The following is a 177,283-nucleotide window of genomic DNA, read 5'->3' as shown; positions in this document are numbered from 1 at the left end:
GTGTCCGGCGGGCGGATCTGGCTGCGCGTCAACGCCGACATCCGGCCCGGCAGCGGCCGCCAGGCCAAGTTCTCCTACAGCACCGACGGGGTGAACTTCACCTCCTTCGGCCCCGCCTTCACGATGGGCAACGCCTGGCAGTTCTTCATGGGCTACCGCTTCGGCATCTTCAACTACGCCACCCAGTCCCTGGGCGGCTCGGTCACCGTCAACAGGTTCGACCTCACCACCCCCTGACGAACACGATGCTGAGGAGCAGTCAGATGGGCAGGATTCTCCGCTGGGCGACGGCGGCGGCACTCGCCGCCGGATCCCTGGTCGCGGTCGGCAGTGCGACAACCCCGGCCGCGGCCCTGGACAACGGGCTCGCCCGTACGCCCCAGATGGGCTGGAACGACTGGAACAGCTTCGGCTGCAACGTCAACGACAGCCTGATCCGGCAGACCGCGGACATCATGGTGTCGAGCGGCATGGCGGCGGCGGGCTACCAGTACGTGAACATCGACGACTGCTGGTCCACCAAGAGCCGCAACTCCAGCGGCGACCTGGTGCCGGACCCGCAGAAGTTCCCCAACGGCATCAAGGCCGTGGCCGACTACGTCCACTCCAAGGGCCTGAAGCTCGGTATCTACTCGTCGGCGGGTCTCACGACCTGTGCGGGCTACCCGGCGAGCCTCGGCAACGAGCGGCGCGACGCGGCCCTGTGGGCGTCCTGGGGCGTCGACTACCTCAAGTACGACAACTGCGGCGACCACCAGGGCAAGAACGGGCAGCAGCGGTACCAGGCGATGCGCGACGCGCTGGCCGCGACCGGACGCCCGATTCTGTTCAGCCTGTGCAACTGGGGCCAGGAGAGCGTCTGGACCTGGGGCATGCAGACCGGCAACTCCTGGCGCAACACCGGCGACATCCAGGCGAACTGGAACTCGGTCATGGGCATCCTGGACCAGCAGGTCGGGCTTGAGGCGTACTCGGGGCCGGGCGGCTGGAACGACCCCGACATGCTGGAGGTCGGCAACGGCTCGATCACCGGCACCGAGGGCCGGGCGCACTTCAGCCTGTGGGCGCTGCTGAACGCCCCGCTCATCGCGGGCAACGACCTCCGCACGATGAGCGCCGACACCCGGACGATCCTCACCAACACCGAGGTCATCGCCGTGAACCAGGACTGGGGCGGCCGGCAGGGCAGCAAGATCAGCGACAACGGGAACCTGGAGGTCTGGCGCAAGCCGATGTCGAACGGATCCGTCGCGGTCGTGCTGCTCAACCGGGGCACCTCGACGGCGACGGTGTCCACCACCACCTCCGCCCTGGGTCTCGGCGCCGCGTCCTCCTACTCGGTCCGTGACCTGTGGGCGCACAGCACCGGCTCCTCGACGGGCACGATCAGCGCGTCCGTGCCCGCGCACGGGGCGGCCATGTACGTCGTGACCGGAGGGGGCCTCGTCACGCCCTCGGCCACGCCGAGCTCCCCGGGCACGAACGGTGCGATCAAGGGGGTGGGTTCCGGCAGGTGCCTGGACGTCGCCTCGCAGACCAACGGCACGCAGGCGCAGATCTGGGACTGCAACGGCCAGACGAACCAGCGGTGGTCCCAGACCAGCTCCGGCGAGCTGCGCGTGTACGGCAACAAGTGCCTGGATGTGAACAACCGGGGCACGGCGGATGGCACTAATGTGATCATCTGGGATTGCAACGGCCAGAACAACCAGCAGTGGCGCTTCAACGCGGACGGCACCATCACCGCCGTCGGCGCGAACAAGTGCCTTGACGTGCCCAACAACGCCACCGCGAACGGCACCAAGCTGGCAATCTGGTCGTGCAACGGCGGCGCGAACCAACGGTGGACCCGCGCCTAACCTCTACACGGTGACCTTTCTCGCCGGGGGGACCACCCCCGGCGAGGGACGGCAAGGAGCACGTATGTCCCACTCGACGGCCCACGAGTCCGCTGCCTCGCGGATAAACACGAGCATCCCCCATCCGGCGCGGGTGTACGACTATCTGCTGGGCGGCAAGGACAACTTCGCGGCCGACCGTGAGGCCGCCGAGCAGCTCCTGAAGACGTCGCCGGGCACGCGGGAGGGCGTCCAGGCCCACCGGGCCTTTCTGCGCCGGGCGGTGGGCTACCTCGCGGCGGAGGCGGGGATCACGCAGTTCCTCGACATCGGGACCGGCATCCCCACCCAGGGCAACACCCACGAGGTCGCGCAGGAGGCCAACCCTCAGGCCAAGGTGGCCTACGTCGACAACGACCCGATCGTCCTGGTCCATGGCCGCGCACTCCTGCGGGGCAACTCGGCCGGGGCGACGACGGTGATCGAGGCCGACATGCGGGAGCCGGAGACGATCCTGTCCCACCCGGAGGTCCGGGAGGTGATCGACTTCACCCGCCCGGTCGGCGTCATCCTGGCCGGGGTCCTGCACTTCATCCGCGACGACGAGGGGCCGTACGCGCTGGTCGAGCGGTTCAAGGAGGCGGTCCCCTCAGGCAGCCACCTGCTGCTGTCGCACATCACGCTCGACTTCGCCCCCAAGGTGGACCGGGAGGAGTTCACCAAGCCGTACGACAAAGGCACCGCCCCCATGGTGCCCCGTACGCTCGCCGAGGTGCTGCCGTTCTTCGACGGCTGGCGGGTGATCGACCCGGGCCTGGTCGAAGTGGTGCGGTGGCGGCCGGACGACGGCTACGAGTACATCCCAGGCGGGCACGCCTGGGCCTACGGCGGCGTCGCGGTGAAGCCCTGACGGCGCCCTGACGGCAGGCATCCTCCCACCGGCGCAGGCCGGACCGGCCCGTGTGGTCCCGTGAGGCGGGACCGCACGGGCCTCAGCGTGCCGGGATGAGCGTGGGCCCCGCCTCGACGACCTTCAGCGGTGCGGATCCGTACCGCCGCCGCAGCGCGGCGGAGGCCCGGGCCACGCCGGTGACGCCGACCTCCACCGCGGTGCCGTCGGAACGGACGGCCACGGAGGTGACGGACACCCCGCGTCGGCGCCAGTAGCCGATGTCGCCGCGCACCCGGGCGGCCAGCGCGTCCAGTTCGCGGGCCGCGTGCGGGGCGTCGCGCATCTGAACCGGCGCCCCCGGAAACCGTCTGCGCAGCGCCGCGTCCAGGGTGGCCGACGGGCGCCGGTAGACGATCAGGCGGTGCCCCGAGAGGACGACCCCGGCGTAGTGCCGGGGGAAGTCTCGCCGGAGGATCGCGTCGATCCGGTCCGCGGTCCGGGCGAGCTTCACCTGGTCGACCGGTGCGCCGCCCGACGTGTCGCCCACCGCGCGGCCCGTCGTGTCCGACGCGCCGCTCGCCCCGCCCGGGGCCGCGGGGCCGCCTCCGCCGGAGGCCGGCGACGCGCAGGCCGCCGTGGTGAGCAGGCATCCCGCGGCCAGCGCCCCGAGCAGCGCCGCTCCGGCCCTGCCGGCGATCTTCGCCCGGCGTCGCGGGGGCGCGGTGGCGCCCCGGCCCGTCCCGGCCCCTCCGGTGACCGGATCGTCTTGCTTGTGCCGGTTCATGGGCCGCCCTTCCTGTCAGTGTGAGCCACCATGGCCCGCACCCTCCTCGCTGAGGGTACGGGCCGTGGTGGTGGCGGGGGCGGAACCGCGGTCGCGCCGCGGTCCCGCCCGATGCCGGGCCGGTCGGCCGGCTCAGCCGAGTGTGATCGCGATGCCGGGGAACGCGGAGGTCGCGTTGCTCCACGGCGAGTAGTACATCCGCCAGGCGCAGGTCCGGCCGCTGGTCACGTAGCCGGTGCAGGTGACGGCAGTGCTGGTGTCGATGGCGGTGTTGACGCCCGCCGCGTACACCTGGCTGGTGTTGGCGGAGTTGACGACCTCCACCGAGCCGCCGCTGTCACCCTGGCCGACGGCGTTGGTGTGGGCCGACTGCTCGGCGCGGACGGTGCCCGTGATCAGGTAGCCGACGTTGATGGTCACGCCCGTCTGCTGGACCTGGATGCTGCAGTTGGTGCCGGAGTAGGCGCCGGAGGTGCACAGCCACATGCCGACGTAGCTGCTGGTGGTGCCGATCACCGGGTTGTTGTACTCGGTGGACACGTTGCCGACGGGGTTGTTGAAGACGCGGCCCGCGGCGCTGGTGTTGATCAGCAGGACGTCCAGGCCGTTGTTGTCCTGGGTGACGCTGCCGATCACCTCACCGGTGGGGTCGGTGGCCGTGTTGCCCGCCGCGGCGCAGTGACCCGCCGACAGGATCTTGCTCGACCCGCCGTAGGTCACCGCGAAGCCGGTGCTGCAGCCCCCGCCGGGGGACTGCCACGCGCCGCCGCCGTACCAGGGCGGGGAGTCGTTCCAGCGGGTGGCCAGCTGCGGGCGGACGCCCGCCTCCACGGTGATCGGCACGGTCTCGCCCGACGCCGCCGAGCGGGCCCTGCCGGCGTCGACGCCGGTGACGGTGAGGCCGGAGCCGTCCACGCGGGGTGCGATGGACGTGATCGCGCTGCCGGCCCTCTTGGTGATCCGGGCCATCGCGGCGGTGAGCTCCGCCGCGGAGTGCCGGGCGGGCAGGACGCTCACCGCGACGTCGCCGCGCAGCTGGCCGACGAGCCCGTCGATCGCCTGGGAGGTGCGGCCCTTCCAGTACAGGCGCAGCTCGTGGTTCTCGGGGGCGGCCACGATGCCGGCGTAGCCGCCGCCGTTCCGCTCCTGCGCGACGGCGGCGGTGATGCGGTCCGCGGCGCGGACCAGCCGCTCCTGGGTCGCGAGGAGGTCCTTCCAGGACGCGAAGCCGCCGGGCACCGCGCCGGCGGGCTCGATGGCCTGTGTCGTGGTGTCCTTGCCCGGGTCCTGTGCGGCGGCCGGGTGAGCACCGGCGACGGCCACGAGGACGAGGCCGGCGCCGAGCGCGGTCGCGAGGCGGGCGAAGCGTCCTGTGGTCCTGGTGGTGGGGGAGAGTTTCACGAAGGATTTCCTCCTTGCCGATTCGATCGGGGCGAATCCGGTATTTCACGAATCGAGGGTCCGATCAATGGCTTGACGTAGAGGTCTACCGGCGGTATTGCGCGAAGTCAGACAGCCGTATACGGGGATTGCGGTCGAGAATTATGCGAGTCCCGCCAGTGCCCTGTGCTGCGGCGATGACGCTGCCTGCGGGGACTTCCGCGCTACCCGAATATCTCGTATCGGAATGTCTTCGGCGGAGCGGAATTGGTGAACCGAAAGCGGGGATGAAGGGAGCCCTGAACAACAATCCGGGCCGTCCGCGTGGGGAAAAGGGCGCGCGAGAATACGGCGCGGGCCGGGGGCGCGGGCCACCGCCGCGGCGGTGCGACGGCCCTCCGGGCGCACGCCGAGATCGCGATCCGGCCGGGCGGCCCGGCCGGATCGCGATTCGTCTCGCCGTCAGCCGTCGATGCGGTGCGTGGTCCAGAACGACGACAGGTCGGCCGAAGTCGCGGCCTGGGCCGCGGCCTTGAAGTCCGCCGTGGTCGAGATCCCGTACCAGTGGGCGGCGGCGTAGTTTCTCAGGAGGTTCTCCATGGCCGTCGTGCCGATCGCGCGCCGCAGGTCGTGCAGCGCGCACTTGCCGTAGCCGTAGACGACCGTCGAGTACCGGCTCGGGTGGGCGTCCCAGTAGGCCATCGAGTTGGTGATCTTCTCCGCGGACGACTGCCAGGAGACGCTGTTCCAGCAGTTGGTGCCGGAGAGGCCGTTGTAGAGGTCGGTGGCGTAGTCGGCGAACGACTCGTCCAGCCACGGGCTGGTGTACTCGTCGTCGCCGACGATGCCGTACCACCACTGGTGGGCCAGTTCGTGGGCGAGAGCCGTGGAGCTGATCACGTCGAGCACGAAGCCGGGATACTCCATGCCGCCGAACCAGAAGTTGTTGTCCAGCACCACGTCCACCTCGGCGTACGGAAACGCGCCGAACCGCCCGGCATGGGCGACCAGGGCGTTCTTCGCCGTGGTCATCATCGAGCTCGCGCTGCTCGAACTGATCGAGCTCACCCGGTAGACGTTCACCGTGACGCCGGTGGTCGTGGTGCCCGTGGTCTTCGTGAACGGCCCGGCACCCCAGGCGAACTCACGGACGTTCTTCGCCGTGGCCCTGGTGACTGTGCGGCCGGAGGCGCCCGGCGTGTCGACGGAGGTGCCGGTCGCGGGCACGAGCAGCGACGTCGGGTGGTCGAGCGTGACGTCGTAGTCGCTGATGAGCGCGTAGAAGGACTCTCCGTTGTTCGTGTAGGGGTCGAGGTGCCATCCGCTCGCGTCCCGGACCGCCAGGACCGGCAGCGCGTTCCCGACGAAGTTGTACGACCCGTCGCGGCCGAAGCGGTCGGCGCCGCTGGGCACCACGATGCTGAGATCGAACCCGACCGAGGCGCTCTGGTTCTGGGCGAGGGCGGAGGGCAGCGTGATCTTCATCGCGGTGCAGCCGGCCGAGAGGGCGGACGGCGTGCCCCCGGTCACGTTGGTCACCGTGATCGGGGTGGACGGGCACGCCCCGTGGGCGTTGTCCCACAACCGGAGGTAGACCTCCGTCAGGGGGTCGGCGGACGCGTTCGTGAAGGTGACGCTTTCGTGCCCCGTCCAGGTCGTGCCCGTGGTGTTGCTGCTCAGGGTGACGGTGTACGAGGGCTTCGACGGCGTCCGGATGCCGTCCGCGGCGTGGGCCGCCGGCGGGACACCCAGGACGAGGAGCGACGCCGCGGCCGCGGCGGAGATCAGGACTCGTCGCAGCATGAGGACGGTCTCCCTTCAGGTACCCGGCCCCCGAATCTGCCGACGTAATCTAACTTTTTGTCAACAACCGGTCAATGGACCTCCATGCCGGTCGCCCACCCCCGCCGCGTCCGGGCACGACGCAGGCGGCACCGCCGAGTCGTATTCTGGGCGGTTCGTACGGCCGTTTTCGGTCGTCCTTTCCGCCCACGTGAAACGGCGTCGTCTTGTCGATGTCATATCGGGAACGCCCCGCGCCGTCATTGCCGGTGACCGGACCTGAAATGGCCAAAATTTCAACGAACAAAAACTCTGGTTACACGGCTTTCACGCAATGTTCGGCCGTTCGAAACTCGGATCCGGTGCCGGGCGGTTAGGGACGCGGGGCGGGTGGGCGGTCCGTACACCAGGGCCGGTGGAGAAGACAACGTCGCCGGGCGTGATCGAAACCACAGACGCGCGGCTCCCTGCCGATCTCGTCGTACGGCCGGGCCCGCCACCACTGAAACCGATTTCACCGACGCGCGACACGCCGACTTTTTGATCACTGAGTCAGCTCAAAAACACGAATTTCGCACAATTCCCAATAACCCCGGAAAAGCCTAGCCTGATGCCGCATTGATCAACTCGCAGCAACCGGGAGACAACCCTTGCGAAGTTCATCCATGGCCGTCGCCCTCACGACGGCCGCCCTCCTCGGCCTGCCCGCCGTGTCCGCCGCGGCGCAGACCGTCCCGCCGGCCCTCTCCGGTGCGGTCCCCTCCGGCTCTTCCGCGGCGACGGGAGCCGCCGCGGCGTCCCCGGACGGCGACCACACCGTCACCCTCGTCACCGGCGACACCGTGCGGGCCCGCCTGGAAGGCCACGACCTGCGCGTCCTGTCGGCCGAGCCGGGGGAGGGGCGTACGGGGATCACGTTCGACGTCACCGACCGCGGTGACCAGGTGTCGGTGGTCCCGTCGGACGCGGCCGCCCTCATCAAGGCCGGCCGCCTCGACCCCGAGCTCTTCGAGGTCGGCACCCTGATCGCGGACGGCTACGACGACGAGCGCAGCCAGTCCATCCCGGTCATGACCACCTACGGCAAGAGCACGACCACCGAGAACGCCGACCGGGCCCGTGCCGCGTTCGGCGGGGCGGCCAAGAGCCGGCGCGTCTTCCCCCGGCTGGGCATCAGCGCGCTCGCCATCGGGAAGAAGACCGCGCCCGACGCCTGGCGCGGCCTCACCGGCGGCTCCGCCAAGCCCACCGGCCTGCAGGGCGGCGTCACCAAGCTGTGGCTGGACGGCAGGGTGACGGCCGGGCTCGACCAGAGCGTCCCGCACATCGGCGCGCCGACCGCGTGGGCGAGCGGGTACGACGGCACCGGCGTCAAGGTCGCGGTGCTGGACAGCGGGTACGACACCGACCATCCCGACCTGGTCAACCAGGTCGTCGCCTCCGCCGACTTCACCGGCAACGCGAACGGGGTCGAGGACGGCCAGTCGCACGGCACACACACCGCCTCGACCGTAGCCGGGACCGGCGCCGCCTCCGGGGGCCTGTACAAGGGGGTCGCCCCCGGCGCCGACCTGGTCATCGGCAAGGTCCTCAACGACGAGAACTGGGGCTACGACTCCTGGATCATCGACGGGATGAACTGGGCGGTCGGCCAGCAGGGCGTCAAGATCGTCAGCATGAGCATCCAGAGCGGCCCGGGCTACCCCGACCACCCGATCGCGACGGCGATCAACAGCCTGACCTCTGAGTACAACGCGCTGTTCGTGGTCTGCTCGGGCAACTACGGCTCCGGCACGTCCACCATCAGCTCCATCGGCGTCGCCGACAAGGCGCTGACCGTGGGCGCGGTCGACCTGACCGACACCGTGGCGGGCTTCTCCAGCCGCGGTCCGGTGGGCGACCAGGGCCTGAAGCCGGACATGACCGGCCCCGGCGTGGACATCACCGCGGCCGTGCCCGGCGGCGGCTACGGCACGATGAGCGGGTGCTCGATGGCGACGCCGCACGTCGCCGGCACGGCCGCGCTCGTCAAGCAGCGTCACCCCGCCTGGGGCGCGCAGCGGCTGAAGGACGCCCTGATGGGCACCGCCGTGGCCGCCGCCGGCTCCACCCCGTACACGTACGGCACCGGCCGGGTCAACGCGGCCCGGGCGGTCAGCCAGTCGCTCACCGCCAACCCACCGAGCGCCGCGCTGTCGGTCACCTCGGCCCAGCCCACCGCCACGCAGACCGTGACCTACACCAACGACACGACCTCCGCGGTGACGCTGAACCTGGCCGTGTCCGCGACCGACGCGGCCGGGACGACGGCCGCCCCGTCGGGCCTGTTCACCCTGAGCGCGAGCACCGTGACGGTGCCCGCGAACGGCACCGCGCAGGTCACCGTCACCCTGCACCAGGTGAGCTCGGCGATCAGCCTCTTCGGGGGCGTCCTGACCGCCACGTCCTCGGGCGGCGCGTCGGTGCGCACCGCGCTGGGCGGCCGCGTCCAGGCGACCTCCACCTACAACACCACGGTCCGCGTCCACTACAACCCCGGCGCGGGCAACACCATCACCCTCCGCGGTGACTCGCCGCTGAGCTGGACCAGCGGGCAGAACTGCGTGAACACCGCGGCCGGCCTGTGGGAGTGCGGGTTCAACCTCGCCACCGGACAGGCGTTCCTGTACAAGCCGCTGATCAACGACACCGTCTGGGCCACCGGCTCCAACTACTACGGTGTCGGCGGCGGGACCTACGACATCTACCCCAGCTTCTAGTCACCTGCTGACGGGACCCCCGGCCGGACGCCTTCCGGCCGGGGGTTCTCCGTTTCCGGGCGTACGAAGCCGCGGTCGTGGCCCCCGGGCCGGGTCAGGTGAGGGACTCGCCGCCGTCGACGGTGACGACCTGGCCGGTGACGTAGTTGTTGGCCATGAGGAAGAGGGCCGCGGCGGCGGCCTCCTCGGCCGTGCCGATGCGACCCAGGGGAGCGGTCGACCCGGCGGCGGCGATCGCGGCGTCGGAGTCCAGCCCCGGTCGCGAGCGCATCAGCGGGGTGTCGATGCGGCCGAAGCGGACGGTGTTCACGCGGATCCGTGCGGGGGCGAGCTCCACGGCGAGGACTTTGGTGAGGGTCTCCACGGCGCCGGCGACCGACAGCGGGGCGGTCAGCCCGGGGGCGGGGCGGAGCACGAGGATCCCGGAGCTGAACGTGAGCGAGCCACCCGGCGGAAGCCGGTCCGCCGCCGCGCGGGCGACGGCGAAGGCCGGCCAGAGGCGGGATTCGAGAGTCGTACGGATGTCGTCGGCCGACAGGCCGGTCAGCGGGCCGGCGCCGCTGAGACCGCCCGCGGTGACGAGCGCGTGGTCGGCGTGCCCCGCCTTGTCGAAGGCCTCGGCGAGGGTCCGCTCGTCCCCGGCGTCGCCGGGGACGGCCAGCACGGCGTCGTCGGGATCCTCGGCCGGGCCCGCGCTCCGTACCCGGGAGACGGCGGCCTTCAGGCGGTCGGGGTCGCGGCCGACCAGCACGACGCGGGCGCCGACCGAACGCAGCAGGACGCCCGCCGCCAGGCCGATGCCCGAGCTGCCCCCGATGAGGACGGCGGTCCTGCCGGAGAGGGCGCCCGGCAGCGGCGGACGAACGGGGATGGGAGTCGCGGTGGTCACTGGAGAGCCTCCGATAAAATAAACCATCTGGTTGTTTTAGTTCCGAGCCCGATCCTGCCGTCTGTGCGGAGGGGAGTCAACCGGATGGTTTAATCCGTCCATGGCCTACGACGCGGAGCACACCAGGCGACGGATCTTCGAAGCCGCCGCCGCCGAGTTCGCCGAGCACGGACTGGCGGGGGCCAGAGTCGACCGGATCGCGACGACCGCCAAGGCCAACAAGCAGGCCATCTACCTGTACTACGGCGGCAAGGAGAAGCTGTTCGCGGCCGTCCTGCGGGCGAAGCTGGAGGAGGTCCGCGTCTCCGTCTCCATAGATCCCGACGCGGTGGCCGAGTCGGTGGGGCAGATCTTCGACTGGTACCGGGAGCACCCGGAGCTGATCAGGCTGCTGCTCTGGGAGGCGCTGGAGATGTGCGGCGAAGTCGCCGAGAGCGAGCGGGAGCGCCGTGACGGCTTCCGCGAGAAGGTGCGCCACCTCGCGGGCGAGGGCGTCGCCCCCCATCTTCCCGAGCGTGCGCGCGTCCGCGCCGCCCAGGACCTGCTGTTCACTCTCATGGGACTGATCGCCTGGAACTTCGCGGTGCCTCGGATGTGCCGCCTCGTCCTGGACGAGGAGACCGACCAGGCGGCCCTGGCCCGGCGCCGTGCGACGGTGATCGAAGTCGCTCGTGCGCTCGCCGCCGCCCCGGACGTCTTCGGAGCGATCTGACCCCGCGGCCGATTCCGTGGAGCGGGCCCGGCCGCGGGACTGCCGGCTTTCCGCGGCCGGCGGCATCGGTCAGGCCGTGGTCCGGACCGGGCCGGTCCACTTCAGTTCCGGCAGGTTGACCACGATGGCCTCCTGGGTGCTCCGGGCGATGACGACGACGGCCTCCAGGCCGGGGTCCGGGTTCTCCTCCCGGTGGGGCACGAACGGAGGCACGAAGATGTAGTCTCCCGGCCTGGTGTCGATCCGCACCTCCCGCGGCTCCTCCGCGTCGACGTCGAGGAACACGAACGACGGGGTGCCGCTGACCACGTAGATGGCGGTCTCGGAGTCGCCGTGGTGGTGGTTCGCCGAGACGGTTCCCGGGGCCACATGCGTCTGGCCCATCCACAGGCGGTTCGAACCGACGGTGGCGCCGCTGATGGCGGCGCGCCGGGTCATCCCGCCCGTCTGCGCGGTCTCGGATGTCAGACCGGCCGGCGCCACGTGGTGCAGCCTGCGGTGGAACGGGTCCTCGGGAAGGACGATGCTGCTGCTCACGTGGCGCTCCTCCGGTGACGACGGGGCTTCACCTATCAAACCAGTAGGACGTGCCGGAATCTTCCGGATGAGCGGTAAACAGTCCGGCGACGCCGGCGCGCCACTGCGGGGATCACGCGTCCCAGGTCACGGGCAGGCTCTTGACCCCGAAGATGTCGGCGGTCTCGGGGCGCAGGCCGACCTCCTCGGCCGGTACGGCCAGGCGGAGCGTGGGGAAGCGGTCGAGCAGCGCGGGGAATGCGACCCGCATCTCGACGCGGGCAAGCTGCTGACCCAGGCACTGGTGGATGCCGTGGCCGAAGGCCAGGTGCCCTCCGTTCTCCCTGCGGAGGTCGAGCACGTGGGGGTCGGCGAAGCGCTCGGGGTCGCGGTTGGCGGTGTTGTAGGACAGGATGACCGTCGTGCCGGCCTCGATGGTCCGGCCGCCCAGCTCGACGTCCTCCAGCGCCGTCCTCATGAACGTCTTGGCGACGCTCAGATACCGCAGCAGCTCCTCCACGGCCCGGTCGGTGAGCGCGGGATCGGCGCGCCAGGCGGCCGGCTGCGCCGGGTGGCTCAGCAGCGCGAAGGCGCCCAGCGCCAGCATGTTCGCGGTGGTGTCGAATCCGGCCGACAGCAGGATCAGGGCCATCCCCCTCAGCTCCTCGTCGGTCAGGTCGCTGTCGGTGAGGTCGCTGAGCACGTCGTCGGTGGGGTTCGCGCGCTTGGCGGCCACCAGCTCCGCGAGATACCGCTGGGTCGCGGTGTAGGCCGCGATCAGCTCCTCGTCGCCGGCCTCTCCGCCGAGGAACTTGTCGATCTGGTCCTGGAAGCGGCCCCGGTCCTCGTACGGCACGCCCAGCAGCTCACAGATCACGATGGAGGGGATGGGCCTGGCGAACGCGGTCACCAGGTCGGCCGGCGGCCCGGCCTTCTCCATGGCGTCCAGGTGGTCGGCGGTGATCCGCTCGACGCGCTCGGTGAGCTGTCGCATCCGCCGGACGGTGAACCTGCCCACCAGCGGTCTGCGATAGCGCCCGTGCTGCGGCTCGTCCATCAGCAGGAACTCACCGGGCGGCGCCGGCGGCACCTCGATGTCCCCATAGTCGACCAGCGGGTGGTGACGCATGAGCTCCCTGCGCGAGCTGAACCGCGGGTCGGCGAGAACCGACCGGACCAGGTCGTATCCGGTGATCAGCCAGCCCTGGTGTCCGTCGGGGAAGGGGAATCGGCTGATGGGGCCGTGCTCGCGGGCCTGGATGAGCTCCTTCGGCGGGTCGAAGGGGCAGCCGGGCTGACGGGCCGTCGGCAGCGTCGTGACGGTGTGGAGGGAATCACCCATCGCCGTTCCTCTTCTCGCGATAGTACGTGTTTGATACATAGCGAAAGCTACGTTGCGTTCAGATGAGATGTCAATGTCATAGATGGCCTTTGCCCAGCTAGACGGCGATAAATTGATGCAATGGCATTGGAGGTGAATGCAACGGCGCGTTGCAATGAATGGAGGCGAAGGCAATACTGGCGGCATGCCAGGAGGACGACTGACCCAGCGGGAGCGTCAGCGCATCGCGGCCGGGCTCGCCGACGGGCTCTCCTACGCGGAGATCGCCAGGCGGCTCGGCCGGCCGACCTCGACGATCAGCCGGGAGGTCGGGCGCAACGGCGGCCCCGGCGGCTACCGGCCCCAGCAGGCGCACCAGGCGACGGCCCGGCGGGCGCGGCGCGGCGCCCCGGCGCCCTCGCACACGGCGGGACCACCGGGCGGCGCGATGGAAGAGGAGATCATCGAGATGGCGGTGCGGACGGGCCTCCCGAGGATGATCGCGCGCGTGCACCTCGACCTGTTGCTGTCCGAGGACGGCAGGCGTACCGCGGCCGAGCTGACCCGCAGGCTGAAGGTCAGCCCGGCCTCCGTCTCCATGTCCGTGAACTACCTGGTCCAGCACGGGTACGCCCGGCGTGAGCGCGATCCGCGGCGGCGTCGCGACGTCTACGTGGTCGACAACGAGGCGTGGTACCACTCGATCGTGACCGGCACGCGGCAGACGCTCGAGGCGGCCCGGGTCGCGGTCGCCGCGGCGGAGACCGTCGGGCTCGACGGGCCCGTGGGGCAGCGGCTGGCCAGGGGAGGGGCGTTCCTGGAGCGGGTCAGCCTGGACATGATCGAGTCGGCCGACCGCTGGCGCGCCCTCCTGACCTGCGACGGGCGGAAGAGCTCACCGGACTCCCCGCCCGGAAAGCCGTTGACGGAGGAGAACGGCCACGAGCATTATGAACATAAGTTCATGAACGACTGTTCATAATCTTGGAGGCATGGTGATCGTCAACAGCGAGCAGGCGGCGGCGTGGAACGGCTACGAGGGCGAGCACTGGGCCTCCCACCGCGACCGCTACGACGCGGTGAACAGCGGCTTCAACGACGCGCTCCTCGGCGCGGCGGTGATCGGCGAGCACGACCACGTGCTCGATCTTGGCTGCGGCAACGGTCAGGTGACCCGGCTCGCCGCGCGGCGGGCGGGTTCGGGAGGGGCCACCGGCGTCGACCTCTCCGAGCCGATGCTGCGCACCGCCCGGCTGGCCGCGCTGCGCGAGGGCGTCGGCAACGTGACCTTCGAGCGCGGCGACGTGCAGGTCCACCCCTTCCCGGACGCGGCGTTCGACGTGGCGGTGAGCCGCTTCGGGGTGATGTTCTTCGCCGATCCCGTCGCCGCCTTCGCCAACGTCCGCCGTGCCCTCCGTCCCGGGGGACGGCTGGCGTTCCTGTCCCTGCGGCAGGCCGGGAGCGGCGACCTGGAGGAGGTCTTCGCCGCCGTGGCCGAGCACGTTCCGGCGCTCCGGCCGGCGGAGACGGGCAGCGGCCCCGCCTCGCTGGGCGACCCGGACCGGGTCCGGGACGTCCTCGCCGCCGCGGGTTTCCGGGACGCCGGGTGCGCGCCCGTGACGGCTCCGCAGATCTGGGGCAGGGACGCGGCCGACGCGGCGGAGTTTCTCGGCGGCTGGGGGCCCGTGCGGCACCACCTCCGCGCGGTGGACGACGCCTCGGCGGCCCGCGCGCTCGACGCGCTGGAGACGGCGCTGCGGCGCTTCGAGGAGCCCGGCGGGCCGCTGCGGCTCACCGGCTCCGCGTGGCTCGTGACGGCCGTCCGGTGAGACGTACGACCTGGGCGGGCCCGAGGGCGCCGCACTAACATGCGGGGTGATGTCACCGAGGAAAGCGGCCGCGCTGCGAGACGGCGGGCGGAGCCTGCGTGAGCACCTGATCGCCACCGCCGAGCGGCTGATGGCCGAGCGCGGGGCGGCGGGGCTGACCGTGCGCGCCATCGCCCGGGAGGCCGGAGTCGCCGACGGTGTGCTCTACAACCACTTCGCCGACAAGGAGGAACTGCTGGCGTGCGCGCTGCGCGCCCGCGTGCGGGCCGTCGAGAGCGGCCTGGGCGACCTTCCCGAACCGGGCGCCGGCACCGTCGAGGCCGGCCTGCGCGCCTTCGTCGCGTACGGCATGGCCCTGCACGCGGGCATCCTGCCGGTGTTCGCCGGGCTGGCCGGGCAGCCGGCCGTACTGGCCAGGTTCGCAGGCGGGCCCGTCCCCGGCCTGGACTGGCGCGACCGCCTGCTTGCCTACCTGAAGGCCGAACGGGACCTCGGCCGCCTGGCCCCGGACGCGCGGGTCGAGGCGGCGGCGCGGATGATCGTCGGGGTCTGCCACGAGCCGGTGATGTCCGCCCTGGCCTCCGTGCCGCCGCCGGATCCGCCCGCCCCGGCACCCGCCCCAGCACCGGGCGCCGCCGGACCGGACGACGCGGGCTTGGACGATCTGGTCGCGGCCGTGCTGCACGGCCTCGGGAGGCGGTGAGCCGCGCCCGTCCCGGCCGTCCGGCCCGCGGCGTTCTCCTCGGGCGCCGCCCTGCTCCGCCTACCGGCTTAGGTCGCGTACGCGGATGTCGCGGAACGCGATGACCGACTCACCGTCGTGGTTCTGCAGCCCGATGTGGCCCCGGGCGAACTGGCGGCCGCTCGTCCCAGGGTCCGCCGGGCGCCCGGGGAACGGGAGGCCGGGGGCGTTGTCGAACTCGTTCACGACCTCGCCGTTGCGGATCACCGTGTAGTGCTGCCCGACGACGCGGATCTCCAGGTCGTTCCAGACGTTCTTGGCGGTCGGCCGGGCCCGGGCGAGGCCGAGGTCGGCGAACCCGTAGACGGACCCGGTCTTGCTGGGGTCGCCGGCGCCGCCCTCGGGGGTGTCGTTGATCTGGATCTCGTGGCCGCAGTTGACCGCGACCCAGGCGGGGTCGCCGGTCCCGCACTCGGGGTCGGCGGCGGGGTCCACACCGGGGAACCGTACGAAAACACCGCCGTTCGACCTCGCGTTCGCGTCCCCGGCCCGCTCGTCCCGGAACCGGAGGCGCAGCGAGAAGTCGCCGAACCGCTCCGGCCTGTACCAGAGCAGGCCGAGCCCGCCGCCGGTGGGCGTGCCCAGGGTCACCACGGTCCCGTCGTCGCGCAGCGCGAAGCCCCGGTCGCCGACATAGCCCCAGTCGCCGAACGACGCCCGCGTGCCGTCGAAGATCCACCGGTACGGCCTGGGCCCGTCCGGCCGGCCGATGCCGGACCGGGCGGCGGCCCGCGTGAGCGCCGTGCTCTCCCGCCCGCCGATCACCCCTGAGCGGCCGAGCCGCCGGGCGACCTCGCCCACGTGGGAGACGAACGCGCCGTGGTCCGGCCACGCGCGCTCGTCGTCGACGAGGTCGTTCACGGTGCAGCCGCCCCCGGCGGGCCGGTTCGCCACGCCGGTGTCGGCGTCCAGGAACCTGACCGTGGGCCGGGAGTCGGGCACCGCGCACGACACCGCCCGGGCGGCGGTCGCCGGAGGCGTGATCCCGCTGCTCGCGGCGGCCGCGACGGCGAGCAGGGCTCCGGCGAGCGTCGATCTTCCCGTACGAGAGACGCCCGCGCCGGCCGTGGCCCTCGTCGCCGTCGGCTCGGTGGATCGCCAGGGCAGCCGCACGCGTGGTCCCTTTCACAAGGACGCGGCGCCGAACGCGTCATGGCCGAAACACCGCCCCGGCCCTGTCGGCGTGCCGGCACCCGTCGAGCCCGGAGCACACACATTGTCACGGGCGCGCGACAGCGCGGTCAACAGCGGGCGTGGCCGAGCCTCCCGGCGCCCTCCCGCATGCGCGTGACGCGCAGTTGGAACTTTTCGGTAGTCAGATGAAAGTTTCCAATGTCCGACGCCTCCTAAGTGGCCTGGCCGACTCATGAGCTTTGGCTCTTTCGATTGGCCTCCCTGCGAACCGGTCGCCGGTTGTGGCACCAGAAACTTTTAGGCAGTCTTCTGAAAAATTAAAGGAAGGAAACCTCACGTGAGACGACGCATCGTGGCCGTGCTGACGGCCGTGCTGATGCCTGTGGTCGCGATGGCCGCGTTACTGGTCGCCCAGCCGGCCGCCGCGGCCTCGCTGACCCGGGTGACCGGCTTCGGGAACAATCCGAGCAACCTCAACATGTACATCTACGTGCCGGACCGGGTGGCCTCCCGGCCGGCGCTGCTGGTCGCCGTCCACTACTGCACGGGAACCGCGTCCGCGCTGTACAGCGGCTACTTCCGGGACTACGTCACCGCGGCCGACCAGTACGGATACATCATCGTGTTCCCCGAGGCCACCCGGAGCGGGCAGTGCTTCGACGTGTACTCGCCCCAGGCGCTCAGGCGGGGCGGCGGCAGCGACCCGGTGGGCATCATGTCGATGGTCGACTACGCCCGGTCGCGCTACAACGTGGACCCCGGCCGGATCTACGTCAGCGGCGTCTCCTCCGGCGCGATGATGACGAACGTGCTCGCCGCCGAGTATCCGGACGTGTTCAGGGCGGGCTCGGCGTTCATGGGCGTCCCGGCGGGCTGCTTCGCGACGACCGACGGCTCCACCTGGAACAGCCAGTGCGCCAACGGGCAGGTCAGCAAGACCGCCCAGCAGTGGGGGGACCTGGCCCGCTCGATGTACTCCGGCTACAGCGGCTCCTATCCCCGGATGCAGCTGTGGCACGGCACCACCGACAGCACGCTGAACTACAACAACTTCGGCGAAGAGATCAAGCAGTGGACCAACCTCAACGGCGTCAGCCAGACGCCGGCCGCCACCGACACCCCGTCGTCGGGCTGGACCCGCACCCGGTACGGCGGCAACGGCACGCAGCCGCCCGTCGAGGGCGTCAGCGTCTCCGGCCAGGGCCACTCGCTGCCCCTCAGCGGCCAGATCGCCTACGCCATCAACTTCCTCGGCCTCAACAGCACGACGCCGAGCTCGCCGTCTCCCACCCCGTCGCCCACGCCCCCGAACAGCCCGTCGCCGACCCCGCCGGACAGCCCCTCGCCGAGCCCCTCGCCCAGCCCGTCGGCGGGTCCGCCCGCCTCCACGCTCGGCGCGGCGGCGGCCCGCAGCGGCCGTTACTTCGGCACCGCGATCGCCTCGGGCAAGCTCGGCGACTCGCAGTACACGACCATCGCGAACCGTGAGTTCAACATGGTCACGGCCGAGAACGAGATGAAGATCGACGCGACAGAGCCCAACCGCGGTCAGTTCAACTTCACCAACGCCGACCGGATCTACAACTGGGCCGTGCAGAACGGCAAGCAGGTACGCGGCCACACCCTGGCCTGGCACCAGCAGCAGCCGGGCTGGATGCAGTCGCTGTCGGGCAGCAGCCTGCGCCAGGCGATGATCGACCACATCAACGGGGTCATGTCCCACTACAAGGGCAAGATCTACGCCTGGGACGTCGTCAACGAGGCCTACGACGACAGCAGCGGCGGCCGCCGCGACTCCAACCTGCAGCGGACCGGAAACGACTGGATCGAGGTGGCCTTCCGCACCGCGCGCGCCGCCGACCCGGCCGCCAAGCTCTGCTACAACGACTACAACACCGACAACTGGACCTGGGCCAAGACGCAGGGCGTCTACAACATGGTCAAGGACTTCAAGCAGCGCGGCGTGCCGATCGACTGCGTCGGCTTCCAGTCGCACTTCAACAGCGGCAGCCCCTATCCGGGCAACTACCGGACCACCCTGCAGAACTTCGCCGCGCTCGGGGTGGACGTGCAGATCACCGAGCTGGACATCCAGGGCGCCTCCGCGCAGACCTACGCCAGCGTGGTCAACGACTGCCTGGCGGTGCCGCGCTGCAACGGCATCACCACGTGGGGCGTGCGTGACAGCGACTCGTGGCGCTCGGGTGACACCCCGCTGCTGTTCGACGGCAACGGCAACAAGAAGGCCGCCTACACGTCGGTCCTCAACGCCCTCAACGCCGCCGTTCCTAGCGAATCGCCCAGCCCCACGCCGCCGGTGAGCCCCAGCGCGACGCCTTCCGACAGCCCGAGCCCGTCTCCTTCGGACAGCCCCAGTCCGACGCCGCCGGTCAGCCCGTCGCAGTCGCCCACGGCGGAGCCCGGCGGATGCAGCGCGACGATCCGGACGGTGAACTCCTGGCCCGGCGGATTCCAGTCCGAGGTCACGGTGCGTGCGGGCGGTTCGGCGATCAGGGGCTGGACGGTGAGCTGGAACTGGTCCGGCTCCCCGTCCATCACCCAGCTGTGGAACGGCGTCCGGTCCGGCTCCGGCTCGGCCGTCACCGTCCGCAACGAGTCCTACAACGGCACGGTCGCCTCGGGCGGCACCACCACCTTCGGTTTCACCGGCAGCGGCAGCGCCGAGACGCCCAGCCTGACGTGCGACGCGTCCTGACCGGCGAAACCCGATGACGCGCTCCTGACCAGGAGCGCACGACCGGGGGCGCCCCGTACGTGCGGGACGCACGGGGCGCCCCCGGGACCAGGCCCAGATCAGGGGTGGCCGGGCGGCGGCGGGAGGGACGCGAGGCCGAGGTAACGACCCGCCGCCGCCAGAGCCCGGTGCAGATCGGTGGCGACCTCCCGCTCGACGTCCTCGTCGGGGAGCGGAAGCGGGTGCCCGAAGTCGATCCACGCCTCCGCGGTAAGGCGACCCCGGGAGACCTGTTCCGCGTACGGGCCCGTCGCGAGCGTGCCGAAGACGAGCAACTCGTGCAGGCCGGACGGACGCCACCACTCGGTCCAGGCCGGCGTCTCGTTGAGCGCGGAGACGAGCCGCCCGGCCGCCACGGCGTACGGCGAGCGGGCCGGGAGACTCCCGTTCCGGTGACTCCAGGTAGCCCACAACCAGCCCTTGGAGAGGTCCGGAACCGGCGGGGCGGGCGCCTCCTGCGGCTCCCCGGCCAGCGCCTTCCGGTACGGCTCGACGTGGGCCAGGAAGTCCTCCCAGTCGGAGCGCAGGTCGGCGAGCGGCCCGTCGGGGCGGGTCGCGAGGGCGAAGGCGGTGGCGGCCAGACGGCGCAGGTCCTCGGTGACGTCGAAGGGGTTGCGGTCCAGCCAATGGTGGGCCTGCTCGTCGGGGGCGATCTCCGACATCCGGGCGGCGACCAGACAGGCGACCGCCAGGGCGGCGCGGGATCGCGCCGCCCTCCGCGTCCTCAACTCACGCGCCGCACGCGGCTCCGTTCAGGGTGAACTGCTTGGGCGCGGTGTTGGAGCCGTTCCAGCCGCCGAGGAAGCCGAAGCTCACGCTGCCGCCGTTGGCCGGGATCGTGGCGTTGTAGCTCGCGTTGGTCACCGTCACCTTCGAACCGGTCTGGGTGTACGAGCCGTCCCACAGCTGGTTGACGGTCTGCCCGTTGCCGTACGTCCAGCCGAGCTGCCAGCCCTTCACGGCGGTGGCGCCGCGGTTGACGATCCGCACCTCGGCCTGGAACCCGCCGGGCCACTGGTTCGTGAGGGTGTACGTCACCGAGCAGGAGCCGGGCGGAACCGGGGTCCCGCTGGGCGACGGCGACGGGCTGGGGGAGGGGCTGGGGCTGCGCGAGGGCGACACGCTGGGCGAGGGAGAGGCGCTGGGGGAGGGAGAGGCGCTGGGAGACGGGCTGGGGGACGTCACGGTCCCCGCCGGGACGACGATCGTGCTGATCGAGTTCGCCGGGAACGTGCCGGTGAAGCCGCTCGCGTCCACCTGCACGTCGGCGTCCCTCTTGATGGCCGAGGTGTCGGCCGCGCCGTACCGGTAGACCTGCGCGGTCGCGCCGCCGGTGCGGCCCTTGATCGCGATGTCGCTGGTCAGGGCGTCGCCGGTCTTGTTGACCACCACGAGGGTGAGGGCCTTGTCGGAGGCGCGCTCGGCCGCGTACACCGCCAGCTTGCCCTGGTCGGCGCTGACCGAGCTGACCGCGGTCTCACCGAAGCGGCCGCCCTTGCCGTCGTAGTTCAGGTACATCCGGAAGGCGTACGCGCCGGGCTGGGAGGCGGTCGGCGGGCTCCAGAGGTTGGCCAGGTCGAGTCCCTCGCGGCCGAAGATGCCGAGGATGTCGGCCTGCGCCAGGGCGCCGTTGATGTGGTCGAGGGCACCCCAGTTGTACTCGGTGATCGCGGTCCTGGTGCCCGGATACTCGGCGGCGACCAGCTCCTTCATCCGGGGGATCAGCCGGACCTGGGTGTTGATCCAGCTCTCGTCGGTGTACGACGGGTCCCACAGGGCCCGGGTGGAGCGCAGCCGCAGCGCGTCGGTCGTGGGGTCGCCGCCGCTCCCGAACGCGACACCCGAGGCCTGGGGGTAGAAGTGCTCGTCGAAGTAGTCGAGGACGCGCAGGCCGTGTGTGTCCTCGTACTTCTTCATCTGCCGCAGGTACCAGGTCGTGAAGGGCAGGCCGTCGCGGGCCGCCTTGTCAGGCGGGTTCGACCAGCAGTTGGTCCGGCCGCAGACCTCCTGGTCGAGGCCCGAGTAGTCCCACGAGGACCAGCCCCAGCCGACCGGCCCGAGCGTCTTCGCGCCGGGGTCGGCCGCCTTGATCGCGGCGCCGATGAGGTACGCCTTGTCACGCAGTTCGACCGAGCTCGCGCCCTCGGGGTGGACGTCGCGGTGTGTGCCGTGCCAGATGTCGGGCTCGTTGTCCAGGCTGTAGAGCTTCACCCCGCCGGCGGCCGCCGTGCCGTACTTGCCGGTGAGGTGGGCGATCCAGTCCTTCACGTACGCCGCCCCGGCCTCCACGCTCGTGTCGTGGGGGTCGTTGCCGGTGATCTTCGTGCCGTCCGGCTTCACGCCGTTGCCGCAGTCGGGCCGCCACTGGTCGGTCTGCTGCTGCGGGCCGTACTTGGCGACGGAGAAGCCGCAGGAGGCGTCGCGGCCCTTCGGCACCCAGCCGATCAGCGGCATGGTGAGGATCGTGTCGGTGCCGGTGCGCCGGTCCTGCTCCACGAACCGGTCGACGCTGGAGCCGTCGGGGAGCGCGGAGGGGTTGGTGTTGTCCTCCGCGATGTTCTCGAAGAACCAGTCGGAGGCCCGGTTGCTGGTGTCGTACAGGTAGTTGTAGCGGGTGGTCGCGTTGCCGCCCCAGCGCCGTACGGGCAGGCGCAGTTCCTTGGCCAGCGTCTCGTCGGCGTGGTTCATACCGTAGACGTACGGGCTGATGACGTGCCTTCCGGCGGTCACGTCCACCGTGACCGCCGGGCCGGTGGCGGCGGCGAGGGCGGCCGGAGCCGCTCCGGCCGCGCCGGCGGCCAGGGCCATCGCCACCGTGAGAGCGGCGGGAAGCGTTGTTCTGAGCACGGGTTTCCTTCCGAATCCCTGGAATCTGGCGGCCTGACGGCGTGGGATTACCGGGAGTCGCCATCGCGGCCAGGGCATCACGCTGGCCAAGGGCCGGGCGGGAGACAAGGAGGAAGACCGCCGGGGTGCCGGAAGCGGGCGGTGAGCAGGTACGCCCCTTCGCGCGGGACGGAAAGTTTCAGAGCCGGCCGGGGCCGCGCCGGTCCGGCCTACCCGAGGGCGTCGGAGACGCTGGGCGGCCAGATGCCGACGTGCAGGAGCCGGTGCGCGTAGAAGTAGGCCACGAGCTGGCTGCGGTTGCTGCAGGCGAACTGGACGAGCAGCTTGCTGATCCGCTCGGCCACGGTGTACCGGCTGAGGTGCATCTCGCGGGCGATCTTCGTCGTCGTGTAGCCCCTGGCCAGCATGACGATCAGCCATCGGTCGCGATCATTGATCAGGCCGTCGGAAACAAGGTCCATGCGCTGTCCCGCTTCGGATCGCCGTTCCACTGAGTGACCTGGTGAGGTCCCTCTGCGGCGACCCTAGAAAGGGGCGCTTAACGATCGGTATGGCCTGACCATGGCCGTGGTTATGGCCCTCCGGGCCACGCCGGTAGCCCACGTTTGTGGGGTTGTGTCACCTGCTCGTCCCCGGCTCATACTCGACCAGCGACGCGTTCCGAGCAGGCCGGGGGACGATCGGAGGGCGACTCACATCGCTGAGCAGCGGGAGGGCGAAGTGAAGGGCAGGCTGTGTTGAGAGACGTCGTGACGGCCGTGGGGCTGACCAAACGCTATCGGGGCAGCGAGAGACCGGCCGTGGACGACGTCTCCTTCGAGATCGCCCAGGGGGAGACCATCGGGCTCCTGGGCCCCAACGGCGCCGGCAAGACCACTCTGATCAAGATGATCTGCGGCGTCACCACTCCGACCTCCGGTGAGATCCGGGTCTTCGAGGCCGATCCGGTGCGCCAGCCCGTCCTCGCCAAGAGCGGCATCGGCGCGATGCACCAGACCGGTCCGTTCGACATGATGCTCCCGGCGCTGGACAACCTGCGGATCGCCGCACGGTTCCGCGGGCTGCGGTGGCGCGAGGTACGGCCGTGGGCGTTCGAGGTGGCCGACTTCCTCGGTCTCAGCGGTGCGATGCAGCGTCTGGTGTTCCAGATGTCGGGTGGTCAGCGGCAGCGGCTGCAACTGGTGCGGGCCCTGCTCACGATCCCGCGGCTGCTCATCCTCGACGAACCCTCCGCGGGCCTGGACGTCGCGGGGCGGCGCCAGGTCGAGCGGTTCGTGACCTGGCTGCGCGAGGAGCACGGCGTGACCGTGCTGTGGACCAGCCACCACATCGACGAACTGGAGCGCAACAGCCAGCGCGTCCTGGTGGTCGACCGCGGGCGGGTGGTGCGCTTCGCCAAGCCGCGCGAACTCGTCGAGGAGTTCGGCAGCACCCACCTGCTGGTGACCGTCGAGGACCCGGAGTCGGGCGGCCTGGTGGCCGCCTGGGCGGAGTCGGCCGGGCTCAGGGCCAAGGCCGAGGACAACGAGGTGCGCATCGACGACGCGAAGGCACGCGACCTGCTGCCGGAGCTGTCCCGGTACTGCCAGGAGCACGCCATAGCGATCAACGGGGTGTCGACCGCCGTGGACTCGCTTGAGGAGGTCTTCCTCCGGATGACCGGGAACGAGGGGTGACGATGGCCGCCGGGCTGCACTTCCACACCGCGCCCCCCGCCCCCATGGCGAGGGCGACGGACCTGCTCGCCGTGCTCTACCGGGAGTACGCGCTGCTCGCCCGCAACCGGGTCTACCTGATCCTCGGCCTGACGCCGATGCTGGTCTACCTGCTGCTGGTGAACACCTCGCTGAGCAACCTCGTCAGGGTCGTCGACTACAAGGGCGTCAGCGTCGGGTTCGCGGTCTTCCTGCTCCCCATGACGCTGGCGATGTCGGTCGTGAGCGCGGCGGCCACGTCCGCCATGGCCGTGTTCCAGGAGGAGATGAGCGGGGTGGCGACCCAGTTGTGGTCGTACCCAATGCGCAGGTCGCGCTTCCTGCTCGGCAAGATGATCGCCGGCGTGTCGCTGGTGCTCGGGCAGACCCTGCTGGGCCTCGCCGTGGCGGCGCTCATCTTCGACCTGCCGTTCGGCCCGGAGAACTGGGTGGGGCTGCTGTCGGCGCTCACGCTGTCCGCCCTGGCACTCAACGGGCTGTACCTGGCGGCGGCGATCACGATCACGGACTACCAGGCCTTCATGGTGCTGTCGAACGTGTCGATGCCCGTTCTCGTCTTCAGCGCCCCGTCGATGTACACCACCGAGAGCATGCCCACGGTGCTGCAGTGGATCTCCGTGGTCAACCCGCTGACGTACGCGATCAACGGCATGCGGGACGCCGCGGTCTTCGGTCTCGGCGAGGCCTGGGTGGACCTGCTCGTCCTGGCGGTCATGGCGGTCGTCGGCTACACCGTGGGCGGCCGGGCCCTGATCAACCGCGCGCGCAACATCTGACATTCGGCACCTGACACTCGACATCTGACACGGCCGGCCTGACAGGGCGCCTCACCTCGACACGGGCAAGGGGACGATGCGGACAGAAACCTCCTCCCACTCCTGGCTCCTCTCCGGTTCCGACCAGTCGAAGGTCCGGCTGCCGGGGACGGACCGGGCCCGGGACCCCGCCGCCACACTGGAGATGGCCGGCCGCGCCGCGCGCCGGGCCGGGGTCACCCGGGTCGCGGACATCACCCGGCTCGACACCCTCGGCATCCCGACGTACCAGGCGATCAGGCCCACCGCGCGGACCCTCGCCGTCTCGCAGGGCAAGGGCGTCACGGCGGACCTGGCGAAGCTGTCCGCCATGATGGAGGCCGTCGAACTCTGGCACGCCGAGCAGCCCATGCGGCCGGTCACGACCGCGTCCCCCCGTGACCTCGCCGGGGAACTGGGCTACGACGTCGGCGCCCTCCCGCGGTGCGCGCCGAGCCTGCTGCACGACGGGCTGCCGGTGGACTGGGTCGCTGCCAGATCGCTGGCCGACGGCTCCCCGACGCTCGTCCCGATGGAGCTGGCGCAGTTCACCCTCGTCCGCAGGACGGGCTGGCACCCGCCGGTGTTCTTCTCCTCGACAAACGGCCTGGCCAGCGGGAACACGCTGACGGAGGGCGTGCTGCACGCGTTGTACGAGGTGATTGAGCGGGACGCCGTGACGGCCTTCATGACCGGCGGCGACCGGGGAACCCGGGTCGACCCGCGCTCGCTCGGCTCGCCGGTCGTCGACGACCTGTGCGTGACGATGGAGCGGGCCCGGGTCCGCATGGAGGTCAGGTCGCTGGCCTCGCCGACCGGGCTGCCGTGCTTCCTCGCCCGGATCACCTGCGACGACTATCCCCCGCCGTTCCTCGGCTTCGGCTGCCACCTCAGCTCGGAGATCGCGCTCAGCCGCGCCGTCACCGAGGCCGCGCAGGCCCGGCTGGGCTACATCGCGGGCTCACGCGACGACCTGCACGCGAACGTCCACGACGACCGGGGCGCGCCGCGACAGCCCGAGCCGGCGCCGGAGCCCGGCGCGCCGATCACGCCGCTGCATGCGCACGAGAGCCTGGTCGACGACCTGGACGACGTGGTGAAGCGCGCCACGGTCGCCTTCTCCCACGCGCCTCTCGTCGTCGACCTGACGAGGGAGGACCTCGGCGTGCCGGTCGTCAGGGTGCTGGCGCCCGGGAGCCGTGTGTGCCCGGAGGTCTTCTAGTGAGCGAGGGTGTTTCGATGAGCTCGCCGAACGTGGTCGTCTACGCGGGTCCGACGATCTCCGCCGGCGAGGTCCGCGGCGTCGTGCCGCACGCGCGGGTGCGGCCGCCCGTCGCCCGGGGCGACCTCCTCAGCGAGACCTGGAGCCCGGACGACACCGCCGTCATCATCGACGGCTACTACCGCGAGAAGCTGGCGGTGGGCCACAAGGAGATCCTGTGGCTGATCGACGAGGGCGTGCACGTCGTCGGCGCGGCCAGCATGGGCGCGTTGCGCGCGGCCGAGCTGAGCCCGTACGGCATGAGCGGCGCCGGGACCGTGTTCGACATGTACGCGACGGGCGAGGTCGACGGCGACGACGAGGTCGCGGTGCTGCACGGGCCCGCCGACCTGGGCTACCCGGCCGGGACGGTCGCGCTGGTCAACCTCCGGTACGGCTGCCGGGAGGGGGCGAGGACGGGCCGGATCCCGGCGGAGGCCGGGGAGCGCATCGTCCGCACGGCCAAGGCGATGCCGTTCGCGCACCGCACCTGGCAGGAAATCGACGCGGCGGTGGACTCCGGCGACCGCGCCTGCCTGGAGACGCTGCGGCAGATGATCGGCACGGGGGAGTGGGACGTCAAACGGCTGGACGCGCTGGCCGCGCTGCGGGCAACCGGCGAGCGCCGCGCCGGAAGGCCCGGCGAGCAGCCCGGTGAGAGGCCCGGCGAGGAGTCCGTGGCCTGGACGGCCGACACGGCGCTGACGGGGATCACCCACTACGAGGCGCTGAAGTGGCGGTCGAGGCGCGAGTACGCGCCGGGCCGGTGGATGACCGACCTCGACGTCGTCACCGCGGGGCGGTTGTTCGGCGACGCCTATCCCCGCATGCACGAGGAGACTCTGACGGGCCTGCTGACCGGCTTCGCAGCCGCCCAGGGCCTCGACCTGGAGGCGTACGCGCGGGCCACGCTCGGGGTCGCCGCGGCCGAGCCCCTGCCGCCCGTCCTCGCGTCGTGGCTCACCGAGACGGAACGCGCGGCGCTCCCTGCCGGAGAGCAGCTGCGGCTGGTCATGGTGCGGGTCTGGCCGGTCTGGCAGTCGGAGGACTGGCGGCCGGTCGTGCTGGAACGGGTCCGGGAGTCGGCCCACTGGCAGGAGTGGTCGGAGATCGTGGCCCGCGCCGACGAGGCGGCGGAGCGGACCCGCGGGCGGCTCGCCGTCCCGCCGCCGGAGATCTGCGCCAGGATCTTCCTGCGCCACTGGCACGGGAAGGGGACGTCGGCCGAGGTGGAGATGGCCCGGCGCGGATTCACCGGCCCGCAGGAGCTGGGAAACGCCGTCAGGAGGTTCTTCGCCCTCGACGTCCAGAACGCGCGTGCCTCCGGGAACCGCTGACGCCGGCCCGGCGCGGGGGCAGGTGCGGCCCGCGTCCCGGAACGTCCGTGCATCCGCGTGAGGAGAGGGTCATGACCGTGACCACACCCGGGCAGCCGTCCGGCCCGGCCGCGCAGCCGTTCGATCCGGCGGCCGCGCGGCACCGTCCGGACCCCCATCCGCTGTTCCACCGCATGCGCGAGCACGCGCCGGTCTACCGGTACGTGAGCCCGGCGAGCGGCCGGGTGCTGTGGTACCTGACCCGGTACGCCGACGTGCAGCGCGCGCTGCTCGACCCGGACGTCGGGCGGCAGCTCGACCGGCTGCCTCCCGGCCTCGCCGCGCCGCACCGCAGGGCCGAGCTGCGCGACCCGCTGGCCATGCTGCGGCGCAACGTCTTCCACCTCGATCCGCCCGACCACACCCGCATCCGCAGGCTGATGGCGCCGGCCTTCGGCGCCCGCACGGTAGCCGTGCTGGAGGAGCGCGTCCACCGGGTCGCCGGCGAACTGGTGGACGGCATGGCCGCCGCGGGCGGCGAGGCCGACCTGATCCGGGAACTGGCGCTGCCGCTGCCGGTCCTGGTCGTCGCCGAACTGCTCGGCCTGCCCCCCGGGGACCGCGCCCGGCTGCGCGGGTGGAGCGACGAGATCGTGGGCAGCGGGGACGCGGGCCGGGTGCGCCGGGCCGGCCTGGAGTTCGTCGCGTACGCCAACGAGAGGATCGACGAGCGGCGGGCGCGCCCGGGGGACGACCTGCTGAGCCGGCTCGCCGAGGCCGAGCAGGCGGGCGGGATCAGCCGCGCCGAACTGGTCTCCAGCGTGTTCCAGCTGCTGCTCGCCGGGGACGAGACGACGGTCAACCTGATCGGGAACGGGATGCTGGAGCTGCTGCGGCACCCACGCCAGCTGGATCGGCTGCGGGCGCGCCCGGAGCTGATCGGCTCGATGGTCGAGGAGGCGCTGCGGTACAACGGCCCGGTCGGGCACTCCCGCCCGCTGTACGTCCTCGCCGACGTGGAGATCGGCGGGACCGTGATCCCCCGAGGAGACGTGGTCGTGCCGGTGCTGCTGGCGGCCAACCGCGACCCGGCGGTCTTCCCCCGGCCGGACGTCTTCGACATCGGCCGCAGCCCGAACCGGCATCTGGGCTTCGGTCACGGCGCCCACTTCTGCCTCGGCGCGGCGCTGGCGCGGCTGCAGGCCGCGGCCGCCATCGGGGCGCTGGTGCGCCGCTTCCCCGGGATCGCCCTCGCGGTCGACCCCGCCGACCTGGAGTGGACGCCGGACCTGTTCCTGCACGGCGTACGCCGCCTGCCGCTGCGGTTGCGGCTGGAGGCGGGCGTCGCGTGACACCTGCCCCGCACCTGTCAGAGACCCCGAAGGAGCAGGACCATGAGTGACCGACCGCGAGGCCTCGCGGGGCAGGCGAACCTGTCCCGGATGGCCTTCGGCTACGCCACCTCGCAGATCCTCTACGCGGCCGTCCGGCTCGGCGTGCCGGACCTGCTCGCGGAGGAGGCCGTACCGGTCGCGCGGCTCGCGGAGCGCACCGGGTCGGACCCCGGCGCGCTGCACCGGCTGCTCCGCGCGCTGGTGGTGCTGGGCGTGGCGGAGGAGGGGGAGCCGGGAAGCTTCACGCTGACGCCGCAGGGGCGGCCCCTGTGCGCCGATCACCCGTGGTCGATGCGCTCCAGCCTCCTGCTGCTCGGCGACCCGGCCACGTGGCAGGCGTGGGGGGCGCTGACCCACAGCGTGCGGACCGGTGAGACGGCGTGGGACCACGCGCACGGCGGCCCGCTGTTCGACCACCTCGCCCGCCACCCGGACCTGTCGGCGGTGTTCAACAGGGCGATGCGCGAGGGCACCGAACGGATCGCGCCCGCGCTCCCCAAGGCGTACGACTTCAGCGGCGCGCAGACCGTGGTCGACGTCGGCGGCGGCAACGGCACGCTGCTGGCGGCGGTGCTGGCGGCCGTCCCGGGCCTCAAGGGGATCCTGTTCGACACCGCCGAGGGGGTCGCGGGCGCCGACGAGGAGTTCCGGCGGTCGGGCCTGTCGGACCGGTGCGTCATCGAGACCGGCGACTTCTTCGAGGCCGTGCCCGGGGGCGACGTCATGCTGGTCAAGGGCGTGCTGCACGACTGGGACGACCGGCGCTGCGTCGCCCTGCTGCGTAGCTGCCGCCGGTCGATCGCGGCGGACGGACGCCTGCTCGTGCTGGAGCCGGTGATGCCCTCCGCCCTCGGCACGCCGGGGGCGGCCGGGGCCGTCATGAGCGACATCGCGATGCTCGTCTACACCGGCGGCCGGGAACGCGGCAGGACCGAGTTCCGGGACCTGCTCGCCGCGGCCGGGTTCGACCTGACCGAGGTCACACCGTCGCTCGGCGGCTCGGAGATCCGGATCCTCGTCGCCCGGCCCGCCTGACCTCCTTGGTCCAGGGCCGCGCCGTCAGCCCGGTCGAGGCCGGTGGCAGTGTGATGCCGGTCGCCGTTCACTCCAGATCCTCCCACCCCCACCGGTCGGCGGCGCTCCCGTCAGGTTCCCGCCCGAACCGGAACCGCTCCTTGTGACCATCGATCTGCATGAACGCTTCGAACAAGCCCGCGGCGAGCAACCGTTCGGCCAGTGCGGTGATCTGGTCGTGTGCCCGGACCAGGCTCAGACCGAACATCAGCAAACGCGGTTCGTCTGGGACACCCGGGTTGAGCGTGGTGTTGGCGGCGGGATCGCGTGCCAGCAGCGCGGCGATCTGGTCACGCGCCTTGGAGAAGTACAGGCCGACCAGCAGCGCGCCCACGCCGCAAGGGTCGTCGAGAAGAACGCGGCCGGCGGGATCGCGGGCCAGCAGCGTGGCGACGTGGCTACGGGCTTCGGCGACGTCCAGCGTCATCAGCAGCAATCCCACAGCGTTCGGGTCGTCGAGCGGGGCGTGTGCGGCGGCTCGCTGGGCCAGCGCGGTGAACTGCTCGTGTGCCCCGGCCTTGCGCAGGCTGTCCAGCAGCGCACGCAGATCAGCCGTGTCGTCGAGGGGGACGCGGCCGGCGGGGTCGTGGGCCAGCAGCGCGGCGATCTGCGTGTGCGCCCCAACCTCGTGAAGACTGTTCAGCAGCCGCGCCACGGTCAGCGCGCTGTGGCGGTTGTCCAGCGGGAGGTGGGAAGCGGGGTGGCGAGCCAGCACCGCGGCGATCTGCGCGTGCGCCTCAGCCGCATGCAGGCTGTCCATCAGCAGTCGGCCCACGCTCAGCGGGGCGTCGTCCAACGCGGTATGGGCGGCGGCTCGCTGGGCCAGCGCGGTGAACTGGTCGTGCGCCCCGGCCCTGCGCAGGCTGGGCAACAGCCGCAGCAGGCTCAGCGCGCTGTAGTGGGTGCCCAGCGGGATGTGGGCGGCGGGATCGCGGGCCAGTAGCGCGGCGATCTGGTCGTGCGCCCCGGCCTTGCGCAGGCTGTCCAGCAGCACACCGACGCCGAGCGGGTCGAGCGGGGCGTGTGCGGCGGCTCGCTCGGCCAGCGCGGTGAACTGCTCGTGCGCCCCGACCTTGTGCAGGCCGTCCAGTAGCGCACCCAGATCAGCGGGCCTGTCGAGAGAAACGCCGCTGACGGGGTAACGGGCCAGCAGCATGGCGATCTGGTCGTGCGCCCCGGCCCTGTGCAGGCTGTCCAGCAGATTCCCCACGTGGAACGGGTCGTCGAGACAGGCGTGGGCGACAGCCCAGCGGGCAGGGCGTCGATCGGTGGGATCCAGTTCGTGGAGGCGACGGACGAGGGCGCCGGCGGCTGGGACGTTCCCACGGCTGACGGCCTGCTTGTGGAGCTGGGCGCCTTCCCGGTACAGGCCGCGGGCCCAGGCGGCGTCCCCCAGGACGCCCAGGTCGGTGGGGTGGGCGTGGGCGGCCGCGGCGGTCCAGAGACCGACGGGTGGGATCTGGTCGGCACGGGTGACGCGGCCATGCTGGTCGAGGTAGTCGGCCAGCCGGTACACCGGCTCACCGTCGGGGTCCACCACTGTGGCCGCAGGACCTCGGCCACGGCCGGGGCGGACGCGGGTGAGCGGCCCGCGGGCGCCCTTACACGGCTCGGCGGTGTAGGCCAGTGCCTGTTCGAGCCAGTCCTCCCCGGCCGCGTCCCACTCCGTGTCGGTCAGGTAGGCCGGTGCGGCCGTCTTGAGCAAGGCCAGCGGGATGGTGGTGCCGTGCCCGAGACGGCGGAGGTCCATCGCCGCCCAGATGACCGCTTTGGCCGCGGGCTCCGCGGTTTCGAGCCGCTTCAGCAGCTCCGGGCCACCGGCCAGATACTGGTTGATCTTCCCGTCTACGGCGTGCTCGACCGCCTCGGCCAGCCTGGCATCGGCCTGGGCGGCCCGCCGCATCGCCTCCAGGGCGGCCCCGGTGAACTCCTCCGGCACCTCGATCACCACATCGTCGAGCAGTTGCGCCACCTGTGACCCCGAACTTCGGGTCAGGTCGGCGTGGTGCTTCCGCCACAACGTGCCCAGCACCAGCACCGGCGCCCGCGCCCGGTCGGTGAGCAGGGCACGCAGCTTGGCCGCGACCCGCTCCCCGCCCTCACCCACGTACTCCTGGGTCTCGTTCAACCAGAGCACCGTGCGTGGGCCCACCCGGTCCAGCTCCTGCAGCGCCGCTTCGCGCCGGGTCGGGTCGAAGGGGTGCCACAACCGCCACCCGCCCGCCGCACGCAGCGGCCCAAGGGCTTCCCAGCACGCCCGGGTCTTGCCGGCCGAGGAGCCGGCCACCAGCACCGCCATCGCACTCGTGCCGCCGAGAACCCGATCGACCACCTGGCCCAGCCGCTCGTCGTGCACCCGCCGGACGTACGACGGCAGCACGCCCACCGTCGCGCCGTCCACAGTGATCGGCCGGTGCACCTCCAGCACGAACGGGTCGGTCACCTGGTCCAGAGGCGTGCCCGGCCGTCCCGACTCCAGCACCGTCCGGGCGTCGGCCGCCCGAACGGCCCGGCTGGTCTCTCCGGCGCGCCGGCGGGCCTCGGCGATGTGGGCATCGCGCCAGCACCGCTTGTCCCACAGCCCGGCGGGCTCACCGGCCCAGGCGTGCGTCGTCCGGCGGGCGTGCTCTCGCACCGCGTCCACAATCCTGATCAGCGGGTCGATCTGCTGGGGGAAGCGGGCGCCGCGCAGCCACGCTCCCACCGTGGTCGGGCTCACCCCGGCAGCTTTCGCCAGCGTCCGGTCCGACGGCTGCCCATCCAGCGTGATCCGACGGCGGAACCGAGCCAGTGCGGTGAGCAGCACGGCCAGGTCCGGTTCCTGGTCCGCTGCCTCCACTGCTCCCCCTGTCCGCCCATCGCCCGCCATGGGGTGTCCATTCACCCCGTGGACATCCCACGCACTCGCCCTGACCTCGTTGCGCACAGTAGGCCGTTCACCGGCCGCTACGCGGCAGTGTGTCCAATCTGCGACCAACCGGCTCCAGGACACCCGTCTGGTCGGCAAGCCTCGGCTCATCAACCCCTGGCCTCGTCCGCCAGGGACACCCCACCGCCCAAGGGAGCACCCGATGAGCCAGGTACAGATCCTGTCCCTGCTGCTGGCCCTGTCCTCTGCCCTCAACATCGCGATCACCGCCGCACTGATCGCCCGCCGCAGCAGCGCCGGCACCGCCAACGCGCTCCTCACCGGCGCGGGCGCGGCAGCCACCTTCCTCGGCCTGTACTTCGCCGCCGTCGCCGCCTACCAGTGAGCAGGCCGTTCACCCGATTCCCGGCATCCGCGTACATGACGCATCGACGCGGGGGGATCACGCGGCGTGGAGCCTTCGGAAAGGGCTTCGGCGGGCGCGCGGTCTCAGGGGGCCGCGGCGGCGAGGCGCGAGCGCAGCCACGCGGCCAGGCCGGGGTACTGCCCGATCGCCTCCTCGCTGGTGAGGAGGGGCTCCGGCCGCCCGGACAGGGCCCGGGCGATCTCCGGCCTGTCCGTCGCGGTGTCGTCGGAGAGCAAGGTCTGGGCGGCGAAGAGCCCGGCGGCGATCCGTGGGTTGCTCAGCTTCGCCTGCGCCAGGCGGGTGCGGATCTCGCGTTCGAAGGCGTTCGGCTCGCGTCGCGGCGCGCCGTCCCGGCCGGTTCCCGCACCGGCCCGTTCAGCCGCGCCTGCGCCGGTACCTTCAGCCCGCTCTCCTGTGCCTGCGCCGGCCTGTTCGCCGTCGGCCTCGACCGCCATGCGCCAGGACTGCTCCGCCTCCGCCGCCAGTGCGGACTGCAGCCCGGGAAACAGGGCCGGTCCGATCCCGCCGTGCCGGGTCAGCTCCTCGTCGAGCCGGAGCGCGCAGCGCGCGGCGACCGACATCCCGTGCGAATGGACGGGGTTGACCGCCACGGCCGCGTCGCCGATCACCGCGAACCCGGCGGGCAGCCGTGCCCGCTCGAAGAACCGCCTCCTGTTGACGGTGTCCCGGTACGGCCGGATGAGTCCGAGAGGGGTGGCCTCCGCCATGAGGTCCGCCACGAGGGGGTCGCGCAGCGCGCGGGCGAAGGCCGCGAAGCCCTGCTCGTCGGTGGGCGGCTCACCACCCCGGGTGCCGGTCAGCGTGACGACCCAGCGGCCGTCCTCGACGGGGAACAACGTCGCCCCCCGGGCCGGCCGTCCCGGGCCGGGCCCGGGATGCAGCATGATCGCAGGAATCGCCGCGGCGAGGCCGGCGGGCGCCCGGTAGAGCCGGGTGGCGTAGGCCAGGCCGGTGGCGACGGTCGTCTCCTCGACGTTCCGGACGCCGATCTCGGCGAGCCATCGGGGAGACGCCGACCTGCGTCCCGTGGCGTCGACGACGAGGTCCGCGCGTACGGTTTCGTGCAGGGCGCCCCGCCTGCTGACCGCCACCCCGCCGACCCGGGCCGCGTCCCCGAGGAGTCCGAGCGCGCGCGTGTCCTCCCACACCGTGACGGCCCCGCTCGCGAGCGCCCGGCGCCGCACCATCTCGTCCAGCAGCCCGCGGGTGCAGGAGATCAGGTGGGCGTCGGTGCGCATGCGGCGGAACCAGCCGTCGGCGGTGAGGATCAGGGCGTCGCCGGGGAGGCCGCGCAGCTGCGCGCCGTGCGCGAGGAGGGCGCCGACCGTGCCGGGCAGCAGCGCCTCCAGCGCTCTCGCGCCGCCGGCCACGAGCACGTGGCTGTGGTGCGACTGGGGCAGCCCCCGGCGCGGGCGGGGACCGGACGGGTAGCGGTCGCCCTCCACCACCACGACCTCGTCCGCGTGGCGCGCGAGCACGGCGGCGGCGAGCACCCCCGCGAAGCCCCCGCCGAGGACGACCGCCCTGCTCATCGGCCCGAAGCCGGAGGACGCGGCACGACGGTGACCGTCCGGACGCGCACTCCTCCAGCCGGCTCCCGGCCGATCGGGACCGAGCCGGGCGCGACCGAGCCGGGCGCGTCCGGGCTGGTCGCGTCCGGGCTGGTCGCGTACGGGGCGGGCGCGGCCGGGCCGGTCACGTGGCGGCCTTCTCGGCCTTCTCGGACGGGACCTCCTCGATCAGGCCCTGCTCGATCATCGTGCCGATGAAGTCCCGCACGTCCGCCACGATCTGCCTGCTCATCGCGGAGCTGCTGCCGGCGAACTCGCGGGACAGCTTGAACATGACCGGCTCACGTTCGCCGTCGCTCGCAACCAGCTTCCATATCCGGGAGCCGGTGTCGTTCAGGCTGTGGAAGTCGCCCGTCTCCGTGTGGTAGAGCGAGACGCCCTCCCCGGTCTCCTGCCAGATCACGGCCTCGCTGATCCGGAGTGACACACTGACCTCCTCTATACCGGCGTGATGGGAAGCAACTCGCCGACCCTGACCGAGCCGGGCGAGGGGGGAACATAGGTCTTCCAGTCGTCGAAGACGGGATGGACGTCGCCGTTGACGACCAGGCGGGGCGTCGTCATCTCGCGGTCCTTGGTGGCGAGCTCCGACCGGTCGACCCCGGCTTCGAGCCACAACTGCGTGGCGACGCCGTGCCGCAGGATCCGGCACTGGTGACGGCTGTTGCGCCGCAGGTCCTTGGACTCGGACATGTGGGAGGCCCGGCATCCGCCGCCGCAGGACGCCTTGATGTAGCACTTCGCGCAGTCGGCGTGGTAGTCGCCGCCGAGCACGGTGCTGGTGCGCATCCCGCGCAGGAGCGGTCCGCCGAAGATCTCCGCCAGCGACTGCCGCCGTACGTTGCCCGCGTGGTGCGACCGCCCGGTGACCAGCTTGCACGGATACACGTCGCCCAGCGAGTTGATGTAGATCTCGTTGCCGCCCATCCCGCAGTTGGCCTTCACCGAGCACGGCGTGATCGGCCGGGGACCGTCCGGCAGCAGCTTGCCGGCGGCCGGTGACGTCCAGGTGAGCCGCTGGATCCGCATGTGGTCGTCCCAGCCGAAGTCGTACTCGTCGCTCTCTCCCCGGCCCAGGTCGTTGTGGTACATCAGCCGGATGCTGTGCACCTCGAGCCCTTCGGCGAACTTCGCGAAGTCCTCCAGCTCGTCGACGTTGTCCGAGGTGACGATGTGGTTGATCCGCGGCACCACGCCGGCCTCGTTGAGCAGCTGGAGGGCGCGGTAGGTCCGGGCGAAGGAGCCGGCGCCGCGGGTGCGGTCGTGGGTCTCGGCCGTGCCGCCGTCGACGCTCACCGTGACCATGCCGAACAGCTCGGCGAACCGTCTGGCCTGGGCGAGCGTCCTGATCATCGTGGCGTTGGTGATGATGTTCGACGTCAGCCCGCTGTCGTTGGCGTGCTCCACGATCTGGAACAGGTCCTTGCGGAGCATCGGCTCGCCGCCGGTGAAGATCATGTTTCTGGCGCCGAAGGCGGCGACCTGGGAGACCAGATCGAGTGATTCGGCGGTGGTGAGCTCACCGGGGAGGCACTTCTCGGACGAGGCGTAGCAGTACGGGCAGCGGAGGTTGCAGCCGTCGGTGATCGCGTAATACACCTGGTGGAGCGACGGCTCCCTGAAGGTGAGCTCCGGGCGGTTCCCGTCGTAGTAGACGAGGTAGTTCAGGATCAGCTTGGCGAGCGTCCGATCGGTCTCGTCGGACCCGCCGGCCTCCGTCTCGTCGAGGCGGGCCTGCTCCCCGCCCGCCCCGGGACGGGCCAGGGCCGCCAGGACGGCGAACTCGCGCGCGTTGAGCACGCACCGGCCACCCACCTGCGGGTTGACGACCAGGTACTCATCGTCGTGCACGAAGTAGGTCAGGTCCGCCGGTACTTCCATCAACGAGCGGTTCCGGGCGAGTTTCCCAGACATCATTCCCCTTACGCTCCCAGCCGCAGGTGCGGCCCCAGACCTCTGTGGGCGACGCGCGGCCGGAGCCGCACCCGCGACCTGTCCGGACTAGTCCGCCGCGCCGGATCCGGAGCCCGACCAGGCCCCGCACAGGCACTTGGACTCGACGGGCACGGTGTGGGCCTCCACCTCGGGCCGGGACCACTCGCCGCCCGCGCCGGCGTGCGCCAGCACACCGGGCAGCGCGGTGGGGAGCTTGTCCTTGAGCGAGATGAGCAGGTTCACTTCCTCCTGGGTCAAGGTGGCGAACGCCGCCTCGACTTCGGCTGCCAGGGGGCTGTTGAGGACGCCGGCTTCACGCAGAGCTTCCCTCGGATCGAAGGCCATGCCTTCACCTCTCTGTCTGACGGGGGAATGCGGTGTGAATCGAGTATGCGCAGGTGAAAAGGGGGTGAGAAACCCCACAAACGTGGGGATAGCCGCTGCCCGCCGGTCGGGTGACGGCCGGGAGGCGCGGCTCGACCTACATGCGCGATCCACCGGCAGCCGGCCTGTGGACAACGTCCTCGGCGCGGCCGGGACGCTGTCAGAATCGTGAACTCCGTGAGCCCCCGGCGGGGGAGGGCGAAGCAGGAGGACACATGGGCAGGGCGGACCGGGAGCGGAGCAGGGCCGGGGAGAAGACGCGCGGAAGCAGGTGGCGGGCGCCGGCCGGTGGGGCGCGGGCCTTCCCCCGGGAGCGGGGAGAGTCGTCGCCGGAGGAGATGGTGGCCGGACTGCTGTCGGCCGCGGTGGACGCGCGACTGAATGCGGGCAGGCCGGAGTTCCCGCGGCTCGTGGAGACGCTGGCCGGCGACCCCGGACTGCGGCCCGTCGTCGACCGCGCGTTGCTGGGCATGCTCGGCGGCAACCTGGCGCGGGCCTGGCGGAACGGGTGGATGCCGGCCGACGTGGTCCGGCTCGTAGGGCGGCGGTTCGGGCCGCGGCACGCGTGCCTGGCCGTCGACGCCGTCGCGGCCGAGATGCGGGCCTACGCCCCGGCGACCGTGGACGAGCGCTGGCAGGACCAGCTGACCGCCCTGGACGCCACCGTCTGGTGGGGGAGAGACGAGGAGTACCTGCGCGAGGACGGCGACCGGACCGCGATGGTCGCCCGGGCGCTGGAGGTGATCATCCTTTTGGCCACGCTGCAGCCGCTGGAACGGCTGTGCCCGCCGCCCGGTTCCGCGCGCCGTACTGCCCGGACGGCCGGCCGGGTGGACGAGCGGATGCTGGCGCGGGTGCGGGCGCTGCTGGCCAAGGCCGAGTCGACGGAGTTCGAGGCGGAGGCCGAGACGTTCACCGCCGCCGCCCAGTCGCTGATGGCCCGTTACAGCATCGACGCGGCGCTGCTGGCCACCGGAGCGGCGAACCGCCCGGACGACGAACCGCAGGGGCGACGCCTGGGGATCGACGCGCCCTACGAGGAGCCCAAGGCGGTGCTGCTCGACGTCATCGCCTCGGCCAACCACTGCCGGTCGATCTGGAGCCGCCACCTCGGGTTCGCCACCGTGCTGGGGTTCCCCGCCGGCCTGGCGGCGGTGGAGGTGCTGTTCACCTCCCTGCTGGTGCAGGCCACCACTGCGATGCGGCAGGCCGGAGCCCGCCGGGACGGCGCCGGCCGGTCCCGCACGCGGTCGTTCCGGCAGTCGTTCCTCGCCGCCTACGCCTGTCGGATCGGCGAACGGCTGCACGAGGCGGCGGGGGAGGCGGTCCGGCAGGCGGCGGCGGAGACCAGTAGAGACCTGCTGCCGGTGCTGGCGGCCAGGGACCAGGCCGTCGACGCGGCGATGGAGAAGATGTTCCCCGAGCTCAGCATGGTCAGGACGGGCTCGGTCAGCAACCGCGAGGGCTGGATCTCCGGCCGCGCCGCCGCGGACCAGGCCCTGCTGGACGTGCACCCGAAGATTCCCTCCGGAAGTTCGTGAGCGGGAGCGCGGCACGGAGAACGGTTGACTCGACGAGCTGCCTCGCATCACTGCTTTTTGTTAGTGTTTCGCCGGGATCGTCGCTGGGTCGGGCTTGGGAGGATCGTCGTGTCAGGTCCGTTCGGCGCGCCTCCGCAGCCCGATGGGCTCACCACGACCGCCGAGTTCGTCGCCGCACTGGGCAGTGTGCGCCAGTGGTCCGGCCGGACGTTCCGGCAGCTCACCGCCGCCGCGAGGGCGAACGGCGACACGCTCCCCGCCAGCACCATCGCCGGCGCGCTGGGGCGGGCGACCCTCCCGAGGGAGGAGTTCGTGGCCGCGTTCGTACGGGCGTGCGGGCTCGACGAGACGGAGTCGGCTCGCTGGGTGGCCGCGAGGAAACGCCTGGCCGCCGAGATGCCGCTCTCGTCCGGCACGCCCGGCGGTCCCGCCGGCCGGGTCCCTGGGAGCCCGGCGCGGCCGGAGTCCCTCGCTCCGGCCGGACCCGGAGACCAGAACACACCGGACGGCGACGGCCCGGACCGAGACGCACCGGACCGTAACGCCCTTATCCAAAACGCATCAGACCAGAGCGCACCGGACAGGCGACCCCTGCGCCCGGCGTCACGAGGGGCGCAGTGGCCGGCCCTGGTGGGCGTGGGAGCGGGTGTCCTTCTCCTGCTCCTCGCGGTGGTCTCGGTCCTCCCGTCGCTCTACGGTCCCCAGCCCGGTGGCGCGACCCCGGGGCCCTCGCCTTCACGCGTCGGCGCGACCGCGGCGAGCGACCGCTTGCCGTCCGACGGGTGGTATCACATGGTTCCCGCGCACGTCGCGGGGGGCGGCCTGTGCATCGGGGAGGGGCGCGAGCGCAGCGGAAGGACGGATCGTCCGCTGGCCGTGCAGCGTCCCTGCGCGGGCCTGGTCCCGGACACCTTTCTGCGTGCGGTCGGTGACGGCGCATGGCAGATCGAGTGGCATCATCCTGTGGAGGGCCCCGGCTGCCTCACCGTGGACGAGGCGCTGAAGGCCTCCGGTGCGCTGATCGCGCCCGCGGAGTGCATGGGAGCGCCTCACCAGCAGTTCCTGCTGAAGCCCGCCGGATCGGGATTCGTCGTCCAACCCCTGCACAGCGGCCTGTGCGTCGGCGCGCTGTACGGCGAGTCCGACATGCGGGCGGGGGCGGAGATCGCTCAGAAGACCTGCACGGGACGGCGCGACCAGGTCTTCCTCTTCCGCCCGGCGCCCGCGCCGACCTGGACGCCACGCTGACCCGGCGGAACGGGTCAGTGCCGGGCGGGGGCGCGGAACACCTGCCGGGTGTGCCAGTCGATGTGGCCACCGTCGACGGGGTCGAGCCCGCGCTGGGGTTCCCGCAAGGGCCCACCAGCGGACGTGCGCGGCGTCCAGGCCGACCGCCGTGCCGTCCAGCCACCCTTCGTACTCGCAGAAGGCGCAGCGGTACTCGTACGCCACGAGCACGCTCTCGCGGAACGCCGGGTCCCGGCGGGCGACGGATGGTGCGGCCTGCCCGGCGCCGGAGACCTGGTCACTGAGTTCGAGGCCCACGAGGCGGCAGATGTCCGGATGCAGGGACGGCTCGAAGTTGGCGTCCAGCAGGTGCCGCGCGAGCCGTACGACGAGGCCGGAGTCGTCGGTCAGGGCGCGCAGCAGGTCGGGGTGGAGCCGTCGGCCTGGCCCTCGCGCAGCCGCCCGAGGGCGTAGAGCAGCAGGAGCGGTTTGTGCGGCGCCCGCTCGCCGTGCCGCTTCCAGGGCTTGATGCCGGCGACTCGCTCGACCCAGTCCATGACCGGCACCCTACGGTGATCTTCGCCCGTGCCGGGCGCCTTGTGCCCGAGTCGATACCCGCGCACGCTCCGAGGAACGCCTCGTCGAGATGCCGCCGGCGGCCGACGCCTTCCGGAACATGGCCCGTCACCGTCGACGTGGCCCGGTATTGGGGTGGCGATGCGCCTGTAGTGGCCATATATCGTGCCTGCGTGGAAGATCTCGTCATTTCCCGGCGCCTGCGCGTTCCCGTCGACGTGGAGGGGGACGGCACGCCCGGTTGGGGTGAGGTGGCGGCCCGGCAGCTTGACGCGGCGCTGCTCAGCGTCGGCTTCACGTGTTCGCCGGCGCTGCTCGACCGCCTGGCCCGGCTGCCCGGCGAGCAGGTGATCGACCTCGGCGTGCGGGTCCTGGCCGCGGTCCGCCGCCTCGTGGGCGACCACGTCGTACACAACGCCTACTTCGTCGACTTCCCGAGGAACGTCCCGGACACCCTGGAGTTCTGGGCGGGGCTGCTGCGCGAGGCCATGCTCGACCCGGTCGCCGCCGCCCGGCTCCAGCCGGGCACCCTCAACCTGCTCGATCTGCCGCGGTACGGCCGCTACCAGCACACCTACGCCGATCTGCTGGCGGCGCACGACGAGCTGATCCCCCTGGCCAAGGACCGGGTGACCGTGCTGGAGCTGGGCGGGAGCCTCCGGGACGAGGCGCGGGAGCTCTACTTCTCGCTCGCCGGCTCCGAGGTCCCGCTCGCCGCCGAGGACCTCACGGCTCTGCGCGCCCTCGCCGCCTTCTGCGCCGGCGACCGGCCCGAGCACGTCCCCGTACGCGAGAACCGGGCCGTCGTCAACGAAGTGCGGCTGGCCGCCGGGCAGCCGCTGCTCGTCGACACCGTGACGGACGTGCTCAGGGTGGCCGCGCTCTGCTCCGAGGGTGACGTCACCCTGTCCACCCCCACCCGCCTGCGCTCCTTCCGCCGGGCCGAGCGCCGGATCCTGCTGGCCGCTCTCGACGCCGTCCCGGCCGCCAAGCACGGGGACGTGCTCCGGCACCGGGAGCAGTGGAAGCGGCTGGGCGAGCGCCTGCACCCGCACGAGTACCCTCAGTTCCCCAGCGCGGCCGAGGTCTTCGACGTGGCCAGGGGTGTGCGCGAGGCGGTCAGTTTCGGCGGCCGGGTCGAGGCCGCGCTGGCCGGGGGCCGTACCGGCGATGCCGTCGCACTGCTGGAGCACACGCCCGGCGCGCTGCTGCGCCGCCTCGACCATCTGCTGCGTACGGGCGGCGGCTCGGCCGTGCTGGAGGCGGCGGAGCGAGCCGCCGCGCACGCCTCCGGCCGCGTGCTGCTCTCCCTGCGCGAGCACCTGCAGAACCGGCTCGCCCCCGTGGACCGGGTCTTCACGAACCGGCACGGTAAGGCGTGGGCGATCCCCGACACCCGCTCTCCGCTGGACGAGGAGGCACTCACCCGGACCCTCGCCATCCTCGACGAGGAGATCACCCGCCGCCTGCCCGACCCCGGCGAGCTCATCGTCGACCCCGCCGTGCTCGACGTGGCGCTGCCCCTGTCGGGCAAGAGCGCCGCGCCCGGGCTCGGGGTGCTGCCCCGCGGCTCCCTGTCACCCGTGGACGGTGAGCTGCTCCGGTTCTTCGTGTACTGGCGCCAGGCCGCGCGGAGCACCGACTACGACCTGTCCGCGCTCATGCTCGATGCCACGTATGACAACCCGACGCACATCTCCTGGACGTCCTACGGCAACGACTTCGCGACCTACTCGGGTGACCTCACCGACGCCGCCGAGGGCGCCTCGGAGTTCATCGACATACGACTTCCGCACGCGACTCAGCCGATCGTCATTCCCCAGGTCCACGTCTACGCCGGGGAGCGGTTCGACGAGGCCGCCGAGGCGTTCTTCGGCTACATGACCAGAGACGCCGTGCAGGAGGGCAGGCCGTTCGAGCCGCGTACCGTCCGGATGAAGTCCGACCTGCGCGGGTCCGGCCGCATCGCGCTTCCGCTGGTCTTCCTGCGCGGGGACGACGGCGCCTGGCGGGTGAAGTGGCTGCATCTCTACCTGTCCGGCCATCCGGCGTTCAACCAGGTGGAGGGCAACCGGGTCACCACGTCGCTGCTCGTACGCTCGATCGTGGAGCGGGACCACCTCCGGGTCGGCTACCTGGCCGACCTGCTGCGAAGCAAGGCCTCGGCGGGCGGTCACGTCACGTACATCGGGCTTGAGACACCCCCCGGCCTCCCGGAGGGAGCGCGCGTCTACACGCCCGCGACCCTGCACGAGCTGATCCCCGCCTGATATCGTGAAGATCGCGAGGCCATGGGAGGGCTTCCTTCTACCTCTTTGGGAACCGGTTTGCCCGCAAGGGCGCCTGTCTAGTCCGCCCGCTTTCCTCGCGCTCCGGCCCGGGTGAGGCCATTCGGGGGCTTCCTTCTCTCCTGGTTCGATTCCAGGTGGGCCCGTGACGGGCCTGCTGGCACATCCAGCCTCCGAGCCCTCCTCACCCGGCCGACCAGTCCCCGCGGCGTTCAGCGGGCTCATCGAGGACACCGGGAGACGCCGATGGACCAACGCAGGCTGGTGCGGGTCTCGAAGTACCTGGCCAAGCATCTGCGCCACGAACCCGAGCGCATCGGCATCGAACTGGACGCGCACGGCTGGGTCGCCGTCGACACGCTGCTGACGGCGGCGGCCGCGCACGGGTTCCCGATCTCGCGTGCCGAACTGGAGCAGGTGGTCGCCGACAACGACAAGCGGCGATACGTGATCGACGGCGATCGGATCCGCGCCAGTCAGGGGCACTCGGTGTCCGTCGATCTCGACCTGCCGGTGGCCGAGCCGCCCGCGATCCTCTATCACGGCACGGTCGCCCGGAACGTGGAGGCGATCCGCGAGGAGGGTCTGCGGCCGATGGAACGTCACCACGTCCACCTGTCGCGGGACCGGGAGACCGCCACCCGCGTCGGCGCCCGCCGGGGCAAGCCGGTCGTCCTCGTGGTGGACGCTGCCGCCATGCACGCGGCCGGGCATCGGTTCCGGCTGAGCGCCAACGGCGTCTGGCTTGTCGACCACGTCCCACCCGACTACATCCGATAGCCGGCGTCGGGGTCGGCGTTTCATCGCCTCGACAACCGAACTCCGGGACCGGCTTCCGTAATCCAGGAGTCACGGTCCGGGGTGAAGGGCTACGCTGATCACTGTTCGTGACTGACGGCTACGCTTGGTCAGGGCGCGGTCGCCGCTGCCACGCTGACGGCGTCGTCGTGACCTTCGATCTGCGCGGGGAGGTGCGAGGATGGCCATCATGAGCGTGAGCCGGCGAGATGCGGCTTTGGAGGGACTGGCCGAAGCGATCCGGAACGTCACCGTTCCGGACGCTCCCGCCGTCATAGACGCCCTTGTCGAACCCTACGTGGACTCTGATGGTGAGTCCGCGCTCAAGGCCACGATTGTGCTGGACGCGCCCGACGAGGGCGGCTGGTCGGCTGACTTCACCCACGCGTTGCGTCGCCGGGTGAACAGGCTGGCCGTCGAGCACGGGCTCGATGAGCACGTGTACGTCTCCCTCTTCACGGAAGAGGAGTTCGAGTCCCGCGAAGACATCGACGAGTACCTGGACGACGACGCTACTCCCGCCATCGACCGGGAATTGCTCCAGGATCAGCGGGACTGGTCGTGAGACGAGCCTTCAAGGCCGACGACTACCTTCATCTCGCTGAAACGCTCGCAGGTTTCAAGGCGGAGCCGCGTCACCCTCGGGCCGCATACCTCCGTCGTGCGACTTCTACCGCCTACTATGCCCTTTTCCACGAACTCGTCCAGCACGGCGCGAAGCGCGCCGGAAGGAAAGGACCGAGTGAGCACAAGCAGGCGATCGGCCGCTGGTACGCGCACGGCAATTTCAAGAAAACCGCTCGTTGGGTGCAGGACATCGGTGCCGGTCGCACGACTCCCAACCCCGTTCGGCTTCTTATGGTCGATCCCGGCAACCAAGCGGTCCCTACTGATCTCGAAGTGTTGTCCGACGCCTTCGGCGAGCTTCAGGAGGCGCGGCATGGCGCAGACTACGACCCGGCCTTCGCCGCCACTCGCCTGAGCACGCTTGCACACATCAATACGGCGCGTTCAGGCATTGACGCCATCAAGCGAATGGACAAGGCCAACCTGCACCAGTTCGACATGTTTCTTCTGCTTGCCCTCGGCGGCGATCGCATGATCAAGAACAGCTGAAGTGTCATGACCTCGACCGGCTGGACGTGCGGATCCGGGTCGCGAGGTCCGCGAGGCCAGGTCAACCAATCGCTCGGCGGGGGACGATCGGCAGGGTGATGTAGGAGTCCGGGTAGACCTTCTGGTGCTGGACGACCAGGTCCGCCTCGCCGGAGTCGGTGCGGCCGGTGCCGGGGTTGCGGTCGAAGCGGGGGAAGTTGGAGCTGGATATCTCCACCCGGATGCGGTGGCCCGCCTTGAAGACCTGGCTGGTGGCGACCAGATCGACGACGAACGTCCCGGACGGCACGAGAACCCGGACGATGCCGTCGATCACGCTTATCGCCCGGCCGTCGGGGTGGACGTCGACGAGCTTGGCCGTCCAGTCGGTCGAGGCGGCCGAGGTCTCCGCGTGGAGGGTCACCGACACCGGGCCGGTCACCTCGACCTCGGAGGTGAGCACCTCCGAGGAGTAACAGAGCACGTCGGGCCGTCGTTCCACGTCCCGCTGGTCCTGGGGACCGACGTTGGTGGGATCGGCCAGCAGGGTCGGGCCGCCCACGGTCGGGACGGGGTCGCGTGGGTCGAACACGAAGACGGCCGGCTCCGCCGCCGAGGGCGGCTCGGGGGAGAGCAGGCCGTCCGCGTGGAGGTAGTAGGGGATGCCGACGGCCCGCTCCAGCGGCCAGGCCTCCTCGTCCCGCCAGACGTCGTCGCCCATCACGAAGATCCGTACCGCGGGGCCGGTGTCCTCACCCGCGAGAAAGGCCATCTGCCGCTCTTCCAGGCCGATCGCCTGCGCCGAGGCGGCCGCACCGAAGAACAGCCGCCCGGTGCCGGTGGCACCCGGCGCGAGGTGGGACCACGGCCCGATGACCAGCGGGCCGCCGAGGCGGCGATGGTTCTCCAGCGTCCCCGCGAGGAACAGGTCGAACCAGCCCGCCACGTGCATCACCGGCACCTCGACGCGGTCGTGCCGCAGCGTCTCGGCCAGGCCTTCCCAGTACGCGTCGCGCGCCACGTGCGAGGTCCAGTCGCCCCACCACGGAATGCCCGGGACGCCTCCGACCGGCAGGGTGCGTACGGCGGTCTCCTGGTCGTCCAGGACCCGCAGCACCTCGCCGAGAGCCGGGCCGACTTCCTCCCCGGCCTCCGCAGCGTGCAGCAGACCGAGCATCGCCTGGAACGCACCCCAGTTCAGGGCCGACCCCAGCGCGAAGGCCCCGCCGTGATACTTCAGGCCGTCGTGGAAGTCGTGCGGCGTCATCGCCGCGACCACCGCCTTGAGCCCCGGCGGACGGGTGGCCGCCGCCTGCAACGCGCACCCGGCGAGATAGGACATGCCGCTCATGACGACCTCGCCGTTCGACCAGGGCCGCGAGGTGATCCAGCCGATCGTGTCGTGGCCGTCGGCGCCCTCGTCCAGCCACGGCCGGAACTCGCCGTCGCTGGTGCCGCGCCCCCGGCAGTGCTGCAGCACGACCGCGAACCCGGCCCGCAGCGCGGGCAGCACCGGCGCCGTACGGAACGAGTCCTCGCCGTACGGCGTGCGCACGAGCAGCGTCGGGAACGGGCCGCCGTCCGCCGGGCGGTGGACGGAGCCGCGCAGGACGGTGCCGTCGCGCATCGGCATGGGGGTGTCGTGCTCGGCGATGACCGGCAGCGGCGGGCGGTTGAGCTTCGGCATGCGGAATCCTCGGGTCAGGGCGTGCTCCGTCCACCGGACAGTACGACGAACCGCCGCACACCGTGACGCTCCGGCACGGCCATACTGGGGCGGTACGGGCGCCTGCCGGAGGCGGCCCGGCGCGGAGCGGGAGAGAGGGACGGCGTGGTGGGCGACGAGAACGCGGTGGCGCGGGTCCGGGAGATCTGCCTGTCCCTGCCCGAGGCGGTGGAGAAGCCGTTCGGCGGCCACACCGCGCCCTCGTTCCGCATCGGCGACAAGCTCTTCGCCATGACCAGCGAGGACGGGCGGTCCCTCACGTTCAAGGCCGGTCCGGGGGTGCAGCAGGCCCTCGTGGCGTCGGACCCGGAGCGCTTCTTCGTCCCTCCGTACGTCGGCGCGAAGGGCTGGGTGGGCGCGCGCCTCGACGCGGCCCAGGACTGGGCGGAGATCGCCGAACTCCTTGAGGACAGCTACCGGATGATCGCGCCGAAACGGCTGTCCGGGCTGCTGGACCGGCGGCGGGCCGGCGACGCCGGGAACTGACTTACGCGAGGGTCAGCGCGTGACCTGGTCGAGCAGTTCGAGCAGGTGGTGATAGGTCTTCCCGGTGGCGCGGGTCAGCCCGATCTCGCACGTGCGGTTGACCGACGCGTGGGCGTCGAAGCCGCCTTCGGCCACCGAGGCGGCCTCGTCCCGGGTGGCGGAGGCGGTCAGTTCCGGGTGCAGCAGGCCGCGGTCGCCGGCGAAGGCGCAGCACTGCCATCCCTCGGGCACGACGACCCGCTCCGCGACGGCCGCGGCGATCTTCGCCACGGCGGCGTCCAGGCCGAGGCGGGTGGAGGAACAGGTCGGATGCAGGGCCAGCGACGCCCGCTTGCGGCCCTCCGGCGGCTCCGGCAGCCGGGGCAGCACGTGCTCGGCCACGAAGGTCACGGCGTCGACCACCCGGACGGCGGGAGCCGCCGCGGCGGCCCGCCCGTCGCCGGCCGCGGCGACCAGGCGTTCGAACCCCTCGGTGCAGGAGGCGGCGTCGCTGATCACCGGGAGACGGCCGCCCTCGGCGGCGGTCAGCAGGGACTCCCGCACCCGCTCGCGCATCACCTCGTAGCCCTCCGTGAACCCCTTCGACGACCACGGCGTGCCGCAGCACAGGCTCTGGACGCCCTCGGGCACGCGCAGCCGCAGACCGGCCCGTGCGGCGAGCCGTAAGACCGCGGCCATGACCCCCGGCCCCCCGTCGGCGGGGGCGAACATCGTGTTCAGGCACGACGGCACGTACACCGCGTCGGCCCGATCCGCTGGTGCGGCCCGCCGGGGGACGCCGCCGCGCGGCAGGTCGCGGCTCCACTGGGGGACCGAGTCGGGGTCGCCGGCCGCGCGGGCCGCCCGGCTCGCCCGCTCGGCGAGCCCGGCCGGGGCCGCCGCGGCGGCGTCCATGGCGAGGTCCATGGCCCGGGTCACCGCTCCCCAGTGCCGGGCGGCGGACGTCCAGCCCGCCCGCGCCGCGCGTCCGTGGCGCTCGGCGCGCAGCCGCTTGGTGAGATCGCCCGTGTTGATCAGTACGGGGCAGGCGGTGGCGCACATGCCGTCCACGGCACAGGTGTCGACGGCGTCGTAGTCGTACTCCCGCTCCAGTCGCCTTGCGAGCGCCTCGTCGCCCGCCGCCCGGGCCGCGGCGATCTCGCGGCGCAGCACGATCCGCTGACGCGGGGTCGTGGTGAGGTCGCGGCTGGGACACACCGGCTCGCAGTAGCCGCACTCCACGCAGCGGTCCACCTCGGGCTCGACGGTGACGACGGGCTTGAGGTCGCGCAGGTGCGCCCGCGGGTCGTCGGTGAGCACGACGCCGGGGTTGAGCGTGCCGCCGGGGTCGCACAACCGCTTGACCTCCCGCATGATCTCGTACAGCTCGTCGCCGTACTGGCGGCGGACGAAGGGGGCCATGACCCGCCCGGTGCCGTGCTCCGCCTTGAGCGTGCCGCCGCGGCCGAGCACGGCGTCGACCATCTCCTCGGTGAAGCCGGCGTACCGCTCCGGATCGTCGCCGAAGCGCTCGTTCAGCATGAAGTGGAGGTTGCCGTCCTTGGCGTGGCCGAAGATCACGCTGCGCTCGTAGCGGTGCCGGGCGAACAGCCCGGCGAGGTCGTCGCAGAGGTCGGCGAGGGCGGGCACCGGGACGGCCACGTCCTCCAGCAGCGCCGTCGTGCCGCTGGGCCGGGCCCCGGCGACCGCGGCGTACAGGCCCTTGCGGATGCGCCACAGGGCCGCCCGGACGGCGGCGTCCCCGCTCAGCCGGGCCGGGGCGGCGAGGTTGAGGCGGGCGAAGACCTCAGCGGCGTCCCGCTCGCGGGCGGCGAGCACCTCGGGCGCGGACTCCTGCCACTCGACCAGCAGCGCCGCGTGGTCGCGCACCTCCAGCGCGCGCAGGACGCCGTCGGCGCCCGGGTCGGTCCGCGCGACCCGCAGCGACTCGGCGTCGAGCAGTTCGACGGCGGCGGGACCCGCGGCGACGATCTCCGGTACCGCCGCCATCGCCGCCCGCAGGGTCGGGAAGACGACCAGGCCGGTCGTGGCGAGCCGGTGCGCCGGCACCGTACGCAGGACGGCCCGGGCGACGAACGCGAGCGTGCCCTCGCTGCCCACGACGAGGCGGGCGAGGATCTGGGCCGGGGAGTCGTGGTCGAGGAAGCTGTTGAGGCCGTAGCCCATGGTGTTCTTGAGGGCGAACTGCGCCTTGAGCCGCCGCACCGACTCGGGGTTGCCGCGGACGCGGTCGCGCAGCCGTTCCAGGCCCTCGGCCAGCGCGGGCTCCAGGGCGCGCAGCCGCGCGTCGGCGTCGGGGGCGCCGGTGTCGACGACGGTCCCGCCCGGCAGCACGAGGACCATCGACTCCAGCGTCCGGTAGGTGTTGGCGTGGGTGCCGCAGGTCATCCCGCTGGAGTTGTTGGCGACGACCCCGCCGATCGTGCACGCCGCCTCGCTGGCCGGGTCGGGCCCGAGCCGGCGGCCGTACGCCGCGAGCCTGGCGTTGACCTGCCGCAGCACGGCGCCGGGCTGCACCCGGACACGGGCGCCGTCGTCCAGCACCTCGATGTCCCGGAAGTGCCTGCGGGTGTCGACGAGCAGGTGCTCGCTCACGCCCTGCCCGCTCAGGCTGGTGCCGCCGGACCGGAAGGTCAGCGGCAGGCCGGTCCGCAGCAGCGCCGCGACCTGCTCGGCGTTCTCGGGCACCAGCACCGCCTGCGGGGTCAGGAGGTAGTGCGAGGCGTCGTGCGCCATGCCGAGCCGGTCGCTCGCCCGCGCACGGGTGATCCCCGGGACGGCCGCCTCCACCGCCGCGAGGGCGGCGGGGTCCGGCTGGGTCAGCCGGCGCGCTCCGGCATCGGTAAGGCTCATGATCTCATCGCTTTCCCTCAGAGGCGGGCGAGCGCCTCCGCTATCGCCGCGGATCGATGTGGATCTTGGGGCCCGGCCCGGCGCCCGCCGGGCGTCGTCCCGCCAGCACCTCGGCGGCGTCGCCGAGACCGACGGTGGCCGCCACGAGTGGATGGGCGTCGACCGATCCGTCCGCGTACGCCTCGATGGTTCCGGCCAGGCCGCCCGAGCCACTGAGCACGCCGACGGCGGTGACGTCCTTGAACACGAGGTCGCGGGTGTCGACGCGGCTGGGGGAGGCCGCGATTCCGATATACACTACCCGGCCCGCGGGCCTGACCAGGTCGAGCGCGAGCGCCGGGAGGTCCGCCGCGTTGGACGCGTCGACCACCGCGTCCCACGGGTGCGACGGGAGTGACGGGCGGGTCCACACGTCGTCGAAACCGAGGTCGCGGGGCAGCCGCAGCGCGGGCTCGTCGCGGCCCAGCAGGTGCACCTCGGCCCCCCGCGCCCGCGCGAGCAGCGCGACGAGCAGCCCGATGGTGCCGGTGCCCAGCACCAGCAGCCGGTCGCCGGGCCCCGCGGCGGCCGCCCGTACGGCGCGCAGGGAGTTGGCGCCCGGCTCGACGAGCGCGCCGAGCGTCGCGTCGATCGTCTCCGGCAGCGCGTGCAGGGCCGACGCCGGTACGGCGAGCCGCTCGGCCAGCGCTCCGGGGAAGCCCATGCGGATCCCGATCTCGGCCCGGTCCGGGCAGACATGGCGCAGGCCGGCCAGGCAGAAGCGGCAGCGGCCGCAGCCGAGCATCGTGTCGCCGGTGACGCGGCGGCCCAGCCAGCCGGGGTCGACGCCCTCCCCGAGCGCCGTGACGACCCCGCACCACTCGTGCCCCGGGCGCAGCGGATACCACGCCTGGCCGGAGTGGAGATAGCTCATCGCGCCGCTGAACAGTTCCAGGTCGGTGCCGCAGACACCGGCCCGCTCGACGTCGACGACCACCTGCCCGGGCGCGGCGACCGGCGGTTCGACGTCGATGACCTCGGCCGCGCCGGGTCCCGTGATGACCAGTGCCCGCATGCGCCCGCCCCCTACCGGTGCGGCCGGACGGTACGGCCGGGCGGGAGGACGGATGCGGCTGCGCCGGCGGGGGAGTGGTGGTGCAAGTGGTTCTCCGTGCTGTGGTTCTCCGTGCCGCGGATCGGTGTCCGCCGCCCGCTCACGATCTGCTCACGGGTGGAGCCTCACGATACGGAAGGGGTGACCGGCGGCGCCCAGTAGGGTGCCGGAAGGCCGCGTACGCCGACCCTGGAGGTGAACAGGTGCCCCGAACCGGGGTGCTCGGCCAGCTCCCGGGGGGACATGTTCTCGGTCGCCGTGGTGATCACGAGGACGTCGAGATCCGGACCGGCGAAGGCCGGGCAGGTGGGCTTCGGGGCGCCGACCTCGACCACGGCGAGCAGGCGGCCCGCCGGATCGCGGCACTCGACCCGCCCGCCGCCGAAGACGGCGATCCAGAGGTTGCCCTCGGCGTCGGCGCACATCCCGTCGGGCAGGGTGCCGGGCGGCCCGTCGTCCAGCGTGAACAGCTCCCGCCGCGGGCCGGTCCGGCCGGTGGCCGGGTCGTAGTCGCGCGCCCACACCACCCCGGGCACGCTGTCGACGTTGTAGAGGCGGTCGCCGGAGGGGCTCCAGGCGAGCCCGTTCGACAGGGTCAGGTCCTCGTCGAGGTGGACGAGGGCCGTGCCGTCGAGCCGGGCCAGCACCTCCCGGCCCTTCCGGTCGTCGAGGGCCATGCTGCCGATCAGGAAGCGCCCGGCCGGGTCGACGGCGCCGTCGTTCAGCCTGCTCCGTACGCCCGGGGGGATCACCCGGGCGAGTTCGGCGCGCCGTCCGGTGACGCCGACCCTGGTGAGGACCGCCTGTTCGGCGACGACGAGGTCGCCCTCGGCGGAGACGGCGACCGCGCCCACGGTGCCGCCGAAGGTGTGCAGCGTGGCGGCCTCGATCGCGCCGCTCGCCGGGTCGAGCCGTCCCTCGTGTACGGCGCCCGCGTCGATGTCCACCCACAGCAGGCGCTCCCGGGCGGGATCCCACACGGGACCCTCGCCGAGTGCGTACACGTCCCGGCCGGCCTGGGTCGCGGTGAACCGCCTGGTCATATTTCCGGATATTAGGTCGTTTGGCGCCACGATTGCGACTGGGAGAAAAGTGGATCACTTGACTCTTTCGGGACAAGTGAGGCGTGGGTTAGCCTCGCAGAGTCGTTGACCTCTGTCTCTGACATCTGTCTTTGACCTCCCGAGGAACCTGGGTGCCGCATGGGGACGCGAAGCGCCGAGTGGTACGGCGGAGCCGGCCGCAACTCCTACATCCATCGCGCGTGGATGCGGCGCGGGCTGCCGGCCCATGCCTTCGACGGGCGCCCGCACATCGCGATCGCCAACACGGCGTCGGACCTCACCCCCTGCAACGCGCACCTCGACGAGGTCGCCGAGCACGTCAAGCGCGGCGTGTGGGAGGCGGGCGGCGTCCCGCTGAACCTGCCGGTGGTGTCGCTGGGGGAGACGCAGGTACGCCCCACGGCCATGCTGTGGCGCAACATGGCCGCGATGGCCGCGGAGGAGCTGCTGCGGGCCAACCCGGTCGACGGGGTCGTGCTGCTCGGCGGGTGCGACAAGACGATCCCCGCGCTGCTGATGGCCGCGGCGTCGGTGGACCTGCCCGCGATCGTCGTGCCGGGCGGGCCCATGCTCACCGGCCACTTCCGCGGCGTCCCGCTCGGCTGCGGCACGGACGTGTGGAAGCTCAGCGAGGAGGTCCGGGCCGGGACGCTGACCGAGGCCGAGTTCATGCGGTCGGAGTCGTCGATGATCCGCAGCAGGGGTCACTGCAACACGATGGGCACGGCCTCCACGATGGGGCTGCTCGCCGAGGTGCTCGGCATGACCCTCCCTGGCGTCGCCGGCACGCCGGCCGCCGACAGCAGGCTCCTGGAGGCCGCCCACGCCAGCGGCTCGCTCGCCGTCGAGATGGTCGCCGAGGACCGCCGCCCCAGCACGGTGCTGACCCGCGGGTCCTTCCTCAACGCCGTCGTCGCGCTCGCCGCGCTCGGCGGGTCCACGAACGCCGTCGTCCACCTGCTCGCCATCGCCGGGCGCCTCGGGGTGGAGCTCACCCAGGACGACTTCGACCGTACGGGGTCGGGTGTGCCGCTGCTGGTGGACCTGCTGCCCGCCGGGCGGTTCCTGATGGACGACCTGCACCGCGCCGGAGGCCTGCACGCCGTCCTGCGCGAGGTCCGCGACCTGCTCGACCCGGAGGCGATCACCGTCACCGGCCGCCCGCTGGTCGACTGGCTCGGCGCCGCGCGCATCCACGACCCCGAGGTCATCCGGCCCCGCGAGACGCCCCTGCTGGAGAACGCCGGAATCGCCGTGCTGTACGGCGACCTCGCCCCCGGCGGCGCGGTGATCAAGCCGGCCGCGGCCTCGCCGCACCTGCTGCGGCATCGCGGGCCGGCCGTCGTGTTCGACTCCGTCGAGGACTTCCACGCGAGGATCGACGATCCGGACCTCGACGTCACGCCCGACTCGGTGCTCGTCCTGCGGGGGTGCGGGCCCCGGGGCTACCCCGGCATGCCGGAGGTCGCCAACATGCCGCTGCCCGCCAAGCTGCTCGCCCAGGGCGTACGCGACATGGTCCGCGTGTGCGACGGGCGGATGAGCGGCACCGCCTACGGCACGGTCGTGCTGCACGTCGCGCCCGAGGCGGCCGCGGGCGGCCCGCTCGGCCTCGTCCGCGACGGCGACATGATCGTCCTCGACGTCGACGCCCGCAGGCTCGACGTCGAGGTCCCGGCGGAGGAGTGGGCCACCCGCGAGCCGTCCCCGGCGATGACGCGGGCCTTCGCCGCCCCGAGCCGCGGCTGGGAGCGCCTGTACGTCGAGACGGTCGGCCAGGCGAACACCGGCGCCGATCTGGGCTTTCTCACCGGCTCCAGCGGTCACCCGGTGCCGCGCGACTCGCACTGACCCGCGAACGGCGGCCCGGGAACGCGACCCGCGACCGCCGGCGCCGTCGTCAGCCGGGCTTGCCGGGGTGCAGGACCACCTTGGTCCAGCCCCGGTCCCGCGCGTCGAAGCGCGCGTACGCCTCGGGCGCGTCGTCGATGTCCAGGTCGTGGGAGACGATCCAGGACGGCCGGGCGCCGACCTCGTGGATGAGGGCGCACAACTGGCGGTTGTAGTTCTTCACGTTGCACTGGCCGGTGCTCATCGTCTGCCCCTTCGACCAGAAGGTCCCGTAGTCGATCGCCACCGCTCCCCGCCGGTAGAGGGAGTCGCCGCCGCAGGGGTCGGTCGGGACGAACAGGCCCACGACCGCGATGCAGCCGGTAAACTTTACCGATTTGACCAGGTTGTTGAGGGTCATGCTGGGATGCTCGTCGCCCTCCGGGTCGTGGGCCTGGAAGCCCACGCACTCGCAGCCCCGGTCGGCGCCCGCCCCTTCGGTGAGCTCCAGGACCTGCTCCACCGGGGAGGACACGGAGTCGTCGATCGCGATCGCGCCGATCTCCTCGGCCTTGGCCAGCCGGTCCGGATGGTGGTCGATCACCATCACGCCGCTCGCGTTCCTGAGGAGGGCCGAGTAGGCGGCCATCAGGCCGACCGGTCCCGCGCCGTAGATCACGACGGTGTCGCCCGGCTGCACTCTGGCGAGCACGGTCGCATGCCAGCCGGTGGGCCAGACGTCGGCGAGCATCACGTAGTCGTCCTGCCTCTCCCGCGCGTCCTCGGGCAGCACCAGGCAGTTGAAGTCGCCGTACGGCACGCGCAGCAGTTCGGCCTGGCCGCCCTCGTAGGGGCCCATGTCGGCGTAGCCGTAGGCGGCGCCGGCCCGGCCCGGCTCGGGGTTGGTGGTCAGGCAGAAGGCCGTCAGGCCGTTCTCGCAGTTGGCGCAGAAGCCGCACGAGACGTTGAACGGCATGCAGACCATGTCGCCGACCCTGACCCGGTCGACGGCCGCACCGACCTCGACCACCTCGCCGAGGTTCTCGTGACCGAGGATCCGGCCCGGCTCGAAGTCGGTGCGGCCCTCGTACATGTGCAGGTCGGAGCCGCAGATGTTGGCCGCGGTCACGCGGACGAGCACGTCGGTGTGCCGCTCCAGCCGGGCGTCCGGCACGGTGGCGACACGGACCTTGCGGGGACCTTCGTAGACCACGGCTTTCATGGCTGCCCTCGAACGCGATCGTTGCGCCGGACGGCGTGCGGGCGGTGCGCCGCCTCCGTACGCCGCACGCCGGGCGGGCACTGTCGGCCCGCGCGCCGGCGATACGCCGGCAAGGAAGGCGTACCCCCGCCGGACGTGCGAAAAACGGCGGTACGCCCGGCCTTCGCCGGCCGTGGTCGCCTCACTTGAGGGGGATCCGAGCGGCGATCGTGAAGCCGCCCTCGGGGGTCGGCCCGGCGGAGAACCGGCCGTGGGCGAGGCACACGCGCTCACGGATGCCGGCCAGCCCGAACCCCCCGCCGAGGGAGGGCGCGGCGCGGACGTCGGTCCGGCCGGGCCGCGCCCTGCCGGGGGTGTCGGTCACGGAGACGGCGACCTGGTCGCCGACGGTCTCGCAGATGACCAGCACCCGGGCGCCGGGCGCGTGCTTGCGGATGTTGCTGAGCCCCTCCTGCACCAGCCGGTAACACGCGTGCGAGACCTGCCTCGGCAGCCCCTCCGCGGGGACGTCGAGGCGGAGGTCGACCTGGAGGCCGCTCGCCTTCGCCTCGCCGACCAGCCGGGCGATGGCGTCGACGCCCCCGGCGAGGTCGCCCTCCTCGTGGCGGAGCACGGTGAGCAGCTCACGCAGCTCGCTGAGCGCCTGCACCCCCTTGTCCTCGATGACGGCCGTCAGCTCGCGCACCTCGCCGGGCTCGGTGGCGTCGCGCGCCATCCCGGCGTTGAGCACCATCGCGGTGACCGCGTGCGTGACGGTGTCGTGCATCTCCCTGGCGATCTTCCGGCGTTCCTCCGCCGCGGCGATCTCCTCGCGTTCGCGCACGCCGTGCCGCAGGTCCTGGACCAGCCGCCGGTAGGCGTACACCCAGGTGCCGACCAGGGCGGGCAGGTAGATGAGGGTCAGCGCGCGCACGACGTTGAGGTAGACGGAACGGTCGGTGTGCGGGTTCACGTAGTCGACGGCGCCGTAGACCACCACGAGGGCCAGGGCGACGTACTGCCACCGGCGCGGACGGTGCTCGGCTGTCATCGAGAAGACGGCGAGGATCATCGGCACGGTCTGCCCGGTGACGCAGGCGCAGACGGCGGAGGCGGCGACGGCGGGCCACGGCGTGCGGCGCCGCACGAGCATCGTCGCCGCCGTCACCGCCCCCGCCAGGACCTCGATCCAGAACGGCGCCGTGCCCCACAGGGCGAAGGTGTAACCGCTGACCGACGTCGGGATGGTGAACGCCAGCACGGCGCAGGCGAGCAGCGCGTCGACGACCGGCTCGTGATTCGCTGGAACCATGCCCGCTTTATCCCGCATGGTGCTAGTTTGCTCTGTTTGGTGATTGCCGTCACCCCTCCCAGTAACGTCGGCCGTTCGGTGCCTCCCGGTCTTGACGGATTCAAATGAACGGTCTTTTAATTCCGTTATGGGGCGGATCGCGGGAGTCACCGCGGCCGAGACGCGCGAGCGCCTGCTGCGCGCGGCCGCCGAGGTGTTCGCCCGGCGCGGGTACGACGGCACACGCGTCGCCGACATCGCCGCCGTGGCCGGGGTGAGCAACGGCGCGCTGTACGCGCACTTCGGCTCGAAGGCCGAGCTGATCGCCGCCGCGCTGCACGCCCACGGGCCGGGCCTGCTCGCCGAGCTGCTCGCCGCCGATCCGGCGCGGCCGGTCGCGGACCTGCTCGTCGCCGTGGGCCGCAGGCTCCCGCACCGGCAGGACGCGCGTAGTTCGCTGATCGCCGAGGCGCTGGTCGCGGCCCGCCGCGACGAGGACGTCGCCCGGCCCATGCGTGAGTACGTCGGGGAGCGGGCCGGATGGCTCACCGGCCTGGTGCGGGCCGCCCAGGACGACGGCGCGATCGACCCCGCGCTGTCGGCCGGCGCGCTCGCCCATCTCTGCCTCCTGCTCGCGATGGGCAGCGTGATCGTCACGCCGGACCTGCACGGGGTCGGCGACGAGGAGTGGAGCGCCCTGCTCACCCGTCTCGTCGCCGCTATCGCCCCGGCCGGACCCAATCAACGACCAGAATCGGAAAGCACGGGAGCGACACCATGAAGGTGCAGATCGACCCTGGCCGGTGCCAGGGGCACGGCCGCTGCTACGACCTCGCCCCCGGCCTGTTCGAGGAGGACGACGAGGGGTACGGCCGGGTGCCCGGCGACGGCGCCATACCGCCCGGGCAGGAGCAGGCGGCGCGGCTGGCCGCGGCGAACTGCCCGGAAAGAGCGGTCGTCCTCACCGAGGAGGCGTGACATGACCGTCGACGACCGCTTCACCGGTGGTTTCCGGAAGCAGGGGCCGCCCGCGGGCACGCGCAACGAGATCGTCACCGGGCCGGTGTCGGACTGGGCCACCGACTTCTCCCACCTGGAGCCCGAGTGGGCCGCCGACCCGTACCCGATCCAGGACGACCTGCGGGCTCGCTGCCCGATCGCGCACACCGGGAGGTTCGGCGGCGGGTGGCTGCCGACCCGGTACGAGGACGTGGCCGCGATCGCCTACGACACCGAGCGCTTCTCCTCGCGGTCGATCATCATGAGCAACTACCGGCCGCCCGCGGAGACCGCGCCCGTGGGGGCCACTCCGCCGATCTCCTCCGACCCGCCGTTCCACCACGACGCGCGGAAACTGCTGCTCCCGGCGTTCACGAAGAAGGCGGTGGCGAGGCGGGAGGAGGCGACGCGGGCGTTCTGCCACTCGCTCGTCGACGCGCTGGAGGGCGCCGACGTCGTGGACGCCGCCCGCGACTACGCGCAGCACATCCCGATCCGGGTGATCGCCGACATGCTCGGCTTCCCGCCCGAGGACGGGCCGCGCTTCAGCAGGTTCGTCGAAAGCGCCCTGGAGGGCGTCAACCTGCCGCCGGAGGAGCGGATGGCGCGCATGGACGAGCTGTTCGACTACCTGTACGACCAAATCCGCGACCACGTGGACAACCCGCGCGACGACCTCACCACCTACCTGGTCGAAGCCGAGCTGTACGGTCACAAGCTGCAGCCCAACCACGTCGCCGGCACGATCGCCCTGCTGCTCATCGCGGGCATCGACACGACGTGGAGCGCCATCGGCGCGTCCCTGTGGCACCTGGCGAAGACCCCGGCCGACCGCGAGCGGCTGGTCGCCGAGCCAGACCTGCTGCCCACGGCCATGGAGGAGCTCCTCCGGGCGTACGCCCCGGTCACGATGGCCCGGCTGGTGAAGGAGGACATGAGCTGGCGCGGCGCCGACATGCGGGCCGACGACTGGGTCCTGCTGTCGTTCCCGGCCGCCAACCGCGACCCCGAGCAGTTCGAGCGGGCCGGCGAGGTCGTCATCGACCGAGAGGTCAACCGGCACGTCGCCTTCGGCCTCGGCATCCACCGGTGCGTGGGGTCGCACCTCGCCCGGATGGAGCTGCGGGTCGCCCTGGAGGTCTGGTTGGAGCGTATCCCGGTGTTCGGCCTCGCCGACCCCGCGGCGGTGACGTGGGCCGCCGGTCAGGTGCGGGGCCCCCGCACACTGCCGCTGCGCCTGGGCGGTGCCTGACGGTCATGTCCTGCCGCGCGGGGCGCGGGCGGCGCCCCGCCGTGGCCGCGGACCCGGGCGTCCTCACGGAGGCGGTACCCGGGACCGTCATCAGGGCCGTTCCCCGGTCCCGGCCGCGGCGGCGTACACCGCCAGGGTCCGCTCGACGGTGCGTGCCCAGCCGTAACGCTCGCGCACGTACGCCGCGCCCCGCAGCGCGAGCCGTTCCGCCTCATCGGGGTCGTCCAGGCAGCGCAGCAGTGCGGCGGCCAGCTCGCCGGGGTCGTCGTCCGCGCAGCGGAGCGCGCCGTCGCCGACGACCTCGGGCGAGTAGCCGGGCCCGACGACCACCGGGCGGGCGAGCGCCATCGCCTCGACGGCGACCAGGCCGAACGGCTCGTACACGGACGGGAAGAGCACACGTCGGCGGCGAGGAAGTGCGCGAACACCTCGGGGGACGGGAGGAACCGGTTGCCGGCGACGACGTGCCCGCCGGTCCCCGTCCGCTCGATCAGCCGGGCGACCTCGGCGGCGTCGGCGGTCTGCGGTAGCCCCGCGCCGACGAGCACGAACCGCGTGTCACCGTGCTCGGAGACGACCCTCGGCACCGCCCGGATCAGCGTCCCGACCCCCTTGTGCGGCGACGGGCGCCCGGCGAAAACGACGAGCCGCCCCCGTCCGCCGGGCAGGTAGCGGCGGCGTATCTCCGCGCGGGTCCGTTCGCGCTCGTCGTCCGGCAGCGCGGCGAGCCGCAGCAGGTCGGGGTCCTCGTAGCCGTGCGGCACGACGACCAGCCGGTTGCCGGGCCACCCCTGGGCGGCGAGGTCGTCGCGCATGCGGGCGCTCGGCACCACGATCACCCGCGCCGTCCGTGCCTGCGCCGTCTCCAGCAGGTCGAGCAGGACGGCGTACGCCGAGCGGCGCGCTCCGGGCGCGTTCAGCTCGCGGGTGTGCACGTGGAACACGACCGGCAGCCGTCCGAGCGCGCCGCACAGGATCCCGGCCACGCAGCCCATCCAGTCGTGCACGGCGACCACCGCACATCCCTCCCCGGACCGCCTTTCTCCGCGTGGTCCCGGCCGTCGGCGGGCCGCCTCGGCGCGCAGGATGCGGGCGGCGGCGCGGACGTTGAACACCAGCAGCCCGGCGACCCTGGCCGGCCGCCGCAGCGCGGCCGGGACGCGGGAGCCGGCGTCGATGCCGTAACCGGGGGTGGGAAGCCGCCGGAGCGTCACGTCTCCACGACGTTCGGCCGGGGGAGCCGCGCCGCGGCGGGCGGCCCCGAAGACCTCGATCGGCACGCCGAGGTCCCGGAGGGCGGCCATGATCCGCTCGGCGTACCGGCCCAGCCCGCCGACGACGCCGGGCGGCACCTCCGAGCACACGACGTAGACCCGGGCCGGACCGTCCATCAGCCCGCTCCGGCGGCGGTCGGGAGATCATCGGTGAGCGCGGACACGAGGCGACGCTAGCGGGGCCGGGCCCTCCCCGCCAAGATCCGCTGTCCCTGTCCCGCCTACTGTCCCGCGCCCGCCCCGAACCCCGTGCAGTGCCCGCCTCCGAGCGCTGTGCCGCCCCCGTGCCGTATTGCTGCGCCGTCACTCTGCCGGCGCGGTGGCCCCTGCGCCGGGCCTGCACCGGGCCTTCGCCGTGCTCGCGAGCGCGTCCGCGCCCACTTGTAGTCTCGCCTCGTGCGGAACGACTCACGGGGCGGCACGAACTCACGGGGCGGCGGGGACATGCCGGGCGGCGGGGTGGACCCGCGCCGGCATCTGCCGGCCGGTGGGACCCTGCCCGGCCACCGCCTGAGGTTCGGGTCCGGCGCGGCCGGCATCGAGCGTCTGGAGGCCTCGCTGACCGGGGAGGGGTTCGCTCCGCACCGCCACGACACCTACGCGATCGGCATGACGTTCCACGGGGTGCAGACGTTCCGTTACCGGGGCGAGGCGCGGCACTGCCTGCCGGGGGAACTGCACGTGCTGCACCCCGACGAGGTGCACGACGGTACGGCCGGCACCGACGAGGGGTTCGGTTATCGGATCATCTACCTCGACCCGTTCCTCGTGCAGGAGGCGCTGGGCGGGGGCCCGCTGCCCTTCGTCGCCGACCCCGTGATCGGGCGGCGCGACGTCGACCCCGCGCTCGCCGCGTGCCTGCGGGACATCGACGAGCCCCTGGACGGCTTCGGCCGCCTCACGACGACGCTGCTCGCCGCCCGGACACTGGTCAGGCACGCGGCCGTGCGCCGCCCGGGCAGGCCGGCTCCGCTGGCGCTTGAGGCGCTGGCCCGCGTACGGGACCTCATCACGGAGGATCCGGCGGTGCGGCACTCCCTCGCCGAGTTCGAGGCGGTCTCGGGCCTGGACCGATGGACGATCGCGCGGCAGTTCCGCACGGCCTTCGGCACCAGCCCGACCCGCTTCCGCACCATGCGGCAACTGGACCGGGCGCGGCGCCTGCTGCGCGACGGCGTGCCGCTGTCCGAGACGGCCCAACTCGCCGGTTTCGCCGACCAGGCCCATCTGACGCGCATGTTCAAGCGCACCTACGGCCTCACGCCCGCCCGGTGGACCGCCGCGCTCGCCTGACCATGCTCGCCTGATCGGCGTTCGCCTGGTCCGTACTCACCTGATCGGCGTTCGCCTGGTTCGGGCACGCGGGCATCGGGATCGTCGCGGCGCTCCGGTCCTCGCTCCGGTCCTCGCCACTGGCCGGGAGCGGGTCAGAGCCCTCCGGCGACCTCCAGGACGGCGCCGTTGACGTAGGACGCGCGGTCCGACAGCAGCCAGCGGACCGCCTCGGCGATCTCCTCCGCCTTTCCGGGGCGGCCCAGTGGCACCCGCGCCGCGACCCGTGCCGCCCGGCCCGGCTCTCCGGCCCGGGCGTGGATCGTCGTGTCGATCGTCCCCGGCGAGACGGCGTTGACCCGGATGCCCGCCGGGCCGAGCTCCCTGGCCAGGCCCACGGTCAGCGTCTCGGCCGCCGCCTTGGTCGCGGCGTAGGCGACGTACTCGCCCGGGGAGCCGGTGCGGGCCGCGACCGAGGTGACGTTGACGATCACCCGGCCGATCGTCCCACCAGTGGCCGGGCCGGTCGCTGCGCCGGTCGTCGCGGCGGTCGCGGGCGTACGGCCGGACCAGCGGCGCGCGGCCTCCCGGCACAGCCGCACCGGCGCCACGAGGTTCACCTCGACGACCCGCCGCAGGTCGGCGTCGGTCAGTTCGGCGAAGGGGCCGAGCCTGCCGGTGACCCCGGCGTTGTTCACCAGGCCCGTGACCTCGCCGGCCGACTCGGCCAGGTCGAACAGCCGGGCCGGCGCGTCCTCCTCGGTCACGTCCAGGCGTACGCCCCGGACCAGGGCGCCGCGGCCGCCGAGGTCGTCCTCCAGCGCCTTGGCGTCGGCGTCGGAGCCGGAGTGCGTGAACACGACCCCGTACCCGTCCGCGCACAGGAGTTCGACGATGCCGCGGCCGATGCCGCGGGTGCCGCCGGTGACGACGACGACCGGGCGAGAGGTCATGCGCATGCTCCTTCTCCGAGTGTTCCGCCTGTCTCCTGCGCCCCCTGCGCCTCCCGCGTCCTCGCCTCGATCGCGTGGACGACGGCCGCCATGTCGAGCGCGCCGTGGCCCAGCCCGAGGGTCTCGCCGAACAGGGTGTGGCAGACGTCCAGCAGCGGCGAGGCGATGCCGGCCTGCCGCGCCGCCTCGGCGATGAGGCGGTTGTTCTTCAGCACGTCGGCGATGGCGGCCTGGGCGGCGAAGTCACGCCCGGCCAGCTTCGTCGCCTTGACGCGGGAGACGTCACTCGCCATCTGGCCCGAGTTCAGCACGTCCACGAGCAGCCCGAGGTCCAGGCCCTGGCGCTCGCCGAAGTGCAGCGACTCCGCCAGGCCGGTGACCGTGGTGATGAGGAAGATGTTCACCGCGAGCTTCGTCAGCAGCGCCCTCGGCGCCGGGCCGCACACCACCGTCTTGCCGCACATCGGCGCCAGCAGCGGGCGGACCTCCGTCACCGTCTCCGGCCGCCCGGCCAGCATCGCCACCAGCCGCCCCTCCTCGGCGGGCACCCGGGAACCCGAGATCGGCGCCTCGGCGTAGCGGCCCCCGGCCGCGAGCACGTCGGCCTCCAGCCCGGCCGAGTAGGCGGGGGAGGTGGTGCCCATGTGGACCACCGTACGGCCCGCGACGAGCCGGGCGAAGCGCGGCGTGCCGCGCTCCAGGACGGCGTCGACGGCGGCCTCGTCGGCCAGCATGAGGAGCACCGTGGACGCCCGCCGGAACACGCCGGCCACGTCGTCCGCGACCACCGCGCCCGCGGCCCGAAGCGGCTCGCTCCTGGCGGGCGTGCGGTTCCACACCACCAGCGGCGTCCCCGCCCGGGCCAGGTTGAGCGCCATGGGCTGTCCCATGATCCCGAGCCCGACGAAACCCACGTCCATCGTCCGCCTCCGCGCGCAGATGCCCGCGCCGACCGCCATGACCGGCGCCGGAGACCGTTGTAGCGCATGCCGAGGCAGTGGTCTTGAACGATTGTGCCGCCCGCCGGTGACCGTGCCGCCCCCGTGGTGGCGGCCAGTGGTGGCGGCCCGTGGTGGCGGCCTGTGGTGGCGGCTCGCGGCCGGTCGCCCCCGGCGGGTGGCAGGTGGGGTGCCGGTGGTCAGCGGGTGGCCGCGCGGTGGCCGCACCACCAGCCGAGCGCGTAGCCGGCGACGAGCCCCGCCGCGGCGGCGAGCGCCTTCGGCGACGACATCGCGGACTTCAACTGCTTCAGGCCGCCCTTCGGGTCGGCGACGGCGCCCGCGACGCTCCCGGCCGCCGACACCACCGTGTCGCCCAGGTTCTTGATGGCGGTGTTCAGGGATTCCATGGTCGGCTCCAGTCGGCGGTGCCCTTCGCGGTGTTCCCGGGGGTGCCCGTGCCCGTGTGCCGGGATGCCCTTCCCGCCGTTCGCCCACGTAAACGGCAGGTTCGCCCGTGCGCCCCGCCCCTCCTGGGCGGAACACGGGAGTTCTCGGTCCGGCCGGTCAGCCGGGATGGCGGCGCAGCAGCAGCATCGCGGCGTCGTCGGGGACCGGGCCGCCGACATGGCGCAGCAGATCGGCCCGCAGGTCGTCCAGCGCCGCCTGGGGGTCGGCGCCCTGGGCCAGGTGCGCCCGCTCGGCGAGAGGATAGAAGCGTCCCGCCCGGTCTCGCGCCTCGATCACGCCGTCGGTGTAGAAGAGGATCTGGTCGCCCTCCCCGAAGGGCAGCCGGTGCGGTTTGGGCCGCGGCGAGCCCAGCGCGCCGAGCCCGAGCGGGAGCGCCTCCTCGTGGGGTTCGGCGAAGTAGGCCGTGCCGTCGGCCCGCAGCACGAGCGGGGCCGGGTGGCCGCAGTTGAGCAGCGAGATCTCTCCCTCGTGGACCTCGGCGAGGATCGCGGTGACGAACTTCTCCCCGCTCAGATGGCGGCCCAGGCTGGCCTCCACGCGCTCGGCAACCCCGGAAAGCTCGGACTGGTCGTAGGCGGCCTCCCGGAAGGCGCCGAGCACCCACGCCGCGGTCTCGACCGCCTCCAGGCCCTTGCCCTGCACGTCGCCGATGAGGATCCGGACGCCCTCGGGCGTGGTGACCACCTCGTACAGGTCGCCACCGATCTGGGCCTCCGCCGCGGCCGAGGTGTAGGAGAGCGCCACCCGCAGGTCGCCGGCCCGGCGGGGGACCGGGCGCAGCAGCACCCTCTGGGCGGCCTCGGCGACCAGGCGGACGTTGGCGAGCTCCCGCTCCCGCCGGTTCCGCAGCCTGCTGGCCAGCATGCTCGCGGCGGTGACGCCGACGATCGCCGCGATCGTGAGGTTGTTCTGCGTCCGGCCGAACAGGCCGTCGTAGACGGCGAGGGGGAGGCAGATGGCCAGGGCGAGCGCGCCCACCAGGGCCGTACGGCGGACGCCGCCCGCCACCGAGGCGAAGGTCGGTCCCAGGGTGAGGAGCGGCAGGAAGCCCACACCGGGCCCGCTGATCAGGTCGACGACGACGACCAGGGAGATCGCGATGAACGGCAACGCGCGCAGGAGGCTCTGAGAACTCATCGCGACTCCAATGCCGGCCCCCGCGCCACTACGAGACACCTTCAGTGATGGCTTTACTCCTTCCCGGCTCCGAAGCGGACACTCCCGATCTTCCGCGGCGTATGACGGCTTTTTGGGATCATCCCACCCAGGTGGTCACGCGTGACGTTCGATCACTACGAGTGATGACGTTACTCGAATTCGTGATGTGGCAGGTGGTAAAGACGGACATTCGCGCCATCGGCCGGGCCATGGACTCAGGGCAGCTCGGCGAACCGTTCGACCCGGTCCGTACGGCCGGACACGATGATCACGTCGCCGTAGCCGAGCTCCGTCTCGGCGGTGGCGTAGGTGAACTCCTCGTCCGGCCGCTTCACCGCCACGACCGTCACACCGTACTTGCGGCGCAGGCTGGACTCGCCGAGGGGAACGCCGACGTACTCCTTGGGCGGGAGGGTCTTGGCCAGCGCGAAGTTCTCGTCGACCTCCATGTAGTCCAGCATCCGCCCGCTCACCATGTGGGCCACGCGCTCGCCCATGTCGTGCTCGGGGAAGACGACGTGCTGGACGCCGATCCGGCTGAGGATGCGGCCGTGCTGGCTGCTGACCGCCTTGGCCCAGATGTCGTCGATCTCCATCTCCACCAGCAGCGACGAGGTGAGGATGCTCGCCTCCAGGTCGCTGCCGATGGCGCAGACCGCGCGGTAGAAGTCCGGCAGCCCGAGCTGACGCAGCGCCTCGGGGTCGGTGGCGTCCGCCCTGGCGATGTGGGTGATCTGGCCCGCGAGGCTCTGCACCACCTTGGGCCGGTGGTCGATGGCCAGCACCTCGGTGCCGCGCCGCACCAGTTCGAGGGCGAGCGAGGTGCCGAAACGGCCGAGACCGATCACCGCCACGGGGTCGTTTCTCTTGTCAGCCAACGATGACGTCCTCCTCCGGTAATTCATAGCGGCGGGTGCGTTCCTTGAGCGCCAGCGCGGAGCCCAGCGTGAGCGGGCCGATCCGGCCGACGAACATCAGCAGGGTGAGCAGCGTCTGCGCGGCGGGGGAGACGGCGGAGACGACGCCGACCGACAGCCCGGCCGTGCCGAAGGCGGAGACCACCTCGAAGAGCACCTTGCTTGGGGCGTGCGGCGTCAGCACCAGCAGGATGTAGGTGAAGAGCGCGACCAGGCCCACGCTCAGCACGGTGAGCGAGACCGCCTGCCGCTGCGCCGCCTCGGTGAGGCGGCGGTGGCCGATGTTCACCTGGCTCTCGCCGCGCAGCTCCGCCCACACGATGAACGTGAGCAGGCCCAGCGTGGTGACCTTGATGCCGCCGGCGGTGCCCGCGCTGCCGCCGCCGACGAACATCAGCAGCTCGGTGACCAGCCAGCTGGACGGGTGCATCTGCGCGATGTCGACGCTGTTGAAGCCGGCGCTGCGCGGCATGACGGCGGTGAAGAAGGCCGTCAGCAGCTTGGCCTCCCCGTCCAGCGGGCCGAGGGTGCGGGGGTTGGCCCACTCGGTGACGAGGAAGACCAGCGTGCCGCCGGCCAGCAGGACGGCGGTGACCGCGAGCGTGATGCGGGTCAGCAGCGACCAGCGCTTCGGGCGGCGCCAGGACCGGCGCAGCTCGAACACCACGGGATAACCGAGCCCGCCCACGATCACCGCCACCGCGACGGTCAGGCAGATCCACGGATCCGCGGCGAACCGGACGAGGCTGTCGGGCCACAGCGCGAAACCGGCGTTGTTGAACGCCGAGACCGCGTGGAACACGCCCAGGTAGAGGCCGCGGCCGGGGGACTCGCCGTACCCGACGACGAACCTGAGCGTGAGGACGGTCGCGATCACGGCCTCGCAGGACAGGTTGAACACCACGACCTTGCCCACCACCCGCCGCAGGTCGCCTCCGTTGAGCACCCGGGTCTCCGCCTGGGCGGACAACCGGGCGCGCAGGCCCAGCCTGCGGGAGACGAGCAGGGTGAAGACGGTGGCGAGGGTCATGATGCCGAGGCCGCCCACCTGGATCAGGGCGGCGATGACCACCTCGCCGAACGGCGACCAGTGCGCGGACGTGTCGACGATGGTCAGCCCGTTCACGCACACCGCGGAGGTGGCGGTGAACAGGGCGGTGATCCAGTCGGAGGGCCTGCCCGAGGTCGTCGCGAGCGGACTGGACAGCAGGGCGGTCCCCAGGAGCACGGCCGCGCCGAACACGGTCGTGATCACCTGCGCCGGCTGGGTGAAGCGCCCCAGCACCGCCCAGAACAGCCTCATGCCGGCAGCGGCGCGCTCATCGGCGGCCCGCCGTGCTCGCTACCACCCGGAAACCTCCCCTGTCCGGAAACGGCGGGACGTCGCCGACCAGACTTCCCGGCACACCGCGGCTAACCGTAACAGCATTTATGTCGTGTAACGCACCAGGAGCGATGTCAGGCCGGGGCGGTCCGGCACCCGACGCCCCGCTGTAAATTTCACCCCCCGCTTCGCGCCGACGGTCCGGGTCCCGTCCTCGAACCGGCAGATGGGGCGCGTTCCCGGCGTCTCGGCCGGAGGGGGAGGCGGCGCACGGACCTTGACGGGGTGTCACCGCCTCGTGTTTGCTCCGCTGCACCACCACCGTCACGACCCGACAGAAGAACGGCCTGTCCTCCTCGAAGACTTGTTAGCGCTAACACTTCAGGCCCCCCTGTGTTAGCGCTAACAACCCTTCTCTTCGCAGCCCGTCCGGGAGCGCTCATGAAGATTCCTCGTCTGCGGCTCTGGATCGCCGCCGGGGTCGCCGCCGTCATCGGCGCGGCCGGTGCGCTGACCACGACCACCGCCCACGCCGCCACCGGATGCCGGGTGGACTACTCGGTCAGCAGCCAGTGGCCCGGCGGCTTCGGGGCGAACGTGACCGTCAACAACCTCGGCGACCCGGTCAACGGGTGGCGGCTGACGTGGTCGTTCCCCGGCGGGCAGACGATCAGCCAGCTCTGGAACGGCACCTACACCCAGTCCGGCTCCCAGGTGACGGTGACCAACGTCTCCTACAACGGCGGCATCCCGAGCGGCGGCAGCACGAGCTTCGGCTTCAACGGCAACGGAGACGGCGCCACCTCCACCCCGTCGGGCTTCGCCCTCAACGGCACGGCCTGCACCGGTTCGACGGGACCTTCCGGCACGCCTTCGAGCACTCCGTCGAGGAGCCCCTCGGCCAGCCCTTCCGCGAGTCCTTCGGCCAGCCCGTCGTCCACCCCGCAGGCGTCTTCCAAGCCCTGTGACATCTACGCGGCGGGCGGCACGCCGTGCGTGGCCGCGCACAGCACGACCCGCGCGCTCTACCGCGCCTACAACGGCAACCTGTACCAGGTCAGGCGGTCGTCCGACAACGCGACCAGGAACATCGGCGTGCTGAGCGCGGGCGGCGTCGCCAACGCCGCCGCCCAGGACTCGTTCTGCTCCGGCACCACCTGCGTCATCACCGTCGTGTACGACCAGTCCGGGCGGGGCAACGACGTCTGGTACCAGGGATCGGGCGGGGCCGGCGGCAGGGCCACCCCCGCGAAGGCGACGACCGAGTCGCTGACGGTCGGCGGCAGCAAGGCGTACTCGCTGTACATCAACCCCGGCAACAGCTACTGGCGCGACGGCCACACGACCGGCGTGCCGACCGGCAGCGCTCCCGAGGGCGTCGACATGGTGACCAGCGGCACGCACGTCAACAGCGGCTGCTGCTTCGACTACGGCAACAGCGAGACGACCCGGAGGGCCGACGGCGCCGGTGCCATGGACGCGATCTACTTCGGCACGAGCTGCTGGTTCGGCGGCTGCTCCGGAAGCGGTCCGTGGGTGCAGGCCGACCTCGAATACGGCCTCTACCCCGGCGGGAGCAGCTCCTGGAACCCGAACCAGCGGGCCTTCACCAGCAAGTTCGTCACCGCGACGCTCAAGAACAACGGCACGTCCCGGTTCGCGATCAAGGGCAGCAACGCCCAGTCCGGCAGCCTGTACACCCTCTACGACGGCTCGCTGCCCCCCGGCTACAGCCCGATGCGGAAGCAGGGCGCGATCATCCTCGGCAGCGGCGGCGACTGCTGCGCCACCAACACCAACCTCAGCGCCGGCACCTTCTACGAGGGCGCCATCGTCTCGGGCTACCCGTCCGACGCGACCGAGAACGCGGTCCAGGCCGACGTGGTCGCCGCCGGCTACCGCTGAACCGCCCGTCTCCTCACCTCCGCTCCGCGGGTCCGTCCCCCGAGATCGTGCTGAGCTCGCTCCTGAGATCGAGAAAGGAAGGCTCCTCGTGACCCTGTCCCGGAGAGACTTCACCAAGGCGGCCCTCGGTTCCGCCGCGCTCGTCACCGCGGGCGCGGCGGGCTTCCCGCGGGCGGCGCGGGCGGCGACGTACGCCGCCTACGTCTTCGCGTACTTCACCGAGTCGCCGTCGGGCCAGGGTGCGGACTACGGCCTGCACCTGGCGGTCAGCCGGGACGGTCTGAACTGGACGCCGCTGAACCAGAACAACCCGGTCGTCACCCCGACGGCCGGTCAGCTGGGCCTGCGCGACCCGCAGGTGTTCCGGAAGAACGACGGCACGTTCGTCGTGATCGCCACCGACCTCAAGGGCACCGACTGGAACTCGAACAGTCAGTATCTGCACGTCTGGGACTCGGTGAACCTGACGAACTTCACGGGATACCGCCGGGTGCGGATGCAGACCACCAACGACCACACCTGGGCGCCGACGGTCTTCTGGGACGCCTCGCGCGGGCAGTACGGCATCGTCTACTCCGCGGCCGAGATCCTCAGGGTGAACTACACGACGGACTTCGTCACCGTCGGCGCCGCCCAGACCTTCTTCAGCCCGGGCTTCGGCGTCCTCGACGGCGACATCGTCGTGGACGGTGGAACCACCTACCTCTACTACAAGAACCTCGGTGACGGCCGTCTCTACGGGGCGCGGTCGTCCACGGGCGCCCCCAACAGCTTCACCACCTACACCAGCGGCCTGATCCAGGGGAGCGGCATCGAGGCGCCGCTGCTGCACCGGACCAACGAGGGCGGGTGGCGGCTGTGGGGCGACTCGTACAGCCCGGTCAACAACGACTACTACGCCTGGGGGTCGGCCAACGTCGGCGCCAACTCCTGGAGCGTGCTGAACCAGCGTGACTACACCCCGCCGCTGAACTCCAAGCACGGCTCGATCGCCCAGATCACCGACGCCGAGTACAACGCCCTGGTCAGCCGGTGGGGGACGCCCAACTGGGTGCGGCTGAAGTCCTCCAACTACCCCGACCGGTTCGTACGGCACCAGAACAACGTCGCGCGCATCGACGCCTACCCCTTCGATCCGTACCGCGACCAGATGTGGCGGATGGTCCCCGGCCTCGCCGACTCGGCCGGCGTGTCGTTCGAGTCGGTGAACTACCCCGGCAGCTACCTGCGGCACTACAACTACGAGTTGCGGCTCGCCGCCGCCGAGAGCACCGCGACGTACCGCGCCGACGCCACCTTCTACCGCACCGCCGGCCTGGCCGACTCGGCGTGGACGTCGTTCCGCTCCTACAACTACCCCGACCGCTACATCAGGCACTACGACTACCTGCTCCGCATCGACCCGCTCAGCGCGTCGTCCAGCTCCGTCGACCGGCAGGACGCCACCTTCCGCATCACTTCCTGACGGCGCGTCCATGCCGTCCGGCCTTGAATATCATGTCTCTCGATATATGATGAGCACATGACACCACGGCCGATCACCGAACCCGCCTTTCTCGTCCTCACCGCACTGGTCGACGAGCCGCGGCACGGCTACGGCATCGCGCAGGAGGTGGAGCGGCTCTCCGGAGGGCGCGTCCAGCTCAAGATCGGCACCCTGTACGGCGTGCTCGACCGGCTCGCGGCCGACGCCCTGGTGGAGCCCGACCGGGAGGAGGTGCGGCAGGGACGGCTGCGCCGCTACTACCGCCTGACCGACGAGGGGGCGCGGGCGCTGGAGGAGGAGGCCGTCCGGCTGGCCGACAACGCCCACCGCGCCGTCGAGCGGCTGCGCCTCCGCCAGGTGGGAGGCCTGGCATGAGCGTGCTGGAGGAACGCTACCGGCGGGTTCTCCGGTTGCTGCCCGCGTCCTACCGGGCGCGGCGCGAGGAGGAGATGGTCTCCGCCTTCCTCGACGGTGCCCGGCGCGCGGAGACGGGACTCGACGACCAGCGGGTGCGGTGGGCGGAGATCGCCGGCGTGGCCGCGCTCGCGCTGCGGGTGCGGCTCGGCGGCCCCGGCTCGCCGCCGGGGGAGTACGCCACGGGAGAGGCGGTCCGGGGGGCCGCGATCCTCGGCCTGGTCTTCTGGACGATGACCGGCACGCTGTTCGCCGCGCAGACGGTGCTCACGTACGGCGTCGTCGCCGGCGTGCTCCCCGACGGGCTCATGGGCATCGGCGACCCCGAGTCGCCGGAGCGGCTGCGTCAGGTGCTGTCCGGCCTCGCGCCGCTGTTGTGGGCCGCGAGCCTCGGAGCGCTCGTCGCCGGCCGGGCGGGCACGGCCAAGGCGTCGGCGTGGGCGGCCCTGGTCCTGCCGTACGCGCTGGAACCCGCGACGGGCGGCGGTCCGGCCCGGGTCGCGGGGCTCCTGACGGCGCTGCCGGCCCTGGTGACGGTGCTGGCGCTGACGGCCGGGTTCCACCGTGACGCTCCGCCGCCGCGCCTGCGCGGTGCGGCGGCCGCGCGGGTCGTCGCCTTCCCGGCCGCGGCGGGCGTCCTGCTCGCCCTGGCCGTCGGGGTGCTCGGCGCGGCGGCGAGAGCCGGAGGTGAACCGACCCCGCTCATGCTGCAGCCGTGGCTGTGGCTCGACCCGCCGGGCCTCGCCTGCGTCTCGCTGCTCGCGGTGACGGCGTGGTGCGTGGCCCGGCGCCGGTCCGCACTCCGGGCTTCCGCCACCACCACCCCGGTCTCCGCGCCGCCGGTCGTGGCCTCCGGCTCCGTCGCGCCCGCGGCGGCGATCCTGGCCGTGCCCGCCGTGGTGGCCCGGGCCGCCACCCTGCACCCGGGCGCGGAGGGGTACCTCACCGGCCTGATCACCCTCGTCGGGTCCCTGCAACTGGTCCTGCTCCTGGCATGCGGGGTCACGCTCGTCGCCCTCGCCGTACGGACACGGGGGACGACGGCGCGGGCCGACCTTTCCGGCAGCCGTGAGCAGCCCGGCTGACGAAACCGGATGCCGGACCGGAAACGCACATATTCGACGACCTGAGAGACGGCTGTTCCGACTGGATCGATATTTGTTTTCCTGAATTATCAAGCACTGTAAAGAACATTGTCGGCATAGTAGCCTGCGCTCATGTTCAGCCCATTCGCCGCATGCCGGGCGGCCGCTCTGCGACCCGTCGTCGCCGGGGCGGTCGTCGCGGGGGTCATCGCCGCCGGGCCGCCGATCGCGCCCGGCTCGTCCTCCGCGTACGCGGGGGATCCGGGCTCGTCCGCCAACGCCGTCGTCGTCTGGGACCGTAACGCCCAGACCGCCATCTGGGACGTCGCCGGTCAGCAGCCGCAGGTCCAGGCACGCAGCTTCGCGATGGTGCACGGAGCGGTCTACGACGCGGTGAATGCGATCGCCGGCGTTCCCTACCGGCCGTACCTGGTCGCACCGGCCGCCGACGGCACGGAATCGACGGACGCGGCCGTCGCGACCGCGAGCTACCTGGTGCTGCGAGCGCTGTTCCCCGACCAGCAGGCGAGGTTGAGAACGCAGTACGACGAGTCGCTGGGCGCGATACGCGAAGGCACCGCGAAACAGCGGGGAATCACCGTGGGCACCCAGGCCGCAGATGCGATGATCGCGGCGCGGCGGGACGACGGGGCGTTCGGCCCCCAGACGTGGCCGGTGGGCACCCGGCCCGGTGAGTGGCGGCCGGCGCCGCCCGCGTTCGCCTCGGACGGGGCGTGGGTCGGTCACCTCAAGCCGTTCCTCATCCCCAGCGCGTCCATGTTCCGCACGTCCGGCCCGCCGGCGCTCACCAGCCGCCGGTACGCCCGGGACCTCAACGAGGTCAAGTCGGTCGGCTCGGCGACCAGCACGGTCAGGACGACCGACCAGACCCAGGCCGCGATCTGGTGGCACGACCGGCATCTGGCCGAATGGGAGATCAAACGTCAGCTCGCGACGCGGCAGCGCCTCAACGTCCTGCAGGCGGCGCGGATGTTCGCGATGGTCGACCTGGCCGAGACCGACGCCACGATCGCCTGCTACGACGAGAAGGCGGCGTGGAACTTCTGGCGCCCGGTCACCGCGATCCGGCTGGCCGACACGGACGGCAACCCGGAGACGGCCGCCGACCCCGCCTGGACGCCGTTGCTCGTCACGCCGCCGCATCCCGACTACACGTCCGGGCATGCCTGTTTCACCGCGGCGAGCATGTCGGCGTTGCGGCACTTCTTCGGCCGGGACGACATCCCCTTCAGCGGCTACAGCGCCGACTCGGGTACCACCAGGTATTTCCGCGGTTTCTCCCACGCGCTCGCCGAGGTCGTCGAGGCCCGCGTCTGGGGCGGCATCCACACCCGCACGGCGGACGAGCGCGGCGCGAAGATCGGCGCGCAGGTCACCGCCTACATGGCCGCGCACTACTTCACGCCGAGGCCGGGGAGCCGGTAGGGCCCGGCGGCTCCGCCTACCGGTGGTGGCGCTGGTGACGATGGGAGTGGCGGTGGCGGTGCCACGGGGACCGGACGGGGGCGGTGGCCGCCGACGTGGCGGCACCGCTCTCGTAGCCGGGGGCCGAGGCCGTCACCCGTACGGACAGCCGCGTGCCGCGGTCGCGGCCCGTGACGTGGTAGGCCCGCCCCGTCGCGCCCCTGATCTTCGCGCCGTCGCGCAGCCACTGGTAGCGGATCTTCTTCGGCGAGGGCGTCCACGCGCCGGGAGAGGCCGTCAGCCGCCGGCCGACCCACGGGACGCCGCGCACCACCGGGGGCGCCGTGCTGACCAGGGCGGACGGCCGCGCGTCGTGCAGGTCCACGTCGGCCGCCCGGACGAACACCTGCCGGTGGGCGTACCAGAGCTGGTAGTACCGGTCCTGGCCGGTGACGTCGGTGCGGTCGCCCGGAGCCGACCCGTCGAACGACGTCGCCCGGTAGTAGTCCGTCACCACGTCGTCGTCGCTCACCGCGTACGTCTGCCCGGCGGGGATCGTGTACTCCAGGGGCGAGACCGCCTGCACGGGGACATCGGTCCCGGTGTAGGCCGCCGATTCGGGATAGGCGCGGCCGTAGACGGCGGCGGGGCCGGTCGCGCCCGCCTTCACGGTGACCGTCTTCGCCGCCGCCTGGAGCACGACGGGCCGGTCGGCGGGGTTGTGCAGCCAGGCGAGTGAACCCGCCCACCACACGCCCAGCCAGTCGCCCCGCACCTCCGCGACGACGAGCTTGTGCCCGGAGACGACGCGCGCGCTGACGTCGCTCACGTACGTCGTGCCGGCCTCACCGGAGGGCTTCCAGCCGGGGTCGGCGGCGAGCGGGGCGTCCTCCGACGGCGCCTGTCGGAGCGGCAGGAAGTTCGTGCCCGCTCCCGGGACGCACTCCGGCGAGGGCGGCGACGCCGCGGCGCAGCCGGTGAGCGGCTGCCGATTGTCCTGGTATCCGGTGCGGACCTCCACGACGTCGCCGGCCGAGACCTGCGTCGTGGCCGCCCGGCCGCCGCCGATCGGCGCGCCGAGGAGCTCGAAGTAGTGGTCCCAGTCCCAGTACGGCCCCGGGTCCCAGTGCATGCTCTTGGTCGCGCCCGCGACGGTGCCCGGCACCTGGTCGTGGCCGATGACGTGCGCCCGGTCGAGGGGGATGCCGTACGTCGCGGCGAGGTGCTTCACCAGCGTCGCCGAGGTCTGGTACGCCGACTCGGTGTACCAGGTCGCGTCCCCGGCGAAGCCCTCATGCTCGACGCCGATGGAATGCATGTTGACGTACCAGTTGCCGGCGTGCCAGCCCACGTCCTTCGGGTCGAGGTGCTGGGCGACGTGGCCGTCGGAGGAGCGGATCGTGTAGTTCCACGCGAGGTACGCCGGGTCCTGCACGAGCCGCACCGAAGGGTCGTAGTAGCCCTCGGTGTCGTGGATGACGATGTAGTCCAGCTTCGGCCCGCCGGACCCGGTCCGATCGGCGATGTCGTGGTTGCCGTACTTGGTGGTGTTGTCCGGATCGGTGGGCGTGAGCTTGGCGTACGGCGCGGGGATCGCCTCACAGCCGAGATCCTCGGGGCAGCCGGTGTCAGGGGCGGCGGCGGTCTCGGCCGGGGGGAGCGGGACCGACTCGTCGGCGGGGAGCGTCACCGTCTGGCCGTCGGCCGTGACCCGGCTCTCGCCGCCGCGCAGGGTCTGGTAGACCTGCCGGACGAAGTCGTGCCCGGCGCCGAAACGCCCGACGGCGTCCCGCCAGGCGGCCAGGTCGCCGCCTCCGCTCCGGAGGCCGTCCCGCCGCGGGTTCTCGCGCTGGTAGGAGGCGAGCAGCGCCGCGCCGCCGCAGACACCCGCGTTCGGCACGCGCCTGAGGGCGTCGGCCGTCAGCCCGGTCAGCTCGGCCGCCCGCGTGATCTGGCTCTTCGCCTCGGCCACGCGGCCCTTGTCCGCGTCGGTGCCCGGGCCGGGCGTACGGTCGCTCAGGTCGAAGACGCCGTAACCGCCGTCCGCGCTGGGCCGGCCCGAGTGGTCGTCCCACCGGGAGAGCATGTAGGAGACGGCCTTGAGCAGCGGCTCCGGCACGCCGGTGTCCCGGGCCGCCGCGGCGAAGGCGGCCTCCCGGGTGGGCGCGGACAGCGTCGCCGCGCACGAGACCTGCGCCCCGGACTGTGCGCCGGTCGCGGAGGCGGGCGCCGCGGATACCGGGGACATCGGGGGCATGGCGGGCAGCAGCAGCGCCGCGACGGCCAGGGCCGCGCTGCGGGTCGCGCGTCTCACGTGGCGAGCCTCTTCCTGCCGGGTTCCTGCGGGGATTCATACTCGGATTCCTGCCGGGTCTCCGCCGGCGGCGGACCGGGTGAAGCACATCCCGGACGGGTAACGCCGTGTCACCGGGTTGGCGGAATCTCGCCAAGATCGTAACCGAGTATGGAACGCCGAGTCAGGAAATATCCCTTTTCAGGGACCACCGGTCCCGGAAGGGGTCAGACGACACGCCAGGGGGCGGCGGTCTCCTCCCTGAACGTGAGCCCGTTGCCAGGGCCGGCGCGGTCGACCGGCGCCTCGCCGCCCACCGGCGAGGCGGCCCCGTCGAACACCATGCTCTCGATCCGCACGTGGTCGTGGAACCACTCCAGATGCCGGAGGTTCGGCACCGCGGCCGCGACCGCCAGGTGCTGGTGCGGGGCGCAGTGCCCGGAGACCTCCAGCCCGTGGGCGGCGGCGACGGCCGCCGCGCGCAGGAACTCGCTGATCCCGCCGCACCGGGTGACGTCGACCTGCAGGCAGTCCACGTACGGCGCCATGCGGGCGAAGTAGACGAGGTCGTAGCCGTACTCCCCGGCGGTCACGTCGGCCCGCACGAGATCGCGGACGAGCCCGAGGCCCGGCAGGTCGTCGGAGGAGACCGGCTCCTCGAACCACCGCACGTCGAGATCGGCGGCCCGGTCCAGCAGCCGCACGGCCTGCTTGCGGGTGTAGGCGCCGTTGGCGTCGACGAACAACTCGGCGTCGTCGCCGATGGTCCGCCGCGCGGCGGCCATGCGTTCCAGGTCCCGCCCGGGGCGCCGCCCCCACGACTCCCCGATCTTGATCTTGACGCGGGGGATGCCCAGTTCGTGGGCCCAGTGGGCGAGCTGCCGGTGCTGCCGTTCCGCGTCGTAGGTGGTGAAGCCGCCGCTGCCGTACACCGGGACGGCGGCGCGAGCCCCGCCGAGGAGGCGGGCCAGCGGCAGCCCGTGCCGGCGCGCCTTGAGGTCCCACAGGGCGTTGTCGGCCGCCGACAGCGCCAGCCCGGCGATCCCGGGCCGTCCCGCGTTGCGGATCGCGCGGGCCATCGCCGTCCACGCGCCCGGCACGTCGTCCGAGTCGAGACCGGCGACGGCGGGGGCCAGCACGTCCGTCACCACCGACGCGGTGGCGGCGGGGCCGTAGGTCCAGCCGAGCCCGCGCACGCCGCCGGCGCCCGCGTGGACGACCACGATCGTCGTGCTCGTCCACGCGAGCGTCCCGTCGGCCTCGGGGAAGTCGGCCGGGATCGTGTACGCCCGCGCGCTGAGCCGTGCGGGCGTTTCGGGCCCGGTCGTCACCGGCTCACCTCCGCAGCAGCCGCCGCCCCGCGAGCAGCGCGCCACCCGCCACGGCCGCGGCGGTCGCGACGGCGGCGGCGGTCGCGGCGGCCCGGGCCGCCGCCGAGGGCGGCGCGGGCCGGAGGGCGTAGGTCTCCTCCGGGCACGGCGTGTCCCCCCGGTCGCCGCGCAGCCCGGCGCGCAGCAACTCGGCCAGGTGCATCGCGCGGCGGCCGTCCGCGTCGCCCTGCTCGATCTGCGTACGGCAGCTGAACCCGTCGGCGAGCAGCACCGTCGCGGGATCGGCCTGCCGTACGGCGGGCATCAGCACCCGTTCGGCGCAGGCCTCCGACACCTCGTAGTGCCCCTTCTCGAACCCGAAGTTCCCCGCCAGGCCGCAGCAGCCGGAGTCGAGCACCTCGGCGTCCACCCCGGCGGCGTCGAGCAGTGCCTCGTCGGCCCGGTGCCGCATGACCGCGTGCTGGTGACAGTGCACCTGCACCAGCGCCTCGCGCGGCACCCTCGGCGGCTTCCATCCCGGCGTGCGGTCGCGCAGCAGTTCGGCGAGCGTCACCGTGTGGCCGGCGAGCCGCCGCACGTCCTCGTCGTCGGGGAACAGTTCCGGCGCGTCGCCGCGGAACACGGCGGTGCAGCTCGGCTCCAGGCCGACCACGAGCGTGCCCGCCCGCAGATGCGGCCGCAGTTCGTCGAGCGTACGGCGCAGCACCTTCTTGGCCGTCGCGAGCTGGCCGGTGGAGATCCAGGTGAGGCCGCAGCACACGGAGCGGTCCGGCACGCGCACCCGCCACCCCGCCGACTCCATCACCTCGACCGCCGCCCGCGCGACCTCGGGGTGGAAGTGGTCGCTGAACGTGTCGGGCCACAGCACGACCTCCCCGAGCGACCCGTCACCGGCCGGTTCGCGGCCCGCGAACCACTCCCGGAAGGTCCGCGGCGCGAACAGCGGCAGCTCCCGCCGCCGGTCCACCCCCGCGGCGGCCTTCGCCAGCCGGGCCGTCCCCGGCGCGTGCGACAGCGCGTTGGCCACCCGCGGCGCGTACGCCGCGAGCCTCGCCCACACGGGCAGCCACCCCATCGCGTAGTGGGCGCGCGGGCGCGGCCGCCCCTCGTAGTGGTGGGACAGGAACTCCGCCTTGTACGTCGCCATGTCGACGTTGACCGGGCAGTCGGACTTGCAGCCCTTGCAGGCCAGGCACAGGTCGAGCGCCTCGTGGACGGCCCGCGACCGCCAGCCGTGCGCCACCGCGCCGCCCCGCGCCGTGCCGTCCAGCATCTCGAACAGCAGCCGGGCCCGGCCACGGGTGGAGTGCTCCTCGGCCCGGGTGACCATGTAGGACGGGCACATCACCCCGCCCTCGTGACGGCGGCAGTTGCCCACGCCGACGCACCGCAGCACCGCGCGGCCGAAGCTGCCTCCGTCGTGGGGATACCCGAAGTGCGTGGCCACGTCGCCGTGGTTGTAGTCGGCGCCCAGCCGCAGCAGGTCGTCGAGCGGGTACGGCGCGGCCACCTTGCCGGGGTTCATCCGGTCGCCAGGGTCGAAGATCGCCTTGAACCGGCCGAACGCCTCGACGAGTTCGTCGCCGAACATCTTCGGCAGCAGTTCCGCGCGGGCCTGCCCGTCGCCGTGCTCGCCCGAGAACGACCCGCCGTACGCGACGACCAGGTCGGCGGCCTCCTCCAGGAAGGAGCGGAACGCCGCCACCCCCTCGGCCGACGTGAGGTCGAACGGGATGCGGCAGTGCACGCAGCCCTGCCCGAAGTGCCCGTAGACCGAGGTCTGCCCGTAGCCGTACCTCTCGAACAGCTGATTGAGATCGCGCAGATAGTCGCCCAGCCGGTCGGGGGAGACCGCGGAGTCCTCCCAGCCCGGCCAGGTGTCGGGCAGTCCGGGCACGCGGGCCGTCGCGCCGAGTCCCGACTCCCGGATCTGCCACATCTGCTCTTCCAGCTTCGGGTCGTCGAAGACGGCCACGCCGGCGTCGCCGCGCCGCCTGCCGAGCGACCGCAGCACCTCCTCGGCCCTGCGGTCGGCGTCGTCCTTGTCCTCGCCGCCCATCTGGATCAGCAGCCACGCGCCGCCCTCCGGCAGCTTCTTCAGCGCCTCGGCATTGAGGTGGACCTCGCGCTGGTAACGGATCAGCTTGTCGTCGATGCCCTCCAGGGCGATCGGCCGGTGCGGCAGGACCGCCGGCACGGCGTCCCCGGCGGCGGCGATGTCGGGGAAGGCCACGTACGCCATGGTGCACGCCCTGACCACCGGGATCAGCTTCAGCCTGGCCCGCAGCACCGTGACGAGGGTGCCCTCGGAGCCGATCAGGGCCTGGGCCACGTTGAAGCGGTTCTCGGGCAGCAGGCTGTCGAGGTTGTAACCGGACACCCGCCGCGGGATGCGCGGGTAGCGGGTGCGGATCGGCTCCAGGTAGGCGTCGCGCAGCGCCCGCAGCCGGGCGTAGACCTCGGCCTTCCGGCCGCCCTGCCGCTGGATCGCCGCGTACTCCTCGTCGCCGGTCTCGCCCACCCACATCCGGGTGCCGTCGTAGAGGAGCACCTCCATCTCGGCGATGTTGTCCACGACCTTGCCGGCCCGCTGGGCGGTCGCCCCGCAGGAGTTGTTGCCGATCATCCCGCCGATCGTGCAGTGGTTGTGCGTGGAGGGCCTCGGGCCGAACTCCAGGCCGGTGCCGAGCAGCCGCTCGTTGAGGATGTCCAGCACGATGCCCGGCTCCACCAGGCAGGTGCGGTTCTCCGGGTCGACCTCCAGCAGCCGGTCGCAGTGCTTGGACCAGTCGATCACCACGGCGGTGTTCACGCACTCCCCGGCGAGGCTGGTGCCGCCGCCCCGGGACAGCAGGGGCGCGCCGTGCCGGCGGCAGACCGCCACCGCCGCCACCGCCGCATCCACCATACGGGGGACCACCACCCCGAGGGGCACCTGGCGGTAGTTGGACGCGTCGGTGGAGTAGGCGCCGCGCATCGTCGCGTCGAAGCGGACCTCGCCGTCCACCGCCTCCTTGAGGTCGCGTTCGAGCGCCGCGAGATCCACCTGGCCGCCGCCGGGCTGGGGAGGGACCGTCACGGGGTCGGGCAGGAGGCGCAGTGTCTCCGTCATGACAACAGCTCGTTGATCTTGTCGCGGGCGACGGCGGCCAGCGTGCTCGCCTTGTGCGGCTGACCGCGCAGGAACGCCTCGGCGAAGTGCTTGGCCTGGTCGTACTTGACCCTGCCGGGCATGGGCGGCTCGTTGGGGTCGACGTCGCAGTCGACCAGGGCGGGGCCGTCGTGGGCGAGCGCCTCGCGGATCGCGCCGGGCAGGTCGCCGGGGTCCTTGATCTTCGCTCCGTACGCCCCGCAGGCGCGGGCCCAGGCGGCGAAGTCGGCCTCGGGCCGCTGGTGGCGTACGGCGTACTCCGGGTAGCCGAGGATGATCTGCTCCCACAGGATCTGCCCGTAGGAGTTGTTGTTGTTGACGACGACCTTGATCGGCAGGCCGTGCCGGACGGCGGTGAGGAAGTCGGCCATGAGCATGGCGAAACCGCCGTCGCCGACGAAGGCGACCACCTGCCGGCCCGGATAGGCGTGCTGAATCCCGATCGCGTACGGCAGGCCGGGGGCCATCGTGGCGAGGTTGCCCGACAGGTAGAACTCCCGGCCGCCGCGGATCGTCCAGTGCCGGGCGGCCCAGGTGGCGATCGTGCCCGAGTCGCAGGTCAGGATCGCGTCGCCGGCCGCGGCCTCGTCCACGCACCCCATGAGGTACTGCGGGGCGATGGGGTCGCGGGAGGGGTCCTGCAGCGCCTTCATGTCCGAGCGCCAGTCGTCCATCTTCCGCTGGTACTTCTCCAGGAACGACCGGTCCTTGGCCTCGTCGAGCATCGGCAGCAGCGCCTGGAGGGCGAGTTTCGCGTCGGCGGCGACCGGCGCCTCGGTGGGCCTCCGGATGCCCAGCAGGGTGGGGTCGGCGTCGATCTGCACGACCCGGGCCTGCCCCTCCGCCGGCAGATACTTCCCGTACGGGAAGGAGGTGCCGATCATGAACAGCGTGTCGCACTCCTCCATGAGCTCCTCGCTGGGCGCGGTGCCGAGGAGGCCCAGCCCGCCGGTGGTCAGCGGGTGGTCGTCGGGCACCGTGAACTTGCCCGCCAGGGTCTTCACGATCGGGCTCGCGAGCTTCTCGGCGACGGCCAGGACCTCGTCGCGGGCGTGGCGGGCGCCGACCCCGACCAGCATGGCGATCTTGCCGCCCTGCCGCAGCACGTCGGCGGCGCGGGCCAGTTCGTCCTCGGCGGGCCGCAGCGGCGCCACGGAGCGGTTGGGCATGCTGGCCGGCGGGGTGCCGGGGCCGACGTGCCGGTAGGGGTCCTCGGCCGCGGCGGCGACCTGGATGTCGTTGGGGAAGGTCAGATGGGAGACCGTCCGTCTGGTCAGCGCGTTGCGTATCGCGAGGTCCACCACCCCCGGCATCTGCTGCGGGTTGGTGATCATCAGGTTGTACGCGGCCAGGTCCTGGTAGAGCCGGTCGAGATGCACTTCCTGCTGGTAGTGGGTGCCGAGGACGGAGGTCTCCTGCATTCCGGTCAGCGCCAGCACCGGGACGTGGTCCAGCTTGGCGTCGTACAGCCCGTTGAGCAGGTGGATCGCGCCGGGGCCGGAGGTCGCGGCGCACACCCCGAGCCTGCCGGTGGCCTTGGCGTAGCCGGTGGCCATGAACGCGGCGGCCTCCTCGTGGTGGACCAGGATGAAGCGGATCTTCTCCCGTTGCCGCCGGAAGCCCTCCATCAGGCCGTTGATGCCGTCACCGGGGAGCCCGAAGATCGTGTCGACTCCCCATTCCACCAGCCGTCTGGCCAGGCTCTCACCGACGATCTCAGTCATCTGCCTCTCCGTTCGGGTAGACCGTGGACGGATCGGGCCGGCGGCGGCCGCGACGGCCATGCCACCGCGCCCCGCCGCGTCGAGGTCTTTCGAGGTCCCGCGGCTTCGAGCGGCTCGCCGGTCGCCCTTCCCGATGCCGCTCCTCCCAAACGGCGCGACCCTCGCGGCACGGCCTTTTGCGGACGGCGAAAGGCGCGTTTACCAGGCATTTTGCCTGATGCAACTTTTTTCGCGCGGGTGTCGTGGGGGAAGCCGCCGGAACATGGGAGAGCCGCCCCCACACGGGTGCGGGGGCGGCTCCGCCGTACGGCCGGACGCCTGGTCAGGAAGGTACCCGGCCGAAGGTCATGCGCGGATCACGCGCGGATCGGGCAGGGGCTCAGTTGCGCAGGCTCCACTGCTGGTTGTTTCCGCCGTTGCAGGCCCAGAGGATGAGCTTCGTGCCGTTTGCGGTGCCGGCCGAGTTGGCGTCGAGGCACAGCCCCGACTGCACGCCGGTGATCGTGCCGTTGGAGTTGACGTTCCACTGCTGGTTGGTTCCGCCGTTGCAGTCCCAGATGGCCACCTGGGTGCCGTTGGTCGTGCCCTTCCCGTAGGCGTCGAGGCACTTGTTGCCGTACACCTGGAGCTCCTTGCTGGAGGTGGCGGTCCAGCGCTGGTTGGTCTGTCCGTTGCAGTCCCACAGCTGCACCTGGGTGCCGTTGGTGGTGCTGCTGTTCGGCACGTCCACGCACCGGTTCGACTGGCCGCCGACGATCTGCTGGCCGGTGCCCGGGTTGCCGCCCGACGTGGAGTAGCCGGCGGCGACGATGTTCGCCTGCACCGCGTCCTCGGTGGCCGCCGTCGGGTAGCCGGAGGTCATCACGCCCTCGTAGAAGGTGCCGCGGGCGCCGATGCTGTTGTCACCCCCGATGCCGAGGATGATGGCCCCCTCCTTCTTCATGGGGTTGTAACCCGCGACGTTGGGACGCACGCCGTCGTAGAAGGTGCCCAGGCCTCCCGACTGCGCGTTGCCGCCGCGGATGGCCCAGTGGTTCGGCTCACCCTTGATGATGGCCGTCAGGAAGCGGTGGCTGATGCTCGGGTCGCCCGCGTTGTACTTCTGGTTGACGCCGGAGAACAGGCCGTTCTCCAGGTCGGCCATGATCCACGGGCCGTTGCCGGCGCCGTAGCCCCAGACCTTGATGTTGCCGAAGTAGATGGCCTCCATCGTGCCGTTGCCGTTGTCACGGCTGTTGGTCTCGGCGTTGCCGTAGTCGAAGCAGCAGCCGCCGTTGTAGTGGGTGCCGTCGAAGACGGCGTACATGCCCTCCGGCTGGTCGCCCTTGGCGACGCCGTTGGTGGCGTTGTTGCGGTAGCCGGTGCCGGGCGCGACGTAGACGCCGTAGGCCTTCTGGCCGCCGACCGTGATCGGCGCGGCGGTCGCGTTGGCGAGGTTGTCGTACCCGCCCGCCGCCGGGCCGGAGAAGCCGCCGGGAGGCGCCTGGGTGAGCCGGTTGTTGCGGCCCGACTGGTCGTAGATGATCGTGATCAGGCAGGTCGTCCCGGCGCAGAACGAGTCCTGGGTCGCGGCGTTGGCGACTCCTCCGGCGCTCAGCACGCCGATGTCCCGGGTGGTGTTGTCCGAGGAGCGGCGCACCTGGTAGAGCGGGCCGTTGTAGCTCGCGTACAGGGCGCGGGTCGTGCTGTGCGCCGCGACACACGGGGTGCCGCCCGCGGCGTAGATGTCACACGGACCCTGCGTCGCGGCCTCCGTCGGTGCGGAGAGACCGGCCAGCAGACCGGCCGTGAGCGTGATCGCCGAGCCCGCGGCCAGCGATGCCGTCTTCAGGCGTCGTAATGCGGAGATCATGATGACCTTGGTGCCTTTCTGGTGGGGGGTGACTCTGGCTGACGTGCGTACCATCCTTGTTAGCGCTAACATTCACAACTGTGAACCGCCGCCTCACAGTCATGTGTGGGGATCGGTGCTCAGTTTTGACTTCTGACTCTCCCGCGTCAAGGCCCGATTTCCGGCCGGGGCGAAAGTTCCACGACCGCGGCCGTCGCGGCGATCGGTCGGTCAGTAGACGTAGGGCCAGCCCGCGCTGTCCCAGCCGAGCTTGTTGATGCCGAGGCGTGAGGATCCGTCGTCGGCGTACCAGTGGTAGAAGAGGATGTCTCCGTCGTTGTCGGCGAGGACGGCCTGGTGGCCGGGGCCGTGGATGCTCCCGTGCCCGGCCAGCACCTGCGTGCCGCCTCCCGAGGTCATCGCGGTCCCGTTGCGGTCGACGTACGGGCCGGTGACCGAGGCGGAGCGGCCCACCATGATCCGGTACGTGCTCGACGCGCCCTTGCAGCACAGGTCGAAGGAGACGAACTGGTAGTAGTAGCCGCCGTGCCGGTAGATGAACGGCGCCTCGGTCGCACCGCCGTTACGGCCCGAGATGCTGAGCACGGTGTTGTTCAGCCGCTTTCCGGTCGCCGGGTCGAGCTGGACCATCTTGATCCCCGACCAGAACGAGCCGAAGTCGAGCCACCAGCGGCCCTGGTCGTCGACGACGAGGTTGGGGTCGATGGCGTTCCAGTTGTCCGAGGTGTTCGACTCGATGACCAGGCCCTGGTTCGTCCACGACCCCGATGCCCCGGTCGTGCTCGTCGCCAGGAAGATCCCCGAGTGGTTGGAGCCGAAGGTCGAGGCCGCGTAGTACATGTAGTACCTGCCGTTGAGGTACGTGATGTCCGGCGCCCACAGCGTGTTGCTGCCGTTGGTGTAGGCATGGGTCCACGAGGCCCCGCCGGGGAACGCGACGCCCGCGTTGCGCCAGGCGGTCCGGTCGGTCGAGGTTTTCAGCGCGATGTTGTCGCCGGTGTACGCGAGCAGGTAGGAGCCGTCCGGCTTCTTGGTCACCTCGGGGTCGTGCGCGCCGACGTCACCGGTGACGTAGCCCGGGTCGGGGTAGGCGACGAGCTTGACGAGCTGCCACTGCTGGTTGGCGCCGTTGAGGTCGGTGTACTGGGAGATGCGGCCGGCGTCCGCGGTGGACCACTCCCAGACTTCGAGGGCCTTGCCGCTGTTGCGGTTGATGAGCTTGACGTAGCCGCTGTCGGTGTCGACGACCCGGAACTGCTGGTTCGTGGCGTTCTTGTCGGCGTACTGGATGACGTCGGCCCCGTCGGCGGTCGAGCGGCCAGAGATGTCGACGACCTTGCCGCTGTGGCGCGACTTGAGGCGGTAGTAGCCGCCGCCGGAGTCGACGAACTGCCACTGCTGCCAGGCCCCGTCGTTGCGGGAGTACTGCACCAGCGGCGCGCCGTCGTTGGTGGCCCAGTTGTAGACGTCCAGGACCTTGCCGCTGTTGCGGTTGACCAGCACGTACGACGCGTTCGTGTCGATCGTCGCCGCCCGGGCCGGGCCGGTCAGGACGAGCCCGAGGCCCAGGGCCAGGAGCAACGTGAGCGCCGACGCCAGGGCGCCGCGCCACGGTGAACGGGCGTTCATCGGAAACCTCCCACTGTTAGCGTTAACACTTTGATGCGTGAGTGCCGGAGTCTCATGTGCGGCGGCCGGACCGCCTGGTGGCCTCGTGAGCTCGTGCTCGTGACCGGTGGCCCGGTGAGGCGCGCTTGTAGGCTGCTGATCGTGAGCGGCGAGACCGACCTGCGTGAACTGCTGACCACGATGCGCCCGCGGCCGAATCCGGGGCGCTACGTGTTCACCACCGTCGACGGCGAGATCCCGCCCGGGCTCCGTCCCGTCGTCACGGTGGCCGAGGACGAGGGGCTCACGCTGGTCGTGCGGCAGCGGGACGCCGACGCGGCGGGACTGAAGTACGACTACGTCGCCGGGTGGATCACGCTGGGGGTCCACTCGGCGCTCGACGCGGTCGGGCTGACCGCCGCCGTCGCGCGGGAGCTCGCCGCGGCTGGCCTGAGCTGCAACGTCGTCGCCGGTTTCCACCATGATCACCTCTTCGTGCCGTACCGGCAGGCCGCCCGGGCGGTGCGCCTGCTGGAGGACCTGTCGCGACGGTCGGGCCGGCCCCGGCGGCGGGAAGGGGAGCCGCCGCCGGGACCGGACGTCATGGAGGGCGCGGACCGGGTCTACCGGTAGACGATGTCCGACGACGAGTAGAGGCAGTTGACGCCGTCGGCGCCGCTGCCGATCCTCGTCGGCTCCCCGCTGGTCACGCCCTTGTACTTGTCGCAGACGACGACCTTCCTGCTCCCGTCGTTCACGATCGTGATCTGCGAGAAGCGCGCCGTGTCGCCGTAGTTGGTGTTGATGCCGGCGAGGACCTTGCCCGGCGTCGTCGCGGTGACGTTCTGGATGACGACGTTGCGCTTGTACTGCTTGGAGCAGTTGCCGCACGACCGGTAGAGCTTGCCGAAGTTCTGCACCTGGAAGTTCTTGATGACCATGGTGCCCGGGCCGTTGTGCTGGAAGACCTTGTCGCTGGCCGCCCTCGCGCCGCCGCCGTCGACGGTCATCGTCTGCGACGACGAGGTGCCCTTGAAGGTCGCGGCGTCCTCGCCGACGTCCTCCCACCACACGTTCTGCAGCGTGCAGGTGCCCGTGCAGTGGATGCCGTCGGCGGCGGGGGAGCCGAGGACGACGTTCTTCAGCACGGCTCCGTCGGCCAGCTTGAAGATCGGTGACTGGCCCTCCTGCTGACCGCCGGAGCCGAGGGCGCCGGTGCCGTAGTAGCGCTTGAGCTTCCCGTCGTACGTCCCCGAGACGTTGATCGTGGCGCCGACGGCCTGCTGGCCGCTCGGGGACGGCCAGGAGGCCAGCCGCGCCGCGGCCGGGGCGGCGGCGGGCACCGCCGACGCTGAGGCGCCGCCGGCCGGAGCGGCCGTCAGCGCCATCCCCGCCGCCGAGGCGGCGACGAGCGCCGTACGGAGTCTTGCGAACGTCGTCAATGCACACTCCAGTGAGGGACACGGAGGCGAGGCCGCCGTGTGCGGTGGTGCCGGCCGAGGTTCCCCGGTCGGCTTGTTCGCGGGTGTGACCCGTACGCAGATGGAGGAACAGGCTGGGGAACGACGGATCCGTGGATCCGGTCACCTGTTCGCCTCCGGTGCTCGCGGCGCGGCGTTCCCGCCCGGTTCACACTGATCGAGCCGTGGACATGACGATCCAGGCACGTGAAACCCACGGCCCGCCGCGTCGCCGGACGCGGCACGCGTGCCACTTCCGGCGACCCCCGCCACCACCACCGACCAGGCAGGGGAGCCGTCTCGGGACAGTGTGAAAACGACCATGAAAGGTGTCAAGGCACGGAAAGCCTTCGTGCGCTCCGCCGCTCCCGGCGCGCCGACGGGCCGGGGCGACGGGCCCGGAAGCCGCACTGGTACGGCGCGCGCCGGGCCACCGGTGTGCGGTGGCGGGTCCGCCCCGCGTCGCGGGCCGGTCCTCTGGAAGTTTCAGGGATCTCCGCCCGGGCCGCCGTCCCAGGGTGGGCCCGCACGCGCTCTCTCCCGGCCTCCGGGGAGGATAGGTTGGCTCCCGATCATGTGCGCGAGGCTGGGAGGTGCGGGACGTGGTGCCGTCCGTGCTCGGCGGTCGTTACGAGCTGGAGGGGCTGATCGGCCGGGGCGGGATGGGCGAGGTCTGGCGGGGCCGGGACCTGCGGGCCCACCGCCCTGTCGCGGTCAAGATCCTCGCGCCGCAGGTCGCCGGGGTCGCGTCACGGGAGCGCTTCGCCCGCGAGGCCCGGGCCGCCGCCCGGATCGTCCACCCCAACGTGGTGACCGTGCTGGACGTCGGTGAGGAGGACGCCCGGCCGTACCTGGTGATGGAACTGCTCACCGGCCGCAGCCTGGCCGATGAACTGGCCGACCGGGGCCGATACTCCGTGGCGGAGGCGTGCGACCTGACGAGCCAGGCCGCCGCTGGACTGGACGCCGCGCATCGCGCCGGGGTCGTGCACCGGGACGTCAAGCCCGCCAACCTGCATCGGACGGCGAACGGCGCGCTCAAGGTGGTCGACTTCGGCGTCGCGCAGGTCGCGACGGAGGCGGCGCAGCTCACCGCGGTGGGCGCCGTCGTCGGCACCGCCGCCTACCTGGCTCCCGAACAGATCGAGGGCCGGGGCGCCGGGGCGGCCTGCGACCTCTACGCGTTGGGGTGCGTCTGCTACGAGTTGCTGTGCGGGCACCCGCCGTTCACCGGGTCGGCTCCGGAACTGGTGTACCGGCACATCCACCAGGCTCCGGTGCCGCCGAGCCGGCATCGGCCGGAGATCCCCGCCGAGCTGGAGCGGCTGATCATGGCGCTGCTGGCCAAGGACCCCGCCGCCCGCCCCGGAGCGGAGGTCGCGCGCCAGGTCCTTGCCGCCGTCGCCCTCACCGCCCCACACCCGGCCGCGAGGCCCCCCGCCGCCGGGGGCGGCGCCCGCGCGGGGGACACCGCGCTGCTGGACGTGCCCTCCTTCGGCGGGCCGCCGTACGGAGGGACGTCGCCGGGTGGGCCGGCCGGGCCGCCGGCGGCGGGCGGGTCGCCCGAGCGGCGGACGCTCATCCGGCTGGGGGCGGCGGTGGCGGGCCTGGCCGTGATCGTCATCGGGGTGGCGGCGCTGTCCGGACCTGGAGGGCAGAGCGGGCCCACGGCCGCCGCCCCCACGGCGACGACCACCCGCGCCGAGACCTCGCCCACCCCCACGCGGACCGCCTCGCCGCGCCCGACGCCCGCGACGCCGCGGGCGTCCGGCAGGCCCACGCCCGCGCCCACCCCGGTGCGCCGCGTCTACGGGGGATATCAGGAGTGGCTCGCCGCGTTCGACCACGCCGTCCAGGAGCAGGAGAGCCGGGGCGGCATCGAGCAGGGGCTGGCCCGCCGGGCGCACGACACGATCAGGAAGGCGGCCAGGGACCTCCTCCACGACCGGGGCAGAGGCAGAGGCCGGGGGGACAAGGGCGCGAGGCGCGTCTACGACCTGGTCCGCGAGCTTCAGAAGGCGCACCGCGACGGCCGCCTCGCCGACGGCCCGCTGACGAGCTTCCTCGACGCCGGCGGCGTCGGCGGCCGGCCGAACTGACCGTTCCCGGGCTCCGGAGGCGTCAGCGGGGAGGGCGGCGACCGGGCTCTCCGGCCGGGCCGGTGTCTGTGGCCGACCGGGTGTCTGTGGCCGACCCGGTGTCGCGGGTCCAGGAGCCGAGCACCAGCAGGGTCTTGGTGCCGGTCACGTCGCCGGCGCGGCGCAGCCGGTCGATCACCTGCTGAAGGTGGCTGAGGTCGCGGACGCGGACGTGGATGAGCGCGTCCGGATCGCCGGCGATCGTGAACACCTCCTGCACCTCGGGCACGTCCGTGGCGGTACGGATGATCTTCGCGACCGGGGTCGTGCCGGGATACCGCAGTTCGGTGAACGCCTCGATGCCCCACCCCAGCTTGGCGTAGTCGACCCGCACGGTGAAGCCCGTGATGACGCCGATCTCACGCAGCCGGTCGACGCGCCGCTTCACCGCGGCCACCGACAGGCCGATCTCGGCCGCCATCTCCGAGAAGGTCCTGCGCCCGTCCTCGCGCAGCAGGCGTAGCACCTGATGGTCGATCTCGTCTATCTCCGCGATGGGGCCACCTCCGTAACCGACGCAAAGAACAGTACTCATATGAGAGCGATTCTTCATAGTTTTGCGTCGTGGCCGCAGTCTGCCGCGTCGTGCTTGCGTACGGGGCGGGAGATTGCTGTGCTGTGGGTCACCCCCCAGTAGCCCAGGAGGTTCGCGTGAGTGTGAGCATGTCTCCGCGTCCCGTCTCGCTCGACGACAGGTACGCCGCCGAGAGCGGCACCGTGCTGATGTCGGGCGTCCAGGCGCTGGTCCGCCTGACACTTGAGCAGCGCCGCCTGGACGCCGGACGCGGCCTGGACACGCGGGTCTTCGTCTCCGGATATCCCGGCTCGCCGCTCGGCGGGGTCGACCTGGAGATGGCGCGGGCCGCGCGGTTCCTGGCGGAGGCGGGCGTGGTGGCCAAACCCGCGCTGAACGAGGAGCTCGCGGCGACGGCGGTCGCCGGCACGCAGTTGCTCGACCTGCTGCCGGGCCGCCGGCACGAGGGCGTGACCGGCTTCTGGTACGGCAAGAACCCCGGCCTCGACCGCGCCGCGGACGCGATCCGGCACGGCAACGTGGCCGGGACGGCGGCGCTCGGCGGCGCGGTGGCCTGGATCGGCGACGACCCCGGCAGCAAGTCGTCGACCGTCCCCAGCACGTGCGAGCCGATGTGCCAGAGCCTGTCGATGCCGCTGTTCGCCCCCGGATCCGTCGCGGAGATCATCGAGCTTGGGCTGCACGCCGTGGCGCTGTCGCGGGCCACCGGGCTGTGGGCCGGGATGAAGATCGTAACCGACGTCGCCGACTCCTCGGCGACCGTCGGCCTCGGGCCGCTCCGCGAGGGCGTCCCCGTGCCGGACCGCACCCCCCGGGGCGCACCGCCCACGCTGGTCGGCCCGGCCTCGCTCGACGCCGAGCACGACATGCTCACCCGCAGGCTCGACCTGGCCCGCGAGTACGCCCGCGCCCACGACCTCAACCGGGTGACGCACGAGGCGCCGCGGGCCACGACAGGCGTGCTCGCGTCCGGCACCTCCTACGCGGTGGTCCTGCGCGCCCTCGCCGACCTCGGCCTGGACGAGACCGCCATGGACGACCTCGGCCTGCGGCTCATCCGGCTCGCCATGCCGTTCCCCCTCGCGTACGACCACCTCGCGGCCATGGCCGCGGGCCTCGACCGGGTGCTGGTGGTCGAGGACAAGGTGCCGTTCCTGGAGGGCCATCTCAAGCAGGCGTTGTACGACACCGATCACCGGCCCGACGTCGTCGGCCGCGGGCTGCTGACGGCCCGTGGCTCCCTCTCCGCCGAGGACGTCGCCGAAGCGCTCGCCGTCTGCCTCGGCAAGGAGCGGCTGCCCCGCCGCGCGGTGGTCCTGTCCGCCCGGCCCGCGGTGCGTCCCCTGCTGCCGCTGGTGGCGGCCCGCACGCCGTACTTCTGCTCGGGCTGCCCGCACAACATCTCCACCCGCGCCTCCGGCGACACGCTGGTCGGCCCGGGCATCGGCTGCCACGCGATGGTCGCGCTCCACACCGAGGGACGCGGCAGGCAGGTCGGCATGACGCAGATGGGCGGCGAGGGCGCCCTGTGGTTCGGCCTGGCCCCCTTCACCTCCGACCGGCACTTCACGCAGAACCTCGGCGACGGCACCTTCCACCACTCGGGTTCGCTGGCGATCCGCGCCGCCGTGGCCGCCGGCGTCTCGATCACGTACAAGCTGCTCTACAACGACGCGGTGGCGATGACCGGCGGGCAGCGCGCCGAGGGCCGCCTCGACGTGCCCGCGCTCACGCGGTCGCTGGCCGCCGAGGGGGTGCGCCGGATCGTGGTCACCACCCCCGAGCCGGAGACCTACCGCGGCGTCCGGCTGGCGCCGATCGCGTCCGTACGGCACCGCGACGACCTCCAGGAGGTGGAACGGGAACTCGCGGAGGTCGACGGGGTGACCGTGCTGGTCCACGACGACCGCTGCGCGGCGGAGGAGCGGCGGCTGCGCAAACGCGGCAAACTGCCCACGCCGACGGCGAAGGTGGTGGTGAACGAGCGGGTGTGCGAGGGCTGCGGCGACTGCGGCGAGGCGTCCACCTGCCTGTCGGTCCAGCCGGTGGAGACCGAGTTCGGCCGCAAGACCCGCATCCACCAGGCGTCGTGCAACTCCGACCTGAGCTGTCTCAAGGGCGACTGCCCCTCGTTCCTGCTCGTCGAGCCCCGCCCGCGGGTCCGGGACGCGGTGCCCGCGCCGCCGGTCGCGCTGACCGAGCCGGCGCCGAGGTTCTCCGGGCGGCCGGTTCTGCTGCGGCTGCCCGGCATCGGCGGCACCGGCGTGGTCACCGTCTCACAGATCCTCCAGATGGCCGCGCACCTGGACGGCCTGCACGCCGCCGGGCTCGACCAGACCGGGCTGGCGCAGAAGGGCGGCCCGGTCGTCAGCGACGTGCGCATCTCCCCGCACCCGATCACGGGCTCGGTGCGCGCCACCCGGGGCGCGGCCGACGTCCTGCTCTGCTTCGACCTGCTCGGCGCCGCCGCGGACGGCACCCTCGCCGTCGCCTCGCCCGGACGCACGGTCGCCGTCGTGAACACCGCGATCGTGCCGACCGCCGCCATGCTGACCGGCCGCGCCGCGCTTCCCGGGCCTGAGGACGCGCTCGCCCGCCTGGAGTCGGCCACCGTGCCGGGCGGCAACGTCCACCTGGACGCGGGGGCGCTGTCCGACGCGCTGTTCGGCGACCACATGCCCGCCAACCTCCTGCTGGTGGGCGCGGCCTACCAGCACGGCTGCCTGCCGCTCTCGGCGGACGCCGTCGAGCGGGCGATCGGGCTCAACGGGGCCGCCGTCGAGACGAACCTCGCCGCCTTCCGGTGGGGCCGGGCCGCCGTACTGGACCGCGAGGCCGTGTTCGGGGCAGTGTTCCGGGCCGCGACCCCGGGGACCGCGGCCCTGCACGAGACACGGGAGGAGACGGCGGAGGAGACCCTGGAAGACACGCTGTCCTTGCGAATCGCCGACCTGACCGGATACCAGAACGCCGGGTACGCCGGGTCGTACGCCCGCGAGGTGCGCCGGGTGGCCGCCCTGGCCGCCGAGCGCGCGGGGGAGAAGGCGGGCGACCGGATCGCGATCGCGTACGCCCGGGGGCTGCACAAGCTGCTGGCGTACAAGGACGAGTACGAGGTCGCGCGGCTGCACCTCGACCCGGTGGAGCGCGCCAGGCGCGAGCGGGAGTTCGGCGCGGACGCCGACGTGTCGGTGCTGCTGCATCCGCCGCTGCTCAGGGCGATGGGCCTGAAACGGAAGATCAGGCTGCGCCGGTCCGCCGGCGTCGTGTTCCGCGGGCTGCGCGCCGCCCGTGCGCTGCGGGGCACCGCTGCCGACGTGTTCGGGTACGCCGCCGTCCGCAGGGTGGAGCGCACGCTACCCGGGGAGTACCGCGAGCTGGTGCGGCGGGCCCTCGACCGGCTCACTCCGGCGAACGCCGCCGCCGTCGCCGAGATCGCCGCGCTGCCGGACATGATCCGTGGCTACGAGGGCATCAAGCTCGCCAGGGTGGCCGAGTTCCGCGACCGGGCCGCGACCCTTCTCGCCCAGCTGGACGACCCGTCACCCGTGGAGGCACAGTGATTGGGGAGGCACGGTGACTGTCGAGCGGCTGCTGCCCGGGCAGGACGCCCGGGACCTGATCGAGCTGACCCGGGAGATCGCCGACAAGGAGCTCGCCCGCCGCGTCGACGAGCACGAGCGCGCCGAGACCTATCCCGAGGGGCTCTTCGCCACGCTCGGCTCCGCCGGGCTGCTCGGCCTGCCCTATCCGGAGGAGTACGGCGGGAGCGGCCAGCCGTACGAGGTGTATCTCCAGGTCATCGAGGAACTCGCGGCGCGGTGGGCGGCCGTCGCGGTCGCGGTCAGCGTCCACACGCTGGCCTGCTTCCCCCTGGCGGAGTACGGCACGGCGGAGCAGCGGGAGCGCCTGCTGCCGGACATGCTGGCCGGGCGGCTGATCGGGGGCTACAGCCTGTCGGAGCCGCAGGCCGGCTCCGACGCCGCCGCCCTGACCTGCAGGGCCGAGAAGACCGAGGGCGGCTACCGGATCACCGGCACCAAGGCGTGGATCACGCACGGCGGCCGGGCGGACTTCTACGCGCTGTTCGCCCGCACCGGCCCGGGCTCGCGCGGCGTCTCCTGCTTCCTCGCGCCCGGCGCGGCCGAGGGCCTGACGTTCGGCCGCCCCGAGGAGAAGATGGGCCTGCACGCCATCCCGACCACCACCGCGCACTGGGACGGCGCGGTGATCGAGGCGGACCGGCTCATCGGCGCGGAGGGACAGGGGCTCTCCATCGCCTTCGGGGCGCTCGACTCCGGCAGGCTGGGCATCGCCGCCTGCGCGACCGGGCTCGCCCAGGCCGCGCTCGACGAGGCCGTCGCGTACGCCAAGGAGCGCGAGACGTTCGGCAAGAAGATCATCGACCATCAGGGGCTCGGCTTCCTGCTCGCCGACATGGCCGCCGGGGTCGACGCCGCCCGCGCCACCTACGTCGACGCGGCCCGCCGCCGCGACGCCGGGCTGCCGTACAGCAGGCAGGCCAGCGTCGCCAAACTGGTCGCGACCGACACCGCGATGCGGGTCACCACCGACGCGGTCCAGGTCTTCGGCGGGTACGGCTACACGCGCGAGTTCCGGGTCGAGCGCTACATGCGCGAAGCCAAGATCATGCAGATCTTCGAGGGCACCAACCAGATCCAGCGCCTCGTCATCAGCCGCCACCTCGCCAGGTAGCTCGTCGACCTGGTCGAAGCGCCACCGTCACTGGAGGCTGGGCAGCCTGTAGACCCAGTACGCGCCCTGCCGGCCGGAGATGTCGTACGGCGTCCTCACCGCATCCGGATACCCGTACGTCGTGGGGATCTTGCTGCCCCGTGTCCTGTCCAGAGAGGCTTCGGGGGTGTCGTAGACGCTCTCGACGGTGAAGGGGACGTTGCTCCCGGCGTCCTTCGCCGCGGCGACGAGGTCGTCCTGGAAGATCCGGAGGCGGGCCTTGCAGCCCGTGCACGGCCCGATGTTGCTGATCAGGATGACCTGGATGCTCTGGGCGGCGACGCTGAATCCCCGGCCGGTCATCCAGTCGTAGGCCTCGAGCAGAGTGGTGACCTCGCTGTCCTGCTGCGAGAGCTTGGCCTCGTCCACGCTGATCTCCGCGGGACGTTCGGCACCGTCTGCCCTCGTGAGGGTGTAGTAGCCCTGGCCGGACTTGGGCGCCGCGACCGGGGTCAGGTAGCAGCTTTCATCGTCGCCCTGGGAAGGGATGTTCCCGTCGACGATCACCATGATCCGGGAGTACAGCCCGGGTTCCCCTACCTGATGGTCCTTCGCTGCGAGCTGGTGGACTACGGCCAGTTCCCGCACGATCGCCTGGGTTCGCGCGTCAGAGCCCTGGGCGTGAGTGTGTGACATCGTTGTCCTCTTCGATCCGGGGACTCCACCTTCTCACCGGGGGAGAGGTAATCAAGGGGTGCCGGTGTCCTGTTCCGGCCAGCACCGCAGGCAGTGGCCCTGTCGCCGCATATCCGTACCGATCCGAAGCCGGTTCCACGGCTCAGCTGATCCAGTTGACGAGAACGCCTATGGGCACGGACGCCACCAGGCCGAGCGCGAAGAACAGCAGCTGCTGGCGCCGTTCGGCGCGAATGGTGGCCTTTGTCTCACCGATCAGAATCTCCCGGATCTTCTCGGCCTGCTCCTTGTCGACTTCAAGAAGCTTCTGCTGCCGTTGGGCTTCGGTGAGGAGAGTTTCGCGGGCCGCCTGCTGCGCTTTGAGATCGCGCTGGAGCTCGTTCATCAGGGTCGCCGCTTCGGTGAACGCGTCGCTGACTGCTCTGATCCGGTCGTTCAGCCGCTTGCCGGGCTCGTCGGCGGCCGCGTCGAGTCGTCGCCGGTCCCGGCCACGTCGCAGCCGATCCAGAACTCCGAGGGCGACATACGGCATCGACAGGAGAGCACCAGTCAAGATCCAGACAGGGCTCAGCGGGTTGATCGCGGGAGCTGGAATCCGATCGATCAACGTATAGGTGGTGGCGACGGTCAATGCGATCGCAGAAAGAGTCGCGGCCTTGTACAAGCCTTGTAAGAGGCGCCTGCCGTACTTGGAGAGCGGGGAAGCCGGGTGGCCGGAGGAGGCGTCCGAGTCATTGCTCATGCCTCAATTGGACCCCGTCGCCGTGCCGCCGGAAGGATCATCGGCCAAATCATGCGGACGGCCACGAGCCGGGACGACGCATGCACCGGTCGATCGCCTCACGGGCTCGATGGTGCGAACTGGACTGTATGTGGGCGTAGGCACGTTGCCTGCCGCTCGGCTTCTCCCAGGTAAGCGTGTGAGGCCGCAGCTTGTGCCTCCGGATATTGCGGCCGGCTGTTCCTGCGCGGCCGCCGACGCATTATGTTTCGAATGCTCGTCTCGGTAGGTCTACGCAATCGTCATCATCCTCGTGGCCGGTTTCCGCCCGTACCCTCGTGGTGGAGCGATGCAATGAGGGCATGACGGTCAGACAGTCTCGAGTCCTGCGCACGGTGGTGGCGTCGGCTGCGCTCCTGGCATCCGCCGTCGCGGGTGCCGCCCTGGCCTCCGCACGCACCGCTGCGCGGCCCCCGCAGCGTCTCCCTGTCGCGGCGGAAGAGTCTCCGCCGGATCTCTCCTCGGCGGCTGCGTCCGCGTCGGCGCGCCGCGGCCGGCGGCTACTACGAGCGCTCCTCCTGGCACTGCTCCTGGCCGCCATCGCGGCCGCCGCGTGGGGCGCCCTGTCGCCGCTGTCGCTGGATTGGGCGCGCTGGACGCTGGCCGGCCTGGCTCTGGCCGCGACGGCGTCCCTGACGATCGCCTTCCTGGTCGGACCCGCCGCTCGGTACCTGTCCGGCGAACGTGTGCCACTCACCGAAATCGAGCGTACGCAGATGACCGCCAGTGAGCGGGTGGAAGCCCTCAACGCCGCCCGCCACACTCTGATCCAGGCTGCCACCGGCCTCGTCGTCATCGGTGGCGTCGCCTTCACCGCACTCGGCCTCTGGTACACCGCCCGTACCGTCGAAACTGCCCAGGAAAGCCAGATCACAGATCGCTACACCAAGGCCGTCGAACAACTCGGCTCCACCAAACAGGACGTACGCCTGGGCGGCATCTACGCACTCCAGCGCTTGGCCACTGACTCCCCCCGCGACAAAGACACCATCCGCAATGTGCTGGCAGCCTTCGTTCGCAATCACGACTTCTGCACCTTGGCAACGGGACAGGCGAAGCCTCCCAAGGACTGCACTGCTTCGGACCGAGATGCCATCGCCGAGATGCCGCGTACCAGGCCAGGGGCCGATGTACACGCAGCTCTCATCATCGCCCCCACACTCGCTGACCACACCACGTTCGACGCGTATGCCGACTTCTCGCGAGCGCGCTTCCCACGAGCCGATCTAAGCCGCGTGGCATTGAGCAACTCGTTCATGACGGACACGAATGGGAAGGCCGTCTACTTCCCCACCGTCGACCTGAGCGGGGCGCTGCTGATGGGCGCGGACCTGTACGACGCAATGCTGATCGGGGCGATCCTCGAGGACGCGGACCTGCGCGGGGCGTTTCTGAGAGACGCGAATCTGAAAGGCGCGGACTTGAGTTACTCGGATCTACGTTGGGCGGACCTGAGGGGTGCGGCCCTTGAACAGGGAAAACTGCACTGGGCGAATCTGGCCGGGGCAGACCTCAGGGGGGCACACCTGGACGGTGCGGACTTGACCGGCGCCAACCTGCACGGTGTACGGGGAATGACCGAAAAGCAGATACGAGCGGTAGCCACCGTGGATTCGGCGACGCAGTTCTGAAGGCGATCGGCAATGCCCGCCACTTGTGCGGCCAAGATCATGCGGACTTCCGAGGGCGACAATCGGATCCGGCGCCGCGTCGTCGGCCGCCGCTTTGCCCGCTGAAGACGGCCGCGTGCGGCACCGGGCCCACGCGTTAGTCTCGCTCCGGAGCCTCATACCTGGACGACGCGGACGGAGGTGCGTGCGGCGGATGACCGAGACGGACCCGCACATCCATGTCGAGCAGAAGGTCATGCAGGCCGGTGCCGTCTACCGCGGTCTGCTTGCGTCGTCGCTGGGGCGCGCGCCCGACGCGCCGAGCGTCGTCACCACCGGGTGCGGTCTCCAGGTGCCGTACGCGATGACCTCGCCTCGTCCGGAGAGCGTCACCTGCCTCACGTGCCGCGAGCACGCGCATCGGGAGCACCTGCGTTACGCCGAGCAGGTGGAGCGCCTGGGCGGGATGCCCGGCGCGCCCGTGACCGGGGCTCAGGCGGCCGAGGCCGCGCGATGGGCCCGCGACGTCGCGAAGCGGTTCTCGGGCCGGTAACCCGCAGAACACCGGGCCTCCCGGGATGGGAAGACCCGGTCGGCGCCCGTTCCGATCACGGCGTACCGTGGTGGGCGTTATATCCCTTAAATCGCTAAATGGGGGAATCGTGGGGAAGCCGGTTCTGCAGATCGTCGTCGCCAGCACGCGACCGGGGCGGACGGGGCTGCCGGTCGCGCGGTGGTTCCGGGAGCGCGCGGTCGCGCACGACGCGTTCGAGGTCGAGCTCGTCGACCTGGCGGAGGTGAACCTCCCGTTCCTGGACGAGCCCCACCACCCCCGGCTGCGGCAGTACGTCAACCAGCACACCAAGGAGTGGAGCGCGACCATCGAACGCGGCGACGCCTTCGTGTTCGTCACCCCGGAGTACAACTACGGCTTCAACGCGGTGCTGAAGAACGCCATCGACTACCTGCACCACGAGTGGCAGTACAAGCCGGTCGGGTTCGTCAGCTACGGCGGGGTCTCCGCCGGGACGCGCGCGGTGCAGATGCTCAAGCAGGTCGTCACCACGCTGAAGATGGTGCCGGTGTCCGAGGCGGTCTCGATCCCGTTCGTCACCCGGTTCGTCGACGCGGAGGGCGACCTGCGGTCCAACGACGTGATGGACAGCTCGGCGGACGCGATGCTGGCCGAGCTCGCCCGGCTCGCCGCCGCGCTGCGGCACCTGCGCCCCGCCGCCTGACGCCCGGGAACGCGGCCGGGAATCAAGCCGGGGGTGGTCACCCGGGCAGGGAGCCGGTCTCGGGGTCTCGTCCGGTGAGGCAGTAGACCCCGCCGGCCGGGTCGCGCATGACGATCCAGTGCCGCCCGCGCGCCACGAACGCCGCCCCGTGCCGCTCGTGCCGTACGCGGGCGGCCTCGGGATCGGCGCAGGCCAGGTCGACGTGGGCGGTGCGGCCCGGCCCGTCGCCGAGCCGCTGCAGCAGGAGGCGTACGGGCATGTCCGGGCTTCGCAGCACCGTGAACTCGGGCAGCGAGCCGTTGAGCGGGGGCCATCCGGTCAGCGCCGCCCAGAACGCCACCTCCTCGCCGTACGCGCCGGGGGCGATGTCGAGGCAGACCTGGTCGAGGCGGGTGGCGGCGAACACGGGCGGCCGCCGGGCCGCCCCCTTCCATGGCGTGAGGCAGAACGCCCTGCCCTCGGGGGAGCGGAGCACGGCCCAGTCGCCGTGGTCGGCCGCGACGGCGGCGCCGAGCGCGACGGCCCTGGCCACCTCCGCGCGGACGTCGTCCACCTCCAGATCGACGTGGGCGCCGCCGCCGTCGCATACGGCCTGGAGCTTCACGCAGGCGTCGCCGTCCTCCGGCAGCAGCGTGGCCCACTCTCCGTCGCCGCCCCGGCGGGCCGACAGCCCGGTGCCGGTGACGGCGGTCCAGAACGCCGCGCCCGCCGCGAACCGATCACGGGGCCGGTCGACATAGGCCACGATCCAGCGCACCATGAGCGGAGCCTAGTCCGCCAGCAGGGGGAGCAGCGCCGCCTCCAGGTCCGCCGGCACGCGGTAGTGGACACCGGTCATGCCGAGGGCGCTTGCCGCCGCGACGTTCTCGGCCCGGTCGTCCACGAACAGGCACCGCTCCGCGGGCGCGCCCGCGTGCTCGACGGCGATCTCGAAGATCCGCCGGTCGGGCTTGACCACGCCCACGTCGTAGCTGCTCACCACGTGATCGAAGGCGTCGTGCAGCTCCAGCTCACGCAGGTGGGCGGCCAGCTCGGAGGTCGCGTTGCTGACGAGCACGACGGGGACGCGGGCGCGGGCCCGCGTGAGCAGCGCCAGCACCTCCTCGTCGGCCCAGGTGCGGGCCGTGACCCACTCGTCGATCAGCGCGCCCGCCCGCGCCGCCGAGCCCACCAGCTCGGCGAGGACGGGCACGGCCGACGCCAGCCACTCCTCGCGGGTCACGAGCCCGGTCAGTGCGGGGACCACCAGCGCCGAAGCGCCGGTCACCCGGGCCACCGTCCCCGGCTCCACCCCGTACGCCTGCTCGATCTCCGCCTGCTGCTCCAGGTCCTGCAGTTTCAGGACGCCGTCGAAGTCGCACAGCACCGCGTCGAGTGGTCTGCCCGCCACGCTTCAGAGCCTACGCGGCCAGTGCCGTGTAGAAGGCGATGTGGCGTTCGGCGGCGGCGGACCAGGTGTGGCGGGCGGCGAGCTCCCGGCCCGCCGTACGCCTGCCGGGGTCGTCGCCGGCGAGGGCGTCGCGAAGCCCGGAGGCGAGGGCGGGCGGCCCGGCGGCGAAGCGCGCGGCCGGGCCGAAGACCTCCCGCAGCACCGGCAGGTCGCGGACCACCAGGGGGACGCCCGCCGCGAGCGCCTCCATCGCGGCGAGGCCGAAGCCCTCCTTCAGGGAGGGGAAGGCGAAGGCGTCCGCGCCCGCCACCAGCGACGGCAGATGGGCGTCGGGCACCGGGCCGAGGACCACCGGGCCGGCGCCCAGCTCCGCCGCGCGGGCCTCCCACCGCGCCCGGTAGTCGCGGTAGTCGAAGAGCGTCTCGCCGCCGGCGATGACCAGCCGGACGTCCGGGTGCGTCCCGCGCAGCAGCGCGTACGCCTCCAGCAGGTCGAGCGAGCCCTTGCGCGGCTCGATGCCGCCGACCGTCAGGACGTAGGTCCCCAGGCGGCGGCGCCACTCGCGGACGGCGGCCGGGTCGGCCGACGCGAACCGCTCGGCGGCGACCCCGTTGGGGATCACCGTGGCCCTGATGCCCCAGCCGGCCCCCAGCTCGGCCGCCACCGCCGCCGACACGCAGACATGCGCGTACGGGGTGACGATCGCGCGCTCGTGGCAGGCGGCCAGCTCGGGGGTGGTGAAGTGGTCGATGTGGTGGACCGTGCGCACGCAGTCGCCCGCCGCGTTGGCGCTGATGCAGTCCTGGGCGTGCACGACGTCGTAGGCGGCGGCGGCCGGGGCGAAGGCCGCGCGCAGCACGGCGATCGACCGCAGCACCCGCGCGCCGACGGCCTCGCCGGGGATGTCGGGGAACGGCACCACCCGCAGCCGTACGGCGGGCTCGACCGGGCGGAAGAACCCCGCGTCGCCGCCCCGGCCGAGCGTCCACACCGTCACCCGCTGCCCGGCCGCCGCCAGCGCCTCGGCCAGGGCGAGGGTGTGGACGACCCCGCCGCGTGGCTTGGTCGAGTAGCTGAGCAGCGCGATGTTCACGTGGCGGTCTCCCGGTAGACGTCCGGCCTGCGCTCCCGGATGTGGTGGAGGATGCGCCGGGCGCGGTCGATCTCGGCCGCGACGTCGATCTCGGCGACGGCGAGCCCGGCCTTGGACCAGGTGCGGGCGAGCACGTCGCCGCCCGGGCCGACGACCTTGGCCTGCCCGAGGAACCGCATGCCGCCCATCACCCCGGTCTGGTTGGAGGAGGCGAGCACGACCTGGTTCTCGGCGGCCCGCGCCTGGTCGTACAGGTCGAAGAGGCGTGACTGCCGGTCCTGTGCCATCCGCGGCGCGCGGTTGGTGACGCTGGTCGGCCAGGCCGACAGGCAGGCGAGGATCTGCGCGCCGCCGAGGGCGAGGCTGCGGGCCGACTCCGGGAAGGTCTTGTCGTAGTCGATCAGCATGCCGATCCGCCCGGCGGGGGTGTCGAACGGCTCGAACCGGTCGCCGGGCGCGTAGGCCGCCGTCTCGCCCGCGGGCAGGTGCACCTTGCGGTGCAGGCCGAGCACGCCGTCGCCGCTGACGCAGACGGCGGCGTTGTAGCGGGCGTCGCCGCCGTCCTCGCAGAACCCGACGCACACGACCATCTCGGCGGCCAGCGCCGCCACGCGGGCGATCACCGCGTCGTCCGGCTTCAGCGCGGGCGGCAGCGCGTCGGGGTCGGGGCGGCGCAGGTCGGCGAGGTAGCCGCCGAGCGCGGCGTCGGGCAGCACCAGCAGCCCCGCGCCCGCGCCGCGCGCGTCGGCGATCAGCTTGGCCACGCGGGCGAGGTCGAACTCCAGGTCGCGGCCGAAGTGGGCGGCCGCGGCGGCGATCCGCAGCACGCTCACGATCGGCCTTCGCCCGGCGGCCCGTACGTCTCCGGGCGGCGGTCGCGCAGGTGGCCCATCGACCGGCGGGCGGTCTCCAGCGCCGCCGGCACGTCGATCTCCGCGACCGCCATGCCCGCCCCGACGCCGGTCCCGGCGAGGATCTCGCCGCCGGGCTCCACGACCTTCGCGCTGCCGACGAAGCGCAGCGACCCGAACGTGCCGGCCTGGTTCGCCGACAGCCACACGATCTGGTTCTCCAGGGCCCGCGCCCGGTCGAACAGGTCGAACCGCCGCTTCCAGCGGTCCCGCTCCAGGTCCGGCGCCGCGTCCGTACGGGACCCGGGCCAGGCCGACACGCACACCCCGATCTGCGCGCCGTCCAGGGCCAGCGCGCGGGCGGCCTCCGGGAACGCCTTGTCGTAGCAGATCATCATGCCGATCCTGCCGACCGGCGTGTCGAAGGCGCGGAACCCGTCGCCGGAGGAGTAGCTGGCGTTCTCGCCGAGCGGCTGGTGGACCTTGCGGTGATTGCCGAGGACCCCGTCGCCGTTCACGCACACCACGCTGTTGTAGCGGGCGTCGCCGCCGTCCTCGCAGTAGCCCGCGACCACGACCATGTCGCCGGCGAGCGCGGCCAGCCGCCGGATCTCGGGGCCGTCCACCGCGAGCGGGGGAGGCCCCGCGTCCGCGGCGTCGCCGTCGAGGCTGAGAAGGTAACCGCCCAGGCACGCCTCGGGCAGCGCGAGCAGCCGTACGTCGCCGGTGCGGGCCTCCTTGATCAGGCGTTCGGCGACCGCGAAGTCGTCTTCGAGGTCGCGGCCGAACCCGGCGGACACCGCCGCCATGCGAAGGGCGCTCACGCGGTCCCCAATCCGGTCACCGGGCCGCCCACGGCCTCCGTGACCTGTCCGTCGGGCCAGCGCAGCGACACGCCCCGGCCGGTGGTCAACTCCCCGCAGACCCGCGAGACGGCCGGGCCCGCGGGCGGCGCCGGCGCGTCCGGCCGGTCCGCCGTCAGCATGCCGAAGCCGGGAAAACAGGTGAGCCAGTCGCCCATGGAGGCGGCGGCCGGGCGCGGCACCGCGGCCACGTCCAGCACGGCCCCGCAGCCGCCCGCCTCGGCCAGCATGCCGAGCGTGCCGGCGATCCCGGCCATCGACACGTCCTTGGCGGCGGCGGGCCCGGCCGCCGCGACCGCGCCGAGCATCTCGCGCAGCTCATCCGTACGGCGGCCGGTGGTGGAGTCCCACTGGCGGCCCCGGTACCCGGGCCGCCAGCCGCCGCCGAGGTCGGCGGTGAGCCGTACGGCGTAGCCCGGGCGCCCGCCGCCTCCCGGCACCGGCCGGGCGGTCCGTCCCAGCGCGGTGACCGACAGCGCCGCGGGAACCCCGAGCTGCGTGTGCCCGCCGAGCACCGGCACGCCGTACGCGCGGGCGGCCCGTGAGAGGCCGCCGATCACCCGGGCGGCGTGCGCGGCGTCGGGCGCGGCGAGCGCGTCGAGCAGCCCGGCCGGGGCGGCGCCCATCGCGGCGAGGTCGTTGAGGTTCACCAGGACCGAGCACCAGCCGGCCCACTCCGGGTCCCGCTCGACCATGGACGGCACGATCGCGTCGCAGGCGGCGACGAGATCGCTGCCGGGCACCGGCGCGCCGTCGTCGCCGACGAAGCCCGGCCCGCCCAGCCGCGCCGGACCGCTCGGCAGGGCGGCCAGCAGCGGGCCGAGCGCCGACTTGGCCGCGGCCGCCTGCGCCGCGATCCGGCCGATCGGGTGGCGCATCAGCACGTGCGGCGCGCCCGCGACCACCGCCGGCCGCACCCGCGCCCATCCGAGCCGCCGGAAGAACGCCTCCGCCCCGGCCCGTACGGTCGCCTCGAACCGCAGCGCGCCCTCCGCCTCGGCGCGGGCGCAGGCCGCCCGCACCAGCGCCGCGCCCACACCCCCGCCCACATGCCGCGTGCCGCGGGCGGCGGGGGCCACGACGAGCCGTCCGCCCGTCCACCAGCCGATGTCGGGGCCGTCGCCGGCCGGGCCGAGCCGTACCCCGCCGGCGACCGAGCCGGCCGGGTCCCTGGCCACCAGCACGACCGTGCGCGGGTCGTCGTCCCGGTCGTCGAGGTCGTGGCCCTCGAACAGGCCCTGCTCCCGGACGAACGCCTCCCGGCGGAGGCGGTGGTAGGCCGCCAGCGTCGCGGCGTCCCCGGCCTGCTCGATCCGGAGGCCGGTCCGGCGGGCCAGCGTGCTGTGGTCGCCGAGCAGCGCGAGGATGTCGGGCGGGGTCTCCCGCGCCGGAGCGCGCGTGCCGCCGTCGAGGTACACGGCCCTCACCCGCCCGCCGCGCTGAGCACGCCGCACGCTCCGCAGGCGGCGCAGCCCGCGCCCTGGTCCGCGCCGCGCATGCCGGCCGCGCGCAGCAGCGCCGCCACGCTCTCGGTGACGTGCCGCAGCAACCCGGCACCGGGCGCGCCGACCCCGTCGCGGGCGGCGAGCGTGCCCCGCATCGGGCGGAACGGGACCACGAAGGGGTAGACCCCCCGGTCGATCAGCCGGCCCGCGCCCGCGATCAGCTCGCCGGGGTCCTCGCCCAGCCCGACCAGCAGGTACGTCGAGACGCGGTTGCGCCCGAAGACCCGGACCGCCTCGTCCCAGGCGGCCTCGTACTCGCGCAGCGGCACCGACGACTTGCCCGGCATCCAGCGCCGCCGCACCTCCTCGTCCAGGGACTCCACGTGGATGCCGATCGCGGTGGCCCCGGCCTCGCGCAGCGCGCCGATCCAGGCGAGGTCGCCCGGCGGCTCGCACTGCACCTGGATCGGCAGCCCCGGGACGGCCTCCAGCACGGCGCGCACGCACCGCGCCAGGTTCCGCGCCCCACGGTCGGGCCCGGCGGTGGTGCCGGTGGTCATCACCATCTGCCGGACGCCGTCGAGCCGCACCGCCGCCTCCGCCACCTCGGCGAGCTGGGCGGGCGTCTTGGCGGCGGTCGTGGCGCCCGACCGCAGCGACTCCTCGATGGTGCAGAACCGGCAGCGGTCGGCCTCGCCGTACCGGACGCAGGTCTGCACGACGGTCGTGGCCAGCACGTCCGCGCCGTGCAGCCGGGCGATCCGCTCGTAGGGCACGCCATCGGCGGTGACCAGGTCGTAGAACCGGGGCCTGCGGACGGGGACCAGCGTGACTCCGGTGTCCTGCTCGCCGAGCCAGACCGTGCCGTCCCGCACCGTGAACGGGCTGTCGGGGTTGACCGGGAGCGCGGCGCCGGCGCCGTCCAAGAGGACGTGGCCGTCGCCGCTGGGCCCGGCGCCCTCCGGCCGCCGCACGGGGGTGTCCAGCGCCACGCCGCGCAGGGCCAGCTCGGCGCGGGTCATGATCCGTACGTCGGTCACGGCGCTAGAGCTGGTAGGTGGAGTTGATGACGGCGCCCTTGCGGGCGTAGTGGATCAGCGCGTCCTGCACGTCCAGCGGGTGGGTCGGGATGACGCCCTCGATCAGGTCCTCCTCGCGGGCGCCGTGCAGGGACAGGCCGAAGCGGCAGCAGTAGACCTTCCCGCCTTCGGCGATGAACGTCTTGAGCTGGTTGTTGATGTTGTGCTCGCCGGGGAAGGCCGAGTTGCCGGTGGTCGGGAAGCCGCGGGTGGCCAGGCAGTTCAGCGAGCCGGGGCCGTAGAAGTAGATGGCGGTCTCGAAGCCCTTGCGCAGGGCGCGGGTGGCCTGGAGCACGGCCACGAAGCTCACCGACGACTCGTGCGCGATGCCGTGGACGAGCGTGAAGTACGACTCGCCGTTCTCGGCCTTGTAGTCGGGGAAGACCTTCGTGGTGCCGTAGATGGTGGAGCCCTCGGGCAGCGACGGGTGGGGGATCTCCTCGATGCTCTTCTTCTCGAGGTCGGTCATGTCGACGGTCATGTGCGTCTCCTTCGAATAGGTGGGATCAGTCGTAGAGAGAGGCGAAGGTGTCGTGGAAGACGAGGCGGCCCAGTTCGCCGCCGCCGGTCGCGGCGCGCATCCGGGCGTGCTCGCCCGCGAAGTCGCCCCACGGCTGGTCGCTGGCGAACAGCACCCGGTCGTGGCCGAGGCCGCGCCGCTCGATCTCCCGGGCAAGCCAGTACGGCGCGAAGCCGATGGCCCAGGACAGGTCGGTGTAGACGCGCTTTCCGGCCGCGATCCAGTCGAAGAACCGGGAGCCGGCCAGCTTGATGTGGCCGCTCATCCCGCCGCCGAAGTGCACCAGGTGGACCGGCACGCGGTCGGCGTACCACTCGACCAGGTGGCCGACCTCGTCGATGTCTGAGGCGGCGCCGGGGGAGGTGTGGACATGGACGACCAGCCCGTGCCGCGCGGCCGCCGCGAAGATCCGGTCGAGTCCGGGCCGGCAGGCGGGGTCGGTGGGACGGCCGCCCAGCAGGAAGCTGAGCTTCAGGGCCCGCACGCCCGCCTCGCCCGCCAGGGCGAGGGCGCGGGCGGTGCGCTCCTCGTCGCGCGGCAGCGGCGAGACCCACAGCCCGGCGCGGACGCGGTCGTCGGCCTGCGCCGCCTCCAGCGCGAGTTCGTTCAGCGCGAAGGCGGCGTCCGGGTCGGGCACGCCGTAGTTGGGCAGCACGAGCGCCCGCTCGGTGCCCTCCGCGTCGAGGTCGGCTATGAGCCGCCTGACGGTGGCGCGGGCGGTGACGTCCGGGTTGACGGGAGGGCCGCCGTAGAAGGGGTGGGCGGGCAGTACGCCGATGTGGCGGTGCGCGTCGAAGACCATGGCGTCACCCGACCGGGAGAGCGGGGGAGAGTCCGGCGGGGGCCCCGGTGAGCGCCCCGCACACGTCGGCGAGTCTCCGGGACGCCTCGATGTGGGCGGCCAGGAACTCGGCGTCCCGGCCCACGGCCGCCAACCGGCCCGAGCCCCACGTGTGCTGCCAGGGCAGCCCGAGGAAGTGCAGCCCCGGGCAGCTCGTCACGCCGCGCCAGTGCATCGGGTAGCCGCGCCCGTCGAACGCGGGGATCTCGATCCATCGGTGGTCGCGGGTGAACCCGGTCGCCCAGACGACCGAGGTGACCCCGGCCCCCGCCAGGTCGAGGGAGCGCACCGGCTCGCCGGGTTCCCAGACCGGGACGTAGCGGGGCTCGGTGGGAGCGGCGACGCCGCGGGCCGCGATGTGGGCGTCGATGGCGTCCTTGATGCCCTCGGCCACCGCGTCGGCCCGGTCGAGGTTGTCCTTCAGGTCGCCGGCGAAGTCCAGCCTCGTGCCGTCCACGCCGGTCAGCCGGCCGTACAGGCGCATGCCGTCGCGGGCGAAGGCCCGCAGGTCGATGTCGCGCCCGCCGTCGCGGCCGGTGACGTAGTGGTTGGCGCGCATGCGCACCGCGTCGGCGTCGCCGAACTCGTCGATGCTCCTGGTGTAGTGACCCATGTCGTGCAGCCACGCCACGCAGTCCCGGCCGCGGTAGAAGCGGGCCACCCGGGGCGCGCCGCCGACCGCGAGATGCACCCGGCGGCCGGCGAGGTGGAGGTCCTCGGCGATCTGGCAGCCCGACTGCCCGGTGCCGACCACCAGGACCTCGCCCTCGGGCAACTGGGCCGGGCGGCGGTAGCGGGAGGAGTGGACCTGCTCGACGCCGGCCGGCAGCCGCTCGGCCAGGCGGGGCAGCGACGGCGCGTGGTAGGGGCCGGTCGCCACCACCACCTGGTCGGCGGTGAGGTCCCCGGCGGTCGTCGCGAGCTCGAAGACCCCGCTCACGGCCCGCCGCAGCCGGGTCACCCGTACGCCCTCGGCCAGCGGCGGCCCGAAGGACGCGGCGTAGTCCTCCAGGTAGCGGACGACTTCCTCGCGGACCATGAAGCCGTCGGGGTCGGCTCCCTGGTAGGGGAAGCCGGGCAGGTCGCACTGCCAGTTGGGGGTCACCAGGCAGAAGGAGTCCCAGCGGCGCTCGCGCCACTCGTGGCCCACCCGGTTCGCCTCGACGACGACGTGTTCGACGCCGCGCCGGCCCAGGCAGTGGCTGATCGACAGCCCGGCCTGTCCGCCGCCGACGACCGCCACCGGGTAGTGTGCCCCGGCGAGCCGCGGCGTGCTGTGTGCTGCCATCCGGACCTCCAGGCGGTGCCATCGCTCTCGTGACGGCTACTTCAGTCCGGGCGTGTTACCGATCGACGGCATCCGGAATAAAAAGCGGTTACCGATCGGACACCCTGCGTCACCGGGCGAGGTGATGGACACGTCGCACGTGACCCGGGCGGGACCGGGGACGGGCGCATAACCTGGGAGGACGCGACCGGCGCGCGAGGGGGTGGGGCGCGGGATCATGATCGTCACGGTGTTCCTCGGCCTCGCGGCGGCGGCCCTCCTCGGGCTGGGCTTCGTCGCGCAGCAGCACGTCGCGTACACCGAGCCACTGGGCGAGATGCTGCACGTGCGCCTGCTGCTCGACCTCGCGCGCAAGCCTGTGTGGCTGGCCGGGATCGCCCTGATGGTCGGCGGCCAGATCGCCGGCGCGCTGGCGCTGCGGCGCGCCGACGTGGCGTCGGTCGAGCCGCTTCTGGCGACCAACCTCATCTTCGCCCTGGGCGCGGCGGCCCTGCTGTACCAGGAGCGCCTGGGCGGGACGGAGTGGCTGGGGGCGGTGCTGGTCAGCGGGGGCGTCGCCGCGTTCCTGGTCGCCGGGCGCCCGCACGGGGGCGGGATGCCGGCGTCGGGCTCCCTGGCGTGGATCGCCGTGCTCGTCGTGGTCGCCGTCGCCGCCGGAATGGTCGTGGTGGCGCTGCGGGTGCCCCTGCAGACCAAGGCGATGCTGTTCGCCGCCGCGGCCGGGGCGTTGTACGGCCTGCAGGACGCGCTCACCCGCGGGGCCCTGCTCACGCTGGTGGGGGGACCGGGGGCGCTGTTCGCCTCCCCGCAGCTCTACGCGCTGCCGGTGATCGCGGTGACCGGCATCCTGCTCAACCAGAGCGCGTTCGACGCCGCGCCGCTGCGGATCTCGCTGCCCGCCACCACCGCGACCGAGCCGATCGTCGGCATCCTCCTCGGCGTCGCCCTCTTCGGCGAGCGCCTGCGCGTCGACCCGCCCGCTCTGGCGGGGGAGGTGGGCGGGCTGGTCGCGCTGGTGGCGGGCATCGTCGTCCTCGGCCGCTCGCCGTTCCTGCACAAGTCGGAGCAGGGCCCGAGCGGCCGCCCCGACCCGTCGTGATCAACCCCGTCGTGATCAACCCCGTCGTGATCAACCCCGTCGTGATCCGCGACGGCCGGCTCTGCCCCGCCGTGAACCGCCGCCCGGCCGGACAGCGCTTGGGCCGCGCTCGTGCCGCGCTCGTGCCGCGCTGAAAGGTACATGGGTGGCGGGTCCGGTTCCGCCCCCCGCACAGGTCGCGGTGTCCCGCTGTTAACGGCCAGGTCGGACGGGCCGTGCCGCGGGCCCGGTGTCCGGGCGGCGGTGCGGCGATGGATCTTACAGACATGAGTAAGGCTTGCCGACTCCGGCCTGTCGGCTACGATCGCAGCAACTCGGGAGCGCTCCCCATCTCGCCCGGAACCCCCCACCGGAAGGTGGAGACCCAACAGTGCACACGCAGTCACAGCCCCACGCACAGCTCCACGCACGCCCCCGCGCCCGCCGCTGGGCCCCGCGTCTCACGGCCCTGCTGACCGCGTCGGCGGCCTGCCTGGCCACCTGGACGGGCGCCGCCCTCGCCCACGGCTCCGTCATCGACCCCGCCTCCCGCGTCTACGGCTGCTGGCAGCGCTGGGGCAACGACTTCCAGAACCCGGCCATGGCCCAGCAGGACCCGATGTGCTGGCAGGCGTGGCAGGCCGAGCCCAATGCCATGTGGAACTGGAACGGCCTGTACCGCAACGGCCTCGGCGGCAACTTCCAGGCCGGTATCCCCAACGGGCAGCTGTGCAGCGGCGGCCACGCCGAGAGCGGCCGCTACAACGCGATGGACGCGGTCGGCGCGTGGAAGACCACCACCATCCGCAACAGCTTCACGGTCAAGCTCCAGGACCAGGCCAGCCACGGCGCCGACTACTTCCTCGTCTACGTGACCAAGCCGGGCTTCGATCCGACCAGGCAAGCCCTGACCTGGAACGACCTGCAGCTGCTGACCCGCACCGGCAGGTACGCGCCGAGCCAGAGCTACTCGATCAACGCCAGCACGTCCGGGCGTAGCGGCCGGGCCGTGGTCTTCACGATCTGGCAGGCCTCGCACATGGACCAGGCGTACTTCATCTGCAGCGACGTCGTCTTCAGCTGACGGCGGGGTGAGACGCGGCGGGCCCCGCCGGACGCGAGGTCCGGCGGGGCCCGGAGGACGAGCCCGCGTACGGCCGGGGATCAGCTCGCGGTCAGGACGTGCCCGTGGTCCGCGTGGGCGCCTGCGGAGGCCGCGGCGGTCCGGGCGGTGGGCCGGGTGTCCGGCCCGGGCAGGTCGCGGCTGAAGGCGTAGACGACGGCCGCCGTGGCGATCGCGCCGGTGTTCAGCGCGAGGGCCTTGTCGTTGATGTTCGCGATGGTGTCGCAGGCCTTGTGGTAGCAGGAGTCGTACGCCTGGCCGGCGGTGCCGCCGAACAGCGCCTGCTCCTCGGGGGTCTTGACGCCCTCCGCGCCCGTGAACAGCCCGCCCGCGGGAATCCCGGCGTCGATGAACGGCCCGTAGTCCGACCGCCCGTCGAAGTCGGTGCCCACGTGGCCCTGCCGGATGGTGTCGAAGTACTTGACGAAGAGCTTCTCGATCTCGTCGGAGCCGGCCGGTCCGGCGGGCGCGCCGGTGGCGTCGGAGTCGTCACCGTCGTAGATCTTGAGCGCGTAGTTGGGGGAGGCGACCATGTCGAAGTTCAGATACAGCTTGATCTTCGCCAGGTCGGCCGGCGACAGGCTCGCGACGTAGTGCTCCGAGCCGAGCAGGCCCAGCTCCTCGGCGCTCCAGAAGGAGAAGCGCAGCGCGTTCCGGGTCGGGACGGCGCCGAGCTTCGCGGCGACCTCCAGGATCGCGGCGCTGCCCGAACCGTTGTCGTTGATGCCCGGCCCCGGCACCACGCTGTCGAGGTGCGCCCCGATCTGAACCACCTTGTTCGGGTCGCCCCACCTGGAGTCGGCGATGACGTTGTGGGTGGTGCGGATCTCGCTGGTGGTGCTCGTCCTGACGTGGACGACGGTCCCGGCGGTGCCGGCCAGCTCCTGGCCGACCGCGAAGCTCACGCCCACGACGGGGATGTGCACGGTGGGCGCGCCCAGCGTGCCCTGCAGGGTCTCGGTGCGCCCCGGCTGGCCCTCGTTCATGATGATGACCGCGGCCGCCCCGGCGGCCTGCGCGTTCTCCGCCTTGACCTGGAAGGTGCAGGTGCCGCGCTGGACCAGCGCCACCGAGCCGGCCGGGAACGAGGCGAAGTCGGCGGCCTCGCAGCCGGAGGTGGAACTGCTGGGGGTCGGCCCGGGCGGCAGCATCAGGTCGACGTTCCGGACGGCGGCCGTGACGTCGCCGGAACCGGAGTAGGTCATCGTCGCGAACTCCCCGACGGTGCTGCCGTCCGGCGGAGTCGGCGCGTACGTCTTCGGGGTCGGCGCGGTGCGCTCCAGCGACGCGGTGGCGTTCTCCTTGAAGAACGGGAACTCGAACGCCTGCAGGGTCACCTTGTAACCGGCCTTCTTCAGCACCCCGGCGACGTAGTCGCGGGAGGCCACGTGGCCGGGAGTGCCGGCGGCCCGGGTGTGACCGTTGGCGTCGGCTATCTGCTGCAGCTTCGTCAGGTGCTTCTTGACCGCGGACGCGACGATCGTCTGCACGACCCCCGCGGGGTCGGGGTCGGCGTTCGCCGGTGCGGCGGGCAGGAGGGGAAGCACGAGGGCGGACGCCGCGACGGCGACTGCGCCCCGCATGCCGAGGGTGGCGCGCATTGGGCTCTCCTTCGGGTCCAATGACGATCCGAGACGGCCCAGCGGGCTGGAGACCGAGATCGGCCTCCGCTGGACACTGATCGGGAAACTAACCGCGTTCCGCCGATGTGGGAAGGCCCTCTTTTCCGGAGTGTTTTCCGGACGCCACCTTTTCTGGTTAAGAAACCGGCTTAAGAAATCAGCTTTCGGCCGCCCAGTCGAGCAGGGACCCGGCGGTGTCCCAGCGGCGGCTGGAGTCGTCCTCGCCGAGGATGACGCCGATCAGCCGGTGGTCGTGGCGGTCGGCGGCGAACGCCAGGCAGAACCCGGCGGCGTTGGTGAAGCCGGTCTTCACGCCGATCGCGCCGGGCAGGCCGAGCATGTGGTTGGTGTTGGACCAGTCGTACCTGCCGTCGCCGGTCGAGTGGTGCCGGGTCGAGGTGATCTCGGTGAAGACCGGATTCCGCAACGTGATCGCCGCGAGGCGGGCCTGGTCGCGGGCGGTGGAGTAGCCGTCGCCGGCGCGGGTGGGCAGCCCGTCGGCGTTGACGTAGAGCGTGTCGTTCAGTCCGAGGCTCTTGGCGGCGGCGTTCATCTTGGCGACGAAGCCGTCCACTCCCGGGCCGTACACGCGGGCCAGGGCGTGCGCGGCGTCCGCGCCCGAGGGGAGCAGCAGCGCGTAGAGCAGTTCCCCGACCGGAAGGCTGTCGCCGGGCTCGAGATCGGCCGTCGTGCCGTCGTTGTTCCAGGCGTACTCGACATCCTCACGCTTGATCTTGACGCGGTCGTCGAGGTTCGCCTCCCGCAGGACGACATAGGCGGTCATGATCTTGGTGAGGCTGGCGACCGGCATCCGCTTGCCGGCGTTCTTGTCCAGCAGTTCCTGTCCCGTGGTCGCGTCGAAAAGATAGACGGCCCGGCCGTACGCGTGCGGCGCCGTGTACGCGGGAAACGCCGTGGTGTGCTCGCGGACCAGAGCGGCGGCCGGGCCGGGAGCGGCCGTGACGGGCTGCGCGAGCGCGGGCGACGCAACCCCTGTGAACAGGGCAAAGGCCGCCATGGAGACACCAAGGAAAAGCTTACGGGTCGGCATGCGTTTCAGCGTGCCATGACGATTCCTGGCCTTCGGACGATTCATCGCAAAATATTGGCAAAACGCGTGACTAATGTGACTTCTGGGGGTTTAAGGCATAAGTGGTGGTGTGGCGAGAGGTGCGAGCGTGCGGGCGCCGCGGGGCCGGATACGTATTCCTGCCGATGCGCCGGGCCGCCCGGGTTCCCTACCGTCGAGGACGCCGACGAGACCCCGAGGTGAGCCATGCGCGTGCCGACCGCGTTCCTGTCCACCCTCCTGTCCGCCTTCCTGACGGTTGTCCTGACGGCATCCGTCCTCACCGTCCCCTCCCCGGCCACCGCCGCCGTGGCCGGGGCCAAACCCCCGCCGGGCGGCGTCGACGTCGTCTACCAGCGGGCGGTCTTCGGCCCCGGCACGCGGGAGGGCGTGAAGGCGGGGAGGACCCTCTCCTTCGCCGCCCCCGTGGGCACGATCTCGTACACCGACGCGCTCGGCACGAAGAGCTGGGAGTACGCCCGGTGGACCGGCCCCGAGCGGCCGATCGGGTTCGCCGCCACCGAACTGGTGGCCTCGTGGACCGCCGACGTCCCGGCCGGCAGCTGGCTGCAGGTCGAGATGCGCGGCCGCCACGCCGCCGGGCAGACGAAGTGGTACGTCCTCGGCCGCTGGGCGTACGGAGACGAGGACATCCGCCGCACGTCGCTGCCGGGGCAGCGCGACGCCGACGGCACGGTCTCGGTCGACACGTTCGTGGCCGCGGCGGGCCGGGCGATCACCGCGTACCAGCTGCGTGTGACGTTGTACCGCACGCCGGGCTCGGCCGCACGGCCGGTGGTCCGCACGCTCGGCGCGATGGCCTCCGCCGTGCCGGACCGGGAGACGGTCCCGGTCAGCCCGGGCGGCATCGCCTGGGGCGTCGAACTGCCCGTGCCGCGCCGCTCGCAGAACGTCCACGAGGGCCACTACCCGCAGTGGGACGGCGGGGGAGAGGCCTGGTGCAGCCCGACCTCGACCACCATGGTGCTCGGCTACTGGGGGAGATGGCCCAGCGCGCGGGACACCTCCTGGGTCGACCCCTCCGATCCCGACCCCGAGGTCGACTACGCCGCCCGCTACACCTACGACTACGCCTACGAGGGCGCGGGCAACTGGCCGTTCAACACCGCCTACGCCGGGCGGTACGGAATGGAGGGGTTCGTCACCCGGCTGCGCTCGCTGACCGAGCTGGAGCGGCTGATCAGAGCGGGCGTCCCCGTCGTCACCTCCCAGTCGTTCAAGGCGGAGGAGCTGCCCGGCGCGGGATACAGCACCAACGGCCACCTCATGGTGATCATCGGCTTCACCGCCACGGGCGACGTCATCGCCAACGACCCCGCCTCGCGGGACGACGACGCCGTACGCCACGTGTATCCGCGGGCCGCGTTCGAGAACGTCTGGCTGCGCAGCACCGGCAGCGGCGGGATCGTCTACGTCATCCACCCGCCGGGCCACCGGCTGCCCGCCACGACGCCGGGCCTGCCGGCCAACTGGTGACCCGATGCGACGGCGTCAGCGGAAGGCGGCCGCGTTGCGCCGCGCCCAGTCCGAGAACGGGCGTGGCGCGCGGCCGAGCACCCGCTCGACCTCCGGGCTGATCCGCCGTTCGCCGGGGGTCGGATCGCCGAGGATGGCCAGGGTGCCGTCGGCCACCTCCTCCGGCATGAACGCCGCCATCATCGCGCGTGCCTCGTCGCGGCTCTGCTCGGCGAACCGTACGGGCTCGCCGAGCGCGTCGCCGAGCGCGGCGGCGATCTGACGCGGAGAGACCCGCTCCGGCCCGGTCAGCTCGTAGACCCGGCCGTCGTGGCCGGGCTCCCGCAGGGCCGCCGCCGCGACCTCGGCGATGTCGCCGGGATCGATGACGGGCAGCGCGACGTCTCCGAACGGAGCGGTCACCGTGCGGCGCAGGCGGACGGACTCGGCCCAGGCGAAGGCGTTGGAGGCGAAGCCGCCCGGCCGCAGGATCGTCCACTCCAGCCCCGAGTTCCTGACCTCGCTCTCGTCCTCCAGCGCCCGCATGCCGTGACCAGGGGAGAGCGGGCGCGTCCCGGCGGACTGGGAGGACAGCAGGACGACCCGGCGCACCCCGGCTTCCGCGGCGGTGCGGAGGATCGGCCGCACGTTCCCGCCCAGGGCCAGGTAGTCGCCGGGCGTCACCAGGAACAGCGCGTCCGCCCCCTCCAGCGCGGGGCGCAGCCCGGCGGGATCGGCCAGGTCCGCGCTGACCGTACGGACGCCCTCGGGCACATCGGCGGACGAGACGCGGCGGGCGACGGCGGTGACGTCCTCGCCCGCCTCCGCCAGGAGCCGGACCAGGACCCGGCCGACGTTCCCGGTGGCTCCCGTTACGACGATCATGATGATCTCCCTAAAGTTAGTTAGTCGGCTGACTCAGAGAGAACCGTAGCACGGGACGCGCCTATAGTCAGTCAGGTGACTGACTCGACCGTTTCCCGCGCGGGGGCCGCGAGCGCCAAGCGGCGCCGGCTCACGGCCGCCGCCGCCGAGGTGGTGCACCGGCAGGGCGCCGAGCGCACCACCATCGCCGACATCGCCCGCGCCGCCGGCGTCCCGGTGGGCAACGTGTACTACTACTTCAAGACCAAGGACGAGCTGGTCGCCGCCGCGCTGGACGAACACGCCCGGCATCTCGCGGAGCTCACCGGACGGCTGGAGCGGCTGCCCGATCCGCGTGAGCGGCTCAAGGGGCTGGTGGAGACCTGGATCGGGCAGCGCGACGTCGCGGCGCGATGGGGCTGCCCGACCGGCACGCTCGCCGCCGAGCTGGACAAGCGCGGTGAGGGCGGGCTGGACGCGGAGGCGGGGAGGGTGATCCGGCTGCTGCTCGACTGGGCCGAGCGCCAGTTCCGCGAGCTGGGCCTGCCCGAGCCCGACGGCCTCGCGCTGACCCTGGTGAGCGCCTATCAGGGCATGTCGCTGCTGGCCAACGCGCTGCGCGATCCCGAGATCATGAAACGTGAGGGCGACCGGCTGCTCGGCTGGCTCGGCTCACTGCCCGGCTGAGCCGGCCTCGCTCCGGGACAGGAGCGTGGTCAGGGCCGTGGTCCGCGCGTCGTCCCAGCCGGCCGGCGGCGCGATCCGCGCCCAGGCGGCGGCCACCTCGCCGTCGTAGTCGTGCCCGTGGCCGGGCGGCGCGTCGAGGGAGAACACCAGATCCGCGGTGACCTGCCAGAACGTGACGAACGGATACCAGCGGATCCAGGGCAGCACGTCGTCGCCGCGCCGTTCCTCCAGCCAGTCCGGGCGGCCGAGGACCAGCCGCGGGGTCCACCACACGATCGGATCGGAGGGATGCTGGAGATAGACCACCCGCGACCCGTCCCAGGAGGCGGGCGCGGGCAGGTCCTCGGGCCCGTTGGCGAAGCGCACGGTCTCGCCGTCCCGGTAGACGGGCAGCACCTCCCGGCTGCCCGGGTCGCGGCCGTCCACGAACCGCCGCCACAGCGGGCTGCTGTCGGGCGGCCCGACGAAAAGCGCGCCGTCGGTGCGCTCGCGCAGGTCGCGGTCGTCGCGGAACGCCGACTCCGCGCCGAACGCCCCGAGGCTCTCCCCGAACACCAGCAGCCGGGGCCGGTGACCGGCGGGCAGCCGCGACCACCGGGCGTACACCTGGCCGAACAGCTCGCGCCCGGCCGCCGTGACGCGCTCGCGGTCCACCAGGAACGACAGCCAGCTCGGCAGGTAGGAGTACTGCATCGAGACCAGCGCGGTGTCCCCGCCGTACATGAACTCCAGGGCGGCGGCGGCTTGGGGGTCCACCCAGCCCGTGCCGGTCGTCGTGATCACGCACAGCACCGCCCGGCGGAACGCGCCGGTCCGGTCGAGCTCCCGTACGGCGAGGGCGGCCCGCTCGCGGGCGGTCGCGGCGGAGTCGAGTCCCGCGTAGACCCGGACCGGCGGGAGCGCGGGCCGCCCGGTGAAACCGCTGAGTTCCCCGACGGTGGGAGCGCCTGCGACGAACGCCCGGCCCTCCAAACCGAGCGACGCGAAGGAGACCAGGGAGGAGGGGCCGCCAGAGACGGCGGCGGACCGGGGCCGCGAGGTGCCGGGCGCGGTCTCGCTGTTGATCGCCGCGAAGCTGTTGTCGGCCCCTCTGAGCAGGGCCTCGGTGAGGATCCCGTCGGTCAGCAGGACGGCCAGCACGCCGACGCCGAGCGTCGCGGCCAGCCGCGCCGCCGTGGCGGGGATCCACCTGCCGAGCACGCCTCCGAGCGCCCGGGCGGCGACGCGCAGCGCCCTGGCGGCGGCCAGCAGGAGCAGGAACACCGCCGCCGCGACGAACGGCACGCCGAGATAGCCGAGCCGTTCCGGCGGGCGCAGCCCCATCAACGGGTAGATGGCCCTCTGGGCGCGTACGCCGAGGACCAGCGACGCGGCGCCCAGCCCGCAGCCGAACGTCGCGACCAGGCGGCGGACCCGCCGCCGTCCCGTACGGCGCCACCCCTCGCGCCATCCCGCGCACCGGGCCTCGGCATACCGCCGGACGACCGGGGCGGCGCTCCGGCGGGCCAGGGCGCCGGCGGTCACGCCGGCCAGGTATCCGGTCGCGGTCAGCACCCCCGCGATGATCCCCTGCAGCGGCCACGAGCGGGGCAGCAGCGACGGCGTGAGGGACAGGCAGAAGAAGATCGCGGCGAACAGGATCCCGGCCGTGTCCAGTGCTCCGCCGAGCCGTACCCGCCCCTCCCGCATCAGGCCCCCGATTCGCCGCCTGTCCGCCGATTTCGCGGAGCAGGCAGGCTATCAAGTCACCGGCAGGTCACGGCCCCGCCCCCCGCGCGGCCTCACCCCCAGTGGTCGCCCCAGCCCCACAGGTTGGGCCCGAGCGCCGTGGCGGGGTCGTCGTGGTACACGCCGAACCTGCCGCGGAAGAACAGCATCGGCCGCTGCTCCGGATGGACGGGTTCGAGTTCGCGGACGAGGCCGATCACCACGTCGTGGTCTCCGGCCACGTGCACCTCCCGGACCTCGCCGTGGACGCGCAGCAGCACGTCCCGCAGGACGGGCGTGCCCCAGCGGGACAGGTCCCAGGCGAGCCCGGCGAACTTGTCGCCGTTGCTCGATCCGAACCTGGCGCACACGTCGACCTGCTCCTCGCCGAGGACGTTGACGCAGAAGCGGCCGGACTTCCTGATCCGCGGCCAGGCGCGGCCCTTGTGGTCGGCGCAGAAGAGCACGAGCGGTGGTTCGAGGGACACCGACGCGAACGACTGGCAGGCGAACCCCACCGGATCGCCGTCGTCGAGCCCCGTGACCACGGTCACGCCGGTCGCGAACATCCCGAGCGCGCGCCGGAACTCCGCGGGCGACGGCGGCGGCGCGTCGCCGGAGCCGGGGTCGCCGAGGCCGGGGCCGGCGGAAGCTGCGGTCATGGGTTCACCTCTCGCGTGCGGTCCGGTGGCTCCGGTGTGCCTTCGGTGCGGCTCTGGTCCGGTGACTCAGCGCTCAGATCACGAACTTACAAACCCCCTCGGCGCCGCGCCGCACGGGATCCCGTCCAACGGGGCGGCCTGCATGACGAGTCTTCCCAGGTAAAAACAGGTTTTGTCAGGTTTACACCATTGTTGAGCTGTATGTACCTTTAGGTGCCACGGCATGGGTACCGGTGACATCCGCGTCGCCTCCGTTGCCGTGTCGTTGCCCGGACCGTGCGCTCTTCTGTGCGCGCGGCCGCCGAGTCCGCGTTCCGCGGAACCGGGGACCCACTTCTCGGGGTGAATCGGCGCGCAGACCCCCAGATGCGCCCGTAGGGCACTTCCTGCCCGAACCCGTCAGCTAACCCGGTAGGCGGCATGGAAGCAAGGAGCTCAACCCGCGTCATGCCCACCATCAGGTTCTCTCCCGCCGGGCGGCCCTCCGCCCGCCGCCTGCGCGCCGCCCTCGCCGCGGCGGCACTCGCGGTCACGGCCGGCACGGCCACCCTCACCGCCGCCACGCTCGCCGCCACCGCGGCCGCGCCCGCTCCCGCCTACGCGAACCCGCACACGTACGGCCAGGACGTCTCCGGCTACGAGGCCGACCACGACTGGATCAACAGCCGGGCGCAGTTCGGCTTCATCAAGGCGACCGAAGGCCTGGACTGGGTCGACTCGTCCTTCCCCCGGCACTGGCGGGAGCTGGACAAGAAGGGGATCGTCCGCGGCGTCTACCACTACGGCCACCCCTCCAACGACCCGATCGCCGAGGCCGACCACTTCCTCCGGGTGGTGAACGCGCAGCCGGGCAAGCCCGGCGACATCCTCGTGCTCGACCTGGAGACCGCCGACGGCCAGTCGGTGCAGCGCGTCAACGCCTGGGCCAGGAAATGGCTGGAGTACGTGACCGCCAAGACCGGCGTCCGGCCGATGTTCTACAGCGGCTGGAACTTCGCCGACAAGTACGGCCGGGGCCTGGGCGACTATCCGCTGTGGGTGGCCCACTACAGCCGGAACCCGGGCGACATCACCCCGCCGGCCGACTGGAAGAGCTGGGCGATCCACCAGTACACCGACTCGCCGATCGACCAGAACGTCTCCGCGCTGAGCCCTGTCGAGCTGCGCGCCCTCGGCCGCCGCTGAGGCTCCGTGGTTCCGGGGCGGGCGCCGCCCGCCCCGGGACCATCCTCAGCCCGATTTCACACCATTTCCGACCACATCAGACCACCGCGCCCGATCCGTCGCGGGCCACGGGCCGGCGACGCGGAGCGGCGGGCGCGGGCGGCGGCTGACCGGCGCGCCTCTCCAGCTCGATCGCCGCCGGCCCCGCCACGAACGACGACGACAGCGTGCCCGCCACGATGCCGATCAGCAGGGCGATCGCGAAGTCGCGCAGCGAGTCGCCGCCGAACACCGCCAGCGCCGCCAGGATGAACAGCGCGCCGAGACCCGTGTTCACCGTACGCGGCACGGTCTGCAGGATCGCCGTGTTCACCACCCGCCCGAAGGGCGTCCCCCGCGACACCGGCCACAGCTCGCGGACCCGGTCGAAGAGCACGACCTTGTCGTTGACCGAGTACCCGATGATCGTCAGCATCGCGGCGAGGAAGACGCCGTCGATCGGCTTGCCCAGCCAGGCGAACGCGCCCAAGACGACGGCCGCGTCCACGAAGAGCGCCGCCACGGCGGCGGCGCCGAACGTCCACCGGAACCGGAACGCCAGGTAGGCGAGCTGGGCCGCGAGCGCGACGCCGAGCGCGATGAGCGCGTTGCGGCGCAGCTCCGCGCCCAGGCTCGGCCCGACGAGCTCGTCGCGCTGCTTGGTGACCTCCCCGACGCGCCGGTCCAGGGCCTCCTCGACGCGGACGACGTCATCGGCGGTGATCTGCCCGGTCCGTACGGAGATCGCGTCGTCCGACCGCTGCACGACGGCCGTGGGGAACCCGGCGTCCGACACCGCCTGCCGGGCCGCGGCGACGTCGACCGGCCTGCTCGTGCCGAACTCCACGATCCGCCCGCCGGTGAACTCGACGCCGTAGTTCAGGCCGCGGGTGACCAGCCCCGCGCCCACCAGCACGAGCAGCCCGGCCGCGACGGCGAGCCAGTGCCGCCCCGCCCGCATCAGGTCGGGGTTCCGCCGGGTCAGCCAGGTCCTGACCCGGCCGATCGAGCCGAGGCCCGACACCCCTGGGCCGAACCTGCCGATCAGGGCGGCGGCGAGCACCCGGGTGATCAGCATGGCCGAGATCAGCGAGGCGAGCACGCCGATCGCCAGCGTCACGCCGAAGCCCTTGACCGGCCCCGACGCCAGCCAGAACAGCAGCCCGGCGGCGAGCAGGGTGGTGATGTTGGAGTCGGCGACCGCGCTCCAGGCTTTCTTGAACCCCCGGTCCAGGGCGGCCTTGAGGCCCCGGCGGGGCGCCGCGCCGTACTCCTCCCTGGCCCGTTCGAAGACCAGCACGTTGGCGTCCACGGCCATGCCGATCGCCAGGACGAACCCGGCGAGGCCGGGCAGCGTGAGCGTGGCGCCCATCGCCACCAGTCCCGCGTACGAGATCAGCCCGTAGCAGGCCAGCGCGACCGCGGCCAGCAGGCCCACCAGGCGGTAGACGAGGCCGATGAACACCGCGGTGAGGATCACCCCGGCGACGCCCGCCTTGGCGCTCGCCGCGATCGCGTCGGCGCCGAGGGTCGGGCCGACCGTACGCTGCTCGACCAGCTCCAAGGGCACCGGGAGCGAGCCGCCCTTGACGAGCACGGCGAGGTTCTGCGCCTCCTCGGCGGAGAACGACCCGGTGATCTGGGTGGTGCCGCCGGGGATGCCCGCCCCGCAGGTCACGGTCTCGTTCACCTGGGGCGAGGAGATGATCTCGTCGTCGAGCACGATGGCGACCCTGCGCCTGGGATCGCCGATCGGCTCGCAGGCCGCCTTGCCGGTCAGCTCCCGCCAGGGGCCCGCCTCCCGGAAGTCGATCGTCACGAACCAGCCGGGCCCGAGCTGGGGGTCGGTGCCGGCGGCGGCGTCGGTGACGCCGGCCCCGCTGAGTGCGACCGGGCCGAGCTTCAGTTTCTGGCCGCTCTCGTCGGCGATCGCGTCCTTGTCGCCGTCCCCGGCCGGACCGAGCACCGGGTGGAAGTTGAGCTGGGCGGTCTTGCCGATGACCTCGGCGGCCTCGCGCGGGTCGAGCACGCCGGGCAGTTCCACGATGATCCGCTTCTCGCCGGAGCGGACCAGGGTGGGATCGACGACTCCGAGGGCGTCCGCACGGCGCCGGAGCACGTCGAGGGCACGGTCGGTGGCGTCGGCGTCCGCCCTGACCGTGGGGGAGTCCTTCGTCTCGAAGACGAGCTGGGTGCCGCCGCGCAGGTCGAGCCCGAGGCGCGGGGCCATGGTGAGGGCGAGCAGCAGTGAGGTGGCGATGACGGCGAGCGCCGCCACCGCGCGCCACAAAGGCGCACGTGACATTGTGCCTCCACAGGCAGGTACGAGGAGAGAAAAGGGCCTCAGTACGCCGTGGAGGGAGGAGCCCGCGCGGCCGTCGTGCGGCACGGGCGCTGGGCGGGGCGATCGTCGTGATCCGGGCCGGCTCGGGTGACCCGGGTGCCCCCGCGCGGCGACGCGGAGGCGGGCGGCAGGACCGGCCCGGCGGTGGCGCCGGGGCCGCCCGGGCCGGCGTGGATCCGGGGCTGGTCACTGTGCGCGGGCCGCCCCGCGCTGGGCGGCCCCCAGTGCCGCGCCGTCGTGTTCCGTGCGCTCGCGTCCTCCGCCCTTGCAGGGCGGGCGGTCGTGGGTCGCGCTGCCGTGGGTGCGGCGCTCGTGCTGGGGGAGATCGAGAGGCGCGTGATCGAGAGGCGGGCGTCGCCGACCGCCGAGGACCAGGGACGCGCCGCGTGATGTGAGGTGCCCGTCGTGGCTGCCGCTTGCCCGGTGGTCTCTGCGGCGCCCCGCACGCCCGCGGTCTCCGCGGTGACGGGTGCGCCCGTGAGGCGGAGCCCGCCGGAGGACTGGGACATGCCCTGAGCGGCGGCGGGAGAGCCGCCGGCGGCCAGGAAGCCGGTGGTCAGGAAGATCGCGTGCAGCAGGAGCAGCAGCGCGGCGGTCAGCCTGCTTCGCACGATCCCTCCCTCCCGCGACGACCCGGTCTCAGGTCACCGTAGCCGCTCTGGCCCGGGCCCGGCGCGTGCCGTGATCGCGCAGGGCGAAAAGTGCCGAGATCATTCGAAAATGGGCGGAAATAAGGTGAGAAACGGGCGACGGAAAACGTAGATGACCGTTTCGCGAAGGTGGGCTATGGTCGGTCTCATGGCGACCTCACGACGTGGCATGTGCGGGTCCACCGCCTTCACGTGGGTGGTGGGCCTGCTGATGCTCGGCCTCGCCCTGGTCGCCTCGACGCCCGCTTGGTACGGAGGCGACCCCGCGCAGCACGCGCCCCAGGCCGCCGCCGAAGTGTGGACGCCGGGGGCGTGGTCGCCCCAGTCCGCCACCCTGCCCGCGGGCGCCGGCTCAGAGCACATGCCGCTGTCGTTGCGGCTGCGGAGCGCTGTGGCCGCTTTGGCGGCTCCGGCGTCCGCCCCGGCGCTGGTCCGGCACGACGAGGACGTCTTCCTCAGCCCGCAGCAGACCGGGCATCGCACGGTCGGATCCCGTAGCCCGCCGCTGGTCTAGAGCTCCGGAGCGCTCCGAGCCGCGGCGTCGGCCCGGTCTCGTCGTCGAGCAGCCGCAGCCGTCCCAGCCGTCCGGTAATCAGGCCGGTCCACGCGTCAAGTGATCCTCGGCAGGGGGTCCGCCACACCGTCTGTGCAGCGGCCTGCGACCTGGCCTGCGAAACGGCCGGGGCAGGGCCTCTGAACGGCCGGTCGCATGGTCCGTGCCCGGCTGCTTCCACGCATCCGCCGCACGACGTGACAGGCGTCCCGCCACGAACCGCAGACGCCCCCACCCGGCCCACAGCCGGGCAGGGGGCACAACTGCGGAACGAGGCAGAGCCGTCGGGGACTGAGCAGGGCTGCGTTACCGGTTACAGCCGGGCACGAGGAAGATCTGTCGGGCATCGAGCACGGCCGCGTACCGGGCGTTGCCGGGTGCGGGGCAGGGCCGGCACCGGGCGCAGGCGGGCATTCCGCTTCGCGCGCCGGGTGCACGGCCCGCTCGTTCCGCCGTTCCTCCGCTTTTCCGAGCGGTGTGGTGGGGCGAGCGCTCGTCCCGGGCCCGTCTCGCGTCCGTCCCGGGCCCGTCTCGCGACCTCGAGACCGCCGCGCTCCACCTCGCGTCCGTTCCCGTGTCCGTTCCCGCATTCGTGGGCCGCCGGGCTCCGGCCGCTCGCCGCGCTCCGATCCGACCGTCACCCGGGACCACCGCTCGCACCCGTCTCGTACCGGTGCGGGGGCGTGGCGTCCCACCCCACCTTTTCCCATACCTGGAGTGATGCCGATCATGGCTGAGATCAGGTCGCCGGGCTCTCTCATGGAGGAGTGCCGGCAGTACGATGCGCAGCTCTCCGAGCTGCGCATGCTGCTCGACGAGCGGCTGCACGCCGCGCGGGCCGAGCTGGCCCTGGCGGGCGAACCACACGAGGTGGCGCCGCCGGTCGCGCGGGTCCGCCCGTCCGCCGAAGCCGTACGGCGGGCGAGCCGCGACGTCGCCGCCATCGAGGCGGCGATCGAGCGGATGGACCTCGGCCTCTACGGCACCTGCACGAAGTGTGAGGCGTTCCTGCCGCTCGACCGGCTCCGCTCGGCGCCGCACATGCAACTGTGCGCGGCCTGCGCCGGCGAGACCCGGATGTCGGCATGACCGGCGCAACCGAGATCACGACCGGGCACGGCGTCACCCGTGCCGGTGGCGGGACGGGCGGGGGAGCGGGCGGAGCGACCGGCCTGGCCCTCGACCTCGGCACCGCGCGGACCCGCCTGCTGCTGTCCGGCAGCCCGGTGATCCGGGAGCGGCCCTCCGCGGTCGGCGCTCCGGCCGCACCGCGCCACTGGCCGGTGCGGCACGGGATGGTCTCCGACATGCCCGGCTGCGCGCGGCTGATCCGTGCCGCGCTGCGCGAGGCCGCCGGGCAGGAGCCTCTGGAACGCGTCCTGCTCGGCGTGCCGGTGGCGGCCTCACGGCTGGACCGGCGCGCGGCGCAGGCGGCGGTCGGCAGCGCCGCCCGCTGCCCGGTCACGATCGTCGAGGAGCCGCTCGCCGCCGCGGTGGGCTGCGGCGTCGACATCGGCGACCCGAGACCACGGCTGCTCCTCGACGCCGGCGCGGGGATCGCCGAGGCCGTCGTCATCCGCGGCGGCCGGATCGCCGACGCCGGGGCCGTACAGATGGGCACGCGGGACCGGTCCGAGGACTGGTCCGAGGACCGCGCCGACGACCCTGCCGGCGACCCGCCGGACGGTCCGCGGTTCCCGCCGTATGTGCGGGAACGCATCGTGGCCATGGTCGCCGACCTCGTCGCGCGCGTTCCCGCCCGCATGCGGGGCGTCGCGCGGGGGCGCGGCCTGCTGATCACCGGTGGCGGCGCCCGCGATCCGGAGCTGGCCCGCGCGCTCTGCGCCGGGCTGCGGATCACCGTCACCCCCGCCGTCGATCCAGCCCAGGCGACCGTCAGGGGCCTGGCCTGCCTGCTGCCCGCGGTCGCGCGCCGCGCCGCCCTCATCCCCGCCGACGAAGTGAAGGACCTCGACGATGACCACCAGTGACGAGTTCACCGCCATCAGCGAGCCGCAGATACGGCTCATCCGGACCGAGCTGGAGGAGCAGCTCCAGTGGCGTGAGGTGCAGCTGCGCGACCTGCGGGCCGAGGTCGACGGCGGCGAGCAGGACACGGCCCGCCTCGCCCTGCTCGCCGACGTCGCCGCCACCGAGCGGGCGGTCACCGAACTGCGCCGGACGCTGGAGCGGATGGAGGAGGGACACTACGGCCGGTGCGCCGACTGCGCGGCGGCCATCCCGTTCGGGCGGTTGAAGATCCGGCCCCTGGCCCGCTACTGCATCGCCTGTCAGCGGCGCCACGAGGCCCGCTGACGCCGCCCCGGCCGCCCGTCCCGGCGAGAATGCCGGGACGGACGGCCGGCGTGCGGGCGCGCGGGCCGGGCCGCCCGGAGAACGTCGCCGGGGCCCTCGCGTACGCCGCCTCGGCGGACGGTGTCTCCTCGCACTGATCGCTCACGCCCTGTCGTACCAGGTCACGGTCGTTCCGCTGCCGAAGGACCGGGACCGGACCGGGGTGAACACCGTGGGGCGGAAGGCCCCGGTGAACGCCGAGATCCCGTCGCCGGCCACGACCGGGTAGCTCTTGACGATGAGTTCGTCGATCTCCGGCAGCAGCGCGCCCGCGAGCGTGCCGCCTCCGCACAGCCAGATGTCCCCGCCCTCCTCCTGCTTGAGGCGCCGCACGAGGCCGATGGGGTCGCTCCGCACGAGCTCCACCTGGGGATCGCCGATCTCGGGGGTCGAGGCCGACACCACGTACTGCCTCAGGTGGGCGTAAGGGCTGGTGACGCCGAGGTCGAGGCCCGGCTGGTAGGTGCCGCGGCCCATCACGACCGTGTCGAAACGCCGGTTCGGCGCTTCCAGGCCCAGTTGCGCGCGCACGTGACTCGGCACCGTCTCCGGATACTCCTCGATGATCCAGCTCAGGGTGTCCTCCAGCGGATAGAAGTCGAACTCCCCGCCGGGGCCCGCGATGTAGCCGTCGATGCTGACGCCGATGTAGTAGACAAGCTTTCGCATACAAAACGCTCCGTTTGAAGTACTCTGTCTGTAGTGGTTCCGACCGTAGTACTACAACTGGAGTGGTGTCAATCGTGGTGCGACAGAATCCGGCCCGGCGGGCGGCTCTGCTCGACGCGGCCATCGAGGTGCTGGCGCGGGACGGCGCGCGGGGCCTGACCTTCCGCGCGGTGGACGCCCAGGCGCAGGTGCCGGGCGGCACGGCGTCCAACTACTTCGCCAGCCGGGACGAGATGCTCACCCAGGCGGGCGCGCGCGTCTACGAACGGCTGGAGCCGGAGGCCGGGTCCCTGACCGGGAGCCCGGAGGAACGCAAAGACCGGGCCAGGGTCGCCGAGCTGACCCACGAGGTGGTCGAGCGGGTCAGCACCTACCGCACGGGATTCCTGGCCCTGCTGGAGCTGCGCCTGGAGGCGACGCGACGGCCGGCCCTGCGGGCCGTGCTCACCGAGCGGATCAGGGCGGACGTGGACGCCAACATCCGTCTCCACCTCGGCGACGGCCGGCCCGGGGACGCCACGTCGGTGGAGCTGCTCCACCTGGCCATGAACTGGCTGATCCTGGAGCGGCTCACGCTGCCCGACGTGTTCCCCGAGGCCCGTCTGCGTGAGCTCGTGGAGCAGGCGGTGGAGCGCCTGGTCCCGGAGGCGCGGGACGAGGTTCCGGCGGAGGGCTGACGGGCCTGCCGTCCCGTGAAATGACGGCGTCGCGACGAGGGCGCGGGCGGGAGCGGACCGGGAGGGCCGGATCAGGCGCCGTACGGCCGGGCCGCCCGCGCGTCCCGCAGCGCCCTGCCGCACCAGACGAGCTCGTCGAGCATCGTCTTGGCCGCGCTCTCCGCGCCCGCGGGGTCCTTCGGCCAGTTGCCGTCGTCGTCGAACAGCGTCCAGGGGCTCCGGAACGCGACGGAGTCGCGGATGGTCACCGCGTGCAGTTCGGCGAAGACCAGCCGGAGCTGCTCGACCGCCCGCAGTCCGCTGGACATGCCGCCGTAGCTGACGAACCCGACGGGCTTGGCCGCCCACTCCCGCTGATAGCTGTCGATCATCAGCTTGAGGGCGGCGGGGAAGCTCCGGTTGTACTCGGGGGTCACGACGACGAAGGCGTCCGCCTCGTCCACGCGGGGCCGCAGCGCCGTGACCTCCTCGGGCCTGTCACCGCCGAAGTGCCCGCGCATCCCGTCGGGGAGCCGGGTCTCGGCAAGGTCGATCACGTCGAGGGCGAGGTCGTCGCGCCGTTCGGCCTGGGCGGCGAACCAGCTCGCGACGAGGGGCGCCACCCGCCCGTCCCGGACGCTGCCGATGATCATCGCGATTCCGAGCCGGTCGTCGCCGGGCATGGTTCCTCCAGGGGGTGAGTACGTTGTACGCAACGAGTACACCGTACGCGTAAGTGCGTACGGCGTACAAGCACAGGTACGATGTACACGCACAAGCGTGAGGAGCGTGGCGATGGCCAGGAAGAGCGCCGACGAGGTCGCGGGTGACGCCGTCGAATCCATCTGGCAGCGGATGGAACGCCCCGCCCGGCCGCCCCGCGCGGCGCTGACCCACGCCCAGATCGCCGCGGCGGCGGTGGAGATCGCGGACGCCGAGGGGCTCGACGCGGTCTCGATGCGCCACCTGGCCGAACGGCTCGGGGTGGCGACCATGGGGCTCTACCGGTACGTGCGCGGCAAGGACGACGTGATCGAGCTGATGCTCGACGCCGTCATCGCGGAGGAGGCGCTGGTGGAGCCCGCGGCCGACTGGCGTACGACGCTGCGCGAGGCGGCCCGCGGCCTGCGGCGCGCCGTGCTGCGTCACCCCTGGATGGTCCGGACGACGGCCAGGTCGGGCCAGCTCACGCCGCACCTCGTCGCGCGGGCCGACCGGCTGCTCGCCTCGCTGGAGGACCTCGGCCTGGACGCCGACGGCCGCATGGCCGTGGTCGGCACGGTGAGCGCGTACGTCAACGGGACGGTGGCGGTCGACGTCGGCCTGGCCGAGCTGATGCGCCGCGAGGGCGTCACGCGGGCGGACGAGCTGCGCGGCCTCTACTCCTCGCACCTGAGGTGGCTGCTGGAGTCGGGCCGCTACCCCGCCTTCGAGCGCTACATCCGTGAGGGCGTCCGCAAGGACGACGGCGAGTGGCAGTTCGAGCTGGGGCTCGAATGCGTGCTCGACGGCGTCGCGGCCCGGCTGGGCATCTGACCGAGACAGAAGGATTTCCCCCATGAGCAACGAGGTCCTGGACGAGGTTCGCGCGCTGCTGCCGGAGATCGCCGCACGGGCCCGCGCCGTCGACGAGGAACGGCGGGTCCCCGCGGAGTCGATCGGCGAGCTGTCCCGGGCCGGGGTCTTCCGGATGCTGCAGCCCAAGAGGTACGGCGGCGCGGAGAGCGACCCGGTGCGCTTCTACGAGGTGGTGCGGGAGATCTCGGCGGTGTGCGGGTCGACCGGCTGGCTCGTGTCCGTCCTCGGCGTGCACCCCTGGCAGCTCGCCCTGTTCGAGGAGGCCGCCCAGGACGAGGTCTGGGGGAGCGACCCCGGCGTGCTCGCCTGCTCGTCGTACGCGCCGGTCGGGCGGCTCGTCCCGGCCGAGGGGGGATACCGCCTGTCCGGCCGGTGGCGCTTCTCCTCGGGCTGCGGGCACGCGTCGTGGGCGCTGCTCGGCGGCCTCGTCCTGGGTGCCGCGGGCCGGCCGGCGGACGTCGTGACGGTGCTGGTGCCCCGCTCCGACTACGCGATCGAGGACGTCTGGGACGTCATCGGGCTGCGCGGCACGGCCAGCGACGACATCGTCGTGGACGACGCCTTCGTCCCCGCGCACCGGGTGGTGCGCAACCAGGACCTGACCCGGCTGCGCGGACCGGGCCAGCAGGTGAACACCGGCCCGCTGTACCGGCTCCCGTTCGGCGCCGTGTTCACCACCACGATCACCGCGCCGATCATCGGGATGGCCTCCGGCTGCTACCGGTCGTACGTGTCGGCCATGCGTGACCGCGTACGGCTGAGCCTGGGCGGCGGCGGCCGGTTCGCCGACGACCAGTTCGCGCAGGTCGCGGTCGCCCGGGCGGCGTCGGAGATCGACGCGGCGGTCCTGCAGACCGACCGCAACGTGCGGGAGGCCTACGAGCACGCGGTGCGGGGCGAGGTGATCCCGGCCGAGCTGCGGCTGCGGGTGCGCCGGGACCAGGTCCGCGCCACCGAGCGGGCGCTGGAGGCCATCGACGTCCTGTTCAAGACGGCGGGGGGCAACTCCCTCCGCCGCGGCAACCCCATCGAGCGGGCCTGGCGCGACGCCCACGCCGGCGGCGTCCACGTGGCCAACGACGTCGAGCGCGCCCTCGCGATGTACGGCAGGGGCGAGTTCGGCCTGCCCGTGGAGGACAACCTCATCTGACCGGCGGGCGGCCCGGAGGATCTTGACCCGCTCGGAGGCGCATCCTAGCCTTCATGGCAGCGTCCCCACGGACACCCGCGTCGAAGGAGAGCCATGCGGCTTCAGGTGGGCTTCGCCTCCAGCCGTTCCGGTACAGCGGAGCTCGCCTGGGGGCAGCGGGATATCTGGGGAGCCCTCCAACAGGTCGGGCCGGACAGCGCCCACTACTTCAACGTGCCCAAGGTCCTCGCCGTCCCGCGCGCGGGCGGCCCGCGCTCACCCGAGGTCGTGGCCGCCGCCCTGGCCGAGGTGACGGGCCGGCACGACGCCCTGCGGTCCCTGGTACGGCTCGGCGCGGACGGGCCGTACCAGGAGGTGGCGGCGGCGGGGACGCTGCCGGTCGAGGTGGCCGAGGCGGCCCGCGACGAGGCGGCGGGCGATGTCGCGGCGGCACTCGCCGACCGCCTGGCTGCGCGGTCCTTCGGCGACGGCGAGCAGCCGCTACGCGCCGGATTCGTGGTCCGCGACGGTGCCGTCACCCACGTGACCCTCGTGATGAGCCATGTCGTCGCCGACTGGCACGCGGCCGGTGTCGTGGTGAACGACCTGCGGACGCTGCTCCTCCGCGGCGCGATCACGCGGCCGCCGTCGTCGCAGCTGCTCGACCTGGTGCGGGAGGAGCGGGCGGCACCTGCGCGTTCGGACCGCTCGATCGCCCAGTGGGAGGCGCTGCTCCGGACCGTGCCGTCCGCCATGTTCCCGGAATCGGTCCGGCCGGCCTCGACGCCGAGGTACGCGCGGGCCGTGCTGACGTCGCCCCGGCTCAACCACGCCGCGTACGTGCTCGCCGCCCGGGCCGGGGTGAGCACCGCCACCGTCCTGCTGGTGGCGGTCGCCATGCTGCTGCGCGAGCTGACCGGGCACGAGGTCGCCGCGATCACCCCGATCGTGCACAACCGCTTCGACGACCGGACCCGGGATCTGGTCACCAGCCTAAATCAGCTCGGACTGTTCACCCTGGGCCCGAGCGGGGGCCTCGCCGAGACGGTCGCGACCGCGTACCCGGCGGTTCTCGCGTCCTACCGGCGCGCCCGATTCGACAAGCCGGCCATGCAGGCGATGATCGACCGGCTGAGCGCCGACCGCGGCGTCTCCGTGTTCCCGTCGTGCTGCTTCAACGACCTGCGCCCGGGCGAGGACCCGGGCGCCGCCGCCCGCGCGGACGAGGAGTCCGAGCTGGAGTGGCTCCCCGGCACCGATAAGCGCAGCTGCGACTTCTGCCTGGCCCTGATGCGCCGCAACGGAACGCTCGGCGTGGAGGTGAACGCCGACACCACCCGCCTGTCCGAAGGCGAGATGGAGGCCCTGCTGCACCGGCTGGAGTCCTTCGTCGTCTCCTCCGCCCACCGGGAACCCGTCACGTGACGCCATGGCGTGGAGGGTGCCCGCGGACGCGGTAACCTACGGTGTTCACCGCAGTTGGGAGCCCGGATGCCTCGATCGCACGATCACACCACGACGACCCGCGTCCGTACGCCGGGGACGCGGCGATGAGCGCCGTGACGGGTGAGGCGGCGCGGCGCCGGACGTTCGCGGTGATCAGCCACCCGGACGCCGGAAAGTCCACGATGACCGAGGCGCTCGCCCTGCACGCCTCGGCGATCACCCAGGCCGGGGCCGTGCACGGCAAGGCCGGACGGCGGGGCGTGACGTCGGACTGGATGGAGATGGAGCGCGCCCGCGGCATCTCGATCACCTCGGCGGCGCTCCGCTTCGAGTACCGCGGCCACGTGTTCAACCTGGTCGACACTCCCGGCCACGCCGACTTCTCCGAGGACACCTACCGTGTGCTGGCCGCGGTCGACTGCGCGGTGATGCTGCTCGACGCGGCCAAGGGCATGGAGCCGCAGACCATGAAGCTGTTCGAGGTCTGCCGCCACCGCCGCATCCCGGTCATCACGTTCGTCAACAAGTGGGACCGGCCGGGCCGCGAGCCGCTGGAACTGCTCGACGAGATCGAGGAGCGGACCGGCCTGCGGCCCACCCCAGTGACCTGGCCCATCGGCGCCGCCGGGAACTTCCACGGGGTGGTCGACCGGCTCGACGGCCGCGCCGTCCGCTACACCCGCACCCCGGGCGGCGCCACCAAGGCGCTGGAGACCACGCTGACGCCGGAGGAGGCGGAGGCCGATCTCGGGGCCGACTGGACCCGGGCGCGGGAGGAGAGCGACCTGCTCGCCGCCATCGGCGCCGAGCACGACCAGAAGGCGTTCGAGGCGCATGAAGCGACGCCGGTGCTGTTCGGCGCGGCGCTGTCCAACTTCGGCGTGGCCCGGCTGCTCGACGTGCTGGTCGACCTCGCGCCCGCGCCCGCGCCGCGTACGGACGTCGAGGGCGCGGCCCGGCCGCTGGACGCGCCGTTCGCCGGCCTGGTGTTCAAGGTGCAGGCCAACATGGACCCCGCCCACCGGGACCGCATCGCGTTCGTCCGGGTCTGCTCCGGCCGCTTCGAGCGCGGGATGGTGCTCACCCACGCCGCGACCGGACGGCCGTTCGCCACCAAGTACGCCCAGTCGGTGTTCGGCCAGGAGCGCGCCACCATCGACGAGGCCTACCCGGGGGACGTCGTCGGGCTGGTGAACGCGACCGCCCTGCGCCCCGGCGACACCCTGTACGAGGGCACGGCAGTGGAGTTCCCGCCGATCCCGAGCTTCGCCCCCGAGCACTTCGCCGTGGCCCGCTCCCGGAGCACCGCCAAGGCCAAGCAGTTCCGCCGCGGCATCGACCAGCTCGACGGCGAGGGCGTCATCCAGGTGCTGCGCTCCGACCTGCGGGGCGACCAGGCGCCCGTGCTGGCCGCGGTCGGGCCCATGCAGTTCGAGGTCGTGCAGCACCGCCTGGCCGCCGAGTTCGGCGCGGAGATCGTGCTGGACCGGCTGGAGTACACCCTGGCCCGCCGCACCGACGCCGAGTCGGCCGAGGTGCTGCGCCGCCAGCGCGGCGCGGAGGTGCTCATGCGCGGCCGGGACCAGGCCCTGCTCGCGGTGTTCACCGACCAGTGGCGCATGCGGTCGATCCAGCGCGAGCACGAAGGCCTGACCCTGGAGCCGCTCATCGCCGGCCAGGGCTGATCCCGCCGTCCGCGGGGCCGGCTCAGGCCGGCCGCCGCGGCGCTCATCTGGAGATTTGGGACCAGACATGCCGGACGAAGCCGGGCCACCGGCCCCTGCGGGCGTACGGCCCGAGCGCGAGCTCCAGGGTTCTGCGCAGCGGGTGCGGAGAATTCATGATCGCTTCGTTGCGTCTGACCAGTCTCGACAGTTCGTGCGACTCGGGTAGCCGATCGCTCTTGGCGAGGTTGCACGCGGCATGCGCGGGAGCCATGTTCCATACAGCGTCGAGATCGACCGTCAGGGAGAGCCGATCCATCAGAGAGAAGGGGAAAACGTGGTCCACCGCGATCGCGTCGGATCCTGGGACGACAGGGTCGTGGCAGATTAGGCAGCGCCCGTGCTGGAAGCCGATCATCGCCTCGGTCACCCCCGTGACCGGGCGGCGGCGCCGCTTGTCCGTGATCCGCATCGTCGTCAGGTCGACCGAGACGCCTTCCTCGACAAGGCTGCGGCCGATGCCCGCTGCGAAGGACGTCTCCACGATGCTCCAGCGGGCGTCCAGCTCTCCGCGCAGGCTCGCCGCCTGCTCGCTGACTGCGACCGTACGAAGGTCTGGGCTCAGGCGGACGATCCGCTCTTTCGGGATCCCGGTCACCTCGTAGAAGCGGTGCGGCACCTGTCCGGCGCCCCGTAGGTTGTGGAACTTCTGCATGACCATCTCGGGCATCGACTTCATGGTCGCCGCCAGCAGTTTCTCGGTCGGAAGCCCGAGCCGCAGCGACTCGGCCGCCTCTTGGCCGGCTACGGCAAGGTAGTCCGTATGGCCTGTCACGCTACCCGGCCTCGCCTGGGGGGCCTGTCCGATGTGGTGGACCAGACTCATCGCGTACGGCACCGCGAGTTCGCGGAGTGGTAGGTCGGCCCGGCCGTCGGCGGCGGCTGCGAGCAGCGCGCTGCCGAGGGCGAACTTGTAGGTGCGGTCGTTGGCCCCCATCAGGATCGCCAGCCGCCACGAGGTCCGAGCGGACGGCTCGTACTCGAAGAAATCCACTCTCGCACCGCTTCGCAATGATCGATCTTGAAATGTCCGATACAGACTAGTTCTCGATCACTGAGCGAGGAACGGTCGCGGCGCCACGTTGTGCTGTCGAACGGGCCCTTGAAGGGAGCGCTGGGGATGGGAAAGCTCGTACGCGACAAGATTCCGGACCTCATTCGCCGGGACGGCAGAGAGCCGGTCGTGACCATGCTGGACGACGTCGCCTACCGCGAGGCGTTGCTCGACAAACTTCTTGAGGAGTCGTTCGAACTCAGGGATGCGTCAGCGGAGCAGGTGCCCGCGGAAATCGTCGATGTGCTCGAAGTCCTCCGTGCCCTTGCCCAGGTTCATGGTCAGGACTGGCGGGACATCGAGGAGCTCGCGGACGTCAAACGTGCCGAGCGTGGCGGGTTTCACGATCGTGTTTACCTAGGGTGAGCAGCGGCCGGGACCAGGCCCTGCTCGCGGTGTTCACCGACCAGTGGCGCATGCGGTCGATCCAGCGCGAGCACGAGGGCCTGACCCTGGAGCCGCTCATCGCCGGCCAGGGCTGATCCCGCCGCCTGCGCCCTATCCCAGGCGTACGGGGAGGCGAGTGAGGCGCCAGGAGAACGGCAGGAACTGGCGGCCGAGGTCCTCCGGCGCGACCGCGAGCGCGAGGCGGGGGTGGCGGCGCAGGAGGGCGCCGAAGGCCACCTCGCCCTCCTGCCGGGCCAGCGCGGCGCCCAGGCAGTAGTGCAGGCCGTGGCCGAAGCCGACGTGGACCTCCTTGTGGCCGTCGGACTCCCGCGTGACGTCGAGCCGGTCGGGGTCGTCGAAGCGGCGGGGGTCGTAGTTGGCCGACACCAGGACGGCCATCACCGGCTCGCCCCGCCGCACGGTCAGGTCGCCGATCGGCACGTCCTCTGTGGCGTACCTGATCCGGGTGCCCTGCACGGGCCCGCACCAGCGCATGAGCTCGTGCACGGCGCGCGGCAGCAGTCCGGGGTCGGCCCGCAGAGCGGCGAGCTGGCCGGGGTGGGTGAGCAGGGCGGCGGTCCCGTTGCCGATCAGATGGGCGGTGGTCTCGTGCCCGGCGAGGACGAGCGTGAGGATCATCGTGACCAGTTCGGTGTCCGACAGCCGGTCGCCGTCCTCGTCGTGGGCCCGGATCAGGCCGGTGAGCAGGTCGCCGGTGGGCTCCGCGCGACGGCGGCCGACGAGGTCGTGGATGTAGTCGACCATGGCCCGCAGCGGCTCGCTCACCGCTCCCGGTTCGAGTGAGAAGAGGCCCTTGCCCCACTCCCGCCACTGCGGGCGGTCCTCCTCCGGGATGCCGACCAGCTCGCAGATGACGGTGATCGGCAGGGGATAGGCGAAGTGCTCGATCAGGTCGACGACGCCGTCCTCGGCGTGCCCGGGCAGCCGGTCGAGCAGGTCCTCGGTGATCGCCTCCACCCGGGGGCGCAGCTCCGCCACACGGCGCGCGGTGAAGGCGCGGGAGACCAGCCTGCGCAGTCTCAGGTGGTCGTCGCCGTCGGCGTCGAGGACGGAGTCGAGCAGGTACGGCGCGTACTCGCGGGGGATGCCGCGGGCCTCGATGAGGTTCTCGCGGATGTTCTGCACGTCCGAGCCCGGCACGCTGGCCGGGTTGTTGACGAACCGGCGGTCGCTCAGCACCGTCTTCACGTCCTCGTACCGCATGACGATCCAGATCGGGGAGCTCAGGCCGGGGAAGGAACCGCGCATCATCGGGGCCTGCTCCCGCAACCGCGAGTAACCCCCGAACGGGTCGCTCGCCAGCTGCGGGTCGAACAGGTCGACGACGGTTGTGCCGGACGTCGTGCCGGGAGTGCTCATGCCAACCTCCACGTGCCAGGTACGTCGCGTCAGGTGCGTCCAGGTGCGTCTTTCACGTGCGGCGGACGTCAACGCTACGCCGCGGCACACCCCCCGGCAACCGGCTTCCCGGCCGGATCGGACCGGTCAGAGCCAGCCGCTGTGGCGGGCGGCCCGGACGGCCTCCATGCGGTTGCGGGTGCCGGTCTTGGCGATGCACGACGACAGGTGGTTGCGTACGGTGCTCTCCGACAGATGGAGGCGGCGGGAGATGTCCGCGGCCGTCGAGCCATCGGCCGCCGCGACGAGCACCTCCCGCTCGCGCGGCGTCAGCGGGCTCGGCCCCGCGCTGAGGGCGGCGGCGGCGAGGGCGGGGTCGACCACGACCTCGCCCGCCAGCACCCGCCTGATCGCCTGGGCCAGCTCGCCGACGGGCCGGTCCTTCACCACGAACCCGCGGGCACCCGCGTCCAGCGCGCGGCGCAGGTAGCCGGGCCGGCCGAACGTGGTCACGATGACCACGGCGCACGAGGGCAGCGCCGCCCGCAGCCCGGCGGCCGCGTCCAGCCCGCCGCCGCCGGGCATCTCGATGTCGAGCAGGGCCACGCCGGGCTTCGTCCGCAGCGCCGCGGGCAGGATCTCGTCCCCGCTCGCGACCTGCGCGACCACCTCGAAGTCGTCCTCCAGGTCGAGTAGGACGGCGAGCGCGTCGCGCATCATCGCCTGGTCCTCCGCGATCAGCACGCGCGTCACGGGCGGGGTCATGGGCGGGGTCACAGGTTGCGTCACGGCCCCTCGTCCCCGCCGAGGCGCGGGATCTCGGCGGCGAGGACGAACCCCCGGGGCAGCCGGGTGGCCCGCAGCCGCCCGCCCGCGGCGGCCAGGCGCTCGCGCAGCCCGCGCAGGCCGCTGCCGTTCTCCTCCTCGACCTCCCCGCCTGTCTCGGCGGCGGCGCCGTCGTCGCTGACCTCGACCAGCACGGGGTCGAGGTCGCGGCGCAGCGTGATGACGCAGCGCCGCGCCCCGGAGTGGCGCACGACGTTCGTGACCCCCTCCCGGACGACCCAGCTCAGCAGCACGTCGGCCTCCCGGGGCAGCGCGGGCCCCGACTCCCGCACCTCGCAGTCGATGCCGGCCGCGGCGAGCGCCGCCCGGGCGGTGTCCAGCTCGTACGCGAGGCTCGCGTCCCGGTAGCCCGTGACCGCCTCGCGCACCTCCGTCAGCGCCTGCCGCCCGATCGCCTCGATGTCCTCGGCGTGCCGCACGGCGGCCGCGACGTCGCGCGGGGCCAGCCGGCGCACGGCCTCGGCCTTCACGACCACCATCGAGAGCGTGTGCCCGAGCAGGTCGTGCAGGTCGCGGGAGAAACGCAGCCGCTCGGCCGAGACGGCGGCGGCGGCCAGCTGCTCGCGGGTGCGGGCGAGCTCCTCGATGATCTGGCCCATCCTCCGGAAGCCGTACGCCGTGATCCCCGCGAGCGTGGTGGTCAGCGCGGCGCCCCATAGGGCGGCGTCGAAGGAGCCGCCCCGGACCAGCACCACGGTGGCGGACAGCACGGCCGTGGCGGTGACGAGCCAGGGCGCCGCGCGGAGGGGCGCGACGACTCCCACGGCCACCGCGAGCAGGGAGAACAGCGTCCGCCACTCCGTCGCCTCGTAGGCGGCGTTCCCCGTGACGGCCGCCGCGGCGAGCAGCCCGGTCAGCACCGCCGGCAGGAACCGTGCGGACGGCGGTGGGCGGCGGGAGGTGAGCACCGCGCCCGCGAACGACACCCCCGCGACGGTCAGGATGGCCCACTCGGAACCGCTGTGTGCCGCCGACGCCGGCGCGAGCAGCAGGAGGGCGGTGAACCCCAGTGCCCATATTCCCGCCATGGCGGCCATTATGGTCCCCGGCGGCCGGGATGCGCAGGGTGGAACGTCCGCTCTCCGGCAGTACGAATCACCCGGTCCGGATCACCCCGTGCCGGGAGGGTAGGTGTCGTCGACGGCGACGACGTCGCGCCCGGCGGCGGCCAGCAGGGAGGCGGCGACGGCCGCCCGGTAGCCGGTCGCGCAGTGCGTCCACACCTCGCCGGGCGGCACCTCGTCCAGCCGCGCGGGCAGCTCGTGCAGCGGGATGTTGACCGCGCCGGGCAGGTGCGACTCGCGCCACTCCGCGCGGCGGCGCACGTCCAGGACCACGACCGGCCGCTCGCGGCGTACGGCGGACAGGTCGGCGAACGTCGCGAGCGGCAGGGACGCGGGCTTCTCGCCGCCGTCACCGACCCAGTCGGCCGGGCCTCCGGTGGCGGCCGCGGCCGGGCGGTCGACGCCGATCCGCGCCAGTTCGCGCTGCGCCTCCGCCACCTCCTCCGGCGTCGCGCCGAGCAGCGTCACCGGGGTGCCCCAGGGGATGAGCCAGCCCAGGTGGACGGCGAAGCCGCCGTCGAGCCCGAAGTTGAGCGTCCCCGGCAGGTGGCCCGCCGCGAACGCCGTGCGGGACCGCAGGTCGACCACCCACTCGCCGTCCCGCAGGCGGCGGCGCAGCTCGGCGGCGCCGGCCCGATGCGGCGGGGACAGGTCGGGCGCGTCCGGCCCGGCCAGGTTGAGCGCCGCCATGTGCGCGTAGTACGCCGGGTAGGCGTCCAGCCCGGCGAGCAGCGCCTCCGCGTACTCCTCCTCGCCCCGCGTCAGGACCGGGTTGGTCTTGGACTCCCGGCCGATCGTCGACTCGGTGACCTCCTCCGACTGGGCGGACGAGCAGAAGCTCCCGAAACCGTGCGTGGGGTAGACCTCCGTCTCCGGGGGCAGTTCACGGGCCAGGCGGTGCGCCGACGCGTACTGGGCGCGCACCAGCGCGTCCGTGTGCTCCGGGCCGAGCAGGTCGGGCCGCCCGGTCGAGCCGTAGAGCAGCGAGCCTCCCGTGAAGACCGCGGGCGTCCGGCCCGGGACCTCCAGCGCGTACGACAGGTGGGTGAACGTGTGGCCGGGAGTCGCCAGCACGCGCAGCTGCAGTTCCCCGGCCTCGATCACGTCGCCGTCCTGGATCGGGCAGTGGTGGAACGCCACCGGGTCGGCCGCGTTGACGTGGTAGTCCGCGCCGGTGGCCGCGGCCAGGGCGGGCCCGCCGGTGACGTAGTCGTTGTGCACGTGGGTCTCGAAGACGCCGCGGATGTCCACGCCGCGCCGCTCGGCCAGGCGGAGCATCCGGTCGACGTCCCGCTGCGGGTCCACGACGAAGGCGACCTCCCCGTCGGTGACGAGGTAGCTGCGGTCGCCCAGGGAGGGGGTGCCGACGGCGATGATCTCGATCATGTATGTCCCTCCTCGGCTCGGGACAGACCCGTACCCAGGGAGAACGAATTCACCTCCGCCCGGGTGGGAGGGACCGCGCCGGCGCGGGTGCACACGATCGCGGCGGCGGCGCAGCCGCGCCGCAGCGCCTCGGCCACCCGCGCGGGGGTGAGGGCGCCGTCGGGCAGGGGCTTGCCGTGCAGGGCGTCGTCGTGCAGCGCGTCGAGGTAGGCGGCGGTGAAGGTGTCGCCGGCGCCGACCGTGTCCACGACCTCGACGGCCGGGGCCAGGCAGGTGATCACTCCGTCACCCGGAACCCCCTCACCCGAGAGCCCGTCATCTGAGAGCCCGTCACCCGAAAGCCCGGCACCTGAGAGACCGTCACGCAGCACCGCCGCCGCGCCGTCGCCGCCCCGTGTGACCACCACCAGCTCCGGGCCGAGCCCGGCCCAGCGCCGCGCCACGTCGAGCCCGGGCTCGCCGGGGTAGAGCCAGTCCAGGTCCTCGGCGCTCACCTTGACCAGTCGCGACAGCCGTACGCACTCCTCGACCAGGGCCACGGCGGCGGAACGGTCGCCGGCCAGCGAGGGCCGGATGTTCGGGTCGTAGGAGACGGTGACGCCCGCCGCCTTCGCGGCCCGCATCAGGGCCCTGACGTGGTCGCCGCCCGGGGCCACAAGGGTGGCCAGGGAGCCGGTGTGCAGGCAGGTCACCCCGTCGAGCGCGACCGGGGCGGAGAGCCGCCACTCGAAGCGGAAGTCGTACGACGCCGAGCCGTCCGCGCCCACCCGGGCGAAGGCCAGGCCGGTGGACGCCGCCGGGGCGAGGTCGCCGGCGCCGATCCCGTGGCGGGTCAGGTGGTCGCGGAGCAGGCCGCCGAAGAGGTCGTCGCCGGTCTCCCCGGCGAACCGCACCGGCCGGCCCAGCGCCGCCAGCGCCACCGCCACGTTGAGCGGGCTGCCTCCGGGCACGGCGGTGAAGGTCCACGATCCCGGCGCGCCGATCAGGTCGACGAGGCTCTCGCCCGTCACGAGGAACGTCATGCGGCGTCCTCTCCCGGGCCCTCCGCCAGCACGCGCTGGGCGACGGCGAAGGCGGCGTTGGCGGCGGGCACCCCGCAGTAGATCGCGGTCTGCAGCAGGACCTCCTTGATCTCGTCGGTGGTGAGCCCGTTGCGCCGCGCGGCCCGCACGTGCATGGCCAGTTCGTCGAGCTGTCCCCGGGCCACGAGGGCGGTGAGCGTGACGCAACTGCGGGTCCTGCGGTCCAGCCCCGGCCGGGTCCAGATCTCACCCCAGGCGTACCGGGTGATGAGGTCCTGGAAGTCGGCGGTGAACTCGGTGGTCGCCGCCTGCGCCCGGTCCACGTGCGCGTCGCCCAGCACCTCCCGCCGCACCCGCATGCCGTCGTCGTCGCTCATGCCGTCCTCCGGGAGGTGGTGGTCAGGTGCCGGACGATCGCCTCGGTGACGACGTCCGGCCGTTCGGCGGTGGCCAGGTGGGCCGCATCCGGCACCACCAGCAGCGTGGCGTCCGGGATGCCCCCGGCCAGGACCTCGGCGTGCGCGGGCGGGGTCACGGGGTCCTCGGCCCCGGCGACCACCAGCGTGGGCGCGCGGACCTCCCCGAGCCGGTCGCGGACGTCGAAGCCTGCCAGGGCGTCGCAGCAGCCGGCGTACCCTTCGGGATCGGTGCCGCGCAGCATGTCGAGGTAGCGCCCGGCGCCGGGGAAGCCCGCCGTGAACCACCGCGACCGGGTCGTCTCCACCAGGGGCCCGGTGCCCTCCGCCCGCACCAGGGCGGCGCGTTCGCGCCAGCTCTCCGGAGTGCCGAACCGGGCGGAGGTGCAGCACAGCACCAGGCTCGCGACCCGGTCCGGCGCGCGCAGCGCGAGGGTGGTCCCGACAGCCCCGCCCAGCGACACCCCGGCGTACGAGAAGCGGCCGGGAGCGTGGCGGTCGAGCAGTGCCAGCACCCCGGCCGCGAGGTCGTCGACGGTGAAGCCGGACGCGGCGGGGGAGCCGCCGTGGCCGGGCAGGTCGTAACGGAGGACCCGCCAGGTGCGGGTGAGCGCGGCGAGCTGGGGCTCCCACAGGTCGAGCGTCGTGCCCAGCGACGGGCCGAGCACGACGACCGGAGCGTCCGGCGGGCCGTCGAATCGGTGGTGCGGGATCATCCGTCTTCTCTCGCGTGGTGCTCCCGGGAACGGGACTCCCGGGTATGGAACTCCAGGGCGCGGTCCACCAGGGCGGGCGCCGGCCCGGCCCCGGTGTCCTCCCCGTGCTCGCGCAGCACGGCGAGCAGCTCATCGAGATTCTGCCGCATCCGGCCGGGGAACACCTCCAGGCCCCCGGTCAGCTCCGCGCCCGTCTCCGCCGCGCCGCCGGCCAGGCGCAGGCACTCGCGCAGCGGCTGCCATTCGGCGTGCCAGCCTCCGGCGGGCCGCTCGTGCTCGGCCACCCGTGACGCCAGCAGGATCTGCGTCAGGGCGGGCGCCTGCAGCGCCGCCGACCGGATCATCGTGGCGAGCACCGGGTTGCGCTTGTGCGCCATCGTCGACGAGCCGCCCCGGCCGGGCGCGGCGGGCTCGGCGACCTCGCCCACCTCGCTCTGCGCCAGCAGGATCACGTCGACGGCGAGCTTGCCGAGCGCGCCCGTGACGGCGGCGAGCGCGGCGGCGAGGTCCGTGACAGGAGTGCGGGAGGTGTGCCAGGGCAGCACCGGCTCGGCCAGCCCGGTCTCGGCGGCGAAGAGCGGCAGGAGCTCCAGGGCCCGCTCGCCGTACCCGGCCATCGTCCCGGCCGCGCCGCCGAGCTGGACCGGCAGCCGCACCGCCGCGAGGCGGTCGCGGGCGTCCCGGCAGCCGAGCAGCCATCCGGCCGCCTTCAGCCCGAACGTGGTGGGCACCGCCCGCTGCATGAGCGTGCGTCCGGCCATCGGGGTGCCGCGGTGCTCGGCGGCCAGCCGGGCGAGCGCGGCGAGCACCCGGTCCAGGTGCGGCAGGATCACCGCGCGGGCCCGCGCCGACACCAGCATCGCCGCCGTGTCGAGCACGTCCTGGCTGGTCGCGCCGTGATGCACCCACCTCCTCGCGTCCCCGGCGGCGGCGCGCAGGTCCTCGACCAGCGGCACGACAGGATTGCCGGCGTCCCTGGCCCGCCGGGCGAGGCCGGCCACGTCGAACCGCTCCGGGCGGGCCGCCTCGGCGATCGCGGCGGCGGCCCGCTCGGGGACGACGCCGAGGCGGGCCTGCGCCCGCGCGAGGCAGACCTCCGCCTCCAGCATCGCCCGCAGCCAGGCGCCGTCGCCCGTGACCGCCGCCACGTCCGTGCCCGCCCAGACGGGCGTCAGCAGGCCGTGGTCAGGGCCCGCGCCGGACTCTGCGCCGGACCCTGCATCGGACGCCGCATCGGGTCCTGAATCGGAACCTGCATCTGAGCGTGCGTCAGAAATCAAGGAAGACCGTCTCCCGCTCACCCTGCAGCCGTACGTCGAACAGGTAGGCGTCCTTCCCGTCCGCGCGGGCGAGCAACGTCGCGCGGCGGTCCGGGTCCAGCGAGCCGAGCAGGGGGTCGGGCACGTCGGCGAGGTAGACGCGGGTCCGCACCGGCTTCAGCAGCCCCCGGGCGAAGACCAGCAGGGGGAGGTACGGCCGGACGGGCGGCGCGGTCCGGAACCGGTAGGAGCCGTCGGGCTCGGTGGCGCACCGGCCGAACCCTCCGCCGCCGAACCCGCCTCTGCCGAATCCTGCGCTGCCTGCGCTGCCTGCGTTGCCGAACCCCATGCCGGCGGGCCCCCGCTGCCTGACCCCCTCGGGCTCGCCGGTCCACAGCTCCAGCAGCGCGTCGGGCACCGGCTCGCCCGCGCCGTCCAGCACCCGGCCGGTGATCGTGACCGCGCCCGGATGCCCCTCGGGCACGAGTTCCCAGCCGCCCTCGTACGGCAGGGCGAACCCGAAGAACGGCCCGACGGTCTGCGAGGGAGTGGTCATGCGTCCTCCTGTGCTGCCTCGATCGGGGTGCGGCCCAGCACGACGTCCCAGCGGTAGCCGAGCGCCCACTCCGGCTCGGTGACGTCGAGGTCGAAGGCGGAGACGAGCCGCTCGCGGGCGGCCGGGTCCGGGACGGACTGGAAGATCGGGTCGAACGCGAACAACGGGTCGCCCGGGAAGTACATCTGCGTCACCAGGCGCTGGGTGAACGCGGTGCCGAAGACCGAGAAGTGGATGTGGGCCGGCCGCCAGGCGTTCGGGTGGTTGCGCCAGGGATAGGCCCCCGGCTTGATCGTGACGAACCGGTAGCGGCCCTCGTCGTCGGTCAGGCACCGGCCCGCCCCGGTGAAGTTGGGGTCGAGCGGCGCCGGGTGCCGGTCGACCGGGTGGGCGTACCGGCCGGCCGCGTTCGCCTGCCAGATCTCCACCAGCGTCCGGGGCACCGGCCGGCCGGAGGAGTCGAGGATCCGGCCGGTGACGATGATCCGCTCGCCGAGCGGTTCGCCCGCGTGCCCGGCGGTCAGGTCGGCGTCGAGCGGCCCGACGTCCTCGTGGCCGAAGACCGGGCCGGTCAGCTCGGCCGCCTCCGGGTCCTCCTTCATCGGCAGCGGCGTCCGGGACGGCGCGCGCAGGACCGTGCTCGCGTAGCCGGAATACAGGTAGGGCGGCTGGGTCATCGGAGTCCTTCGAGGGTCAGGGCCAGTCCTTGGCCGACGCCGACGCACAGGGTCGCCACGCCGTACCCGCCGGTGCGGGAGAGACGGTGGGCGAGAGTGCCCGCGAGGCGCGCGCCGGAGCAGCCGAGCGGGTGCCCGATCGCGATCGCGCCGCCCTGCGGGTTGACCACCTCGGGGTCGAGCTCCTTCCACTCGCCGAGGCAGGCGAGCACCTGCGCGGCGAACGCCTCGTTGAGCTCGACGGACGCCAGGTCGGCGAGGCCGAGCCCGGCCCGGCCCAGTGCCCGGGCGACCGCGGGGACGGGCCCGATGCCGAAGTCGGCCGGGTCCACGCCCGCGACCCCGGTGGACACCACCCGGGCGAGCGGGCGCAGGCCGTGCGCGGCGAGGCCGTCGGCGTCGGTGACCAGCAGCGCGGCGGCGCCGTCGTTGAGCGGCGAGGAGTTGCCCGCCGTGATCGTGCCGTCGGCGGCGAAGGCGGGCTTCAGCCGGGCCAGCGCCTCGGCGGACGTGTCGTCCCTGATCGTCTCGTCGCGGGACAGCCCCTCCCGCGGGACGATCTCCGCGTCGAACAGGCCGTCCCGCCAGGCGGCGGCGGCCCGGCGGTGGCTGCGCTCGGCGAAGGCGTCCTGCTCCTCGCGGCTCACGCCGCGCCTGCGGGCGAGCGTCTCGGTCGCCTCGCCGAGGGAGACCGTCCACCGCTCCGGCATCTCCGGGTTGACCATCCGCCAGCCGAGGGTCGTCGAGTAGAGCTGCTCGTGGCCCCGGGGGAAGCCGCGCTCGGGCTTTGGCAGCACCCAGGGGGCGCGGCTCATCGACTCGACCCCACCGGCCACCACCACGGAGGCGTCGCCGCAGGCCACGGCCCTGGCGGCCTGGATCACCGCCTCCAGGCCGGAGGCGCACAGGCGGTTGACGGTCGAGCCGGGCACCGTGACCGGCAGCCCGGCCAGCAGCGCGGCCATCCGGCCCACGTTGCGGTTGTCCTCCCCGGCGCCGTTCGCGGCGCCGAGGACCACGTCGTCGATCCGCTCCGGGTCGAGGCCGGGGGCCCGGCCGAGCAACGCCCCGATCACCCCGGCCGCCAGGTCGTCGGGGCGGATCCCGGCGAGCGCGCCGCCGTACCTCCCGATCGGGGTCCGCACGGCGTCGGCGATGAACACGTCCTTCATGCGATCTCGGCTCCCGTCTTCGCCCGCACCTCGCCGGAGGTGACACCGGGCGCGGTCTCCACCAGCCGCAGGCCCTCCGGGGTCACGTCGACCACGGCGAGGTCGGTGATGATCCTGTGGACGCACGCCCGGCCGGTCAGCGGCAGCGTGCACTCCGGCACGATCTTCGGCGTGCCGTCCTTCGCGGTGTGCTCCATCAGCACGACCAGCCGTCTCGCGCCGTGTACCAGGTCCATCGCGCCCCCCATCCCCTTGATCATCTTGCCGGGGACGGCCCAGTTGGCGAGGTCGCCGCGGGCCGACACCTGCATCGCGCCGAGCACGGCGACGTCGATGTGCCCGCCGCGGATCATGCCGAACGACAGCGACGAGTCGAAGAACGCGGCCCCGGGCAGCACGGTGATCGTCTCCTTGCCCGCGTTGATCAGGTCGGGGTCGACCGCGTCCTCGGCGGGATAGGGGCCGACGCCGAGCACGCCGTTCTCCGAGTGGATCACCACGCGCCGGCCGTCCAGGTGACCGGGGATCAGCGTCGGCAGCCCGATCCCCAGGTTGACGTAGCCGCCGTCGGGCAGCTCACGGGCCGCCCGCGCGGCCATCTCGTCACGGGTCCAGGCCACCTAAGCCTCCTTCGACGCGGGTGTCACGGTGCGCTTCTCGACGCCCTTGTCGGCAGCCTGCTCAGGGGTGAGCGGCACCACCCGCCGGACGAACACCCCCGGCAGGTGCACCTCGTCGGGGTCGAGGTCGCACAGCTCCTCGACCTCCGCGATCGTCACCCGCCCGGCCATCGCCGCCAGCGGGTTGAAGTTGCGCGCCGCCTTCGCGAAGACGAGGTTGCCGTACGCGTCCCCCTTCGCCGCCCTGACGAGCGCGAAGTCGGTCACGATGCCGCGTTCCAGCACGTACGGCACGCCGTCGAACTCGCGCACCTCCTTCGGCGGCGACGCCACGGCCACGCTGCCGTCGGGGTGGTGACGCCAGGGCAGCCCGCCCTCGGCGACCATCGTCCCCACCCCCGCAGGCGTGTAGAAGGCCGGTATGCCGCAGCCGCCCGCCCGCAGCCGCTCGGCCAGCGTGCCCTGCGGGATCAGCTCCACCTCGACCTCGCCCGCGAGGTACTGCCGGGCGAACTCCTTGTTCTCCCCGACGTACGAGCCGGTGACCCGGGCGATCCGGCCGGCGGCCAACAGCTCGCCGAGGCCCCGGCCGTTGGTGCCGCAGTTGTTCGACACCACGTGCAGCCCGCCGACGCCGCGCTCCAGCAGCGCGCGGATCAGCACCGACGGCACACCGGACAGCCCGAAGCCGCCCACGGCCAGCGACGCGCCCTCGCCGACGTCGGCCACCGCCTCCGCGGCGCTCGCCACCACCTTGTCCATAGGGCTGTTCACAGGGCTTGTGGTCACAGGCTCTCCTCGTACGGCAGGCCCACGTAGTTCTCCGCGAGCGTCGTACCCGCCGCGTCCGAGGAGGTGACGTAGTCGAGATGGGAGCCCTGCAGTTGCCGGGCGTAGGCGTCGTCGGAGTCGAAGGTGTGCAGCAGCGTCGTCATCCACCACGAGAAGTGCTGCGCCCGCCACACCCGGGGCAGGCAGGCCCGCGAGTAGCCGTCCAGCGCCTCCGTGGAGCCGCCGGCGAAGAACCGGGCCAGCGCCTCGGTCAGCACCCGCACGTCGGCCACCGCCAGGTTAAGCCCCTTCGCGCCGGTCGGCGGCACGATGTGGGCCGCGTCCCCGGCCAGGAACAGCCTGCCGTACTGCATGGGCTCGGCCACGAAGCTCCGCATCGGAGTGACGCTCTTCTCGACGATCTCGCCGATCGCCAGGGCGAAGCCGGGCACGGTCTCCAGCCGGGTCCGCAGCTCGGCCCAGATCCGCTCGTCGGGCCACGCGGCGACGTCCTCGTCCGGGGCCACCTGGAGGTAGAAGCGGCTGATCTCCGGGGAGCGCATGCTGTGCAGGGCGAAGCCGCGCTCGGTCCGCGCGTAGATCAGCTCCTCCGACGACGGCTTCACCCGGGCGAGGATCCCGAGCCACGCGAAGGGGTAGTCCCGGCGATACTCGGTCAGCACGCCGTCCGGGATCGAGTCCCGGGACACGCCGTGGAAGCCGTCGCAGCCCGCGATCACGTCGCAGTCCAGCCGGTGTGCCGCGCCGCCGGAGCCGGTGAAGGTCAGGTACGGCCGGTCGGTCGCCGCGTCGTGCACCCGCACGTCGTCCACCTCGAAGCGGACGTCGCCCCCGGCCGCGAGCCGCGCCGCGACGAGGTCCTTGACGACCTCCTGCTGGCCGTACACCGTGATGCACCGGCCGGGCACCAGCCGCTCGAAGGCGATCCGGTGGCCCGCTCCGCCGTACCGCAGCTCGATGCCGTGGTGGGGGAGACCCTCCCGCTTCAGCCGCTCGCCCACCCCCGCCTCGACGAGCGTGTCCACCGTGCCCTGTTCGAGCACCCCGGCCCGCACCCGCCGTTCGACGTACTCCCTGCTCCGGCGTTCCAGCACGACCGATTCGATCCCGCGCAGGTGGAGCAGATGGGAGAGCAGCAGGCCGGCCGGCCCCGCCCCGATGATCCCGACCTGAGTTCGCATGGCCCAAGCATCGGCGGCGCCCGCCGTGTCACGTAGGCTTTGCTTCCGCCCAGTGGAAGTCCGTTCAGTGGAAGAGGGAGTCACATGGCCGGCGGCGCACGTGACCCCGGGCGTTCCGTGACGTCCCGGGCGCTGGCGATCCTCGGCGCCTTCGACGCCCGGCACGCGCGGCTCACGCTGACGGAGATCGCGGAACGCACCGGCCTGGCGCTCAGCACCGTCCACCGGCTGGCGGGGGAGCTGGAGGAGTGGCGGGCCCTGCGCCGCGGCGCCGACGGGCGTTTCCAGATCGGCCGCCGCCTGTGGGAGCTGGGGCAGCTCGCCCCCGACCCGCTGCAGGAGGTGGCCCATCCCTGGCTGCAGGAGCTGTTCGGCGGCACCGGCGAGAACGTCCATCTGGCCGTGCGGGACGGGCTGGAGGTCCTCTACGTCGACAAGGTGTACGGCAAGCGGGCCGTGCCGATCCTGTCGCGGACCGGTTCCCGCCTGCCGATGCACCCGACCGGCGTCGGCAAGGCCCTGCTGGCCTACGAGCCGGGATGGTTCGTCACGTCCTATCTGTCCCGGCCGCTGGAGCGGCCGACGCCGCACACGATCACCGAGCCGGGACGGCTGGCCCGCGAGCTCGCCCAGGTGCGCGCCCAGGGGTACGCCACGACCCACGAGGAGATGACGCTCGGCTCGTGCTCGGCCGCCGCGCCGGTGCTGGCCGGAGGCCCGCCCGCCGACGGGCAGGCCTACCGGCCCGTCGCGGCCGTCGGCATCGTGGTGTCCTCACGGCGGGTGCGTGAGCTGCCCCGCCTGGTCGAACCGCTGCTGACCGTCGCGGCCCGCATCGCCGCCGACTACCGGGCCGCCGTCGCGCGGGCCTGACGGCCGGGGTGCCGGACCCCGGGCGTCACAGCGGCGTGCAGGTGAGACCGGTCATCCCGAACGTGCCGCCGGTCGAGGAGCCGTTGGCGGTGACGGCGAAACTCCCCCCGGGCGCGATGGTGCCGTTCCAGGACACGTTCGTCGCGGTGACGCTCCGCCCGGTCTGGGTCCACCTCGTGGTCAGCAGGGAGAAGAGCTTCTCGTCGCCGGTGAAGGTCCAGGAGATCCGCCAGCCGTTCAGGGTGGTCGTCCCGGTGTTCACCACTCTGCCGTCCGCCACGAAACCCGAGGGAAAGCTGTGGACGGTCGGGAAGCTGACCGAGCAGGACGCCGAGGCCGCGTTCGCCGGGGCGGGGGCGGCGACCACCGCGGCCGCGGCCAGCGTCGCCGCGGCGATCCAGGCGCCCCGCCGGGTGAAACCGGTTTCACGATACCGCCGTGCCATTCCCTCTCCTTTCGCCGGCCAGGGGGTGTCCCCGCGGCCGATTCGATGAACGTTCCTCCGGATTGTGATCACGGCCGACGGGGAATGTCATGGCCTCGGGCTCCGTACGCGCGGTAGCGCCGGTACGCGGGTGAACGTTTCATCCGCCGGTACGGCAGGCGTACGGTGAGTGCGAGGGGCATCACAGGCAGCGGCGAGGGGGCCGCCATGGACGCCGTCGTGATCGATTCTCTGGAACCGCTGATCGCCGGGTTGCGGTCGCGGGGCTTCGCCGTCGTGGGCCCGGTCGTGCGCGACGGCGCGATCCGCTTCGAGGAGATCGCCTCGGCCGGCCGGCTGCCCCGGGGGGTCACCGACGACCAGGACCCCGGCCGCTACCGGCTGCGGGAGACCGGCGAGGAGATGATCTTCTCGTTCGCGGCGAGCCCCGACTCGGCCAAGCGGTACACCCAGCCGCCCCGCCAGGCGCTCTTCCGCATGCGCGGCGAGCGGATCGAGGAGGCGGAGGAGGAGGCGCCCCGGATCGCCCTGCTCGGCGTGCGGGCCTGCGACCTGGCGGCGATCGGCGTGCAGGACCGGGTCTTCCTCGCGCCGGGCGCATGGGCCGCCACGTGGACACCGAGGGCATCCAGGAGCGGCTGTCCGCGCACGACTCGCCGCGCTGGCAGCAGGTCGGCGCCCGCTGCCTCACCTGCGCCAACTGCACGATGGTCTGCCCCACCTGCTTCTGCACCACGGTCGAGGACTCCACGTCCCTCGCCGACGGCACGGCCGAACGCGTCGAGCGCTGGGACTCCTGCTTCACCCTGGAGTTCTCGGAGGTCAACGGGACGCCGGTGCGGGGCTCCAACTCCGGCCGCTACCGCCAGTGGCTGACCCACAAGTTCTCCACCTGGATCGACCAGTTCGGCATGTCCGGCTGCGTCGGCTGCGGCAGGTGCATCACGTGGTGCCCGGTGGGGATCGACGTGACCGAGGAACTGGCGGCATGAGCACCCCCGAACTGGTGCGGATCTACCGGACCTACCACGCCACCACCGAGCCCTTCCGGAGAGCGGCCGAGGAAGCCGGGGAGGAGGGACACGAGTGACCCACAAGACGGTGCGGATCGGCGGCCTGACCCGGGTTGAGGGCGAGGGCGGGCTGGTGGTGCACGCCCTCGACGGCCGGATCACCGGTCTGGAGCTGCGGATCTACGAGCCGCCCCGGTTCTTCGAAGCGCTGCTGCGCGGGCGCGGCCACACCGAGCCCCCCGACATCACCGCGAGGATCTGCGGCATCTGTCCCGTGGCGTACCAGATGAGCGCCTGCCAGGCGATCGAGGCCGCCTGCGGCGTGGAGATGACCGGCCCGCTGCGGGACCTGCGGCTGCTGCTGTACTACGGCGAGTGGATCGAGTCGCACGCGCTGCACGTCCACCTGCTGCACGCGCCCGACTTCCTCGGCTACGACAGCGGCATCGCGATGGCCGCCGACCGCCGCGACCTGGTCGAGCGCGGCCTCGCGCTGAAGAAGGCCGGAAACGAGCTGATCGCGGTCGTCGGCGGGCGGCCCATCCACCCCGTGAACGTCCGGGTCGGCGGCTTCTACCGGGTGCCCGCCCGGGCGGAGCTGGCCCCCGTCGCCGAGCGGCTGCGCCGCGCCCGCGACGACGCCGTCGCCACCGTCGCGTGGGTGGCCGCGTTCGACTTCCCCGATGTCGAGCACGACGACCTGCGTGACCTGCTCGCGCCCCGCCTCGCCCCGGGCCTCGACCCGCCCGAGGCGGAGCTGGCCGCCCTGTGCGAGGGGGCGATCCGCAACCACGACCCCTGCATCTCCTGCTCCGCCCACTTCCTCGACTTCCACCTGGATCGCGGGTGACCACGGGGGAGACGGTCGTCGTCGGCCTGGGCGGCGATCTGCGGGGCGACGACGCGGCGGGCCTGGCGGTGGCCCGGCTGCTCGGCGACCCGCCGCCGCCGGGCGTCGCCGTGGAGGCCTGCGGCGACGCCGCCGCGCTGGTCGAGGCGTGGTCGGGCGCCGCGCTCGCGATCGTGGTCGACGCCGTCCGCACCGGCGCGCCCCCCGGCACCGTGCACGATCGCCTGCCGTCCCTCCCGGAGGCGGGATGGCACGCGGGATGGCAAGGCGGCACCCACTCGCTCGGCCTCGTCGACGCCGTCGCCCTCGGCCGCCTGCCGGGCGAGCTGGTCGTCGTCGGCATCGAGGGCGGTGACTTCACGCCGGGGGCGCCGATGACCCCGCCCGTCCTGGCCGCGGTTCACCGTACGGCTCGTGAGCTGCGGGAACGGCTGACCCGGGAACGGCCTGGCGCACGTCGAAGGTGATCCGCGGCGGCACCCGCAGCGTGGTGCAGAGCGCGCAGTGCTCCAGGACGGACAGGAGAGAGGCGCGCAGGCCCTCAGGGAGGCCGGGGGCGTCCACCGACAGCTCGACCCGGTCGATCCGCCCGGGACAGACACCCAGGCCGTACCGCGCGGTGACGCCGACCCCGGCGGCGAGCTGCCGCTGGCGCAGGAAGCGTTCGGCGCAGTGCGCGACACCCGCGGCCAGCCCGCCCACGAACAGCTCGGCCGGCGTGGGGCCGGTGTCGCTCCCGCCGACGTCCCTGGGCTGGTCGGACCGTACGGCGTGCCGGCGGACGTGGACGTCGAAACGGCCGGCTCCGTGCCAGGCGACCTGGATGACCCCGTCACGCTGTTCAGCCGGCATGGTCCACCCCCCAGTTCGAGTATCTCCGGGTGGTCGGGCCCGCCGAGGGCTCGCACTGGTAAGAAGCCCGTCGTGACCTGGCAAAGAGCCGGTGTCCGGACTGTCCTTATTTGCGACACTTTCAGATGTGGCCCACATGCCGCGGCGAGGACGAGGGTGAGCGCGGTGATCCCGCGCACGCGCCTGGACGAGCTACTGACCGAGCTGCACGCGCGGCTGCAGGCGGTCCTGGTGACGCGTGACCGGGTGCAGGCACTGCTGGAGGCGGTCGTCTCGGTGGGCGGCGACCTCGATCTCGAAACCGTCCTGCGGCGCATCGTCGAGACCGCCACCACCCTGGTCGACGCCAGGTACGGCGCGTTCGGCCTGATCGGGGAGGACAACACCCTGGCCCGGTTCGTGCCCGTCGGGATGAGCGAGGAGGAGATCGCCCGCATCGGGCACTGGCCCCACGGGCTGGGCCTCCTCGGCCTGCTGATCAAGGAGCCCCGGACGCTGCGGCTGCCCGACATCTCCCGGCACCCCGAGTCGTACGGCCTCCCACCCGGCCATCCCCCCATGCGCGGCTTCCTCGGCGTCCCCGTACGGGTGCGGGGCGAGGTGTTCGGCAACCTCTACCTCACCGAGAAACGCGGGGGAGGGGAGTTCGACGAGGACGACGAGGCGATCGTCGTCGCCCTCGCGGGAGCCGCCGGAGTGGCCATCGAGAACGCCCGCCTCTACGAGGAGACCCGCCGCAGGGAGACCTGGCTGCAGGCGTCGGGCGAGATCACGACCAGCCTGCTGTCCGGCGCCGAGACGCCCCGCGTGCTCACGCTGATCGCCCGCCGCGCCCGGCGGATGGCCGGCGCCGACACCATGGCGATCCTGCTGCCGGACCCCGGCGGGCGCACCCTCCGGGTCGCGATCGCCGACGGCGCGCTCCCCGAGACCTGCGCGGGGGCGCGCCGGATCCCCGTTCACGGCACGCTCGCCGGGCAGGCCTTCACCCTGGCGGAACCCCGCATGGCCGCCGACGCCGCGGACGAGGACGAGGGGCCGGTGTGCGCCGTCCCGCTGGGGACCCCGGGGGCCGTACGCGGGGTGCTGTGGCTCGGCAGGCGGCCCGGCCGCATTCCGTTCAGCCGGTCGGAGGTGTGCATGCTCCACGCGTTCGCCGGGCACGCGGCCGTCGCGCTGGAACTGGCCGAGGCGCGCAAGGACGCCGAGCGGCTCGGCCTGCTCGAAGACCGCGACCGCATCGCCAGGGACCTGCACGACGTGGTCATCCAGCGGCTGTTCGCGATCGCGATGACCCTGACGGCCGCCGCTCGGCTGGTCGAGCGCCCGGAGGCGTCCGCCCGCCTGCGGTACGCGATCGACGAGCTCGACGGCACGATCCGGGAGATCCGCTCCACGATCTTCGCGCTGCAGACCCCCGCCGGCGCTCCCGGGCTGCGCGCCCGGCTCGTCGCGCTGGTCGAGAGCGCGCGGGCGCAGCTCGGCTTCCTGCCCGCCCTGCGGCTGGACGGCGGGCTCGACACCCGCGTCCCCGGCGGCATCGGCGACCATCTGCTGGCGGTGGTGCGCGAGGGCCTGTCGAACGTCGTACGGCACGCCCGCGCCACCCGCACCACGGTGAGCGTGTGCGTGGAGGGAAGCCGGCTGACGCTGGCCGTGGAGGACGACGGGATCGGCATCCCGGCACAAGGCCGCCGCAGCGGCCTGCTCAACCTGCGGGAGCGGGCCGAGGCCCTGGGAGGGAGCTGCACGGCCGGGCCACGCCCGGACGGGGGCACCTGCCTGCGCTGGAGCGTCCCGCTGCCGCCACCTGGAGAGGCTTGCGATGAGGACTAGTTTCGCCGACCGCCCGATCGTGGCGGGCACCGACGGCACGACCGTGGCCATCCAGGCCGTGGAATGGGCGGCCGACGAGGCCCACCGGAGGGGACTGCCCCTGCGGGTGGTCCACGCCGCCGACCGCCTGCCGTACGACGCCCCCCGCTATCCGATCCCCGACTGCTACGACCGGATGATCCCGTCCGGCCGGCAGCTTCTCGACCACGCCGAGAAGGTCGCCCGGGACCGGTGGCCCGGCCTGGAGGTGAGCACGGAACTGGCCGACGGGCGGCCCGGCCGCGTGCTGCGCGAGCAGGCCGGCCGCGCGGCCGAGCTGGTGCTGGGCGGCCACGGGCCGGTCGGCGCGCGGCTCGCCGGTCACGTGGACGTGCCGGTCGTCGTCGTACGCCCGGCGGCTCCCGGCGCCGGCGCGGAGATCGTGGCCGGATTCGACGGCACGCACGCGGCGAGGCCCGCGCTCGCGTACGCGTTCGACGAGGCCCGGCTGCGCGGGCACCGGCTCAGAGTCGTCTGTGCCTGGGAACCGCCGATCTCCTCCGGGCCCAGGATCGCCGTGGACACCGGCGAGATCGGGCGGATCCGGGAGGACCGGGCACGGCGCCTGCTGACCGTCTGGCGGGACAGGTACGCGGACGTCGAGACCGAACTCGACATGGTCCGCGCCCATCCCGTCTCCGCGCTCGTCGACGCCTCGGCCCGGGCCGCCCTGCTCGTCGTCGGCTCCCACGGCAGGAACGCCCTCACCGCGGCCATGCTCGGCTCGGTCAGCCGCGCCGTGCTCGAACACGCGCGCTGCCCGGTGGCCGTCGTCCGGCACGCTCTCTGACCGCTGGGCCGCCGGTGTCAGCGGCGGGCCGGCCGTACCCCGGGGACCGCCCGCTCCAGCAGGTCGGCCACGTGCTCCGGGCCCTGGCCCTCCGGGCCGCGCAGGTCGATCTCCCCGTTCCGCACGCTCACCTCCCAGGTCTCGGACGGGTAGCGCTCGCGGAGCGCGGCGAGGACCGCGTCGCGAAGCTCGGCGTCCGACCTGGCCAGCAGCGCCATGAGGTCCCGGCGGCTGACCATGCCGACGACCCGCTCGTCCCGCAGCACCGGGACGCTCTTGATCCTCCTCGCGATCATCAGGTCGGTCAGCACCGCCGTGTCGGTGGTCTCTTCGACCGTGCTGACCTGCCGCGACATGACGTCCGCCACCGTGGCCGGCCCGGACAGGCCGGGCGTGAAGGCGCCGCACAGCAGGTCGATCTCGCTGACCATCCCGACCAGCTCGCCGTGGTCTCCGAGCACGGGAGCGGCGGTGATGTCGTGGTCGTACAGCACCCGGATCGCGCGTCGCACCGTGTCGCCCCGGCCCAGCGTGATCACCGGGCTGCTCATGACCTCACCGGCGAGCATGGCCACCTCCCACCTGAGCGTCGACCGTTCCACCTTCGCTGTCTCCATCCTCACCCGGGCGGCCCGGTGCCCGCCGGGCCGCAGGTCCCCGCAGCTCGGGACGTTCGGCACCTGCGCCCGACCGCGTCCCGGTGTCCGATGGAGATGGCAGACGCGCGTGCCCCGGCAGAGAGCCGGGTGCGCCGCCCGCGGGAGGTGGACGACGATGACCATGGAAGCCATGACCGCCGCCGACGTGATGAGCCGCGTGCTGGTGACCGTGAAGCCGGACGAGTCGCCGCTCATGGCCTGGGAGCTCATGCGCCGCGGGTCGATGCACCATCTGCCCGTCGTGGACTCCGGGTCCCACATCATCGGCGTGCTCACCCGGGAGGACATCGCCGCCCACTGGTCCGGCGGCCCGGCGGAGCAGTCGAGCGCCCAGGTGCGGCAGCTACTTGGAGGGCGCAGGTGCCCGCACGTGTCCCCGGACGAGCCCCTGCCCGGGGTGGCGGCCGCGATGCTGGAGTCGGAGGTGGACGTGGTGCCCGTCATCGGGGCCTCCGGCATGCTGAAGGGCATCGTCACCGTGACCGACCTACTGGCGGCGGTGGCGGGCAGACGGGTGGCCGTGGCACAGGACGCGGACTCGTCGGCGGGACTGTTCCGGCTGGAGCCGGTGCTTCCGCCCAAGCCGTCGCGGGCGGACTGAGCCCCTGCCCGCCGAGCCCCTGCCCACAGAGCCTTGCCCGCCGAGCCCTGCCCACCAGGACTCCGCCCGCCGAGATCCTGCACAATGGGGGCCATGCGCAACTCGGTGGTGATCTTCTCGTGAGTGCCCGTATCGACCATGCCGTCACCTCGGGCACGTTCAGCCTGGACGGCCAGACGTTCGACGTCGACAACAACGTGTGGGTGCTCGGCGACGACGCCGAATGCGTGGTGTTCGACGCGCCGCACGACGTCAAGGCGATCACGGACGTGATCGCCGGTCGGCGGGTCCTGGCGATCCTGGCCACCCACGCGCACGACGACCATATCCGGGTCGCGCCCGAGCTGGCCGGCGCCACCGGGGCGCCCGTCCTGCTGCACCCGGCCGACCTGCCGCTGTGGCGGCTCACCCACCCTGACCGGGAGCCCGACGGCGCCCTGTCCGACGGGCAGATCATCGAGGTGGCCGGGACCCGCCTCGAAGTGCTGCACACGCCCGGCCACGCCCCCGGCGCCTGCTGCTTCCACGCACCGGACCTGGGTGTCCTCTTCACCGGCGACACGCTGTTCCAGGGCGGACCAGGAGCCACCGGCCGTTCGTTCTCCGACTTCGGGGTCATCATCGGCTCGATCCGCGACCGTCTGCTGACTCTGCCGCCCGAGACCGTCGTGCACACCGGCCACGGCGACAGCACGACCATCGGCGCCGAGCAGCCCCACCTCGACGACTGGATCCGCCGAGGTCACTGATCCCACCCGGGGCACCGGGAACCGCTTCGGAAAACGAGGGGAAAAGGCCCGTCCGTAAAGCACGCCCTTAACCTTGACGTGATTTCTGCCCGGTGCCATAGTCTGGGTTGCTGATCAGCGCCCGACTCCCATCCCTCGTCCGCCGTCCAGAACAGCTAGTGATGTTAGCGCAAACATTTGTTAGCGCTAACAATCGGCTTTTCAAGCCGAGCAGGATGTATGGAGGAACGATCCAACATGGCGAGACCCCCCATCCGTTCCGTACACCGGAGAATCCTGACCGCCGGTGCGGCGATCGTGACGGCGCTGGCCGGCGTTACGATCGCGACGGCGCCGACGGCGCAGGCGGCGCCCCCTCCGGCCAGGCCGCAGGGCCCGTGTGACATCTACGCCGCCGGCGGCACCCCCTGTGTGACCGCCCACAGCACCACCCGGGCGCTGTACGCCTCCTACGACGGCCCGCTCTACCAGGTCAGGCGGACATCGGACGACAGGGTCAGGGACATCGGCGTCGTCGCCCCCGTCGGAGGGGCATACCCCGACGCGGGCGGATACGCCGACGCCGACAGGCAGGACTCGTTCTGCGAGGACACGGTCTGCCTGATCACCACGATCTACGACCAGTCCGGCAAGGGCAACCACCTCTACCAGGCGCCCCCCGGCACCTTCCGGGGTCCCGCCGTCGGTGGATTCGACACCCTCTCGATCGCGGACATGGCGCCGATCACGCTCAGCGGCCACCGGGTGTACGGCACCTACATCATGCCGGGCATGGGGTATCGCAACAACAACGCCACCGGCCTCGCGAAGGGGGACGAGCCGGAGGGCATCTACTACGTCATCGACGGCAAGCACTACGACAGCGGCTGCTGCTTCGACTACGGCAACTCCTCGACGAACGGCCGCGCCGTGGGCACCGGCACCATGGAGACCACCTACTTCGGCACCGCCACCGCCTGGGGGAGCGGCAGCGGACCCGGTCCGTGGATCATGGCCGACATGGAGGCGGGCCTGTTCTCCGGATACAACGCGAAGCAGAACCCGGCCGACCCCACCATCGACTCCTGGCGGTTCGTCACCGCCGTCGTCGACGGCGGCGGCGGGAACCAGTGGGACCTGCGCGGCGGCAACGCGCAGGAGGGCCCCCTCACGACCTACTACAGCGGAATCCGCCCCGGTTCGCTGACCAACGCCAGCTACTACCCGATGCACAAGAAGGGCGCCGTCCTCCTGGGCACCGGCGGCGACAACGGCAACGGCTCGTCCGGCACCTTCTACGAAGGGGTCATGACGACGGGTTACCCGTCGGAGGCCACGACGGACGCGGTGCAGGCCAACATCGTCGCCGCCAGGTACGACGTGCAGCGGCTGGCCCTGTCGCGAGTCACGACCTTCACCCCGAACTCGTCGCAGGACGTCACCGAGACGTTCACGAACACCACGGGGGAGGCCGCGCTGAACGTCAACCTGAGCCTGGCCGCGCCCAAGAAGTGGACCGTCCGGGTCAAGGGCACCGATGACACATCCGCGACGTTCGGCCGGGTCGAGCCGGGTGAGAGCGTGCGGGCCACCTTCACCGTCACCTCGGCGGCGGAGACCGGCGCGGGCTTCCTGGTCGGCGAGGGCAAGTATGTCAACTCCGCCGGCCGGAACAGGCAGTCCACCGAGATCACCCAGGCGGTGCGGAGCGCCCTCCCGATCAGGATCAACGAGGTCCGCTTCCGTACCAGCACCAACGCGACCGACCAGTTCGTCGAGCTCTACAACGCCTCGGGCGCCGAGGTCGACCTCTCCGGCTGGACCCTGACCAACACCCCGAGCGGCTCGGCCGCCACCACCCTGGCGCGGATCCCGGCCGGGACGAAGCTCGCGAGCGGCGACTACTACCTCCTCGGCCTGTCCGGCTCGGGAGTGGCGGCCCCGGTGAGCAAGGGTGCGACCGTCGTCAACGTCAGGAGCACGACCGGCTTCGCGGCCGGCCAGCAGGTCGACATCGGCACCGGCTCCGGCCGGGAGACCCGTACGGTCCAGCAGGTCGGGACGGCGGCCACCGCGGCGACGACGCTGTTCATCCCCGTCTCCACCGGGCCGTGGATCACGATTCCCCGCGGCTCGTCCAACGTGCCGGTCACGAACGCGGCCGGCTTCGCGGTCGGCGACCGGATCGGCATCGACACGGGCGAGAACTACGAGCAGGCCACGGTCACCGCGGTCGGCAAGGCGGCCACGCAGACGACCCTGTCGGCGGCGGCGTCCGCGGGCGCGACCAACATCAAGGTCGCGGCCGACGCCAACATGACGGTCGGCGACACCCTGACGGTGGACACGGGCGAGAACAAGGAGGAGGTCACCGTCGCCGCCGTCGGCACCACCGGCGCGAACGGCACGGGCGTCGACCTCGCCGCCCCGCTGCGGCTCGCCCACGAGCAGGGCGTCGACGTGTCCGACCGCGGAACGGGCATCAGCTTCTCGCCGCGGACGAAGGAGCCGCACACGAGCGGGGTGTCCGTGCAGGCGCTCGGCAGCGGCATCACCCTCGACCGTCCGCTCGACAACGGTCACGAGATCGGCGCGGCCGTGGTGAATCCCCTGGTCACGACGACCGGCTACCAGGGGCAGCAGGCGCCCGACCAGTGGTTCGGAGGCGCCCTCTCCACCGGCGCCGGTTCGATCGCGCTGCGGGACGGCACCGGCGCGGTGGTCGTCGACGCCGTCGTCTACGGATCCCAGCAGAGCAGTTCGAGCGGCAACGGGACCATCACCAGCCCCGAGCTCGCCGTCCTGGAAGCCGACCAGGGCGGGGGCGGCTGCATCGCGGTGGTGGCGGGCGCGGCCGCCGGTGCCGGACGGAGCAACGCCCGCTGGCCCGACGGAAACGACACCGACAGTCTCTGCCGCGACTTCGTCACCACCAACGTGCCCACGCCCGGCGCGGCCAACGCGAGGTGACCTGACACATCCCCGGCCGCTTCCGGTGCCCGCCGCGAACGGTGGGCACCGGAACCGGCGGCCCGAACGCGGGCGACGTGAGCGGACGACCACAGGCAGAAAGCTCCTGTGGTCGTCCGTCTGCGTTCGCCGGTCTGCGTTCGCCCACCTCTGGCCGTCCGTCGCTGCCGAGGAGGCCGGGGAGCCTAACGTGGAGCGGTGCGCACCCCGGTCACGGCGAACCGTTCGACGTCGGCGATGTGACCGCCGGTGCTCGCGACGATGGTCACCGTCCGGCCCGGGGCGGCACGGAAGTCGAGGGTGGTGGACCAAGGGCGGTTCTCGCCGCCCGCCGAGACGCAGCAGCGCTCGCCGAGCGGGCCGGTGCCACCGGCGCCGCGCGCCTGCACCCGGACGCTCTCGTCCACACCGGTGATCTTGCCGCCGACCTTCACGGGGGAGGAGACGGAACTGCCGTACCGGGGGGTGGTGAGGGAGAAGGTGGTGTCGTCGGTGCCCACCACCTCCCAGGGAGCGTCGCCACCGGTGCCGAACCTCACCAGGTGGATGACGGAGGCGATGCCGGGACGACCGCCGCCCTCGCCGCGGATGCCGACGGAGACGCGGGCGTGCGCGCCGTCGACGGTGCTGTCGACCAGCTGGTCGATCCCCTTGAACCCCAGGTATCCCTGGGTGAAGGCGAGAGCGGTCTGCCCGGCGTCCAGATGCCAGGGCTGGTGCCCGCCCGCGCGGTAGCTCCGCTGCCAGTCGCGCACCTGCGTCTCGTCGGCGAACGGCCACAGCGGCTGGTAGCGGCCTGCCACCAGGGGGCCGCCTGAGGGGGTGGCGAGGGCGGGCGAGGGAGCCGGAGTGCCGGTCACGGCCGCCGAGGGCACCGCGAGAGACGAGCCGGACGACGGGCCTGTGGACGTCGCGGCTGACGTGGCCGCCGATTCGGCGGCGGGGGACGACCCCGGGCCCGTACCGCACGCCGCCGCCGCGAGGAACCCCAGCGTGGCCAGCACCGGGGCCAGCACGGCGGGCGGCCGGCGGCGGATCCGGCCGGGCGCGGACGGCGCGCCGGAACGGGGCGTGCCTGCCACGGGCGTCCGCCAAAGGATGCGGCCGGGTGCGGGCGGCGAGCCGGACAGGGGCGCGTCCAGGCGCGCTCCGCTCCGCGACCGGTGAGTTGCGTTGGTCCTGTCACCACACGGCATTCCGCCAGGCACGATGCTCGCTCCCGCCCGAGACGTCTCCTGACAGAGAGCATGCCCGCCGGAAGCCTCTCGATCCATGGAGTTCGCGATGTCTGGCGGGCCTGCCGCCCAGGAGGCACGGCAGGCGGCGGAAGTCCCGGGGTGACGGGACTTTCGACCGCTGTGCGACGGGCAGCGGACACGGTGCGATGGTCGCCGGGAGCGGTGTCCCCGCGCCCGCGAGCCGCCGAGCATCGCGAGCCGCTGAGCACAGGGAGGAAACGGACCATGACCGGACTGGTCGTCGCCGCCGTCGACGGATCGAAGCCCGCGACGGCGGCGCTGGAGTGGGCGGCGGACGACGCGCGGCGCAGGGGGGCCGCCCTGCGCATCGTCCACGTACGCGAGCCGTGGGCGCACCAGTACCCGTTCCACGCCGTGGAGGGGTTCGCCGACTCCTACGGCGAGTTCTGTGAAGGGGTGCTGGCCGCGGCCGCGGAGCGCGCACGTCAGGTCGCCCCGGACCTGGAGGTGACGACGGAACTCGCCGAGGGGACGGTCGTCGAGACGCTGCGCGCCGCGTCGGCCGGGGCCGACGCGCTCGTGGTCGGCAGCCGGGGGACCGGGGGCTTCTCCGGCCTGGTCCTCGGGTCGGTCGGCCTGGGCCTCACCGGGCACGCCCCGGTCCCCGTCGTGGTCGTACGCAGGCCGCACCGCGACGAGTATCACGAGGTCGTCGTCGGTTTCGACGGATCGCCTCACTCGGAGGCCGCGCTGGAGTTCGCCTTCGAGGAGGCGCGGGCGCGCCGGGCCCGGGTGCACGCCGTCTACGCGTGGGAGGCGCCGATCTTCTCCCCCTTCGCCACCGGCTACATAGCGACGATGCGCGAGGCCTTCGAGGAGGAGTCGCGCTCGGCCCGGCTGCGACTGGCGCCGTGGCGCGAGAAGCACCCGGACGTCCCGCTCGTCGAGTCGGCGGTCTTCGGGCACCCGGTTCCCGCGCTCGCCGAGGCGTCGCTCGTCGCCGACCTCGTCGTCGTCGGGTCGCGGGGGCTGGGCGGCGTGCGCGGCGCGCTGCTCGGCTCGGTCAGCCACGCCGTACTGCACCGCGCGCACTGCCCCGTCGCAGTCGTACGGCCCCCGGAGGGGACACGTTGATTGTGTGATCTACAACGTAAAGGCGATGGCCCTGTGCCGATCCCTCCCGCCGGGTCACCACGAGTACCGTCCCCCGCGGCGACATCGCCGGACGAGAGCGTGGGAATGCCGATGACATGGACGTCGAGGCGGGCACGTACGCGCTGGGGCCCAGGTCGGGGCGGTTGCTGGTCCTCACCGGCCGCGCCGGTCTGGGCGCGAAGGCCGGGCATGACCTGACGATCGAGGTCACCAGGTGGCGGGGCGAAGCGGTGGTGGCACCGGACGACCCGGCGGCCTCCCGGGTCTCGCTGGAGGTCGAGACGGCCTCGATGCGGGTCAGGGAGGGCACGGGCGGGGTCAAACCGCTCACCGACTCCGACCGGGTCGAGATCGAGAAGAACATGCGGGAGAAGGTCCTCAGGTCGGACCGGCATCCCACGATCACGTTCCGGTCGACGCGTGTCGGGGGCGACCCCGGGGCGTTCCGCGTCGAGGGCGACCTGACCATCGCGGGCGTGACCCGGCCGGTCGCCGTCGAGGGAGCGCTCACCGGCGGGCGGGCCCGCGGCCGGGCCACCGTCGTGCAGTCGGAGTGGGGCATCCGCCCCTACTCCGCGTTCTTCGGCGCGCTCAGGCTGCGCGACGAGGTCGAAGTGATCTTCGACGTGCGGCTTGTGCCGGGCTGAGGCGCCGATCGTGCACCATGGAGGGGTGAACCGGCTTCCAATGGCGCGAGCCATCAAGCAGACCGCCGAGCAGGCCAGCCAGCGGACCGCCGAGCAGACCGGCGAGCGGTGGAGCATGCTGGCCGATCTCGTGGCGGACGGCGACGTGGTGGTGCTCAGCGGGGCGGGCCTGTCCACCGAGTCCGGGATCCCGGATTACCGCGGAGAGACCGGACGCAGGCGCGGAGCCGACCCGATGACCTATCACACCTTCGTGAGCAGCGCCTCCGCCCGCCGGCGCTACTGGGCCCGCAGCCATCTGGGCTGGCGGCACATCGTGGAGGCCGCCCCCAACGCCGGTCACCGCGCGGTCGCCGAACTGCAGCGCCGCGGGCTCGTCGCCGGGGTCATCACGCAGAACGTGGACGGCCTGCACGAGGCCGCCGGCGCGCACGGGGTGATCGAGCTGCACGGCAGCCTGCACCGGGTGCGCTGCCTCGGCTGCGGTCACCGCGGCGCCCGCCACGAACTGGACCGGCGGCTGCGTGCGGAGAACCCCGGCTGGCACCCCCGCACCGCGCTGATCAACCCCGACGGCGACGCCGTGCTGACCACCGCCGAGATCGAGACCTTCCGTACGGTGGACTGCGAGGGCTGCGGCGGAGTGCTCAAACCCGACGTGGTGTTCTTCGGCGAGAACGTCCCGCCGTCGCGGGTGCAGGAGTGCTACGCGCTGACCGAGCGGGCCGGCCTGTTGCTGGTCCTGGGGTCCTCGCTGACCGTGATGTCCGGTTACCGATTCGTACGGCACGCCGCCGCCCGCTCGATCCCTGTTGCGATCATCAACCAGGGGCCGACCCGAGGCGACGGCGAGGCGCTGATGACCTTCGACGCCCCGCTCGGCCCGGCTCTGACCACCCTCCTGGGAGACCTGGCCTAGAGGACCACGACGGGCGCCGGGTCAGCTCCAGGGCAGGGCGGCGCGGCGGGCCCAGTAGGTCTCCGGGTCTTCTGCCGGCTCGGCCAGCGTCTTCTCGGCCTCGTCGTCCCAGATCACGCCGAGCGCCGCGAGATTCTCGCCGAGCTGGCCGATCGTGGCCGCGCCGCTCAGCACGCTACCCGCCCACGGGCGGGCGAGCACGGCGGCCAGCGCGAGGGCGTCCGGGGTGACGCCCCGCTCGCGGGCGGCGCGGACCAGCGCGGGCGGCGCGCCGCGAGCCGTCAACCGGCCGTTGGCCACGCCCTCCTTGACGATGACGCCGAGCCCGGCGGCGTGCGCCCGGGCCAGGGCGTCGCCCGCCGAACGCTCCAGCAGGTTCCACGTCGACTGCACCGTGTCGAACAGTCCCGTCGCGACCGCCTTGTCGATCGTGTCCGCCTGCGCGGGCCCGGTGGTGGACAGGCCGACGGCGACGCCCTGGTCGCGCAGCGCACGCAGCTCGCCGAGCACGTCCTCGTCGTCGAGCACGCCGCTGCCGATCGTGGCGGAGTGGATCTGGTAGAGCGACAGGTGGTCCCCGAGCAGTTCCCGCGTCTCGCCGAGCTGGCGGCGCAGCCGGGCGGCCGACAGGTCCTTCACCTCGTGGCGGTCGGCGTCCATCCGCCAGCCGCCCACGTACTCGTACCCCCACTTGGAGCCGACGACGACCTCCCGCGCGGGGACCCCCCGGTCGGCGAGCCAGCCCGCGAGGAACTCCTCGGCGCGTCCGTAGGAGCGCGCGGTGTCGAAGTAGCGCACGCCGGCCGCCCAGGCGGCGTCCAGCACCTCCCAGGTGCGCGCCCGCATCGCCGCGACGTCCCGGCCGGGCCCGAGGTCCTCGTCGCGCCCGAGCGTGATGTACGCGGGGCGCCCGAGCGCCGCGAGCCCGAGACCCATCGGGGTGACCTGGAGGCGGCTGCGGCCCAGCGGCCGGCGGAGCATCTCGTACACGACGCCCCACGTTAGTGGACCTCCGCGATCGGGTACGCCGACAGGCCCCGGCCTGCCCGACGATGCACCCGAGCCAGAGGCGGTGGGAGCGTGACGGAACCGGTGGTGGCGCGTCCGTGCGCCGCGGACGTGCTCACCCGTACGCGCGACCTGCTCGATCCCGCGCTGCGCCGCGCGGTGGGCACGCTGCCGCACTCGATGCGCCGCGTGGCTGGATATCACTTCGGCTGGTGGGACGCCCGGGAGCGGCCGGTCGGCGGCGCGGGCGGCGGCAAGGCGCTGCGGCCGGCGTTCACGCTGCTGGCGGCGGAGGGCGCCGGGGGAGAGGCGACGGCGGCGCTGCCCGCCGCCGTGGCGGTGGAACTGGTGCACAACTTCTCGCTGATCCACGACGACGTGATGGACGGCGACCGGGTCCGCCGGCACCGGCCCACCGCCTGGGCCGTGTTCGGACGCGCCCAGGCGATCCTGGCGGGCGACTCGCTGCTGGCGCTGGCGTTCGCCGTGCTCGCCACCGGAACGGACGGCGGGCCGGACAGCGCGGCAGACGGCAGGACGGACGGCGTGCCGGTGCTGGCCGGGCACGTGCAGTCGCTGCTGGACGGCCAGAGCGCCGATCTCGACTTCGAGGAGCGCGCCGAGGTGGGCCTGGAGGCGTGTGTGCGGATGGCGGAGGGCAAGACCGCGGCCCTCTTCCGGTGCGCCTGCGCCCTCGGCGCGCTGTACGGCGGCGCCACCCCCGATCAGTCCGTGCTGCTGAAGGCGTACGGCGAGCACGTGGGGCTGGCCTTCCAGATCGTGGACGACCTGCTCGGCATCTGGGGCGACCCGGCGGTCACCGGCAAGGCGGTGCATTCCGATCTGCGTAACCGGAAGAAGTCCCTGCCGGTCGTCGCCGCGCTGGCCTCGGGCACCCCGGCGGGCGCCGCGCTCGCCGCCCTTTACCGCCGTCCCGTCGCGGAGCCCGACCTGGCGCGGGCGGCGCGACTGGTGGAGGAGGCGGGCGGGCGCGCCTGGAGCCTCGCCAGGGTGGACGGTCTGCTGGCCGAGGCGCTGGAGTCGCTGCGGGCGGCGGGGCTGACGCCGGAGGCCGCCGCGGGGCTGGAGGCGCTGGCCCGGCTGGCCGCCGACCGGGACCGCTGAGGCGCCTGAGGTTCAGCCGAAGGTGAGCACGACCTTGACTTCGTTCTCCCGCCTCTCGTAGGCGCCCGCATAGCTGTGCAGGGGCACCCTCCGGGAGATCAGCCGGGCGAGCCAGTCGCGGTTCGACACGGCGAGCGAGCCGGCCGCGGCGGTGAAGTGGCGGAGGTTGGAGTCGATCGTCCCGATGACCACGGCGTTCTCCAGGACCATCTCACGGTTGAGCGTGCCCACGTCCACGGTGATCCGCCGGGAGCTGGGGGTGACCCCGGTCAGGCAGACGATCCCGTAGGGGCCGATCGCCGAGAGGGTGCCGGTGAAGACCTCGGCCGCGCCGCAGGCCTCGACGACCACGTCCGGCTTGAGGGCGGTCACCACGTCCTCGATCCAGCCCGTGTGATAGGTCGCGCCGAGATCGGCGACCAGCGCCGGTTTGGGCCCGCCCTTGACGAAGTCGAACACATGCACGTCGAGGCCGCGCTGGACGCCGAGCAGCGCGGCGAGCATGCCGAACGGTCCCGCGCCGGTGACCAGCACCCTGCGCGGCTCGTACCAGGACCGCGTCCCGATCTTCTCGATCTGCTCCCAGGCCTTGGCGACCACCGACGCCGGCTGCAGCAGCACGCCCGTCTCGCCGAGACCCGAGTCGAGACGTACGGCGCAGTCCGTCTCCACGGACCACATCTCGCTCGCGTAGCCGTCCAGTTCCTTCAACCCCCGCATGGTGTACCGCCCGTTGCGGCACATGTCGGGCTCGCCGTGGGCGCAGGCCACACACGGCACCGGATCCGGATAGCGCACCAGACCCACGACGAGGTCGCCGGGGGAGAAGCCGGACCCGGCGGGGGCCTGCCGTACGCGGCCGAGGGACTCGTGCCCGATGACCAGCCGCTCCCGGCCCGGCGGGGCGTATCCGTAGTCGCCGGAGACGACCTCCCTGTCGGTGCCGCACACGCCGACGGCGACGCTCTCGACGAGGAGGTCGCCGGGGCCGGGCACGGGGTCGGGCACCTCGGTCAGCGCCAGCGACCCGGCCCGGCGCGGCACGACGGTGAGCGCGCGCATAAGGCATTCCTTCCCCGGGACCGCCCGTCCCACCTGCGGCGCCGCCCCCGGCCGGACAAGGAGAACACCAAGGGGAGGGAAAACTTCCTCAGCTCTCCGGGACGTCGTCGAGCAACCCGGCGTCGTGGGCCAGCAGCGCGATCTGCACGCGGTTGTTGAGCCCGAGCTTGGCGAGGATGCTCGACACGTGCGTCTTCACGGTCGGGACGCTGAGGTGGAGCAGCGCGGCGATCTCGGCGTTGGGCCTGCCCTGCCCGACCGCCACGGCGATCTCCCGTTCCCGGTCGTTCAGCGGCGCCAGGCGTTCCTCCGCCCGCGCCCGCCGCAGGTCCCGGCCCGACTCGGCCACCCGGGCGATGAGCCGCCGGGTCACCGCCGGGGACAGTACCGGATGGCCGCGGGCCACCCGGCGGACGGCGTCGACGATCTCGTCCGGCGGGGTGTCCTTCAGCAGGAACCCGGCCGCCCCCGCGCGCAGGGCGCGCAGCACGTGCTCGTCGGCGTCGAAGGTGGTCAGCACGATCACCTCCGGCGCGCCCTCGCGGGCGCGCAGCGCCTCGGTCGCCGTCAGGCCGTCCATGACGGGCATCCGGATGTCCATCAGCACCACGTCGGGGTGGTGCCGGCGGGCCAGCGGCAGGACCTCCGCGCCGTCTCCCGCCTCGGCGACGACACGGAGGTCGGGTGCGCCGCCGAGCATCATCACGAGGCCGGCCCGGACGAGCGGGTCGTCGTCGGCGATGAGCACACCGATCGGCGCGGAGTCGGGCGAGATCATGCGGGCCACGGTAGCCAAACCCGCACCTGCCAGGCACCCGCGCCGGTGCCGCCGTCCCGGCGCAGGGGCCCGTGCTCCAGCCGTCCCCCGGCCAGGGTGACCCGCTCGGCCAGGCCGATGAGCCCGTGACCCCCTTCGGTCTCCGGTTGGCCGGCCCCGGGGATGTCGTTGACCACCTCGATCGTCAGGCCGTCGCCGGGCGCCCCCGCCAGCCGCAGGCGGACCTCCGCCCCCGGCGCGTGCCTGCGCGCGTTGGTGAGCGCCTCCTGCACGACCCGGTACGCGGTGCGGCCCGTCCGGTCGGGGACGGCTTCCCGGGATTGCCCGCCGAGTTCGTCGCGCAGCCTCACCCGCATGCCGGCCTCGCCCGACTCCGCGAGAAGCCGGTCCAGATCGGCCAGCCCCGGCAGGCCGGGCCGCGTAGGCGCGGACCGTTCGCCGGACGGGTCGCCCGACGGGTTGCCTGATGTGCCGCCTGGTGTGCCGCCGGAGGGGGCGCGCAGCACGCCGATGACCTCGCGCAGGTCCTGCAGCGCCTGGTGGGCGCTCTCCCTGATCACGCGCGCCGCGCGGGCGACGTCGGCGGGATCGGCGCCGGGGTTGAACTCCAGCGCTCCCGCGTGCACGCTCAGCAGGGACAGCCGGTGCCCGAGCACGTCGTGCATCTCTCGGGCAATGGCCTCGCGGACCAGGTGCTGCGCCTGCTCGGCCCGCAGCCTCGCCTCCGTCTCCATCCGGGCCGCGCGATCGCGCTGCGCCAGCACCAGCCGCCGCCGATGGTGGACGAACAGCCCCCAGCCGGCCGCCGCACCCTGCAGGGCCAGGCCCAGCATGAACATCGCGAGCGGCGGCGTGCCCGGCTCGGGGCGCAACCACGTGAACACGACCGCGGCCAGCACGCTGAGCGCGAACACCACACCGGAGGTCCGGGGACGCCGGTGGACCGCGACCGAGAAGAGCGCGGCCAGCATCGGGCCCGCGACCATCTCGAAGACGGCCGACAGCGCGACGAGCGTCACCGCGAGCCCGACCGGCCACCGGCGGCGCAGCCACAGCGCGGCGCAGCCGAGCGCGCCCACGACCTGGTCGAGGGGGAACAGCCATCCGGGCGGCAGCGGCGTGGTGCCGAGGCGCTCCGCCGACATGAGCAACGCGAACGCCGCGGCGAGCAGGAACATCGCCGTGTCCACGAGCCAGTCACGCCGGGTCCGCCGACGCCGGGGGGTGGCGGGAGCTTCCATACGGCCGCAGCGTACGGCTTCGAGGGAGGCGCGCCCACGCGGTGGCGCGAAGCCGATACCGAAGTCGGGGGACGTCCGACTTCGGTCGGAGAGCACGCCGCGCGCCGGCGACCTTCGCCGGACGGAGGGATGCCGACGCCCGATGCCCTGCGGTCCCGCCGGTCCCTAGCGTCGGCGGCATGCGCAAGGTCATCCAGCTGGCCGGGGCGTTCCTGGTCGCCGCGGGAGTCAGCGGCACCATCGACCGTCTGGCCGTGCAGCCGTTCAACGGAGCGATCCTCAACGTCTTCAACCGTCAGGTCATCCCGCGCCTCGCCTTCCTGACCGGCTACGAGGTGTACGCGAACCTGCTCGTCGCGGTCGCCGGCGCCGTCGTGTTCGCCGCCGCGAGGAGGCGCGATGAGAACGCCTGACGCGCGCCGGGCCCGCTGGTCGCTCGCGGCCGGGCTGATGGTGCTCTCGCCGATGTGCGCCGAGTACCTCGCGGGCTACGACGACAGCACGGGCGATCCGTTCGTGCTGGTCGCCAGCCTGATGATCTTCAGTCCGCTGTACGGCGCGCCCGCGTTGCTGATCCGTGAGACGGCCCGCAGGCTGGGGCTGGGCTGGCCGGAGATCCTCGCCCTCGCGGCCGCCTTCGGCGTGCTGCAGGCGGGCGTCATCGACCAGTCCCTGTTCAGCGAGGGCTACCGGGACATCCCGTACTGGGAGGAGATGATCCGCCCGACGTACGTCGAGCCTCTGGGGCTGGCGGCCCACACCGCGCTGGCCTTCGTCGGGGGCCACGCGATCTGGAGCTTCGGCGTGCCGATCGCCCTGACCGAGGCGCTCGCCCCCCGGTTCTCGCGTATGCCCTGGCTGCGCGCGCCCGGGCTGGCCGCCGCCGTGGCGCTGTACCTCGCGGCGGCGACGTTGGTGCTGACCGACCATCTGCGGACCGAGTCCGACCACGCCTCGGCGGCCCAGATCGGGGGCGCGCTGGCCGTCGCCGCGCTGCTGGCGCTGCTCGCGCTTCTCCGTACGGTCCGCGCCCGGCGCCGCCCTGGTTCCCCTGCTCCTGACGTGTCGCCCCGGCGCCCGCCCCGGCCGGTCGCCGTCGCGGCGGCCGGCCTGGTGGCGGGCCTCGCCTTCGACCTCCTGCCCGCGACCTGGGCCGGGGTCGCGGGCGGGCTCGCCCTGCTCGCCCTGACCGCCACCGCGGCCGGCCGGCTGGCCCGCTCACCGGCGTGGACCTGCCGCCACGTCGCCGCGCTCGCCGCCGGAGCCATGACCGCGCGCACGGTCGTCGGGTTCTTCGTGGTGCCGCTGGGTAATGTCGCGCCGGTCGCGAAGTACGCGCACAACGTCGCCTTCCTCACCGGCGCGGTGCTGCTCGGCGTGCTCGCGACGCGGCGGCGCGGCACCGTGGACCCCGGTGTGGACCCCGGTGTGGACCCGGGCCGGTGAGCCCGGCGTGCCGTCCCCTCCGCCCGGCCCTTTTTCATCCCTCGGCGCGGACGACCTCGCCGGGGTCCTTGTCGTCGCGCAGGCCCCGCCAGGAGGGGTGGCGCAGCCGTCCCTCGCCGGTCCACTCGGCGAACTGCACCTCGCCGACCAGCACCGGCTCCACCCAGCCACAACCTCTGGCCTCCTCGCGGGTGATGCCGGAGAACGGGGGCGTGTCCCGCCGCAGCGGCGCGAGGCGCTCGCCGAGCCGCCGCAGCGCCTCGTCGGTGAAGCCGGTGCCGACGCTGCCGGCGTACCGGAGCAGGCCGCCGTCGTTCACGCCCACCAGCAGCGAGCCGATCGTGTCTGCGCGGCGCCCCTCCCCAGGCCGCCAGCCGCCGACCACGACCTCCTGGGTGCGGACGTTCTTGACCTTCACCCAGTCGGGGGAGCGGCGGCCGGGCAGGTAGGCGGAGACGAGCCGTTTGGCGACGACGCCCTCCAGCCCCAGGCGGCGGGAGTCGGCCAGCGCGTGCTCCCCGCCGCCGGAGTAGTAGGGCGGGATGGCCCAGTGGCGCCCGGCGCGCACGAGGTCCTCCAGGACGCGCCGCCGTTCCGTGTAGGCCGCTCTGGTCATGGTGCCCGCGCCGACGTGCAGCACGTCGAACAGCAGGTACGTCACGGGCGTGGTGACCACCAGATGCCTGACCTTGAGCGGGTCGCGCTGGTGCATGCGCGGCTGTAGCGCCTCGAACGAGGGCCTGCCCCGTTCGTCGAAGGCGACGATCTCCCCGTCGAGCACGGTCGCCCGCCCGCCGGTCGCGCCGGCCAGCCCGGCGATCTCGGGGTAGGCGGGGGTGATGTCCCTGCCGTTGCGGGAGACGAGCCGGAGCGTCCCGTCCTCGACGTACCCGAGCGCGCGGACCCCGTCCCACTTCATCTCGTGCGCGTAGTCGCCCTGCGGCTCGGGCAGCGGCCCGAGCCGGGCCATCATCGGCGCGTACGCCGGAAGGGCGGCCATGCCCCGCTGGTACCCCGGCCGGTCTCCGGATACCCCCCTTGACCTGCACTGACCTGCGGCCGGTAGGCCAGGACGCCGTCGCCTGCGCGCACCGCCATCCTCCGAACGGGTGATGCGGGGCGACGTGCCGGGTGATGCCGCGTGATCGGCGCCGCCCCGAACCTTGAGGCATGGAAGCCATCGAGGTGACAGACCTCCGCAAGTCCTACGGGGACACCCGCGCCGTGGACGGGGTGACGTTCACGGTCCGGGCCGGTGAGACGTTCGGGATCATCGGCCACAACGGCGCCGGAAAGACCACGACCGTCGAGTGCCTGATCGGGCTCAGGCGAGCCGACGCGGGCACGGTCCGGGTGCTCGGCGAGGATCCGGCACGCAGGCGGCGGGCCCTGGCTCACCGCCTCGGCGTGCAACTGCAGGACAGCTCCCTGCCGGAGCGGATCAAGGTGGCCGAGGCGTTGCGCATGTTCGGCGCCTTCTACCGGGACGCGTCCGACTGGCGGCGGGTGATGGAGCGCTGGGGCCTGCGGCCGCTGGCGAGGAAGGCGTTCGGCGACCTGTCGGGCGGTCAGCGACAAAGGCTGATGCTCGCGCTGGCCCTGGTCGGCAACCCGGAGATGGTCGTGCTCGACGAGCTGACCACGGGTCTCGACCCGATCGCGCGCCGCGAGACCTGGCGGCTGATCGGCGACCTGAAGGCGGCGGGCACCACCGTGGTGCTGGTCAGCCACTACTTCGACGAGATCGAGGCGCTCTGCGACAGAGTCGCCGTCCTCGCCCGCGGCCGGGTGGCGGCGACGGGCACCACGGGCGAGCTCGTCGCCCGGACCGGAACCGCCTCGCTGGAAGAGGCCTACCTCGCCCTGGAAGGAGCGGACCGATGAAGGCGTTCACGGCTCTGACGGCCGCCGAGCTCAGGCTGCTGTCGCGCGACCCAGCCTCGTTGTTCTTCATGGTGGCCTTCCCTCTCATGCTGCTGGTGCTCAAACGCGGCGACGGCGGCGCGGTCCCCGGCTACCTCGCGATGATCGCCGCCATCGGCGGGATGGGCGCGCTGCCGGGCCTGCTGGCCTCGTACCGCGAGCGCAAGGTGCTCAAGCGGCTGGCCACCACGCCGATCTCCCCGATCCTGTTGCTCGGCGCCCAGCTGGTGTCACAGGTCGCCGCGGGCCTGGCGGGATCCGCGCTGCTGGTGGTCGTGACGGTCGCGGTGTTCGGCGCGCGGGCGCCCGGCGACGTCCTCATGCTGACCGCGGCCTTCCTGCTCTGCTCGGTGATGGCCTGCGCACTGGGCTTCGTGATCGCCGCGGTCGTGCGCAACACCAGAGGCGCGAGCCTGATCGGCATGCTGGTCATGTTCCCCATGATCTTCCTGTCCGGCGCGGCCGTGCCCAGGAAGGCCCTGCCCGGCTCGCTGCGTCAGATCGGCGACTTCCTGCCCCTGACCCCGGCCGTGGAGGCCCTGGGGGGCGCCTGGTCCGGCACCGCCGTGCCCTTCCCCCTGCTGATCCTGGCCGGGATAATCGTGGCGGCCACGGCCACCGGCGCGGCGCTGTTCCGATGGGAGTGAGGACGTGAACGTCTGGGAGGCGCGCTGGTCGCGCGCCTTCCACGTGCTGTACTACGCCTGCCTGGCGCTCGGGCTGATCCTCTCGTACGGGGACGGTGCGGGCGAGGGCACCGGCCCCGGCCCGCTCACGCTGGGAATCGTCGCGCTCATGGCCGGCTGGCACGGCTTCTTCGTCGTACGGCGGCCGCGGCTGCTCGGGCGGCTGAACCCCATGGCGTTCCACCTGGCGGTCGTCTGCGCGCTCTACCTCGCGCTGGTGTCGCGGGACCGGTCCTTCGACGTCGTCGTCTTCGGGCTGATGCCCCAGCCGTATCTGATGCTGGCGAGTCCCTGGTCCTACGTGGGCGCGGTGGCGACGGTCCTCAGCACGTTCGCCGCCAGAGGTTATCTGGACGAGCCCGGCGTCCTGTGGCGGCTCGTCGGCAGTTCCGGCCTCGTCGTGGCGATCGGGCTGTTCGTGGACTACGTGTCCCGCCAGAGCGCGCAGAACCGGACGGTCGGGGTGCTGGAGGAGCGGGCGAGACTGGCCAGGGAGATCCACGACACCCTCGCCCAGGGGCTGAGCGGCATCGTCACCCAGCTGGAGGCGGCCGAGCAGGCGATGCCCGACCTGGGCGCCGTGCGGAAGAGGATCGCGCTGGCCAAGGAGCTGGCGCGCGACAACCTGCGGGAGGCGCGGCGCTCGGTCGACGCGCTGCGGCCGGGCCCTCTCGCCGGCGCGGGTCCCGAGGCGGCGCTCGCGGAGGTGGCCGCGCGGTGGTCGCGGACGTCGGGGGTGGCGGCTGCCGTGTCGGTGGAGGGGACCCCCCGGCCGCTGCCCGGCGAGGTGCAGACGACGCTGCTGCGGGCGGCGCAGGAAGGGCTGTCGAACGCGGCCAGGCACGCCCGGGCGGGCAGGGTCGCGATCACGCTGACCTACATGGACGACGAGGTGACGCTGGACGTGTTCGACGACGGTGTGGGTTTCGACCCGGACGCGCCCGGCGCGGGGTACGGGCTGGCGGCCATGCGGGAGCGGGCCGGCGGCGTCGGGGGAACGCTGACCGTGGAGTCCGCTCCGGGAGAGGGGACGGCGCTGTGCCTGCGGATCCCCTCAAACTGATGATCGTCGATGACCATCCCGTGGTGCGCGACGGACTTCGCGGCATGTTCGACCACGTGGCGGACATCGAGGTGGTGGCGGAGGCGTCCGACGGGTTCGAGGCGCTGGCCATGGCCAGGAGGGCGCGGCCGCACGTGGTGCTGATGGACCTTCGAATGCCCGGCCTGGACGGCGTCGGGGCGATCCGGCGGCTCCGGGCGGACCACCCGGAGATCAAGGTGGTCGTGCTGACCACGTACGACACGGATGCGGACGTGGCGCGGGCCATGGCCGCCGGGGTGGCGGGCTACCTGCTGAAGGACGCGCCACGCGAGGAGCTGCACAGGGCGGTCCGTACGGCCGCCGCCGGCGGCGCGGTCCTGGCGCCGTCGGTCGCGTCCGCTCTGCTGAGCAGGCCCGGCGCCCAGGAGCCGAGCCCGCGCGAGCTGGAGGTGCTGCGCCTGGTGGCGCGCGGCTCGGCGAACAAGGAGATCGCCAGGACCCTGCTGATCAGCGAGACGACGGTGAAGACGCATCTCAAGCACGTCTTCGCCAAGCTCGGCGTCGAGAGCAGGGCCGCGGCCGTCGTCGTGGCCATGGAGCGAGGCCTCATCTAAGGGAGGATCTCCAGGCGGACGTCGAGGCCCTCGTACAGGTAGGGGGACGGGGTGATGATCCGCCAGTCGCGGCGGGTGGCGTGGACGACGGCGTGGGCGGCCACGAGGACGTCGGTCAGGCGCGCGTCGGCCGCCGCGGGCCGGTGCCGGCGCAGGCTCGCCCTGATCGCCTGCGCGTACGGCCCGCCCTCGACGGCGTCGTCGGGCGACAGCGCGCCGGTGACGACCATCGACATGCGCAGGAAGCGTTCGAGCCGGGGCTGGATCGGGCCCAGCGAGAGGACCTGGACGGCGAGCGCGGGCACGAGGAGGGTGACGCCGTGCGCCGAGGACTGCCGCACGACCGCTCTCCCGTACATGCTCTTGCCCTCGATCAGGTGGACGACGGCGTCGAGGTCCAGCACGTGGCCGGACAGGACGCCGGCCGGTGGGACGGGGTCGGTCACGCGGCGTCCGCCTTGGCGTCCCCGCCCATGAGGCGGGCCGCGCGGGCGCTGTCGTCGTCGGTGATCCCGTCCTGCCAGCCCGGCCCCCATAAATCGGCCATGATGGCCAGGTCGCCCTGGACGCGCCGCCGCTCGCGCAGCGCCGCGGCGATGTAGGCCGAGGCGTTGCCGGACGCCTGCGCCTCGTCGGCCAGTTCGTCCGGCAAAGAGATCGTAATCTTCTTGGTCATACTCGGAAGGTTACTCAGTCATACCGTCGATGGTCCACCGGTTCACGGGAAGAGCGGCAGCCGATTCCCGGGCGGCGGCCGCGTCCGCGGGTACAGCCACAGTGGGGAGGACGGATGCGGCTGGCGGGGGCACGGGTGCTGGTCACGGGCGCGTCGTCGGGCATCGGCACGGCGATCGCGCTCGAACTGTGGGCCCGCCGCGCCCGCCTGGTGCTGTCCGGGCGCGACCGGGAGGCGCTCGCCGCCGTCGCCGCCCGGACCGGCGGCGAGGTCGTCCCCGCCGATCTCGCCCACGACCGTGCCGGAACCGAGGACGGGGCCGGGAACCCGGCCGAGGACCTGGCCGCACGCGCCGGGCCGGTGGACGTGCTGGTCGCCAACGCGGGCGAGGGCTGGAGCGGGCCGCTGACGCGGATGCCCGGCGCCACGGCGGAACGCCTGATCGCGGTCAACCTGACGGCCCACGTGCAGCTCACCCGGCTGCTGCTGCCCGCGATGGCCGAGCGCGGCCGCGGGCACCTCGTCTACGTCGCCTCGATCGCGGGGGTGGTGGGGGTCCCCGGGGAGGCGGTCTACGCCGCGACCAAGGCGGGCCTGCTGGCCTTCGCCGAGAGCCTGCGGTACGAGCTGCCCGGGATCGGGGTGACCACCGTGGTGCCCGGGGTGGTCGACACGCCGTTCTTCGCCCGGCGCGGCACGCCGTACGCGCGCCGTAGGCCCGCGCCTGTGCCGCCGGAGCGGGTGGCGCGGGCCGTCGCGGTCGCCGTCGAGCGCGGCCGCGCCGAGGTGTACGTGCCGGCCTGGCTGCGGCTGCCCGCCCGGCTGCGCGGCGCCGCGCCGGGCCCGTTCCGCGCCCTCGCCCGCCGCTTCGGCCGGCCCTGAGATCGCGTACGGCACTGACTCAGGGGCTGCGCGGTGTCAAGGGCTGCGCGGTGTCAAGGGCTGCGCGGTGTCAAGGGCTGCGCGGTGTCAAGGGCTGCGCAGCGCGCGCAGGGACTCGCGCAGCGAGCCGACGGTGGCGAAGACCGCCGTCGGCTCGTAGCCGCAGTGCGCCATGCAGTTGGCGCAGCGCGGGTCGCGGCCCCGGCCGTAGGCGCTCCAGTCGGTGTCGTCGGCCAGTTCCCGGTAGGTCTCGGCGTACCCGTCCGCCATCAGGTAGCAGGGCCGCTGCCAGCCGAAGACCGAGTACGACGGGATGGCCCAGGCCGTGCAGGGGAAGTCGATCCTCCCCTCCAGGAAGTCCAGGTACAGCGGCGAGTGGTTCAGCCGCCAGCGCCCGCGGTTGCCGCCGGCGAACGCCGCGCGGAAGAGCTCTCGGGTCTGCCGCACCCCGAGGAAGCAGTCCTGGTCGGGCGCCTTCTCGTACGCGTACCCGGGCGAGATCATCATCTGGTCGACCCGCAGGTCGTCGTTGAGGTAGTCGAGCACCTCGATCACCGTGCGCGGGCTGTCCCCGGCGAAGAAGGTGGTGTTCGTGGTGACGCGGAAGCCGCGCCGCCGGCACTCCCGGACCGCCGCGACCGCCTCGTCGAACACGCCCTCCTTGCACACCGACGCGTCGTGCCGCTCGCGCAGCCCGTCGATGTGCACCGCCCAGGCGAAGTACGGCGAGGGCGTGAACTGGTCGATCTTGCGCGGGATCAGCAGGGCGTTGGTGCACAGGAAGACGTACTTCCGCCGGGCCACCAGCGCCCGGACCATCTCCGCGATCTGAGGGTGCATGAGCGGTTCCCCGCCGGCGATGGACACCATCGGCGCACCGCACTCCTCGACGGCGGCCACCGCCTGGCCGACCGGCATGCGCCGCCTGAGCACGTCGGCCGGGTGCTGGATCTTCCCGCAGCCCGCGCACTTGAGGTTGCAGGCGAACAACGGCTCAAGCTCGACCAGCAGCGGGAACCGCCTGCGCCGCCGCAACCGCTGGCGCAGGACGTACCCGCCGACGCGAAGGCTCTGACGTAAGGGCATCGGCATCAGGGCCGCACCTCCTTCGGCAGTGTGAACTCGACGTTCTCCTCGGTCACCCGCTGTTCCTCCACCTCCAGCGGCCCGAGCCCGCCGAGGGCCGCCACGACGGCGTCCACCAGCGAGGCGGGCGTGGACGCGCTCGCGGTCAGCCCGACCGTCCGCGCGCCGCGCAGCCACTCCAGGGCGATGTCGCCGGGGCCGTCGACCAGGCGGGCGAGCGGGGTCCCGTCGCGACCTGAACGGGCGGCCACCTCGGTCAGCCGCCGGGCGTTGGACGAGTTCGCCGACCCGACGACCAGGACCAGCTGGGCCTCGGCGGCCACCGCCCGCACCGCGCGCTGCCGGTTGGTCGTCGCGTAGCAGATGTCGTCGTCCCGCGGTCCCTCCGCGCCGGGGAAGCGCCGCCGGACCGCCGCCGCGACCTCCTCGGCCTCGTCGGCGGCCAGCGTGGTCTGCGTCAGGCAGGCGACCCCGCGCCCCTCGGCGAGCGACGCGGGCAGGGCCTCCACCCCGGCCTCGTCCTCGGCCAGCACGCCCGCGCCGGGCATCTCGCCGAGCACGCCCTCGACCTCCTCGTGCCCGGCGTGGCCGATCAGCACGACGAGGTCGCCCCGGGCGGCGAACCGGCGGGCCTCCGCGTGGACCTTCGCGACCAGCGGGCACGTCGCGTCGACCACCCGGAGGCCGCGGCGGCCGGCCTCCTCCCGCACTGCGGGCGACACCCCGTGCGCGGAGAACACGGTCACCGCGCCCCCGGGAAGATCGGGCACCTCGGCCAGGTCGTCCACGAACACCGCGCCGCGCCGCTCCAGGTCCCGTACGACGTGGGCGTTGTGCACGATCTGCTTGCGCACGTACACCGGCGGGCCGAACCGGACGAGCGCCCGCTCCACGATCTCGATCGCCCGATCGACCCCCGCGCAGAACGAGCGGGGGGAGGCGAGCAGCACCCGCCGGGGGCCCGTGGCCGCCGCCCACCGCGCGAGCACCGGGCCGATCCGGGCGAGCGTGCGGCACGCCGCGACCGCGCCGCCCATCGTGGCGAGGCTCAGCAGGGGGGCGGCGGGGGTGTCCACGATGACGCGTACGGCAGCGAAGGGCCGCCCCCGGGCGGCGGCGGCCAGCGGCGCGCTCTCCATGTCGACCGCGATCCCGCCCTCAAGGGCGAGCGCGCGGCGGTCACGGCCCGACACGACGCGAGGGGAGGTCACAAGCGGGCCGGTGACGGCGCGCAGCCCGGCGCGGGCCAGTTCGCCGGCGAGCAGCGGGGCGGACGGGCACGGCCACACGCGGTCCCCGGAGCGGACCTCGGTGGCGACGAGCACGTCCCCGGGACGCAGCCCGTCGTCCAGGGCCCCCGCGAAGCCGGTGACGGCGAGGGCGCCGGCGGGCGGGAGCAGGGCCGCGGCGCGCGCCGCCCGGTCCGGCCCCATCCCGACCCGGACGACCCGGACGCGGGAACGCTCCCGCGCCGGCCGCAGCCCCCGGGCCACGGCCCGGGCCTCCATGCCCAGCGCGGTGCACACGATCAGATCCGTCATGGCGTCCCCCCCTTTCCGGCCCGCAGGTAGCGGCCGAGCGCGCTGACCGGGAACACGAGCCGGTAGAGGTGGTAGTTGATGAAGAAGTCGCCGGGGAACCCGGTCCCGGTGTAGTGCGGCTCGTCCCAGGTGCCGTCCGGGCGCTGCG

General features: G+C 72.8%; 164 protein-coding genes, 1 pseudogene and 1 riboswitch (1 of these 166 only partly in view). Of the genes and pseudogenes, 76 read left to right on the top strand and 89 right to left on the bottom strand.

Going from position 1 to position 177,283, the window contains the following annotated elements; translation table 11 throughout:
* The 3 genes from FED44_RS14245 to FED44_RS14235 form a co-directional block, all read left to right on the top strand.
* The coding region (locus tag FED44_RS14245) for a beta-xylosidase family glycoside hydrolase (protein WP_208758969.1) at positions 1 to 237 on the top strand (237 nt) is incomplete at its 5' end.
* A gap of 26 nt (positions 238 to 263) precedes the next feature.
* Positions 264 to 1,859, top strand: coding sequence for a lectin (locus FED44_RS14240; protein WP_138460909.1), 1,596 nt, complete (start codon positions 264 to 266; stop codon positions 1,857 to 1,859).
* A 64-nt stretch (positions 1,860 to 1,923) separates the two neighbouring features.
* The gene (locus tag FED44_RS14235) at positions 1,924 to 2,748 is read left to right on the top strand and encodes an SAM-dependent methyltransferase (protein WP_111702003.1); all 825 of its coding nucleotides are present in this window, start codon (positions 1,924 to 1,926) and stop codon (positions 2,746 to 2,748) included.
* An 82-nt stretch (positions 2,749 to 2,830) separates the two neighbouring features.
* Here FED44_RS14235 and FED44_RS14230 read toward each other — a convergent pair whose 3' ends face one another.
* From FED44_RS14230 to FED44_RS14220, 3 genes are all read right to left on the bottom strand, one after another.
* Complete coding sequence (locus FED44_RS14230; protein WP_138460908.1) at positions 2,831 to 3,514, bottom strand: hypothetical protein; 684 nt, start codon at positions 3,512 to 3,514, stop codon at positions 2,831 to 2,833.
* A gap of 132 nt (positions 3,515 to 3,646) precedes the next feature.
* The gene (locus FED44_RS14225) at positions 3,647 to 4,915 is read right to left on the bottom strand and encodes a chymotrypsin family serine protease (RefSeq protein ID WP_111700779.1); all 1,269 of its coding nucleotides are present in this window, start codon (positions 4,913 to 4,915) and stop codon (positions 3,647 to 3,649) included.
* Positions 4,916 to 5,356: 441 nt separating this feature from the next.
* A complete protein-coding gene (locus FED44_RS14220; protein ID WP_138460907.1) occupies positions 5,357 to 6,697 on the bottom strand; it encodes a M1 family metallopeptidase in 1,341 nt (446 codons plus the stop codon).
* Positions 6,698 to 7,326: 629 nt separating this feature from the next.
* Here FED44_RS14220 and FED44_RS14215 point away from each other — a divergent pair.
* Positions 7,327 to 9,435 carry a S8 family peptidase gene (locus tag FED44_RS14215; RefSeq protein WP_138460906.1) on the top strand — a complete coding sequence of 703 codons (2,109 nt, stop codon included), beginning with the start codon at positions 7,327 to 7,329 and terminating at the stop codon, positions 9,433 to 9,435.
* A gap of 94 nt (positions 9,436 to 9,529) precedes the next feature.
* Here FED44_RS14215 and FED44_RS14210 read toward each other — a convergent pair whose 3' ends face one another.
* Entirely contained in the window at positions 9,530 to 10,324 is a 795-nt protein-coding gene (locus FED44_RS14210) for an SDR family oxidoreductase (protein ID WP_244301911.1), read from the bottom strand.
* A 100-nt stretch (positions 10,325 to 10,424) separates the two neighbouring features.
* Here FED44_RS14210 and FED44_RS14205 point away from each other — a divergent pair, with 100 nt between their 5' ends.
* Complete coding sequence (locus tag FED44_RS14205) at positions 10,425 to 11,036, top strand: TetR/AcrR family transcriptional regulator (protein ID WP_138460904.1); 612 nt, start codon at positions 10,425 to 10,427, stop codon at positions 11,034 to 11,036.
* A 69-nt stretch (positions 11,037 to 11,105) separates the two neighbouring features.
* Here FED44_RS14205 and FED44_RS14200 read toward each other — a convergent pair whose 3' ends face one another.
* Positions 11,106 to 11,573 carry a cupin domain-containing protein gene (locus tag FED44_RS14200; RefSeq protein WP_138460903.1) on the bottom strand — a complete coding sequence of 156 codons (468 nt, stop codon included), beginning with the start codon at positions 11,571 to 11,573 and terminating at the stop codon, positions 11,106 to 11,108.
* A gap of 112 nt (positions 11,574 to 11,685) precedes the next feature.
* Positions 11,686 to 12,894, bottom strand: a complete 1,209-nt coding sequence (locus FED44_RS14195; protein WP_111700773.1) for a cytochrome P450 — start codon at positions 12,892 to 12,894, stop codon at positions 11,686 to 11,688.
* A gap of 184 nt (positions 12,895 to 13,078) precedes the next feature.
* Here FED44_RS14195 and FED44_RS14190 point away from each other — a divergent pair, with 184 nt between their 5' ends.
* The 3 genes from FED44_RS14190 to FED44_RS14180 are packed head-to-tail and all read left to right on the top strand — an operon-like array spanning position 13,079 to position 15,405.
* The gene (locus tag FED44_RS14190) at positions 13,079 to 13,855 is read left to right on the top strand and encodes a helix-turn-helix domain-containing protein (protein WP_167521465.1); all 777 of its coding nucleotides are present in this window, start codon (positions 13,079 to 13,081) and stop codon (positions 13,853 to 13,855) included.
* A 10-nt stretch (positions 13,856 to 13,865) separates the two neighbouring features.
* Positions 13,866 to 14,702: a class I SAM-dependent methyltransferase gene (locus FED44_RS14185; protein ID WP_138460901.1), complete on the top strand. Its 837-nt coding sequence runs from the start codon at positions 13,866 to 13,868 to the stop codon at positions 14,700 to 14,702.
* A gap of 49 nt (positions 14,703 to 14,751) precedes the next feature.
* Positions 14,752 to 15,405, top strand: coding sequence for a TetR/AcrR family transcriptional regulator (locus FED44_RS14180; protein WP_138460900.1), 654 nt, complete (start codon positions 14,752 to 14,754; stop codon positions 15,403 to 15,405).
* A gap of 60 nt (positions 15,406 to 15,465) precedes the next feature.
* On the opposite strand, the gene FED44_RS14175 is transcribed toward FED44_RS14180, so the two are convergent.
* Positions 15,466 to 16,557: a 3-keto-disaccharide hydrolase gene (locus FED44_RS14175; RefSeq protein ID WP_208758968.1), complete on the bottom strand. Its 1,092-nt coding sequence runs from the start codon at positions 16,555 to 16,557 to the stop codon at positions 15,466 to 15,468.
* Between the two features lie 358 nt (positions 16,558 to 16,915).
* On the opposite strand from FED44_RS14175, the gene FED44_RS37300 reads away from it, so the two are divergent.
* Positions 16,916 to 19,294 carry an extracellular catalytic domain type 1 short-chain-length polyhydroxyalkanoate depolymerase gene (locus FED44_RS37300; RefSeq protein WP_138460899.1) on the top strand — a complete coding sequence of 793 codons (2,379 nt, stop codon included), beginning with the start codon at positions 16,916 to 16,918 and terminating at the stop codon, positions 19,292 to 19,294.
* A 98-nt stretch (positions 19,295 to 19,392) separates the two neighbouring features.
* Here FED44_RS37300 and FED44_RS14165 read toward each other — a convergent pair whose 3' ends face one another.
* The 3 genes from FED44_RS14165 to FED44_RS14155 form a co-directional block, all read right to left on the bottom strand.
* Positions 19,393 to 20,061, bottom strand: a complete 669-nt coding sequence (locus FED44_RS14165; protein ID WP_138460898.1) for a hypothetical protein — start codon at positions 20,059 to 20,061, stop codon at positions 19,393 to 19,395.
* Between the two features lies 1 nt (position 20,062).
* On the bottom strand, positions 20,063 to 22,180 hold the full coding sequence (locus FED44_RS14160) for a glycoside hydrolase family 44 protein (RefSeq protein WP_208758967.1): 2,118 nt from the start codon (positions 22,178 to 22,180) through the stop codon (positions 20,063 to 20,065).
* 209 nt (positions 22,181 to 22,389) lie between these two features.
* On the bottom strand, positions 22,390 to 22,641 hold the full coding sequence (locus FED44_RS14155; RefSeq protein WP_138460897.1) for a LuxR C-terminal-related transcriptional regulator: 252 nt from the start codon (positions 22,639 to 22,641) through the stop codon (positions 22,390 to 22,392).
* Between the two features lie 273 nt (positions 22,642 to 22,914).
* Between FED44_RS14155 and FED44_RS14150 the strand changes: the two genes are divergently transcribed.
* From FED44_RS14150 to FED44_RS14125, 6 genes are all read left to right on the top strand, one after another.
* A complete protein-coding gene (locus FED44_RS14150; protein ID WP_111700766.1) occupies positions 22,915 to 23,856 on the top strand; it encodes an ABC transporter ATP-binding protein in 942 nt (313 codons plus the stop codon).
* Positions 23,857 to 23,858: 2 nt separating this feature from the next.
* Entirely contained in the window at positions 23,859 to 24,671 is an 813-nt protein-coding gene (locus FED44_RS14145; RefSeq protein WP_111700765.1) for an ABC transporter permease, read from the top strand.
* A gap of 76 nt (positions 24,672 to 24,747) precedes the next feature.
* Positions 24,748 to 25,911 carry a YcaO-like family protein gene (locus FED44_RS14140; RefSeq protein ID WP_138460896.1) on the top strand — a complete coding sequence of 388 codons (1,164 nt, stop codon included), beginning with the start codon at positions 24,748 to 24,750 and terminating at the stop codon, positions 25,909 to 25,911.
* Positions 25,912 to 25,928: 17 nt separating this feature from the next.
* On the top strand, positions 25,929 to 27,287 hold the full coding sequence (locus FED44_RS14135; protein WP_138460895.1) for a TfuA-like protein: 1,359 nt from the start codon (positions 25,929 to 25,931) through the stop codon (positions 27,285 to 27,287).
* Between the two features lie 71 nt (positions 27,288 to 27,358).
* Positions 27,359 to 28,618, top strand: coding sequence for a cytochrome P450 family protein (locus FED44_RS14130; RefSeq protein ID WP_138460894.1), 1,260 nt, complete (start codon positions 27,359 to 27,361; stop codon positions 28,616 to 28,618).
* 42 nt (positions 28,619 to 28,660) lie between these two features.
* Entirely contained in the window at positions 28,661 to 29,695 is a 1,035-nt protein-coding gene (locus FED44_RS14125; protein ID WP_138460893.1) for a methyltransferase, read from the top strand.
* 67 nt (positions 29,696 to 29,762) lie between these two features.
* On the opposite strand, the gene FED44_RS14120 is transcribed toward FED44_RS14125, so the two are convergent.
* Positions 29,763 to 32,573, bottom strand: coding sequence for a hypothetical protein (locus FED44_RS14120; RefSeq protein ID WP_138460892.1), 2,811 nt, complete (start codon positions 32,571 to 32,573; stop codon positions 29,763 to 29,765).
* 232 nt (positions 32,574 to 32,805) lie between these two features.
* On the opposite strand from FED44_RS14120, the gene FED44_RS14115 reads away from it, so the two are divergent.
* Positions 32,806 to 32,988 carry a hypothetical protein gene (locus FED44_RS14115; RefSeq protein ID WP_111700759.1) on the top strand — a complete coding sequence of 61 codons (183 nt, stop codon included), beginning with the start codon at positions 32,806 to 32,808 and terminating at the stop codon, positions 32,986 to 32,988.
* Between the two features lie 104 nt (positions 32,989 to 33,092).
* On the opposite strand, the gene FED44_RS38080 is transcribed toward FED44_RS14115, so the two are convergent.
* The 5 genes from FED44_RS38080 to FED44_RS14095 all read right to left on the bottom strand — a co-directional run bounded on the left by FED44_RS38080 (position 33,093) and on the right by FED44_RS14095 (position 36,881).
* Entirely contained in the window at positions 33,093 to 34,562 is a 1,470-nt protein-coding gene (locus tag FED44_RS38080) for an NAD(P)/FAD-dependent oxidoreductase (RefSeq protein ID WP_138460891.1), read from the bottom strand.
* Positions 34,559 to 34,729 (bottom strand): hypothetical protein, encoded by a 171-nt coding sequence (locus FED44_RS35780; protein ID WP_167521464.1) that lies wholly within the window; start codon positions 34,727 to 34,729, stop codon positions 34,559 to 34,561. The genes FED44_RS38080 and FED44_RS35780 overlap by 4 nt, the downstream gene beginning before the upstream one ends.
* Entirely contained in the window at positions 34,726 to 35,028 is a 303-nt protein-coding gene (locus tag FED44_RS35775; RefSeq protein WP_165900673.1) for a PqqD family protein, read from the bottom strand. Before FED44_RS35775 ends, FED44_RS35780 begins: the two co-directional genes overlap by 4 nt.
* An 11-nt stretch (positions 35,029 to 35,039) precedes the next feature.
* Complete coding sequence (gene stsB / locus FED44_RS14100) at positions 35,040 to 36,515, bottom strand: StsB family radical SAM/SPASM domain sactipeptide maturase (protein WP_138460966.1); 1,476 nt, start codon at positions 36,513 to 36,515, stop codon at positions 35,040 to 35,042.
* Between the two features lie 87 nt (positions 36,516 to 36,602).
* On the bottom strand, positions 36,603 to 36,881 hold the full coding sequence (locus FED44_RS14095) for a StsA-related sactipeptide RiPP (RefSeq protein ID WP_111700756.1): 279 nt from the start codon (positions 36,879 to 36,881) through the stop codon (positions 36,603 to 36,605).
* Between the two features lie 254 nt (positions 36,882 to 37,135).
* Here FED44_RS14095 and FED44_RS14090 point away from each other — a divergent pair, with 254 nt between their 5' ends.
* Positions 37,136 to 38,461 carry a DUF2786 domain-containing protein gene (locus FED44_RS14090; RefSeq protein ID WP_111700755.1) on the top strand — a complete coding sequence of 442 codons (1,326 nt, stop codon included), beginning with the start codon at positions 37,136 to 37,138 and terminating at the stop codon, positions 38,459 to 38,461.
* A gap of 108 nt (positions 38,462 to 38,569) precedes the next feature.
* Positions 38,570 to 39,709: a hypothetical protein gene (locus FED44_RS14085; RefSeq protein WP_138460890.1), complete on the top strand. Its 1,140-nt coding sequence runs from the start codon at positions 38,570 to 38,572 to the stop codon at positions 39,707 to 39,709.
* 14 nt (positions 39,710 to 39,723) lie between these two features.
* Here the strand turns inward: FED44_RS14085 and FED44_RS38295 are convergent.
* A pseudogene (locus tag FED44_RS38295) lies at positions 39,724 to 40,245 on the bottom strand (hypothetical protein).
* A 192-nt stretch (positions 40,246 to 40,437) separates the two neighbouring features.
* Between FED44_RS38295 and FED44_RS14075 the strand changes: the two are divergent.
* The 4 genes from FED44_RS14075 to FED44_RS14060 all read left to right on the top strand — a co-directional run bounded on the left by FED44_RS14075 (position 40,438) and on the right by FED44_RS14060 (position 44,466).
* Positions 40,438 to 42,534 (top strand): TerD family protein, encoded by a 2,097-nt coding sequence (locus FED44_RS14075; RefSeq protein WP_208758965.1) that lies wholly within the window; start codon positions 40,438 to 40,440, stop codon positions 42,532 to 42,534.
* A 264-nt stretch (positions 42,535 to 42,798) separates the two neighbouring features.
* Complete coding sequence (locus FED44_RS14070) at positions 42,799 to 43,332, top strand: RNA 2'-phosphotransferase (RefSeq protein ID WP_111700753.1); 534 nt, start codon at positions 42,799 to 42,801, stop codon at positions 43,330 to 43,332.
* Between the two features lie 199 nt (positions 43,333 to 43,531).
* Positions 43,532 to 43,915 carry a hypothetical protein gene (locus tag FED44_RS14065; RefSeq protein ID WP_111700752.1) on the top strand — a complete coding sequence of 128 codons (384 nt, stop codon included), beginning with the start codon at positions 43,532 to 43,534 and terminating at the stop codon, positions 43,913 to 43,915.
* Positions 43,912 to 44,466 carry a hypothetical protein gene (locus FED44_RS14060; protein ID WP_138460889.1) on the top strand — a complete coding sequence of 185 codons (555 nt, stop codon included), beginning with the start codon at positions 43,912 to 43,914 and terminating at the stop codon, positions 44,464 to 44,466. The genes FED44_RS14065 and FED44_RS14060 overlap by 4 nt, the downstream gene beginning before the upstream one ends.
* 61 nt (positions 44,467 to 44,527) lie before the next feature.
* On the opposite strand, the gene FED44_RS14055 is transcribed toward FED44_RS14060, so the two are convergent.
* On the bottom strand, positions 44,528 to 46,132 hold the full coding sequence (locus tag FED44_RS14055) for a CocE/NonD family hydrolase (RefSeq protein ID WP_138460888.1): 1,605 nt from the start codon (positions 46,130 to 46,132) through the stop codon (positions 44,528 to 44,530).
* A gap of 147 nt (positions 46,133 to 46,279) precedes the next feature.
* Between FED44_RS14055 and FED44_RS14050 the strand changes: the two genes are divergently transcribed.
* Entirely contained in the window at positions 46,280 to 46,657 is a 378-nt protein-coding gene (locus FED44_RS14050) for an MmcQ/YjbR family DNA-binding protein (RefSeq protein ID WP_111700780.1), read from the top strand.
* A 12-nt stretch (positions 46,658 to 46,669) separates the two neighbouring features.
* Here the strand turns inward: FED44_RS14050 and FED44_RS14045 are convergent, their stop codons facing one another.
* From FED44_RS14045 to FED44_RS14035, 3 genes are all read right to left on the bottom strand, one after another.
* The gene (locus tag FED44_RS14045) at positions 46,670 to 49,510 is read right to left on the bottom strand and encodes an FAD-binding and (Fe-S)-binding domain-containing protein (protein WP_138460887.1); all 2,841 of its coding nucleotides are present in this window, start codon (positions 49,508 to 49,510) and stop codon (positions 46,670 to 46,672) included.
* Between the two features lie 40 nt (positions 49,511 to 49,550).
* Entirely contained in the window at positions 49,551 to 50,564 is a 1,014-nt protein-coding gene (locus FED44_RS14040) for a zinc-dependent alcohol dehydrogenase (protein ID WP_138460886.1), read from the bottom strand.
* A 164-nt stretch (positions 50,565 to 50,728) separates the two neighbouring features.
* On the bottom strand, positions 50,729 to 51,646 hold the full coding sequence (locus FED44_RS14035; protein ID WP_138460885.1) for an SMP-30/gluconolactonase/LRE family protein: 918 nt from the start codon (positions 51,644 to 51,646) through the stop codon (positions 50,729 to 50,731).
* A 159-nt stretch (positions 51,647 to 51,805) separates the two neighbouring features.
* Here FED44_RS14035 and FED44_RS14030 point away from each other — a divergent pair, with 159 nt between their 5' ends.
* Positions 51,806 to 53,518, top strand: coding sequence for an IlvD/Edd family dehydratase (locus tag FED44_RS14030; RefSeq protein ID WP_138460884.1), 1,713 nt, complete (start codon positions 51,806 to 51,808; stop codon positions 53,516 to 53,518).
* Between the two features lie 49 nt (positions 53,519 to 53,567).
* Here the strand turns inward: FED44_RS14030 and FED44_RS14025 are convergent, their stop codons facing one another.
* Entirely contained in the window at positions 53,568 to 54,719 is a 1,152-nt protein-coding gene (locus FED44_RS14025; RefSeq protein WP_117408280.1) for a glutathione-independent formaldehyde dehydrogenase, read from the bottom strand.
* Positions 54,720 to 54,900: 181 nt separating this feature from the next.
* Positions 54,901 to 56,010, bottom strand: a complete 1,110-nt coding sequence (locus tag FED44_RS14020) for a sensor histidine kinase (protein ID WP_165900785.1) — start codon at positions 56,008 to 56,010, stop codon at positions 54,901 to 54,903.
* 127 nt (positions 56,011 to 56,137) lie between these two features.
* Between FED44_RS14020 and FED44_RS14015 the strand changes: the two genes are divergently transcribed.
* From FED44_RS14015 to FED44_RS14005, 3 genes are read left to right on the top strand one after another with little or no spacing between them, the layout of a single operon-like run.
* Entirely contained in the window at positions 56,138 to 56,770 is a 633-nt protein-coding gene (locus FED44_RS14015; RefSeq protein WP_117408282.1) for a TetR/AcrR family transcriptional regulator, read from the top strand.
* Positions 56,767 to 56,967 carry a ferredoxin gene (locus tag FED44_RS14010; RefSeq protein ID WP_138460883.1) on the top strand — a complete coding sequence of 67 codons (201 nt, stop codon included), beginning with the start codon at positions 56,767 to 56,769 and terminating at the stop codon, positions 56,965 to 56,967. The genes FED44_RS14015 and FED44_RS14010 overlap by 4 nt, the downstream gene beginning before the upstream one ends.
* Before the next feature lies 1 nt (position 56,968).
* Positions 56,969 to 58,240, top strand: coding sequence for a cytochrome P450 (locus FED44_RS14005; RefSeq protein WP_117408284.1), 1,272 nt, complete (start codon positions 56,969 to 56,971; stop codon positions 58,238 to 58,240).
* On the opposite strand, the gene FED44_RS14000 is transcribed toward FED44_RS14005, so the two are convergent.
* Positions 58,192 to 59,631 carry a glycosyltransferase family 4 protein gene (locus FED44_RS14000; RefSeq protein ID WP_138460882.1) on the bottom strand — a complete coding sequence of 480 codons (1,440 nt, stop codon included), beginning with the start codon at positions 59,629 to 59,631 and terminating at the stop codon, positions 58,192 to 58,194. The two genes, FED44_RS14005 and FED44_RS14000, sit on opposite strands and share 49 nt — an antisense overlap.
* 279 nt (positions 59,632 to 59,910) lie before the next feature.
* On the opposite strand from FED44_RS14000, the gene FED44_RS13995 reads away from it, so the two are divergent.
* Complete coding sequence (locus FED44_RS13995) at positions 59,911 to 60,807, top strand: AraC family transcriptional regulator (RefSeq protein ID WP_244301909.1); 897 nt, start codon at positions 59,911 to 59,913, stop codon at positions 60,805 to 60,807.
* 134 nt (positions 60,808 to 60,941) lie between these two features.
* Here the strand turns inward: FED44_RS13995 and FED44_RS13990 are convergent, their stop codons facing one another.
* From FED44_RS13990 to FED44_RS13965, 6 genes are all read right to left on the bottom strand, one after another.
* On the bottom strand, positions 60,942 to 61,739 hold the full coding sequence (locus FED44_RS13990; RefSeq protein ID WP_117408287.1) for an SDR family oxidoreductase: 798 nt from the start codon (positions 61,737 to 61,739) through the stop codon (positions 60,942 to 60,944).
* The gene (locus FED44_RS13985) at positions 61,736 to 62,659 is read right to left on the bottom strand and encodes an NAD(P)-dependent oxidoreductase (RefSeq protein ID WP_138460881.1); all 924 of its coding nucleotides are present in this window, start codon (positions 62,657 to 62,659) and stop codon (positions 61,736 to 61,738) included. Before FED44_RS13985 ends, FED44_RS13990 begins: the two co-directional genes overlap by 4 nt.
* Before the next feature lie 218 nt (positions 62,660 to 62,877).
* On the bottom strand, positions 62,878 to 63,087 hold the full coding sequence (locus FED44_RS13980; protein ID WP_117408289.1) for a hypothetical protein: 210 nt from the start codon (positions 63,085 to 63,087) through the stop codon (positions 62,878 to 62,880).
* Positions 63,088 to 63,244: 157 nt separating this feature from the next.
* Positions 63,245 to 64,285 carry a PP2C family protein-serine/threonine phosphatase gene (locus tag FED44_RS13975; protein ID WP_138460880.1) on the bottom strand — a complete coding sequence of 347 codons (1,041 nt, stop codon included), beginning with the start codon at positions 64,283 to 64,285 and terminating at the stop codon, positions 63,245 to 63,247.
* Positions 64,286 to 64,521: 236 nt separating this feature from the next.
* Positions 64,522 to 65,211 (bottom strand): potassium channel family protein, encoded by a 690-nt coding sequence (locus FED44_RS13970; protein WP_208758964.1) that lies wholly within the window; start codon positions 65,209 to 65,211, stop codon positions 64,522 to 64,524.
* Complete coding sequence (locus FED44_RS13965) at positions 65,177 to 66,526, bottom strand: TrkH family potassium uptake protein (protein WP_138460879.1); 1,350 nt, start codon at positions 66,524 to 66,526, stop codon at positions 65,177 to 65,179. The genes FED44_RS13970 and FED44_RS13965 overlap by 35 nt, the downstream gene beginning before the upstream one ends.
* A gap of 462 nt (positions 66,527 to 66,988) precedes the next feature.
* On the opposite strand from FED44_RS13965, the gene FED44_RS13960 reads away from it, so the two are divergent.
* The 5 genes from FED44_RS13960 to FED44_RS13940 all read left to right on the top strand — a co-directional run bounded on the left by FED44_RS13960 (position 66,989) and on the right by FED44_RS13940 (position 72,883).
* Positions 66,989 to 68,452: an arabinofuranosidase catalytic domain-containing protein gene (locus FED44_RS13960; protein WP_138460878.1), complete on the top strand. Its 1,464-nt coding sequence runs from the start codon at positions 66,989 to 66,991 to the stop codon at positions 68,450 to 68,452.
* Between the two features lie 88 nt (positions 68,453 to 68,540).
* Positions 68,541 to 69,917: a glycoside hydrolase family 43 protein gene (locus tag FED44_RS13955; protein ID WP_117408294.1), complete on the top strand. Its 1,377-nt coding sequence runs from the start codon at positions 68,541 to 68,543 to the stop codon at positions 69,915 to 69,917.
* Positions 69,918 to 69,974: 57 nt separating this feature from the next.
* A complete protein-coding gene (locus tag FED44_RS13950) occupies positions 69,975 to 70,313 on the top strand; it encodes a PadR family transcriptional regulator (RefSeq protein ID WP_244301908.1) in 339 nt (112 codons plus the stop codon).
* Complete coding sequence (locus FED44_RS35770) at positions 70,310 to 71,437, top strand: hypothetical protein (RefSeq protein WP_167521463.1); 1,128 nt, start codon at positions 70,310 to 70,312, stop codon at positions 71,435 to 71,437. Before FED44_RS13950 ends, FED44_RS35770 begins: the two co-directional genes overlap by 4 nt.
* A 132-nt stretch (positions 71,438 to 71,569) precedes the next feature.
* On the top strand, positions 71,570 to 72,883 hold the full coding sequence (locus FED44_RS13940) for a vanadium-dependent haloperoxidase (protein ID WP_138460877.1): 1,314 nt from the start codon (positions 71,570 to 71,572) through the stop codon (positions 72,881 to 72,883).
* A 16-nt stretch (positions 72,884 to 72,899) separates the two neighbouring features.
* On the opposite strand, the gene FED44_RS13935 is transcribed toward FED44_RS13940, so the two are convergent.
* The 6 genes from FED44_RS13935 to FED44_RS13910 form a co-directional block, all read right to left on the bottom strand.
* Positions 72,900 to 75,176, bottom strand: a complete 2,277-nt coding sequence (locus FED44_RS13935) for an N-acetylmuramoyl-L-alanine amidase (RefSeq protein ID WP_208758963.1) — start codon at positions 75,174 to 75,176, stop codon at positions 72,900 to 72,902.
* A 206-nt stretch (positions 75,177 to 75,382) separates the two neighbouring features.
* Positions 75,383 to 76,486 carry an enolase C-terminal domain-like protein gene (locus FED44_RS13930; RefSeq protein ID WP_138460876.1) on the bottom strand — a complete coding sequence of 368 codons (1,104 nt, stop codon included), beginning with the start codon at positions 76,484 to 76,486 and terminating at the stop codon, positions 75,383 to 75,385.
* 4 nt (positions 76,487 to 76,490) lie between these two features.
* Entirely contained in the window at positions 76,491 to 79,598 is a 3,108-nt protein-coding gene (locus FED44_RS13925) for an FAD-binding and (Fe-S)-binding domain-containing protein (protein WP_138460875.1), read from the bottom strand.
* Positions 79,595 to 81,361 (bottom strand): thiamine pyrophosphate-dependent enzyme, encoded by a 1,767-nt coding sequence (locus tag FED44_RS13920; protein WP_138460874.1) that lies wholly within the window; start codon positions 81,359 to 81,361, stop codon positions 79,595 to 79,597. The genes FED44_RS13925 and FED44_RS13920 overlap by 4 nt, the downstream gene beginning before the upstream one ends.
* A gap of 379 nt (positions 81,362 to 81,740) precedes the next feature.
* The gene (locus FED44_RS37285; protein WP_117409051.1) at positions 81,741 to 83,213 is read right to left on the bottom strand and encodes an arabinofuranosidase catalytic domain-containing protein; all 1,473 of its coding nucleotides are present in this window, start codon (positions 83,211 to 83,213) and stop codon (positions 81,741 to 81,743) included.
* A gap of 210 nt (positions 83,214 to 83,423) precedes the next feature.
* Complete coding sequence (locus FED44_RS13910) at positions 83,424 to 84,842, bottom strand: family 43 glycosylhydrolase (protein ID WP_117409049.1); 1,419 nt, start codon at positions 84,840 to 84,842, stop codon at positions 83,424 to 83,426.
* 141 nt (positions 84,843 to 84,983) lie between these two features.
* Between FED44_RS13910 and FED44_RS13905 the strand changes: the two genes are divergently transcribed.
* Complete coding sequence (locus FED44_RS13905; RefSeq protein WP_138460873.1) at positions 84,984 to 85,454, top strand: ACT domain-containing protein; 471 nt, start codon at positions 84,984 to 84,986, stop codon at positions 85,452 to 85,454.
* Here FED44_RS13905 and FED44_RS13900 read toward each other — a convergent pair.
* Complete coding sequence (locus FED44_RS13900; RefSeq protein ID WP_244301907.1) at positions 85,445 to 86,263, bottom strand: pectate lyase; 819 nt, start codon at positions 86,261 to 86,263, stop codon at positions 85,445 to 85,447. The two genes, FED44_RS13905 and FED44_RS13900, sit on opposite strands and share 10 nt — an antisense overlap.
* A 620-nt stretch (positions 86,264 to 86,883) precedes the next feature.
* Here FED44_RS13900 and FED44_RS13895 point away from each other — a divergent pair.
* A complete protein-coding gene (locus FED44_RS13895) occupies positions 86,884 to 88,380 on the top strand; it encodes a serine/threonine-protein kinase (protein WP_138460872.1) in 1,497 nt (498 codons plus the stop codon).
* 22 nt (positions 88,381 to 88,402) lie between these two features.
* Here the strand turns inward: FED44_RS13895 and FED44_RS13890 are convergent, their stop codons facing one another.
* Positions 88,403 to 88,954, bottom strand: a complete 552-nt coding sequence (locus FED44_RS13890) for an Lrp/AsnC family transcriptional regulator (protein WP_244301906.1) — start codon at positions 88,952 to 88,954, stop codon at positions 88,403 to 88,405.
* 116 nt (positions 88,955 to 89,070) lie between these two features.
* Here FED44_RS13890 and FED44_RS13885 point away from each other — a divergent pair, with 116 nt between their 5' ends.
* Positions 89,071 to 92,517, top strand: a complete 3,447-nt coding sequence (locus FED44_RS13885; RefSeq protein ID WP_208758962.1) for an indolepyruvate ferredoxin oxidoreductase family protein — start codon at positions 89,071 to 89,073, stop codon at positions 92,515 to 92,517.
* Positions 92,518 to 92,530: 13 nt separating this feature from the next.
* Positions 92,531 to 93,670 carry an acyl-CoA dehydrogenase family protein gene (locus tag FED44_RS13880; protein ID WP_138460871.1) on the top strand — a complete coding sequence of 380 codons (1,140 nt, stop codon included), beginning with the start codon at positions 92,531 to 92,533 and terminating at the stop codon, positions 93,668 to 93,670.
* Between the two features lie 27 nt (positions 93,671 to 93,697).
* Here FED44_RS13880 and FED44_RS13875 read toward each other — a convergent pair whose 3' ends face one another.
* Complete coding sequence (locus tag FED44_RS13875; protein WP_138460870.1) at positions 93,698 to 94,345, bottom strand: hypothetical protein; 648 nt, start codon at positions 94,343 to 94,345, stop codon at positions 93,698 to 93,700.
* Positions 94,346 to 94,487: 142 nt separating this feature from the next.
* Entirely contained in the window at positions 94,488 to 95,087 is a 600-nt protein-coding gene (locus tag FED44_RS13870; protein WP_117408585.1) for a hypothetical protein, read from the bottom strand.
* A 341-nt stretch (positions 95,088 to 95,428) separates the two neighbouring features.
* Here FED44_RS13870 and FED44_RS13865 point away from each other — a divergent pair, with 341 nt between their 5' ends.
* The 3 genes from FED44_RS13865 to FED44_RS13855 all read left to right on the top strand — a co-directional run bounded on the left by FED44_RS13865 (position 95,429) and on the right by FED44_RS13855 (position 97,974).
* A complete protein-coding gene (locus FED44_RS13865; protein ID WP_117408586.1) occupies positions 95,429 to 96,757 on the top strand; it encodes a pentapeptide repeat-containing protein in 1,329 nt (442 codons plus the stop codon).
* 193 nt (positions 96,758 to 96,950) lie between these two features.
* Positions 96,951 to 97,289, top strand: a complete 339-nt coding sequence (locus FED44_RS13860; protein ID WP_117408587.1) for a hypothetical protein — start codon at positions 96,951 to 96,953, stop codon at positions 97,287 to 97,289.
* 109 nt (positions 97,290 to 97,398) lie between these two features.
* A complete protein-coding gene (locus tag FED44_RS13855; protein WP_208758961.1) occupies positions 97,399 to 97,974 on the top strand; it encodes an NADPH-dependent FMN reductase in 576 nt (191 codons plus the stop codon).
* A 37-nt stretch (positions 97,975 to 98,011) separates the two neighbouring features.
* Here FED44_RS13855 and FED44_RS13850 read toward each other — a convergent pair whose 3' ends face one another.
* The 10 genes from FED44_RS13850 to FED44_RS13805 are packed head-to-tail and all read right to left on the bottom strand — an operon-like array spanning position 98,012 to position 107,344.
* Positions 98,012 to 98,734 (bottom strand): VOC family protein, encoded by a 723-nt coding sequence (locus FED44_RS13850; protein WP_138460868.1) that lies wholly within the window; start codon positions 98,732 to 98,734, stop codon positions 98,012 to 98,014.
* Positions 98,735 to 98,743: 9 nt separating this feature from the next.
* Entirely contained in the window at positions 98,744 to 99,364 is a 621-nt protein-coding gene (locus tag FED44_RS13845) for an HAD family hydrolase (RefSeq protein WP_138460867.1), read from the bottom strand.
* Between the two features lie 10 nt (positions 99,365 to 99,374).
* A complete protein-coding gene (locus tag FED44_RS13840) occupies positions 99,375 to 100,457 on the bottom strand; it encodes an MSMEG_0565 family glycosyltransferase (protein WP_138460866.1) in 1,083 nt (360 codons plus the stop codon).
* Positions 100,454 to 101,290, bottom strand: coding sequence for a carbon-nitrogen hydrolase family protein (locus tag FED44_RS13835; protein ID WP_117408592.1), 837 nt, complete (start codon positions 101,288 to 101,290; stop codon positions 100,454 to 100,456). Before FED44_RS13835 ends, FED44_RS13840 begins: the two co-directional genes overlap by 4 nt.
* Positions 101,287 to 102,132, bottom strand: a complete 846-nt coding sequence (locus tag FED44_RS13830; RefSeq protein ID WP_138460865.1) for a carbon-nitrogen hydrolase family protein — start codon at positions 102,130 to 102,132, stop codon at positions 101,287 to 101,289. Before FED44_RS13830 ends, FED44_RS13835 begins: the two co-directional genes overlap by 4 nt.
* Positions 102,129 to 103,625, bottom strand: coding sequence for an MSMEG_0567/sll0787 family protein (locus FED44_RS13825; protein WP_222867889.1), 1,497 nt, complete (start codon positions 103,623 to 103,625; stop codon positions 102,129 to 102,131). The genes FED44_RS13830 and FED44_RS13825 overlap by 4 nt, the downstream gene beginning before the upstream one ends.
* Complete coding sequence (locus FED44_RS13820; protein ID WP_208758960.1) at positions 103,595 to 104,656, bottom strand: MSMEG_0568 family radical SAM protein; 1,062 nt, start codon at positions 104,654 to 104,656, stop codon at positions 103,595 to 103,597. The genes FED44_RS13825 and FED44_RS13820 overlap by 31 nt, the downstream gene beginning before the upstream one ends.
* A 4-nt stretch (positions 104,657 to 104,660) precedes the next feature.
* Positions 104,661 to 105,176 carry an MSMEG_0572/Sll0783 family nitrogen starvation response protein gene (locus tag FED44_RS13815; protein WP_111702059.1) on the bottom strand — a complete coding sequence of 172 codons (516 nt, stop codon included), beginning with the start codon at positions 105,174 to 105,176 and terminating at the stop codon, positions 104,661 to 104,663.
* A gap of 25 nt (positions 105,177 to 105,201) precedes the next feature.
* Positions 105,202 to 106,017, bottom strand: a complete 816-nt coding sequence (locus tag FED44_RS13810; protein WP_138460864.1) for an amidohydrolase family protein — start codon at positions 106,015 to 106,017, stop codon at positions 105,202 to 105,204.
* 4 nt (positions 106,018 to 106,021) lie between these two features.
* The gene (locus FED44_RS13805; protein WP_138460863.1) at positions 106,022 to 107,344 is read right to left on the bottom strand and encodes an MSMEG_0569 family flavin-dependent oxidoreductase; all 1,323 of its coding nucleotides are present in this window, start codon (positions 107,342 to 107,344) and stop codon (positions 106,022 to 106,024) included.
* A 217-nt stretch (positions 107,345 to 107,561) separates the two neighbouring features.
* Between FED44_RS13805 and FED44_RS13800 the strand changes: the two genes are divergently transcribed.
* The 3 genes from FED44_RS13800 (at position 107,562) to FED44_RS13795 (ending at position 109,506) form a co-directional block, all read left to right on the top strand.
* Positions 107,562 to 108,443 (top strand): DMT family transporter, encoded by an 882-nt coding sequence (locus FED44_RS13800; protein ID WP_187406030.1) that lies wholly within the window; start codon positions 107,562 to 107,564, stop codon positions 108,441 to 108,443.
* Positions 108,444 to 108,454: 11 nt separating this feature from the next.
* Positions 108,455 to 108,577, top strand: coding sequence for a hypothetical protein (locus tag FED44_RS38075; RefSeq protein ID WP_279633863.1), 123 nt, complete (start codon positions 108,455 to 108,457; stop codon positions 108,575 to 108,577).
* Positions 108,578 to 108,813: 236 nt separating this feature from the next.
* Positions 108,814 to 109,506 (top strand): lytic polysaccharide monooxygenase auxiliary activity family 9 protein, encoded by a 693-nt coding sequence (locus FED44_RS13795; protein ID WP_111702065.1) that lies wholly within the window; start codon positions 108,814 to 108,816, stop codon positions 109,504 to 109,506.
* Between the two features lie 80 nt (positions 109,507 to 109,586).
* On the opposite strand, the gene FED44_RS13790 is transcribed toward FED44_RS13795, so the two are convergent.
* Together FED44_RS13790 and FED44_RS13785 are read right to left on the bottom strand one after the other, a co-directional pair.
* Positions 109,587 to 111,146, bottom strand: coding sequence for a M28 family metallopeptidase (locus tag FED44_RS13790; protein WP_138460862.1), 1,560 nt, complete (start codon positions 111,144 to 111,146; stop codon positions 109,587 to 109,589).
* Between the two features lie 178 nt (positions 111,147 to 111,324).
* Positions 111,325 to 112,185: a D-alanyl-D-alanine carboxypeptidase family protein gene (locus FED44_RS13785; RefSeq protein WP_244301905.1), complete on the bottom strand. Its 861-nt coding sequence runs from the start codon at positions 112,183 to 112,185 to the stop codon at positions 111,325 to 111,327.
* Between the two features lie 258 nt (positions 112,186 to 112,443).
* Here FED44_RS13785 and FED44_RS13780 point away from each other — a divergent pair, with 258 nt between their 5' ends.
* On the top strand, positions 112,444 to 113,733 hold the full coding sequence (locus tag FED44_RS13780) for a C39 family peptidase (RefSeq protein ID WP_111702071.1): 1,290 nt from the start codon (positions 112,444 to 112,446) through the stop codon (positions 113,731 to 113,733).
* A gap of 15 nt (positions 113,734 to 113,748) precedes the next feature.
* Here FED44_RS13780 and FED44_RS13775 read toward each other — a convergent pair whose 3' ends face one another.
* Positions 113,749 to 114,597, bottom strand: coding sequence for an NAD(P)H-binding protein (locus tag FED44_RS13775; protein WP_138460860.1), 849 nt, complete (start codon positions 114,595 to 114,597; stop codon positions 113,749 to 113,751).
* Positions 114,598 to 114,672: 75 nt separating this feature from the next.
* Between FED44_RS13775 and FED44_RS13770 the strand changes: the two genes are divergently transcribed.
* Positions 114,673 to 115,263 carry a TetR/AcrR family transcriptional regulator gene (locus FED44_RS13770; RefSeq protein ID WP_111702075.1) on the top strand — a complete coding sequence of 197 codons (591 nt, stop codon included), beginning with the start codon at positions 114,673 to 114,675 and terminating at the stop codon, positions 115,261 to 115,263.
* On the opposite strand, the gene FED44_RS13765 is transcribed toward FED44_RS13770, so the two are convergent.
* Both FED44_RS13765 and FED44_RS13760 read right to left on the bottom strand, forming a co-directional pair.
* Entirely contained in the window at positions 115,249 to 116,952 is a 1,704-nt protein-coding gene (locus FED44_RS13765) for an alpha/beta hydrolase (protein ID WP_138460859.1), read from the bottom strand. The genes FED44_RS13770 and FED44_RS13765 overlap by 15 nt on opposite strands.
* 92 nt (positions 116,953 to 117,044) lie before the next feature.
* On the bottom strand, positions 117,045 to 117,632 hold the full coding sequence (locus FED44_RS13760; RefSeq protein WP_111702079.1) for a flavin reductase family protein: 588 nt from the start codon (positions 117,630 to 117,632) through the stop codon (positions 117,045 to 117,047).
* Positions 117,633 to 117,921: 289 nt separating this feature from the next.
* Positions 117,922 to 118,065: riboswitch (cyclic di-AMP (ydaO/yuaA leader) on the top strand.
* A 14-nt stretch (positions 118,066 to 118,079) separates the two neighbouring features.
* On the opposite strand from FED44_RS13760, the gene FED44_RS13755 reads away from it, so the two are divergent.
* Positions 118,080 to 118,817 carry a glycoside hydrolase family 25 protein gene (locus FED44_RS13755; protein WP_138460858.1) on the top strand — a complete coding sequence of 246 codons (738 nt, stop codon included), beginning with the start codon at positions 118,080 to 118,082 and terminating at the stop codon, positions 118,815 to 118,817.
* A 76-nt stretch (positions 118,818 to 118,893) separates the two neighbouring features.
* Here the strand turns inward: FED44_RS13755 and secD are convergent, their stop codons facing one another.
* Positions 118,894 to 121,140, bottom strand: coding sequence for a protein translocase subunit SecD (gene secD, locus FED44_RS13750; RefSeq protein WP_138460857.1), 2,247 nt, complete (start codon positions 121,138 to 121,140; stop codon positions 118,894 to 118,896).
* A 38-nt stretch (positions 121,141 to 121,178) separates the two neighbouring features.
* Positions 121,179 to 121,790, bottom strand: coding sequence for a hypothetical protein (locus tag FED44_RS13745; protein ID WP_138460856.1), 612 nt, complete (start codon positions 121,788 to 121,790; stop codon positions 121,179 to 121,181).
* Between the two features lie 187 nt (positions 121,791 to 121,977).
* On the opposite strand from FED44_RS13745, the gene FED44_RS13740 reads away from it, so the two are divergent.
* From FED44_RS13740 to FED44_RS13725, 4 genes are all read left to right on the top strand, one after another.
* Positions 121,978 to 122,343, top strand: coding sequence for a hypothetical protein (locus FED44_RS13740; RefSeq protein ID WP_138460855.1), 366 nt, complete (start codon positions 121,978 to 121,980; stop codon positions 122,341 to 122,343).
* Positions 122,344 to 123,111: 768 nt separating this feature from the next.
* Positions 123,112 to 123,471 (top strand): TraR/DksA family transcriptional regulator, encoded by a 360-nt coding sequence (locus FED44_RS13735; protein ID WP_138460854.1) that lies wholly within the window; start codon positions 123,112 to 123,114, stop codon positions 123,469 to 123,471.
* Positions 123,468 to 124,373, top strand: coding sequence for a rod shape-determining protein (locus FED44_RS13730; RefSeq protein ID WP_138460853.1), 906 nt, complete (start codon positions 123,468 to 123,470; stop codon positions 124,371 to 124,373). Before FED44_RS13735 ends, FED44_RS13730 begins: the two co-directional genes overlap by 4 nt.
* Positions 124,360 to 124,698 carry a TraR/DksA family transcriptional regulator gene (locus FED44_RS13725; RefSeq protein ID WP_111702091.1) on the top strand — a complete coding sequence of 113 codons (339 nt, stop codon included), beginning with the start codon at positions 124,360 to 124,362 and terminating at the stop codon, positions 124,696 to 124,698. Before FED44_RS13730 ends, FED44_RS13725 begins: the two co-directional genes overlap by 14 nt.
* Positions 124,699 to 124,839: 141 nt before the next feature.
* Here FED44_RS13725 and FED44_RS13720 read toward each other — a convergent pair whose 3' ends face one another.
* On the bottom strand, positions 124,840 to 125,406 hold the full coding sequence (locus FED44_RS13720) for a dihydrofolate reductase family protein (RefSeq protein WP_111702093.1): 567 nt from the start codon (positions 125,404 to 125,406) through the stop codon (positions 124,840 to 124,842).
* A 77-nt stretch (positions 125,407 to 125,483) separates the two neighbouring features.
* Here FED44_RS13720 and FED44_RS13715 point away from each other — a divergent pair, with 77 nt between their 5' ends.
* Positions 125,484 to 126,083, top strand: a complete 600-nt coding sequence (locus tag FED44_RS13715) for a TetR/AcrR family transcriptional regulator (RefSeq protein WP_138460956.1) — start codon at positions 125,484 to 125,486, stop codon at positions 126,081 to 126,083.
* A gap of 71 nt (positions 126,084 to 126,154) precedes the next feature.
* On the opposite strand, the gene FED44_RS13710 is transcribed toward FED44_RS13715, so the two are convergent.
* The gene (locus FED44_RS13710; protein ID WP_138460852.1) at positions 126,155 to 126,745 is read right to left on the bottom strand and encodes an NADPH-dependent FMN reductase; all 591 of its coding nucleotides are present in this window, start codon (positions 126,743 to 126,745) and stop codon (positions 126,155 to 126,157) included.
* A 112-nt stretch (positions 126,746 to 126,857) separates the two neighbouring features.
* Here FED44_RS13710 and FED44_RS13705 point away from each other — a divergent pair, with 112 nt between their 5' ends.
* The 4 genes from FED44_RS13705 (at position 126,858) to FED44_RS13690 (ending at position 131,900) form a co-directional block, all read left to right on the top strand.
* The gene (locus FED44_RS13705) at positions 126,858 to 127,598 is read left to right on the top strand and encodes a TetR/AcrR family transcriptional regulator C-terminal domain-containing protein (RefSeq protein WP_138460851.1); all 741 of its coding nucleotides are present in this window, start codon (positions 126,858 to 126,860) and stop codon (positions 127,596 to 127,598) included.
* Positions 127,599 to 127,620: 22 nt separating this feature from the next.
* A complete protein-coding gene (gene hsaA, locus FED44_RS13700; RefSeq protein ID WP_138460850.1) occupies positions 127,621 to 128,790 on the top strand; it encodes a 3-hydroxy-9,10-secoandrosta-1,3,5(10)-triene-9,17-dione monooxygenase oxygenase subunit in 1,170 nt (389 codons plus the stop codon).
* Positions 128,791 to 128,883: 93 nt separating this feature from the next.
* A complete protein-coding gene (locus tag FED44_RS13695; RefSeq protein ID WP_138460849.1) occupies positions 128,884 to 130,194 on the top strand; it encodes a condensation domain-containing protein in 1,311 nt (436 codons plus the stop codon).
* Between the two features lie 125 nt (positions 130,195 to 130,319).
* Positions 130,320 to 131,900, top strand: a complete 1,581-nt coding sequence (locus tag FED44_RS13690; RefSeq protein ID WP_111702103.1) for a peptide chain release factor 3 — start codon at positions 130,320 to 130,322, stop codon at positions 131,898 to 131,900.
* Positions 131,901 to 131,943: 43 nt separating this feature from the next.
* On the opposite strand, the gene FED44_RS13685 is transcribed toward FED44_RS13690, so the two are convergent.
* Positions 131,944 to 132,933 carry an HNH endonuclease family protein gene (locus FED44_RS13685; protein WP_208758959.1) on the bottom strand — a complete coding sequence of 330 codons (990 nt, stop codon included), beginning with the start codon at positions 132,931 to 132,933 and terminating at the stop codon, positions 131,944 to 131,946.
* Between the two features lie 126 nt (positions 132,934 to 133,059).
* Between FED44_RS13685 and FED44_RS13680 the strand changes: the two genes are divergently transcribed.
* Positions 133,060 to 133,359, top strand: coding sequence for a nucleoside triphosphate pyrophosphohydrolase (locus FED44_RS13680; RefSeq protein ID WP_138460848.1), 300 nt, complete (start codon positions 133,060 to 133,062; stop codon positions 133,357 to 133,359).
* Positions 133,360 to 133,491: 132 nt separating this feature from the next.
* Here the strand turns inward: FED44_RS13680 and FED44_RS13675 are convergent, their stop codons facing one another.
* From FED44_RS13675 to pobA, 14 genes are all read right to left on the bottom strand, one after another.
* A complete protein-coding gene (locus tag FED44_RS13675) occupies positions 133,492 to 134,760 on the bottom strand; it encodes a cytochrome P450 family protein (protein ID WP_111702105.1) in 1,269 nt (422 codons plus the stop codon).
* A 126-nt stretch (positions 134,761 to 134,886) separates the two neighbouring features.
* Positions 134,887 to 135,492 carry a response regulator transcription factor gene (locus tag FED44_RS13670; protein ID WP_208758991.1) on the bottom strand — a complete coding sequence of 202 codons (606 nt, stop codon included), beginning with the start codon at positions 135,490 to 135,492 and terminating at the stop codon, positions 134,887 to 134,889.
* A 32-nt stretch (positions 135,493 to 135,524) separates the two neighbouring features.
* Positions 135,525 to 136,613, bottom strand: a complete 1,089-nt coding sequence (locus FED44_RS13665) for a sensor histidine kinase (RefSeq protein WP_208758958.1) — start codon at positions 136,611 to 136,613, stop codon at positions 135,525 to 135,527.
* 81 nt (positions 136,614 to 136,694) lie between these two features.
* The gene (locus FED44_RS13660; RefSeq protein ID WP_138460846.1) at positions 136,695 to 138,035 is read right to left on the bottom strand and encodes an MBL fold metallo-hydrolase; all 1,341 of its coding nucleotides are present in this window, start codon (positions 138,033 to 138,035) and stop codon (positions 136,695 to 136,697) included.
* Complete coding sequence (locus tag FED44_RS13655) at positions 138,032 to 139,057, bottom strand: carbohydrate kinase family protein (RefSeq protein ID WP_138460845.1); 1,026 nt, start codon at positions 139,055 to 139,057, stop codon at positions 138,032 to 138,034. The genes FED44_RS13660 and FED44_RS13655 overlap by 4 nt, the downstream gene beginning before the upstream one ends.
* Entirely contained in the window at positions 139,054 to 139,434 is a 381-nt protein-coding gene (gene pcaC / locus FED44_RS36380) for a 4-carboxymuconolactone decarboxylase (RefSeq protein ID WP_182881162.1), read from the bottom strand. The genes FED44_RS13655 and pcaC overlap by 4 nt, the downstream gene beginning before the upstream one ends.
* Positions 139,431 to 140,189, bottom strand: coding sequence for a 3-oxoadipate enol-lactonase (pcaD, locus tag FED44_RS13650; RefSeq protein WP_187406028.1), 759 nt, complete (start codon positions 140,187 to 140,189; stop codon positions 139,431 to 139,433). The genes pcaC and pcaD overlap by 4 nt, the downstream gene beginning before the upstream one ends.
* On the bottom strand, positions 140,186 to 141,337 hold the full coding sequence (pcaB, locus tag FED44_RS13645; protein ID WP_244301904.1) for a 3-carboxy-cis,cis-muconate cycloisomerase: 1,152 nt from the start codon (positions 141,335 to 141,337) through the stop codon (positions 140,186 to 140,188). The genes pcaD and pcaB overlap by 4 nt, the downstream gene beginning before the upstream one ends.
* A 121-nt stretch (positions 141,338 to 141,458) precedes the next feature.
* A complete protein-coding gene (locus tag FED44_RS13640) occupies positions 141,459 to 142,004 on the bottom strand; it encodes a peptidase associated/transthyretin-like domain-containing protein (RefSeq protein ID WP_138460844.1) in 546 nt (181 codons plus the stop codon).
* Positions 142,001 to 142,681, bottom strand: a complete 681-nt coding sequence (gene pcaH / locus FED44_RS13635; protein WP_138460843.1) for a protocatechuate 3,4-dioxygenase subunit beta — start codon at positions 142,679 to 142,681, stop codon at positions 142,001 to 142,003. Before pcaH ends, FED44_RS13640 begins: the two co-directional genes overlap by 4 nt.
* Positions 142,678 to 143,853: a thiolase family protein gene (locus tag FED44_RS13630; RefSeq protein ID WP_138460842.1), complete on the bottom strand. Its 1,176-nt coding sequence runs from the start codon at positions 143,851 to 143,853 to the stop codon at positions 142,678 to 142,680. Before FED44_RS13630 ends, pcaH begins: the two co-directional genes overlap by 4 nt.
* On the bottom strand, positions 143,850 to 144,473 hold the full coding sequence (locus tag FED44_RS13625; RefSeq protein ID WP_138460841.1) for a CoA transferase subunit B: 624 nt from the start codon (positions 144,471 to 144,473) through the stop codon (positions 143,850 to 143,852). Before FED44_RS13625 ends, FED44_RS13630 begins: the two co-directional genes overlap by 4 nt.
* Positions 144,474 to 145,262, bottom strand: coding sequence for a CoA transferase subunit A (locus FED44_RS13620; RefSeq protein WP_244301903.1), 789 nt, complete (start codon positions 145,260 to 145,262; stop codon positions 144,474 to 144,476).
* Positions 145,259 to 146,446 (bottom strand): 4-hydroxybenzoate 3-monooxygenase, encoded by a 1,188-nt coding sequence (gene pobA, locus FED44_RS13615; protein ID WP_138460840.1) that lies wholly within the window; start codon positions 146,444 to 146,446, stop codon positions 145,259 to 145,261. The genes FED44_RS13620 and pobA overlap by 4 nt, the downstream gene beginning before the upstream one ends.
* A gap of 84 nt (positions 146,447 to 146,530) precedes the next feature.
* On the opposite strand from pobA, the gene FED44_RS13610 reads away from it, so the two are divergent.
* The gene (locus tag FED44_RS13610; protein WP_117408190.1) at positions 146,531 to 147,319 is read left to right on the top strand and encodes an IclR family transcriptional regulator; all 789 of its coding nucleotides are present in this window, start codon (positions 146,531 to 146,533) and stop codon (positions 147,317 to 147,319) included.
* A gap of 25 nt (positions 147,320 to 147,344) precedes the next feature.
* On the opposite strand, the gene FED44_RS13605 is transcribed toward FED44_RS13610, so the two are convergent.
* Both FED44_RS13605 and FED44_RS37280 read right to left on the bottom strand, forming a co-directional pair.
* The gene (locus tag FED44_RS13605) at positions 147,345 to 147,764 is read right to left on the bottom strand and encodes a cellulose binding domain-containing protein (protein WP_117408191.1); all 420 of its coding nucleotides are present in this window, start codon (positions 147,762 to 147,764) and stop codon (positions 147,345 to 147,347) included.
* A 374-nt stretch (positions 147,765 to 148,138) separates the two neighbouring features.
* Positions 148,139 to 148,375, bottom strand: a complete 237-nt coding sequence (locus FED44_RS37280; protein ID WP_244301902.1) for a hypothetical protein — start codon at positions 148,373 to 148,375, stop codon at positions 148,139 to 148,141.
* Here FED44_RS37280 and FED44_RS37275 point away from each other — a divergent pair.
* The 3 genes from FED44_RS37275 (at position 148,364) to FED44_RS13585 (ending at position 150,094) form a co-directional block, all read left to right on the top strand.
* Complete coding sequence (locus tag FED44_RS37275; protein WP_244301901.1) at positions 148,364 to 148,756, top strand: 4Fe-4S dicluster domain-containing protein; 393 nt, start codon at positions 148,364 to 148,366, stop codon at positions 148,754 to 148,756. The genes FED44_RS37280 and FED44_RS37275 overlap by 12 nt on opposite strands.
* A gap of 94 nt (positions 148,757 to 148,850) precedes the next feature.
* Positions 148,851 to 149,627: a nickel-dependent hydrogenase large subunit gene (locus tag FED44_RS13590; protein WP_138460839.1), complete on the top strand. Its 777-nt coding sequence runs from the start codon at positions 148,851 to 148,853 to the stop codon at positions 149,625 to 149,627.
* Complete coding sequence (locus FED44_RS13585) at positions 149,624 to 150,094, top strand: hydrogenase maturation protease (protein ID WP_117408193.1); 471 nt, start codon at positions 149,624 to 149,626, stop codon at positions 150,092 to 150,094. Before FED44_RS13590 ends, FED44_RS13585 begins: the two co-directional genes overlap by 4 nt.
* Here the strand turns inward: FED44_RS13585 and FED44_RS13580 are convergent.
* Positions 149,985 to 150,479: an OsmC family protein gene (locus tag FED44_RS13580; RefSeq protein WP_165900774.1), complete on the bottom strand. Its 495-nt coding sequence runs from the start codon at positions 150,477 to 150,479 to the stop codon at positions 149,985 to 149,987. The genes FED44_RS13585 and FED44_RS13580 overlap by 110 nt on opposite strands.
* 165 nt (positions 150,480 to 150,644) lie before the next feature.
* On the opposite strand from FED44_RS13580, the gene FED44_RS13575 reads away from it, so the two are divergent.
* Together FED44_RS13575 and FED44_RS13570 are read left to right on the top strand one after the other, a co-directional pair.
* Positions 150,645 to 152,315: a sensor histidine kinase gene (locus FED44_RS13575; RefSeq protein WP_316246868.1), complete on the top strand. Its 1,671-nt coding sequence runs from the start codon at positions 150,645 to 150,647 to the stop codon at positions 152,313 to 152,315.
* Complete coding sequence (locus FED44_RS13570; protein WP_117408195.1) at positions 152,305 to 153,144, top strand: universal stress protein; 840 nt, start codon at positions 152,305 to 152,307, stop codon at positions 153,142 to 153,144. The genes FED44_RS13575 and FED44_RS13570 overlap by 11 nt, the downstream gene beginning before the upstream one ends.
* 17 nt (positions 153,145 to 153,161) lie before the next feature.
* Here the strand turns inward: FED44_RS13570 and FED44_RS13565 are convergent, their stop codons facing one another.
* Positions 153,162 to 153,746, bottom strand: coding sequence for a CBS domain-containing protein (locus FED44_RS13565; RefSeq protein WP_187406027.1), 585 nt, complete (start codon positions 153,744 to 153,746; stop codon positions 153,162 to 153,164).
* A 172-nt stretch (positions 153,747 to 153,918) separates the two neighbouring features.
* On the opposite strand from FED44_RS13565, the gene FED44_RS13560 reads away from it, so the two are divergent.
* The 3 genes from FED44_RS13560 (at position 153,919) to FED44_RS13550 (ending at position 158,102) form a co-directional block, all read left to right on the top strand.
* Positions 153,919 to 154,404, top strand: coding sequence for a CBS domain-containing protein (locus tag FED44_RS13560; RefSeq protein ID WP_117408197.1), 486 nt, complete (start codon positions 153,919 to 153,921; stop codon positions 154,402 to 154,404).
* 119 nt (positions 154,405 to 154,523) lie between these two features.
* Positions 154,524 to 155,153 carry an MBL fold metallo-hydrolase gene (locus tag FED44_RS13555; RefSeq protein WP_117408198.1) on the top strand — a complete coding sequence of 210 codons (630 nt, stop codon included), beginning with the start codon at positions 154,524 to 154,526 and terminating at the stop codon, positions 155,151 to 155,153.
* Between the two features lie 237 nt (positions 155,154 to 155,390).
* Entirely contained in the window at positions 155,391 to 158,102 is a 2,712-nt protein-coding gene (locus FED44_RS13550; protein ID WP_138460838.1) for an arabinofuranosidase catalytic domain-containing protein, read from the top strand.
* A gap of 185 nt (positions 158,103 to 158,287) precedes the next feature.
* Here FED44_RS13550 and FED44_RS13545 read toward each other — a convergent pair whose 3' ends face one another.
* Entirely contained in the window at positions 158,288 to 159,184 is an 897-nt protein-coding gene (locus FED44_RS13545) for a hypothetical protein (RefSeq protein ID WP_208758957.1), read from the bottom strand.
* A gap of 381 nt (positions 159,185 to 159,565) precedes the next feature.
* On the opposite strand from FED44_RS13545, the gene FED44_RS13540 reads away from it, so the two are divergent.
* From FED44_RS13540 to FED44_RS13530, 3 genes are all read left to right on the top strand, one after another.
* Positions 159,566 to 160,435 carry a universal stress protein gene (locus FED44_RS13540; RefSeq protein ID WP_138460837.1) on the top strand — a complete coding sequence of 290 codons (870 nt, stop codon included), beginning with the start codon at positions 159,566 to 159,568 and terminating at the stop codon, positions 160,433 to 160,435.
* Between the two features lie 116 nt (positions 160,436 to 160,551).
* Entirely contained in the window at positions 160,552 to 161,103 is a 552-nt protein-coding gene (locus tag FED44_RS13535; RefSeq protein ID WP_117408201.1) for a YceI family protein, read from the top strand.
* A gap of 25 nt (positions 161,104 to 161,128) precedes the next feature.
* Positions 161,129 to 162,022 (top strand): NAD-dependent protein deacetylase, encoded by an 894-nt coding sequence (locus tag FED44_RS13530; protein ID WP_244301900.1) that lies wholly within the window; start codon positions 161,129 to 161,131, stop codon positions 162,020 to 162,022.
* A 21-nt stretch (positions 162,023 to 162,043) separates the two neighbouring features.
* Here the strand turns inward: FED44_RS13530 and FED44_RS13525 are convergent, their stop codons facing one another.
* Positions 162,044 to 163,003, bottom strand: a complete 960-nt coding sequence (locus FED44_RS13525; RefSeq protein ID WP_117408210.1) for an aldo/keto reductase — start codon at positions 163,001 to 163,003, stop codon at positions 162,044 to 162,046.
* Between the two features lie 99 nt (positions 163,004 to 163,102).
* Between FED44_RS13525 and FED44_RS13520 the strand changes: the two genes are divergently transcribed.
* Positions 163,103 to 164,155, top strand: coding sequence for a polyprenyl synthetase family protein (locus FED44_RS13520; RefSeq protein ID WP_244301899.1), 1,053 nt, complete (start codon positions 163,103 to 163,105; stop codon positions 164,153 to 164,155).
* A gap of 12 nt (positions 164,156 to 164,167) precedes the next feature.
* On the opposite strand, the gene FED44_RS13515 is transcribed toward FED44_RS13520, so the two are convergent.
* The 3 genes from FED44_RS13515 to FED44_RS13505 form a co-directional block, all read right to left on the bottom strand.
* The gene (locus FED44_RS13515; RefSeq protein ID WP_117408203.1) at positions 164,168 to 165,217 is read right to left on the bottom strand and encodes a glucose 1-dehydrogenase; all 1,050 of its coding nucleotides are present in this window, start codon (positions 165,215 to 165,217) and stop codon (positions 164,168 to 164,170) included.
* Between the two features lie 88 nt (positions 165,218 to 165,305).
* A complete protein-coding gene (locus FED44_RS13510; RefSeq protein ID WP_117408212.1) occupies positions 165,306 to 165,995 on the bottom strand; it encodes a response regulator in 690 nt (229 codons plus the stop codon).
* Positions 165,992 to 167,236 carry a sensor histidine kinase gene (locus tag FED44_RS13505; protein ID WP_138460836.1) on the bottom strand — a complete coding sequence of 415 codons (1,245 nt, stop codon included), beginning with the start codon at positions 167,234 to 167,236 and terminating at the stop codon, positions 165,992 to 165,994. Before FED44_RS13505 ends, FED44_RS13510 begins: the two co-directional genes overlap by 4 nt.
* A 179-nt stretch (positions 167,237 to 167,415) precedes the next feature.
* Between FED44_RS13505 and FED44_RS13500 the strand changes: the two genes are divergently transcribed.
* Positions 167,416 to 167,649, top strand: coding sequence for a hypothetical protein (locus FED44_RS13500; protein WP_117408205.1), 234 nt, complete (start codon positions 167,416 to 167,418; stop codon positions 167,647 to 167,649).
* On the top strand, positions 167,636 to 168,682 hold the full coding sequence (locus FED44_RS13495) for a hypothetical protein (RefSeq protein WP_138460835.1): 1,047 nt from the start codon (positions 167,636 to 167,638) through the stop codon (positions 168,680 to 168,682). The genes FED44_RS13500 and FED44_RS13495 overlap by 14 nt, the downstream gene beginning before the upstream one ends.
* A gap of 34 nt (positions 168,683 to 168,716) precedes the next feature.
* On the opposite strand, the gene ligD is transcribed toward FED44_RS13495, so the two are convergent.
* Positions 168,717 to 169,682, bottom strand: coding sequence for a non-homologous end-joining DNA ligase (gene ligD / locus FED44_RS13490; RefSeq protein WP_117410266.1), 966 nt, complete (start codon positions 169,680 to 169,682; stop codon positions 168,717 to 168,719).
* 170 nt (positions 169,683 to 169,852) lie between these two features.
* Between ligD and FED44_RS13485 the strand changes: the two genes are divergently transcribed.
* The 4 genes from FED44_RS13485 to FED44_RS13470 are packed head-to-tail and all read left to right on the top strand — an operon-like array spanning position 169,853 to position 172,950.
* Positions 169,853 to 170,566 (top strand): ABC transporter ATP-binding protein, encoded by a 714-nt coding sequence (locus tag FED44_RS13485; RefSeq protein ID WP_117410267.1) that lies wholly within the window; start codon positions 169,853 to 169,855, stop codon positions 170,564 to 170,566.
* Positions 170,563 to 171,252: an ABC transporter permease gene (locus tag FED44_RS13480; RefSeq protein WP_117410268.1), complete on the top strand. Its 690-nt coding sequence runs from the start codon at positions 170,563 to 170,565 to the stop codon at positions 171,250 to 171,252. Before FED44_RS13485 ends, FED44_RS13480 begins: the two co-directional genes overlap by 4 nt.
* A 4-nt stretch (positions 171,253 to 171,256) precedes the next feature.
* The gene (locus tag FED44_RS13475) at positions 171,257 to 172,354 is read left to right on the top strand and encodes a sensor histidine kinase (protein ID WP_138460834.1); all 1,098 of its coding nucleotides are present in this window, start codon (positions 171,257 to 171,259) and stop codon (positions 172,352 to 172,354) included.
* On the top strand, positions 172,354 to 172,950 hold the full coding sequence (locus FED44_RS13470) for a response regulator (RefSeq protein ID WP_117410270.1): 597 nt from the start codon (positions 172,354 to 172,356) through the stop codon (positions 172,948 to 172,950). Before FED44_RS13475 ends, FED44_RS13470 begins: the two co-directional genes overlap by 1 nt.
* Here FED44_RS13470 and FED44_RS13465 read toward each other — a convergent pair.
* On the bottom strand, positions 172,947 to 173,396 hold the full coding sequence (locus FED44_RS13465) for a PIN domain-containing protein (protein ID WP_117410271.1): 450 nt from the start codon (positions 173,394 to 173,396) through the stop codon (positions 172,947 to 172,949). The two genes, FED44_RS13470 and FED44_RS13465, sit on opposite strands and share 4 nt — an antisense overlap.
* The gene (locus FED44_RS13460; RefSeq protein WP_117410272.1) at positions 173,393 to 173,626 is read right to left on the bottom strand and encodes a ribbon-helix-helix domain-containing protein; all 234 of its coding nucleotides are present in this window, start codon (positions 173,624 to 173,626) and stop codon (positions 173,393 to 173,395) included. The genes FED44_RS13465 and FED44_RS13460 overlap by 4 nt, the downstream gene beginning before the upstream one ends.
* Before the next feature lie 114 nt (positions 173,627 to 173,740).
* Here FED44_RS13460 and FED44_RS13455 point away from each other — a divergent pair, with 114 nt between their 5' ends.
* Complete coding sequence (locus FED44_RS13455; protein WP_138460833.1) at positions 173,741 to 174,508, top strand: SDR family NAD(P)-dependent oxidoreductase; 768 nt, start codon at positions 173,741 to 173,743, stop codon at positions 174,506 to 174,508.
* An 87-nt stretch (positions 174,509 to 174,595) separates the two neighbouring features.
* Here the strand turns inward: FED44_RS13455 and hpnH are convergent, their stop codons facing one another.
* The 3 genes in view from hpnH to shc are tightly spaced (each overlapping or abutting the next) and all read right to left on the bottom strand, a layout consistent with a single transcriptional unit that may run on beyond the window.
* Complete coding sequence (hpnH, locus tag FED44_RS13450) at positions 174,596 to 175,600, bottom strand: adenosyl-hopene transferase HpnH (protein WP_138460832.1); 1,005 nt, start codon at positions 175,598 to 175,600, stop codon at positions 174,596 to 174,598.
* On the bottom strand, positions 175,600 to 177,135 hold the full coding sequence (gene ispH / locus FED44_RS13445) for a 4-hydroxy-3-methylbut-2-enyl diphosphate reductase (RefSeq protein WP_138460831.1): 1,536 nt from the start codon (positions 177,133 to 177,135) through the stop codon (positions 175,600 to 175,602). The genes hpnH and ispH overlap by 1 nt, the downstream gene beginning before the upstream one ends.
* A protein-coding gene (gene shc / locus FED44_RS13440; RefSeq protein ID WP_138460830.1) for a squalene--hopene cyclase crosses the window boundary here: on the bottom strand, positions 177,132 to 177,283 show its final stretch. The gene runs 1,723 nt beyond the window's last position; only the last 152 of its 1,875 coding nucleotides appear in the window; its start codon lies off the right edge, out of view; its stop codon occupies positions 177,132 to 177,134. The genes ispH and shc overlap by 4 nt, the downstream gene beginning before the upstream one ends.

The sequence above is a fragment of the Microbispora triticiradicis genome, from assembly GCF_005864065.1.
In the GTDB taxonomy this organism is placed as follows: Bacteria; Actinomycetota; Actinomycetes; order Streptosporangiales; family Streptosporangiaceae; genus Microbispora; species Microbispora triticiradicis.
This window is presented reverse-complemented; position numbering and strand designations above follow the sequence as displayed.

What these genes read in the sequence shown, in the direction of transcription:
- FED44_RS13695 (WP_138460849.1), top strand. Translation starts at nt 128,884, where the DNA reads ATGCGGCTTCAGGTGGGCTTCGCCTCCAGCCGTTCCGGTACAGCGGAG.
- FED44_RS13665 (WP_208758958.1), bottom strand. Translation starts at nt 136,613, where the DNA reads ATGGCGGGAATATGGGCACTGGGGTTCACCGCCCTCCTGCTGCTCGCG.
- FED44_RS14035 (WP_138460885.1), bottom strand. Translation starts at nt 51,646, where the DNA reads ATGACCAGGCGGTTCACCGCGACCCAGGCCGGCCGGGACGTGTACGCA.
- FED44_RS14130 (WP_138460894.1), top strand. Translation starts at nt 27,359, where the DNA reads ATGACCGTGACCACACCCGGGCAGCCGTCCGGCCCGGCCGCGCAGCCG.
- FED44_RS37285 (WP_117409051.1), bottom strand. Translation starts at nt 83,213, where the DNA reads ATGATCTCCGCATTACGACGCCTGAAGACGGCATCGCTGGCCGCGGGC.
- FED44_RS13870 (WP_117408585.1), bottom strand. Translation starts at nt 95,087, where the DNA reads ATGAGCAATGACTCGGACGCCTCCTCCGGCCACCCGGCTTCCCCGCTC.
- FED44_RS13800 (WP_187406030.1), top strand. Translation starts at nt 107,562, where the DNA reads ATGATCGTCACGGTGTTCCTCGGCCTCGCGGCGGCGGCCCTCCTCGGG.
- FED44_RS13540 (WP_138460837.1), top strand. Translation starts at nt 159,566, where the DNA reads ATGACCGGACTGGTCGTCGCCGCCGTCGACGGATCGAAGCCCGCGACG.
- FED44_RS13495 (WP_138460835.1), top strand. Translation starts at nt 167,636, where the DNA reads ATGAGAACGCCTGACGCGCGCCGGGCCCGCTGGTCGCTCGCGGCCGGG.
- FED44_RS13655 (WP_138460845.1), bottom strand. Translation starts at nt 139,057, where the DNA reads ATGACGTTCCTCGTGACGGGCGAGAGCCTCGTCGACCTGATCGGCGCG.
- FED44_RS13920 (WP_138460874.1), bottom strand. Translation starts at nt 81,361, where the DNA reads ATGACTGAGATCGTCGGTGAGAGCCTGGCCAGACGGCTGGTGGAATGG.
- FED44_RS13455 (WP_138460833.1), top strand. Translation starts at nt 173,741, where the DNA reads ATGCGGCTGGCGGGGGCACGGGTGCTGGTCACGGGCGCGTCGTCGGGC.
- secD (WP_138460857.1), bottom strand. Translation starts at nt 121,140, where the DNA reads ATGTCACGTGCGCCTTTGTGGCGCGCGGTGGCGGCGCTCGCCGTCATC.
- FED44_RS14005 (WP_117408284.1), top strand. Translation starts at nt 56,969, where the DNA reads ATGACCGTCGACGACCGCTTCACCGGTGGTTTCCGGAAGCAGGGGCCG.
- FED44_RS13535 (WP_117408201.1), top strand. Translation starts at nt 160,552, where the DNA reads ATGGACGTCGAGGCGGGCACGTACGCGCTGGGGCCCAGGTCGGGGCGG.
- FED44_RS13560 (WP_117408197.1), top strand. Translation starts at nt 153,919, where the DNA reads ATGACCATGGAAGCCATGACCGCCGCCGACGTGATGAGCCGCGTGCTG.
- FED44_RS37275 (WP_244301901.1), top strand. Translation starts at nt 148,364, where the DNA reads ATGGGCCGCCACGTGGACACCGAGGGCATCCAGGAGCGGCTGTCCGCG.
- FED44_RS14025 (WP_117408280.1), bottom strand. Translation starts at nt 54,719, where the DNA reads ATGAAAGCCGTGGTCTACGAAGGTCCCCGCAAGGTCCGTGTCGCCACC.
- FED44_RS13525 (WP_117408210.1), bottom strand. Translation starts at nt 163,003, where the DNA reads ATGCTCCGCCGGCCGCTGGGCCGCAGCCGCCTCCAGGTCACCCCGATG.
- FED44_RS13875 (WP_138460870.1), bottom strand. Translation starts at nt 94,345, where the DNA reads ATGTCACACACTCACGCCCAGGGCTCTGACGCGCGAACCCAGGCGATC.
- FED44_RS13735 (WP_138460854.1), top strand. Translation starts at nt 123,112, where the DNA reads ATGGCTGAGATCAGGTCGCCGGGCTCTCTCATGGAGGAGTGCCGGCAG.
- FED44_RS13815 (WP_111702059.1), bottom strand. Translation starts at nt 105,176, where the DNA reads ATGACCGTCGACATGACCGACCTCGAGAAGAAGAGCATCGAGGAGATC.
- FED44_RS14045 (WP_138460887.1), bottom strand. Translation starts at nt 49,510, where the DNA reads ATGAGCCTTACCGATGCCGGAGCGCGCCGGCTGACCCAGCCGGACCCC.
- FED44_RS35770 (WP_167521463.1), top strand. Translation starts at nt 70,310, where the DNA reads ATGAGCGTGCTGGAGGAACGCTACCGGCGGGTTCTCCGGTTGCTGCCC.
- FED44_RS13950 (WP_244301908.1), top strand. Translation starts at nt 69,975, where the DNA reads ATGACACCACGGCCGATCACCGAACCCGCCTTTCTCGTCCTCACCGCA.
- FED44_RS14195 (WP_111700773.1), bottom strand. Translation starts at nt 12,894, where the DNA reads ATGGGTGATTCCCTCCACACCGTCACGACGCTGCCGACGGCCCGTCAG.
- FED44_RS13705 (WP_138460851.1), top strand. Translation starts at nt 126,858, where the DNA reads ATGGCCAGGAAGAGCGCCGACGAGGTCGCGGGTGACGCCGTCGAATCC.
- FED44_RS13790 (WP_138460862.1), bottom strand. Translation starts at nt 111,146, where the DNA reads ATGCGCGCCACCCTCGGCATGCGGGGCGCAGTCGCCGTCGCGGCGTCC.
- FED44_RS14070 (WP_111700753.1), top strand. Translation starts at nt 42,799, where the DNA reads ATGGACCAACGCAGGCTGGTGCGGGTCTCGAAGTACCTGGCCAAGCAT.
- hsaA (WP_138460850.1), top strand. Translation starts at nt 127,621, where the DNA reads ATGAGCAACGAGGTCCTGGACGAGGTTCGCGCGCTGCTGCCGGAGATC.
- FED44_RS13765 (WP_138460859.1), bottom strand. Translation starts at nt 116,952, where the DNA reads ATGCGGGAGGGGCGGGTACGGCTCGGCGGAGCACTGGACACGGCCGGG.
- FED44_RS14135 (WP_138460895.1), top strand. Translation starts at nt 25,929, where the DNA reads ATGAGCTCGCCGAACGTGGTCGTCTACGCGGGTCCGACGATCTCCGCC.
- FED44_RS13570 (WP_117408195.1), top strand. Translation starts at nt 152,305, where the DNA reads ATGAGGACTAGTTTCGCCGACCGCCCGATCGTGGCGGGCACCGACGGC.
- FED44_RS13720 (WP_111702093.1), bottom strand. Translation starts at nt 125,406, where the DNA reads ATGCGAAAGCTTGTCTACTACATCGGCGTCAGCATCGACGGCTACATC.
- FED44_RS13680 (WP_138460848.1), top strand. Translation starts at nt 133,060, where the DNA reads ATGGGAAAGCTCGTACGCGACAAGATTCCGGACCTCATTCGCCGGGAC.
- FED44_RS14185 (WP_138460901.1), top strand. Translation starts at nt 13,866, where the DNA reads ATGGTGATCGTCAACAGCGAGCAGGCGGCGGCGTGGAACGGCTACGAG.
- ligD (WP_117410266.1), bottom strand. Translation starts at nt 169,682, where the DNA reads ATGGCCGCCCTTCCGGCGTACGCGCCGATGATGGCCCGGCTCGGGCCG.
- FED44_RS13510 (WP_117408212.1), bottom strand. Translation starts at nt 165,995, where the DNA reads ATGATCTCGCCCGACTCCGCGCCGATCGGTGTGCTCATCGCCGACGAC.
- FED44_RS13690 (WP_111702103.1), top strand. Translation starts at nt 130,320, where the DNA reads ATGAGCGCCGTGACGGGTGAGGCGGCGCGGCGCCGGACGTTCGCGGTG.
- FED44_RS13850 (WP_138460868.1), bottom strand. Translation starts at nt 98,734, where the DNA reads ATGGTGCGCTGGATCGTGGCCTATGTCGACCGGCCCCGTGATCGGTTC.
- FED44_RS14220 (WP_138460907.1), bottom strand. Translation starts at nt 6,697, where the DNA reads ATGCTGCGACGAGTCCTGATCTCCGCCGCGGCCGCGGCGTCGCTCCTC.
- FED44_RS13910 (WP_117409049.1), bottom strand. Translation starts at nt 84,842, where the DNA reads ATGAACGCCCGTTCACCGTGGCGCGGCGCCCTGGCGTCGGCGCTCACG.
- FED44_RS13755 (WP_138460858.1), top strand. Translation starts at nt 118,080, where the DNA reads ATGCCCACCATCAGGTTCTCTCCCGCCGGGCGGCCCTCCGCCCGCCGC.
- FED44_RS14020 (WP_165900785.1), bottom strand. Translation starts at nt 56,010, where the DNA reads ATGGTTCCAGCGAATCACGAGCCGGTCGTCGACGCGCTGCTCGCCTGC.
- pobA (WP_138460840.1), bottom strand. Translation starts at nt 146,446, where the DNA reads ATGCGAACTCAGGTCGGGATCATCGGGGCGGGGCCGGCCGGCCTGCTG.
- FED44_RS13970 (WP_208758964.1), bottom strand. Translation starts at nt 65,211, where the DNA reads ATGAATTACCGGAGGAGGACGTCATCGTTGGCTGACAAGAGAAACGAC.
- FED44_RS13890 (WP_244301906.1), bottom strand. Translation starts at nt 88,954, where the DNA reads ATGAGTACTGTTCTTTGCGTCGGTTACGGAGGTGGCCCCATCGCGGAG.
- FED44_RS13605 (WP_117408191.1), bottom strand. Translation starts at nt 147,764, where the DNA reads ATGGCACGGCGGTATCGTGAAACCGGTTTCACCCGGCGGGGCGCCTGG.
- FED44_RS14125 (WP_138460893.1), top strand. Translation starts at nt 28,661, where the DNA reads ATGAGTGACCGACCGCGAGGCCTCGCGGGGCAGGCGAACCTGTCCCGG.
- FED44_RS13505 (WP_138460836.1), bottom strand. Translation starts at nt 167,236, where the DNA reads ATGGAAGCTCCCGCCACCCCCCGGCGTCGGCGGACCCGGCGTGACTGG.
- FED44_RS14240 (WP_138460909.1), top strand. Translation starts at nt 264, where the DNA reads ATGGGCAGGATTCTCCGCTGGGCGACGGCGGCGGCACTCGCCGCCGGA.
- FED44_RS13760 (WP_111702079.1), bottom strand. Translation starts at nt 117,632, where the DNA reads ATGACCGCAGCTTCCGCCGGCCCCGGCCTCGGCGACCCCGGCTCCGGC.
- FED44_RS13980 (WP_117408289.1), bottom strand. Translation starts at nt 63,087, where the DNA reads ATGGAATCCCTGAACACCGCCATCAAGAACCTGGGCGACACGGTGGTG.
- FED44_RS13730 (WP_138460853.1), top strand. Translation starts at nt 123,468, where the DNA reads ATGACCGGCGCAACCGAGATCACGACCGGGCACGGCGTCACCCGTGCC.
- FED44_RS13480 (WP_117410268.1), top strand. Translation starts at nt 170,563, where the DNA reads ATGAAGGCGTTCACGGCTCTGACGGCCGCCGAGCTCAGGCTGCTGTCG.
- FED44_RS38080 (WP_138460891.1), bottom strand. Translation starts at nt 34,562, where the DNA reads ATGAGCAGGGCGGTCGTCCTCGGCGGGGGCTTCGCGGGGGTGCTCGCC.
- FED44_RS13470 (WP_117410270.1), top strand. Translation starts at nt 172,354, where the DNA reads ATGATCGTCGATGACCATCCCGTGGTGCGCGACGGACTTCGCGGCATG.
- ispH (WP_138460831.1), bottom strand. Translation starts at nt 177,135, where the DNA reads ATGACGGATCTGATCGTGTGCACCGCGCTGGGCATGGAGGCCCGGGCC.
- FED44_RS14180 (WP_138460900.1), top strand. Translation starts at nt 14,752, where the DNA reads ATGTCACCGAGGAAAGCGGCCGCGCTGCGAGACGGCGGGCGGAGCCTG.
- FED44_RS14095 (WP_111700756.1), bottom strand. Translation starts at nt 36,881, where the DNA reads ATGGCCTTCGATCCGAGGGAAGCTCTGCGTGAAGCCGGCGTCCTCAAC.
- FED44_RS13975 (WP_138460880.1), bottom strand. Translation starts at nt 64,285, where the DNA reads ATGAGTTCTCAGAGCCTCCTGCGCGCGTTGCCGTTCATCGCGATCTCC.
- pcaC (WP_182881162.1), bottom strand. Translation starts at nt 139,434, where the DNA reads ATGAGCGACGACGACGGCATGCGGGTGCGGCGGGAGGTGCTGGGCGAC.
- FED44_RS14040 (WP_138460886.1), bottom strand. Translation starts at nt 50,564, where the DNA reads ATGCGGGCACTGGTCATCACGGGACCCGGCGCGGCCGAGGTCATCGAC.
- FED44_RS14235 (WP_111702003.1), top strand. Translation starts at nt 1,924, where the DNA reads ATGTCCCACTCGACGGCCCACGAGTCCGCTGCCTCGCGGATAAACACG.
- FED44_RS14000 (WP_138460882.1), bottom strand. Translation starts at nt 59,631, where the DNA reads ATGGACGGTCCGGCCCGGGTCTACGTCGTGTGCTCGGAGGTGCCGCCC.
- FED44_RS13610 (WP_117408190.1), top strand. Translation starts at nt 146,531, where the DNA reads ATGGCCGGCGGCGCACGTGACCCCGGGCGTTCCGTGACGTCCCGGGCG.
- FED44_RS13500 (WP_117408205.1), top strand. Translation starts at nt 167,416, where the DNA reads ATGCGCAAGGTCATCCAGCTGGCCGGGGCGTTCCTGGTCGCCGCGGGA.
- FED44_RS14090 (WP_111700755.1), top strand. Translation starts at nt 37,136, where the DNA reads ATGGGCAGGGCGGACCGGGAGCGGAGCAGGGCCGGGGAGAAGACGCGC.
- FED44_RS14115 (WP_111700759.1), top strand. Translation starts at nt 32,806, where the DNA reads ATGAGCCAGGTACAGATCCTGTCCCTGCTGCTGGCCCTGTCCTCTGCC.
- stsB (WP_138460966.1), bottom strand. Translation starts at nt 36,515, where the DNA reads ATGTCTGGGAAACTCGCCCGGAACCGCTCGTTGATGGAAGTACCGGCG.
- FED44_RS13990 (WP_117408287.1), bottom strand. Translation starts at nt 61,739, where the DNA reads ATGACCTCTCGCCCGGTCGTCGTCGTCACCGGCGGCACCCGCGGCATC.
- FED44_RS13925 (WP_138460875.1), bottom strand. Translation starts at nt 79,598, where the DNA reads ATGACGGAGACACTGCGCCTCCTGCCCGACCCCGTGACGGTCCCTCCC.
- FED44_RS14155 (WP_138460897.1), bottom strand. Translation starts at nt 22,641, where the DNA reads ATGGACCTTGTTTCCGACGGCCTGATCAATGATCGCGACCGATGGCTG.
- FED44_RS14055 (WP_138460888.1), bottom strand. Translation starts at nt 46,132, where the DNA reads ATGCCGAAGCTCAACCGCCCGCCGCTGCCGGTCATCGCCGAGCACGAC.
- FED44_RS13640 (WP_138460844.1), bottom strand. Translation starts at nt 142,004, where the DNA reads ATGACCACTCCCTCGCAGACCGTCGGGCCGTTCTTCGGGTTCGCCCTG.
- FED44_RS13860 (WP_117408587.1), top strand. Translation starts at nt 96,951, where the DNA reads ATGACCGAGACGGACCCGCACATCCATGTCGAGCAGAAGGTCATGCAG.
- FED44_RS13725 (WP_111702091.1), top strand. Translation starts at nt 124,360, where the DNA reads ATGACCACCAGTGACGAGTTCACCGCCATCAGCGAGCCGCAGATACGG.
- FED44_RS13630 (WP_138460842.1), bottom strand. Translation starts at nt 143,853, where the DNA reads ATGAAGGACGTGTTCATCGCCGACGCCGTGCGGACCCCGATCGGGAGG.
- FED44_RS13805 (WP_138460863.1), bottom strand. Translation starts at nt 107,344, where the DNA reads ATGGCAGCACACAGCACGCCGCGGCTCGCCGGGGCACACTACCCGGTG.
- FED44_RS13775 (WP_138460860.1), bottom strand. Translation starts at nt 114,597, where the DNA reads ATGATCGTCGTAACGGGAGCCACCGGGAACGTCGGCCGGGTCCTGGTC.
- FED44_RS14065 (WP_111700752.1), top strand. Translation starts at nt 43,532, where the DNA reads ATGGCCATCATGAGCGTGAGCCGGCGAGATGCGGCTTTGGAGGGACTG.
- FED44_RS13960 (WP_138460878.1), top strand. Translation starts at nt 66,989, where the DNA reads ATGAAGATTCCTCGTCTGCGGCTCTGGATCGCCGCCGGGGTCGCCGCC.
- FED44_RS13485 (WP_117410267.1), top strand. Translation starts at nt 169,853, where the DNA reads ATGGAAGCCATCGAGGTGACAGACCTCCGCAAGTCCTACGGGGACACC.
- FED44_RS14230 (WP_138460908.1), bottom strand. Translation starts at nt 3,514, where the DNA reads ATGAACCGGCACAAGCAAGACGATCCGGTCACCGGAGGGGCCGGGACG.
- FED44_RS13810 (WP_138460864.1), bottom strand. Translation starts at nt 106,017, where the DNA reads ATGGTCTTCGACGCGCACCGCCACATCGGCGTACTGCCCGCCCACCCC.
- FED44_RS13865 (WP_117408586.1), top strand. Translation starts at nt 95,429, where the DNA reads ATGACGGTCAGACAGTCTCGAGTCCTGCGCACGGTGGTGGCGTCGGCT.
- FED44_RS13675 (WP_111702105.1), bottom strand. Translation starts at nt 134,760, where the DNA reads ATGAGCACTCCCGGCACGACGTCCGGCACAACCGTCGTCGACCTGTTC.
- pcaD (WP_187406028.1), bottom strand. Translation starts at nt 140,189, where the DNA reads ATGATCCCGCACCACCGATTCGACGGCCCGCCGGACGCTCCGGTCGTC.
- FED44_RS13965 (WP_138460879.1), bottom strand. Translation starts at nt 66,526, where the DNA reads ATGAGGCTGTTCTGGGCGGTGCTGGGGCGCTTCACCCAGCCGGCGCAG.
- hpnH (WP_138460832.1), bottom strand. Translation starts at nt 175,600, where the DNA reads ATGCCGATGCCCTTACGTCAGAGCCTTCGCGTCGGCGGGTACGTCCTG.
- FED44_RS14190 (WP_167521465.1), top strand. Translation starts at nt 13,079, where the DNA reads ATGCCAGGAGGACGACTGACCCAGCGGGAGCGTCAGCGCATCGCGGCC.
- FED44_RS13460 (WP_117410272.1), bottom strand. Translation starts at nt 173,626, where the DNA reads ATGACCAAGAAGATTACGATCTCTTTGCCGGACGAACTGGCCGACGAG.
- FED44_RS14030 (WP_138460884.1), top strand. Translation starts at nt 51,806, where the DNA reads ATGGGGACGCGAAGCGCCGAGTGGTACGGCGGAGCCGGCCGCAACTCC.
- FED44_RS13515 (WP_117408203.1), bottom strand. Translation starts at nt 165,217, where the DNA reads ATGCGCGCGCTCACCGTCGTGCCGCGCCGGGCCGGGTCGCTGGCGCTG.
- FED44_RS13550 (WP_138460838.1), top strand. Translation starts at nt 155,391, where the DNA reads ATGGCGAGACCCCCCATCCGTTCCGTACACCGGAGAATCCTGACCGCC.
- FED44_RS13580 (WP_165900774.1), bottom strand. Translation starts at nt 150,479, where the DNA reads ATGCCGGCTGAACAGCGTGACGGGGTCATCCAGGTCGCCTGGCACGGA.
- FED44_RS13985 (WP_138460881.1), bottom strand. Translation starts at nt 62,659, where the DNA reads ATGGACGTGGGTTTCGTCGGGCTCGGGATCATGGGACAGCCCATGGCG.
- FED44_RS14140 (WP_138460896.1), top strand. Translation starts at nt 24,748, where the DNA reads ATGCGGACAGAAACCTCCTCCCACTCCTGGCTCCTCTCCGGTTCCGAC.
- FED44_RS13660 (WP_138460846.1), bottom strand. Translation starts at nt 138,035, where the DNA reads ATGATCGAGATCATCGCCGTCGGCACCCCCTCCCTGGGCGACCGCAGC.
- FED44_RS13785 (WP_244301905.1), bottom strand. Translation starts at nt 112,185, where the DNA reads ATGGCGGCCTTTGCCCTGTTCACAGGGGTTGCGTCGCCCGCGCTCGCG.
- FED44_RS13740 (WP_138460855.1), top strand. Translation starts at nt 121,978, where the DNA reads ATGGCGACCTCACGACGTGGCATGTGCGGGTCCACCGCCTTCACGTGG.
- FED44_RS14145 (WP_111700765.1), top strand. Translation starts at nt 23,859, where the DNA reads ATGGCCGCCGGGCTGCACTTCCACACCGCGCCCCCCGCCCCCATGGCG.
- FED44_RS13940 (WP_138460877.1), top strand. Translation starts at nt 71,570, where the DNA reads ATGTTCAGCCCATTCGCCGCATGCCGGGCGGCCGCTCTGCGACCCGTC.
- FED44_RS13710 (WP_138460852.1), bottom strand. Translation starts at nt 126,745, where the DNA reads ATGCCCGGCGACGACCGGCTCGGAATCGCGATGATCATCGGCAGCGTC.
- FED44_RS13780 (WP_111702071.1), top strand. Translation starts at nt 112,444, where the DNA reads ATGCGCGTGCCGACCGCGTTCCTGTCCACCCTCCTGTCCGCCTTCCTG.
- FED44_RS14015 (WP_117408282.1), top strand. Translation starts at nt 56,138, where the DNA reads ATGGGGCGGATCGCGGGAGTCACCGCGGCCGAGACGCGCGAGCGCCTG.
- FED44_RS14010 (WP_138460883.1), top strand. Translation starts at nt 56,767, where the DNA reads ATGAAGGTGCAGATCGACCCTGGCCGGTGCCAGGGGCACGGCCGCTGC.
- FED44_RS14205 (WP_138460904.1), top strand. Translation starts at nt 10,425, where the DNA reads ATGGCCTACGACGCGGAGCACACCAGGCGACGGATCTTCGAAGCCGCC.
- pcaH (WP_138460843.1), bottom strand. Translation starts at nt 142,681, where the DNA reads ATGACCCAGCCGCCCTACCTGTATTCCGGCTACGCGAGCACGGTCCTG.